This is a genomic window from Pseudomonas sp. SR18, assembly GCF_023701505.1.
Classification (GTDB): domain Bacteria; phylum Pseudomonadota; class Gammaproteobacteria; order Pseudomonadales; family Pseudomonadaceae; genus Aquipseudomonas; species Aquipseudomonas cyclaminis.
This window is the reverse complement of sequence record NZ_JAMQAU010000013.1, coordinates 1-205,324: the sequence shown is the minus strand read 5'-3', so window position 1 is coordinate 205,324 and position 205,324 is coordinate 1. Positions and strand designations below refer to the sequence as shown.

The 205,324-nt window shown below is 59.9% G+C and carries 172 protein-coding genes, 2 tRNA genes, 2 rRNA genes and 8 pseudogenes; 90 read left to right on the top strand and 94 right to left on the bottom strand.

The genetic code is table 11. The features are described from left to right. Nucleotides 1-4,900: retention module-containing protein (locus NDJ82_RS19625; RefSeq protein WP_250926122.1), on the bottom strand; the 4,900-nt coding region annotated here is incomplete at its 3' end. A 347-nt stretch (nucleotides 4,901-5,247) separates the two neighbouring features. Between NDJ82_RS19625 and NDJ82_RS19620 the strand changes: the two genes are divergently transcribed. The 7 genes and pseudogenes from NDJ82_RS19620 to NDJ82_RS27530 all read left to right on the top strand — a co-directional run. Continuing rightward, on the top strand, nucleotides 5,248-6,600 hold the full coding sequence (locus NDJ82_RS19620; protein ID WP_112193006.1) for a TolC family outer membrane protein: 1,353 nt from the start codon (nucleotides 5,248-5,250) through the stop codon (nucleotides 6,598-6,600). A gap of 45 nt (nucleotides 6,601-6,645) precedes the next feature. Next, nucleotides 6,646-8,799 carry a type I secretion system permease/ATPase gene (locus NDJ82_RS19615; protein WP_099584442.1) on the top strand — a complete coding sequence of 718 codons (2,154 nt, stop codon included), beginning with the start codon at nucleotides 6,646-6,648 and terminating at the stop codon, nucleotides 8,797-8,799. Then, nucleotides 8,789-10,165 (top strand): HlyD family type I secretion periplasmic adaptor subunit, encoded by a 1,377-nt coding sequence (locus NDJ82_RS19610; protein ID WP_250926121.1) that lies wholly within the window; start codon nucleotides 8,789-8,791, stop codon nucleotides 10,163-10,165. Before NDJ82_RS19615 ends, NDJ82_RS19610 begins: the two co-directional genes overlap by 11 nt. Nucleotides 10,166-10,286: 121 nt before the next feature. Next, nucleotides 10,287-10,362: transfer RNA gene (locus tag NDJ82_RS19605), tRNA-Thr, on the top strand. A gap of 210 nt (nucleotides 10,363-10,572) precedes the next feature. After that, a pseudogene (locus NDJ82_RS19600) lies at nucleotides 10,573-11,503 on the top strand (ATP-binding protein); the annotation flags it as partial. A gap of 94 nt (nucleotides 11,504-11,597) precedes the next feature. Continuing rightward, nucleotides 11,598-11,714 (top strand): annotated as a pseudogene (locus NDJ82_RS27735) (integrase domain-containing protein); the annotation flags it as partial. Beyond that, a pseudogene (locus NDJ82_RS27530) lies at nucleotides 11,714-11,898 on the top strand (integrase domain-containing protein); the annotation flags it as partial. The pseudogenes NDJ82_RS27735 and NDJ82_RS27530, both read left to right, overlap by 1 nt. A gap of 476 nt (nucleotides 11,899-12,374) precedes the next feature. On the opposite strand, the gene NDJ82_RS19585 reads toward NDJ82_RS27530, so the two are convergent. Beyond that, nucleotides 12,375-12,947 carry an Lrp/AsnC family transcriptional regulator gene (locus NDJ82_RS19585; RefSeq protein WP_250926120.1) on the bottom strand — a complete coding sequence of 191 codons (573 nt, stop codon included), beginning with the start codon at nucleotides 12,945-12,947 and terminating at the stop codon, nucleotides 12,375-12,377. A 77-nt stretch (nucleotides 12,948-13,024) separates the two neighbouring features. On the opposite strand from NDJ82_RS19585, the gene NDJ82_RS19580 reads away from it, so the two are divergent. The 7 genes from NDJ82_RS19580 (at nucleotide 13,025) to NDJ82_RS19550 (ending at nucleotide 19,641) form a co-directional block, all read left to right on the top strand. Continuing rightward, nucleotides 13,025-13,789: a HalD/BesD family halogenase gene (locus tag NDJ82_RS19580; RefSeq protein ID WP_250926119.1), complete on the top strand. Its 765-nt coding sequence runs from the start codon at nucleotides 13,025-13,027 to the stop codon at nucleotides 13,787-13,789. A gap of 46 nt (nucleotides 13,790-13,835) precedes the next feature. Beyond that, nucleotides 13,836-15,152, top strand: a complete 1,317-nt coding sequence (gene glyA, locus NDJ82_RS19575; RefSeq protein WP_250926118.1) for a serine hydroxymethyltransferase — start codon at nucleotides 13,836-13,838, stop codon at nucleotides 15,150-15,152. A 29-nt stretch (nucleotides 15,153-15,181) separates the two neighbouring features. After that, nucleotides 15,182-15,799, top strand: coding sequence for a LysE family translocator (locus NDJ82_RS19570; protein ID WP_250926117.1), 618 nt, complete (start codon nucleotides 15,182-15,184; stop codon nucleotides 15,797-15,799). Nucleotides 15,800-15,845: 46 nt separating this feature from the next. Then, complete coding sequence (locus tag NDJ82_RS19565) at nucleotides 15,846-16,439, top strand: LysE family translocator (protein ID WP_250926116.1); 594 nt, start codon at nucleotides 15,846-15,848, stop codon at nucleotides 16,437-16,439. 347 nt (nucleotides 16,440-16,786) lie between these two features. Next, the gene (locus tag NDJ82_RS19560; RefSeq protein WP_191960154.1) at nucleotides 16,787-17,053 is read left to right on the top strand and encodes a CopG family ribbon-helix-helix protein; all 267 of its coding nucleotides are present in this window, start codon (nucleotides 16,787-16,789) and stop codon (nucleotides 17,051-17,053) included. After that, nucleotides 17,016-17,306 (top strand): type II toxin-antitoxin system RelE/ParE family toxin, encoded by a 291-nt coding sequence (locus NDJ82_RS19555; RefSeq protein ID WP_250926115.1) that lies wholly within the window; start codon nucleotides 17,016-17,018, stop codon nucleotides 17,304-17,306. The genes NDJ82_RS19560 and NDJ82_RS19555 overlap by 38 nt, the downstream gene beginning before the upstream one ends. Before the next feature lie 205 nt (nucleotides 17,307-17,511). Further along, complete coding sequence (locus NDJ82_RS19550; RefSeq protein WP_250926114.1) at nucleotides 17,512-19,641, top strand: M48 family metallopeptidase; 2,130 nt, start codon at nucleotides 17,512-17,514, stop codon at nucleotides 19,639-19,641. A 73-nt stretch (nucleotides 19,642-19,714) separates the two neighbouring features. On the opposite strand, the gene NDJ82_RS19545 is transcribed toward NDJ82_RS19550, so the two are convergent. Continuing rightward, nucleotides 19,715-21,007, bottom strand: coding sequence for an OprD family porin (locus tag NDJ82_RS19545; protein WP_099584434.1), 1,293 nt, complete (start codon nucleotides 21,005-21,007; stop codon nucleotides 19,715-19,717). Between the two features lie 411 nt (nucleotides 21,008-21,418). On the opposite strand from NDJ82_RS19545, the gene NDJ82_RS19540 reads away from it, so the two are divergent. Continuing rightward, nucleotides 21,419-23,488: a TonB-dependent receptor gene (locus NDJ82_RS19540; protein WP_250926113.1), complete on the top strand. Its 2,070-nt coding sequence runs from the start codon at nucleotides 21,419-21,421 to the stop codon at nucleotides 23,486-23,488. A 32-nt stretch (nucleotides 23,489-23,520) separates the two neighbouring features. On the opposite strand, the gene NDJ82_RS19535 is transcribed toward NDJ82_RS19540, so the two are convergent. The 3 genes from NDJ82_RS19535 to NDJ82_RS19525 all read right to left on the bottom strand — a co-directional run bounded on the left by NDJ82_RS19535 (nucleotide 23,521) and on the right by NDJ82_RS19525 (nucleotide 28,100). Next, nucleotides 23,521-23,736 (bottom strand): hypothetical protein, encoded by a 216-nt coding sequence (locus NDJ82_RS19535; RefSeq protein WP_099584432.1) that lies wholly within the window; start codon nucleotides 23,734-23,736, stop codon nucleotides 23,521-23,523. Between the two features lie 234 nt (nucleotides 23,737-23,970). Then, nucleotides 23,971-25,077: an agmatine deiminase gene (gene aguA, locus NDJ82_RS19530; protein WP_250926112.1), complete on the bottom strand. Its 1,107-nt coding sequence runs from the start codon at nucleotides 25,075-25,077 to the stop codon at nucleotides 23,971-23,973. Nucleotides 25,078-25,199: 122 nt separating this feature from the next. Further along, nucleotides 25,200-28,100: an aminotransferase gene (locus NDJ82_RS19525; RefSeq protein WP_250926111.1), complete on the bottom strand. Its 2,901-nt coding sequence runs from the start codon at nucleotides 28,098-28,100 to the stop codon at nucleotides 25,200-25,202. A gap of 147 nt (nucleotides 28,101-28,247) precedes the next feature. On the opposite strand from NDJ82_RS19525, the gene rfbB reads away from it, so the two are divergent. Genes rfbB through NDJ82_RS19490 form a run of 7 tightly spaced genes read left to right on the top strand, consistent with a single transcriptional unit; the run spans nucleotide 28,248 to nucleotide 35,310 of the window. Beyond that, nucleotides 28,248-29,330, top strand: a complete 1,083-nt coding sequence (rfbB, locus tag NDJ82_RS19520) for a dTDP-glucose 4,6-dehydratase (RefSeq protein WP_250926110.1) — start codon at nucleotides 28,248-28,250, stop codon at nucleotides 29,328-29,330. Then, nucleotides 29,327-30,202 carry a glucose-1-phosphate thymidylyltransferase RfbA gene (rfbA, locus tag NDJ82_RS19515; RefSeq protein WP_112192960.1) on the top strand — a complete coding sequence of 292 codons (876 nt, stop codon included), beginning with the start codon at nucleotides 29,327-29,329 and terminating at the stop codon, nucleotides 30,200-30,202. Before rfbB ends, rfbA begins: the two co-directional genes overlap by 4 nt. Continuing rightward, nucleotides 30,199-30,744, top strand: coding sequence for a dTDP-4-dehydrorhamnose 3,5-epimerase (gene rfbC / locus NDJ82_RS19510; RefSeq protein WP_250926109.1), 546 nt, complete (start codon nucleotides 30,199-30,201; stop codon nucleotides 30,742-30,744). Before rfbA ends, rfbC begins: the two co-directional genes overlap by 4 nt. Further along, nucleotides 30,741-31,610: a dTDP-4-dehydrorhamnose reductase gene (gene rfbD / locus NDJ82_RS19505; protein WP_250926108.1), complete on the top strand. Its 870-nt coding sequence runs from the start codon at nucleotides 30,741-30,743 to the stop codon at nucleotides 31,608-31,610. Before rfbC ends, rfbD begins: the two co-directional genes overlap by 4 nt. A gap of 36 nt (nucleotides 31,611-31,646) precedes the next feature. Beyond that, nucleotides 31,647-33,455, top strand: coding sequence for a sensor histidine kinase (locus NDJ82_RS19500; RefSeq protein WP_099584425.1), 1,809 nt, complete (start codon nucleotides 31,647-31,649; stop codon nucleotides 33,453-33,455). Further along, complete coding sequence (locus NDJ82_RS19495; protein ID WP_099584424.1) at nucleotides 33,452-34,828, top strand: sigma-54-dependent transcriptional regulator; 1,377 nt, start codon at nucleotides 33,452-33,454, stop codon at nucleotides 34,826-34,828. The genes NDJ82_RS19500 and NDJ82_RS19495 overlap by 4 nt, the downstream gene beginning before the upstream one ends. Nucleotides 34,829-34,854: 26 nt before the next feature. Continuing rightward, the gene (locus NDJ82_RS19490) at nucleotides 34,855-35,310 is read left to right on the top strand and encodes a YiiD C-terminal domain-containing protein (protein WP_099584423.1); all 456 of its coding nucleotides are present in this window, start codon (nucleotides 34,855-34,857) and stop codon (nucleotides 35,308-35,310) included. 63 nt (nucleotides 35,311-35,373) lie between these two features. Here the strand turns inward: NDJ82_RS19490 and cysQ are convergent, their stop codons facing one another. Further along, on the bottom strand, nucleotides 35,374-36,210 hold the full coding sequence (gene cysQ / locus NDJ82_RS19485) for a 3'(2'),5'-bisphosphate nucleotidase CysQ (RefSeq protein WP_250926107.1): 837 nt from the start codon (nucleotides 36,208-36,210) through the stop codon (nucleotides 35,374-35,376). Then, on the bottom strand, nucleotides 36,207-36,773 hold the full coding sequence (gene nudE, locus NDJ82_RS19480; protein WP_099584421.1) for an ADP compounds hydrolase NudE: 567 nt from the start codon (nucleotides 36,771-36,773) through the stop codon (nucleotides 36,207-36,209). The genes cysQ and nudE overlap by 4 nt, the downstream gene beginning before the upstream one ends. Before the next feature lie 87 nt (nucleotides 36,774-36,860). Here nudE and yrfG point away from each other — a divergent pair, with 87 nt between their 5' ends. After that, complete coding sequence (gene yrfG, locus NDJ82_RS19475; RefSeq protein ID WP_099584420.1) at nucleotides 36,861-37,523, top strand: GMP/IMP nucleotidase; 663 nt, start codon at nucleotides 36,861-36,863, stop codon at nucleotides 37,521-37,523. A 36-nt stretch (nucleotides 37,524-37,559) separates the two neighbouring features. Here yrfG and lysM read toward each other — a convergent pair whose 3' ends face one another. Beyond that, the gene (gene lysM, locus NDJ82_RS19470; protein WP_099584419.1) at nucleotides 37,560-38,000 is read right to left on the bottom strand and encodes a peptidoglycan-binding protein LysM; all 441 of its coding nucleotides are present in this window, start codon (nucleotides 37,998-38,000) and stop codon (nucleotides 37,560-37,562) included. 133 nt (nucleotides 38,001-38,133) lie between these two features. On the opposite strand from lysM, the gene NDJ82_RS19465 reads away from it, so the two are divergent. The 4 genes from NDJ82_RS19465 to NDJ82_RS19450 all read left to right on the top strand — a co-directional run bounded on the left by NDJ82_RS19465 (nucleotide 38,134) and on the right by NDJ82_RS19450 (nucleotide 42,989). Then, nucleotides 38,134-39,021 (top strand): LysR family transcriptional regulator, encoded by an 888-nt coding sequence (locus NDJ82_RS19465; RefSeq protein WP_191947041.1) that lies wholly within the window; start codon nucleotides 38,134-38,136, stop codon nucleotides 39,019-39,021. Nucleotides 39,022-39,118: 97 nt separating this feature from the next. Next, nucleotides 39,119-39,958, top strand: coding sequence for a formate dehydrogenase accessory sulfurtransferase FdhD (fdhD, locus tag NDJ82_RS19460; RefSeq protein WP_191960142.1), 840 nt, complete (start codon nucleotides 39,119-39,121; stop codon nucleotides 39,956-39,958). Then, a complete protein-coding gene (locus NDJ82_RS19455) occupies nucleotides 39,955-42,303 on the top strand; it encodes an FdhF/YdeP family oxidoreductase (protein ID WP_250926106.1) in 2,349 nt (782 codons plus the stop codon). The genes fdhD and NDJ82_RS19455 overlap by 4 nt, the downstream gene beginning before the upstream one ends. Nucleotides 42,304-42,509: 206 nt before the next feature. Beyond that, entirely contained in the window at nucleotides 42,510-42,989 is a 480-nt protein-coding gene (locus NDJ82_RS19450; RefSeq protein WP_099584415.1) for a glycine zipper domain-containing protein, read from the top strand. Nucleotides 42,990-43,132: 143 nt separating this feature from the next. On the opposite strand, the gene NDJ82_RS19445 is transcribed toward NDJ82_RS19450, so the two are convergent. From NDJ82_RS19445 to NDJ82_RS19435, 3 genes are all read right to left on the bottom strand, one after another. Continuing rightward, nucleotides 43,133-43,570 carry an acyl-CoA thioesterase gene (locus NDJ82_RS19445; RefSeq protein WP_099584414.1) on the bottom strand — a complete coding sequence of 146 codons (438 nt, stop codon included), beginning with the start codon at nucleotides 43,568-43,570 and terminating at the stop codon, nucleotides 43,133-43,135. 23 nt (nucleotides 43,571-43,593) lie between these two features. Further along, nucleotides 43,594-45,531 (bottom strand): RecQ family ATP-dependent DNA helicase, encoded by a 1,938-nt coding sequence (locus tag NDJ82_RS19440; protein WP_250926105.1) that lies wholly within the window; start codon nucleotides 45,529-45,531, stop codon nucleotides 43,594-43,596. Between the two features lie 287 nt (nucleotides 45,532-45,818). Next, a complete protein-coding gene (locus NDJ82_RS19435; RefSeq protein ID WP_250926104.1) occupies nucleotides 45,819-46,994 on the bottom strand; it encodes a tetratricopeptide repeat protein in 1,176 nt (391 codons plus the stop codon). 175 nt (nucleotides 46,995-47,169) lie between these two features. Between NDJ82_RS19435 and NDJ82_RS19430 the strand changes: the two are divergent. The 4 genes and pseudogenes from NDJ82_RS19430 to NDJ82_RS19415 all read left to right on the top strand — a co-directional run. After that, nucleotides 47,170-47,250: pseudogene (locus NDJ82_RS19430) on the top strand (YhfG family protein); the annotation flags it as partial. Then, nucleotides 47,250-47,360, top strand: a pseudogene (locus tag NDJ82_RS19425) (cell filamentation protein Fic); the annotation flags it as partial. The pseudogenes NDJ82_RS19430 and NDJ82_RS19425, both read left to right, overlap by 1 nt. A 169-nt stretch (nucleotides 47,361-47,529) precedes the next feature. Beyond that, nucleotides 47,530-48,000 (top strand): hypothetical protein, encoded by a 471-nt coding sequence (locus NDJ82_RS19420; RefSeq protein ID WP_250926103.1) that lies wholly within the window; start codon nucleotides 47,530-47,532, stop codon nucleotides 47,998-48,000. A 277-nt stretch (nucleotides 48,001-48,277) separates the two neighbouring features. Beyond that, complete coding sequence (locus tag NDJ82_RS19415; protein WP_027605145.1) at nucleotides 48,278-48,634, top strand: DUF1493 family protein; 357 nt, start codon at nucleotides 48,278-48,280, stop codon at nucleotides 48,632-48,634. Nucleotides 48,635-48,837: 203 nt separating this feature from the next. Here NDJ82_RS19415 and NDJ82_RS19410 read toward each other — a convergent pair whose 3' ends face one another. Both NDJ82_RS19410 and hslO read right to left on the bottom strand, forming a co-directional pair. Beyond that, nucleotides 48,838-50,379, bottom strand: a complete 1,542-nt coding sequence (locus tag NDJ82_RS19410) for a phosphoenolpyruvate carboxykinase (RefSeq protein ID WP_122308424.1) — start codon at nucleotides 50,377-50,379, stop codon at nucleotides 48,838-48,840. 179 nt (nucleotides 50,380-50,558) lie between these two features. Further along, nucleotides 50,559-51,461, bottom strand: a complete 903-nt coding sequence (gene hslO, locus NDJ82_RS19405) for an Hsp33 family molecular chaperone HslO (RefSeq protein WP_099584407.1) — start codon at nucleotides 51,459-51,461, stop codon at nucleotides 50,559-50,561. Nucleotides 51,462-51,628: 167 nt separating this feature from the next. Between hslO and NDJ82_RS19400 the strand changes: the two are divergent. Beyond that, nucleotides 51,629-51,766, top strand: a pseudogene (locus tag NDJ82_RS19400) (phosphatase PAP2 family protein); the annotation flags it as partial. Between the two features lie 70 nt (nucleotides 51,767-51,836). Here the strand turns inward: NDJ82_RS19400 and NDJ82_RS19395 are convergent. Continuing rightward, on the bottom strand, nucleotides 51,837-52,244 hold the full coding sequence (locus tag NDJ82_RS19395; RefSeq protein WP_003236026.1) for an RNA-binding S4 domain-containing protein: 408 nt from the start codon (nucleotides 52,242-52,244) through the stop codon (nucleotides 51,837-51,839). Between the two features lie 116 nt (nucleotides 52,245-52,360). On the opposite strand from NDJ82_RS19395, the gene rimA reads away from it, so the two are divergent. Genes rimA through rimK form a run of 3 tightly spaced genes read left to right on the top strand, consistent with a single transcriptional unit; the run spans nucleotide 52,361 to nucleotide 54,538 of the window. Further along, nucleotides 52,361-53,140 (top strand): S6 modification regulatory phosphodiesterase RimA, encoded by a 780-nt coding sequence (gene rimA / locus NDJ82_RS19390; protein ID WP_099584406.1) that lies wholly within the window; start codon nucleotides 52,361-52,363, stop codon nucleotides 53,138-53,140. Between the two features lie 13 nt (nucleotides 53,141-53,153). Continuing rightward, complete coding sequence (rimB, locus tag NDJ82_RS19385) at nucleotides 53,154-53,636, top strand: retropepsin-like aspartic endopeptidase RimB (RefSeq protein ID WP_099584405.1); 483 nt, start codon at nucleotides 53,154-53,156, stop codon at nucleotides 53,634-53,636. Then, nucleotides 53,633-54,538, top strand: a complete 906-nt coding sequence (rimK, locus tag NDJ82_RS19380) for a 30S ribosomal protein S6--L-glutamate ligase (protein WP_003171022.1) — start codon at nucleotides 53,633-53,635, stop codon at nucleotides 54,536-54,538. Before rimB ends, rimK begins: the two co-directional genes overlap by 4 nt. A 128-nt stretch (nucleotides 54,539-54,666) precedes the next feature. Here the strand turns inward: rimK and NDJ82_RS19375 are convergent, their stop codons facing one another. Together NDJ82_RS19375 and ompR are read right to left on the bottom strand one after the other, a co-directional pair. Next, entirely contained in the window at nucleotides 54,667-55,980 is a 1,314-nt protein-coding gene (locus NDJ82_RS19375) for an ATP-binding protein (RefSeq protein WP_099584404.1), read from the bottom strand. Between the two features lie 116 nt (nucleotides 55,981-56,096). Further along, nucleotides 56,097-56,837 (bottom strand): osmolarity response regulator transcription factor OmpR, encoded by a 741-nt coding sequence (gene ompR, locus NDJ82_RS19370; protein WP_191947048.1) that lies wholly within the window; start codon nucleotides 56,835-56,837, stop codon nucleotides 56,097-56,099. 357 nt (nucleotides 56,838-57,194) lie between these two features. Here ompR and NDJ82_RS19365 point away from each other — a divergent pair, with 357 nt between their 5' ends. The 9 genes from NDJ82_RS19365 (at nucleotide 57,195) to NDJ82_RS19325 (ending at nucleotide 67,408) form a co-directional block, all read left to right on the top strand. Further along, nucleotides 57,195-59,531 carry a Tex family protein gene (locus tag NDJ82_RS19365; protein ID WP_112192948.1) on the top strand — a complete coding sequence of 779 codons (2,337 nt, stop codon included), beginning with the start codon at nucleotides 57,195-57,197 and terminating at the stop codon, nucleotides 59,529-59,531. Further along, nucleotides 59,531-59,914: a PaaI family thioesterase gene (locus tag NDJ82_RS19360; RefSeq protein WP_099584401.1), complete on the top strand. Its 384-nt coding sequence runs from the start codon at nucleotides 59,531-59,533 to the stop codon at nucleotides 59,912-59,914. Before NDJ82_RS19365 ends, NDJ82_RS19360 begins: the two co-directional genes overlap by 1 nt. Before the next feature lie 215 nt (nucleotides 59,915-60,129). Further along, entirely contained in the window at nucleotides 60,130-61,713 is a 1,584-nt protein-coding gene (gene gshA, locus NDJ82_RS19355; RefSeq protein ID WP_250926102.1) for a glutamate--cysteine ligase, read from the top strand. 251 nt (nucleotides 61,714-61,964) lie between these two features. Beyond that, nucleotides 61,965-62,942 (top strand): taurine ABC transporter substrate-binding protein, encoded by a 978-nt coding sequence (gene tauA / locus NDJ82_RS19350; protein ID WP_099584399.1) that lies wholly within the window; start codon nucleotides 61,965-61,967, stop codon nucleotides 62,940-62,942. 18 nt (nucleotides 62,943-62,960) lie between these two features. Beyond that, complete coding sequence (tauB, locus tag NDJ82_RS19345) at nucleotides 62,961-63,740, top strand: taurine ABC transporter ATP-binding subunit (RefSeq protein WP_250926101.1); 780 nt, start codon at nucleotides 62,961-62,963, stop codon at nucleotides 63,738-63,740. Further along, nucleotides 63,737-64,564, top strand: a complete 828-nt coding sequence (gene tauC, locus NDJ82_RS19340) for a taurine ABC transporter permease TauC (RefSeq protein ID WP_158876620.1) — start codon at nucleotides 63,737-63,739, stop codon at nucleotides 64,562-64,564. The genes tauB and tauC overlap by 4 nt, the downstream gene beginning before the upstream one ends. 14 nt (nucleotides 64,565-64,578) lie before the next feature. Next, on the top strand, nucleotides 64,579-65,415 hold the full coding sequence (tauD, locus tag NDJ82_RS19335; RefSeq protein WP_099584396.1) for a taurine dioxygenase: 837 nt from the start codon (nucleotides 64,579-64,581) through the stop codon (nucleotides 65,413-65,415). Nucleotides 65,416-65,524: 109 nt separating this feature from the next. After that, entirely contained in the window at nucleotides 65,525-66,202 is a 678-nt protein-coding gene (locus tag NDJ82_RS19330) for a hypothetical protein (protein ID WP_158876614.1), read from the top strand. Between the two features lie 3 nt (nucleotides 66,203-66,205). Continuing rightward, nucleotides 66,206-67,408: a helix-turn-helix domain-containing protein gene (locus NDJ82_RS19325; protein ID WP_158876612.1), complete on the top strand. Its 1,203-nt coding sequence runs from the start codon at nucleotides 66,206-66,208 to the stop codon at nucleotides 67,406-67,408. A gap of 62 nt (nucleotides 67,409-67,470) precedes the next feature. Here the strand turns inward: NDJ82_RS19325 and mgrA are convergent, their stop codons facing one another. From mgrA to epsC, 3 genes are all read right to left on the bottom strand, one after another. Then, on the bottom strand, nucleotides 67,471-68,508 hold the full coding sequence (gene mgrA, locus NDJ82_RS19320; RefSeq protein ID WP_010214105.1) for an L-glyceraldehyde 3-phosphate reductase: 1,038 nt from the start codon (nucleotides 68,506-68,508) through the stop codon (nucleotides 67,471-67,473). Between the two features lie 135 nt (nucleotides 68,509-68,643). Continuing rightward, nucleotides 68,644-70,605: a choline transporter BetT gene (gene betT, locus NDJ82_RS19315; RefSeq protein WP_177411588.1), complete on the bottom strand. Its 1,962-nt coding sequence runs from the start codon at nucleotides 70,603-70,605 to the stop codon at nucleotides 68,644-68,646. Nucleotides 70,606-70,927: 322 nt separating this feature from the next. Beyond that, the gene (gene epsC, locus NDJ82_RS19310; RefSeq protein ID WP_099584393.1) at nucleotides 70,928-71,854 is read right to left on the bottom strand and encodes a serine O-acetyltransferase EpsC; all 927 of its coding nucleotides are present in this window, start codon (nucleotides 71,852-71,854) and stop codon (nucleotides 70,928-70,930) included. Nucleotides 71,855-72,020: 166 nt separating this feature from the next. Between epsC and NDJ82_RS19305 the strand changes: the two genes are divergently transcribed. The 12 genes from NDJ82_RS19305 (at nucleotide 72,021) to NDJ82_RS19250 (ending at nucleotide 83,913) form a co-directional block, all read left to right on the top strand. Further along, entirely contained in the window at nucleotides 72,021-73,016 is a 996-nt protein-coding gene (locus tag NDJ82_RS19305) for a D-cysteine desulfhydrase (protein WP_158876604.1), read from the top strand. A gap of 280 nt (nucleotides 73,017-73,296) precedes the next feature. Continuing rightward, nucleotides 73,297-74,091, top strand: a complete 795-nt coding sequence (gene tcyJ, locus NDJ82_RS19300) for a cystine ABC transporter substrate-binding protein (RefSeq protein WP_099584391.1) — start codon at nucleotides 73,297-73,299, stop codon at nucleotides 74,089-74,091. Beyond that, on the top strand, nucleotides 74,091-74,756 hold the full coding sequence (tcyL, locus tag NDJ82_RS19295; RefSeq protein WP_099584390.1) for a cystine ABC transporter permease: 666 nt from the start codon (nucleotides 74,091-74,093) through the stop codon (nucleotides 74,754-74,756). Before tcyJ ends, tcyL begins: the two co-directional genes overlap by 1 nt. 3 nt (nucleotides 74,757-74,759) lie before the next feature. Further along, a complete protein-coding gene (gene tcyN, locus NDJ82_RS19290) occupies nucleotides 74,760-75,506 on the top strand; it encodes an L-cystine ABC transporter ATP-binding protein TcyN (RefSeq protein ID WP_099584389.1) in 747 nt (248 codons plus the stop codon). A 317-nt stretch (nucleotides 75,507-75,823) separates the two neighbouring features. Then, the gene (locus tag NDJ82_RS19285) at nucleotides 75,824-76,600 is read left to right on the top strand and encodes a hypothetical protein (RefSeq protein ID WP_250926100.1); all 777 of its coding nucleotides are present in this window, start codon (nucleotides 75,824-75,826) and stop codon (nucleotides 76,598-76,600) included. A gap of 187 nt (nucleotides 76,601-76,787) precedes the next feature. Continuing rightward, nucleotides 76,788-78,029 (top strand): SfnB family sulfur acquisition oxidoreductase, encoded by a 1,242-nt coding sequence (locus NDJ82_RS19280; protein WP_250926099.1) that lies wholly within the window; start codon nucleotides 76,788-76,790, stop codon nucleotides 78,027-78,029. A gap of 26 nt (nucleotides 78,030-78,055) precedes the next feature. Then, nucleotides 78,056-79,249 carry an SfnB family sulfur acquisition oxidoreductase gene (locus tag NDJ82_RS19275; protein WP_158876599.1) on the top strand — a complete coding sequence of 398 codons (1,194 nt, stop codon included), beginning with the start codon at nucleotides 78,056-78,058 and terminating at the stop codon, nucleotides 79,247-79,249. Beyond that, nucleotides 79,249-80,601 (top strand): LLM class flavin-dependent oxidoreductase, encoded by a 1,353-nt coding sequence (locus NDJ82_RS19270; protein ID WP_250926098.1) that lies wholly within the window; start codon nucleotides 79,249-79,251, stop codon nucleotides 80,599-80,601. The genes NDJ82_RS19275 and NDJ82_RS19270 overlap by 1 nt, the downstream gene beginning before the upstream one ends. An 84-nt stretch (nucleotides 80,602-80,685) precedes the next feature. Further along, complete coding sequence (locus NDJ82_RS19265; RefSeq protein ID WP_158876593.1) at nucleotides 80,686-81,501, top strand: MetQ/NlpA family ABC transporter substrate-binding protein; 816 nt, start codon at nucleotides 80,686-80,688, stop codon at nucleotides 81,499-81,501. Next, nucleotides 81,498-82,613, top strand: a complete 1,116-nt coding sequence (locus NDJ82_RS19260) for a methionine ABC transporter ATP-binding protein (protein WP_250926097.1) — start codon at nucleotides 81,498-81,500, stop codon at nucleotides 82,611-82,613. Before NDJ82_RS19265 ends, NDJ82_RS19260 begins: the two co-directional genes overlap by 4 nt. Beyond that, nucleotides 82,603-83,247: a methionine ABC transporter permease gene (locus NDJ82_RS19255; RefSeq protein WP_250926096.1), complete on the top strand. Its 645-nt coding sequence runs from the start codon at nucleotides 82,603-82,605 to the stop codon at nucleotides 83,245-83,247. Before NDJ82_RS19260 ends, NDJ82_RS19255 begins: the two co-directional genes overlap by 11 nt. Before the next feature lie 39 nt (nucleotides 83,248-83,286). Then, a complete protein-coding gene (locus tag NDJ82_RS19250; RefSeq protein ID WP_250926095.1) occupies nucleotides 83,287-83,913 on the top strand; it encodes a class I SAM-dependent methyltransferase in 627 nt (208 codons plus the stop codon). Nucleotides 83,914-84,048: 135 nt separating this feature from the next. Here the strand turns inward: NDJ82_RS19250 and NDJ82_RS19245 are convergent, their stop codons facing one another. The 11 genes from NDJ82_RS19245 to NDJ82_RS19195 all read right to left on the bottom strand — a co-directional run bounded on the left by NDJ82_RS19245 (nucleotide 84,049) and on the right by NDJ82_RS19195 (nucleotide 95,865). Next, nucleotides 84,049-87,105, bottom strand: a complete 3,057-nt coding sequence (locus NDJ82_RS19245) for an efflux RND transporter permease subunit (protein ID WP_158876586.1) — start codon at nucleotides 87,103-87,105, stop codon at nucleotides 84,049-84,051. Continuing rightward, nucleotides 87,102-88,172 carry an efflux RND transporter periplasmic adaptor subunit gene (locus NDJ82_RS19240; protein WP_099584381.1) on the bottom strand — a complete coding sequence of 357 codons (1,071 nt, stop codon included), beginning with the start codon at nucleotides 88,170-88,172 and terminating at the stop codon, nucleotides 87,102-87,104. The genes NDJ82_RS19245 and NDJ82_RS19240 overlap by 4 nt, the downstream gene beginning before the upstream one ends. Further along, entirely contained in the window at nucleotides 88,169-89,251 is a 1,083-nt protein-coding gene (locus NDJ82_RS19235; protein WP_099584380.1) for an efflux RND transporter periplasmic adaptor subunit, read from the bottom strand. The genes NDJ82_RS19240 and NDJ82_RS19235 overlap by 4 nt, the downstream gene beginning before the upstream one ends. Nucleotides 89,252-89,730: 479 nt before the next feature. Beyond that, on the bottom strand, nucleotides 89,731-90,579 hold the full coding sequence (locus NDJ82_RS19230) for a transporter substrate-binding domain-containing protein (protein ID WP_250926094.1): 849 nt from the start codon (nucleotides 90,577-90,579) through the stop codon (nucleotides 89,731-89,733). Beyond that, on the bottom strand, nucleotides 90,576-91,352 hold the full coding sequence (locus tag NDJ82_RS19225; protein ID WP_191960121.1) for an amino acid ABC transporter ATP-binding protein: 777 nt from the start codon (nucleotides 91,350-91,352) through the stop codon (nucleotides 90,576-90,578). The genes NDJ82_RS19230 and NDJ82_RS19225 overlap by 4 nt, the downstream gene beginning before the upstream one ends. Beyond that, complete coding sequence (locus NDJ82_RS19220) at nucleotides 91,349-92,008, bottom strand: amino acid ABC transporter permease (RefSeq protein WP_112192932.1); 660 nt, start codon at nucleotides 92,006-92,008, stop codon at nucleotides 91,349-91,351. The genes NDJ82_RS19225 and NDJ82_RS19220 overlap by 4 nt, the downstream gene beginning before the upstream one ends. After that, nucleotides 91,989-92,654, bottom strand: coding sequence for an amino acid ABC transporter permease (locus NDJ82_RS19215; protein WP_003187615.1), 666 nt, complete (start codon nucleotides 92,652-92,654; stop codon nucleotides 91,989-91,991). Before NDJ82_RS19215 ends, NDJ82_RS19220 begins: the two co-directional genes overlap by 20 nt. Before the next feature lie 256 nt (nucleotides 92,655-92,910). Then, complete coding sequence (locus NDJ82_RS19210; protein WP_099584375.1) at nucleotides 92,911-93,693, bottom strand: MetQ/NlpA family ABC transporter substrate-binding protein; 783 nt, start codon at nucleotides 93,691-93,693, stop codon at nucleotides 92,911-92,913. A gap of 126 nt (nucleotides 93,694-93,819) precedes the next feature. Further along, nucleotides 93,820-94,743: a sigma 54-interacting transcriptional regulator gene (locus NDJ82_RS19205; RefSeq protein ID WP_099584374.1), complete on the bottom strand. Its 924-nt coding sequence runs from the start codon at nucleotides 94,741-94,743 to the stop codon at nucleotides 93,820-93,822. Nucleotides 94,744-94,790: 47 nt separating this feature from the next. Next, on the bottom strand, nucleotides 94,791-95,372 hold the full coding sequence (locus NDJ82_RS19200) for an alpha/beta hydrolase (RefSeq protein WP_099584373.1): 582 nt from the start codon (nucleotides 95,370-95,372) through the stop codon (nucleotides 94,791-94,793). A gap of 244 nt (nucleotides 95,373-95,616) precedes the next feature. After that, nucleotides 95,617-95,865, bottom strand: coding sequence for a hypothetical protein (locus NDJ82_RS19195; RefSeq protein ID WP_191947065.1), 249 nt, complete (start codon nucleotides 95,863-95,865; stop codon nucleotides 95,617-95,619). 404 nt (nucleotides 95,866-96,269) lie between these two features. Here NDJ82_RS19195 and NDJ82_RS19190 point away from each other — a divergent pair, with 404 nt between their 5' ends. Beyond that, a complete protein-coding gene (locus NDJ82_RS19190) occupies nucleotides 96,270-97,118 on the top strand; it encodes an EamA family transporter (protein ID WP_250926125.1) in 849 nt (282 codons plus the stop codon). Beyond that, on the top strand, nucleotides 97,118-98,065 hold the full coding sequence (locus tag NDJ82_RS19185) for a LysR substrate-binding domain-containing protein (RefSeq protein ID WP_191960493.1): 948 nt from the start codon (nucleotides 97,118-97,120) through the stop codon (nucleotides 98,063-98,065). Before NDJ82_RS19190 ends, NDJ82_RS19185 begins: the two co-directional genes overlap by 1 nt. An 84-nt stretch (nucleotides 98,066-98,149) precedes the next feature. Here NDJ82_RS19185 and NDJ82_RS19180 read toward each other — a convergent pair whose 3' ends face one another. The 4 genes from NDJ82_RS19180 to NDJ82_RS19165 form a co-directional block, all read right to left on the bottom strand. Further along, the gene (locus tag NDJ82_RS19180) at nucleotides 98,150-98,551 is read right to left on the bottom strand and encodes an ExbD/TolR family protein (protein WP_010565408.1); all 402 of its coding nucleotides are present in this window, start codon (nucleotides 98,549-98,551) and stop codon (nucleotides 98,150-98,152) included. 1 nt (nucleotide 98,552) lies between these two features. Then, the gene (locus tag NDJ82_RS19175; protein ID WP_099584371.1) at nucleotides 98,553-99,272 is read right to left on the bottom strand and encodes a MotA/TolQ/ExbB proton channel family protein; all 720 of its coding nucleotides are present in this window, start codon (nucleotides 99,270-99,272) and stop codon (nucleotides 98,553-98,555) included. Between the two features lie 54 nt (nucleotides 99,273-99,326). Next, nucleotides 99,327-100,136, bottom strand: coding sequence for an energy transducer TonB (locus tag NDJ82_RS19170; protein WP_250926093.1), 810 nt, complete (start codon nucleotides 100,134-100,136; stop codon nucleotides 99,327-99,329). Nucleotides 100,137-100,360: 224 nt separating this feature from the next. Continuing rightward, nucleotides 100,361-101,227, bottom strand: a complete 867-nt coding sequence (locus tag NDJ82_RS19165; RefSeq protein ID WP_250926092.1) for a LysR family transcriptional regulator — start codon at nucleotides 101,225-101,227, stop codon at nucleotides 100,361-100,363. A 102-nt stretch (nucleotides 101,228-101,329) separates the two neighbouring features. Here NDJ82_RS19165 and NDJ82_RS19160 point away from each other — a divergent pair, with 102 nt between their 5' ends. Together NDJ82_RS19160 and NDJ82_RS19155 are read left to right on the top strand one after the other, a co-directional pair. Beyond that, nucleotides 101,330-102,499, top strand: a complete 1,170-nt coding sequence (locus NDJ82_RS19160) for a CynX/NimT family MFS transporter (protein WP_191947068.1) — start codon at nucleotides 101,330-101,332, stop codon at nucleotides 102,497-102,499. A gap of 97 nt (nucleotides 102,500-102,596) precedes the next feature. After that, the gene (locus NDJ82_RS19155) at nucleotides 102,597-103,532 is read left to right on the top strand and encodes a LysR family transcriptional regulator (protein ID WP_250926091.1); all 936 of its coding nucleotides are present in this window, start codon (nucleotides 102,597-102,599) and stop codon (nucleotides 103,530-103,532) included. Here NDJ82_RS19155 and NDJ82_RS19150 read toward each other — a convergent pair. Further along, a complete protein-coding gene (locus tag NDJ82_RS19150; protein WP_250926090.1) occupies nucleotides 103,423-104,517 on the bottom strand; it encodes a fatty acid desaturase in 1,095 nt (364 codons plus the stop codon). The two genes, NDJ82_RS19155 and NDJ82_RS19150, sit on opposite strands and share 110 nt — an antisense overlap. 100 nt (nucleotides 104,518-104,617) lie before the next feature. On the opposite strand from NDJ82_RS19150, the gene NDJ82_RS19145 reads away from it, so the two are divergent. Further along, nucleotides 104,618-105,622, top strand: a complete 1,005-nt coding sequence (locus tag NDJ82_RS19145; protein WP_112192921.1) for an AraC family transcriptional regulator — start codon at nucleotides 104,618-104,620, stop codon at nucleotides 105,620-105,622. Nucleotides 105,623-105,749: 127 nt separating this feature from the next. Here NDJ82_RS19145 and NDJ82_RS19140 read toward each other — a convergent pair whose 3' ends face one another. After that, nucleotides 105,750-106,115, bottom strand: coding sequence for a response regulator transcription factor (locus NDJ82_RS19140; protein WP_122307453.1), 366 nt, complete (start codon nucleotides 106,113-106,115; stop codon nucleotides 105,750-105,752). 100 nt (nucleotides 106,116-106,215) lie between these two features. Between NDJ82_RS19140 and NDJ82_RS19135 the strand changes: the two genes are divergently transcribed. Together NDJ82_RS19135 and uraH are read left to right on the top strand one after the other, a co-directional pair. Next, the gene (locus NDJ82_RS19135; protein ID WP_112192919.1) at nucleotides 106,216-106,689 is read left to right on the top strand and encodes a GlcG/HbpS family heme-binding protein; all 474 of its coding nucleotides are present in this window, start codon (nucleotides 106,216-106,218) and stop codon (nucleotides 106,687-106,689) included. Nucleotides 106,690-106,711: 22 nt separating this feature from the next. Then, nucleotides 106,712-107,122: a hydroxyisourate hydrolase gene (gene uraH / locus NDJ82_RS19130; protein WP_250926089.1), complete on the top strand. Its 411-nt coding sequence runs from the start codon at nucleotides 106,712-106,714 to the stop codon at nucleotides 107,120-107,122. Here the strand turns inward: uraH and NDJ82_RS19125 are convergent. Beyond that, entirely contained in the window at nucleotides 107,117-107,803 is a 687-nt protein-coding gene (locus NDJ82_RS19125) for a Crp/Fnr family transcriptional regulator (protein ID WP_099584361.1), read from the bottom strand. The genes uraH and NDJ82_RS19125 overlap by 6 nt on opposite strands. 83 nt (nucleotides 107,804-107,886) lie before the next feature. Between NDJ82_RS19125 and NDJ82_RS19120 the strand changes: the two genes are divergently transcribed. Continuing rightward, on the top strand, nucleotides 107,887-108,414 hold the full coding sequence (locus NDJ82_RS19120; RefSeq protein ID WP_250926088.1) for an Mpo1 family 2-hydroxy fatty acid dioxygenase: 528 nt from the start codon (nucleotides 107,887-107,889) through the stop codon (nucleotides 108,412-108,414). Nucleotides 108,415-108,479: 65 nt separating this feature from the next. Here NDJ82_RS19120 and NDJ82_RS19115 read toward each other — a convergent pair whose 3' ends face one another. The 6 genes from NDJ82_RS19115 to dibA form a co-directional block, all read right to left on the bottom strand. Further along, nucleotides 108,480-109,460, bottom strand: coding sequence for a sulfate/molybdate ABC transporter ATP-binding protein (locus tag NDJ82_RS19115; RefSeq protein WP_099584359.1), 981 nt, complete (start codon nucleotides 109,458-109,460; stop codon nucleotides 108,480-108,482). A 3-nt stretch (nucleotides 109,461-109,463) separates the two neighbouring features. Then, nucleotides 109,464-110,336: a sulfate ABC transporter permease subunit CysW gene (gene cysW, locus NDJ82_RS19110; RefSeq protein ID WP_099584358.1), complete on the bottom strand. Its 873-nt coding sequence runs from the start codon at nucleotides 110,334-110,336 to the stop codon at nucleotides 109,464-109,466. A gap of 13 nt (nucleotides 110,337-110,349) precedes the next feature. Beyond that, nucleotides 110,350-111,168: a sulfate ABC transporter permease subunit CysT gene (gene cysT / locus NDJ82_RS19105; protein ID WP_250926087.1), complete on the bottom strand. Its 819-nt coding sequence runs from the start codon at nucleotides 111,166-111,168 to the stop codon at nucleotides 110,350-110,352. 76 nt (nucleotides 111,169-111,244) lie between these two features. Then, nucleotides 111,245-112,255, bottom strand: a complete 1,011-nt coding sequence (locus NDJ82_RS19100) for a sulfate ABC transporter substrate-binding protein (protein WP_027607869.1) — start codon at nucleotides 112,253-112,255, stop codon at nucleotides 111,245-111,247. Nucleotides 112,256-112,321: 66 nt separating this feature from the next. Further along, on the bottom strand, nucleotides 112,322-112,504 hold the full coding sequence (gene oscA, locus NDJ82_RS19095; RefSeq protein WP_003170956.1) for a sulfur starvation response protein OscA: 183 nt from the start codon (nucleotides 112,502-112,504) through the stop codon (nucleotides 112,322-112,324). Between the two features lie 279 nt (nucleotides 112,505-112,783). After that, on the bottom strand, nucleotides 112,784-114,697 hold the full coding sequence (dibA, locus tag NDJ82_RS19090) for a phosphodiesterase DibA (protein WP_112192915.1): 1,914 nt from the start codon (nucleotides 114,695-114,697) through the stop codon (nucleotides 112,784-112,786). A 166-nt stretch (nucleotides 114,698-114,863) separates the two neighbouring features. On the opposite strand from dibA, the gene desA reads away from it, so the two are divergent. Together desA and NDJ82_RS19080 are read left to right on the top strand one after the other, a co-directional pair. Beyond that, complete coding sequence (gene desA, locus NDJ82_RS19085; RefSeq protein WP_099584356.1) at nucleotides 114,864-116,048, top strand: delta-9 fatty acid desaturase DesA; 1,185 nt, start codon at nucleotides 114,864-114,866, stop codon at nucleotides 116,046-116,048. Between the two features lie 188 nt (nucleotides 116,049-116,236). Continuing rightward, a complete protein-coding gene (locus NDJ82_RS19080; RefSeq protein WP_099584355.1) occupies nucleotides 116,237-117,238 on the top strand; it encodes a sensor domain-containing diguanylate cyclase in 1,002 nt (333 codons plus the stop codon). 82 nt (nucleotides 117,239-117,320) lie between these two features. Here NDJ82_RS19080 and gabT read toward each other — a convergent pair whose 3' ends face one another. After that, a complete protein-coding gene (gene gabT / locus NDJ82_RS19075; RefSeq protein ID WP_032884867.1) occupies nucleotides 117,321-118,598 on the bottom strand; it encodes a 4-aminobutyrate--2-oxoglutarate transaminase in 1,278 nt (425 codons plus the stop codon). A gap of 183 nt (nucleotides 118,599-118,781) precedes the next feature. Then, entirely contained in the window at nucleotides 118,782-120,224 is a 1,443-nt protein-coding gene (gabD, locus tag NDJ82_RS19070; protein ID WP_095186318.1) for an NADP-dependent succinate-semialdehyde dehydrogenase, read from the bottom strand. A gap of 369 nt (nucleotides 120,225-120,593) precedes the next feature. Here gabD and NDJ82_RS19065 point away from each other — a divergent pair. The 4 genes and pseudogenes from NDJ82_RS19065 to NDJ82_RS19050 all read left to right on the top strand — a co-directional run. Further along, nucleotides 120,594-120,670, top strand: a tRNA-Arg gene (locus NDJ82_RS19065). Nucleotides 120,671-120,773: 103 nt separating this feature from the next. Next, a pseudogene (locus NDJ82_RS19060) lies at nucleotides 120,774-121,847 on the top strand (DUF927 domain-containing protein); the annotation flags it as partial. A 71-nt stretch (nucleotides 121,848-121,918) separates the two neighbouring features. Continuing rightward, a complete protein-coding gene (locus NDJ82_RS19055) occupies nucleotides 121,919-122,554 on the top strand; it encodes a hypothetical protein (protein WP_250926086.1) in 636 nt (211 codons plus the stop codon). A 261-nt stretch (nucleotides 122,555-122,815) separates the two neighbouring features. Next, nucleotides 122,816-122,905: pseudogene (locus NDJ82_RS19050) on the top strand (IS5/IS1182 family transposase); the annotation flags it as partial. 16 nt (nucleotides 122,906-122,921) lie between these two features. On the opposite strand, the gene NDJ82_RS19045 reads toward NDJ82_RS19050, so the two are convergent. Both NDJ82_RS19045 and NDJ82_RS19040 read right to left on the bottom strand, forming a co-directional pair. Then, a complete protein-coding gene (locus tag NDJ82_RS19045) occupies nucleotides 122,922-123,470 on the bottom strand; it encodes an SMI1/KNR4 family protein (protein ID WP_250926085.1) in 549 nt (182 codons plus the stop codon). A 627-nt stretch (nucleotides 123,471-124,097) separates the two neighbouring features. Continuing rightward, nucleotides 124,098-125,363 carry a hypothetical protein gene (locus NDJ82_RS19040; RefSeq protein ID WP_250926084.1) on the bottom strand — a complete coding sequence of 422 codons (1,266 nt, stop codon included), beginning with the start codon at nucleotides 125,361-125,363 and terminating at the stop codon, nucleotides 124,098-124,100. 550 nt (nucleotides 125,364-125,913) lie between these two features. Here NDJ82_RS19040 and NDJ82_RS19035 point away from each other — a divergent pair. Both NDJ82_RS19035 and NDJ82_RS19030 read left to right on the top strand, forming a co-directional pair. Continuing rightward, nucleotides 125,914-126,102 (top strand): hypothetical protein, encoded by a 189-nt coding sequence (locus NDJ82_RS19035; RefSeq protein ID WP_250926083.1) that lies wholly within the window; start codon nucleotides 125,914-125,916, stop codon nucleotides 126,100-126,102. Next, nucleotides 126,103-129,576, top strand: a complete 3,474-nt coding sequence (locus NDJ82_RS19030) for a tetratricopeptide repeat protein (RefSeq protein ID WP_250926082.1) — start codon at nucleotides 126,103-126,105, stop codon at nucleotides 129,574-129,576. Nucleotides 129,577-130,133: 557 nt separating this feature from the next. Here NDJ82_RS19030 and NDJ82_RS19025 read toward each other — a convergent pair. Continuing rightward, on the bottom strand, nucleotides 130,134-131,000 hold the full coding sequence (locus tag NDJ82_RS19025; protein WP_250926081.1) for a LysR family transcriptional regulator: 867 nt from the start codon (nucleotides 130,998-131,000) through the stop codon (nucleotides 130,134-130,136). 116 nt (nucleotides 131,001-131,116) lie between these two features. Here NDJ82_RS19025 and NDJ82_RS19020 point away from each other — a divergent pair, with 116 nt between their 5' ends. Beyond that, complete coding sequence (locus NDJ82_RS19020) at nucleotides 131,117-132,148, top strand: SDR family oxidoreductase (RefSeq protein ID WP_250926080.1); 1,032 nt, start codon at nucleotides 131,117-131,119, stop codon at nucleotides 132,146-132,148. Nucleotides 132,149-132,194: 46 nt separating this feature from the next. On the opposite strand, the gene NDJ82_RS19015 is transcribed toward NDJ82_RS19020, so the two are convergent. The 7 genes from NDJ82_RS19015 to NDJ82_RS18985 all read right to left on the bottom strand — a co-directional run bounded on the left by NDJ82_RS19015 (nucleotide 132,195) and on the right by NDJ82_RS18985 (nucleotide 137,607). Then, nucleotides 132,195-132,800: a hypothetical protein gene (locus tag NDJ82_RS19015; protein WP_250926079.1), complete on the bottom strand. Its 606-nt coding sequence runs from the start codon at nucleotides 132,798-132,800 to the stop codon at nucleotides 132,195-132,197. Further along, nucleotides 132,797-133,369 (bottom strand): RNA polymerase sigma factor, encoded by a 573-nt coding sequence (locus tag NDJ82_RS19010; protein ID WP_250926078.1) that lies wholly within the window; start codon nucleotides 133,367-133,369, stop codon nucleotides 132,797-132,799. Before NDJ82_RS19010 ends, NDJ82_RS19015 begins: the two co-directional genes overlap by 4 nt. 131 nt (nucleotides 133,370-133,500) lie before the next feature. Further along, a complete protein-coding gene (locus tag NDJ82_RS19005; protein ID WP_250926077.1) occupies nucleotides 133,501-135,123 on the bottom strand; it encodes a vWA domain-containing protein in 1,623 nt (540 codons plus the stop codon). A 144-nt stretch (nucleotides 135,124-135,267) separates the two neighbouring features. Then, the gene (locus tag NDJ82_RS19000) at nucleotides 135,268-135,918 is read right to left on the bottom strand and encodes a DUF799 domain-containing protein (protein ID WP_250926076.1); all 651 of its coding nucleotides are present in this window, start codon (nucleotides 135,916-135,918) and stop codon (nucleotides 135,268-135,270) included. Then, nucleotides 135,915-136,277 (bottom strand): DUF4810 domain-containing protein, encoded by a 363-nt coding sequence (locus NDJ82_RS18995; protein WP_032884856.1) that lies wholly within the window; start codon nucleotides 136,275-136,277, stop codon nucleotides 135,915-135,917. Before NDJ82_RS18995 ends, NDJ82_RS19000 begins: the two co-directional genes overlap by 4 nt. 29 nt (nucleotides 136,278-136,306) lie before the next feature. Further along, a complete protein-coding gene (locus tag NDJ82_RS18990) occupies nucleotides 136,307-137,026 on the bottom strand; it encodes a CsgG/HfaB family protein (RefSeq protein WP_244653407.1) in 720 nt (239 codons plus the stop codon). Then, nucleotides 137,026-137,607: a hypothetical protein gene (locus tag NDJ82_RS18985; RefSeq protein ID WP_099584343.1), complete on the bottom strand. Its 582-nt coding sequence runs from the start codon at nucleotides 137,605-137,607 to the stop codon at nucleotides 137,026-137,028. Before NDJ82_RS18985 ends, NDJ82_RS18990 begins: the two co-directional genes overlap by 1 nt. Nucleotides 137,608-137,780: 173 nt before the next feature. On the opposite strand from NDJ82_RS18985, the gene NDJ82_RS18980 reads away from it, so the two are divergent. Next, the gene (locus NDJ82_RS18980; protein WP_191947083.1) at nucleotides 137,781-138,392 is read left to right on the top strand and encodes a hypothetical protein; all 612 of its coding nucleotides are present in this window, start codon (nucleotides 137,781-137,783) and stop codon (nucleotides 138,390-138,392) included. A gap of 16 nt (nucleotides 138,393-138,408) precedes the next feature. Then, nucleotides 138,409-138,996: a hypothetical protein gene (locus NDJ82_RS18975; protein WP_158876530.1), complete on the top strand. Its 588-nt coding sequence runs from the start codon at nucleotides 138,409-138,411 to the stop codon at nucleotides 138,994-138,996. 90 nt (nucleotides 138,997-139,086) lie between these two features. Here NDJ82_RS18975 and NDJ82_RS18970 read toward each other — a convergent pair whose 3' ends face one another. The 20 genes from NDJ82_RS18970 to NDJ82_RS18875 all read right to left on the bottom strand — a co-directional run bounded on the left by NDJ82_RS18970 (nucleotide 139,087) and on the right by NDJ82_RS18875 (nucleotide 167,874). Further along, on the bottom strand, nucleotides 139,087-139,707 hold the full coding sequence (locus NDJ82_RS18970) for a hypothetical protein (RefSeq protein ID WP_250926075.1): 621 nt from the start codon (nucleotides 139,705-139,707) through the stop codon (nucleotides 139,087-139,089). Nucleotides 139,708-140,119: 412 nt separating this feature from the next. Further along, nucleotides 140,120-140,602: a poly-beta-1,6-N-acetyl-D-glucosamine biosynthesis protein PgaD gene (pgaD, locus tag NDJ82_RS18965; protein WP_099584339.1), complete on the bottom strand. Its 483-nt coding sequence runs from the start codon at nucleotides 140,600-140,602 to the stop codon at nucleotides 140,120-140,122. 2 nt (nucleotides 140,603-140,604) lie between these two features. Further along, nucleotides 140,605-141,945 (bottom strand): poly-beta-1,6-N-acetyl-D-glucosamine synthase, encoded by a 1,341-nt coding sequence (pgaC, locus tag NDJ82_RS18960; protein ID WP_099584338.1) that lies wholly within the window; start codon nucleotides 141,943-141,945, stop codon nucleotides 140,605-140,607. Nucleotides 141,946-141,947: 2 nt separating this feature from the next. Further along, the gene (pgaB, locus tag NDJ82_RS18955) at nucleotides 141,948-143,945 is read right to left on the bottom strand and encodes a poly-beta-1,6-N-acetyl-D-glucosamine N-deacetylase PgaB (protein WP_250926074.1); all 1,998 of its coding nucleotides are present in this window, start codon (nucleotides 143,943-143,945) and stop codon (nucleotides 141,948-141,950) included. 12 nt (nucleotides 143,946-143,957) lie between these two features. Beyond that, nucleotides 143,958-146,438, bottom strand: coding sequence for a poly-beta-1,6 N-acetyl-D-glucosamine export porin PgaA (pgaA, locus tag NDJ82_RS18950; RefSeq protein WP_250926073.1), 2,481 nt, complete (start codon nucleotides 146,436-146,438; stop codon nucleotides 143,958-143,960). Between the two features lie 298 nt (nucleotides 146,439-146,736). Next, nucleotides 146,737-148,233: a YdgA family protein gene (locus NDJ82_RS18945; protein WP_099584335.1), complete on the bottom strand. Its 1,497-nt coding sequence runs from the start codon at nucleotides 148,231-148,233 to the stop codon at nucleotides 146,737-146,739. Between the two features lie 146 nt (nucleotides 148,234-148,379). After that, nucleotides 148,380-149,012, bottom strand: a complete 633-nt coding sequence (locus tag NDJ82_RS18940) for an NADH:ubiquinone oxidoreductase subunit N (protein ID WP_112192895.1) — start codon at nucleotides 149,010-149,012, stop codon at nucleotides 148,380-148,382. A gap of 81 nt (nucleotides 149,013-149,093) precedes the next feature. Next, on the bottom strand, nucleotides 149,094-150,536 hold the full coding sequence (locus NDJ82_RS18935) for an efflux transporter outer membrane subunit (RefSeq protein WP_099584333.1): 1,443 nt from the start codon (nucleotides 150,534-150,536) through the stop codon (nucleotides 149,094-149,096). After that, the gene (locus tag NDJ82_RS18930; protein WP_099584332.1) at nucleotides 150,533-151,423 is read right to left on the bottom strand and encodes an efflux RND transporter periplasmic adaptor subunit; all 891 of its coding nucleotides are present in this window, start codon (nucleotides 151,421-151,423) and stop codon (nucleotides 150,533-150,535) included. Before NDJ82_RS18930 ends, NDJ82_RS18935 begins: the two co-directional genes overlap by 4 nt. Further along, nucleotides 151,420-151,629, bottom strand: a complete 210-nt coding sequence (locus NDJ82_RS18925) for a DUF1656 domain-containing protein (protein ID WP_003187469.1) — start codon at nucleotides 151,627-151,629, stop codon at nucleotides 151,420-151,422. Before NDJ82_RS18925 ends, NDJ82_RS18930 begins: the two co-directional genes overlap by 4 nt. Continuing rightward, nucleotides 151,626-153,704: an FUSC family protein gene (locus tag NDJ82_RS18920; RefSeq protein WP_099584331.1), complete on the bottom strand. Its 2,079-nt coding sequence runs from the start codon at nucleotides 153,702-153,704 to the stop codon at nucleotides 151,626-151,628. The genes NDJ82_RS18925 and NDJ82_RS18920 overlap by 4 nt, the downstream gene beginning before the upstream one ends. Further along, nucleotides 153,701-154,111 carry a MarR family winged helix-turn-helix transcriptional regulator gene (locus NDJ82_RS18915; RefSeq protein WP_250926124.1) on the bottom strand — a complete coding sequence of 137 codons (411 nt, stop codon included), beginning with the start codon at nucleotides 154,109-154,111 and terminating at the stop codon, nucleotides 153,701-153,703. The genes NDJ82_RS18920 and NDJ82_RS18915 overlap by 4 nt, the downstream gene beginning before the upstream one ends. 351 nt (nucleotides 154,112-154,462) lie before the next feature. Further along, entirely contained in the window at nucleotides 154,463-154,879 is a 417-nt protein-coding gene (locus tag NDJ82_RS18910) for a hypothetical protein (RefSeq protein ID WP_191947088.1), read from the bottom strand. 249 nt (nucleotides 154,880-155,128) lie between these two features. Then, a complete protein-coding gene (locus tag NDJ82_RS18905; protein ID WP_250926072.1) occupies nucleotides 155,129-156,376 on the bottom strand; it encodes a Fic family protein in 1,248 nt (415 codons plus the stop codon). Between the two features lie 168 nt (nucleotides 156,377-156,544). Next, nucleotides 156,545-156,790: a DUF2789 domain-containing protein gene (locus tag NDJ82_RS18900; RefSeq protein WP_112192892.1), complete on the bottom strand. Its 246-nt coding sequence runs from the start codon at nucleotides 156,788-156,790 to the stop codon at nucleotides 156,545-156,547. Nucleotides 156,791-156,799: 9 nt separating this feature from the next. After that, nucleotides 156,800-157,411 (bottom strand): adenylyl-sulfate kinase, encoded by a 612-nt coding sequence (gene cysC, locus NDJ82_RS18895; RefSeq protein WP_502941242.1) that lies wholly within the window; start codon nucleotides 157,409-157,411, stop codon nucleotides 156,800-156,802. Next, nucleotides 157,395-158,909, bottom strand: coding sequence for a TolC family protein (locus tag NDJ82_RS18890; protein ID WP_099584326.1), 1,515 nt, complete (start codon nucleotides 158,907-158,909; stop codon nucleotides 157,395-157,397). The genes cysC and NDJ82_RS18890 overlap by 17 nt, the downstream gene beginning before the upstream one ends. Nucleotides 158,910-158,949: 40 nt before the next feature. Then, the gene (locus tag NDJ82_RS18885; RefSeq protein WP_250926071.1) at nucleotides 158,950-165,264 is read right to left on the bottom strand and encodes an Ig-like domain-containing protein; all 6,315 of its coding nucleotides are present in this window, start codon (nucleotides 165,262-165,264) and stop codon (nucleotides 158,950-158,952) included. Between the two features lie 53 nt (nucleotides 165,265-165,317). After that, nucleotides 165,318-166,151: a sulfotransferase family protein gene (locus tag NDJ82_RS18880; protein WP_099584324.1), complete on the bottom strand. Its 834-nt coding sequence runs from the start codon at nucleotides 166,149-166,151 to the stop codon at nucleotides 165,318-165,320. 118 nt (nucleotides 166,152-166,269) lie between these two features. Then, nucleotides 166,270-167,874 carry a glycosyltransferase family 39 protein gene (locus NDJ82_RS18875; RefSeq protein WP_250926070.1) on the bottom strand — a complete coding sequence of 535 codons (1,605 nt, stop codon included), beginning with the start codon at nucleotides 167,872-167,874 and terminating at the stop codon, nucleotides 166,270-166,272. Nucleotides 167,875-168,071: 197 nt separating this feature from the next. On the opposite strand from NDJ82_RS18875, the gene NDJ82_RS18870 reads away from it, so the two are divergent. Together NDJ82_RS18870 and NDJ82_RS18865 are read left to right on the top strand one after the other, a co-directional pair. Next, complete coding sequence (locus NDJ82_RS18870) at nucleotides 168,072-168,659, top strand: phage tail protein (protein WP_250926069.1); 588 nt, start codon at nucleotides 168,072-168,074, stop codon at nucleotides 168,657-168,659. Nucleotides 168,660-168,716: 57 nt separating this feature from the next. Then, the gene (locus tag NDJ82_RS18865; RefSeq protein ID WP_099584321.1) at nucleotides 168,717-169,025 is read left to right on the top strand and encodes a hypothetical protein; all 309 of its coding nucleotides are present in this window, start codon (nucleotides 168,717-168,719) and stop codon (nucleotides 169,023-169,025) included. Here the strand turns inward: NDJ82_RS18865 and NDJ82_RS18860 are convergent. The 4 genes from NDJ82_RS18860 to NDJ82_RS18845 are packed head-to-tail and all read right to left on the bottom strand — an operon-like array spanning nucleotide 169,001 to nucleotide 173,675. Beyond that, entirely contained in the window at nucleotides 169,001-169,516 is a 516-nt protein-coding gene (locus NDJ82_RS18860) for a GNAT family N-acetyltransferase (protein WP_250926068.1), read from the bottom strand. The genes NDJ82_RS18865 and NDJ82_RS18860 overlap by 25 nt on opposite strands. 15 nt (nucleotides 169,517-169,531) lie before the next feature. Then, nucleotides 169,532-171,628 (bottom strand): site-2 protease family protein, encoded by a 2,097-nt coding sequence (locus tag NDJ82_RS18855; protein ID WP_250926067.1) that lies wholly within the window; start codon nucleotides 171,626-171,628, stop codon nucleotides 169,532-169,534. Continuing rightward, complete coding sequence (locus NDJ82_RS18850; protein WP_250926066.1) at nucleotides 171,628-172,947, bottom strand: efflux RND transporter periplasmic adaptor subunit; 1,320 nt, start codon at nucleotides 172,945-172,947, stop codon at nucleotides 171,628-171,630. The genes NDJ82_RS18855 and NDJ82_RS18850 overlap by 1 nt, the downstream gene beginning before the upstream one ends. Further along, the gene (locus NDJ82_RS18845) at nucleotides 172,944-173,675 is read right to left on the bottom strand and encodes an efflux RND transporter periplasmic adaptor subunit (protein ID WP_502941243.1); all 732 of its coding nucleotides are present in this window, start codon (nucleotides 173,673-173,675) and stop codon (nucleotides 172,944-172,946) included. Before NDJ82_RS18845 ends, NDJ82_RS18850 begins: the two co-directional genes overlap by 4 nt. 202 nt (nucleotides 173,676-173,877) lie before the next feature. Here NDJ82_RS18845 and NDJ82_RS18840 point away from each other — a divergent pair, with 202 nt between their 5' ends. From NDJ82_RS18840 to NDJ82_RS18820, 5 genes are all read left to right on the top strand, one after another. Then, nucleotides 173,878-176,037, top strand: a complete 2,160-nt coding sequence (locus NDJ82_RS18840) for a PA5441 family protein (protein WP_250926065.1) — start codon at nucleotides 173,878-173,880, stop codon at nucleotides 176,035-176,037. Further along, entirely contained in the window at nucleotides 176,034-176,738 is a 705-nt protein-coding gene (locus NDJ82_RS18835; protein ID WP_191960373.1) for a DUF3142 domain-containing protein, read from the top strand. Before NDJ82_RS18840 ends, NDJ82_RS18835 begins: the two co-directional genes overlap by 4 nt. 80 nt (nucleotides 176,739-176,818) lie before the next feature. Continuing rightward, the gene (locus NDJ82_RS18830; RefSeq protein ID WP_099584314.1) at nucleotides 176,819-177,514 is read left to right on the top strand and encodes a hypothetical protein; all 696 of its coding nucleotides are present in this window, start codon (nucleotides 176,819-176,821) and stop codon (nucleotides 177,512-177,514) included. A 14-nt stretch (nucleotides 177,515-177,528) separates the two neighbouring features. Then, the gene (locus NDJ82_RS18825; protein WP_099584445.1) at nucleotides 177,529-178,215 is read left to right on the top strand and encodes a hypothetical protein; all 687 of its coding nucleotides are present in this window, start codon (nucleotides 177,529-177,531) and stop codon (nucleotides 178,213-178,215) included. Next, the gene (locus NDJ82_RS18820; RefSeq protein WP_250926064.1) at nucleotides 178,212-178,883 is read left to right on the top strand and encodes a protein phosphatase 2C domain-containing protein; all 672 of its coding nucleotides are present in this window, start codon (nucleotides 178,212-178,214) and stop codon (nucleotides 178,881-178,883) included. Before NDJ82_RS18825 ends, NDJ82_RS18820 begins: the two co-directional genes overlap by 4 nt. Nucleotides 178,884-178,888: 5 nt before the next feature. On the opposite strand, the gene NDJ82_RS18815 is transcribed toward NDJ82_RS18820, so the two are convergent. The 11 genes from NDJ82_RS18815 to NDJ82_RS18765 form a co-directional block, all read right to left on the bottom strand. Next, nucleotides 178,889-181,342, bottom strand: a complete 2,454-nt coding sequence (locus NDJ82_RS18815) for a TonB-dependent siderophore receptor (RefSeq protein WP_099584312.1) — start codon at nucleotides 181,340-181,342, stop codon at nucleotides 178,889-178,891. A gap of 92 nt (nucleotides 181,343-181,434) precedes the next feature. After that, entirely contained in the window at nucleotides 181,435-182,385 is a 951-nt protein-coding gene (locus tag NDJ82_RS18810; RefSeq protein ID WP_250926063.1) for a FecR domain-containing protein, read from the bottom strand. Continuing rightward, nucleotides 182,382-182,891 carry a sigma-70 family RNA polymerase sigma factor gene (locus NDJ82_RS18805; protein WP_250926062.1) on the bottom strand — a complete coding sequence of 170 codons (510 nt, stop codon included), beginning with the start codon at nucleotides 182,889-182,891 and terminating at the stop codon, nucleotides 182,382-182,384. The genes NDJ82_RS18810 and NDJ82_RS18805 overlap by 4 nt, the downstream gene beginning before the upstream one ends. Before the next feature lie 73 nt (nucleotides 182,892-182,964). Further along, the gene (locus NDJ82_RS18800) at nucleotides 182,965-184,410 is read right to left on the bottom strand and encodes an efflux transporter outer membrane subunit (protein WP_250926061.1); all 1,446 of its coding nucleotides are present in this window, start codon (nucleotides 184,408-184,410) and stop codon (nucleotides 182,965-182,967) included. Beyond that, nucleotides 184,407-185,465: an HlyD family secretion protein gene (locus NDJ82_RS18795; protein ID WP_099584308.1), complete on the bottom strand. Its 1,059-nt coding sequence runs from the start codon at nucleotides 185,463-185,465 to the stop codon at nucleotides 184,407-184,409. The genes NDJ82_RS18800 and NDJ82_RS18795 overlap by 4 nt, the downstream gene beginning before the upstream one ends. Before the next feature lie 15 nt (nucleotides 185,466-185,480). Next, nucleotides 185,481-187,016, bottom strand: a complete 1,536-nt coding sequence (locus tag NDJ82_RS18790) for an MFS transporter (RefSeq protein WP_250926060.1) — start codon at nucleotides 187,014-187,016, stop codon at nucleotides 185,481-185,483. A 151-nt stretch (nucleotides 187,017-187,167) separates the two neighbouring features. Next, entirely contained in the window at nucleotides 187,168-188,088 is a 921-nt protein-coding gene (locus NDJ82_RS18785; protein ID WP_250926059.1) for a LysR family transcriptional regulator, read from the bottom strand. Between the two features lie 60 nt (nucleotides 188,089-188,148). Next, on the bottom strand, nucleotides 188,149-188,997 hold the full coding sequence (locus NDJ82_RS18780) for an ABC transporter permease (protein WP_099584306.1): 849 nt from the start codon (nucleotides 188,995-188,997) through the stop codon (nucleotides 188,149-188,151). Between the two features lie 11 nt (nucleotides 188,998-189,008). After that, nucleotides 189,009-189,860: an ABC transporter ATP-binding protein gene (locus NDJ82_RS18775; RefSeq protein WP_099584305.1), complete on the bottom strand. Its 852-nt coding sequence runs from the start codon at nucleotides 189,858-189,860 to the stop codon at nucleotides 189,009-189,011. 1 nt (nucleotide 189,861) lies between these two features. Continuing rightward, a complete protein-coding gene (locus NDJ82_RS18770) occupies nucleotides 189,862-190,887 on the bottom strand; it encodes an ABC transporter substrate-binding protein (RefSeq protein WP_112192882.1) in 1,026 nt (341 codons plus the stop codon). A 14-nt stretch (nucleotides 190,888-190,901) separates the two neighbouring features. Next, complete coding sequence (locus NDJ82_RS18765) at nucleotides 190,902-191,795, bottom strand: TauD/TfdA dioxygenase family protein (protein ID WP_191947098.1); 894 nt, start codon at nucleotides 191,793-191,795, stop codon at nucleotides 190,902-190,904. 266 nt (nucleotides 191,796-192,061) lie between these two features. On the opposite strand from NDJ82_RS18765, the gene NDJ82_RS18760 reads away from it, so the two are divergent. From NDJ82_RS18760 to NDJ82_RS18740, 5 genes are all read left to right on the top strand, one after another. Continuing rightward, the gene (locus tag NDJ82_RS18760) at nucleotides 192,062-192,760 is read left to right on the top strand and encodes a GntR family transcriptional regulator (protein ID WP_250926058.1); all 699 of its coding nucleotides are present in this window, start codon (nucleotides 192,062-192,064) and stop codon (nucleotides 192,758-192,760) included. A gap of 337 nt (nucleotides 192,761-193,097) precedes the next feature. After that, nucleotides 193,098-193,856 (top strand): DUF3050 domain-containing protein, encoded by a 759-nt coding sequence (locus NDJ82_RS18755; RefSeq protein ID WP_250926057.1) that lies wholly within the window; start codon nucleotides 193,098-193,100, stop codon nucleotides 193,854-193,856. Next, entirely contained in the window at nucleotides 193,853-194,800 is a 948-nt protein-coding gene (locus NDJ82_RS18750; RefSeq protein WP_250926056.1) for a diiron oxygenase, read from the top strand. Before NDJ82_RS18755 ends, NDJ82_RS18750 begins: the two co-directional genes overlap by 4 nt. Further along, on the top strand, nucleotides 194,797-198,174 hold the full coding sequence (locus tag NDJ82_RS18745; protein WP_250926055.1) for an amino acid adenylation domain-containing protein: 3,378 nt from the start codon (nucleotides 194,797-194,799) through the stop codon (nucleotides 198,172-198,174). The genes NDJ82_RS18750 and NDJ82_RS18745 overlap by 4 nt, the downstream gene beginning before the upstream one ends. 19 nt (nucleotides 198,175-198,193) lie before the next feature. Then, nucleotides 198,194-198,658 carry an SRPBCC family protein gene (locus NDJ82_RS18740; RefSeq protein ID WP_250926054.1) on the top strand — a complete coding sequence of 155 codons (465 nt, stop codon included), beginning with the start codon at nucleotides 198,194-198,196 and terminating at the stop codon, nucleotides 198,656-198,658. A gap of 37 nt (nucleotides 198,659-198,695) precedes the next feature. Here the strand turns inward: NDJ82_RS18740 and NDJ82_RS18735 are convergent, their stop codons facing one another. Further along, on the bottom strand, nucleotides 198,696-200,576 hold the full coding sequence (locus tag NDJ82_RS18735; RefSeq protein WP_099584297.1) for a methyl-accepting chemotaxis protein: 1,881 nt from the start codon (nucleotides 200,574-200,576) through the stop codon (nucleotides 198,696-198,698). Between the two features lie 280 nt (nucleotides 200,577-200,856). Here NDJ82_RS18735 and NDJ82_RS18730 point away from each other — a divergent pair, with 280 nt between their 5' ends. From NDJ82_RS18730 to NDJ82_RS18720, 3 genes are all read left to right on the top strand, one after another. Continuing rightward, nucleotides 200,857-201,381 (top strand): sigma-70 family RNA polymerase sigma factor, encoded by a 525-nt coding sequence (locus tag NDJ82_RS18730; RefSeq protein WP_250926053.1) that lies wholly within the window; start codon nucleotides 200,857-200,859, stop codon nucleotides 201,379-201,381. Next, a complete protein-coding gene (locus tag NDJ82_RS18725) occupies nucleotides 201,365-202,348 on the top strand; it encodes a FecR domain-containing protein (protein WP_284738635.1) in 984 nt (327 codons plus the stop codon). Before NDJ82_RS18730 ends, NDJ82_RS18725 begins: the two co-directional genes overlap by 17 nt. 92 nt (nucleotides 202,349-202,440) lie before the next feature. Beyond that, complete coding sequence (locus NDJ82_RS18720; RefSeq protein ID WP_158878579.1) at nucleotides 202,441-204,936, top strand: TonB-dependent siderophore receptor; 2,496 nt, start codon at nucleotides 202,441-202,443, stop codon at nucleotides 204,934-204,936. Between the two features lie 83 nt (nucleotides 204,937-205,019). On the opposite strand, the gene rrf (NDJ82_RS18715) is transcribed toward NDJ82_RS18720, so the two are convergent. Together rrf (NDJ82_RS18715) and rrf (NDJ82_RS27730) are read right to left on the bottom strand one after the other, a co-directional pair. Beyond that, nucleotides 205,020-205,135 (bottom strand): 5S ribosomal RNA (gene rrf, locus NDJ82_RS18715). Between the two features lie 108 nt (nucleotides 205,136-205,243). Beyond that, nucleotides 205,244-205,324: ribosomal RNA gene (gene rrf / locus NDJ82_RS27730) — 5S ribosomal RNA — on the bottom strand; the annotation flags it as partial.

Sequence of the window (205,324 nt, the reverse complement as noted above, 5' to 3'; positions counted from 1 at the left end):
AGCTGATGTTCAGGTTTTCACGTGGAGTTTCTTCGTCGCGGGCGTTGAAGGTACCGGCGACTGTGCCTGCTTCGGCGGTGTTTTCGACGATGGTGGTCGGCGTGATGTCGATCAGTGGTACGTCGTTGACCAGGGTTACAGTCGGCTGGCCTTCGCCGGTAGAGCTGAGGCCACCCGCGTCGGTGACGGTGAGGTCGATCTTCGGCAGTTGGTTACCCGCGTTGACGAATTCAGCGCCTTTGGCGGTCAGTACGACGTTGTTGCCAGAGATGGCGTAGTAGCCGTCTGCGTTGGTACCAGCGGTGAAGCTGATCGTCAGGTTTTCACGCGGGGTTTCTTCGTCACGGGCATTGAAAGTACCGGCGACGGTACCTGCTTCGGCGGTGTTTTCAACGATAGTGGTCGGCGTGACATCAATCAGCGGAACGTCGTTAACCAAAGTTACGGTCGGCTGCCCTTCGCCAGTAGAGCTGAGGCCACCAGCGTCAGTGACAGTCAGGTCGATCTTCGGCAGCTGATTACCAGCATTGACGAAATCAGCACCTTTTTGGGTCAGCACGACATTGTTGCCGGAGAGGCTGTAATAGCCGTCTGCGTTGGTACCAGCGGTGAAGCTGATGGTCAGATTTTCACGCGGCGTTTCTTCGTCACGCGCGTTGAAGGTACCGGCGATGGTGCCTGCTTCGGCGGTGTTTTCGACGATGGTGGTCGGCGTGATATCGATCAGTGGAACGTCGTTAACCAGGGTCACAGTCGGCTGGCCTTCGCCAGTAGAACTGAGGCCACCGGCGTCGGTGACAGTCAGGTCGATCTTCGGCAACTGGTTGCCAGCGTTGACGAATTCGGCGCCTTTGGCGGTCAGGACCACGTTATTGCCGGAGATGGCGTAGTAGCCGTCTGCGTTGGTACCAGCGGTGAAGCTAACAGTCAGACCATCGCGCGGTGTCTCTTCATCACGTGCGTTGAAAGTACCGGCGACGGTGCCTGCTTCGGCGGTGTTTTCGACGATGGTGGTCGGTGTGATGTCGATCAACGGCACGTCGTTAACCAGGGTCACAGTCGGCTGGCCTTCGCCGGTGGAGCTGAGGCCACCGGCGTCGGTGACAGTCAGGTCGATCTTCGGCAGCTGGTTGCCAGCGTTGACGAAATCGGCGCCTTTTTGGGTCAGCACGACATTGTTGCCGGAGAGGCTGTAATAGCCGTCAGCGTTGGCGCCGGTGGTGAAGTTGATGGTCAGGCTTTCACGCGGAGTTTCTTCGTCACGGGCGTTGAAGGTACCGGCGACGGTGCCTGCTTCGGCGGTGTTTTCGACGATGGTGGTCGGCGTGATGTCGATCAGTGGAACGTCGTTGACCAGGGTTACAGTCGGCTGGCCTTCGCCGGTAGAGCTGAGGCCACCGGCGTCAGTGACAGTCAGGTCGATCTTCGGCAGTTGGTTACCCGCGTTTACGAATTCGGCGCCTTTAGCGGTCAGGACCACGTTATTGCCGGAGATGGCGTAGTAGCCGTCGGCGTTGGTGCCTGCGGTGAAGCTGATCGTCAGGTTTTCGCGTGGGGTTTCTTCGTCACGCGCGTTGAAGGTACCGGCGACGGTGCCCACTTCGGCCGTGTTTTCAACGATGGTGGTCGGCGTTACATCAATCAACGGTACGTCGTTGACCAGCGTTACGGTCGGCTGACCTTCGCCGGTGGAACTGAGGCCACCAGCGTCAGTAACAGTCAGGTCGATTTTCGGCAACTGGTTGCCAGCGTTAACGAACTCTGCACCTTTTGCAGTCAGGACCACGTTATTGCCGGAGATGGCGTAGTAGCCGTCTGCGTTGGTGCCAGCGGTGAAGCTGATCGTCAGGTTTTCACGCGGCGTTTCTTCGTCGCGGGCGTTGAAGGTACCGGCGACTGTGCCTGCTTCGGCGGTGTTTTCGACGATGGTGGTCGGCGTTACATCAATCAACGGTACGTCGTTGACCAGCGTTACGGTCGGCTGACCTTCGCCGGTGGAGCTGAGGCCACCAGCGTCAGTGACAGTCAGATCGATCTTCGGCAGTTGGTTGCCAGCGTTAACGAACTCTGCACCTTTCGCGGTCAGGACAACGTTGTTGCCAGAAATTGCGTAGTAGCCGTCTGCGTTGCTGCCGGCTGTGAAGCTAATAGTCAGATTTTCGCGTGGGGTTTCTTCGTCACGCGCGTTGAAGGTACCGGCGACGGTGCCTGCTTCAGCGGTGTTTTCGACGATGGTGGTCGGCGTGATATCGATCAGTGGTACGTCGTTGACCAGGGTTACAGTCGGCTGGCCTTCGCCGGTAGAGCTGAGGCCACCAGCGTCGGTGACAGTCAGGTCGATTTTCGGCAACTGGTTGCCAGCGTTAACGAATTCAGCACCTTTGGCGGTCAGTACGACGTTATTGCCGGAGATGGCGTAGTAGCCGTCGGCGTTGGTGCCAGCGGTGAAGCTGATGTTCAGGTTTTCACGTGGAGTTTCTTCGTCGCGGGCGTTGAAGGTACCGGCGACTGTGCCTGCTTCGGCGGTGTTTTCGACGATGGTGGTCGGCGTGATGTCGATCAGTGGTACGTCGTTGACCAGGGTCACAGTCGGCTGGCCTTCGCCGGTAGAGCTGAGGCCACCCGCGTCGGTGACGGTGAGGTCGATCTTCGGCAGTTGGTTACCCGCGTTGACGAATTCAGCGCCTTTGGCGGTCAGTACGACGTTGTTGCCAGAGATGGCGTAGTAGCCGTCTGCGTTGGTACCAGCGGTGAAGCTGATCGTCAGGTTTTCGCGCGGGGTTTCTTCGTCACGGGCATTGAAAGTACCGGCGACGGTACCTGCTTCGGCGGTGTTTTCAACGATAGTGGTCGGCGTGACATCAATCAGCGGAACGTCGTTAACCAAAGTTACGGTCGGCTGCCCTTCGCCAGTAGAGCTGAGGCCACCAGCGTCGGTGACAGTCAGGTCGATCTTCGGCAACTGATTACCAGCATTGACGAAATCAGCACCTTTTTGGGTCAGCACGACATTGTTGCCGGAGAGGCTGTAATAGCCGTCTGCGTTGGTGCCAGCAGTGAAGCTGATCGTCAGATTTTCACGCGGCGTTTCTTCGTCTGTGGCAACAAAAGTGCCCGCAACAGTACCCGCCGCCGCCGTTTCTTCAACAATGGTGTTAGCCGTGATTTCAATCACCGGCACGTCGTTGACCAGGGTCACGGTCGGCTGGCCAGCTGCGTTGGAGTTTAGGCCTTCGGGGTCGGTAACAGTCAGGTCGATCTGCGGCAGCTGATTGCCGGCGTTGACGAAGTCAGCGCCCTTCTGCGTCAGTACAACGGTGTTGTCGACGATGGCGTAGTAGCCATCTTTGTTGTTGTCGCCCGTGAACGTGACCGTCAGTTGGCCAGCCGGCGTTTCAGCGTCGCTGATAACAAACGTGCCCGCCACGCTGCCCGCGACGGCGGTGTTTTCGACCAGGGTCGTGCCCGTCACGTCGATCACCGGCGCATCGTTGACCGGCGTGATGGTGATCGTCAGCGTGCTGCTCGACCCGGTATTGGTGGTGTAACCGATCTGCGGCACTTCGCCGCTGTAATCCTTGACCGGGGTGAACACGTACGCGCCATCAGTCCCGATGGTGACGGAACCGATACCTTCGATGTCAGCCGTCTGGCCCGCGTTGTAGGTCGTGTTGCCTACGGTGAAGGTGGCGACAGTCAGCACGTTATCGATGTCGCTGTCGTTGCTCAGCACGTTGCCGGTAGCGACGCCATCTTCGGCAATAGTGTTGGTATCGGCGACCAAAACGCTTGGATCATCCACAGCAACCACAGTGGAAGTGGCTGGCGCGGGATTGATTGCCAGGTTTTCGTAGTTACCGCCGGTCGCCTCGGTGATCGTGACGCTGACGGCCAGGTCCTTGCCATCTGCCAGGTTGGCAGGTGTGTCGGCTGTGACCGTGCCGGTGGTTTTACCGGCCTCGATGGTGATGCTCAGGTCGTTGGACAGCTTGATCACAACGTCGGTCTGCGCCGCGTTGGTCACGGTGGCGGTGTAGACGATCTGGCCGCCTTCGTTCACCGACGGAGTCGCGGTCAGGGTGACGGTGGTGGTGTCGATGGTGTCCGCGATCTGCGTGACCGCTGCCGCCGGGTCGGTAGTGATGATCAGGTTGCCGCCGCCAGAGGTGCCGGCGATGGTGGCGGAGATCGACGAGGCGTCCAGGTAAGGCGTGTCATTGCCGGCGAAGGTGACGTTCAGCACGCCCGAGGTCTGGCCAGCGGCGATCACAACGGAGAGGCCGTTGGACAAGGTGACGGTCAGGTCGCTGGTCGGTGCCTGGGTGATGAATACGGTGTAAACCACGACGCCACCGGCTTCGGTGATGCTCGGCGTGGCGGTCAGGGTGATGGTGACGTTGCGCGGATCGACGCCGTTATTGTCGGCGCCGGTTTGGGTAGTGCCTACGGCGTCACCGGCATTCAAGCCGGTCGTGGGGTAGCCGATGGTCGGGTCAACCACGCCTGCGGTGGCTTCCAGCACGACAAAGCTGTGGCCGCCACCCACGGCACCGTCTGCGCCTGCGGCGGCCGGGCCGGCAGCGGTGGCTTCGAGGTCTTGGGTCGGGTCGGCGCCGGCAGCGATGGCTTGCTGCAGTTCGGCAACGGACGGTGCGGCTTGAGCAGTGGCGGCGCTCAGGTCGGTGACAGAATCAGGAGCGTTTGCGCTCCACTGAGTGTCGCGACCCAAATCGATGATCCGGCCGTCGGCCAGTTCCAGCGAGACAGCGCCCGATGCGCCGGTATCGACTTGCTCACCCGCGAACAGGCGATCCCCTTCTACAAGCAGGCGACGAATCCCTTCCGGGGAAACCGCGAACACTTGACCGACAATGCTTTTGACGACCGCAACGCTGCTCATAAAAGACTCTCCGTGTATTACCGTTCAGGGGGTATCCATCAAGGAGACCGGCCCTTTCGCTGGTGCCGATTCAGTAGCTGGAGTACTTAATTTCTTGGAAAAAACTTTGGCGTCAATATTTTGTTGTCTCGTCAGAAAAATTACTTTTCCGTCAAGGTATTGACCTATTGGGCGTCATCCTAAACAATCCGCCAGGTAATGTCACATTGATATTTATGCGGCCTCGCGACTTTCTGTTTGCGCCCTCCGGCGCCCTAGAAAAACGGGCATTTCGAGTTGCCACTCCAATGCAATATTCCAAGTTTGTTGCGGTTTTTCAGGCAACCAATCCCCGGGGAAACATCAGAATGCGTTTGCACCTTCTTAAAGCTGTGCCTTTTGCTCTAGCCGCCAGTTTCGTCCAGGCTCAGACCCTGCCCGAAGCCATGCAAGATGCGGTGAAAAACCACCCGGAGATCCAGGCAGCAATCAATGCGCGCATTGCCGCTGACTATCAGGTCAGAGAGGCTCAGGGCGGTTACCTGCCTAAAGTCGACCTGCTGGGCGGCTATGGCCGCGAAAGCTCGGACAACACGTCGACCCGTGCCGCCAGCAACAGCCATGACTGGAAAACCCTGAACCGCGGCGAGTCGACCATCCGCCTGCAACAAAATTTGTTCCAGGGTTTTGGCACCGTCAATGAAGTCGGTCGCCAACAAGCCACCGCCAATTCCCGTGGGTATGCGCTGCTCAATACTTCCGAGCGCACCGCGCTGACCGTCGCCCAGGTTTATCTGGATGTCCTGACCCGTCGTGAGATGGTGCAGCTGGCAGAAGACAACCTGAAGAGCCACGAACGCATTTTTGACCAGATCAAACTGCGCACCAGCCGTGGCGTCGGAAGAATGGCGGACATGGACCAGGCCGAAGCCCGACTGGCGCAGGCGCAGAACAACCTGATCACCGAGCAGACCAACCTGGCAGACGCCAACACCAACTTCCTCAGCGTTGTCGGCAAAGAGCCCGACCAGCTGGAACGACCAATGGGCATCGTGACCGCCCTGCCCGCCAGCCTGGATGAAGCACGCCGCGCGATGATTGCCGACAGCCCGGTACTGCGCTCGGCCGAATCGGACATCGCTGCTGCCGAGAAGCAGTACGAAGCTGCCAAGTCGACCTTCTACCCGCGTTTTGATGCGGTGCTGCAACGTTCGGCCAACAACAACATCGGCGGCGAAGAAGGCCATGACAATGGCTACTCCGCGATGCTGAACATGCAGTTCAACCTGTACAACGGCGGCAGCGACAAGGCCAGCCTGCAGTCCAAGGCTTCCCAAGCCACCCAGGCGCTGGATATCCGCAACAACGCCCTGCGTCAGTTGAACGAAGAACTGGGCCTGGCGTGGAACGCTTACAACAATGCCAGCCAGCAAGTGCCGATCGCGCAGCAGTACGTCGACCGCAGCACCAAAGTGCGCACCTCGTATCAGCAGCAGTTCAGCCTCGGTGAGCGTACACTGCTCGACTTGCTCGACAGCGAGAACGAACTGTTCACCGCTCAGCAGCGTCTGGCACAGATCAAAAGCCTCTACGTTTACACCCAGTACCGTATCAAGGCTGACATGGGCCAACTGCTGAGAAGCCAGGGCGTCGTTGCTCCGATGGCATCAGTTGTGCAAAACGATATTAAACCGTCGGTAAACCTGCCAGGGATGAACTGATTCTTGACGGCGTTGGACCACACAACCGTTTAAGAGAGAGTCAGCTTGGATTCTGAAATAGGTTTGGCGCCACTTCACCATGACCCCCGCGCTCAGCATGACGACCCATTGCTAGATGGGTTGTTGGCTCTCTGCTCGCTGCATTACAAGCCTGCCAGCCGAGCCATGCTGACCACCGGCCTGCCCTTGGCGGGGCAGCGCCTGAGCCCCGACTTGCTGCCGCGCGCAGCAGCCCGGGCGGGTTTGCAGGGGCGTTTGCTGCAGCGCAAGCTGGAGCAGATCCCGTCCATCGCATTGCCGGCCTTGCTGCTATTAAAGGAAGGACGCAGTGCGGTGCTGTTGGGATGGGAAGGTGATACCGCCCGCCTGCTGCTCAGCGAAAGCGACGGCGGCGAAGTCCAGGTCACCCGCGAGGCGCTGACTCAGGATTACAGCGGTCGGGTGTTCTTCGCCCAACCACAGCATAAATTTGACGTCACCAGCGGCACGCTGATCCCCCGCGCACGCTCGTGGTTCAAAGACACCCTCAAACGCTCCCGCTGGCTGTACGCCGACGCCATCGCCGCGAGCCTGGTGATCAACCTGATCGCCCTGGCTGCGCCGTTGTTTGTCATGAACGTGTACGATCGCGTGGTGCCGAACCAGGCCACCGCCACCTTGTGGGTGCTGGCCATCGGTATTTGTGGCGCGTACCTGTTCGATCTGCTGCTCAAGATGATGCGCAGCCTGTGCCTGGACCTTGCGGGCAAGAAAACCGACCTGATCATCTCCGCGACGCTGTTCGAGCGCATCGTCGGAATGTCGATGAAAATGCGCCCGGCGCGCGTCGGCAGCTACGCCTCCAACATCCACGAGTTCCAGGGGATGCGTGACTTCCTCACCTCCCTGACCCTCACCAGCCTGATCGACCTGCCCTTTACCCTGATCATCCTCGGCGTGATCGCGCTACTGGGGGGCCACTTGGTATGGATTCCCATCGTCGCCTTCCCGCTGGCATTGGGTATCGGCCATTTCCTGCAAAAGCCACTGACCGCGACACTTGAGCGCACCATGGCCCTGGGCGCCGAGCGCCAGTCGAGCCTGATCGAGACCCTCGCCGGGCTGGACGCGGTCAAGGTCAACAACGCCGAAAGCGAACGCCAGTACCAGTGGGAACAAACCATTGGCACCCTCAGCCGCCTCGAACTGCGGGTCAAAGTGCTGTCCGGCCTGGCGATGAACATCACCTTGCTGATCCAGCAAGTAGCGGGCGTGGCGATGATTATCTTCGGCGTGTACCAGATCATCGACGGCACCCTCAGCATGGGCGGCCTGGTGGCGTGCTACATGCTCAGCGGTCGCGCACTCGGCCCGTTGGCCCAGCTGTCGGGCCTGCTGACACGCTACCAGCAAGCCAAGGTGACGATGGTCTCGGTGGACCAGATGATGGAGCTGCCGCAGGAACGCAACTTCGACGAACGCCCGCTCAGCCGCAAAACGCTGCAAGGCGCGATGACGTTCCGTGAGGTCGACTTCACTTACCCGAACCAGCAAAACCTGGCCCTGCGCGGCATCAACCTGAATGTTCGCCCTGGCGAAAAAATCGGCATCATCGGCCGCAGCGGCTCGGGCAAAAGCTCCCTGGCCAAGCTGCTGGTGGGCCTGTATCAACCGGACTCCGGCTCGTTGCTGGTGGACGGTGTGGACATCCGCCAGATCGACGTCAGCGAATTGCGCCATAACATCGGCTACGTCGCCCAGGACATCCAACTGCTGGCCGGCACCTTGCGTGACAACCTGGTCTCGGGCGCCCGCTACGTGGACGACGAGATGGTGCTGCAAGCCGCAGAACTCGCCGGCGTGCATGAATTCGCCAGGCTGCACCCGCAAGGTTACGAGCTGCAAGTGGGCGAGCGCGGGCAGAACCTCTCCGGCGGTCAACGCCAGAACGTCGCCCTGGCCCGTGCGCTGCTGCTGAACCCGCCGATTCTGTTGCTGGACGAACCGACCAGCGCCATGGACAACACCGGTGAAGAGCGCCTCAAGCAGCGCTTGCAGTCGGTGATCGAAAACAAGACGGTGATTCTCGTCACCCACCGTGCTTCGCTGTTGAGCCTGGTTGATCGCCTGCTGGTGATCGACCGTGGCCAGATCCTCGCAGACGGTCCAAAAGCGGCCGTTATGGAAGCGCTGAAAAAGGGGCAGATCAGTGTTGCTTAAGTCCGGCCCAGGCCATTGGAAAGACGTTATCTTCCGCTACTTCAAGGGCAGCGACTCGCTCGATGATCAGCCACTGCCCGAAGTCGAAAAGGCACTGATCGACGACGCACCCCGCATCGTGCGCCTGACCATTTGGGCCGTGATCGGTTTCTTCGTATTCCTGGTGCTGTGGGCGCACTTCGCGATCATCGACGAAGTGACCAAGGGCGAAGGCAAGGCGATCCCGTCGTCGCGCATCCAGAAGATCCAGAACCTGGAGGGCGGCATCGTCGCCCAGATCTATGTGCACGAAGGCCAGATCGTCGAAGCCGGCGCGCCGCTGATCCGCCTGGACGACACTCGATTTGCCTCCAACGTCGGCGAAACCGAAGCCGACCGCGTGGCCATGGAACTGCGCGTGGAACGTCTCAGTGCGGAAGTCGACAACCGCCCGCTGAACATCACCGATGCCGCACGCAAAGCCGTGCCCAACCAGGCCTCGAACGAAGAATCGCTGTACCTCAGCCGCCGCCAGCAACTGGCAGACGAAATTGGCGGGCTGCAACAACAACTGCTGCAACGCCAACAAGAGTTGCGCGAGTTCAGCTCCAAGCAGGAGCAGTACCGCAACAGCCTGAACCTGCTGCGCCAGGAGATCGGCATGTCTGAACCCCTGGTGCAACAGGGCGCCATCTCGCCGGTCGAAGTGCTGCGCCTCAAACGCTCGGAAGTTGAAACCCGCGGCATGCTCGACGGCACCACCCTGGCCATCCCCCGCGCCCAGGCCGCCATCAACGAAGTGCAGCGCAAAGTCGACGAAACCCGCGGCAAATTCCGCAGCGAAGCCCTGGCCCAGCTGAACGAAGCCCGCACCAACCTGAGCAAGGCCCAGGCCACGTCCAAAGGCCTGGAAGACCGCGTCAGCCGCACCATGGTCACCTCCCCCGTGCGCGGCATCGTCAAGCAGATGCTGGTCAACACCGTTGGCGGCGTGATCCAGCCCGGCAGCGACATGGCCGAAGTCGTCCCATTGGACGACACCCTGCTGGTCGAAGCAAAAATCCGCCCACAAGACATCGCCTTCCTGCACCCCGGCCAGGAAGCCATGATCAAATTCACCGCCTACGACTACACCATCTACGGCGGCCTCAAAGGCAAACTCGAAACCATCGGTGCCGACACCGTGATGGATGAAGAGAAGAAAAACACCTACTACATCATCAAACTACGCACCGACCGCAGCCACCTGGGCACCGATGAGAAGCCACTGCTGATCATCCCCGGCATGGTCGCCTCGGTGGACATCATCACCGGCAAGAAGAGCATCCTGAGCTACCTGCTCAAACCCATCATCAAATCCCGCGCAGAGGCGATGCACGAGCGTTGATTTCGGGCGGGTGACGCGCATAAATGCGGGGAGATTTGCGAAAACTTGGGTTTTCGCAAAAATAGTCAGATTTCAGGGGTTTACAGAACCTTTTCAGTCGCTATAATCGTCGCCCTAACACGCCGGTATAGCTCAGTTGGTAGAGCAACTGACTTGTAATCAGTAGGTCCCGGGTTCGACTCCTGGTGCCGGCACCATATAAGACGAAGCCCCTGCAGAAATGCAGGGGCTTTGTTGTTTCTGGGATATTCATCCTCGATCTCCCCTTCCCGCTTCACCTCGTTTCCTTTTGAATCACGTCTTTTCGGCCACAACTCCAGATTTCATCCTTTATGCCGAATTATGTATTGGCAAGAATTATGGCGTATCCATAAAAAGGGATAACTGCATGCGCCGCATATTTCAGCGCCCTGGTCATTTACGTCGACCTCTGGAGCGACACACTGGCCAACCCGGCGACGCTCGTGCACAACGCCATCCACAAAACCCTCAAAGAACTGCAAACGCCGGGCTCTTCAATCTTGGAAACGCTCAAGCGCGTCAGCAATGTCGATCTAGGCGCAGCAGGATTCAAGTTTGGTTTCAAACTCGACAGAATCGGCAACCCCGGCGGCACCACATTGGCGCAAGCACTCACAGAGGTTGTCGACCAAGCCAAGACCGATCTCGTGCTGATCATCGACGAGGTGCAACAGGCCATTTCCTCCGACGATGGCAACCAACTGCTCCTGGCACTCAAGGCTGCCCGTGACGCAATCAACCCCCGCCCGAATACGCCGGGCTACTTCCTCTTCATCGGCACAGGCTCCCACAGAGCCCAGGTCAGCGAGCTGACCGCCAAACGCAACCAAGCGTTTTCCAGCGCGACATCAGCCGCGTATCCGCTGCTAAAGGGGAATTACGTTGAATTCCTGCTCAACCGACTGGCAATGATGGTGAAGAAGGAAAAGCTCCCTTCACTTGGGGCGGCAGTCGAAGCCTTCAATACCCTGGGCAATCGACCTGAAGAAATGCTCAAGGCATTGCGTCAACTCTTGCAGCAGGACGGTGACCCGATGTTTTCCTACCCGTAATCGCCAGCACCTTACGCTCGGCAGCGGCGAGTATTGAGCTTGAAAAAGTCGAACAGCTGGGCAGCCTGGCTCAGGCGATTTTCAACAGGATCGCGGCTACGGAAGGCGATGCTCGGGGATTTTCTCTACCGATGCAACTGCGGAATATTCCTAGACGGTTGGTCGCGAGGTGCGGGTTGAAGAAATTCAACCCGTGGTGATTGCGTTGGTGGCGGAGAACATCATCATGCGGCGTGGGCACGGGATTTATGCGAAATCTCGCTGACCCGCTTGCCCAAGAGGCTCCATCCAAGCAGGGCTGCAAAGCCGCCATGCTGAATGGACCTCACCTAATCTAAAGCCCACGCAACTGTAATTTGGTCGAGCGAGGCGACCTTGCCATCGCCACCGCGCAGAACCGGCTATCTAGCGTTAACCGGACAATGGCAGCGCTTCGCGGTGATCAGTACATGAAGGTCCCGAGTCCGAGTAAAGCGAACTACGTGCGGCATTCACGTGTGAACGTTACAAGCAGCTCACCAAATATCCTGCCCCGGTCAACGGTGGCAATTGCAGTCGGCTTGACCCAGACCTTGATCAAGTGGCCGTTAGCAAATCAGCTACGAACTGGGGCATGGCAGAGTCGACGTCGTAGCTTCCTACATTGGAAGTCGCGTATGACTAAGACATTTGATATGGAAGTGTTCATGGCCGGAATACTGACGGGCGCGCACGCGACTCGACAGCGACACAGCCGCCAAGCTAAAGCTATTCAGATTGCTATTTTTGGGCGCTGGCACGTTAATAATCCTTGGACTCGGTAGAGAAAACATCTCGTATGGTTTCTAAATCGTCAGCTGGACGATCATTCCCAATCAACATGCCAGCCCTATCTGCTGACGACGCGCTTACTCACAAAGCGCTGAGGAAAACCTTGGCAGTTTAAGCTAAGCAACACATTTTAATTCTAAGTTACTGTATGTATGAGCGACAGTAATCAACAAGGAACGTATGGAAACCATCTTTGGATATTCAGGAGCTGGATACTACTACGTACTTGCTATTAGAAACACCGCATGCCGCATAGCGCAACACTAAATGTTCACCCAACATTCTGGGCGGACCGATATTACGCACCTACGCTCTTCAATTAATGATCACAGCGCAGGTAGCTTCCGCTCAACTGTTTTTATTATTGATGTATTTGTGTCAGCTAATTGCGTGATCTGCTGAAGGGTTTCATCCAAATGACGCACAGAATCAATGTAAAGATGGCAGACAAAACTATCGTCACCTGTGATTTTGTAGCAGATAACACATTCTTCAAGCACCTTGATCAACCCTTCAACTTCTTGGAATTTTCCTGGCAGTGGCTTTACCCGAACCAGTGCCTGCAGCGCAAAGCCTAGGGCTTGCGCGTCTAACTCCAAACTAAATCCGGAAATTACACCTGCCATCTCCAAACGCTTGATGCGCTCACTGCAACCTGGAGCTGACAGCCCCACTTGACGGCTGAGCGCTCTGATGGAAGTCCGGGAGTTTTCGTAGAGAGCCAAAATTAGGGCGCGATCAATAGAGTCTAACTTTTGACCGCTTTTTGTAAGCTTTTTCATCGGGCGAACCTTACGAAAAGTGAAGAAAACACTTAAAAAACTTACATACCATAGATCGATGAAAAAATCATAGATTTTTTCGAAAATGGCTCCTATTGTTTTTTCGAGCGGTCGCACGTAGCGCCACCTGCTCAAATGAAAGTTTGCATCTAAACATTTCCATATCCGCTTCAGTTTATTTTAGAGGAATTGAAATGAATTACACACTTGATAAGGCCATCCTGCAAAAGCATTACAAAGAAAATTTCCCTGAAGAAAGGATATTTTCACTGCGTAACGAGTTCTCTCGAAATGGATTTATCAAATTGCGTGACGTCGTAGATGACGTCTTGCGCCAACAAGTTACCGGTGAGGTAAAAGGGCTTATTGATCGCCAAATTGAGCGAAGAGATCTACATCTGGCGACCACTGATAATACGCCGCGATATATGAGCGTCGTGCGCAGCGAGTTCATAGCGGAAAATAGCGAATTAATTAGTACATTATCCAAATCAGAAATCATGCTGGATATACTTTCCCTGATCGCTGATACCAAAATTATTGCTTCAGTCTCCAAGGACGAGGAATACCTAATCACGAAGCAGGAGCGTAAAGGTGACACTCATGGCTGGCATTGGGGCGACTACAGTTTCGCACTGATCTGGATAATCGAGACGCCGCCGATATCCAAAGGCGGGATGCTGCAATGCGTTCCTCACACTACCTGGGATAAATCCAACCCCCGAATCCATGAAATCCTGTGCAACAACCCGATTGCAACGTACGGGTTTGAAACTGGCGATATATATTTTCTTCGTACTGATACGACACTCCATCGCACGATTCCGCTCAACGAAGACGCTATTCGAATCATCCTGAACATGACATGGGCAGATGAAAAATATCTCGATCGGAACCTGCACGGCAATGATCGCTGGTGGGAGAACCAGCATGCTGAAGCCGCTAAAAGCCTGACTTGAAGCAAGGCTCTTACCCATTATCCATAGGCCTCACGGGATTCAGAACATGCACGATGCCCAATGCCTCCAGAACGCCAGCGATTTATTAAGACAAGCTCAGTCGTACTCCGCCATGGCCGACCTAGTAAGAGCTGCCGTTACACGAAATGAACAGTGGCGTGGGCAACAGTGCATCAATCTTGTGGCGGCTGAGTCCCCAACTAGCCCATCCGTGCGCGCACTTCTTTCCAGTGAAGTGGGTACTCGCGCATCAGGTGGGCATATCGGTCGTGAAAACCGGTTTTTCTCGGGCATGAAAAATATCGACGAACTGGAATCGTTGTGCGTAGAACTGCTGAAGATGGCATTTGATGCCAAGTATGCCGACCATAGATTAATGGGTGGAATGGCCGCGGTCCTAGCGGCCTACACTGCATTGGCTCGACCTGAAGATAACGTCATGACAGTGCCGGTAATCAGAGGCGGAGACACTAGCAACAGGACGAATGGACCGCCTGGCGTCAGAGGACTGAAGGTCTGGGACATCCCTTTTATCCACAAAACAAGCGAGATAGACCTTAATCGGTTTAGTGAGATCGCCTGTGACCTGAGACCAGAGGTAATCGGGTTGGGAATGACGCTCACACTATTTGCGCTTCCAATCAAGGAGATAAAGGATATCGTTTCGCCCTGGGGTGGGAAGGTCTATTTCGACGCTGCCCATCAGCTAGGGTTGATTACCGCCAGGCTTTTTCAAGACCCACTAAAAGAGGGGGCGGACTTAATGACCGGGTCTTCGGGAAAAACATTCAGTGGCCCCCAAGGAGGAGTCATTGTCTGGAACGATCCTGAATTAACAGTGCCCATCAACACAGCGATTTTCCCCACATTGACCGGCAGCCACCAAATCAATCGCGTGGCTGCGCTTGCAGTAGCTACAACCGAATTGCTTGAGTACGGCACCTCTTACATGACACAAGTGGTTCTCAATGCCCAAGCGCTTGCTAGGTCATTGGAGAACCAAGGGGTAACGGTATTTTATCGAGAGCAAGGTTATACCCAAACTCATCAAATCGTTATCGATTCAAAACCCTTTGAGTGTGGCCGGGATGCGGTCCAGCATCTGGAGGCCGCCAACATTATTGCCAACGAAATGCCATTGCCTTGGGATATCGACCCTTACAGAGAAACAGGTATTCGTCTAGGTACGGTTGAAATTACCCGCCTAGGGATGAAAGAGATGGAGATGGGGTGGATCGCCGAGCAAATTGCCAAGGTATTGCTACGCCGGGAGGACCCGATGGCTGTAGCCAACGGGGTGATCGACTTCATGAAAAACTATAGAAACGTGTACTACTGCCACGAACATGGATTGCCCAAATAGCCGTATTTTCGTGGTTCAAAGGAGGCACCATGTCCGAAACCCTACCGTCTGTTTTTCAAGCGACGTTCACGTTTACCATTGCTGCCATCGCGCTACTTGCCAGTCCTGGTCCGGCCACACTGGCCTTGGCAGCGAGTGGCGCTGCATATGGCATGAGACGCTCGCTCCTGTTCTTCGCGGGCATTACTGTGGGACTTATCATCGCCTTAGCACTGGTCACTACAGGTTTATATATCTTTATTCGGAGCTTTCCTCTTCTGGGGGTGACGCTCACAGGAGTATCCATTCTTTATATTCTTTATCTAGCATATTCCATCGCTACGGCGCCACCAATCGATGACGAGCAAACAGCAACAAGCCCGGGGCTTGGTGCGGGTTTCGTGCTAGGTGTAGCGAACATAAAAGCGTATGCTGCCTTTGCCGCATTACTAGGCAGTTTTACACTAGGCATTACGCCAACATGGGAGCCGTTTACCAAAGCATCAATCTGTCTGGCAGTTTGTGTAGTGTTCGATTTCTTATGGCTTTTTGCCGGAAGTAAGCTACGCAAATTATTCGTCCATCGCACTTGGAGCCGAATACTTAATGTGAGCTTCGCAGCTTTAATGGTAGTGACGGTTGCTTGGTCATTCATGCTGGCGGTGTAAATCTATCGATAAGATCAGAAGCATAGGCCAACCGAGGACTACCCGTATGTTAGATACTATCTCTGCACTCTTGCTATTGCTAATAATACCAGGACCGACTAACACCCTATTGTTCCGTGCGGGGATGATGTTTGGATTCAGCTCGTCTCGGCGTCTTGCCTTTATCAAATCCATTGCTTATATGATTCAGGTATCGCTATGGGGCGTTGCATTACTTTATGTATCAGCATATGCCCCTTGGGCTATAAAAATTATACAAGTATGCGCAGCCGGCTATCTTTTTTACACATCCTATACACTATGGCGAAATAAAAATATTACGTTTGGAGAAGACAAGAATCAATTTTCCTGGCAGCACTTTTTTCTGCTTACACTGATCAACCCCAAAGGCCTCCTGATTGTTTCATTTATTGCACACGACAGTACGTTCACTGAACTGGGAAATTACGTAAAATTTATGGTGGCGCTTTTGTTTGTGACTTTTACGGTGGGATTTGCGTGGATATATCTTGGAGCTCGATTCAAAGACCCTAAACAGTCGCAACGTACGACACTGAAGATAAATCGAGTCACGGCACTCGCCATCTTCTGCTTTGCTTCGATTATAATTGGCCGTCTAGCTGATTCAACGTTCAGTTAGTATTTTTTCTGACAAATACCCAAACCACCCGTACGACGATGCATATCTAACGCCGGCAATTATACAATTAGGGATAAGGAATAGGGGTAGGATAGCTCCTCAACAAATATAGAAACTTTAAAAAATCATTATCAATAACCTCGACTCTTGGTGCCGCATCATATAAGACAAAGCCCCTGCAAAAATGCAGAGGCTTTGTTGCTTCTGGTTCAACACAACCCAGTCATTCGCCTGTAAATCCTTCTCCTTCCCCAAACCGACAAACCGCTATTGACCCACCACAAGCCGAAGCATAACGTCTGCATACCGTGTACACAGCGTATACAGATAATGTACGGAGCAACGTTATGGCAGCCTCTCCCGTTCTGTCTTTCCGAGTAAAGCCCGAACTTGCCAACGAGTTGGATCAACTGGCGAAGGCGACCGACCGAGATCGTCAATATCACCTGCAGCGGGCTTTGAGCCGCTACGTGGCCGATGAATCCTGGCATTTCAAAGCCGTGCAAGAAGGCATTGCAGATGCTGAGGCCGGCAACGTCACTGATTTGGATGCCGTAAAGGCTAAGTGGGTAAAACGTGCCGAAGATCGCGTTAAGCAGCAAAGCGGAAACTGATCTGGATGGAATTTACGAGCATTACGAGGGTTTAGTCGGCGCGGTATTGGGGGAGGCAGCCGTCTTCCACATCCTCCACTGCCTGGAGATGCTGGAGCGTTTTCCTAATGCAGGGAAAGCGTCTCCAGTGCCCGACTGCCGTGAGCTGATTATCACCACGTACCCGTATCGAGCGACCTATAGCTTGAAGGGTGACCGGGTGATGGTCTTTCGGATTCTTCACCAGCATTCCGAGCGTCGTGAGGATTGGTGATCTCTGCCCCGTTATGCTCTTTTTCTGCCTTCGGCGCGCATGTCCATCGGCTCGGTGGCGAGCCATGGTATTGCACGCTCATCACAGAGTTATGGGCCAGCCTTCGAGCATTGTGTAGATACCCAATCCCACAGAAGCGCGCCTCGGCTTGGGGCGCTTTTTTCGGTATAAACCTGAACACCCTCCGCGTCGTGAACGGACTCCCATGAACGCCCTGAAACTGATCTGCCTCCTGGTCGTTTTCCCGCTGTTGCTGGCCGCCCTCGGTGGCTGGGAGCGTCAGCGTGCTGACGAAACCACCACTGCAATGATCGATTACCACATCACCGTGGACATCGCTAAACAGCAACTCCAGGCGCTGGCGGCCAAGGATCCGGCAACCATGCTCGATCTGACCCATGAAAAAATCAGCGTACAGCTGGCCCTCTCGCGCCTGGAAAAAATCGAATCCGAACTGCCCACGGCCCATAAGATCAACCGCGTGCTACGCGCCGTCGCACCGTGCGTCATAGGCCTGGGCCTGCTGGCGGCATTGATCGGTGTGGCAGCGCTGGCCAGCACGCACTGGGCCGGACGCCGGGCGCGGCAGTCGCGGGAAAGGTTGCTGCACGTGTTCTCCCTGGGCAGCCGTTTGTTGCCTTACGTGCTGGTCAGCCATGTGGTGGCAATGGCGGCAGCGGTTGCTTTGGCGTTGAGCTACGAAGGTCTGGCGATGTGGCATATCGGCCGGCTGGGCAGTGGCGAGGTCAAGCTGATGGCGGTGCTGGGGGTGGTTGCGGCGTTTTGCTTGTACTCGATCTGGCAGTTGCTTAAACAGTTGCGTCACATGTTGGGGATGTTCATGCCTGAACCGTTGGAGATGTTCGGGCAGGTGGTCACGCCCGAACAGGCGCCAGGGTTGTGGCGCCATGTGAATGAACTGGCGGGCAAACTCGGCGCGCTGCCGCCGGATCATATTGTGGTGAGCCTTGCCCAGGGCTTTTACGTGACGTCCAGCGCGGCCACTGTGCAACCGGCGAACACGGCGCTGCGCGGGCGCACCTTGCATCTGCCGCTGCTGTACCTGGGCCTGCTGAGCCACGAGGAAGTCGGCGCGGTGATCGGCCATGAGCTGGCGCACTTTGCGGGGCAGGACACGGATTACAGCCTGCGCTTTTTGCCGATCTACGACGGGGTCAATCGCAGCCTGGAAGCGCTGTTGGACACGATGCTGGCCAGCGATTTTATCCAGGGACGGCTGATGCGGCCGTCGTTCATGTTCGGTGTGTTTTTCATGCAGCGCTTTGATGACGCGGTGAACCACTGGAGCCGTGAGCGCGAATTGCTGGCGGATGCGGCCGGTGCGCAGCTGGTCGGCAATGCCGCGGCGGCGTCGGCGCTCTTGCGGGTGTCGGTGTTGCAGCCGCACGTTGAGGAGTCATTGTTGGCGGTGTGTGAAGCCGGGTCGGCAATAGATCTGCCCGACGCCGTGCTCGCGGCCTTGCGTGAGTGCCCATTGCAACTGCCGCCAGAAGCCCTGGCGATCCATCAACCCCATCCAACCGACTCCCATCCGTCCAACGGCGAACGCCTGCAAGCGCTGAACGTGTCGCTGGACGATGCCCTGCGCAGCGCAACCCGCACGGTGGACAGCGACGCGGCGAATGCGCAGATCGATGCCTGCTTCAGCGCGCCACGGGCACTGCGCGAGCAGTTGTCTGGCGATGTGATGGAAGTGGCAGTGTCGGAGAACGCCGAGCATACCCACCTGCTGGAAACCCTGGCCGCGTCGGCCGAGGGCGAGCGTGCATTGCATGAGGGCAGCGCATGGCGAGGCGCGTTGATGGCGCTGGCGGGGCTGCCCTTTGTGCTGGGTGGGGTGTTTATCCTGAGCCGGGTCTGGCTCGCACCGGAGCGTTTGAAAGGCACGCCGTTGTCGGCGGTCGGCGCAGGTGCGTGCCTGGGTGTTGTCGGGCTGGGCCTCCTGTGGCTGGGCATCCGTCGATTCAAGCGTGCGCCGCAGACCGCATTGCGCCTGACGCCTGAGCATTTTGTGTTCAATAACCTGGCGCAGCCGCTGCCCATCGAACATATCGAAGAGATCTCGCTGCAATTCGTGCAGGGTATTTGGATAACGCTGCAATTGACGCCTGAGGCGCCCTTACCTGCGACGCGCAAAGCAGCGTTCGGCGTACCCGGTGTGCGCATCAATAAGAAGAAACGCCAGGTGTTGCTGCTGATGGCACAGCTTTGTATCGACAATAAAAAGATCGAGCCCTACGAGGGGCTGTCCTTGATGCTCAATTACAAAAATGCAGCGCTGGCCCGCAGTATTTTACAGAGCCGCGAGGACTGATCCGCGCCCATAAAAAAACCCCGAACCAGTCGGGGTTTTTTATCGCCTTGAATCAGGCGCGACGTGCGATCACTTAGAAAACGTTGATCGGGTAGTCGGCGAACAGACGCAGTTCGTTACCACCAACGTTGTAGTTGCTGGCGTTGTTGGAAACGCGCAACCACGAGGCGCGAGCACGCAGGCTCAAGTCTTTAGCCGGGCCGCTTTGAACGACGTATTTGAACTGGTTGAAGATTTCACGCTCGGTGCCATTGCCGCGGCCGCTGCCGTCGTCAATGTTGGTACCGCGCACGTAGGCCACGTTGTAGCTCAAGCCAGGCACACCGAAGGTGGTGAAGTCGATACCGTACGCGGCTTGCCACGAACGCTCGTCCTTGCCGTTGAAGTCGGACCAGTAGGAGTTGGCCAGCAGGATGGTGTTGCCACCGTCGCCGATGCCGGTGTCGCGGGTGTTGTCGCGATAGCCGCCGTACAGGTAGCCGGTGTCGCCGGTGCTGCGCTGGTGGGCCAGGGTGAAGGTGTGCGGGCCGACAGCCCAGGTGGCACCGAGGCTCCAGATTTTGTTGTCGCGGGCGTCTTCATCACCGCGCTGCGAGGCAAAGCTCTTGTCCAGCTTGGTTTTGTAGCCGTTGAAGTCAAACGTCAGCGACTGCTTTTCTGGCAGGGCCAGTACGTAGTTCACGTTGACGTATTGCTTCTTCAGCACGTCTTCCATGTCGGACGCGTACAGCGCAGCGGACAGGCTTTCGGTGAACTTGTAGCTGCCGCCCAGGTAGCTGATGTTTTTCAGGTTGCCGCTGTCGGTGCCTTCAGCACTTTTGCGAGCTTCCTTGGTGAAGCGACCTGCATCCAGTTGCAGACCTTCGATCTCTTTGGAAACGATCGAGGTGCCGGTGTAGGTTTCCGACAGCAGACGCGAGTTGTCGTACTGCAGCACAGGCACGGCCGGCATTTGATCGCCGTACTTGAGCACGGTGTTCGACACGCGGAACTTCACCGCCGCGCCGCCTTTGGACAGGTCGTCGGCTGCTGCGCCGCTGGCGCCTTTCTTGAAGAAGTCGATACCGCCCGCGCCGCTGCGGCCTTTGCCGCCGTCCAGACGAATCGCGTATTGACCGATCACATCCACACCTACACCGACGGTGCCTTGGGTGAAGCCGGACTCGAACTTGCCGATGAAGCCCTGGCCCCATTCGGCTTTGTCTTGCTTGCCGTTTTTGTAGTCACGGCTGATGTAAGCGTTACGTGCAGCGATGTTCAGGTGGCTGTCTTCAACGAAACCCTTGGATTGCTCCTGGTCGTTTGCCATTGCTGCCGATGCGCTCAAAATCCCCAGAGCGATCAGACTCATCCGTTGCTTCAACATTTTCTTGTATTCCTTATTTCTGGTTGAGTACGCGCAGTGACACCAGGCTCCATGTCGCATTTTCTGGTGTCGACTTTCTCCGAAAAAAAGAAGGCCCGCGGACGACTTAACATGGCGCGGGCCTTTTCTTATTGGATGAGTCATGGCGGTTAGCCACAGGCGTTGGACGCAATCCTAGTCGCGCGTTGAACTATGTGTCAATTTCGTGAATCGTCTGTATTTAGGCGAAATAATTCTAAGCAACGGCCTACGGCCTTTCTGAAAACGACAAAAAATCTGTCGCGCATCGTCAAAAAACACATCTCGCAACATATTTCAAAGCCGATACGTTTGGTAATAGATAACGCGCGCAAATGCAAAGCATTACCATTAGCGCGCTTTTCTTCCCAAACACTTTGGATACATTTCCCCATGCCTGCCCCTCGCCTGACGCCCATCACTCTTGGGCTCTCTGTTCTGTTGTCTGCCGGTTTTGCCTGTGCGGCCACCACCTTGCCCGAAACCTCGATCAGCGCCGAAGCTGACGAAGACGACCCGCGTGTCAAGGCAACCAGCACTGCGACACGCACCGCCACTGCGGTGCGTTATGTGCCCCAGGCCATTGATTCGGTGAAGACCGAAAGCCTGCGCTCCTACGGCACCAACGACCTGGGCCAGGCGTTGAGCGGCATCCCCAACGTGAGCAGCGGCGCCGATACGCGCTTCGACAGTGTGCGCATCCGTGGTTTTGACGCGAGCAATGACTTCTACCTGGACGGCATTCGCGACGACAGCCAATACGTGCGCGATCTGCATAACATCGAGCGTATCGAAGTGCTCAAAGGGCCGGCGGCAGTGCTTTACGGGCGAGGCGGTCAGGGAGGGATCGTCAACCGCGTGAGCAAGCTGCCAACGGCCGGGCACAAGTCGAGCATCGAGGCACAGGGCGGCAGCAATGATATGCGCAGTCTGTATGCGGACCTGAGCACTGACCCCACCGACAACATCAGCCTGCGCCTGAACATGGGCAACCAGGACAACAACAGCTTTCGCGATGACATCAGCGGTAGTCGCCAACTGTTTGCGCCGTCCATGAGCTGGCAGCTCACGCCTGACCTGAACTGGCTGGTGCAATACGAATACAGCCGCTACAACCGCACGCCGGATCGCGGCGTGCCCGGCGTCAACGGGCGCCCGGCGGATGTGAGCCGCAGCACCACCTACGGCGACGGCCGCGACTACATCGACGACAAAGCTCAGTCCCTGCGCTCCAAGCTGACCTATGAGCTCAACGATAACTGGCAACTGCGCCAGACCCTCGGCGTGTTCAAGCTCGACAGCGATTTCGACAACACCTACCAAACCGCCTACAACCGTTTGAACAACAGCGTGACGCGCCAACGCTGGCAACAGGACCTGACCACCCTCAACATATTCAACAACGTCGAGCTCGAAGGCAGCTTCAGCACCTACGGCCTGGAACACCGCCTGCTCACCGGCCTTGAGCTGGGCAGTCAACGTCGCGATCCGAAGCTGTACAGTGCTGGCCCGACCGTACCGGCGCTTGACCTCAACCGGCCGAATCGTCATCTGAGCCACACCGGGCGCATGAACGTGTCGAGCAACAACCACACCGAAGTCGAAAGCCGCGCCATTTACGTCCAGGACCAATTGCGCCTGAATGATCAGTGGCAAGTGCTGGCCGGCGTGCGTTACGACATGTTTGAAGTGAGCACCAAAAACAAGCTGACCCATATTCAGCAGGAGGTCGACAGCCGCAAGGCCAGCCCACGTTTCGGCCTGGTGTGGACGCCTCTGGAACACCACTCGTTTTATGCGTCATGGAGCAAGACGTTCTCCCCGGCCGGTGGCGGTGTGATCGGCATCACCCCCAACGCCGCCGGCAGCGTCAACGACCTGAGCCCCGAGATGACCAAGCAGAAAGAAATCGGCGTGAAAAGCGACTGGCTCGACGACCGCTTGAGCACCACTCTGGCGGTGTACGAACTGGAACTCTACAACCGCCGCACCAGCGACCCGCTGGACCGTACCATCACCCTGCTCAGTGGCCTGCAACGCTCGCGTGGCGTGGAGCTGACCGCCACCGGCAAGATCGTCGGCAACTGGTCTGTACGCGGCGGTATCGGCGTGCAGGATGCCAAGGTCGAGAAGGACAACAACGGCTTTGAGGGCAAACGCGTCAGCGATGTGGCCAAGCGCAATGCGAGCCTGTTTATCACCTGGAAACCGGAAATGGGCTGGTACGCGGAAACCGGCCTGACGCTGGTGGGCGACCGTTACGCTGACAACCTCAACACCGTGGTCCTACCCGGTTATGGCACTTGGGATGGACTGGTCGGGTTCCGCCATAAGGAATGGGATGTACGGGCGGCGCTGAACAACATCGCCGATAAGACTTACTACGAATCGGCGACTAGCGTGGCGCAGATTCAGCCGGGCGAGCCACGTAACCTGGTGGTAACGGGCACTTACAGTTTCTAAAGCCCGCTCCCACATTTGGCTTTGAGTGTCCTTCAGTTACACATCAACTCACACAACGCATGCACTTCATCCTCGCTGAACAGCCCCACCGGGTAGCGTTCACTCATCACGCTGCGCAGATCCGGCTGCTGCCGGGCCTGCCGCGTGCCGTGCTCCTTCAACCACTGCCCCAGCGCATGGATCGTGTCGTTGTTAACCCGTGAAGGGTGGAAGGTGCGCGTGTACATCGGGTTGATATCGGCGTTCATTTCAGCGCTCTCTCCTACTGCTTGAGCGGCTAACTTACTCAAGGTTTATGACAGAACCGTGCAGTCATCACCTTGGGCCGCTGTGGCAACACCGATACAAGAGCTATGCCAATGTGGCGTATCTACAGGCAGATAGACACAAAAAAGCCCCCGGCCTTACGGGGCCGGGGGCTTGCTGTGGGCGCTGATACCGAGTAGCGCCTCACTTCTGGAAAGGCGCTGTTACAACTGCACTCAGTTTTTGTGCGGGGCCGGTTGCTGTTGGGTCAGGCAGTGGATATTGCCGCCGCCCAGTAACAGTTCACGGCCGGGCACCATCACCACTTCGTGTTGCGGAAACAGGTTCTGCAGGATGGTCTTGGCTTCGCTGTCCAGCGGGTCGTCGAAACTTGGCGCGATGATGCCGCCGTTGACGATCAGGAAGTTGACGTAGGAACCGGCCAACCGCACGGTCGGGTTGCGTTCCTGGGTGCCGTCCACCGGATCGACACCTGCACATTCTTCCTGCGTGGCGTACAGCGGCCCCGGGATCGGCATTTTATGCACTGTAAACGGGCGGCCCTGGGCGTCGGTGTTGCTTTGCAGCACGTCCATGGCCGCGTGGCAGCGTGCGTGGTTCGGGTCTTGCACATCGTCGGTCCAGGCCAGCAACACTTCGCCAGGGCGCACGTAGCAGCAGAAGTTATCCACATGGCCGTCGGTCTCGTCGTTGAACAGGCCATCCGGCAGCCAGATGATCTTATCCACAGCCAGGTTGGCACTCAGCACCGCTTCAATCTCGGCGCGTTCGAGGTGCGGGTTGCGATTGCGGTTGAGCAGGCATTCTTCGGTGGTGATCAGGGTGCCTTCGCCGTCGACATGAATCGAACCGCCTTCCAGCACAAAACCTTCGGTGCGGTAACGCGGCGCACGTTCGATTTCGAGGATCTTGCCGCCCACCTGTGAGTCGCGATTCCACGGCGAGTACAGCCCGCCATCAAAACCGCCCCAGGCGTTGAAATCCCAGTTCACGCCGCGCACTTCGCCGCTGTTGTTGATCACGAACGTCGGGCCGGTGTCGCGTACCCAAGCGTCGTCGCTGGACATTTCCACCACACGAATATTCGGCACGTCCAAACGGGCGCGGGCGTTTTCATACTGGCCGGCAGAAACCGCCACGGTCACCGGTTCAAACCGTGCAATGGCCTTGGCCACCGCCACGTGCGCCGCCTGCGCCGGTTTACCACCCAGACGCCAGTTGTCCGGGCGCTCGGGCCAGACCATCCACGTTTGCGTCTGTGGCGCCCATTCGGCGGGCATGTGGAAGCCATCGGCGCGGGGTGTGCTGTGCAGGGTGGTCATGGCGATCAGGGCTCCGAATGGGGGTAGAGGCCGACTTTATAACGGATAAAAATCGGCTTTAAAAGCAATCAAACAGCATGATCGATAAATATGACAGGGAATAACCGATAACAATCGATTAATCACAAGTGTTCATCGAGCACCTTCGACAGCATGTCGACAAAAAAGTCCACGCTCCGTTTAGACGTCACCATCGGCGGCTTGATTTTGAGGATGTTCAGGTAGTCACCGGTCGGTTGCATGAAAATCCCCAACTCGCGCAGACGGTCGCACAGCAGCGTGGTCTCTTCAGTCGCTGGCTCCAGGGTTTGCCGATCGCGCACCAACTCCAGGCCCAGATAAAAACCGGAACCGTGAACCGCGCCCACCAAGGGGTGGCGATCAATGAGTGCTTCCAAGCGCGCCTTGAAATGCCCGCCTACCTCTTGGGCGTTTTCCCACAATTTTTCTTCCTCCATCACGTCCAGCACCGCCATGCCGATGCGGCAACTCACCGGGCTGCCCCCTGAGGACGAGAAGAAATACCCTTCAGCCTCCAGCGCCTCGGCAATGTCTCGACGCGTAATCACGGCGCCGAGTGGCTGGCCGTTGCCCATGCCCTTGGCCATGGTAATGATGTCGGGCACCACGCCCTGCTCTTCAAAGCCCCAGAAGAAATGCCCCATGCGGCCGTAACCCACCTGCACCTCATCGGCGATACACACGCCGCCCTGGGCGCGAACCAACCCGTACACCTGCTGCAAATAACCCGGCGGCAGAGAGATGCCACCGGCATTGCCGTACACCGGCTCACAGATAAACCCGGCCAACTGACGTTTGCTTGCGGCGATTTTCGCCAGGTTATGTTCCACGCTTCGTACGTAGTCCGGCGCGCTGTCCTGCCCACGGAATTCACCGCGATAAGTATTCGGCGCAGTCACCGGGTGCACCCAGTCCGGGCGGCTGCTCAGCGCCTGGGGGTTGTCGGCGATCGAGGTGGACACCGCATCCGCCGCCACTGACCAGCCGTGATAAGCCTCCAACACACTGAGCATGTCGCGCCCGCCGCTGTAGGCCCAGGCCAGGCGGATGGCCAGGTCGTTGGCCTCGGTGCCGCTGTTGACCAGGAATACCCGGTCCATGCCCGCCGGCGCCAACGCCAGCAAGCGCTCGGAAAACTCGGCAATTGCGGCATAGTGAAACCGCGAGTTGGTATTGAGCAGCGACCATTGCCGCGCCGCCACCGCCGCCATGCGTGGGTGGCCATGGCCCAGCACCGCGACGTTATTGAGCATGTCCAGGTAGGACCGGCCCTGCATGTCGATCAGGTGGTTGCGCCAGCCGCGTTCGATGCGTGGCGGATCGACGTAATAGTGTTTTTGCGACCGGGCAAAACTGGCGTCACGGCGGGCCAGCAGCGCGTGAGGGTCCAGCTCCGGTTCGGCATCGCATGCCAGCCCCAGCAAGGCGGCGGGCGATGGGCACAAGGCTTGCCAGGCCAAGGCGCGAGACGGCGTGCAAAACAGCGGCGGTTCGAGTTCGGCACGGCACAGTTGCACGGTCAGCGGCGCATGAACCTCGCCCAGAACCTGCCCTTTTACCAGCAATGAGCCCGGTTTTAATGAGGTGTTCACTCCCCATAGCCGCACGCTCAGCTCGACGCCTCGCACACTCACAAGGCCATCGCCGCCCTGGTGCAGCGTCCCGGCAAAAGGCACTTCCAGCAACGTGCCATGGGGCAAATGCAGCTCTACATGGAGCGCGAAAGTGTCTGGCTCGGCGGCGCTGTCCGGGCAGGTACGCGACAGCCGGTACTGCCCATACCGACTGGCCGCCAACCCATGCACGGTTGCGGCTTCATCCAATAACCGACGGTCAACCCCCGGGGTTTCCCAATTGCCCGCCTCGAAATGCGGACTGAGCACGCCCAGGTCGATCAGCGCAAACTCCCGCCCCACCAGACCGGGGAGCAACGGGGCGAAGTCATCGCTGGCAATCGGCGCCAGCGTCTCGCCAACACTGCTGAGAATCGCAGCCGCCATCAATTCAAATGGCACCGACGTTGCTACATGGAAAATTTCCCACTCGTGTTCGGCGTTTTTCAACAGGTAGGCGTTATCCGGATCCAGGCGCTGCTGCTGTTCGCTGCTCAGCACCAGCACTGCCGCACGGGCGACGATCAGCGGCCACAGCGCCTGCAATTCCTCACGTTGCAGCGGCGTAACCGCATGACACGCCTGGACCGCCGGCAGGATGGCAAACGGGTCGCCATCGGCATGGTGCAACAGGGCGGCGCAGGTCACCGACAGGTCGGCAATGCGCCAGGTGTGCACCAGGTCGCCGAAATCGATAACGCCCTGAAGTTGCCAGTGCCGCTGGGCATCGCGTTGCCACACCACATTGTCGTCAGTGATGTCCATGTGCACGGCCTGCCACGGCAGGCGCTCGGCCAAGGGGCGGATGCGCGCTTCAACCTGTTCGGCGATCTGTTCCAGCGCGGCCCGGTGGGGCAGGTTTTCCAGGGTGGCCAACAGGTGGGTGATCAGTTCACTGGCATGGCGCGGGTCCCATTGCAGGGTGCGCTCCAGGCCAGGGTGGGTGAAGCCAGCCAGCGCGAGGCTCATGCGACCGCACAGGTCACCGAAGCCTGCAATCACATCGCGCCCCAGATGCGGCAGATGGGTCAACGGCTGGCCGTCGATGTAGTCCAGCAACCGCAGGTGCAGGGTCTGGCCGTCGAGCGTCACGGTCAGCAGCTCCTCACCGCTCAGTGCTTTGATGACCTTGGGCACGCGCACGCCCTGCAATGTGTTGAGGGCCGCGTGCTGGGCATGCAACTCCACCGCCGCGTAGTCGCCCCGGCAGATTTTGAGAACAAACCGGCCACGGGAGCTGTCGACTTTGTAATTGAGGTCTTGCTGACTGCCCAGTGACTGCAACGTGCCACTAAGGCCGTAATGCTGCGCAAGGAGTTGAGCCGCCTGATCGGGGCCTACTTGCGGGCAGGATAGACTGGCACGGTGGATCAACGTGGCGAGCAGCATGGGGGTGGCCTCAATTTTTTAGACGTGTATATCGCCATTGTTCGGGGGGCTTGCGCAACCCCCACACACAGACCGCCCTGACCAGCGCCATAACACCCGCTATGCTCCACTCACTGAACGTCCGTCTAAGGAAAAAGGGCCCCCGTCATGCGCATTCTCATTACCGGTGGCGCCGGTTTTATCGGTTCTGCTTTGATACGTCACCTGATTCAGCACACCGAGCATGAAGTGCTCAACCTCGACAAACTCACCTACGCCGGCAATCTGGAATCGCTGACCAGCATCGCGTCCGATAGCCGCTATGAGTTTGTCCAGGCCGACATCATCGACCAGGCCACCGTCAGCGCCGTGCTCGCGCGCTTCGAGCCCCACGCGATCATGCACCTGGCCGCTGAATCCCACGTCGACCGTTCGATTGACGGTCCGTCGGATTTTATCCAGACCAATATCGTCGGCACCTACAGCCTGCTGGAAGCTGCACGAGGCTACTGGCAAACACTGTCCGGGCCGGACAAGAGCGCGTTTCGCTTCCACCATATTTCGACCGATGAGGTCTACGGCGACCTCCACGGCGTGGACGATCTGTTTACCGAAACCACGCCCTACGCGCCCAGCTCGCCCTACTCGGCCAGCAAAGCCGCGTCCGACCACCTGGTCCGCGCCTGGCAGCGCACCTATGGTCTGCCCGTGCTGCTGACCAACTGCTCGAACAACTACGGCCCCTTCCACTTTCCTGAAAAGCTGATCCCGCTGGTGATCCTCAACGCCCTCGCGGGCAAGCCGTTGCCGGTCTATGGTGATGGTTTGCAAGTGCGCGACTGGTTGTTTGTAGAGGACCATGCGCGTGCGCTGCTCACCGTCGTGACGCACGGCGCGGTCGGCGAGACGTACAACATCGGCGGCCACAACGAGCAAAAGAACATCGACGTCGTGCGCAGCATCTGCCGCTTGCTGGAGGAATTGGCACCCCGACACCCGCAGGGCGTCGAGCACTACACCGACCTGATCACGTTCGTGAAAGACCGTCCAGGCCACGACCAACGCTACGCGATCGACGCCAGCAAAATCGAGCGCGACCTGGGTTGGGTACCCGAAGAAACCTTTGAAACCGGGCTGCGCAAAACCGTGCAGTGGTACCTCGATAACCTGGAATGGTGCCGAAGGGTCCAGGATGGCAGTTATCAGGGTGAACGATTGGGCAACACCGACATGAGGGATCTGATCGCATGATGAAAGGAATCGTATTGGCCGGTGGCTCCGGCACGCGCCTGCACCCCATCACGCTGGGTGTCTCCAAACAACTGCTGCCGGTCTACGACAAGCCGATGATCTACTACCCGATCTCGGTACTGATGCTGGCCGGCATCAAGGAGATCCTTGTGATCTCCACCCCGGCGGACTTACCGCAATACCGCAACCTGCTGGGTGACGGCAGCCAGTTTGGCGTGACCTTCAGCTACGCCGAGCAACCGAAGCCGGACGGGCTGGCGCAAGCCTTCCTGATTGGCGAGCAGTTCATCGGCAACGACCCCGTATGCCTGATCCTGGGCGACAACATTTTCCACGGCCAGCGCTTCAGCGAGCAGTTGCATGCGGCGGTGAATCGCGGCAAAGGCGCCACGGTGTTTGGCTATTGGGTCAGAGATCCGGAGCGCTTCGGCGTGATCGACTTCGACAGCGAAGGTCGCGCCCTGTCCATCGAAGAAAAACCCGCCGTGCCGAAATCCAGCTATGCCGTCACCGGCCTGTATTTCTACGACAATGACGTGATCAACATCGCCAAGGCGGTCAAACCCTCCGCCCGAGGTGAACTGGAAATCACCGACGTCAACAACGCTTACCTCAAGCGCGGTGACTTGCAGGTGGAGCGCTTTGGTCGGGGTTTCGCCTGGCTGGATACCGGCACCCACGACAGTTTGCTCGACGCCTCGCAGTACGTGCAGACCATCGAGCGCCGCCAGGGCCTCAAAGTGGCGTGCCTTGAAGAAATCGCCTATGGCAACGGCTGGATCGACCGCGCTCACCTGCTCGAACGCGCCAAATACTTCGGCAAGACCGGTTATGGCCAGTACCTGTATTCCCTGGCGGGAGACAACCAGTGAATGTCGTCGATACATCGCTTCCCGGCGTCTTGATCCTCGAACCAAAAGTGTTCGGTGACGAACGCGGTTTTTTCTACGAAAGCTTCAACGCCCGGGCCTTTGCCGAGGCCACCGGGCTCAAGCGCGAGTTTGTGCAAGACAACCACTCGCGCTCGCAAAAAAACGTGCTGCGGGGCCTGCATTACCAACTGGAGCACACCCAAGGCAAACTGGTGCGTGTCACGGCGGGCGAAGTGCTCGACGTCGCCGTGGACATTCGCCGCAGCTCGCCGAACTTCGGCCAGTGGGTGGGCGTACGCCTGTCGGCGCAAAACCACCTCCAGTTGTGGGTGCCGGAAGGGTTTGCCCATGGGTTTGTAGTGCTGAGCGACTACGCCGAGTTCCTGTACAAGACCACCGACTACTACCAACCGAGCGCCGAGCGCAGCATCCTGTGGAATGACCCGACGCTGGCTATCGACTGGGAGCTGACCGAGCCGCCCCGACTGTCCGCCAAGGACCAGGCGGGCAAACTGCTGATGGAGGCCGATCTGTTCCCATGAAGATTCTGATTACCGGCCAACGTGGCCAAGTCTCCCAGGCACTGCAACAGCACCTTCAGGGGCTGGGCGAACTGATTGTGCTCAGCCGCGAGCAGCTCGACCTGGCCAAACCGCAGCAGATCCGCGAGCAAACCCGCGCCCATCGCCCCGACCTGATCATCAACGCCGCCGCCCACACGGCGGTCGATCAGGCCGAAAGCGAACCGGACGCCGCCTTCGCCATCAACGCCATCGCCCCCGGCATCCTCGCCGAGGAAGCCAAGGCCCTGGGCATTCCGCTGATTCACTACTCCACCGACTACGTGTTCGACGGCAGCAAGGCTGCGCCCTACACCGAGGTCGACACGCCGAACCCATTGGGCGTGTACGGCCAGAGCAAGCTGGAGGGCGAGCAGGCGATTGCAGCGGTGGGCGGCGAATACCTGATTCTGCGCACCAGCTGGGTCTACTCCAACACGGGCAAGAATTTCCTGCTGACCATGCAACGTCTGCTGCAAGAGAAACCGCAGATGCGCATCGTGGCTGACCAGATTGGCGCGCCAACATGGGCCGGTACCATTGCCGGCAGCACCCGCGCATTGATCGAGCGTTGGCAGGCCGGCGAGATCGGCGAATGGGGCGTCTACCACCTGACGGCCCAAGGTGAGACGTCGTGGTTCGGCTTCGCCCAGGCGATTGGCGAGCACCTGCGCGCCGAAGGGAAACAGTGTGCTGAACTTGAGGCGATCCCCTCCTGCGCCTACCCGACGCCCGCCAGGCGCCCACTGAACTCGCGCCTCGATTGCCGCCGCCTGCAGCAACAGTGGCACGTCAGCCAGCCAGACTGGCAAGACGCATTGCGCGAGTGTCTTGCACAGCAGCACTAGGCATAATGCGCCTGTACCCACAGGCGCACGACTCCCATGACTCCATCCCTTCCGCGAAGACCCCGCTGGCGCAGCCTCGCCCTGCTGGCGTTGTGCCTGGCACCGCTGCTGTGGCCGTTGGAGCACTTGGCCGAGCGCTACTACCGCAGCGAACTGGCCGGGCAGAACCGCCAGACCCTCGACCTGTACGTCGCCAACCTGCTGGGCACCCTGCACCGCTATGAAGTGCTGCCACAGATCCTGGGCGATTTACCCGCCCTGCGCACCGTGCTGGAGGCGCCGAACGTCAGCAGCCACCAGGTCAACGCCAACCTGCTGCTCAAGGACGTCGCCGCCCAGGCCGGGGTGGAAGTGATGTACCTGATGGACACCACCGGCAAGACCCTCGCCGCCTCGAACTGGGATAAACAGGACAGTTTTGTCGGGCGCAACTTCTCGTTCCGCCCCTACTTCAGCGAAGCCATGGCCGGGCGCCTGGGGCGGTTTTTCGGCCTGGGGACTACGTCGGCCAAACGCGGTTACTTCTTCGCCGCCGCCGTGCGCGAGGGTGACAAAATCATCGGCGTGCTGGTGGTCAAGGTCGACCTGGACCACACCGAAAGCCTGTGGGGCAACACGCCTGAACAACTGCTGGTCACCGACCACAACGGTGTGGTGATCCTCACCTCGCGCCCGCAATGGCGGTTCCGTGCCACTCGGCCACTGACTGACGAAGAACGCCAGGCGATCATTGCGATCCAGCCCTACCCGACCCGCGACCCACAGCCGCTGAGCCTGAGCAGCACCGCGTGGCTGCGCCAATCCACGGCCATCGCCGAGACCGGCTGGAATGTGGAAATCCTCGCGCCGCAATCCTTGATCAGCCGCCCGGTGCGCACGGTGGTTGCGGTGGGCGGCGCCACGCTGCTGGTGCTGATGTTGCTGCTCGGTTTGATGATGCAACGACGCCGCCATTACCTGGATCGCATCGCGTTTGAAGCCAAGGCGCGTCGCGAGCTGGAAGCCCGAGTGGTCGAACGGACCAGCGATCTGGAAGGCCTGAACCGGCGGCTCAAACAAGAAGTGCTGGAGCGCGAACACGCCCAGCAGGAACTGGTGCGCGCCCAGGATGATCTGGTGCAAGCGGGCAAGCTGTCGGCGTTGGGCACCATGTCGGCGAGTATCAGCCACGAACTCAATCAGCCCCTGGCCGCGATTCGCAGCTACGCGGAAAACGCCGAGATCCTGCTGGACCATGAACGCACCGCCGATGCGCGGGGCAACCTCAAGTTGATCAGCGAACTGACCGGGCGCATGGCCTCGATCATTGCCCACCTGCGTGCCTTCGCCCGACGCGACCGGCATGCCCCGGAGAGCGTGGCCCTGCAACCGGCGCTGGACGACGCGCTCGCGCTGTTGGCCAAGCGGCGGCGGTCGATGGAAGTGGAGCTGATCCGTGATCTGCCGGAAGCAACGCTGTGGGTGCAGGCCGGCGAAACCCGTCTGCGCCAAGTGCTGGGCAACTTGCTGGCCAACGCTCTCGACGCCCTCACCGAAAAAGGCCCACCGCGCAGACTCTGGCTGAGTGCCGAAACCACCGCGCAGGGCGTCAACCTGTACATCCGCGACAATGGCCCAGGGTTTTGCATGGAAGCGCTGGGCCGCGCCAGCGAGCCGTTTTACACCACCAAGACCCGCACCCAGGGCCTGGGGTTGGGCCTGGCGATCTGTGAGACCCTGATGCGTGCCTTTGGCGGCGAACTGTCGTTCGCCAACCACAAGGAAGGTGGCGCGCTGTTAACCCTGAAATTGCGTGCCGGCTCGCCGGGCGTCAGTCTGCAACCGTCCGAGGACCGCAGTGTATGAGTATCGATAACCAGATTCAGGTGGTGTTGATCGACGACGATCCGCACCTGCGTCAGGCCCTGTGCCAGACCCTGGACCTGGCCGGGCTGAAAGTCCTGACCCTGGGCGAAGCCACCGGCCTCACCGCGCGCCTGTCGCGGGACTGGCCGGGCGTCGTGGTCAGCGACATCCGCATGCCCGGCATGGACGGCCTGGAACTGCTGGCTGAACTCCACGGCCAGGACCCCGACCTGCCGGTGCTGCTGATCACCGGCCACGGCGACGTGCCGCTGGCGGTACAGGCCATGCGCGCCGGCGCCTATGACTTCCTTGAAAAACCCTTTGCCAGCGATTCGCTGCTCGACAGCGTACGTCGCGCTCTGGCCCTGCGCCGCCTGGTACTGGACAACCGCAGTCTGCGTCTGGCCCTCAGCGACCGCCAGCAACTGAGCACGCGCCTGGTAGGCCACTCGCCACAGATGCTGCGGCTGCGCGAGCAGATCGGCGCACTGGCGGCGACCAAGGCCGACGTGCTGATCCTGGGTGAAACCGGCGCCGGCAAAGAAGTTGTGGCCCGTGCACTGCACGACCTGTCGAGCCGCCGCAGCGGCCCGTTTGTGGCGATCAACGCCGGTGCCCTGGCGGAATCGGTGGTGGAAAGCGAACTGTTCGGCCATGAACCCGGCGCCTTTACCGGGGCGCAGAAACGCCGCATCGGCAAGTTCGAATTTGCCAACGGCGGGACCTTGTTCCTCGATGAAATTGAAAGCATGAGCCTGGATGTACAGGTCAAACTGCTGCGCCTGTTGCAGGAGCGCGTAGTAGAACGCCTGGGCGGCAATCAACTGATCCCGCTGGATATCCGTATCATCGCCGCCACCAAGGAAGACCTGCGCCAGTCGGCCGACCAGGGCCGTTTCCGCGCCGACTTGTATTACCGTCTCAACGTCGCGCCGCTGCGCATTCCGCCGCTGCGCGAGCGCGGTGAAGATGCGTTGATGCTGTTCCAGCACTTCGCCGACGAAGCCAGCAGCCGCCACGGCCTGACGTTGCACGAGCTGCAGCCGGGCCAACGCGCATTGTTGTTGCGTCACAACTGGCCGGGCAATGTGCGGGAATTGCAGAACGCCGCCGAGCGCTTTGCGCTGGGCCTGGAACTGGCACTCGACAGCACGCCGGACAATACCGCCAGCAACGTGCTGACTTCAACGCCAGGCGGCTTGAGCGAGCAAGTCGAGCAGTTCGAGAAAAGCCTGATCGCCGCCGAACTGACCCGCCCCCACAGCTCCATGCGCAGCCTCGCAGAAGCCCTCGGCGTGCCGCGCAAGACCTTGCACGACAAACTGCGCAAGCACGGCCTGAACTTCGCCAACCAAAGCGCTGACGACGAATGACCCTGCCCACCCACCAAGAGGCCCCCATGAGCCGCGACAGCCGTTACCTGGAATCCGTCCTGCACCACGACATCCCCCTGACCCGTGAAATGGGCCTCAAGGTGCTCGACTGGCAAGGCGGGCAACTGCGGCTGCACCTGCCCCTGCAAGCCAATATCAACCACAAGAGCACCATGTTCGGCGGTAGCCTCTACTGCGGCGCGGTGCTGGCCGGTTGGGGCTGGCTGCACCTGCAACTGCGCGAGGAAGGGGTTGAAGACGGGCATATCGTGATTCAGGAAGGGCAGATCAGTTATCCACTGCCAGTGACGCGGGATGCGACCGCTGTGTGCGCGGCGCCGGAGGAGAAAGTGTGGAAGCGCTTTTTGGCGACCTACAAGCGCTACGGCCGGGCGCGCTTGGCGCTGGAGACGTGGATTGTGAATGAGGGCGATGAGGAACACGCAGTGGCCTTCACCGGCCAATACGTCCTGCACCGCTAGAAGCCAATACACAAAAAATGTGGGAGGGGTTTGCCCCCTCCCACATTTTGATCTGCGGTGGTTTTAAGATCTTGCCAAGGTCAGCAACTGCTCACGCCACGCGGCCTTCGCCGGCAGTGCCAGGAAAAACGGGTTCAGCAACGATTCTCGCGCCGGGTAGCTGAACGGCTCACCACTCAACTCCAGCACCTCGCCTCCCGCGCCTTCCAGCACGCCCTGAGCCGCCGCCGTATCCCACTGCGACGTTGGCGCCAGGCGCGGGTAGCAATCGGCACTGCCTTCGGCCAGCAGGCAGAACTTCAACGAGCTGCCGATATTCGCCAACTTCAACTCACCCACGCCAGCGCTCAACCCATCCAGCAAACGTTCCTGCTCGGGGCTGGTATGTCGACGGCTGGCAACCACAGTAAACGCCTCACCCATCGCTGGCGCTGCGCGCACCTGGATCTGTTTGGGTGCGTCGTTCACATCGGAGCGCCACGCGCCCAACCCCGCACCGCCAAAGTAGCAACGGCCACTGGTAGGCATCGACACCACACCGAACACCACGCGCCCGTGTTCAATCAGGGCGATATTGACGGTGAACTCTTCACTGCCAGCGATAAATTCCTTGGTGCCGTCCAGCGGATCCACCAGCCACCAACGCGTCCAGCCGGCGCGCACGCTCTGGTCGATATCGGCGTCCTCTTCGGACAGCACCGGGATACTTGGGTCCAGCGCGGTAAGGCCAGCGAGAATCAGATGGTGGGCGGCGAGATCTGCTGCCGTCACCGGCGAATCGTCGGCCTTGGAGGTCACCGCCACATCGGCGCGCCAGTACGGCAGGATGACTTCTCCCGCCTGGCGAGCCAGTTCGATCACGGGGGCGATAAACGAGTGGCCTAAAAACAGTTCGCTCATGCGCTAAACGCTCCACGCTGGATCAACAGGTCTCGTACCAGGTACAACGCCGCCAAGGCGCGACCTTCACTGAATTGCTCGTTTTGCGCCAACTGCGACAGCTCGCGCAGGTTGACCCGGTCCACGCGCATCGGCTCGGGCTCATCGCCTTCCAGGCGCTCTTCATAGAGATCGGTGGCCAGCACCACCTGGATTTTCTGGCTCATATAACCAGGCGACAGCGACAGCTCGGTAATGTGTTCCAACTGTCGCGCGCCGTAGCCGGCTTCTTCCTTGAGCTCACGGTCTGCCGCCGCCAGCACGTCTTCGCCCGGTTCGATCAGGCCCTTGGGCAAGGACAACTCATATTCGTCGGTACCGCCGCAGTACTCTTCCACCAGCAAGGCATGATCTTCGTCGATCATCGCCACGATCATCACCGCGCCGTAGCCGGCACCCCGCCCCACCAGGCGCTCGTAGGTCCGTTCAACGCCATTGGAAAAGCGCAATTGCACTTCCTCCACGCGGAACAAACGGCTACTGGCGACTATTTCGCGGGCGAGGACGGTGGGTTTCTGGCGCATAAGCGGCTCCTTGGCGTGATCGGGTTACTATACCGTGGCTTTTCCGATTGTCTGTGTCGGATATCTTTACTTACATGAGAACGCCCCATGCCCTCTTTGCCCTGGCACGCCATCGACACCGTCCTGCTGGACATGGACGGCACCTTGCTGGATCTGCATTACGACAACCACTTCTGGATGGAACACCTGCCCCAGCGTTACGCCGAGTTGCATGGGGTGAGCCGGGCCATGGCCGAGATGGAATTGCTGCCACTGTTCGAGCGTAACGCCGGACAGTTGCAATGGTATTGCCTGGATTTCTGGAGCGCGGAACTGAAGATCCCGGTGCGCGAGCTCAAGCTGGAAACCGCCCATTTGATCGCCTTGCGCGCGGATGCCGACACCTTTCTGGCCGCGATCAAACAGGCCGGCAAGCGTGTGATCCTGATCACCAACGCCCATCGTGATTCGCTGTCATTGAAGCTGGAACGCATTGAACTGGCGCCGTATTTCGAGCGATTGATCAGCTCCCACGACTACGGTTTTGCCAAGGAAAACCCGCAATTCTGGGATGCCCTGCACGCTGACATCCAGTTTGATCCTTCGCGCAGCCTGTTTATCGACGACACCTTGCCGATCCTGCGTAGCGCCAGGGATTTTGGTGTAGGGCATCTGCTGGCGGTAAAAGAGCCGGACAGTAAAAAAGGCCCCAAGGACACGGCGGAGTTTGCAGCAGTAGAGGACTACCGCGACCTCATTGCGGGACTCTGAACCCAATGTGGGAGGGGGCAAGCCCCTCCCACACTTTTACTCAGGGATACGCAGTGTCTGGCCTGGATAGATCTTGTCCGGGTGCGACAACAACGGCTTGTTGGCCTCGAAAATCTTGTTGTACTGATTGGCGTTGCCGTACACCGCCAGCGAGATCGCACTCAGGGTGTCGCCCTTTTTCACTACGACGAAACGGGCAGCGGCAACCGCCGGCCCGGAAACAGTGATCTGGTCATCAACACTGGCAACACCGGCGATGTTGCCCAGCGCCAGCAGGATTTTCTCTTTCTCTTCCTGGGTAGCGACCTCCCCCGTCACGGTCACCTTGTCGCCATCCACCGTGGCCTGCACATTCGGATTCCCCAGACCCACCTTCGACACGTGGTCTTTCAACTGCTCACTCGCGTTCGCGTTACCCGGCGTCAACAGGTCGACAAGCTTTTCGCCGGCTTCTTTGATAAAGCTGAAAATACTCATTAGTGCGCTCTCCTTGGTAGTTGTATTCCAGATGCCCAAGACTAGACCAGTCCTACAGATTTGGGTTCCAGCCCGGCCAAAGACCCAAACGCGCTAGAATCCCCCCGCCATTGGAATAAGCCCTGGAGCGAAGATGGACATCAAACAGCTGAAATTCCTCATCGCCCTCGACGAAACCCGTCACTTCGGCCAGGCAGCGGCACGTTGCCACATCACTCAGCCCACCCTGTCGATGCGCCTGCGCAGCCTCGAAGAAGAGTTGGACTTGCCGTTGGTCAATCGCGGCCAGCGTTTCGAAGGTTTCACCGCACCCGGCGAACGGGTGCTGGCGTGGGCCCGCACCGTGCTGGCGGCGTATGACGGTTTGCAGGCTGAAGCCGCTGCCTGTCGCGGCAACCTGGTGGGCACATTGCGTTTGGGCGTGGTGCCACTGTCGAGCTTTGATCCGTTGGCGTTGATGCAGCAACTGCATAAAGAGCACCCGAGCCTGCGCTTTGAGCTCTCGGCCCTGAGCTCCGAACAAATCCTTGAACAATTGGCGAGCAACCGCTTGGACCTGGGCGTCTCTTATCTGGAACGTTTGGATAATGAACGCTTTGACTCGCTGGCCCTGGGAGAAACCCGCATGGGCTTGCTCTACGACCAGCGGTTCTTCAGCTTTGGTGACAAGCCGTTGAGCTGGGAAGCACTGATCGAGTTGCCTTTGGGCATGCTCACCAGCGGTATGCACTTTCGCCAGTCCATCGACCACAACTTCCACAGCCGTGGGCTCAACCCCCAACCGCTGCTGCAGACCGATGCGGTCCATCAGTTGTTACAAGCGGTGCACGGCGGACTGTGCTGCGCGGTAATGCCGCTGGACGGCGGCCTGGATGCGCTCACCGAGCACTTGCGCCTGCAACCTATCGAGGATGCCCACACCCTCGCGCGTCTTGGGCTGATCATGCGCCGCAGTGCACCGCGCTCTGCGTTGGCCGAGGCGTGTTTCGCGCTGTTTCAGAAATCGCAAACCGAGTCTTGATCGACGCCATCTATCGGTAGATCAGTACTGGCAATTAGACGCGACGCTTTGTCGCGCCTAGTCTAAACACTGATCAATCCGCCGGTGGTACTGCCCCATGAACGCCAAGCGCCCAGTCTGCGCGGCGCCCGCCTCTGAAACGCCCGCGCCCGCCGCCAGCCAGAGCTATCAATACTGCAATCTCGAACACACCGAGGTCGCCAGCACTGCGTTGGCGGAAGAAGTGGCGTTGGCGATCGCCTATAACGACATCAGCCAGGCGGTGATGCTGGTCACGCCGACGGATCTGGAAGACTTTATCGTCGGTTTCAGCATCGGCAGCGGCATTATCGCTGACGTTAGCGACATTTATGATCTGAAACTCAGTGGCTCCGGCTCGACACAGTACGCCCAGGTGCAGATTTCCAGCCGCGCGTTCTGGAACCTCAAGCAGCAACGTCGTCAATTGGCGGGTACCAGCGGCTGTGGTTTATGCGGTGTAGAGGCGGTGGAACAAGCCTTGCCGGACCTTGAAGTCTTGCCCGGCGCACCGCTGCCCCCAGCGGAATGGCTTGATGGCCTGCGCCAGCGCATCAGCGCCTTCCAACCTTTGGGCCAATACAGCGGCGCGGTACATGCGGCGGTGTTCATGAACAGCCAGGGCGAATTGTTACTGGGCCGCGAAGACATCGGCCGCCATAACGCCCTCGATAAGTTGATCGGTGCACTGATCCGCCAAAAGATCCCGACCGACGGCGGACTGGCGATTGTCACCAGCCGTTGCAGCCTCGAATTGATCCAGAAAGTGTTGCGCGCAGGCATCCAGACCCTGGTCAGCCTGTCGTCGCCCACCGGCCTGGCCCTGCAATGGGCACGCCGGCATAACCTCAATCTCATCCACCTGCCGCAGAAAAGTGCGCCGCGGGTCTACAGCCCTGCGATGGAGAACCAGCCGTGAGCAATCATCATCAAGCCGACCAAACCCCAACCCCGCGCTATAAACCGTATAAAGGCGCGGCGGGTGGCTGGGGCGCGCTGATCAGCGTGGCGCAGGCCTGGCTGACCAGTGACAACGCACTGAAGAACCTGCGCATGATGCTCAAGACCAACCAGAACGGCGGTTTCGACTGCCCGGGCTGTGCCTGGGGCGACTCGCCGGAAAGCGGCATGGTCAAGTTCTGCGAAAACGGCGCCAAGGCGGTCAATTGGGAAGCCACTAAACGTCGTGTGGATGCGGCCTTCTTCGCCAAACACAGCGTCACTGCACTGCTGGAACAGAGCGATTACTGGCTTGAATACCAGGGCCGCCTGACCGAGCCGATGCGCTACGACGCCGAAAGCGACCGCTACACACCGGTCAGCTGGGAAGCGGCCTTCGACCTGATCGGCAAACATCTCAATGCACTGCCCAGCCCAGACATGGCCGAGTTCTACACCTCGGGCCGGGCCAGTAACGAAGCGGCATACCTGTATCAGTTGTTCGTGCGCGCCTACGGCACCAACAACTTCCCGGACTGCTCGAACATGTGCCACGAGGCCAGCGGCGTGGCCCTGGCGCAGAGCGTGGGCGTCGGCAAAGGCACCGTGACCTTTGATGATTTCGAACATGCCGACGCGATTTTCGTCTGGGGCCAGAACCCTGGTACCAACCACCCGCGCATGCTCGAACCGTTGCGTGAAGCGGTCAAACGCGGCGCCCAGGTGGTGTGTATCAACCCGCTGAAAGAGCGCGGCCTGGAACGCTTCCAGCACCCGCAACACCCGCTGGAAATGCTCACCAACGGTGACAAGCCGACCAACACCGCCTACTTCCGCCCCGCGTTGGGTGGCGACATGGCCATCCTGCGCGGCATGGCCAAGTTCCTGCTGCTGTGGGAGCGCCAGGCGCAAGCCGAAGGCATGGAAGCCGTGTTCGACCACGACTTCCTCAACGAGCACACCACCAACGTGCTTGATTACCTGGGCCAGATCGACGACACCTCCTGGGATGAAATCGTCGCGCAGTCCGGGCTGCCGTTGGTGGAGATCGAGCAAGCGGCGCGCATGTATGCCAAAGGCAAGAATGTGATCATGTGCTGGGCGATGGGCATCACCCAGCATCGCCACTCGGTGCCGACTATCCAGGAAATCGCCAACCTGATGCTGCTGCGCGGCAACATCGGCCGGCCAGGCGCCGGCCTGTGCCCGGTACGTGGCCACAGTAACGTGCAGGGCGACCGCACCATGGGCATCAACGAGCGCCCACCGGTGGCGTTCCTCGACTCGCTGGAGCGTCGCTTCAAGTTCCAGGTACCGCGCACCCATGGCCACAACGTGGTGGAAGCGATTCACGCCATGTTGGAAGGCCGCTCCAAAGTGTTTATCGGCCTGGGCGGCAACTTCGCCCAAGCCACCCCGGACAGCCCGCGCACCTTCGAAGCGCTGCGCAATTGCGACCTGACCGTGCAGATCAGCACCAAGCTCAACCGCAGCCACCTGATGCATGGCAAGGACGCGCTGATCCTGCCGTGCCTGGGCCGTACCGACATCGACATCCAGGCCGATGGCCCGCAAGCGGTCACGGTAGAAGACTCGTTCAGCATGGTTCACGGCTCCAACGGCCAACTGCAACCGCTGTCGAAGCTGATGAAATCCGAGCCGGCAATCCTCGCCGGCATTGCCGCCGCGACGCTGGGCAGCAAGCCGGTGGATTGGAACTGGCTGGTGGCCGACTACAGCCGCATCCGCGACCTGATTGCCGACACCATCCCGGGCTTCAAGGACTTCAACGAGAAAATCAAAAACCCAGGTGGCTTCTACTTGGGTAACTCTGCCGGCGCACGCCGCTGGAACACGCCGTCGGGCCGGGCCAACTTCCGCCCGAACATCCTGCCCAAAGACTTGATCCACGAACGCACCCACGCCACGGGCCGGGTACCAGACCTGATCATGCAATCGATGCGCTCCCACGATCAGTACAACACCACCATTTATGGCTTGGACGACCGTTATCGCGGCGTAAAAGGCCAGCGTGATGTGCTGTTCGTCAACGAGGCCGACATCATCCGCCTCGGCTTCAAGCCAGGGCAGAAGGCCGACATCGTGTCGCTGTGGGAAGATGGCCGTGAGCGTCGTGTGAAAGGCTTCACCTTGCTGGCATTTGATATTCCGGCAGGCCAGGCAGCCGCTTACTACCCGGAAGTGAACCCGCTGGTGCCTCTGGAAAGCACTGGGGATGGCAGCCATACGCCAACGTCAAAGTTCGTGGCGATCCGTTTAGAGGCCGCGAGTGACGATGGCCTGATAATGGCGCGTACGGCCTGACTGATCATTTCGGACACAAAAAAGGCCGCTTTTGCATAAAAGCGGCCGTTCCGAAGTAGCTAATGACCCGCAAAAATCACTTAAGTTCCCGATCTAAAACAGTAACTTAGCGAATTGTGTACAACTCGTGTTACTGGTCGGATTTCTATTGTCACCATGTCAATACAGCCTCAGGATCGCGCCGTCATCCTCTTGAGGTTTCCCGAATGAAGTTCTCCTCGATTCTCTTGTTGTCCCTTGGCCTGGTCAGTGGCGCAGCCATGGCCGGTGGCACCACCGAAGCCGGTGTAGGCGGCGCATTGGGCGGGGTTCTAGGTTCTGTCGTCGGCCAGCAATTGGGCGGCAATACCGGTTCGACCATCGGCGCGGCCCTGGGCGGCGCAGGTGGTAGTGCAGTCGGCGCCGACAAGCGCAGCCGTGGCGAAGCCGCTATTGGCGGCGCGCTGGGCGCAGCCGGCGGCAACGTCGTAGGCCGCAGTGTCGGCGGCAGCACCGGTGCACTGATCGGCTCTGCCGCCGGCGGTGGCGCGGGCGGTGCACTGGGCAACTACATGGGCAACAAGAGCGATGACGATGATCGTCGTGATCGTGGCCGCGACTACCGTCGCTATGACCGTGATGATCACCCAGGCCGCGGCCACGCCTACGGGCATCGCAAGAACAAGCATCACTACCGTCACCGGTAAGCTCGCGGTTTAACGAACACTGCGTACCCATGTGGGAGCGGGCTTGCTGGCGAAGGCGGTCTTTCAGCTAGAGATGTGCTGATTGACTCACCGCTTTCGCGAGCAAGCCCGCTCCCACATTTGCTTCAGTGCAGCTTGAAAAATCAGGGTTGGATGACCAACCGCTGCAACGCTTCGCGCAACAGCCCCGCAATGGTCACCGGCTGGTTCGACCCCCGGTCCACAAACACATGTACAAAACGCCCCGCCGCGCAGGCTTCTTCTTCGCCTGCCTTGAACACCGCCAACTCATACTGCACTGAGCTATTGCCCAACTTGCTCACACGCAGGCCGATGTCGATACGCTCGGGGAAGGCGATCGACGCAAAGTAATCGCACGCCGAACTCACCACAAACCCCACCACGTCGCCGCCATGAATATCCAACCCACCCTGCTCGATCAGGTAGGTGTTCACCGCCGTATCGAAAAAGCTGTAGTAGGTGACGTTATTCACGTGGCCATACACGTCATTGTCGTGCCAACGCGTGATGATCGGTTGGAAGTGAGGGTAATCGGCACGCTGTGGCACTGAATCAGGCATGGGCACCTCGGGTGAATGTGGGTTTACAGGTCATTCAAATGGACTTCGGTCCAGCTGCGGACGTCGGCATAGGGGTAGTCCTCCAGCGCTGCAAAACCGGGAATGCCCCGCGCCTTCAGCTTGGTAAACAGCGGCACGCTGATGCCACCGAGAAAGCGCGTCAGCCGCTCCGCACCCGGCAGCTCGCCCGTGTGCTCATGATGCCTGTGGATAAAATCACCGCACAGCCCCATGAAATTTTTATCCACAAGCGGCGGTAGACCTGGCGGTGACGGCAAGTGCGCCACATGGCCGTGGCAGACCGAGCAATGTCCGCAACGTTGAGGGGCTTTTTCATCACCAAAATACTGGGCCAGGCGCTGACCCAGGCACTGCTCGGTGGCGAACAGATCAAGCATCGCGTGAATCCGCGCCACTTCCGTCACCTCGTGCTGCTTGAAGCCTGTGTATAACTCGGCGCTCAGCACCTGTGGATCAAAGTCGGTGTTCAGCAGGCTGTAGACCTCCGTCATCTGCTTGCTTTCCAGCTCGATCAGGCCCTGTTCCTGGAAGTAATCCAGCGCCTTCACCACGCGATTGCGCTCGGCATTGTGCTGTTGATACAGCGCATCGAAATCCACCGTCGCCCATGTTTTCGCACGCTTGCACACCTGGATAATCGCCGCGACAAACTGCTGCCGCTCACCAGAAAACCGCGCCAGCAACGCTTCAGGTTCGATCAGGTACTTGAACCGGTACTCGGCATAAAACGCGTAGCGCGGTGCGATCACGCCCTTGAGTTCCAACTGCACCAGCAGCGTCTTGAGTGGCAGCTCGCGGATATTGCTGTGGTCCGACAGCGACCTCAGCAAGAACTCCCACTGCCCTTCACTGCGCGCCGCCTGCAAGTCCTCCAGCACCCGGCGGATACCCTCCTGCTCAGGCGTGTCACCGTACACAAAGTTTTCCAGCACATTCAGGCTGTCACGGTTGGCCAACACCAGACAGTCCGAGGGCTGCCCATCACGCCCGGCACGGCCGATTTCCTGGCTGTAGTTCTCGATGGATTTGGGCAGGTCGAAGTGCACCACATTGCGGATGTCACTCTTGTCGATGCCCATGCCGAACGCGATGGTGGCAACGATGCAATTGGAACGCCCGCCCATGAAGCGCTGCTGGATGCCCTCACGTTTATCGTGGGGCAAACCGGCGTGATACGCCTCGGCCTGGATGCCATTGCGATTCAGATGCTCGGCGATCTGTTCAGCGGTTTTCTGCAGGGTGACGTAGACGATGCTCGGCTGGTTCGCGCGCTCGTTCATCCACTGCACAAGGCGACGGCGCTTATCCGCACCGCTGACCGGTTCGACCAACAGGTTCAGGTTCGGCCTGTAGAACCCCGTGGTCACCACATCACCCGGCGCAATGGCGAACTTCGCCTGCATATCGGCAATCACCTTGGGCGTGGCTGTAGCCGTCAGCAGCAGAGCTTGTGGGATCTTGAACTGGCGCTGGTAGTCCGGCAGCTTCAGGTAGTCCGGACGGAAGTTATGGCCCCACTCGGAAATGCAGTGCGCCTCGTCCACCACCAGCAGCGAGATCTGCACACTTTGCAGAAAGTTGCGAAAACGCTCGTTCTTCAAGCGCTCTACGGAAATCATCAGGATTTTCAGTTCACCGGAACGGGCGCGGGCCATGACGTCATTGGCGTCTTCGCGGCTCTGGGCCGAATCGATGCTGCCTGCCGAAATGCCATGGCGCTGTAAAAAGCCCAACTGGTCCTGCATCAACGCCAACAGCGGCGAGACCACCAGCGTCAGGTGCGGCAACAACACCGCCGACAGCTGATAACACAGGGATTTACCCGACCCAGTAGGGAAAATTGCGGCCGCCGAACGACCGGCCAGAACGGCACTGACCGTTTCTTCCTGGCCCAAACGAAACTGGGGGTAACCAAAGACCTGCTGGAGGGTGTCGTGCATAGGCTGTCACTCCATTGACCGCTGAAGGTGGCTTAAAAACGTAGCCCAGTAAGCTCAGCGAATCGAGAAAGGTCGCATGGAAAAGAGAGACAGGATGATACACAGGGTGCAGCAATGGCCTTGGGCCAAATTCGACAAGTTCGACTGTGGCTGTAGGAACACCACAAACCAAATGTGGGAGGGGGCTTGCGCCCGATTGCAGCGGGTCAGCGACAAATAAGCTGGCTGACCCACCGCTATCGGGGGCAAGCCCCCTCCCACATTTTCAGAACTGCGCTACAGCTGAATCAGCGATTGCGCACTCGCTCAATCGCCGTGTCATACACCGGATTGGCCTTTTGCTCCTTGGCCAACTGGTAGTGACGCAACGCATCCGGGAACTGGCCCGCCGCTTCGTAGATCCGCGCAATGTTGTAGTAGGCGCCGGCACGTACCGTCGCAGCATTTGCACCGGTTGCCAGGGCGATAGCCTTGCGGTTGGCCCAGATCGACTCGGCCGTGTTACCGGCTTTCTGATAGGCCAGGCCGAGGTTGCCGTAGGCCTTGCCGAAGCCATTGTCCAACTCGATGGCCTGACGGAACAGGTCGATGGCCTGGTCGAGATTACCCGCTTGGTAGGCGGCTTCGCCTTGCAGGTTCAGACGCTTCGCATCAGTTTGTACGGAAGAGCTGACAGTAACCGCGGTCACTGCAACGCTGTCATTGAGCAGCGGTTTGACCTCATTGAGTACATTCGCCGCATTCACGGTGACGCCGCTGAAGGTGTTGATGTCCTGGAAGTCGCCGCTGCCGGTCATGCGGAATACGGTCCACAAGTTGCCGCTGCGGTTTTTAGGCACGTAATAAGTACGCACCAACGACTGGCCCATGTACACAAACACTTTGGCTTCGCTGCTGGACAGCTGGCGCGAACCCGGATTACTACCGTTGCTGTAGTCATGCACGGCGTAGACATAGCTTTCGCCGTAGTGTTTTTTCTGCAGGGTGATGGTTTCCGGGCCGTAGCTGTCGGTGTCATCCACGTCCAGCTCGGCGTCGGTGCCTTTCTGGTTATCAAAGTAGATGTTGTTGCCGGGGAAGATCATGTGGGAATCGAGATCTGCCGGTGTCTGGCCCCAGGTCAACACGACGCGCAGGCCGTCGAGGTTGTCCATCACCGGGCTGATGGCGTAGGTCATGCCCTTGCACGGGCACTTCACCACCAGGTTGGAATAGCCGGGCTTCTTGATGATCAGCAGGTTGCTGGCATCGTCGGCGGCTTCGCTGGTCAGGGTGACTTGGCCCTGGCCGTTGGTGCGTCCCACCACATTCTGCGCGCCGTTACGTTGCAGCAGCACTTCGGCGTCGGCGATTTTCTGGTCCTTGACCACGGCGCTGAGTACTTCAATCGGCAACTGCTCGGCCTGGACAGCAAAAGCCAACGCACACAATGACATCGCCGAAGCGACACGAAGCAAACCCATGCTTAACTCCCTTTAAGTAGCGGGCAGAATTGCCCTACAAGATTTTGCGGTGAAACATACGCTGAATTCAGCCGACTGGCGGAGTTTTTATACAAAATGTGACGTGGTTTTTATCCCGCCTACCCGCCGAAGCATTGCGCTAGGATCAAGCATTGCTACCCAGGAGTACGCTGCGATGAGCGAACCGACGTTTGAGCAAAAGCAGGATCATTACCACAAAATCCGCCGTTCCAATTACCTGGCCAGCCTGCGCCTGGCGATACGCTGTTCTGCACTCCGGAACGCATCCCGCCTGAAGCCGCGAAGATCATCCGGCAGATGGCAGAGGCAAACTGGTTTGTCGGCGCAAGCCAGACCGAACTGGTTTGCCTATGAAAGCACTGCCAAGCCACAAACACCGGAAACAGGTGTAGGAAACCTCCAAACACAGCGACATCCCCTTCCCAAACTGCTCCAAACACCCGCTTAGCCCTCTACAGAAGTTACCCGCAGCTGAATGAAAATAGCGCGGTCTCAACTTTCTTGGCAGAAACCCATGAACATCGAAAGGACTCAATACATAGGCCACTATGGCGCCACCTTCACACTTATTCGCTTCACTGTCGCGCCTGACAATAGGCATGTTTTAGCCAATCTATGCCTGCGTGAAGCAAAAACGGCAGCGCGGCAAGTGCGCGATCAGATAAGCAGGTTGTACGAAAGAATGCTGGCCAGAGAGTTGCCATGCGAAATGGCGGTCGCGATTTCACATCCTTTGAGACGGAATCAGGCAGATCGGTTAAACGACCAAAACGTGCTCATCAAACAAATAATCTCCGGAGCGATTAAAGCACCGGGGATTGCCATTTCAAACGTAACCGCGGGCTTCGTGGGCGATGCGATTTCCGGCAAGCTTCGCAGATATCACGCAGGAGACATCATCATCGGTCTGGATGCCAGTGTGAGAGGAGGCATAGGGCCTCAGCGGTCAACACTCTCAACGCATGTCTACTCGGACGAGTCTTAGTAACATGGCCCTTTACCTTCAATCCGCTTCTTTTTTCGTTATCTATTTGGTGCTGCACTACCAAATCACAGACCCAATGCTCAGAAAGCGCTTCGCAGTCACATGTCTCATAACGGGCATTCTTTTGACGTTCCTACTACCCTACGTAGCGGTGATCCTCAGAATGCCATTCCTACCTGCATTCGTATTCTTGATAGGCTTAGCGCTCTTCTTCACTCGAAACAAATACCGCCGCCAACGCAACCAGCCCCCTCACCCACTCCTGCGTGCCCCCATCATGAACCTCGCCCCCAACTTCCCCGAAGACCCCGTCATGCAACAACTCTTGCAACTGCTGCACGAGGAAATCGGCCTGCCGAAACACAAGACCATCCGCCTGCAAACCTCACTCAACTTCGACCTGGGCTGTGACGGCAGTGAAGCCAAGCAACTGATGGAAGCGCTGGAGCAGGAGTTCGCCCTCGACCTGGGCGACTACGACACTTATCGTTACTTCAACCCGCCGGTCTTTGATGTATTCCTCAAGCGCCGGGGCAAGGGACATGGCGACAAGGTCCCGCTGACCATCGGCATGCTCTACCTGGCCATCAAGACCCACAGCTGGGACACGCAGACCCTGGAAAACCTCAGCTGAGCGAACATCGGCCTCAGCCACACCGCAGATCCAATGTGGGAGGGGGCTTGCCCCCTCCCACTTTGGATATGCGCTAACCAGGCAAGCCGCGCTCAGCGTCTGGCTCCTGGGGCCGATCACCATGCTGTGGCTATATCGCCGACTGACCTTTCGCGCACAAAAAAGCCGCCCACAAGAGGCGGCTTTTTCACAACAAACGAGTCTTACAACTTAGGACCCGCAGCCTTGATCGCATCGCTCACTTCAAACTTCTTGAAGTTCTCAACGAACAGGCCGGCCAGCGCCTTCGCCGCTTCGTCGTAAGCGGCTTTGTCAGCCCAGGTGTTGCGTGGGTTCAACAGGCCAGTTTCAACGCCCGGTACGGCCAATGGCACGTCGAGGTTGATGGTGTCGAGGTGTTCGGTTTGCGCACCGATCAACGCGCCGCTCTGGATCGCTGCGATGACGCCGCGAGTGGTCGGAATGTTGAAGCGCTTGCCAACGCCATAGCCGCCGCCGGTCCAGCCGGTGTTGACCAGGTAGACCTTGGAGCCGAAGCCGCGGATGCGCTTGATCAGCAGCTCTGCGTATTCACCGGCCGGGCGTGGGAAGAACGGCGCGCCGAAGCAGGTGGAGAAGGTCGACTTGATGCCGCTGCCCGAACCCATTTCAGTCGAACCCACCAGTGCGGTGTAGCCGGACAGAAAGTGATAGGCCGCTTGTTCTTCGCTGAGGATCGACACCGGTGGCAGCACGCCGGTCAGGTCGCAGGTCAGGAAGATCACTGCGTTTGGCTCGCCGCCCAGGTTCTTCTCGGAACGCTTGGCAACATGCTCCAGCGGATACGCGGCGCGGCTGTTCTGGGTCAGGCTCACGTCGGCGTAGTCGGCGTGCTTGGCGTCGTCGATCACGACGTTTTCCAATACTGCACCGTGCTTGATGGCTTTCCAGATGACCGGCTCGTTCTTCTCGGACAGGTCGATGCACTTGGCATAGCAACCGCCTTCGATGTTGAACACCACACCTTCGCCCCAACCGTGTTCGTCGTCACCGATCAGGTAACGGCTTTCGTCGGCCGACAGGGTGGTTTTACCGGTGCCGGACAGGCCGAAGAACAGGGTGACGTCGCCCGCTTCGCCAATGTTGGCGGCGCAGTGCATCGGCAGTACGTCGGAAGCCGGCAGCAGGAAGTTCTGCACCGAGAACATGGCTTTCTTCATTTCACCGGCGTAACGCATGCCGGCGATCAGCACTTTTTTCTGTGCGAAGTTGAGGATCACGCAGCCGTCGGAGTTGGTGCCGTCACGCTCTGGCACGCACTCGAAGTTGGCCACGTTGAGCACTTGCCATTCGTCACGGCCGGCCGGGTTGTACTGGGCCGGGTTGATGAACAGGCAACGACCGAACAGGTTCTGCCAGGCAGTCTGGGTGGTCATCTTCACGGCCAGGTAGTGGTCTTCGGCAGCCCCTACGTGAACGTGGGAAACGAAGTGCTCCTGCGCGTTGTTGAAAGCCTCGACGCGAGCCCACAGGGCATCGAACTTGTCGGCCGGGAACTTGCGGTTGATCGGGCCCCAGGCGATAGCGTCCTGGGTGGAAGGCTCTTCAACGATGAAACGGTCAACCGGCGAACGACCGGTGCGGTGACCGGTTTCTACGACCAGTGCGCCAGTATCGGCAAGCACGCCTTCACCGCGCTGCAGGGCTTCTTTGACCAGATCGTCAACACTCAGATCGGTGTATACGGCGTTATTGGCTTGCGTCATGAGGTTCCCCGTCGGCCTATGGCCGAGTGCTCCAAACGTTTTGTAGTAGAAAGTTGCGCACTACTACCGCGAAAAAAGTGGGCCGGATTATGCCAGAAAAGCCCAAAAAGAGTAGGGCCCTCCCGTCAGAACAGCGCTATCTCGGCATTTCTCAGGTGATTTACCTGTGATTAAACGTTTTAGTGGCGGGTGTCGGATGGGGTGTCGATGCCTGCGCCGGCAAATAATTGGGCGACATCGGCAGCATCAAACAGATAGCGCTGGTTGCAGAACTGGCAGTCAATCTCAATATTGCCGCCGTGTTCTACCACCAGGTTTTGCGCATCTTCCAGGCCGAGGCTGACCAAGGCGTTACCTGAACGCTCGCGGGAGCAACTGCAATGGAAGCGCAGGTTTTGCGCATCAAACAGGCGCACAGGGTCTTCGTGGTACAGGCGGTGCAGGATGGTTTCGTTGTCCAGGCCCAGCAGTTCTTCGGCTTTCAGGGTGTCGGCCAGGGCGATGGTGTGCCGCCAGCTTTCAGCGCGATCATCGTCGTCCTTGATGCGGTCAGCCGGCAGTTGTTGCAGCAGCATGCCACGGGCGCGCTTGCCGTCGGCATTGAGCCAGAACTTGGTGCCGACTTGCTGGGACATCACGAAATAGTTGGTGAAGCATTCCGAGAGGGTTTTGCCGTCGAGGTCGACGATGCCCTGGTAGCGCTGGCCCACAGTCGGGTCGATGGTGAGCGCCAAAACGCCGTTCGGCATCAGGTCAGCCAAGGTCGCGTCCGCAGCGATCTGGTCGGCCTCGTAACGGGCCAGGCCACGGATGTCACGCTCGCTGGAGCACTCGATCATCAGCAGCGGGATCGGGCCTTCGGAGCGGGCTTGCAGGATCAGCAAACCGTCGAACTTCATGGTGCCCACCAGCAACGCCGCAGCGGCCATCAGCTCTCCGAGCAGTTGCGCGACTGGCTCCGGATAGGCGTGCTTGGCGAGGACTTCGGCATAGCTCAGTTCCAACGAAACCATCTCGCCGCGGGCGTCGCTCTCGTCGAAGATGAAACGTTGGGTGAAGTCGGTATCCGGTAGATCAGTCATAGGTCTGGGTATCTGAAGTGATGACGAATTGATTACAAGGTTTATAACGTTAAACGCTTTAGCACCGTTTTGGTGCGGCCTTCTCCTGGAAACAGAGAGCTTGAATAGAGCGAAGAGGGACAGTTTATGAACAATCCGGGTTTGTTCCAAGCCAAGTGGAAGCTCCGGCGACGGGCTGGGGTTATTACACGCCGTTTGCGGCGGTGGTGTCGGGAATGCTGAGGCGGGCAACGACGCCGGTGTTTGGGCTGATGGCCAAATGGCCATTGATCGGGCGCTTGAGTGTCCTGCGCGCACCCCATTAGCACCACAGGCTACATGTGGGAGCGCGCTACCTCCCACACGGGATCTGCTTTTGACTGGTAATTGACGCAGTTAGTCGTCATTGCCACTGCCGCGAAACTTGAACAGATCGCGACGCTGCTTCTTGCTCGGCTTGCCATCGGTGGTCAGGCCTGAAGCCCCTGCCTTACGCATCGCCGCAGCATTTTCGCGCTTGGCGATACTGGCTTCAGTCTCGGCGTAAAGAGCCTGAGCCTCAGGCGCACCACGGCGCACGATGGAAAGTGCCTGGACCACGATGGTTTTTTCATCAAAACCGGTACGAATCTGGAACTCATCGCCGACACGCGGTTCCTTGCCCGGCTTGCAGCGCTCGCCGCGATGGTGCACCTTGCCGCTCTCGATGGCGGCCTTGGCCAGGGCACGGGTTTTATAGAAACGCGCCGCCCACAGCCACTTGTCCAGACGGACCTTTTCTTCCTCTTCCTGCTTTTGAGCCACTTGAATTCCTCGCTCTGAAAAATGTCGCAACTCTACCGTTGAAACCCTTCGACGCATAAACCCCAAGGCTCACCTAAGATACGCCAGATAGCATTCTGTTTTCGCGAGGATACGCCGTGACCGACTTTCCCACTTCACTCACCTCGCCTGACCAGCGTTGCGTAGGCTGCCAGCAAAACGAACCTTTGGGTTTCGATTTTGCTTTCGCCTACCAGCCAATCGTAGACCTTCGGGACCATTCGATTTTTGCCCACGAAGCCTTGGTGCGCGGTCCACAAGGCGAAGGGGCGTTGTCGGTGCTGGACCAAGTCAACGAAAGCAACCGCTACCGCTTCGACCAGCGCTGCCGCACCCAGGCGATTGCCGGTGCTGCCGCCCTGGGGATGCAAACCCACCTATCCATCAACTTCATGCCCAACGCCGTGTACCGTCCGGAGTTGTGCATCCGCAGCACCCTGGAGGCGGCTCGCGCGCACAATTTCCCGCTGAACAAACTGATTTTCGAGACGCTCGAAAGCGAGCATGTAGATAACTATCGCCATTTGACGAATATTCTGCGTGAATACCGCGAGTTCGGCTTCAAGACCGCCATCGACGACTTCGGCGCGGGCTATTCGGGGCTGAATCTGCTGGCTGATTTCCAACCTGACTTTATCAAACTCGACATGGCGCTAATCCGCGACGTCGACCAGGATCGTGTCCGTCAGGTGATCGTCAAGGGGATTGTCACAATCTGTGAGCAGTTGAGCGTTACTGTCATCGCCGAAGGCATCGAAAGTGCCGGCGAACGCGACTTTCTGTCTGACTGTGGAATATTTCTGATGCAAGGCTATTGGTTCGCCAAGCCTGCATTCAAAGCAATGGCCGAGGTTTCACCGAAAGCCTGGGCGAATTGATCGGTTACTCATTTTGAAGACATTTGACCATTTGACCGTTGTGGGTCTGCGTGAGTGGGTGGCACTTCCCGACTTGGGAGTGGCAGGCCTGCGCGCGAAGATCGACACCGGTGCCAGCACCTCAAGCCTGCATGCCACCGATATCGAGCCCTTTGAGCGTGACGGTGAGCAGTGGGTGCGCTTTACCGCGCACCTGGGCACTGTTGTGCAACTGCGCCACCGCCGCTGTGAAGCGCCCCTGGTGACGATGAAAACCATCAAGAGCTCCAACGGTCACGCGCAGGTGCGCTATGTGATCAGCACCACCCTGGCGTTGGGTGATCGGGTATGGAGGGTGGAATTCACCCTGGCCTGCCGCAAGGCCATGCGTTACCGCTTGCTGCTGGGATCCAAGGCGCTGATTGACGGCCAATTGGTCGTCAACCCAGGCATCAAGTACGTTCAAGACAAGCCGGTGTTCCCGGTCTCTACTATTTCTGCCCCAGGTGCTGCATGAAGATTGCTGTGCTGTCGCGAAACCCGCGTCTGTATTCCACCCGCCGCCTGGTCGAGGCCGGCACCGAACGTGGCCACGAAATGGTGGTGATCGACACGTTGCGTGCCTACATGAACATCGCCAGCCACAAGCCGCAGATCCATTACCGCGGCAAACCGCTGGAAGGCTTTGATGCCGTCATCCCGCGTATCGGTGCTTCGGTGACGTTCTATGGCTGCGCGGTGTTGCGCCAGTTCGAGATGATGGGGGTGTTCCCCTTGAACGAATCCGTGGCCATTGCGCGCTCGCGCGACAAACTGCGTTCGCTGCAACTACTGTCCCGCCGAGGCATCGGCCTGCCGGTCACCGGATTTGCCCACTCCCCCGATGACATCCCGGACCTGATCGAGATGGTCAACGGCGCGCCGTTGGTGATCAAGGTACTGGAAGGCACCCAGGGCATCGGCGTGGTGTTGTGTGAAACCGCAACGGCAGCCGAATCGGTGATCGAGGCGTTCATGGGCCTCAAGCAGAACATCATGGTTCAGGAATACATCAAGGAAGCCGGTGGTGCGGATATCCGCTGCTTCGTGGTGGGCGACAAGGTCATTGCGGCGATGAAGCGCCAGGCCAAGCCTGGAGAGTTTCGCTCCAACCTGCACCGTGGCGGCAGTGCCAGCCTGATCAAGATCACCCCAGAAGAGCGCATGACCGCGTTGCGGGCGGCCAAGGTGATGGGCTTGGCCGTGGCGGGTGTGGATATCCTGCGGTCAAACCATGGGCCGCTGGTGATGGAGGTGAATTCGTCGCCGGGGCTGGAAGGGATCGAGACCACTACCGGCAAGGATGTGGCGGGAATCATCATTCAGCACCTGGAGAAAAATGGTGGGCCGAATATGACCAGGACTAAGGGCAAGGGCTAGGGCTAGGGGCTTGAAGCCGTAAGGGTAAAAAAACTGTGGCGAGGAAGCTCGCTCCCCCGCCACAGGCACAGTGTTAGCGGACTGGCATTAGGGCAAGCACCCTCCCACATTTTGATCTGCGTTGTTTGCTAAACCGCGTCTCTGGGTAGCATCAAACCAAGCGGCAAACGCACCCGCGCCTCAAGGCCGCCGCCTTCGCGGTTACGCAACTCAACATTGCCGCCATGCATCGAGGCAATCCGCCGCACTATCGCCAGCCCCAACCCAGTGCCCTTGCCTCCACGGGCGCGGTCCCCACGGGTAAACGGGTTGAAAATACCTTCCAGCTCCGCCGGATCGATCCCTGTTCCGCGGTCCATCACACTCAGCACCACATAGGGCGCGGCACTGTCGCCCGATACGTACGCAGCCACTTCCACGTCCGAACCCGCGTGATGCAAGGCGTTGCCGATCAAGTTGTTCAGCAGACGCTTCATCGACACACGTCGCAACGCAAACGGCTGGATCGGCTCAAGGCGCATGCGCACCTGTTCGCCGTTCTGGTTGTAGGGTGCGACCACTTCGCGCACCAGATCCGTCAAATCGACTTCCTCAACCACCTCGTCGCGGCCATCGCGGATAAACGCAAGGAACTGGTCGAGAATCGCATCCATGTCCTCGATGTCACGGACCATGTCGTCGGTCAGGTCGGTATGGTTGCCCATCAATTCCAGGGACAATCGCAATCGCGTCAGCGGCGTGCGCAGGTCGTGAGACACGCCGGCCAGCATCAACTCACGTTCGCGCCCGGCCTGTTCGACATCCTCCGCCATCTGGTTGAACGCGCCGTACACTTCGGTCATTTCACTGGGCGTATCACTTACCGGCAGACGGACGCTACGACCCTGGCCCAATTGCCGGGCGGCAAACACCAGCCGTTTAAGGGGCTGGTTGAGCTGGCGAACGAAAATCCACGCGGATGCCGTTGAAAGCAGCCCGATCGCCAGGAACCAGCCCAGCACGTTCCAGATCTTCTGCCCCCGCAACGGATGGGGGTATAGCGGCACTTTCAGCCAGTCCTCACCCAGGCTCGGCGCACGCACCCACAATGCCGGAGACACATGCATACGCAGACGGACCTCGGTGTCTTCACCCAGTTCGGCCTGCATTTGGCGCTGGTAAATCTCGCTATAGGGCCAATGCTGCTCGCCCTCGGGCACACCCGCGCCCGCCACGCGCACCAGGGTGGCGGCCTTGGCGATCTTCTCGCGGTTCTCGGGATCAGCGGCCCAGTAGGCGCGTAGCGTCAGAGCGACACCGTGGCTGTACTGTCGATCCACCAGCACGTCTTCGTTCATCAACAGATAAACCAGCGTAAGTGCCTTGGAAAACAGAACGACGATCAGCACCAGCCAAAGGGTGCGGGAAAAGAAACTTTGTGGGAACCACAGCGGGGTTTTCATAGATGACAGCTGGACACCTTGCAGGAACGAACGGCGCTCGCAGAATTGCAGACGCCGGGCATCCCGTCGACCCTCACGGAGTCAAACGCCAGAATGCCCGCCGTGCAAATCATCGATCACTTGGTGGCGGTGCCATCCGGCACGAACACATAGCCCACACCCCAAACCGTCTGGATGTACCGTGGTTTGGACGGGTCCGGCTCGATCATCCGGCGCAGACGGGAAATCTGCACGTCGATGGAGCGCTCCAGGGCGTCCCACTCCCGACCCCGGGCCAGGTTCATCAGCTTGTCGCGGGTCAGCGGCTGACGCGCGTTCATCACCAGGGCCTTGAGCACTGCGAATTCGCCAGTGGTGAGCATGTGCACTTCGTCGCCACGCTTGAGCTCGCGGGTGGCCAGCGACAGTTCGTAGTCGCCAAAGGTAACGCTTTCATCTTCGCTGCCCGGCGCGCCCGGTACTGGCAGTGCCTGACGGCGCAATACGGCCTTGACCCGCGCCATCAACTCATCCGGGTTGAAGGGTTTGGCCAGGTAGTCATCGGCGCCCAGTTCGAGGCCCTTGATGCGGCTCAGCTCATCGCCCTTGGCAGTGAGCATGATGATTGGAATCTGATTGTTCGCGCCGCGCAGGCGCTTGCAAGCGGTCAGACCGTCTTCGCCAGGCAGCATCAGATCGAGTACGACCAGATTGAAGACTTCGCGCCCCAGCAGGCGATCCATCTGCTCGGTGTTTGGCACCGCGCGGGCACGGTAGCCCTTGGAATTGAAGAATCGCTCCAGCAGGCTGCTCAGCCCCGGATCGTCATCTACGATGAGAATTTTTTCGCCTTCAGCAGTTTGTGCAGTGCTGCTCATTGGATGCTCCTCTTATCTCGGCGCGCATTATGGCCTAGCTGCCGTTATACGCACCGTGTGCATTGTTAGCAGATTTTTCCTCGACTGCCAGCAAACCCGCGCCGTACAACCACTGGCGCAGTAGCCCTCAAGGACAGAACGCTGGTTATAATGCGGCGCCTCCGTGCAGGGCAATGTCAGATCGTTACCGTTTACTGCCGGGGCTTTTTTTACCCGCTTGCGGTGATTTTTTCGATTTCGAGGGTCAATAGGCAGCCTCTTGACCCAGGCAGCGGCGCCCGTCAGGCCGCTCAACCAGCCGCGCAAGGCCTTGTTTTCCGGGCCTGCGAGCTGCTTCTAAGAATTTCAGGTGGATTTATGGACAGCATCAACAGCCGCATCGCCGAAGAACTCGGTGTACGCCCCCAACAGGTCGAAGCGGCCGTCGCTCTACTGGATGAAGGCTCCACGGTGCCCTTCATCGCCCGTTACCGAAAAGAAGTGACCGGCAGCCTCGACGACATCCAACTGCGTCACCTGGAAGAGCGCCTGCGCTACCTGCGAGAACTCGACGAACGGCGTATCAGTATCCTCGCCAGCATCGAGGAACAGGGCAAGCTGACCCCACAGCTTGAGCGCGACATCAAGCTCGCCGACACCAAGACCCGCCTTGAAGACCTCTACCTGCCCTACAAACAAAAGCGTCGTACCAAGGGCCAGATCGCCCTCGAAGCCGGCCTGGGCGAGCTGGCCGACGGCTTGTTCAACGACCCGTCGCTGACCCCGGACACCGAAGCTGCTCGCTTTATCGATGCCGAAAAAGGCGTCGCCGACGTCAAGGCCGCCCTCGAAGGCGCCAAGTACATCCTCATGGAGCGCTTCGCCGAAAACGCCAGCCTCCTGGAAAAACTGCGTACGTACCTCAAGCAGGAAGCCACCCTCAGTGCTCGCGTCATCGCCGGCAAAGAGGAAGAAGGCGCCAAGTTCCGCGATTACTTCGAACACGATGAGCCGCTCAAGAGCATGCCGTCCCACCGTGCCCTGGCGATTTTCCGTGGCCGCAACGAAGGCATTCTCAGCTCCGCGCTCAAAGTCGGCGACGAGCTGCCGGGCAGCATGCACCCGTGCGAAGGCATGATCGGTCAACAATTCGGCATCCAGAATCAGAATCGTCCTGCGGATAAGTGGCTCGGCGAAGTGGTGCGCTGGACCTGGAAGGTCAAGCTCTACACCCACCTGGAAACCGACCTGCTGGGCGAATTGCGTGATGGCGCCGAAACCGAAGCCATCAACGTGTTCGCCCACAACCTGCACGACCTGCTGCTGGCCGCCCCGGCCGGCCCGCGCGCCACCCTGGGCCTTGACCCTGGCCTGCGCACCGGCTGCAAGGTCGCGGTGGTCGACGCCACCGGCAAGCTGCTGGATCACGCCACGGTTTACCCGCACGTGCCGCATAACAAGTGGGACCAGACGCTCGCGATCCTCGCCGCCCTGTGCGCCAAGCACGCGGTGGACCTGATCGCCATCGGCAACGGCACCGCCAGCCGTGAAACCGACAAGCTGGCCGCCGAGCTGATCAAAAAATACCCAGCCATGAAGATGACCAAGGTCATGGTCTCGGAGGCAGGGGCTTCGGTGTACTCGGCGTCGGAGCTGGCGTCCAAGGAATTCCCGGACCTCGACGTGTCGATCCGTGGCGCCGTGTCCATTGCCCGCCGCCTGCAGGATCCACTGGCCGAGCTGGTGAAAATCGACCCTAAATCCATCGGTGTCGGCCAGTACCAGCACGATGTGTCACAGCTGAAACTGGCGCGTGGCCTGGATGCGGTGGTGGAAGACTGCGTAAACAAGGTCGGCGTGGATGTAAACACTGCCTCGGTCGCGCTGTTGGCACGTATTTCCGGCCTGAACACCACCCTGGCGCAGAATATCGTCACTCACCGTGACGAGAACGGAGCGTTCAAAACCCGCGCCGCGCTGAAAAAGGTCGCACGCCTAGGTGAGAAAACCTTCGAACAAGCCGCTGGTTTCCTACGCGTAATGAACGGTGACAATCCGCTGGATTCGTCGGCCGTTCACCCGGAAGCGTATCCACTGGTCCAACGCATTGCCGCCGAAACCGACCGCGACATCCGCTCGCTGATTGGCGACGCCGCGTTCCTCAAGCGCCTGGACCCCAAGAAGTACACTGACGAAACCTTCGGCGTACCGACCATCACCGACATCCTGCAAGAACTGGAAAAACCCGGCCGCGACCCCCGCCCGGAGTTCAAGACCGCCGAGTTCCAGGACGGCGTCGAAGACCTCAAGGACCTGCAACTGGGCATGATCCTCGAAGGTGTCGTCACCAACGTGACCAACTTCGGCGCATTTGTGGATATCGGCGTGCATCAGGACGGTTTGGTGCATATCTCCGCGCTTTCGGAGAAATTCATCAAGGACCCACGCGAAGCGGTGAAAGCCGGTGATGTGGTCAAGGTCAAAGTCATGGAAGTCGACATTCCACGCAAACGCGTCGGCCTGTCGATGCGCATGAGCGACACCCCCGGCGAGAAAATCGACGGCGCCCGTGGCGCACGCCCAGGCTCGGCACCGCGCCAGTCGCAGAACCGCTCCGAAAGCAGTCAACCGCGCAAGGAAACCGCAACTGCAGCGCCAAGCAACAACGCCATGGCCTCGCTGTTCGCCAACGCCAAGCAGTTGAAGAAACGCTGATGGAAATCCCGGCCGGTTTGACTCAGAGCGCGTTCAGCGAACTGATCGGCTGCCGCCTGCAACACCTTGAAGAAGGCGTTGCACAGGTGGCCCTGACCCTGGAGCCGCACTTGCGCAACCGTGCGGGCAAGCTCCATGGCGGGGCGATTTTCAGCCTGGTGGACATCACCATGGGCCTGGCCTGTTCCAGCAGCCATGGTTTTGACCAGCAGAGCGCGACCATCGAGTGCAAGATCAACTACATCCGCGCCGTGGAAGACGGGGATGTGCTGTGCACCGGCCGGGTGATTCACGCCGGCCGGCGCACGTTGGTGGTCGAAGCCGATGTGTATCAGGACGAAAGACTTGTCGCAAAAGCACAGGGCACCTTCGCTGTCCTATAGCTCCCCACCCTCGATTTGAGTTAATTTCGGCGCTGCGATAACGGCGTCGGAATTTTCCCGCTGCGCTATGGCCCAATTCATGGAGTGAAGTAGGCTTTATTTACCGCGGGTCAAATAGACTCAAAACCAGGCGATCACGCCAGTTTTAACTTCACCCTTGTAGACCGTCCTGCCCACCCCCATATTGGGGCGACTGACGCGTGAAGGAATCCAACTTGAGCGAACTTCTCAACCGCCGCCTGGCTCTGCTCGGCAAGCGCGAACACCTCTCCCTGCTAGAGCAGTGCCTGCATGGCATCGAGCGTGAATGCCTACGTGTCACCGGTGAAGGTCGCCTGGCGCAAACGCCGCACCCGGAAGCCCTGGGCGCCGCGTTGACCAATGAATTGATCACCACCGACTACTCGGAATCGCTGCTGGAGTTCATCACCCCAGCCCTGCCCAACCCGGCCGACACCCTGAGCAGCCTGGACAAGATCCACCGATTTGCCTACACCAAGCTGGGCAGCGAATACCTGTGGAGCCCTTCGATGCCGTGCCCGTTGCCGGCCGAGGAAGATATTCCGATTGCCTACTACGGCACCTCCAATATCGGACAGCTCAAATATGTGTACCGCAAGGGCCTGGCCCTGCGGTACGGCAAGACCATGCAGTGCATCGCCGGCATCCACTACAACTTTTCCCTGCCGGAACAGTTGTGGCCCTTGCTCAAGGAGACTGAAGGATTCGTCGGCACCGACCGCGACTACCAGTCCACGGCCTATATCGCGCTGATCCGCAATTTCCGCCGTTACAGCTGGCTGCTGATGTACCTGTTCGGTGCCTCGCCGGCCCTGGACGCAGGTTTCCTGCGCGGTCGCTCGCACCAGTTGGAAGTGCTCGACGCCGACACCCTGTACCTGCCCTACGCCACCAGCCTGCGCATGAGCGACCTGGGTTACCAGAGCAACGCCCAAGCCGGGCTTACGCCGTGCTACAACGACTTGGCGAGCTACACCGACAGCCTGCGTGAAGCGGTGGCAACGCCCTACGCGCCATACGTCGAAATCGGCACGCACAAGGACGGTGAGTGGGTGCAGCTCAACACCAACATCCTGCAGATCGAAAACGAGTACTACTCCAACATCCGCCCCAAGCGCGTGACCTACACCGGCGAACGGCCGATCCAGGCGCTGGTGGCCCGTGGCATCCAGTACATCGAAGTGCGCTGCCTGGACATCAACCCGTTCCTGCCGATGGGCATCGATCTGCCGGAGTCGCGCTTCCTCGACGCATTCCTGCTGTACTGCGCGCTGAACGACAGCCCGTTGTTCGCCAACACTGCGTGCGGCAATGCCACCGCCAACTTCCTCAGCGTGGTCAAGGAAGGTCGCCGTCCAGGCCTGCAATTGCAGCGCGACGGCGCGACGGTGGACATGAAGGAATGGGCCACCGAACTGCTGGAGAAGATTGCACCGCTGGCCGCCCTGCTCGATCAGAGCCACGGTATCAGCGAGCACAGCCAGGCGCTGGACGCCCAACTGGCGAAAATCAACGACCCGTCGTTGACGCCGTCGGCCCAGGTGCTGGCAGCGATGGCCGAGCGCAAAGAGACTTTTGCGCAGTTCTCCCTGCACCAGAGCCAGCTGCATGCCGAGTATTTCCGCCAGGAGCCACTGGCTGCCGAGGAACAGACGCGGTTTGAAGAACTGGCGCGTAAATCGCTGGCACAGCAGGCGGAGCTGGAGCAGAACGAAGTGGGCGATTTTGATGTGTTTGTCGGGGCGTACCAGGCGAGTATCCTGGCCATCAGCAACTGACTGAAGCCGAATCTGGCTCGACATGTGGGAGGGGGCTTGCCCCCGATTGCAGTGGGTCAGCTACACATTAGCTGGCAGCTCCACCGCTATCGGGGGCAAGCCCCCTCCCACATTTGCCTTCACTTGACTGAAAACCCGCTGCAGCTGTTCTCCACATAAGCTAATTCGAAAATGTTATTTATTTTCGGATTCTTAGATCATTTAGTCTCCTCACACGCCGACCCTCGGCCGCCTGATTGAGGAGCTTCCCCTTGAAACTGCTTACCCCTCTGCGCCTCTTGGCCGCATTGTCACTGGCCGGTGCCAGCCTGTTTGCCCAGGCGGCGGATGTGACCATCGCTTATCAGACCACCGTAGACCCGGCCAAAGTCGCCCAGGCCGACGGTGCGTATGAAAAAGCCACCAACGCCAAGATCGACTGGCGCAAATTCGACAACGGCGCCGATATCATTGCCGCCATCGCTTCCGGCGACGTGCAGATCGGCTACCTCGGTTCCAGCCCGCTGACCGCAGCGATCACACGCAAAGTTCCAGTGCAAACCTTCCTCGTCGCCACCCAGATCGGCGGCGCCGAAGCCTTGGTGGCGCGCAATGGCTCCGGGATCAACAGCCCCCAGGACCTGATCGGCAAGAAAATCGCCGTGCCTTTCGTCTCCACCGGCCACTACAGCCTGCTGGCCGCGCTGAAGCACTGGAACATCGACCCAGCCAAAGTGACCATCCTCAACCTTGCGCCACCGGCGATCATCGCCGCCTGGAAGCGCGGTGACATCGACGCCACCTACGTCTGGGACCCGGCGTTGGGCGTGGCCAAGGAAAACGGCAAAGTGCTGATCACCTCCGGCGAATTGGCCAAGTTCGGTGCGCCAACCTTCGATGCGTGGATCGTGCGTAAGGATTTTGCCGAGAAGCACCCGGAAATCGTCACGGCCTTCGCCAAAGTCACTCTGGATGCCTACTCCGCCTACCGCAAAGACCCACAAGCCTGGCTCGCCGACAAAGGCAACGTCGACAAACTGGTGAAGCTTTCCGGCGCAAAAGCCAGCGATATTCCGCTGCTGCTGCAAGGCAACGTCTACCCGTTGGCCGCGGACCAGGTGACCCTGCTCGGCGCACCGACCACCAAGGCCGTGACCGATACCGCTGCGTTCCTCAAGGAACAAGGCAAGGTCGACGCCGTGCTGCCGGACTACGCCCCTTACGTCAGCGCCAAGTTCATCACTAACTGATTCAAGGAGTTCATCGCGATGGCCTTGCTACAACTGGAGCGCATCAGCGCACAGTACCCAGGTGCCCCGGAACCGGTACTGGCGGATATTTCACTCGAACTGGGCCCCCAGCAATTGCTGGTGGCCCTCGGCCCGTCCGGCAGTGGCAAGACCTCGCTGTTGAACCTGATTGCCGGTTTTGTCGAGCCTTCTGCCGGGCGCATCACCCTTGATGGCGTGCCGGTCAAAGGCCCCAGCGCCGAGCGCGGCGTGGTGTTCCAGGACGATGCATTGCTGCCCTGGCAGGATGTGCTGGCCAATGTCGGCTTTGGCCTCGAACTGGCCGGGGTACCCAAGGCGCAACGCGAAGTACGTGCCCGGGAAATGCTCGCGCTGGTGGATCTGGCGGGTTTCGACAGCCGCCGTATCTGGCAGCTCTCCGGCGGCCAGAAGCAACGTGTCGGCCTGGCGCGTGCCTTGGCGGCAGACCCACGTGTGTTGTTGATGGACGAACCCTTCGGCGCCCTCGATGCCTTTACCCGCGAACAGATGCAGGAGTTATTGCTGCAAGTCTGGCGGCGCACGGCCAAGCCGGTGTTCCTGATCACCCATGACATCGAAGAAGCCGTGTTCCTCGCCACTGATCTGATCCTGCTGGCGCCCAACCCCGGCCAGATCGTCGAACGCCTGCGCCTGGACTTCGGCCAACGCTACGCGGCCGGCGAATCGGCGCGGGCGATCAAGTCCGACCCGCGTTTTATCGAGACCCGCGAACACGTGCTGGGCAAAGTGTTCTCGCAACGGCAGGTGTCCGCATGAGCAGCTACGAACTCCCCGCCACCGCCATCAAGCCGGTGCTGATTCCGGTGCGCCGCAGTCTGAGTACGCGCTGGATCAGCCTGCTGACGCTAATCGCGTTACTGGCAATTTGGTGGGCCGTGACCGCCACCGGCTTGATCGAACCACTGTTCCTGCCGCCGCCATCCGCCGTGTTGCAAAAGGGCTGGTTGCTGGCCACCACGGGCTACATGGACTCCACCTTGTGGCAGCACCTGGGCGCGAGCCTCAGCCGCATCGGCCTGGGCCTGGGCTTTGCGGTGCTGACCGCCGTGCCGGTGGGCATCGCCATCGGCTCCAACCGCATTGCCCGTGGGATTCTCGACCCGCTGATCGAGTTCTACCGGCCGATTCCGCCTTTGGCCTACCTGCCGCTGATCGTGATCTGGTGCGGCATCGGCGAGCTGTCCAAAGTGCTGCTGATTTACCTGGCGATCTTTGCACCGATTGCCATCGCCACCGCGACGGGGGTGCGCACCGTCGACCCGGCCAAGCTGCGCGCTGCGCAGTCGCTGGGCGCTACCCGCGCCCAACTGATCCGCCATGTGATCCTGCCCAGCGCCCTGCCCGATATCCTCACCGGCGTGCGCATCGGCCTGGGTGTGGGCTGGTCCACCTTGGTCGCTGCCGAGCTGATCGCGGCCACCAGCGGCCTGGGTTTTATGGTGCAGTCGGCGGCGCAGTTCCTGGTCACCGATGTGGTGGTGCTGGGGATTCTGGTCATCGCCCTGATCGCTTTCGCCATGGAAATGGGCCTGCGCGCCCTGCAGCGTAAATTAGTGCCTTGGCATGGCCAGGCACACTGAGTGATGAGAATTAAATGAGCCGCCTGACCGTTACGCCATTAAGCACCGCCTTGGGCGCCCAGATCAGTGGCGTCGATATCACCCTGCCTCTGAACCTCGAACAGCGCGACGCCATCGAACAGGCGCTGCTGACTCACTCGGTGCTGTTCTTCCGCGACCAGGCCATCACCCCGCAACAACAGGCGCGGTTCGCGGCGAATTTCGGCGACCTGCACATTCACCCGATCTACCCCAACGTGCCGGAACAGCCCGAAGTGCTGATCCTCGACACCGCCGTCACCGACGTGCGCGACAACGCCGTATGGCACACCGACGTGACCTTCCTGCCCACCCCGGCGCTCGGCGCGGTGCTCAGTGCCAAACTGTTGCCTGCGTTTGGCGGCGACACGTTGTGGGCCAGTGGGATTGCGGCGTATGAGGCGTTGTCCGAGCCGTTGAAGGTGCTGCTCAATGGGTTGACCGCGACTCACGACTTCACCAAATCCTTCCCGCTGGAGCGCTTCGGCAACACCGCAGAAGACCTGTTGCGCTGGGAAGAAACCCGCAAAAAGAACCCGCCGTTGTCACACCCGGTGGTGCGTACGCATCCGGTGAGCGGGCGCAAATCGCTGTTTGTCAGCGATGGTTTCACGACCAAAATAAACGAACTGGAACCGGCCGAGAGTGAAGCGATTCTCAAGCTGCTGTTCGCCCACGCGACGCGCCCGGAATTCACCATTCGCTGGCGCTGGCAGGAGAATGACGTGGCGTTCTGGGACAACCGCGTGACCCAGCATTACGCGGTGGATGACTACCGGCCACAACGGCGGGTGATGCACCGGGCGACGATTCTGGGGGATGTGCCGTTCTAACATCCTCTAAAAAAAACGATCAGTGGCTGGATAAAAAACCAGTCCCTTACTTCCATAACGAAGAAATATGGAGTAAAAATCCGCTTACCGAATATTGAGTGGTGATTACGTGGTCACACAACAAGAAATCCAAGGGTTCATCCGTGCACAGGTAAATAAAGAATTTTTCGAGGAGCTTGGAGTTTTACTTCCTCAAACCTTCCAAAAAGCCTTGAAAGAAACTCAAGAGCTGCTGATTTATACTCCCCATGAAGATTTGCGAGGGCACTTACGGCATTCGCTAGTCCAAGAGTCCCTGGCTGGAATGAAGCGGTGGAATCCGATAATCAAGTCAACAGATCCGAAGGGGCACAATTATGTGCTGCTTGAGCTCGGCTCACTGAGAATCACGGCGGTGGTGCTTCCTTGGCAGAAGGAAATCCGCGATGCAAAACACCGAAGCGAACTCAAAACGTTAAATGAATCCCTTGCAGACACCCAAATGGACTGGATCGATGGGCTCAAACATACCGTAGCCGAACAATTGATTCATGCGCTTGTCGTAGTCCATGCACCTCCAACTCGCTCAGAGGATCAGTCAGAGCCACGCGCAATCATGATGGCCGTACCGTACTTCAACGGTAAGGGCTTCCACATGAATTGCACATTTGAGGATTTGCTTCAAAGCTATTCTGATACTGAGGCGGTTCAGCAGAAACCAGTTGAGTTGGTGAAATTGCGAGATAAGATGCGCCGCGCCGAAGAAACCGAAGACCAAGCTGATGATGAGCAAAACGCCAAGAGGTAGACCATGAGAACGGGAGTCGCGGGCTTTCAGTCAGAGCGCCTCAAGCAATTGCGCCTTGCGTTTGGGATGACGCAAACCACTCTCGCCGAGATGGTGGGGCGCGCCTCTGGCAACGTTTCAAAATGGGAGAATGGGCTTCAGGTCCCAGAGGCCGACGCCTTCCGGCGCTTATGCGAAGTTTTCGGGGTCAGCGAAAACTGGTTACTTGAGGAACAGTTCACAACTGGCGAGAACACTCCATTTTTCTTTCGATCGCAGGTCAGCACTACGACCAGCGCACGGGAAATAGCGGAAGTACGCTTGGAGTGGCTTCAAGAAATCTCTTACAAACTGCAAGAAAGCCTTGAATTTATTGAAGTCAATGTGCCGCATTTAGAAGAGCATAATTGCGAACTGATTTCTGACGAAGAAATCGAACAGATGGCCAGTAAATGCCGTCAAACCTGGGGACTAGGGATAGCTCCGATCTCCAATGTCGTTCACGTATTGGAGAGTGCAGGTATTGTCTGTGCTCGGACCACACTCGGGCACCTGAAAATGGATGGCGTTTCGAATTGGTACGAGTTGGACCAACGGCCATATGTTTTACTTGTCGCGGATAAGGCAAACGGGATCAGAAATCGCTTTGATGCGGCCCATGAGCTCGGACATATCGTTCTGCATAGGTACATATCCAAAGAGCAGTACGACACGAATTACGCACTTCTTGAAACTCAAGCTCATCGATTTGCAAGCGCCTTTTTACTGCCCCCAGAAAGCTTTCTGCGAGAAGTCCGTTGGCCGACACTGGATACGTTGCTAGCTCTGAAACCACGCTGGAAAGTCTCAGTAGCCGCAATGGTGAGGCGTTGTTTAGATCTAGAAATAATCAACGACACCACAACCACCAGACTATGGAAGGCCAGATCTGCCAGGGGATGGGTAAAGGGAGAGCCTATGGACAGCGATTTTGACTTCGAAAAGCCCCAACTGATCGCGCGAGGAGTGAAAATGCTTGTTGAAAACAACGTGCTTTCGCGATCTCAGCTAAGGCAGGTGCTCGGGTTGCCACTACACATTCTAGAAAACCTTTGTAGCTTGGACGAAGGTTATTTCAACCTCCCGGACAAGTCGCAAGTAGTAGATATACAGTTGAGAAAGCGATCTACACGCGAAACTTTTTTCAACGAAACGGCAGAAATACTCGGTTTCCCGAACAAAAAGTAACAAAATCAGCAGCCCGTTCTTCTTGCAAGCCCTCCCTCTACAGGAAGGGCTTGCTTTCAATGCTATTCAGCGGTGGACGGCTTTTCCCACAAGTTAATCCCACCTTCCTGCGCAAACCGATCGATCTCCGCCAGTTCTTCCGCGCTGAAACTCAAGTTCTTCAGCGCACCAACGTTCTCGATAATCTGCTCCGGCCGGCTCGCGCCGATCAGCGCGCTGGTGACCCGTGGATCACGCAGCGTCCAGGCCAGTGCCAGTTGCGCCAGGCTCTGGCCACGACGCTGGGCGATTTCGTTCAGCGCACGTACGTGGGCGATGTTGGCTTCGGACAAGTGCTTGGCCTGCAACGAACCACCGCCTGGACGATTGACCCGTGCATCCGCTGGCACGCCATTGAGGTATTTGTCGGTCAACAAACCCTGGGCCAGTGGCGTGAAAGCGATCACGCCGGCGCCGAGTTCTTCGGTGGTATCCAGCAGGTCTTTTTCTACCCAGCGGTTGAGCAGGTTGTAGGCCGGCTGGTGGATCAGCAGCGGCACTTTCCACTCCTTGAGCAGCGCCGCGATTTCACGGGTTTTCACCCCGGAATACGACGAGATACCGATGTACAACGCCTTGCCTTGTTGCACGGCGGTGGCGAGGGCGCTGGCGGTTTCTTCCAGCGGGGTGTCGGCGTCAAAACGGTGGGAGTAGAAAATGTCCACGTAGTCGACGCCCAGGCGTTGCAGGCTCTGGTCAAGGCTGGCCAGCACGTATTTGCGCGAGCCGCCGCCCTGGCCGTAAGGGCCGGGCCACATGTCCCAACCGGCCTTGCTGGAGATGATCAATTCGTCGCGGTAATGCTTGAAGTCTTCGCGCAGCAAACGGCCGAAATTGATCTCGGCGCTGCCATAGGGCGGGCCGTAGTTGTTAGCCAGGTCGAAGTGGTTTATCCCCAGGTCAAACGCGGTGCGCAACAGGGCGCGCTGGGTGTCGATCGGGGTGCTGTCGCCAAAGTTGTGCCACAGCCCCAGGGACAGTGCGGGCAGCACCAGTCCACTGCGGCCTACGCGGCGATACGGGATAGATTCATAGCGGTTTTCGGCAGCAATGTACGTCATCGAATCCTCTCTGGGCTTAGGGCAAATAAGGCCTGGGAATAAGGTTATTCCCAGGCCTTTTAACCAGCTGAATCGCTTAAGTCTGCCCTTTCGTTTTACAGCAAATGGCTGCCCGAATGGAACGACAAGATCACCTCAACGCACCAGGTGCAGGAACTGCAAATGCCGCTCGTACTGGTCGAGGATGTCGTTGATGATCTGCTCTTTGGTATAGCCCACCAGATCGTAGTCCTGGCTGCCCTCGCTCAAGTGAACTTCCGCCCGGTAATAGCGGCGGTTGTTGATCTCTTTGGAGCCCATGCCGCCACGGGCGAACGACGGCGTGAAGTAGCCGCGCATCTGCACCTGGTAGATGAAAGGATGTTCCTCGCCATGGCCGATCTCCAGGCTGACGCTGTCGTTGGACGGATCCGGCTGGGTCACCACCGAGAGGCCCTTCTCGACAAACACTGCCGTCACTTCTTCAATCGCCGGGCGCACCGTCGACTCAAGGAAGCGGTACACCTCATCCCTCGATGGGAAATGCACCGCCTGGCTCAAGCGCTGGCGCCAGCCGCCCTTGCCTTTGCGTGAAGCCGAGATCGGCGCCAACGAATGCAACTGTGCGATCTGCTTTTGCGATTCGAGGTAGAACGCCTTGTGCAGCCCCCACATCATCAGCAGCAGGATCAGCGAGAACGGCAGTGAGGTCAGTACCACCGCTGATTTCAGCGAGTCGATACTGCCGGCAAACAGCAAGGCACTGGTGACCAGCGCCGTCATCGCGCCCCAGAACACCCGCAGCCATTTGGGCCCGTCTTCATCGGCATTGCCGCCCTTGGACGACAGGGTCGACAAGACCACCGTGCCCGAATCGGCCGAGGTGACGAAAAACACAAAGCTGATAAACACCGTTACCGCGATTACGGTTTTGCTCCACGGATAGGTTTCCAGCAGCAGGTAGAGGCTCATCGACGGGTCATCGATGGCCGACTGACCGAGCGCGGCCATGCCGTGGTTGAGCACTTGGTCGATGGCGCTGTTACCGAAAATCGACATCCATGCCAGGGTGAAGCCCAGCGGGATCAGCAGCACGCCGAACACGAATTCGCGAATGGTACGGCCACGGGAAATCCGTGCGATAAACAGGCCCACGAACGGCGACCATGCGATCCACCAGGCCCAGTAGAACACCGTCCAACCGCCCAGCCAGTCGCTCGGTTTGTCGTAGGCGTAGACGTCGAAACTCTTGGTCGGCAGCGCGCCGAGGTAATCGCCGATGTTCTGGATCAGGGTGTTGAGCAAATGCTGGGTCGGCCCGGCAAACAACACGAAAAGCAGCAGCGCGCAGGCCAGCAGCATGTTGATGTCGGACATCACCCGCACGCCTTTATCGACGCCGGCTACTGCGACCAGAATCGCCGCGCCCATCATCAACGTGATCAGGCCAACCTGAATCCACTGGGTGTGGGCGATGCCGAACAGATAATCGAGGCCAGAGTTAAGGTGCAACACACCAAAGCCCATGTCGGCGCCAAGACCGAACACCGTAGCGATGATGCCGAAGCCATCCACCGCATAGCCGATGGGGCCGTTGATGCGCTTGCCGATCAGCGGGTACAGCGCCGAGCGCAACGCCAGCGGCAGGTTATGCCGGTAGGCGAAATACGCCAGCGCCATGCCGACAAACGCGAACACGCCCCAGCCGTGCAGGCCCCAGTGCAGAAACAGAATCTGCATGGCCTGACGCGCCGCATCGGCGTTCATCGGCGCGCCTTGTGGCGGCTGCACCAGGTGCGTCAGGGGTTCGGATACGCAGAAGAAAAACAGCGTGATGCTGATGCCGGCCGCGAACAGCATGCCGGCCCAGGACAGGTAACTGAATTCGGGCTCGTCGTGGTCGGCACCGAGTTTTATCTTGCCGTAGCCCGATAGCGCGGTGACCACCACGAAGACCAGATACAGGGTCATCGCCAGCATGTAGTACCAGCCGACCGTATTGGCCGCCCAGTTTTGCGCCGCCAGCAGCCAGGCACCGGCCTGTTGCGGGATAGCGATGACAGTGATGCCGAACAGCAGGATGAAGGTCGCGGCGAAATAGAAAACCGGCGCATTCATGCGCACTTGGCCGCTGGCAGGGGTGGACGATGCACTCATGAACGATGCACCCCGAGGTTGAAGGATGTGGCTGTAAATAACGGACTCAGCAAAGGTAAGCCTCCTGTTGTGAGCGGGCAGCGAACCACCGGGTTTAACTTGAACGAGCGTTCAAGTTAAACATGAATAGGCGGTCCGGGACTAATCGCAGGGCTGAGTGGTATGACGGGTGAGCAAAGGAAATCGTTCAGCGACTGCTGACTGAAACACGGCCTTCGTGTGGAATGCCGTCAAAATGTGGGAGGGGGCTTGCCCCCTCCCACAGGTGACCGGTGCAGGTTCTCTACTTTTGCGCCCCATCATCATGCTGCAGATTCGCCTGGGTGATGTTCGCCTCAGCCGGCACACTGCGCGTCAGCCACACATTGCCGCCAATGGTCGAACCCTTGCCAATGGTGATTCGCCCCAGGATCGTCGCCCCGGCGTAGATCACCACATCGTCCTCGACGATCGGATGACGCGGATGGCCCTTCTGCAACTGCCCGTCTTCATCCGCCGGGAAGCGCTTGGCGCCCAACGTCACGGCCTGGTAGATACGCACCCGCTCGCCGATGATCGCGGTTTCGCCAATCACCACACCCGTCCCATGGTCGATAAAGAAACTCGGGCCGATCTGTGCGCCGGGGTGAATGTCGATGCCGGTGGCCGAGTGAGCGATTTCCGCGCTGATCCGCGCCAGCAGCGGCAAACCGGCGCGGTACAGGTGGTGGGCCAGGCGATGGTGAATCACCGCCAAAATCCCCGGGTAGCACAGCAACACCTCATCCACACTGCGCGCGGCCGGGTCGCCGTGGTAGGCGGCGAGTACGTCGGTGTCCAGCAGGCTGCGCAGGGACGGCAAGGCCAGGGCGAAATCCTGGATCAGGCGGATGGCGTGGGCATCAATCTGGCTGTCGTCCTGGCCGCCCTGCCGCGCGGCATAACGCAGCTCCAGGCGTGCCTGGGCAAGCAACGCATTCAGCGCGACGTCGAGGGTATGGCCGACGTAGAAGTCTTCACTTTCTTCACGCAGATCCGCCGGCCCCAGGCGCATCGGGAACAGTGCGCCGCACAAAGCTTCGAGGATCTGCGCAACGGCTTCTCGGGACGGCAACTCGCGGCCGCCATGCTCGCCGCTCAAGCGACCATTGCGCGTTCGCCACGCGTCTCGGGCACCGCGCAACTGGCTGACGATGGTCTGTAATTGCCAATGGCTGGAACGCTCACTCACGGTATTCACTCCTGACGTAATGGCAATCACTTTACGGTATGCACCTCGGCCGCCCTTAAGAACCAATGGTGTGATGCTAAGAACCATCGGGCATAAGCGATTGACGGTTGCCCGATGAAAAGTGCCTGCCTATAGTCGCTTTATCCCTTAGCCACCGTGCGTAGCCATGATCAAGCAACAGCTCGACCGTTTTAACCGCCTGGACCTGCTCGGCGGCGCCACCGCCCTGGAAAAACTCGAACGGCTGTCGACCTGGTTGGGACGTGACATCTACGTCAAGCGCGACGACACCACGCCACTGGCCATGGGCGGCAATAAGCTGCGCAAACTCGAATACCTCGCGGCCGACGCCATCGCCCAGGGCGCAGACACGCTGGTGACGGCTGGCGCTATCCAGTCCAACCACGTACGCCAGACCGCCGCCCTCGCCGCCAAACTCGGCCTGGGCTGCGTCGCGCTGCTGGAAAACCCCACCGGCACCGACGACCCCAACTACCTCGGCAACGGCAACCGCCTGCTGCTGGAACTGTTCGACGCTAAAGTTGAGTTGGTGGAAAACCTCGATAACGTCGACGACCAACTCAACGCCCTCGCCGATCGCCTGCGCAGCAGCGGCAAGAAGCCGTACCTGGTGCCCATCGGCGGCTCCAATGCCCTCGGCGCCCTGGGTTATGTGCGCGCCGGCCTGGAACTGGCCGCGCAGATCGAAGACAGCGGCATCGAATTCGCCGCCGTGGTGTTGGCTTCCGGCAGTGCCGGTACCCACAGCGGCCTGGCCCTGGCGTTGAGCGAAGCGCTGCCGAATCTGCCGGTGGTGGGCATCACCGTGTCGCGCACCGACGAAGCCCAGCGCCCGAAAGTGCAGGGGCTGGCCGAGCGCACGGCCGAGTTGCTGGGTGTGGATATCCCCGAAGCGTTCAAGGTAATCCTGTGGGACGAATACTTCGGCCCGCGCTATGGCGAACCGAACGCCGGCACCTTGGCCGCGATCAAACTGTTGGCCAGCCAGGAAGGCCTGCTGTTGGACCCGGTCTATACGGGCAAGGCCATGGCCGGTCTGCTGGACGGCATCGGGCGTCAACGCTTTGAAGATGGGCCAATCATTTTCCTGCACACCGGTGGGGCGCCGGCATTGTTTGCTTATGACTCGGTTTTCAACTGAATAAACGCGGGCTATAGGTGGGAGGGGGCTTGCCCCCCGATTGCGGTCGATCGGTAACAAATATGCTGGCTGACCCGACGGCATCGGGGGCAAGCCCCCTCCCACACTGGATCCAACTTATATTCAAAAATGGAATATGAATTAAGATTTTTATTATTTTCAAGTCTTAAAACCTGCCTTTATCATCGCGCCGAAGGCGAAGACGCGCTTCGCGCTTTAAGGCAGGATACGACTACTGCGTCATCTGCTTCGCTCACCATAAAAAACACAGGGGCTCTTCATGACTATTTCCGTATTCCGTCGCACCTTGCTGGTCGGCACTTTGGGTCTGGCGCTCGGCGCCGGGCTGCTGGGCCAAGCGGTTGCCGGCGAGCAACTGGGCAACATCAAAAAGGCCGGCGAGATCAAGATCGGCCTGGAAGGCACCTACCCACCGTTCAGCTTCGTCGATGAAAGCGGCAAGCTCAGCGGTTTCGAAGTCGAGCTGTCCGAAGCTCTGGCCAAGGAGCTGGGCGTCAAGGTCAAGCTGCAGGCCACGCCATGGGACGGCATCCTCGCTGCCCTGGAATCCAAGCGCCTGGACGCTGTGGTCAATCAGGTGACCATCTCTGAAGAGCGCAAGAAGAAGTACGATTTCTCCACGCCTTACACCGTCTCCGGTATCCAGGCGCTGGTGCTCAAGAAGAACGTCGACAGCATCAAGACCGCTGACGACCTGGCCGGCAAAAAAGTCGGTGTCGGCCTGGGCACCAACTACGAACAATGGCTCAAGGACAATCAACCCAAAGCCATCATCAAGACCTATAACGATGACCCAACCAAATTCCAGGACCTGAACGTCGGCCGTATCGACGCCATCCTGATCGACCGCCTGGCCGCCCTGGAATACGCCAAGAAAGCCCCGAAAACCGCCGCTGCCGGCGATGCCTTCTCCCGCCAGGAATCCGGTATCGCCCTGCGCAAAGGCGAGCCTGAATTGCTGGAAGCGGTGAACAAGGCCCTCGACAAGCTGCGCGCCGACGGCACCTTGAAGAAGCTGTCCGAGAAGTACTTCAACGCTGACGTCACTCAATAATGGAGGCAAGTCTCCAACTCGCGCTGGACTCCGCGCCCTTTCTGCTCAAGGGCGCGTATTACACGGTGATCCTCAGCCTCGGCGGCATGTTTTTCGGCTTGCTGCTGGGCTTCGGCCTGGCGTTGATGCGCCTGTCGCGCTTCAAGCTGCTGAGCTGGACTGCCCGCGTCTACGTGTCGTTCTTTCGCGGCACGCCCTTGCTGGTACAGCTGTTCTTGATCTACTACGGCTTGCCGCAAGTGGGTATCGAGCTGGATCCGATCCCGGCCGCCATGATCGGCTTTTCGCTGAACATGGCCGCCTACGCCTGTGAAATCCTGCGGGCCGCCATCGCGTCTATCGAGCGTGGCCAGTGGGAAGCCGCGGCCAGTATCGGCATGACCCGCGCGCAGACCCTGCGCCGGGCCATCCTGCCGCAAGCGATGCGCACTGCGTTGCCGCCGCTGGGCAACAGTTTTATTTCGCTGGTCAAGGACACGGCGCTGGCCGCCACCATCCAGGTGCCGGAGCTGTTTCGCCAGGCGCAACTGGTGTCGGCGCGTACCTTTGAAATTTTCACCATGTATCTGTCCGCCGCCCTGATCTACTGGGTACTGGCGAGCATCCTGGCGCATTTCCAAAACCGTCTGGAAGACCGGGTCAACCGGCATGACCTGGAGTCTTGAAGCATGATCGTGGTTGAAAAACTGACCAAACAATTCAACGGTCAGGTGGTGCTCAACGGTATCGACCTTGAGGTCAAGGAAGGCGAAGTCGTCGCCATCATCGGCCCCAGCGGTTCCGGCAAGACCACCTTCCTGCGCTGCCTGAATTTCCTTGAGGAACCCACCAGCGGCCGTATCAAGGTGGGCGACATCCAGATCGACGGCAGCAAACCGCTCAACCAGCAGCAAGGCCTGGTGCGGCGCCTGCGTCAACACGTGGGTTTTGTGTTCCAGAACTTCAACCTGTTCCCCCATCGCACAGCGCTGGAAAACGTCATCGAAGGGCCCTGCGTGGTCAAGAAGATGCCACGCGAAGATGCTGTTGCCCTCGGGCGCAAGCTGCTGACCAGGGTTGGCTTGGCGGGCAAGGAAGACGCCTACCCACGGCGCCTGTCCGGTGGCCAGCAACAGCGCGTGGCGATTGCCCGTGCGTTGGCCATGGAGCCGGAAGTGATTCTGTTCGACGAGCCAACCTCGGCCCTCGACCCGGAGCTGGTGGGTGAAGTGCTGGCGACCATCCGCAGCCTGGCTGAAGAGAATCGCACCATGGTCATCGTCACCCACGAAATGAGCTTTGCCCGAGACGTGGCCAACCGTGTGATCTTTTTCGACAAGGGCGTGATCGTGGAGCAAGGCGAAGCCAAGGCGTTGTTTGCCAACCCCAGGGAAGAACGCACCCGACAGTTCCTGAGCAAGTTTTTGGCTCACTGACGCGCGCCTGAATATGGAGAGGCAGATCGCTTCCTCTCCATCATTTGAATTCCTACAGGAAGTCCGCGCGCACACCGGTAAAACACCCCCGCTCTCGCCCCTTAAAACACCCCGCCCAGTCAGACCCATCTGAATATCCCCAAACCCGCCGTTTAGCCTTTTGCCGCCATTGACGCTCCCTGGCCAACCCTCTTATCTAAGGCCCAGAGGATTGGATCCTATCCCGGCTACTCACTGAATCGTTCCTTTCAGCCCCCCTGCGCACCCGCGCCAAAGGGCTGGAACGATTGCTGCTGGCTGCATCAAGGAGATTACTTATGACGCGCATCGCAACCCCGGCACGGCTCATCGCCCCGACGCTGCCCCAGGCCCTTCGACACGGCATCAATGCCTTGGCAGCCACACAGCTGCTGGTGGATATCGCGCCCTACCCCGGCATGGATGAAGGCGACCTGATCGAACTGTTCTGGAACAACTGCTTTGCGGCCTCACGGCGGGTGACCGCGTGCAAGGTCGGCATGCCCACTCGCCTGCGGGTTCCGGAAAGTTTTGTGCAGGAGGGTATCGCCCAGGTTCATTACCAGGTCATGCAGATCGGCCGCGCCCCGGCACGCTCGGCCATGGCGCACCTGCGCGTGAAAACTACGCCTCCGGGAGGCCTGCCCTGCGCACTCTACAGCGATGAAAACCAGAACCTGGCCCCGGTCGGCCTGCCAGAAACCATTCGCCGCTATGGCGTCAACGCCAGCCAGGTACGGCGGGGGATCCCGCTGACCATCGAGCCTTATCTGAACATGACCACAGGCGACGCCATCACCCTGCGCTGGGGCGACGTGCGCCTGGACCTGCCGAAGATCCAGCCCAAGGCCGTCGGCCACGCGGTACAGGTGTGGGTGCCGTCGACGTTGATTGTCGAGGCCGGTGACGACAGCCGCCTGGAAGTGACCTACTGCATTCTGGACCGTGTCGGCAATAATTCGCGCTGGGCGCCAGCCCGCACGTTACGCATTGCCGCCTGCGCGCCAACCCGCCCGGCCGGCGCCGCGCCGGTCTATCAACCCCGCCCGCTCGGCTCACCCTGCGAACCTGGGTGACTGCCCTTCTATGCATATTCCCAAAAGTTAGTTTATTTAAATATTTAACACGCTTAGGGTATATACACCGGACCACCGGACCTCTTTGATTTTTCTGTTTTCATTTCATTGAATGCGAGGTCGGTATGGTCAGAATTACCCCGGTGCGCAACGCCAGGGCATTACGTGCAGCCAAGGAGCGGCGCTGATGTCTAACTTGGCTCTAACACCCCCCCAACGCGATCTGGACGTGGCCCCGCTGCTGTTGCCGGCCGCCGTGCTGCGCAACGACGCCCAAGCGCTGAACGCCGCCCACGAGCTGGCCCAGGCCGCGCGCCTGCAAGCCGCCACGCGCGACCAGCAACGCAAGCTGCCATGGGCGCAGCTCGAACAGTTCACCCGCAGCGGGCTGGGCAGTATTTCCATTCCCCGCGAGTACGGCGGCCCGCAAGTGTCCTTCGTGACCCTGGCCGACGTGTTCGCGATCATCAGCGCGGCAGACCCGGCCCTGGGACAGATCCCGCAAAACCATTTCGGCATCCTGCACCTGTTGCAGGGCGCGGCCACCGAGCGCCAGAAAAAGCAGCTGTTCCAGAGCGTGCTCGACGGCTGGCGCATCGGTAACGGCGGCCCGGAGCGGGGCACCAGGAACACCCTGGAACTCAAGGCACGCATCACCGCCAAGGGCGACGGTTACGTGATCAGCGGCCAGAAGTTTTACTCCACCGGTGCGTTGTTTGCCCACTGGGTAGCGATCAAGGCGCTGAACGACGACGGCAAGCAAGTCATGGCATTCGTGCGCCGGGGCACCGAAGGGCTGCGCATCGTCGATGATTGGTCCGGCTTCGGCCAACGCACCACCGCCAGCGGCACCGTAGTGCTGGACCAGGTGCCGGTCGATGCCGACCTCGTGGTCGAAAACTGGCGCATCGGCGACAGCCCGAACATCCAGGGCGCCGTGTCGCAATTGATCCAGGCGGCCATCGACGCCGGCATCGCCCGTGGCGCCCTTGATGACACCGTCGCTTTCGTTTGCGAACGCTCGCGCCCCTGGATCGACGCCAAGGTCGAACGCGCCAGCGATGACCTGTATGTGATCGCCGACATCGGCAGGCTGAAGATCGAACTGCACGCCGCCGAAGCGCTGCTGCGCAAGGCCGGCCAGGTGCTGGACCAGGTCAGCGCCGCGCCGATCACCGCGCAGTCTGCCGCACGCGCCTCAATCGCCGTGGCCGAGGCCAAAGTGTTGACCACCGAAGTGTCGCTGCTGGTCAGCGAGAAGCTCTTCGAACTGGCCGGCAGCCGCGCCACCCTCGCCGAGTTCAACCTCGACCGGCATTGGCGCAACGCGCGCGTGCACACGCTGCACGACCCGGTGCGCTGGAAGTATCACGCCATCGGCGCCTATCGCCTGAACGGCACGTTACCCGCTCGTCACTCCTGGATTTAACCGACCAGACCTCTGGAGAAATACGCATGACCCTTTCTCATCACGTCGCGGTGATCACCAGCGATGAACAAGCCCTTATTGTCGCCAGCGACCTGGCCGAAGACTTTCGCCGTGACAGCATCCTGCGCGACCGTGAGCGCCGCCTGCCCTTGCCCGAGCTGGACGTGTTCTCGCGCTCCGGCCTGTGGGGCATCAGCGTGCCCAAGGCGTACGGCGGCGCCGGTGTATCCAACGTCACCCTGGCCAAGGTCATCGCGCTGATCGCCCAGGCCGACGCCTCCCTGGGCCAGATCCCGCAGAACCACTTCTACGCCCTGGAAGTGCTGCGTGTGAACGGCAGCCCGGCGCAGCAACAGCGCCTGTACGCCGAAGTCCTTGCCGGCCAGCGCTTCGGCAACGCACTGGCCGAACTGGGCACCAAGACCGCTCACGACCGCGTCACAAGCATCACCCGCGACGGCGACGGTTTTCGCATCACTGGCCGCAAGTTCTACTCAACCGGTGCGATTTACGCGCAACGCATCCCGACGTCGGTGGTGGATGAGCACGGCGTGCAGCAACTGGCGTTTGTCCCGCGCGACAGCGAAGGCCTGAGTGTGATCGACGACTGGAGCGGCTTTGGCCAGCGCACCACCGGCAGCGGCTCGGTGGTGTTCGACAACGTGTGGGTCGCCGCCCAGGACGTAATCCCGTTCCAGAGCGCCTTCGAACGCCCGACAACGGTCGGCCCGCTGGCGCAGATCCTTCACGCCGCCATCGACACCGGCATCGCCCGCGCCGCCTTTGAGGATGCGCTGCACTTTGTGCGCACCAAGACCCGCCCGTGGATCGATTCCGGCAACGACAAAGCGACTGAAGACCCGTTGACGCTCAAGAGCTTCGGCCACTTGAGCGTCCGCCTCCATGCCGCCGAAGCACTGCTGGAACGCTCGGGCGAATACCTCGACCGCGCCCAGGCCGACACCACTGCCGATACCGTCGCCGCCGCCTCGATTGCGGTGGCCGAAGTGCGCGCCTTGAGCACCGAAATTTCCCTCGCCGCCGGCAGCACGCTGTTCGAACTCGCCGGCAGCCAGGCGACCCTGGCCGAACACGGCCTCGACCGCCACTGGCGCAACGCACGGGTGCACACCCTGCACGACCCGGTGCGCTGGAAGTATCACGCGGTGGGCAATTACTACCTCAACGATGAAAACCCGCCACTGCGGGGGACCATTTGATGGCAAAGAAAAAAATCCTGCTCAATGCCTTCAACATGAACTGCATCGGGCACATCAACCACGGTCTGTGGACCCATCCACGGGATACGTCCACCCAGTACAAGACCATCGAGTACTGGACTGAGTTGGCGCAAACCCTGGAGCGTGGGCTGTTCGACGGTTTGTTTATCGCCGATATCGTCGGCGTGTACGACGTCTACCAACACTCCATCGACGTACCGCTCAAGGAGTCGATCCAACTGCCGGTCAACGACCCGTTGCTGCTGGTCTCGGCGATGGCGGCCGTCACCAGAAACCTGGGCTTCGGCCTCACCGCCAACCTGACGTATGAGCCGCCGTATCTGTTTGCCCGACGCATGTCCACACTCGATCACCTGAGCCGTGGCCGGGTGGGCTGGAACATTGTCACCGGCTACCTCGACAGCGCCGCCAAGGCCATGGGCCTTACCGAGCAGGTCGAGCACGACCGCCGCTACGACCAGGCCGATGAGTACCTGGAGGTGCTGTACAAACTTTGGGAAGGCAGTTGGGAAGACGACGCGGTGATCAACGACCCGGCGCAACGGATCTACGCGCAGCCGGGCAAGGTGCACAAGGTCGAGCACCACGGCGAGTTCTATCAGGTTGAGGGTTATCACCTGTGCGAACCGTCGCCACAGCGCACGCCGGTGTTGTTCCAGGCTGGCAGTTCGGACCGTGGCTTGCTGTTCGCCGGTCGCCATGCCGAGTGCGTGTTTATCAGCGGGCAGAACAAAGCGTCGACCAAAGCCCAGGTCGACAAGGTGCGCGCCAGCGCGGTCGGGGCCGGACGCAATCCGGATGACATCAAGGTATTCATGGGCCTCAACGTGATCGTCGGCGCTACCGAAGAGCTGGCCTGGGCCAAACACGCCGAATACCTGAGCTACGCCAGCGCAGAGGCCGGCGTGGCGCACTTCTCGGCGTCCACCGCGATTGATTTTGCCGAGTACGAACTGGACGAACCGATCCAGTACGTGAAGAGCAATGCCATCCAGTCAGCCACCAAAAACCTGCAGAACAACGACTGGACCCGGCGCAAATTGCTGGAGCAGCACGCCTTGGGCGGGCGCTACATCACCTTGGTGGGTTCGCCGGAGCAGGTGGCGGATGAGCTGGAATCCTGGATCGGCGAAACCGGGTTGGATGGGTTCAACCTGACGCGGATTGTGACGCCGGAGAGCTATGTGGACTTTATCGATCTGGTGGTGCCGGAGTTGCAGCGAAGGGGCTCGTACAAGACCGCTTATGAGACCGGAACGCTGCGCGAAAAAGTCTTCCACGCCAGTGCTCGCCTACCCGAACAACACACCGGTTCCACATACCGCCACTGAACAAAAAAATGTGAGAGAGGGCAAGCCGCCTCCCACATTGGATCTGCACTGTTTGCACTAATACCTTATGACTGGAAATAAACCATGAAAAAAATACTGCTCTCCCACCCAGTCAAAGCACTGGCCCTGGCCCTCGGGTTGTTCAGCTCGGCGGTGTTCGCCGCCGATGCGCCGCTCAAAGTCGGCACCACTGCCGCCTTCGCGATTCCCCTGGAAGCCGCCGTCGCCGAAGCCGGCAAGCAGGGCCTCAAGGTCGAGCTGGTGGAATTCACCGACTGGATCGCGCCCAACGTCAGCCTGGCCGCCGGCGATATCGACGTGAACTACTTCCAGCACATCCCCTTCCTGGAAAACGCCAAGGCCGCCGCCGGGTTTGACCTGGTGCCCTACGCGCCGGGCATCATCAACAACGTCGGGCTGTATTCGAAGAAGTACAAAAACTTCAACGAACTGCCCGAAGGCGCCAGCGTGGCCATCGCCAATGACCCGATCAACAGCGGTCGCGGCCTGCAACTGCTGGCCAAGGCCGGGCTGATCACGCTCAAGCCGGGCGTAGGCTACAAGGCCACCGAAGAAGACATCGTCGCCAATCCAAAGAAAATCAAAATCCTGCAAGTCGAGGCCGTGCAACTGGTGCGCGCCTATGATGACGCCGACCTGGTGCAGGGCTATCCGGCCTATATCCGCCTGTCCAAGACCTTCGATGCTGAATCGGCGCTGCTGTTTGACGGCCTCGACCACCCGGAATACGTGATCCAGTTCGTGATCCAACCGAAGAGCAAAACCGACCCGCGCGTGATCAAGTTCGTCGACATCTACCAGCACTCGCCGGTGGTGCGCGCGGCCCTGGATAAATCCCTGGGCAAGCTCTACCAAGTGGGCTGGGAAGCTAAAAAATGACCGCCGCCAACACCCAACTGCGCGACCTGAGCACACCGCCCAGGGACGCCGAGCAGACTGAACTGCATCCGGACCTGAACCGCGCCCATGTGCGTTTTATCAACCTGGGCAAGACCTACGACGGCGCGGTGCATGCCTTGCAAGGCATCGACCTGGCGATCCAGCGCGGTGAAGTGTTCGGCATCATCGGCCGCAGCGGCGCCGGTAAATCCTCGTTGATCCGCACCATCAACCGCCTGGAACAACCGAGCAGCGGGCGCGTACTGATCGATCAGGTGGACATCGGCGACTTCGACGAAGACCGCCTGGTGGCGCTGCGTCGGCGCATCGGCATGATCTTCCAGCACTTCAACTTGATGTCGGCCAAGACCGTGTGGCAGAACGTCGAGCTGCCGCTCAAAGTCGCCGGCGTGCCCAAGCCCCAGCGTGAGCAGAAGGTGCGCGAACTGCTGGAGCTGGTGGGCTTGCAGGACAAGCACAAGGCCTACCCGGCGCAGCTGTCCGGCGGGCAGAAACAGCGCGTGGGCATCGCCCGTTCACTGGTGCATGACCCACAGATTCTGCTGTGCGACGAGGCCACCTCGGCGCTGGACCCGGAGACCACGCAATCGATCCTCGGCCTGCTGCGCGAAATCAACCAGCGCCTGGGCCTGACCATCGTATTGATCACCCACGAAATGGCGGTGATCCGCGACATCTGCGACCGCGTGGTGGTGCTGGAACACGGGCGTATCGTCGAGCAAGGCCCGGTGTGGGAAGTGTTTGGCAACCCTCGGCATGAGGTCAGCAAAACCCTGCTGGCGCCGTTGCAACACGGGCTGCCGGAAGAACTGCAAAGCCGTTTGCAGAGCACGCCTTCGTCCACGGACGCCGCCGTGGTGCTGCGCTTGCAGTTCACCGGCAGTGCCAGCGATGAACCGGACCTGGCGGCGCTGTTCAGCGCCCTCGGCGGGCGCGTGCGCTTGTTGCAAGGCGGCGTGGAACGCATCCAGGGCCATGCCTTGGGGCAATTGCTGCTGGCGGTGAATGGCGCCCCCCACAGCGCCGAAGAACTGCGCAACCGCGCCGCGAATTGGGCACAACAGGCGGAGGTGCTGGGCTATGTGGTTTGATCGTTTATTGCAGGGCGCCATCGACACCTTGTTGATGGTCGGCGTGTCGTCGCTGATCGCGTTGCTGGTGGGGATTCCACTGGCGGTGTTTCTGGTGACCAGCGACAAGGGCGGCATCTACCAGGCGCCGACGCTGAACCGAGTACTCGGAGCCTTCGTCAATCTGTTCCGCTCGATTCCGTTTTTGATTCTGATGGTGGCCTTGATCCCGTTCACCCGGCTGATCGTCGGTACCACCTACGGCGTATGGGCCGCCGTTGTGCCGCTGACCATCGCTGCCACGCCGTTCTTTGCGCGGATCGCCGAGGTGAGCCTGCGCGAGGTCGACCACGGTCTGATCGAAGCCGCACAAGCCATGGGCTGCCGTCGCTGGCACATCATCTGGCACGTGCTGTTGCCGGAAGCGCTGCCGGGGATTGTCGGCGGCTTTACAATTACGCTGGTGACCATGATCAACTCGTCCGCCATGGCCGGCGCGATTGGTGCAGGCGGCTTGGGCGACATTGCCTACCGCTACGGCTATCAGCGTTTTGACACGCAGATCATGCTCACCGTGATTGTGCTGCTGGTGGTGCTGGTGGCGGTGATTCAACTGGGCGGCGATCGCCTGGCGCGGGTGCTGAACAAGAGGTGAGGTATAGTCGGGCCATCTCAGCGCCCGGTATTCCCCGTCATGACCCTCAAGCCCGACGACCTCAACCAGATCACGTCCACCACCCTCGGCCACTACAACAAAGTGGCCGAGGATTTCCGTGAAGGCACCCGCGACCACGATGTCAGCCAGAACATCGACGCGCTGCTGCGGCATATCCAAGGCGCGGCGCCGTTCACCGTGCTGGATTTCGGCTGCGGGCCGGGGCGGGATTTGCAGACCTTTACCCGCATGGGCCACATCGCCGTCGGGCTGGACGGCTCGGAGCGGTTTGCGCAGATGGCGCGTGAAGACAGCGGCTGCGAGGTGTTGCAGCAAGATTTTCTCAAGCTGGATTTACCCAATGAGCGCTTCGACGGGATCTTTGCCAATGCAGTGCTGTTTCATATCCCCAAGCAGGAACTGCCGCGTGTGCTCAAGCAGTTGTATAGCGCATTGAAGCCTGGGGGCGTGCTGTTCAGCTCCAATCCACGGGGTGAGAACCAGGAAGGCTGGAACGGGCCGCGGTATGGGTCGTATCACGACTTGGCGGCGTGGCAAGGTTTGCTGACGACGGCGGGGTTTGTGGAGTTGGAGCACTACTATCGCCCGGCCGGTTTGCCACGGGAACAGCAGCCTTGGCTGGCCAGCGTATGGCGCAAAACCTGAATAGCTGCCTGGCAATACATTCCAAATGTGGGAGGGGGCTTGCCCCCGATGGCGGTGGGTCAGTTAGAACAATTTGACTGACACACTGCTATCGGGGGCAAGCCCCCTCCCACATTTTTGACCGCACTCCGCCCGTTAAACGCGTTGCTCCTGCTTGGGCTCGCGGATCTTGTACCAGGCCACATACAGCGCCGGCAAAAACAGCAGCGTCAGCAACGTTGCGATGATAATCCCGCCAATCATCGCGTACGCCATCGGCCCCCAGAACACCTCACGCGCAATCGGGATCATTCCCAGGCTGGCCGCTGCCGCCGTGAGCAAAATCGGGCGACGCCGGTGCTCGGTGGCTTCCACCACCGCATCCCACGGCGTGTAGCCGGCCACTTCGTATTCGTGGATCTGCGTCACCAGGATCACCGAGTTGCGAATGATGATGCCGATCAGCGCCAAGATGCCCAGGATCGCCACAAAGCCCATGGGCGTACCCGTGGGGATCAACGCCAGCACCACGCCGATCAGGCCCAACGGCGCCACGCTGGCCACCAGGAACATCTTCTGCACGCTGTGCAGCTGGATCATCAGGAAGGTCGCCATCAGGAACAGCATCAACGGCACCACGCTGGCGATCGGGCCTTGGGCCTTGCCGCTTTCTTCCACGGTACCGCCCGTGGCGACCTTGTAACCCACCGGCAAACCGGCGCTGAATTTATCGATCTCGGGCTTGAGCTGCTTGACCAGATCCGTCGGCTGCATCTCGTCACGCACCGAGGCCTTGATGGTGATGGTCGGCTTGCGGTCGCGACGCCACACCAGCGGCTGCTCCAGTTCGTAACGCACGGTGGCGAACGCCAGCAGCGGGATCGAGGTGCCGTTGGGCGTGACGATCTGCAGGTTCTGCAAGGTTTCCGGGGTGCCGCGTTCGGCGTCTTCAGCACGGCCGACCACGTTGATCAGGTAGATATCGTCGTGCACCTGGGTCACCGACGCGCCGCTGACCACGCTGTTCATCAGTTGGGCCACGTCTTCCGACGACAGCCCCAGTTGCCTTGCCTTGTCCTGGGCGATGTCGATGCGCAGCACTTTGCCGGGCTCGTTCCAGTCGTAGATGATCTCGCCCAAATGGGCGTTTTTATCCAGCAGCGTCGCCAGTTCGATGGCGTGCTTGCGCACCTGGTCGGTGTCTTTGCCGGATACGCGATACTGGATTGGACGCCCCACCGGCGGGCCCATTTCCAGGGGCTGCACGAAGCTGCCGATGCCGACAAAGTCATCACGCAGGCGTTTTTGCAGGCGCGCAATCAGCTCGCCGCGTTCTTCCAGGCCTTTGCTGACGATCACCAACTGCGCGTAGTACGGGTTTTCCAACTGCTGGTCGAGGGGCAGATAGAACCGAATCGCGCCCTGGCCGATATAGGTGCTCCAGCGTGCGATGTCGGGGTCGTCCTTGATGATCGCTTCCAGGCGGTCAACGGCCTTGCGCGTCTCGTTGATCGAGGCGTTTTGCGGCAGGTTGAGGTCGACGAGGATTTCCGGACGGTCCGACGACGGGAAAAACTGGTTCTGTACGAACTGCATCGAGAACACCGAAGCGACGAACAAGCCCACGGTAATGCCGATGGCCCACCAGCGGTTGCGCATGGCCCAGAGCATGCCGCCGTTGAAGGCGCGCCCGATGCGCCCAGGCTCGGCGTCGTGGGGTTTGACCTTGGCGCTGAGGATATGCACACCGATCACCGGCGCAAACAGCACCGCCACCACCCACGACACCAGCATCGCCACGGCAATCACCGCAAACAGGGTGAAGGTGTACTCGCCAGCCGAACTGGCGTTGAGGCCAATCGGCACGAAACCGGCGACGGTCACCAAGGTACCGGTGAGCATCGGGAACGCCGTCGAGGTATAGGCGTAGGTCGCGGCCTGTTCCTTGGTTTCGCCCTTTTCCAGGCGCGTGATCATCATCTCCACGGTGATCATCGCATCGTCCACCAACAGGCCGAGGGCGATGATCAACGCGCCCAGCGACACCCGCTGCATGGTAATGCCGCTGTATTCCATGAACACGAACACCAGCGCCAAGACCAGCGGAATCGAACACGCCACCACCAACCCGGCGCGCATGCCGAGGCTGATAAAGCTCACCACCAGCACAATAATCACGGCTTCAAACAACGCGCTGGTAAAGCCGCCGACGGCCTCTTCCACCACTTCGGCCTGGTCGGAGACTTTGTGCACCCCGACGCCCACCGGCAGGTCGGCGGTCAGTTCGTCCATGCGGGTGTGCAGGGCCTTGCCGAACGACTGGATATTGCCGCCCTTCTGCATGGCGATGGCCAGGCCAATCGCCGGTTTGCCGTTGAACCGGAACATCGGCCGCGCCGGGTCGACGTAGCCGCGGCTGATCTCGGCGATGTCCGCCAGGCGATAGAAACGGTCATTGAGCCGCAGATTGACGTTGGCCAGGTCCTTTTCCGAGGCGAACTGCCCCGACGTGCGCACCGAAATCCGCTCCGGCCCTGCCTCGATCACGCCCGCCGGGGTCACGGCGTTCTGCGATTGCAGGCTCTGCACCACCTGGCGCTGGTCGACGCCCAGGGCGGCCAGTTTGCGCGTGGAGAAATTCAGGTAAATCACTTCGTCCTGCTGGCCGATCATCTCGACCTTGCCCAGCCCCGGCACCGAACGGATCTCGGCGCGCACCTGCTCCACATAGTCGCGTAACTGGCGCATGGACAGGCCGTCGCCGGTAAAGGCGTAGACCGAGCCGAATACATCGCCAAACTCGTCGTTGAACGACGGCCCCTGCAAACCCTGGGGGAAGGTGCCGCGAATGTCGTCGATCTTCTTGCGCACCTGGTACCAGATTTCCGGGATGGCCTTGGCGCTGGTGGTGTCCTTGAGAAATACAAACACCGTGGACTCGCCCGGCCGCGTGTAGCTTTTCACGTAGTCGAGGGAGTCGAGTTCTTCGAGTTTTTTCTCGATGCGGTCGGTGACCTGCTTGAGGGTTTCTTCCTGGGTCGCGCCTGGCCAGCGGGTCTGGATCACCATGGTCTTGATGGTGAAAGACGGGTCTTCCTCACGCCCCAGGTTCATGTAGGAGAACACGCCCATCAACAGCGCGACGAACATCAGGTACCACACGAAGGACTGATGCTTGAGGGCCCAGTCGGATAAGTTGAAGCTCCCTTTCATCGCGGGCTGTCCTCGTCGATTTTGACTTTTTGCCCGGGCTTCAGGCTGTTCACGCCAGCGGTGACGACACGTTCGCCGGGTTTGACGCCGCCGTTGAGCACCGCGCTGTGGCTGTCCCGGCTGACGACACTGACATCACGCGGTTGCACGGTCTGGCTTTGGGTGTCGAGGATCCAGAGACGGGTCTTGCCGTCGACGTCTTGCAGGGCGCTGAGGGGCAATTCCAGGCGCGGCGCGATGGCCGTGCTCAAGGTCACGCTGATGGCGGTGCCCAGGCGGAATGCGGCGGGCGTATCGCTCAGGGTCAGCCGGGCGCGACGGGTACGGGTGGCGCTTTGGGCCTGGGGTTCGATCTCGCGCACGATGGCGGTGGTGTTGACGCTGGGGTCCAACTGGCTGGCGACCAGGAACACCACGTCAGGTGGCAGGCGCTCGGCGAGGCCGGCGGGCAGGTCGATGACCGCTTCCTTGATGTCCGGGCGCGCCAGGGTCACCACTTGCTGGCCGGCGCTGACCACCTGGCCAGCCTCGGCGTTCCAGGCGGTGACGATGCCCGCGTGGTCGGTGCGCAACTCGGCGTAGTTGAGCTGATCCTTGGCCTGGTTGACCGAAGCCTTGGCTTGGTCGAGTGAGGCCTGGGTGGTTTTCAGGTCGGTCTGGGCGATATCCAGTTGCGCCTGGGCGCCGACGCCACGGTTGAACAATTCCTGCTGGCGACGAGCGTTGGCCTGGGCATTGATGAATTGCGCCTGGACGCGAGCGAGGTCGCCTTGGGCGGCGCGCAATTGGTTTTGCTGATCCGTGGGGTCGAGCACAGCGAGCAAGGCGCCCTTCTCCACTTCAGCCCCCACATCCACGGCGCGGCGGGCAATACGTCCCGGCACGCGAAAGCCCAGATTGCTTTCATAGCGCGCCTGGATGGTGCCGGCGAAGCGACCGAGGGTTTCCTGGTCTTCGGCCTTCACTTCCATGGACAGCACCGGGCGCACGGGCTCGGGCGGCGCCTCTTCCTTGGAGCAGGCCGCCAGCAGCAGGCTGGCGGCGAGGGCTAGCGTCAGACGCTTCATGGCTGGGCTCCCTGCTGGGCAATCTCGACCAGCATGCCGGGGTGCAGCAATTGCCCACCGGCTACCACGACTTTTTCACCGCCTGTAAGGCCATCGCCGATGATGACCTTGCCGGTGAGGTAACGGGCCACCGTGACCTTGTGCAGTTGCGCCTTGCCGTCGCCATCGATCAGCCACACCGCGGGTTCACTCAAGTCTTTGGTCAACGCCGACCACGGCAGCTCTACGCTCCGCTTGGCCTGCCCATTGGCGGTGGCGCTGACCACCGAACCGAGCTGCATTCCTTTGGGCAGCGATTGCAGCGCAATCTTCACCTGCACCGTGCCGGTGTTGGCCGCCACGGCAGGCGTGACTTCACGGACTTTGCCCTGGGCCTTGATACTCGGGTTATCCAACAGGCTGACGGTGATCGGCGCATCGGGCGGCGGCTCCACCAGCAGGGATTCGTAAACGTTGAACACCGCATCACGCTCGCCGTCGCTGGCCAGGCTGAAAATTGGCACAGTGGCCTGCACCACCTGGCCGACTTCCGCTTGGCGAGCGGTGATCACACCGGGCGTTTCAGCGATCAGCGAGGTGTAGCCCAGTTGCTCGCGGGCATTGGCCAGTTGAGCCTGGGCAGCGGCCAGGGCGCTTTGGCTGCTGCGCAGCGCGGCCTGGGCGGCATCGTATTCGCTGCGGCTGGTGTAGCCCTTTGGCAGCAGTTTTTCCTGGCGCACAAAGGCTGCCGCCGTCTGCTTGACCCGCGCCTGCTCCGCCACGACCTGGGCCTGGGCGGAATCGACGCTGGTCTGCAAATCCTTGGGATCGAGCTTGGCCAGCACTTGCCGGGCGGTCACGCGGTCACCCACATCCACCATGCGCTGGATGATCTTGCCGCCGACGCGAAAGGACAGGTCGGTTTGCACACGGGCCTGGATATCCCCGGTCAGTGTGACCGCCGCGGCAAAATCCGCCGACTGCACGGTTTGCACAAAGACCCGGGAATGCTGCTTGGGTTCGGCCTTTTCCTGGCCGCAAGCGCTCAGCAACACCACTAAACCCAGGCCGACAATACAAGTGGAAATACGACCGCCCATGCAGACTCCTTGTGCGCGATGCGATGTGCCAGTGTGTATGCGACTGTGAGCTTAGTTCAGGGTTCCTTATCTGCATGGGCCAGCACGTTTTGAGGTGATTTCACTGGCCTCATCGGGGCATGGGTATCTACACAACTTCCTGGGGATGCTGAATCTATGACAACTGGGCTGTTGTGGTGAGCGGGCTTGTCCCGCGCTGGGCTGCGAAGCAGCCCCAAAACCGGCCAATGGGTTATGACTGAAAAAACGCGGTGCCTGAATTGGGGCCGCTTCGCAGCCCAGCGCGGGACAAGCCCGCTCACCACAGGGTCATGTGTCAGCCTTTAAGAGTTGTGTAGATACCTATGCTCATCGGGGGCAAGCCCCCTCCCACATTTGACTGTATTCACACATCAGAATCTGTGAACCCAACCCACTGTGGGAGGGGCGGTGCGACGATTCGACTTGCCCCCGATGAGGCCAGTAGCATCAATGAAGAATCAGCCCTGCCACTTCCCGCCTTCAACAATCACGCTCTCCGGCTTGGTCTCATCGCTCAGTTCTTTACGCACATATTGGTCATACAGCTTGAGCAAAAACTTCTCTTCACCCAGCTTGGCCAACTCGGCGTTCACCCAGTCGCGCAGTTCGACATTGCCCTTCTTCACCGCCGGCGCAATCGGCGCTTCATCACCTAACTTCTCTTCCAGCACACGATAGCCAGGGTTCTGCTTGGCCCAGCTGAACAGCACCAGGTTGTCTTGGGCGTAGGCATCGCCACGGCCAGCCGACAGTGCTTGCAGCGACTCGGAGTTTTTCTCGAACTTGAGCAGTTTCCAGTCCGGGTGGTTTTTGGTCAGCCAGATATCGGCGGTGGTGCCAGTGGTGACGATGGTGGTGCGGCTGGCCAGGTCATCCAGGCTTTTGATCGCGCTGTCGTTAGGCACCAGGGCCTGTACCGCGACTTTCAGGTTGGGGTTGGTGAAGTCCACTGCTTCCTTGCGTTCCGGCGTCACGGTCATGTTGGCGAGGATCAGGTCGACCTTGTCGCTTTGCAGGAACGGAATACGGCTGGCCGGTTCCACGGCGACGAATTCGACTTTGTTCTCATCGCCCAGCAGGTCCTTGGCGAATTGACGGCCGATGTCGGTATCGAAGCCAACGTAACGGCCCGCTTCGTTCACAAAGCCAAACGGTGGTTTGTCGGTAAAGACCCCAACGATCAGCTTGTCCCGCGCCTTGATTTTGTCGATGTAGCTGACGGCCGCAGGTTTTTCCGGCTCTTCGGCCTTTTTATCGCAGCCGGCCAGCAAGGCGACGGCCAACAGTGGCAACAGTAGTTTTTTCATATCAGTTCCAGTTCCTTGGTTTTCTTGGGCAGTGTTGAAACAAAGGAGAACTTCTCCAGGAACTGCTGCGCGCGTGCGGTTTGCGGGTTCGTAAAGAATGCCTCGGGGGTGTTGTGTTCGAGGATGCGACCGGCCTCCATAAACACCACGCGGTCGGCGACGGCGCGGGCGAAGGCCATTTCATGGGTGACGATCAGCAGGGTCATGCCATCGCGGGCCAGCCCCTGGATCACTTCCAGCACTTCCTTGACCATTTCCGGGTCAAGGGCGGCGGTGACTTCGTCAAACAGCATGACCTGGGGGTTCATGCACAGCGAACGGACGATGGCGATACGTTGCTGCTGGCCACCGGAGAGCTGGCGCGGGAAAGCATCGCGTTTGTCGGCCAGACCGACACGTTCCAACAGCTTTTCGGCCTGCTCGCGGGCTTCGCGGGGGTCGCGTTTTTGCACTTTGAGCGGGCCGAGCAGGATGTTGTCGAGCACGCTCATGTGCGGGAACAAGTGGTAGCTCTGGAACACCATGCCGATGTCCTGGCGCACCTGGCGCCAGTCGGTGTTTTTGCCCAGCAGCTCGCGACCTGCAAACCGCAGACTGCCGCTGTGGGCCACTTCCAGCCCATTGAGGCAACGCAGCAAGGTGCTTTTGCCGCAGCCGCTGGGGCCGAGGATCACCACCACTTCGCCGCTTTGCACACCCAGGTCGATGCCCTTGAGCACCTGCGTCTCGCCGAAAAATTTGTTGAAACCCTGAAACTCGATCAATGCGCTCATGCTTGGGCCCAGCGCCGTTCCAGCACCTTGGAGGCGGCCGACAACGGGTAGCAGATAAAGAAGAAAAACAGGAACAGCACGCCGTAGATCAGGACCGACTCGTAGGTGCGTTCGATGATTTGCTGGCCGACTTTGATCACGTCCACCACACCGATCAGCACCGCCAGGGAGCTGGTCTTGATGATGCGCGTGTAGACGTTGATGGTCGGCGGAGTCATGCGCTTGAGGGCCTGGGGCAGCAGCACGTAGCCGTACAGCTGCGGGTCCGACAGGCCAATCGACAAGCCCGCTTCTCGCTGGCCACGGGGCAGCGAATGCAAGGCGCCGCGCACCACCTCGCCCACCTCGCTGGCGCCCCACAGCGACAGCACCAGCACCGCGCACCAGAAGCTCGGGATGCTCAAGCCGAAGAAAATCGGCAGGCCAAAAAACAGCAAGTACAGCCATACCAGCACCGGGATCGCCCGGAACAACTCCAGGTACACCCGCAGCACTGCGTTGATCAGCTTGTTATTCAACGTGCGCAGCACGCCATACAACACGCCGCCGATGGTGCTGAAGGCAATGCTCAAAAACGAGATCGACAGGGTTTGTGCAGCGCCCTTGCCCAATTGCGGCAACGACACCCACAACAACTCAAGACCCGAACTGGCCATGCTGGAGCCTCCTTTCCAGGCGGCTGAGCAACAGCGACAGCGGCAAAAACAACAGCACGCAAATCAGCGTCAGCACGGCGAGCATTTCGTAGGTTTTGTAGTAGAGCGCGATGTAGCTCTTGGTGGTGTAGAGAATCTCCGGCACCGCCACGGCGGAGACCACGGTGGTCTCCTTGAGCAGGAAGATGAAATTGGCGAACAGCGCCGGCAGGCTGAGGATGCCGGCCTGGGGCAGGATCACATGGCGCAGCAACTGCCAGTCGGACAGGCCGATGGACTTGCCCGACTCGATCTGCGCCAGCGGCACCGCTTCCACACCGGCGCGCAGCACCTCGGTGAGGTAGGCGCCGCCCAGGAACGTCATGGTGATGATCGCCGCCCAGAACCCGGAGATATTGAAGCCCAGTGCCGGCAGCGCGAAGTAAACAAAAAACAGTTGGATCAGCAGCGGCGTGTTACGCGCCAGCTCCACGTACAGCGCCACCAGGCGCGACAGGTAGGGCGTGCGAAACACCAGCAGCGCGGCGTTGATCAGTGCCACCAGCAGCGAGGTGGCAATGGCAATCAGGCCGACTTGCAGCGTCACCCCCACGGCTTTCAAAAACGCCGGCAAGGTGCTGAGAATAAATGCGAAATCGAAGGTCATCGTGAGTCCATATCGCCGCATGGGTAATGCCGCGAGCGCCGTCCATTCCGACGTGGGTAACGTCGGCTAGCGCGAACTTTAAAGGTATAAAAAGCAAAGTTTAAATACCAAAATAGCATATTGATATCACGCAAAAACCTAACCGCGGGATTCGCGGGTTGGGCAATTGGATTGCATTCCAACTGTCAGGCATAAAAAAACGCCGACGCTCTACAAGCCATCGGCGTTGAAACCTTGAAGGGGGTTTTTACTTACATCAGAACGCCGGCACGACCGCGCCGCTGTACTTCTTCTCGATGAAGGCTTTGACTTCCGGGCTGGTCAGGGCCTTGGACAGTTTCTGGATTGCATCGCTGTCCTTGTTGTCCGGGCGAGCCACAAGGTAGTTCACGTAAGGCGAGTCGGAGCTTTCCAGGATCAGTGCGTCCTTGGCCGGGTTCAGCTTGGCTTCCAGGGCGTAGTTGGTGTTGATCAAGGCCAGGTCAACCTGGTCCAGTACGCGTGGCAGCAGGGCCGATTCCAATTCTTTGAATTTCAGGTGTTTCGGGTTGCTGGCAATGTCTTTGGGCGTGGCCAGAGCGTTGGTCGGGTCTTTCAGGGTGATCACGCCGTTCTTTTGCAGCAGCAACAGGGCGCGGCCGCTGTTGGAGCCTTCGTTCGGGATGGCAACCGTGGCGCCATCTTTCAGGTCTTCAATTTTCTTGATCTTTTTCGAGTAACCGCCAAAGGGTTCAACGTGCACGCCGACCACGGTGACCAGGTTGGTGCCCTTGCCCTTGTTGAAGTTTTCCAGGTACGGCAGGGTCTGGAAGTAGTTCGCATCCAGGCGTTTCTCAGCGACTTGCACGTTCGGCTGCACGTAGTCGGTGAACACTTTGATTTCCAGGTCCACGCCTTCCTTCTTCAGGGTTGGCTTGATCAGCTCCAGGATCTCGGCGTGCGGGATCGGGGTGGCGGCCACCACCAGTTTCTCGTTGGCCTGGGCGAAGCCGGCAGTCAGGGCAGCCGCCAGAGCGGTAAACAACAGAACCTTTTTCATGCAGTGTCCTTATCGGAATTCCGGGGCGTCGGTGACGACCGTTGTTATGTGGTGTGCCAGCGAAGTGCTATCGCGGCGTGAAACGGACAATACCTAGTTTTTTTATTCCCGAACAATATCTTTTATTCACGTTGATATTCCATTTTGCTCATGTAGGAATTTTCGCAATGATTCCTGCTCGGCAGGACTGGCACTGTTGAAAATCCGCTGCAGTTGCTCCAACGGTGAGCCCGCCGCCGGCAGGTTCAAATGCTCGGGCAAAATTTCGTCGCCGCTGCTGACCAGCAGGGCAAAGTGAATGACGTTCTCAAGTTCCCGGGTGTTGCCCGGCCAGCTGTGGTGTTCGAGGACGCGCTGGGCCGCATCGCTGATCAGCGGCACTGGCAGGTCCAGGCGCTGGCTGTAGATGCCGAGGAAGTACTCGGCCAATGAAAGGATGTCGCCGACCCGCTCGCGCAGCGCCGGCAAGTCGAGCCGGCCTTCGCTCAAGTAATGGAACAGCCGTTCATGAAACTTGCCCGCCGCCACGGCCTGGGCCAGGTCGATACTGGTGGCGGCCACCAGGCGCACGTCCACCGGGCTCGGCTGATGGGCGCCGACGCGGGTGACTTCGTGGTTTTCCAGGGCAGCGAGCAATTTGACCTGGATCGGCAGCGGCAAGTCGCCGATCTCATCCAGGTACAAGGTGCCGCCATTGGCCGAACCAAACCAACCGGCCCGGCTGCTGGCGGCTCCACTGTGGGCGCCGGCGGCGTAGCCAAACAACTCGGCATCGGCGTAAGTCGGGCTGATCGCGCCGCAGTTGACCGAGACAAACAGCCCGGTGCGGTCGCTGCCACGGTGGATATGCCGCGCCAGCAGTTCTTTACCGCTGCCGGTCTCGCCACGGATCAACACCGGCAAGGCTCGGGGGGCGAGGTTTTCCAAGTCTTCGCGCAGTTGCCGCGAACGCGGGTCGACAAACACCAGCGCCTTGGCACGAATGCTCAGCGGGCTCTTTTCGGCGTCGGGGAAGGTCAGCAAGGGCTGGCCGAAGGTTTCATGACTCATGGCAGGCTCCCGCCCCAATCCACTCAGGGACGGGGCGTTGAAAAAATTTATGCGCTACGCCGGGCGTGGTGCTCAAGGCGGTTTTGCAGGCGATAGAGGTAGGCGAAACCCTGCTCCCAGCGCTGGTGACCGGACTTCACATTGATGTGGCCAGCGCCGGAGAGGATGCCGGCTTCGGCGCCCCAATTACGCGCCAGTTCCAGCGCACGCGGGGCGCTGACGGCACTGTCGTTGTCGGAGCCAACCACTTGGCTGGGAAACGGCAGCAGATCGGTCGGGATGGGCGCGAAGTTGCGCAGGGCCGCAGAGCAGGCCGGGCGTTCGACATCGGCCGGCGCCACCAGCAACGCTCCGCGCACCTGCCGCAGGTACTGCAACGGCGCGGCGGCAGCCCAATGGGCCACGGTGATGCAGCCCAGGCTATGGGCGATCAGAATCACCGGCGTACTGTCGGCGGCGATGGCCTCGGCGAGCGCAGCCACCCAGTCTTCGCGACGCGGGGTGAACCAGTCGGCCTGCTCCACCCGCGCACTGTTGGGCAAGCTGTTTTGCCAATGGGTTTGCCAATGATCTTCTGGCGATCCTTGCCAGCCCGGCACGATCAGATAACGAATCGACTCGCTGTGCATGGGTGTGCCCTCCTGCAGCGTTTAACGTTGTAGGACAGTATAGGGACGGGGTTTATATTCGTTAAGGAATAAGAAGCTATTTATTAATAACCAAAAATCCATTATCCCTGCAGATCCAAATGTGGGAGGGGGCTTGCCCCCCGATTGCAGTGGGTCAGCTACAGATAAGCTGACTGATACACCGCCATCGGGGGCAAGCCCCCTCCCACATTGATCGGATTTCACATTGGAATTGCAGTGGTTTTCAGCTCGCGTGACGGGTCCGAGGCATACAGTCGATGGTGCGATCTACCACCGTCTTGGCCATTTCCAGCAAATGCCACACCGCATGGATTTTCGCGCGGTCGTGCGGCTGCAGGTGCTCACAGCAGTCCCATACGGTGGCCGAGGCGCTGTGGATCAGGTGAGCGATATAAAGTTGGGCGTCTTCGAAACTGAGATTTTCGTTGGCGACGAGACAATCGAGGGGTGGATCGGGAAGTGCTTTGGTCATGGTGTAACTCCTATTGAACATGGGAGCGACCACTAACGCTGCTAAACGATAAGTGGCAGCTGTACGCGGGTTAGCAGACTGGCCAATAGGAACACCAGCGCACCCGAGGGTGCCCCACGCACAGCCGCCATAAACGCGGAAGTGAACCGTGTGCCTATTGAACTCAGGCTGCTAAACCCGATCACTGAAAACCAGCGACGGGCCGAAGACTAGCCATCCATTCCAACAGCCACAAGGCGGCGGGGATTGTCTCGGAAACGTCCTGCAATTTAAAGGGATATGACTTGCTGGCCCTTTACAAACCATTACGGATTTTAATGGCAGCACTGACGAGCTTTCGCTTCTGGCCATCACACTTGGCTGCGTTAAATAGCCGCCTTCATTTCCCCGACCGCCCGAGCCCCATGGACAACTCCGACATCGCGATCACCCTCGTTTTGATCTCCGCTTTCATGCATGCCACCTGGAACGCGGTCGTCCGGGGGGGGAGCAGTCGCTTCATGACCTTGGCCATGGTCGATGGTACGGCGCTGCTGATCTGCCTGGGGGCGCTGCCGCTGGTGAATGCGCCAAGCCCGCAGGTGTGGGGCTATGTGCTGGTTTCCGTGGTGCTCAACACGGCCTATCGATTGTTTCTGATCAAGGCGTATGAGACCGGCGACTTCGGGCAGGTCTACCCGGTCATGCGCGGGGTGCCACCGGTTTTAGTTGCGCTGTTTTCCTACTTTCTGCTCCATGAGCAGCTATCGCCCTACGCAATGGCAGGCGTGTTCCTGATCTGTGCCGGCATTATCAGCCTGACATTCGTGCGCAAGATGACCGCGCGTATGCTCAAACCGATCGTGATGGCGGTGTGTGCGGGTGCGTTCATCGCGTCCTACACAGTGGTGGATGCCAAGGGTGTAAGAGCCAGTGAGACGGTACTGCAATACATTCTCTATCTGACGGTATTCCAGAGCATTCCGATTCCGGCGCTGGCGGTTATCAAAAAGCGTGTGGCATTCGCAGAGGCCATTCGCAACCATTGGAAGGTCGGCGTCATGGGCGGCGTTTTGTACCTCACTTCCTACGGCCTGGTGCTGTTTGCGCTGTCGCTGGACGCGGTGGCCAAGGTCTCAGCGCTGCGGGAAACCAGTGTTATTATCGGCGCCATCATTGCCGCGCTGTTTTTTCACGAGCAGTTCGGCTGGCGGCGGATGCTTTCGGCGTCCGTCATTGTTTGCGGGATCATCTTGATCAAAGTGAGCACCTGATGGGCCAACGTCCGCCACCTACTCCCATGCTGCAAGCCTTTGTCAGTGCTGCACAGACGGGAAGTTTTGCGCGCGCCGCCTCGCAGTTGAATCTGACCGCCAGTGCGATAAGCCATCAAATTGCGGGGCTTGAGGAGTGGTGGGGCGTGCAGTTGTTTGAGCGCCACTCTCGGGGCGTGAACCTCACGGCAGCGGGGCACGTTTTGTTGCCGGTTGCAGATGGTTTTTTCCAAGCCCTTGAGGCGGCTTTGCACACACTTAATCCGAGCAAGTCCCAGCCGCTTTACCTCTCGTGCACGTCTTCTCTGTGTTCCACCTGGCTAATCCCCAGAATGCATGGTTCCCACACCGATGCTTCATTCAACCTCGACCTGGTATTAACCAGTGCGGACATGAACAGCGCCAATCTCGGCGCTCATCAGTTCGATGTCGCGATTGTGATGGGGTACGGCGACTATCCGGATCATCATGCCGAACTGCTGATGCGAGATGCCGTGTTCCCGGTGTGCTCGCCAGAATTTCAACGTGCCAATGGCGATATTCCGCTGACTGATATCGCGCAGTATCCACTCATTCACCGCGTGGACGATCAGGTGTGTCCGGGGTGGGAAAGCTGGTTTGCGTTTCAGGGCCTGGCGGCTGCGCCTTATCACCATGGGCCACGCTTTCCGGACTCCAGCCTGGCAATCAGCCTGGCGGTTAAGGGTGGCGGGATTGCACTGGCCAGGACAGCGTTAGTGTATGACCAGTTGGAAGAGGGCGCGTTGGTCACACTCGGCGGGCCGGTGATGATGTCGCCGGCGGCGTACTACGTTATTTGTCGCAACGGACGGCAATCGGAACCTGATATTGCTCGGTTGATTGGCTGGCTTAAAGAAAGCGCTGGAAAGTTTCAGCGTGAAGTTGAAATCCGGTATCCGCAAATCGCTGGGGTTGGTTCACTCTGAATCTGTGGTATTGCTGAAATCGAGGCAAAAAAAAGGCCGCACCCTGCCAAGGAGACGGCCAAAAAATTGTCGAGGCTTTTGCAATCAACGGGCGGTAATCACCGACAGCTTGGTTATCCCCGCGCGTTCGATAGACGCCATGGCTCGCGCCACTTCGCCGTAGTTCACTCCGTCATCCGCCTGCAGTTGTACCCGCACATCGGGATCCTTGGCCTTGGCCGCCTGCAGGTTGAATTCCAGCAGGTCCGGCTGGATTTCGTCCTTGTTGATAAACAGCTTGCCGGCACCGTCGATGCTGACCACCAGCGGGTCTTTTTGCTCGACCGGGGCCACGGCCTCGGTCTTGGGCAGGTTGATCGGAATCGCGTTGGTCAGCAGCGGCGCGGTGACGATAAACACCACCAGCAGCACCAGCATCACGTCCACCAGCGGCGTAACGTTGATCTCGCTCAGCACCTCATCGCTGTCTTGCGTGGAGAAGGCCATCTCAGGACGCCTCCTTCACTTTTTGCGGGTTGCCGGCATTGGCTTTGTTCAGCGCCGGGTGCAGCAGTACGCGGAAGGAGTTTTTCTGCGCGAGGCTGTAGAAGTCGTGGGCAAAGTCGTCAAGATCGGCTGCCGTGAGCTTCAGGCGACGCAGGAAGTAGTTGTAGACCAGCACCGCAGGCACCGCGACGGCGATACCGACGCCAGTCGCCACCAACGCTGCGCCAATCGGCCCGGCCACGGTTTCCAGGCTGGCAGAACCGGCGGCGCTGATGCCCTTGAGCGCTTCCATGATCCCCCACACGGTGCCGAACAGGCCGATAAACGGCGAGGTGCTGCCGATACTCGCGACCACGGCCAAGCCGGTTTCCAGGGAGCGGCGCTCGCGTACGATCTGTTGACGCAGGGCGCGTTCGAGACGGTCTTGGTGGTTGATCGCCTGGCTCAAGTCCGCCGCGTGGGGTGTTTCGCCGACCTGGATCGCGGCGTAACCGGCCTGGGCCACACGGGCCGCAGCGCCCGGCTGCGTTTCAGCCAGTTCAGCGGCCGAATCCAGACTCGACGCCGCCCAGAACTGTTTGTGGAACTTGCGATCCTGGGCCTTGAGACGCCCGAACTGCACGCCCTTGAGCAGGGCCAGGCCCCAGGTGGCGACCGAAAAGACCACCAACAGCCAGATGACCGCGCTTTCAATGGATTCAAGTGGAGATGCTAATGCCATGGTGTGTTCCCTCTGTACAAGTCGCGGCGTGTGCAGCACCCCGCAGCGCAATAGTTAGTGAATCTTGAAGTCGATCGGTACGCTGACCCAGCCGTCCTGGGCCACTTCGCCCTGCTTGGCCGGCACGAAGCTCCAACGCTTCACGGCGGTCAGTGCGGCGTCGTCGAGTTGCTGGCGACCGCTGCTTTTCTGGATCTGGATCTCACCCGGTTTGCCGCTGGCCAATACCTGCACCCGCAACAGCACCGTGCCTTCCCAGCCCCGGCGCTGGGCCAGTGACGGATACTCCGGCGCCGGATTCTTCAGGTACGCGGCGTTGGCCGAAGCCGGGGTGACCGGGGCGGGTGCTGGCGGCGCGACCGGTGCCGGCGCGGGTGGCGCAGGTACAGGCGGCGCCGGCGGTTGCTCAACCGGTTTCGCGACAGGCTTGGGCACCGGCTTGGGAACTGGCTTGGGTTTGGGAATCTTTTTCGGCGCCGGCTTGGCGGCCAATTCATCCACCACAGGTGGCGGCGGCTCGACCACCGGCGGCGGCGGGGGTGGCGGCGCGGGCGGTGGCGGTTCCACCACGGGTGGCGCCGGCTGGGAAAATTCGATGGTCATCGGCGGGATTTCCGGCGGCACAATCGGCAGCACCGGCGTGGCTTTCTGGCTCACCCAATAGATCACCGCACCGTGCAGGGCCAGCACCAGCAACCCGAGCAGAATCCCTTCGCGGCGGCTGGAAAAACGCTTCGGCGTCTTCTGCGTCCGCAGCTGCCCCAAAGGCGCGCGATGCGGCCGGCCAAGGTCGACCAACTCACCACCCGGTGCCTGGCGCCATGGCGCCTCGTGTGCACTGGCGGCGGTCTGGACATTGCCCATTGATTCACTCCCTACGGTTTTTGACACAAAAAACCGACGGGCCTGCGTGGAAGGCCGTCGAGGGCTGAATCATCGGGGCCAGACGTTTATCTCTTAAAGTAATCTTTAAAGTTATACATAGATCTAAATTGAATAAATAAACCTGACGTAAATGCCCAGGCCACGGCCTGCAAGGGCTGGCGCCAAGGTGCATTTTTTCAATGCTTTTCAGGCATAAAAAGTATTCATTGAAGGCATGGTTCGATGGGGCTGTTCGCGCACAAATCCAGCAACTCAGCCTGCAAGCATTGCCCCGCCGCGCTCAGGCCGTGGCGCGCATATAACGCCAGGCGCACGCCTTGTACCGCTGGCAAACCGCTGTCCGGTCCCAATTCCACATGCCCCGGCTGCACCACCCGGCGCGGCAACAAGCTCACGCCCAACCCCGCCGCCACCGCCGAACACACGCTGGCCAGGCTGGCGCTGGAATAGCCGATACGCCAGCGCCAGCCGCCTACTTCCAGGTGGTGCAGCATTTCATTGCGGTACAGCCCGCCCACCGGGAACGCCACCAGCGGCAATGGATCGCGGCCCAACGAGGGCGTGCTGCGGCTGTCGACCCAACACAGCGGCTCGGGCCACGAGGCCAGGCAGTCGTCGCTGTCGCCCATCTGCTTGACCAGCAGCACATCGAACTCGCCGCTGCGAAATTGGCGCTGCAACTCCGGGCCCAGACCGCTGGTGACCTCCAGGCGCACCCGTGGATACGCCAGCACGAAGGCCGAGAGCAACGGCATCAGGCGCTCGGCGGCAAAGTCTTCCGGGACCCCGAGGCGTAGCACGCTGTCGCTCTGCTGGTTGATCAACACATCGGCGGCCTCTTCATGCAGCGCGAGGATGCGCCGCGCATAGGCCAGCAAGCGCTCGCCTTCGGCCGTGGCGACGACGCGGCGTTGGTCGCGATCCAGCAACTGGCACGCCACCGCGTCTTCCAGGCGGCGGATCTGCTGGCTGACGGTGGATTGGGTCAGGTGCAGGCGCTCGGCGGCACGGGTGAAGTTGGCGCAGTCCACCACAGCCACAAAACTTCTGAGCAACATGGGATCGAACATGATCATTCCCTTTACCACTGGTTGGCATGGTTATATTTAATTTCAGAATACCTGTGGCGCTGGCCATACTCACGCCTCATTTACTCACCGCAAGAGCGCTGCATGACCCTCAACAAATCCCTCGCCGGCTGGGGCCTGCTGGTGGTGCTGGGCCTGAACCTGCGGCCGATCCTCAGTTCCATCAGCCCGTTGCTCGGTGAAATCCGCTTGGCCACCGGCCTGAGTTTCCAGAGCAGCGCCCTGCTCACCAGCCTGCCGGTGGTGTGCATGGGGCTGGTGGCGCTGGTGGGCGTGCGCGTCGAAGCGCAACTCGGTGAACGGCGCGGCATCGCCCTGGGCTTGATGATGATTCTGCTGGCGTGCCTCGCGCGCTGGCTGATGGGCCAGGGCTCGGCGCTGTTGGTCACCGCGTTGCTCGGCGGTGCCGGGGTGGCGCTGATCCAGGCGTTGGTGCCGGCGATGATCAAACGCGAATTTCGTCACCGTGTGCCGGTGGCGATGGGCGTGTATTCGGCCTCGCTGATGGCCGGTGGTGGGCTGGCAGCGCTGCTCAGCCCATTGGTGGCCACACACTTCCAGCAATGGCAGGCAGGTTTGGGCGTGTGGCTGTTGCCGGCGCTGGGCGCCTTGCTGCTATGGGTATGGCTGCCCTTGGGTGCGGCGAAAACCCCGCAGGTGGTGCCGGCGTTCAAGGGCCTGCGCAATCGTCGGGCCTGGCTGCTGGCGGTGTATTTCGGGCTGGTGAATTGCGGCTACATGAGCCTGGTGGCGTGGCTGCCGGCCTACTATCAGCAACTGGGCTGGGGCGTGCTGCCCAGCGGTTCGTTGCTGGCGTTCATGACCATCTTCCAGGTGCTCGCCGCACTGCTGATGCCGATGCTGGCCCAACGCGGTATCGACCGCCGCCCCTTGCTCTGGATCAGCCTGTTGGCACAAACGGTGGGCTACCTCGGGCTGCTGCTGGCGCCGCTGCAGTTTCCCCATGTGTGGGTAGCGTTGTGCGGCTTCGGCCTGGGTGCGTGTTTCGCCCTGAGCCTGCTGCTGACCCTCGACCACCATCGCGACCCACGCCAAGCCGGGCAACTGGCGGCCTTCGTGCAGGGCGTGGGGTTTTTGATCAACGCGATTTCGCCATGGATGACCGGCTGGCTGCGCGAAATCACCGGCAGTTTTGCCAGCGCCTGGGTGGTCCTGACGGTGACCGCAGTGACGATGCTGGTGGTGACGCGCGTGTTCAGCCCGGCCACCTACCGCACGGCGCCGGCTCTATAGATATGCATTTAAGGTCTAGCAAAATCGCTATAGCTTCGTTGACGGAATAAGCAATCCCCTTAAAATCCCGGTTCTCCTACAGGATGTCGGGCACACAATGGACCTTCGCCAACTGCGCTACTTCATCGCGTTGAATGAGTACCGCAGTTTTGTGCGCGGCGCCGATGCCATGGGCATTACCCAACCGGCTTTCAGCCGCAGCATCCAGGGCCTTGAGCAGGAATTCGGCTGCATACTGGTGGACCGCGCGCACAAGGACTTGCGCCCCACCCCCGAAGGCCAGGTGGTCTTGCAACATGCCTTGAGCCTGGTTCAAGGCGCCGCCCGGCTCAGCCATGAAGTCACACGCATGACCAAGCTGGATGCCGGTGAAGTGCGCTTCGGCAGCGATGCAGTGGCGGCGGTCAACCTGGTTCCCCAAGCGATGGCACGGCTCATCACCGCCCACCCCAAGGTACGCAGCGTGTTGCAGGTGGATAACTGGGAAAGGCTCGGGCGCAGCCTGAGCCGTGAAGAGATCGAATTTTTCATCGCCGATGTGCGCCACTTCGAAGCCGACCCGAACTTCCAGACCCAAGCGCTCTCGTCTCGGCGCAGCGTGTTCTTCTGCCGCGCCGGACACCCGTTGCTGGCCAAGGACAGCCTGTCGACCAATGACCTGTTCGACTATCCACTGGCCACGCCGTTGATCGCACCAGGCATTCGAAAACTGCTGGCCAACCTCAGCGGGCGCATCGACTTTGCCCCCGCTATCGAGCTGGAGCAGTTTGCCGCGCTGGCTGTCATCGTGCGCCAGTCAGACACCATCGGCCTGGGCGCCGAGGAAGCCTTCGCCGCCCACTTGGCCAGTGGCGAATTGAACGTGCTGCACTGGCGCAACGTGCCTCATGCCTTGGAAAGCCTGAACAGCCGCTGCGGGGTGATCACCCGCGCTGGGGCTCGCCTGTCGCCTGCGGCGAAGGCGCTGATCGAAACGCTGCTGGCGGTGGAAAACCAAGCCGATTGGCCCGCGCAAACGTCCCGAAGTCATTGAACCGCACGCCCATCTCGGCCATCACCTTATGCGCCACTTTGGCGGTCATCTGGCGGATGTAGAACGGCTCCTTCACCACAAAATGATGAATCCCGTGGGTGCTGCCGAAGTTGAAGCAAAACGCCTGCAACGGCCACATCCACCAGGGGTTCAACACTTGGGTCTGCTGGATCACATTGCCCAGCTCCACATCGCCGTAGTAGTGCATGTTGGAGCTGACAAAGTGCAGGCAGAAGGTGCGCAGCACGTTGGGGCCGATGATCACCACGGCGGCGATGTCGATCACCTGCATCATCTGCAACGTGCCGGCGGACCACTCGACCGGCGCGCCCAACAGGCTGGCGACGCCGTTGGCCGCATGAAAACCGAGGAAGATGTACCACGCGCCCCAATGCAGCAGCGCCAGTGGTGCGTAGACCAGCAGCGAGCGTTTGAGGATCTTGAATTTGTGGCCCCAGGTCTTGGCGCGCAGCATGCGGATAAACGCCGACATCACGTTATCGCCCACCATCAGCAAACGCGCCAAGCCCCAAGGCTCGCCGTTGGTGATGGCGCGCTCTTCCATATCGGTCTCGGTGCCGGAGACTTTGTGATGGTTGAGGTGCAGGTGGCGGCGGATCCACGGGTTGATGGTGCTGGGCCGCGCCAGCCACACCAGGCCCATCATCAGGTTGTGGGGCACACGCCGTTTGCGAAAGTACATGCTGTGGATCAGGTCGTGTTCCAGCTCGTGGGTCAGCGAAGCGAGGAAGGCGTTGAGCAGCAGGCACACCCACCAGGCCATATGCCCGGTGATGTAGAGCGCCGCCGAGCCGATCATGCCCAGCAGCGCAAAGGCCAGGATGCCCGCGCCCAAGGCGTCCTGATGCAGCAACCACGGGTGCTGCCGGCGCAAGCGCACGCCTTCGGCCAGTACCACTTCACGGATATGCGCGGAACGCTGTTGCGCGTTCATCTGCTGGGGACTTGCAGAAGTACCGTCCATGCTTCCATCCTCTGTTTATTGATGGATGCATCCTGACTCACGCGGTACGTCAGGGCAGCAGCCCCACACGCCAACCTGTTGACCGCAAGCGCCAATCGCCATGACCGAACCCACGTCCCTCGCCAGCTGGACCCGTGCCCTGCGCAAGCAGCTCGACGCCCTGGGCCTCGACAGCGCCGCGCTGTGCATCCAGGCCGGGCTCGACCCGCAGCAGATGGACGACCCCAATGCGCGCTACCCGCTGTCGGCGACCACGCGCCTGTGGGAACTGGCGGTGCAGGCCAGCGGCGATCCGGCGATTGGGTTGCGGGTGTCGCGGTTTGTCAGCCCCACCACGTTTCACGCATTGGGCTATGCGCTGGTGGCCAGCGGCAGCCTGCGCGAAGTGTTCGAGCGCATCGTGCGTTATCACCAGGTGGTCAGCGATGCGCTGACGCTGGAGCTGACGCGGCACGACGAGCGCTACCGTTTTCGCCTGCTGCAACCCCAAGGCAGCCCGGCACCGGCACTGGAAGCCATCGATGCATTTGCGGCGATCTATGTGCGCACTTGCCGCAATCGCCTGGGCCGGGATTACGCGCCCTTGGCCGTTTATCTAAGGCGTCCGGAACCGGTTGACCCCAAGCCCTGGCATGCAGTGTTCCGCGCACCGGTATTTTTTGGCGCCGTCGATGACTGCCTGGAGTTCGCCGCGCAGGACTTCGACAGCCATCTCGACGACGCCAACCCGGAGCTGGCCGAACACAACGAAACCGTGCTCAAACGCACCCTCGCCCAGCTGCAACCGCTGACCTGGGAGCGCAAGGTACGCGCCGCGATCGAAGCGCAACTGCCCGACGGCGAGCCGAGCGCCGAGCGGATTGCCCAGGCGCTGCACTTGAGTTTGCGCAGCTTGCAGCGGCACCTGGCGGATGAAGGCTGTCGGTTTGATGCGCTGCTCAATGAGTGCCGGCAGAACCTGGCGCTGCTGCACTTGCGGGACCCGCAGTGCTCGTTGGCCGAGATCAGCCATTTGCTGGGGTTTGCCGATACCAGCAGTTTCAATCGGGCGTTCAAACGATGGACGGGGGTAACACCGGGGCAGTTTCGCGATGGGTTGCGGTAGGTAGATGTGGGGTGAGGGTCATGGCCTCATCGGGGGCAAGCCCCCTCCCACAGGGGAACGCATTTCAACGGGTGGGGGGGGCTTGCCCCCGATAGCAATGGTCCAGGCACTGCAAGTTCCGGATCAGTCAGCGCCCACGATCGCGCCGCAACAACTTCCTCACCCGCGCCACCAACGCCTTGGCTTCAAACGGCTTGAGCAGGTAGTCATCCTCATGCAATTCCAACCCACGCAGGCGATCTTCGATACCGCCCGGCGTGGTCAGGAACAACACCGGCGTATCGCCCTTGTGCCGAATCGCCTGCTGCAATTTCCAGGCATTCAGCCCTGGCAGCATCACGTCGAGAATCACCAGATCGTACTCGGTGCTTTCCACAAAGCGCTGCGCCGCCATGCCATTGGCCGCGACTTCCACGGCGAAACCGGCCTCGCCCAGGCCTTGGGCCATGAGCTGCGCCAGTTGCGGCTGGTCTTCCACTAACAACACCTGCATGCCTTACCTCTGGGTTTGATTACAAACCTGTCATCAAATTGTGCGGTTTCTGACCCCGTTGACTGGCTAGGGTGGCGGCCTGTTTTCCGGAGTCGTCTTTATGTCCCGCCATGCCTTGTTCCTGAGCCTTGCCATCTGTACCGGCGCGCTGGCTGCACCGCAGTTGCCACGCCATGCCGACCTCGACTTGCACACAGCGCGCCAACTGGCCGACGCCAGCCTTGCCCACTGCAGCGCCGCGCTGACGGTACTGGACCGTGGCGGCAACCTGCTGCTGAGCCTGCGCGCCGACGGCGTCGGCCCGCACAACAGCCTCGCCAGCCAGCGCAAGGCGTACACCGCGCTATCAACCAAAACCCCGACGCGGCTGTTTGCCGAGCGTGCGCGCAACAATCCCGAGGCCGCCAACCTTAACAGCTTGCCCGAGTTGCTGTTGCTCGGCGGCGGCGTGCCGCTGTTTGCCGAGTCTGAACTGGTCGGCGCGCTGGGCATCGCCGGTGCCGGCGGCGCCGCGCAGGACGAAGCCTGTGCCGTACAGGCCGCCGGGCAACTGGGCCTGAAAACTTCCCTCTGATTCCCCTCTAAAGGATCGCTTGATGAAAACCCTCCGCATGACCCTCGCCGCCCTCAGCCTCAGCAGCCTGTGCACACTGGCCCTGGCCGACGGCAACCCCCTGAGCGTGCACGTGCTCAACCTGGAAAACGGCCTGCCGTCTGCCGGCGTCAGCGTCACCCTGGAGCAGCAGGTGGGCGATAAATGGCAGTCACTGTCCGAAGGCGTCACCAACCAGCAGGGGCGCATCGCCGAACTGTTCCCCGCCAACCGCAGCATTACGCCGGGTGAGTACCGCGTGGTGTTCAAGACCGGCGACTACTACAAAAAGGCCAACCGCGAGACGTTTTTCCCTGAAGTGCCGGTGATCTTCCAGGTCAAACAGGCCGACCAGCATTACCACATCCCGCTGCTGCTCAGCCCTTACGGTTTCTCGACGTATCGCGGTTCATAGGCCCGCAGCCTGCTGCAGGCCTTTGAGATCGAGGATCTCAATCGCGCCATAACCCAGGCCGATGATGCCCTGCTGCTCCAGCGCCTTGAGCAGACTGTTGGTGGTCTGGCGCGACAGGCCCAGCATCGCCGCCAAGTCCTCCTGGGGCAGCTGCAATGTGCGGCGCGCCTGGTCTATTTCGCCGTAGCCCTCGGCGATCATCAGCAACCGATGGGCCAGGCGCGCGGACGCGGGCATCAGGCTCATCTGTTCGATGTTGATCAACGACAAGCGCAGTTTGTGGCTCATCAACAGGGCCACGTCGCGCCAATACGCCGGATGGTCTTCGAGAATGCCGAGCATCGCCGCCTGCGGCACCTGCAACAACGTGCATGGCCCCATTGCCAGGGCATCGTGGGTGCGCGGCAGATTATCGAACAGACAGATTTCGCCGAACCAGTAAGGCGTTTCCACCAGGCTCAACACCGCTTCCTTGCCTTGGGCATTCACCGCGCTGATGCGCACCGCGCCTTCGAGCACCGCGTACAGGCCACAAGGCGGGTCGCCGCGCTTGAACAGGCACTGTCCCGCCGTAAGCATGCGCAGCCGCGCCGCTGCCAGCAGACTACGCTGTAGCGCTACCGGCAGTTGGCTGAACCAGTGGCCGCTGGCCAGGCGGGCGTGCCATTTCTCTGCGTCCATGAGAACTCCGAAGATTGTCGCCCAGCTGACAGTCAGGCGCTGGCTGACAGGGCATGATCAAACATCCTACAGGAGGAACAACAATGAAAAGCCTCGTCGACCACCTCAGCCAATACGCCGCCTACCACCGCGACCCACGCAATATCGCCAGCCACTTCATTGGTATCCCGCTGATTGTGGTGGCGGTGGCCGTGCTGCTGTCGCGTCCCGAATGGACGATTGAGGGGCTGTGGATTTCACCGGCGGTGATCGTGGCGTTGTGTTCGGCATGGTTTTACCTGCGCCTCGAACTGGCCTTGGGCGTGCTGATGACGGTGTTGATGGGTTTGTCGGTATGGGCCGGACATGTGCTGGCGGCGCAGAGCACGTGGGTGTGGCTGAGCAGCGGAGTCGGCATGTTTGTGGTGGGCTGGGTGATTCAGTTTGTCGGGCACTACTACGAAGGCAAGAAGCCCGCGTTTGTGGATGATGTGTCGGGGTTGATCGTGGGGCCGTTGTTTGTGGTGGCGGAAATGGCGTTTTTGCTGGGGTTGAGGCAGGACCTGAAGGCGAACATTGAGAAACGCTCGGGCCCGGTGGCGCGCCGCGATCTAAAGCCAAGCGAGGTCTAAATGTGGGAGGGGGCAAGCCCCCTCCCCACATTGGCTCCCATTTTCACATTGGGTATGCGGGGTTATCAGGCTTTTTGCCATACCTTGGGTTTGAAAAAGAGGGTCTCGCCACGCACCAGACCGGTCAGGCTGTCGTGGTCCTTGACCACTTCGGCCTCGATCAGCTCGGGCTGGCCTTCGACCTTCAGCGTCACCCGCGTGGTCGCACCCAGCGGGCGAATATCACGCACTTCGGCCGCATGGTGGTCTTCCAGCTCATGGCGCGACAGCGACACTTCGTGAGGGCGGAACAGTACGTGCTTGTCTTCCCCCAGGTGCAGGCGGTTGGAGTCACCGAGGAAGTGGTACACAAAATCGCTGGCCGGGTTTTCGTAGACGTCACCCGGTGAGCCGATCTGCTCGATCACGCCCTTGTTCATCACCACGATACGGTCGGCGACTTCCATGGCCTCTTCCTGGTCGTGGGTCACGAACACCGACGTCAGGTTGATGTCTTCGTGCAGGCGCGCCAGCCAGCGGCGCAGTTCTTTACGCACCTTGGCGTCGAGGGCGCCGAAGGGTTCGTCCAGCAGCAGCACTTTGGGCTCGACCGCCAGGGCGCGGGCCAGAGCGATACGTTGGCGCTGACCACCGGAGAGCTGTTCCGGGTAACGATCAGACAGCCAGTCGAGTTGCACCATGTTCAGCAGTTCGTGAACCTTGGCCGCGATCTGGGTTTCGTTCGGGCGCTGGTTCTTGGGCTTCATGCGCAGGCCGAACGCGACGTTGTCGAACACGGTCATGTGGCGGAACAACGCGTAGTGCTGGAACACAAACCCGACGTTGCGATCACGCACGTCGTGGCCGGAGACGTCTTCACCGTGGAACACGATGCTGCCGTCATCCGGGGTTTCCAGGCCGGCGATGATGCGCAGCAAGGTGGTCTTGCCGCAGCCGGACGGGCCCAGCAACGCCACCAGCTCGCCACTCTGGATGTCCAGATTGATGCTGTTCAGGGCCTTGAAGGCGTTGAAGTTCTTGCTGACATTACGGACTTCGATCGACATGACTTATTCCTCACCGGCGCTTTTGCGCAGGCGGTTGATACGGTTCTCGCTCCACTGCTTGAGCAGCAGGATGAAGAGCGCCAGGATCAGCAACAGGCTGGCCACCGCAAACGCGGCAACGTGGTTGTATTCGTTGTAGAGGATCTCGACATGCAGCGGCAGGGTGTTGGTTACGCCGCGAATGTGGCCGGACACCACCGACACCGCGCCGAACTCACCCATGGCCCGTGCAGTACACAGCACCACGCCGTAGATCAGGCCCCATTTGATGTTCGGCACAGTGACATGCCAGAACATCTGCCAGCCATTGGCCCCAAGCAGGCGTGCGGCCTCTTCTTCCTGGGTGCCCTGCTCCTGCATCAGCGGGATCAGCTCACGGGCCACGAACGGCACGGTGACAAAGATGGTCGCCAGCACGATGCCCGGCAGGGCGAACACGATCTGGATGTCGTGCTCCTGCAACCATGGGCCGAAGAAGCCCTGGGCGCCGAACATCAACACGTACACCAGGCCCGCGATCACCGGCGACACCGAGAACGGCAAGTCGATCAGCGTCACCAGGATGCTTTTGCCACGGAACGAGTACTTGCTCACGCACCAGGCGGCGCTGACGCCGAACACCAGGTTGAGCGGCACCGAGATCAATACGGCGATCACCGTGAGTTTCAACGCGGACAACGCGTCGGGCTCCAGGATTGCGCTAAAGAACGTACCCAGGCCGTTCTTCAGGCCCTGGGATACCACGATAAACAGCGGCAGCAACAGGAACAGGAAAAACACCAGCCAGCCAAGGCCGATCAGGATGCGTCGCGACACCGCACTGCCACGCCGGGCGGCGTTGGCCGAGGACGCGGCGGAAATAGACGATTGGGACATGTTCCGCGCCTCCTTATGGACGTTCGATGCGCCGCTGCAACAAGTTGATCAGCAGCAGCAGGACAAAGGAAACCACCAGCATCAACACGCCAATGGACGTGGCGCCGCGGTAGTCGTACTGGTCAAGCTTGACCATGATCAGCAGCGGCAGGATCTCGGTTTTCATCGGCATGTTGCCGGCGATGAAAATCACCGAACCGTACTCACCGACGCCACGGGCAAACGCCAGGGCAAAGCCGGTGAGCCAGGCGGGCAGCAGCGCGGGGACGAGGATGTAACGGAACACCTGCAACGGCTTGGCGCCCAGGCAGGCGGCGGCTTCTTCGATTTCCCGGGGGATGTCGGCGAGTACCGGCTGCACCGTGCGCACCACGAACGGCAGGGTCACGAAGGTCAGCGCCAGGGTGATACCCAGCGGCGAGTAGGCGATCTTGAAGCCCAGGTCAGCGGCGAACTGGCCGACCAGGCCGGTCGGCGTGTACAGCGCGGTCAGCGCAATACCGGCCACGGCGGTGGGCAGGGCGAACGGCAGGTCGATCATCGCATCGATGATCTTGCGGCCGGGGAAGGTATAGCGCACCAGCACCCAGGCCAGCAGCGTGCCGATGACGCCGTTGATCAGCGCGGCGTAGAGCGCGGTTCTGAAGCTCAACTTCAACGCCGCCAACACACGCGGTGCGGAGATGATGGCCCAGAACTGATCCCAGGTAAGTTGAGCGGCGTGGACAAACATCGCCGCGAGGGGGATCAGTACGATCAGGCTGAGGTACACCACGGTGTAGCCCAGCGTCAGCCCGAAGCCGGGTATGACGGGGGAAATACGACGCGACATAAGAGTCCTTGGTTAGCGGAACTGACACACAAAACCCGCAGGTGAATGCGGGCTCGGTGGGTGTGTATTTCTCGGCTTACTGCGCCGTGTAGATCTGGTCGAACACGCCACCGTCGTTAAAGAATTTCGGTTGGGCAGTTTTCCAGCCACCGAAGTCTTTGTCGATAGTCACCAGGTCCAGTTTCGGGAACTGCTGGGCGTATTTGGCGGCCACTTTTGCATCGCGTGGGCGGTAGAAGTTCTTGGCCGCAATCTCCTGGCCAGCCGGGCTGTACAGGTGTTTCAAGTATTCGGTAGCGATCTCGGTGTTGCCCTTTTTCTCGGCATTCTTGTCGACCACGGCCACTGGCGGCTCCGCGAGGATCGACAGGGACGGTACGACGATGTCGAACTTGTCGGCACCGCCGTCTTCTTTCAGCGCCAGGAAGGCTTCGTTTTCCCAGGCCAGCAACACGTCACCCTGACCGTTGTTGACGAAGGTGATGGTCGAACCGCGTGCACCGGTGTCGAGGATCGGCACGTGTTTGAACAACTCTTTCACGTATTCCTGGGCCTTGGCTTCGCTGCCACCGGATTTGAGGCCGTAGGCCCAGGCGGCGAGGAAGTTCCAGCGCGCACCGCCGGAGGTTTTCGGGTTTGGCGTGATCACCGAAACGTCTTTCTTGATCAGGTCGCCCCAGTCCTTGATGCCTTTAGGGTTGCCCTTGCGCACCAGGAACACGATGGTCGAGGTATACGGGGTGCTCGCATCCGGCAGGCGGGTCTGCCAGTTTTCCGGCAGGGTCTTGCCCAGTTTTGCGATTTCGTCGATGTCGCCGGCCAGGGCCAGGGTCACTACGTCGGCGCGCAGGCCGTCGATCACAGCGCGGCCCTGCTTGCCCGAGCCACCGTGGGATTGCTGGATCTTGACGGTGTCGCCTGGGTGGGACTGCTTCCAGAAGTTGGTGAACTCAGCGTTGTAATCCTGGTACAGCTCACGGGTAGGGTCGTACGAGACGTTGAGCAACTCGTAGTCCTTGGCAACAGCGGAACCTGCAAATACGGCGCTGGCCAGGGCGGCCAGGGCGTAACGGCGAATCGACGACATAGAAGCTCCTAGAATTCTTGGGTGTTGGCTTTTTCTTATAGTGACGGGGTCTATCGCCGTGGTTGCTCAGCTCGGTTTGTTACCCGGATTCTGCAGACGGAATTTTTCCTTGCGTTCGATCTGTACCACTTGGGCGTTATGCACAGTGATTTCCACCGCGCCAAACCGCAGATCGCGTAGGGCGCTCTGGATCTCACGCAAAATGGCTGCTTCGTCCTGGCCGTCGACGCTACGTAGAGATGCGCTCATGGTCTCGCTCCTGAAATGAATAGTGCCTCGCAGTGGCGGCACTGCTTGCGGCGTAGGGCGATAGTAGATAAGCGCGGATATTCTTAAAAATACTATTTAAGAATGTTTATATAACCAGAAAGAATTTTCTGCTGGGGCACGAGGTTGCGAAGGGATTAAGCCGTGCACATAGCCAAATGTGGGAGGGGGCTTGCCCCCGATGGCGATCTTTCAGCCAACAACTCTGTGACTGGGGCACCGCTATCGGGGGCAAGCCCCCTCCCACATTTTGAATGCATTTCAAGGCTGGATAGTGGGGGCGCACGCCCAGTCAATTTTATTCGCCGGCATCGGCCGCCCAAACCAATAGCCCTGCCCCAGGTCACAGCCCTGCTCCAACAAAAACTGCGCCTGCTCCACCTGCTCGATGCCCTCGGCGTGCACCTGCATGCCCATGCTTTTCGCCAACGCGATAACCACGCGCACAATCGCGGCGTCGTCTTCATCCCACGGCAACCCGGCGACAAAACCCTGGTCGATCTTGAGTTTCTGCACCGGCAGGCGCTTGAGGCGCAGCAGGGAGGAATAGCCGGTGCCGAAGTCATCAATAGCCAGGCGCAGGCCCAGTTCGCGCAGGCGGTGCAGTTGTTCCAGGGCCACCTCAGGGTCATCCATCACTGCACTTTCGGTGACTTCCAGCTCCAGGAAAGCCGGATCAAGGCCGGTATCGTGCAGCACCTGGGCGACTTGCTCGTACAGTTCACGCCGGGCAAACAGGCGGCTGGACACGTTGATCGCGATAAAACTCAGCGCCACGCCGTCGGCCAGCCATTGGCACATCTGGCGACAGGCCTGCTCCATTACCCAGGCGTCGATATCGGCAATCAAGCCGGTGCGTTCAGCGATGGGGATGAATTCGCCCGGCGGCACCAGGCCGCGTTCCGGATGCTGCCAGCGCACCAGCGCTTCGACGCCGACCAGGCGGCTGCTATGCAGGTCGTGCACAGGCTGGTAGTAGACGCGCAACTCCTGCTGGTCGAGGGCGCGGCGCAGTTCGCTGGCGATTTCCACGCGGTTCTGCGCGTGGGCGGTGAGTTCTTCGGTGTACAAGGCGTAGCCTTCGCGGCCCGCGCTTTTGGCTTTGAACAACGCGGAGTCGGCGTTGCGCAGCAGTTGCTCTGCGCTGAGGGCGTCATTGGGAAACAGGCTGATGCCGATGCTGGCGCTGATAAACAGTTGATTGCCGTCAAAGGTGAACGGCTGTTTCATCACGTCCAGCATGCGCTGCGCCAACGCCGCTGCCTGCACCACCTGTGAACAACTTTCCGCGAGCACCGCGAACTCATCGCCGCCCAGGCGCGCCAGGGTCACGCCGGGGCCGAACAGCGTCTTGAGTCGCTCGCCCACCAGCTTGAGCAACTGGTCACCAACGTTATGGCCAAGGCTGTCATTGATGATCTTGAAGTGATCCAGGTCCAGCAACAGCAGGGCGCACCCGCGTTTGTGCAGCTGTGCCGAGGCCAGCGCCTGCTCGGCGCGGTCGGTAAACAGCAGACGGTTGGGCAGGTCGGTCAGCGGATCGTGGTGCGCCAGGTGCGCCAACTCGTGCTCGGAATCCTTGATGGCGCTGATGTCGGAAAACACCGCGACGTAATGGCTGACGTGGCCCTGGTCATCGTGAATCACCCGGATGGTTTGCCACTGTGGGTAAATCTCGCCGCTTTTGCGTCGGTTCCAGATTTCTCCGCTCCATTCACCGGTGTGTTCCAGGGTCTGGAACATCTGCTGGTAAAAACTCGACGAATGGCGACCGGACTTCAGCAGGCTGGGCTGCTGGCCCATGACGTCTTCACGCTGGTAGCCGGTGATCTCTATGAATGCCCGGTTCACGTGCACGATCAGGCCGTTGGCGTCGCTGACCAGTACGCCTTCGCGGGTGCAGTCGAAGACGGCCGCCGCCTGGCGCAGGCGCTCGCGGTTTTCCTTGAGGGGTTGCTGCAACTGGTGGGTCCGGGCGAAGCGTGCGCACAACAGGTAAATGGCCAAGGTGCTCAGGGCTACCCACACATAACCGCGCACCTGCAGCCATCGCCCCAACTCCCACGGTTCATCGAGAAAGTTGATCAATACGTAATGGCTGAACTGGAGCCATGCGATGGAAACCAGCAGGTATACCAGCCCCACACGCAGGGCCCCTCGGTATGAAAACAGCATATGGCCAGTAGTCCTTACTAAAAAACCAGAATCGCCCTACAACGCGTCGGGATTATAGAATAGGAAACACCTTGTAAGTCTTATCTGAAACGGTGACTGGTTTTATCCTTAAAGCCAGTGATAATGCGGGTGCTGTTTTTTTCTTTATCAGAGGGCCATACAGCCTATGTGGTACAACGGTTTTCTTGACCTGTCAGCCTGGCAACTGGTTGCAGTCACTCTGTTGATGACCCACGTGACCATCGTTGGGGTCACGGTTTATCTGCACCGCTATTCAGCCCATCGCTCCCTGGAGCTCAATGCCGGCCTGAAACACTTCTTCCGCTTCTGGCTGTGGCTGACCACGGCGCAGAACACCCGCGAGTGGACCGCCATCCACCGCAAGCACCACGCCAAGTGCGAAACCGTCGATGACCCGCACAGCCCGGTCATCAAAGGCCTGTCCACCGTGCTGCGCAAAGGCGCCGAGCTGTACCGCACCGAGGCCGAAAACCCCGAGACCCTGCGCATCTACGGCAAGAACTGCCCGGACGACTGGATCGAACGCAAGATCTACACCCCGTACCCGCTGCTGGGCGTGGCGATCATGGGCGTGATCGACCTGCTGCTGTTCGGCACCATCGGCATCACCATCTGGGCGATCCAGATGATGTGGATTCCGTTCTGGGCCGCCGGCGTGATCAACGGCTTGGGCCATGCGGTGGGCTATCGCAACTTCGAATGCCGTGATGCGGCGACCAACCTGGTGCCGTGGGGCATCATCGTCGGTGGCGAAGAACTGCATAACAACCACCACACCTACCCCAACTCGGCCAAGCTGTCGGTGAAGAAGTGGGAGTTCGACCTGGGTTGGGCGTGGATCAAACTGTTCAGCTTCCTGCGCCTGGCCAAAGTCCAGCGCGTGGCGCCGATTGCCCATCGCGTCGAGGGCAAAGGCAGTCTGGACATGGACACCGCCATGGCGATCCTCAACAACCGCTTCCAGATCATGGCCCAGTACCGCAAATTGGTGATCGGCCCGCTGGTCAAGCAGGAACTGGAAAAGGTCGATCATTCGGTGCGTCACCAGTTCCACCGGGCCAAGCGTCTGCTGTCGCGGGAAACCAGCCTGCTGGATGACCGCCATCACCTGCGTATCCAAAGCATGTTGGAGCACAGCCAGGCCTTGAAAGTGATCTACGAAAAGCGCCTGGCGCTGCAGCAGATCTGGCTCAAGACCAGCACCAACGGCCACGATATGCTCGCGGCCATCAAGGAATGGGTGCACGAGGCCGAAGCGAGCGGCATCCAGTCCCTGCGGGATTTTGCCCACCAATTGAAGACCTATTCGCTGCGTCCTGCGGCGGTCTGACAGTGCCGTGGGAGGGCTTGCTCTCCCACGCACCCTCTTTTTGGCGTCATTATCCGGGCACCGCCAATCGGCACCGTTCATGGAACTTCATCGCATTTACCCTCTCTCAATGAACACTTCGCCATCATGGTGGCCCCTTGTTGTGACCGCTGCTCCATCCTGCGGCGCGCCCAGAGAGAGTTGTGCCGATGGTTCTCGAAAAGCCCTTAGTTAACGACACCCCAACCGCTGACCCTCCACGTCCGGCTGCGGCTGCAACCCTGCTGGCGCTGGTGCATGCCCAGGGCGAAGTCGAACGGCTGAGCGAACGCGAACAACTGCTCAGCTCGCTGTTGGTCAGCGTGAATGCCGTGCTTTGGGCCATCGATTGGGAGACCCGGCGCGTGCTCTATGTGAGCCCGGCCTACGAGCGAATATTCGGCCGTTCCGCCGGTTTGCTGCTCGCCGATCATCGGGAATGGCGCAACAGCATTCACCCGGAAGACCTCGACTACGCCGAACACAGCCTTTCCCGTGTGCTGGAACAAGGCGCCGTAGAAGACCGCGAGTACCGCATCATCACCGCCGACGGGCAGATCCGTTGGCTGAGTGACAAGTGCTACATCAACCAGCAGGTCGAACCCGGCGAGCCGGTGATCGTGGTCGGCATGGCCGAAGACATCACCGAAAAGAAGCAGCTGGAACTGGAACTGCACCGCCTCGCCACCACCGACGTGCTGACCCAGAGCAGCAACCGGCGGCACTTCTTCGAATGCGCCAACCAGGCCTTCGACACCGCCTGTGCCCAAGGCGCGCAATTGGCCTTCCTGTTGCTGGACATTGATGATTTCAAGGACGTCAATGACACCTATGGCCACCTTGAGGGCGACCAGGTGCTGCGGCGTATTGCCGAGAGCGGGCGTGGGGTACTGCGCCGAGGCGACCTGTTCGGACGCATTGGTGGCGAAGAGTTCGCCGCCGTACTGCCCGGTTGCGCGCCTGAGATGGCCTTGCAAGTGGCCGAGCGCCTGGGCAAAGAGATCCAGGCGCTGAGTTTCAGCTTCGAAGGCCAGGCGTTCAGCGTCACCATCAGCCAGGGCCTGGCCAGCCTGACCGAGGAAGACTCGACCCTGGACAGCCTGTTCGCCCGCGCCGATGCCGCCATGTACGAGGCAAAACGCCAGGGCAAGAACCGCGTCATCGCTGGCTGAATGCCTCCCACAGGGGTTCAGAAGTGGCCGTCATAAAAAAACCCGCCGAGGCGGGTTTTTTACATCGAGGAAGGCGCCGGGCTTACAGCTCGGAGAAGCACTCTTCGATGATTGCCAAGCCTTTGTCCAGTTGCTCGTCCGGCGAGGTCAGCGGGACCAGTACGCGCAACACGTTGCCGTAGGTGCCGCAGGACAGCAGGATCAGGCCCTTGTCACGCGCCTTCGCCACCACGGAGGCAACGGCAGCGGCGTTCGGCTTGTGGCTGTCGCCGTCTTCGAACAGCTCGACGGCGATCATCGCGCCCAGGGCACGGACTTCGCCGATCACCGGGTACTTGGCCTGGATAGCCTTGAGGCCGGTCACCAGACGCTCGCCCACTGCCTTGCAGCGGTCCAGCAGGTGCTCTTCTTCGAACACCTCCATCACCGCCAGCGCAGCGGCGCAGGCAATCGGGCTACCGGCGTAGGTGCCGCCCAGGCCACCTGGCGCGATGGCGTCCATGTATTCAGCCTTGCCGCACACACCGGCCAGCGGAAAGCCACCGGCGATGGATTTGGCGAAGGTGGTCAGGTCGGCGGCAACACCCATCTGTTCCATGGCAAAGAAGGTACCGGTACGGCCGGCACCGGTTTGCACTTCGTCGGCGATCAGCAGGATGCCGTGCTTGTCGCACAACTCGCGCAGGCGCTTCATGAACGATTTAGGCGCGACGTAGAAACCGCCTTCGCCCTGTACCGGCTCGATGATGATGGCAGCGATATCACGCGGCTCGGCATCGTTCTTGAAGATGCGTTCGATGCTGGCGATGGAATCGTCGTCGCTCACGCCGTGCAGCTCGTTCGGGTACAGCGCGCGGAACACGCCGCCAGGCATCAGGCCCATGCCGGCCGAGTAAGGCACGACTTTACCGGTGAGACCCAGGGTCATCATGGTGCGGCCGTGGTAAGCGCCGGTGAAGGCGATCACGCCAGCACGGCCAGTGGCGGCACGGGCGATTTTCACGGCGTTTTCGACAGCTTCGGAACCGGTGGTGACCAGCAGGGTTTTCTTGACGAAATCACCTGGCACCTTGGCGTTGATCTTTTCGCACACTTCTACGTACGGCTCGTAGGCCAATACCTGGAAGCAAGTGTGGGTCAGCTTGTTCAGTTGCTCGGTCACGGCGGCGATGATTTTCGGGTGCACGTGGCCGGTGTTCAGCACGGCGATACCGCCGGCGAAGTCGATGAACTCGCGACCTTCAACGTCGGTCACGGTGGCGTTTTTTGCGGATTCGGCAAAAATCGGGTGAATCTGGCCAACACCGCGTGGTACAGCAGCTTCGCGGCGTTTCATCAGGGATGCGTTGGTCTTGCTCATAAAGTCCTCATTCGCCACTCATCGGGTGGCGTGGTTCAAGGAATACGTGGCGGGGAGGCAACTGCGGCAGCATGCGATGATCGACTGCCACAGCGTTCCCGGTCACTACGAATAACCATGTGAAACACGCAAAGGGTCAGCGCTCTCGTGCCCTTTGCGTTTACAGCCATGCCAAACCGAGGCTTAGATGCCCAGGCAGAGGTATTTGATTTCCAGGTAATCCTCGATCCCGTACTTGGAGCCTTCACGGCCCAGGCCCGAGGCCTTGATGCCGCCGAATGGCGCCACTTCGTTGGAGATCAACCCGGTGTTGACGCCGACCATGCCGTATTCCAGCGCTTCAGCCACACGGAACACGCGGCCCAGGTCGCGGGCGTAGAAGTAGGACGCCAGGCCGAACTCGGTGTCGTTGGACATCGCGATCACTTCGGCTTCGTCTTTGAAACGGAACAGCGGCGCCAGTGGGCCGAAGGTTTCTTCCTTGGCGACGGCGGCGTTTTTCGGCACGTCGACCAGGATGGTCGGCTCGAAGAAGTTGCCTTCCATCACCTTGCCACCGGCCAGCAGCTTGGCGCCTTTGCTCAGGGCATCAGCGATGTGCTCCTGAACCTTGGCCACGGCTTTTTCGTCGATCAGCGGGCCCGTGGTGGTGCCGTCTTCCAGACCGTTGCCGATCTTGAGCTTGGCCACGGCCACTTTGAGTTTTTCGGCGAACGCGTCGTACACCGAATCCTGGATATACAGGCGGTTGGCGCAAACGCAGGTCTGGCCGTTGTTGCGGTACTTGGAGATGATCGCGCCTTCCACGGCCTTATCCAGGTCCGCGTCGTCGAACACAATGAACGGCGCGTTGCCGCCCAGTTCCAGGGAGACTTTCTTGATGTCCTTGGCGCATTCGGCCATCAGCTGGCGACCGATTTCGGTCGAGCCGGTGAAGGACAATTTACGCACGATCGGGTTGCTGGTCAGCTCGCCGCCGATGTCGCCAGCGCTGCCGGTAACCACGCTCAACACACCTTTCGGGATGCCAGCACGGTGCGCCAGCTCAACCAGGGCCAGAGCCGAGAACGGAGTTTGCGACGCAGGCTTGATCACCATGGTGCAACCGGCGGCCAGGGCCGGGCCGGCTTTACGGGTGATCATGGCAGCCGGGAAGTTCCACGGAGTGATGGCAGCGGTCACGCCGATTGGCTGCTTGATCACGATCAGGCGCTTGTCGGGCTGGTGGCCGGGGATCACGTCACCGTAGATGCGCTTGGCTTCTTCAGCGAACCACTCGATAAAGGACGCGGCGTAGACGATTTCGCCCTTGGCTTCGGCCAGCGGCTTGCCTTGTTCGAGGGTCATCAGGCGACCGAGGTCGTCCTGGTTTTCGATCAGCAGTTCGAACCAACGGCGCAGCTTGTTGGCGCGCTCCTTGGCGGTCAGTGCACGCCAGGCCGGCAGGGCCTTGTCGGCGGCTTCGATGGCACGGCGGGTTTCCGCGGCGCCCATCTTTGGCACGGTGCCGAGAATCTCGCCCGTGGCAGGGTTGTTGACCTTGATGGTTTGACCATTGTCCGCATCGACCCAAGCGCCATCGATAAAGGCTTGCTGGCGAAACAACTGGGTATCTTTGAGCTGCATGTCGGCTTTCCTTAACAGCACCGCGCGCACGCGGAGCGAATTAGAGTTGTTGAAAGGCGCCTTGTGGGCTGCCGTCAGGGAAATCAGCCCCAGCACGCGAGGAAGTTGAATGCGCACGGGAGACAGAGCGTTTGAAATCTCAAACGAATCCTAGGATCAATGGGGGTACAGGGCAATAGTCTGTTCGAAAAAAAGAACGAAAACGGCGCATTTGCCGAATCTTTCGGATCAGCGTAGCCGAGGCAGATTGGCGTGCATTGATCCGAGTTACGCGGAGCAGGGCCTTCGTCAGGCAAATTCCTACCGTTTAAGGACCAAAGACCAGCATGGACGCCCATGGTCGACATGGGTATGATGTCGCCCGCACAAGCATCCGTAGCTCAGCTGGATAGAGTACTGCCCTCCGAAGGCAGGGGTCGTGGGTTCGAATCCCGCCGGGTGCACCATATAGCAGTCTCAGGCTGTCTCAGACAGTCTACGAAACACCCCAAGAAGCCCGCCCTGTGCGGGCTTTCTTGTTTCTGGCTGTTCACCTCTCTTCCCTCCGTGTATTCCACTGCTGACAACGCCCTGAAGTCCATCGCCGCCGCGCACTCAGACGGCTTATTGGTTCTCGATGAAATTGGGATGTGCGATCCGCGCATCATTGGCGAAACGGTTTACATGCTGGGTAATGGCAGTGGTAAAGCACGCGCCAATGATCGAGGCCAGGCCGGTCGTAACGTAACAGGAATGGCGTTTGTTGTTTCTCTCGACCGGGGAAAAGACGTTGGCGCAGCACATGGCAGAGGCAAGCAAGGATCTTAAAGCAGGCATGGAAGTACGCGTGCTCGCAGTGCCTGCCGATGCCAGCAAAAGGCTTGGAATGTTCGACACGCTCACAATGTCTTTGACGGCGCCGCTGCGCTTTCAGAGGCTCTAAAAGCACACGCGCCCAAGTATTACACCGCCTTCCTGTCGGCCCTGTGTGAGCCCGGAAAGACGCTGGGGTGGTCGACCATTTTGCGCCACACCATTGAGCGGTTTGTCTCGACGTCACTACCTAAATCAGCAAGCGGACAGGCCCAACGTGCCGCCACTCGTTTTGGATTGGCCGCTGCCGCTGGGGAGTTGGCCACCGCCCTGGGGATAACTGGCTGGCCTGAGGGTGGAGCGACCACGGCGGCAAAGGTCTGCCTCAATGCCTGGCTAAATGAGCGCGGCGGCGCCGGAAACTTCGAAAGTGACGCCATCGTCGCGCGCCTTCGCCAAGTGATCGAGCGTTTCGGAGAGAGCCGTTTCACCCGCTGGGAATCCGCCGCCGCCAAGATCGATGAGCACGGCCCTCGCACCATTGACCGGCTGGGCTTTCGCAAAACGCTGGAGCATGGCCTGGGTGATGCGTTGCACACCACCACTACCTACTACGTACTGCCCGAGGCTTGGTGTTCCGAAGTATTCAAAGGCATGAACCTGAACGCCGTTAACAAAGAGCTATTGAGCCGCGCCATTTTAGAGCCTGGCAGCGATGGCAAAGCGGCTCAATCGGTAAGACTGCCGGGCATGCCTAAAGCCCGTGCCTACGTTTTTAACTCATCCGCACTCATGGCGGATGACAGCGGGCACTCCTTCGAGGCCGCATAAATTAGTTATCCATTTTGGCCTGCCATTCCGGCAAGCCTTTCGCAGCACCATATGTAAATGGAGATACCCCCATGTTTAAAAGAAACACGCTTTCAACCCCTGAAATCAAAGCGGCTCAGAACAAATACGCGGCTCACCATGAAACGCTCCAAGAACTGGAGAGGACCAAGACGCAGCTAGCCCACAAATTAACGGCCTTGGTCGCTGAGGCCACTCTCGACAAGGAAGCCAAAGCATCGGCGCATGACAGGGCGCTCAAGGCCTACAGTGCGGCCATTGCTGCTGGTGATACCGCCGCTGAAGCCGAAGCAGACACTGCCTTGCAATCAATCCTTAGCGAGTCGGACAGAAGCCGTGGCAAGCACCTGGCTCGAACTGCCGCTATCGCTAAACTTGAACAGGAAGTCACTGAGATCGACCAACGACTTGAACAAGGTAACCAAGCGCTGGAGACCTCACACAAAGAGCTCTTGAGGGCAATCCTGTACAAACGAGCGGAACAAATAAGAAGCAGCGCTAATGAGTTGGTGGCAGTAGCCAAACGATACCAGCAGGTCGCGTATCTCATGGGGCTGCAAGGCTCTTTGCAGGACATTCGGATTCCCTTACCTCCCACTCACCGGGAGGACCGGTTTGACTACGTCGGCCCTCATACAATCAGGACAGGCCCAGCGAGACCGACAGTTGAGGAACTGCTGTTGGACTGAATGACACAGCATCAACGTGGAACACCTTTTTCCCCTGGAACACTCGGTGTTCCACCTCAAATAAAAAGGTGTTCCAGCCTGGAAGCCACGTACTCCGTGGCTTTCAGCTTTAGTGGAACACCTGGAACACCTGGAACACCGTTTTTTGAGGGGTATTGGTTTTTTAACCTCCGTCACCCCGTCTCATTGGGCGCCGTCAGCGAGGTTCTGTACGAAAAGTCCGTATGGTTAGAATCGCGCCATGATTGGCTGTAGGCCCGCATGGCAAAGCGTTACGAACTCTCCGATGCATCTTGGGAATTGATCAAGGATCTGGTTTCTCCCGAGCAGAGGATGGGTCGACGTCGAACACGCCTTAACGCGCTGCTTACAGCCGATCAGACTCTTCCTCCGACACCAAATACTCAACAAAATCCAAGTAGGAACCCCATACTTCAGGTGCTGTCATCAATGCTTCTTTACCAATGCGGTTAACATCAATCGCATCACACCAGAGCACCTGCCCCAACGGGGAGTTGCAGTCCATCACGATTAGACCTTCAGCAGGCTCCCCCAACACAAGATAATTTGAAGAAAGTTGGCCACTGCTTCTCAAGCGCTTCGTTTCAACAAGAACATTAGTTGGAGATTCCCAACCGATCTGGTGCAGCGGTAAAACATAAATACCACTTCCGTCAAAAAACTCCCCCACCAATTTGAAGCTACTGGGAAGTGATACTTTCAACTCATGCTCCAGCTTTTCAATAAAATCCGGGGCCACTGCGCGAATACCATTCAACGACTCAAATCGACTCTTTACCATCTCTAAGCTTGACATACCAACCTCACTGTTTTTTACACGCCACTGCCAATATTCTCTAGGTTTTGTACGAAAAGTATTGCCGTATACAACGTGGGCAGCAGCGGGGTTTGCCACGCACATGCCAGACCGAATCTACTACATCTGTCCTCACACAAATCACTCCTGACGCAACATTGCCGACCGTTGAGGAGCGGCTCTCGGACTGAATCAACAGACTATCAACGTGGAACACCTTTTGCCGCTGGAACACCTGGTGTTCCAGCTCAAATAAAAAGGTGTTCCACTCTGAAAGCAACGTAACTCGTGGCTTGCAGCCTTAGTGGAACACCTGGAACACCTGGAACACCGTTTTTTGAGGGGTATCGGTTTTTAACCCCCATCACCCCATCGCATTGGGCGCCTTCAGCGAGCATCAGAGGGTCGCCACACGCCTGCCGCCAAGCGTCTAGAAGCAGGCAAAACAACACCTTTCCGCGCTGTTCATGGGTCCTTTGGGAGGTTATTTGGATTGGGGTAATTCGAACCCCGATGTTTTTACAGATTCAAGTGGCTATAGGGGGTTCCGTCTCCGGTTGGGTAGGAAGCTCAATAGGTGACCAAGACAGCGTACCCAACCCTTACCGGCTCTTATTGATGCTGTTGAGGTGTCATAGGGGAAGTGGGCACCTCTAGCACGAAGTTTCCCATCGCGACTACATAAATAATAATACGGTATAGGCAATGAACGAAACGTAATCAGATTCACATATCACTATTAGCACCAAAGGTTTGCATAAGTCGCAACTTTTCCTCTCGAGAGCATAACACACCGTCTATTTGCTCTTTGAAAACCCCAGTGCGAATAAGCTGTTGAATCGCTTTGCGCGTAGTTGATGGAGTTATTCCTAAGCTCTTACATACTTCCAAGTGAATTCCCTTGGGCCAAGGCTGCTCCGGCAAAGAAACACGTACCTTTTCAATAAGCTCAGATGTTAAGCGATCTCCAACTTGTTTTAATGCAACTATACGCAAATCAACACCAGTGCCTGTCCGAGAAACTCGCGCAACCTGGCCGCACGCCTCACAAGTCATCATAGTAGAAGATGTGGACCACTCATCAAGAAGGATAGTATTTTGAGAGTCGCATTCCGGACATAGGCACACCTCAGTAAGTATTTCCCTTACACGAAGAATCGCACCACTATCCTCGTAGTAGTCAGAAATTAAATTTGTTTCACAACTTTTACATTGAATAGCCTTCTTGTCTCCGTCATTAGCTTTTTGTTTGTAACTGATAACGTTTAGACAAGCGGGACAAGGACTCTGTACATGAGCGACCGACGTTATTTTTTTGAGCCTAAATGAACCAGCATTAACACCAGAGCTGATTGATCTAACCTCTCGTCGCAGATTACTCAACTCCGCGTTCAACCCGGCTGCCATACCGCTATTTGCCATTCCCGTTTCGATTGTTAACATCCTAGCTTCAAGTTCAATCAGAGCTTCTTGACGAGCAAAGTCGCTTCTGCGCTGTTCATCTAACTCCTCTCCGATAACTCCCTGCCAGTCGCTAAGACTAGTATCGTTAATTGATCGTAGCGAGCCCAGAATGTGGATAGCACTTTGAATCCTCTCCTCTTTTGCAAACAACTCTTCTTCTGGACTATTGTATTCATTATGTTGTAGCTCTTCGTCCAAATACGCAGACAACCTCTGAAGCTCGACGGAAAGATTCGTCACTTTTTCCGCCGCCTTCAACGCATACATCCTTAAATTTCGCTGCTCGTAGTCACGGACCTCTTGTACCGCATTTTGTTTGTCTTGGGACGCGTAGTAATGGGAAATACCCCAACCAATTGCGACAGAAAGAAGAGTCAGCAATGTCCCTAGAAGGGTACTCTCCTTACTAGTCAATGTCGTAAAACTAATAACGACCAAAATAACGAAAATAAAACCACAGCCGATAAAAAGTGGCCAAGCTGGGAAGCTTTCTCTTAACTTAGCCTGCGGCATTCCTACTTCTTTCATGTCGCTTACCCTGTTGGTTAGGCAATCAATAGCGTCATCACTTTAACAAGCATAATCGATCCTACAGACATTGCCATCAATTCGATAGCAGGCACCGCGGACCAACTTGCCCGTAGCGGCGAGCATCGCACCAGTGCTGTCGGAAAGGCGGCAGCCAGCCCTAAAAGGGCGCGACTCCTTGCCCGTAACATACTCCCCCCAAGGAAGGTTCACTGCTTCCGCACCGACCATCATAGGGCGCGGGGCTACGTCGATCCGGAGCTTCAATAGTAGGCACAACACAACGAAGGAAATATTGGGGAACAAACGGGTTCGTATTGAAGGGCAGGATTGGGTCTGTGAGGCTCAGTTGACGCCCTGACAGAATTGTCCAGGGATGAAAAAAACGTAAGCCCCGCATGGCTCTAGCAGGATAGGTCAAGCGGCGATGATGAAAGAACAGCCTAGTCACGTCGATGAGAACGAGCGTTATGCCGGTGAAGCCCATAGCTTACTGCTGTGACCTGCGATAGCATCAGGCCATCGCGACGTGCGGTAATGGAGGCAAGACATGAGCTTTTCAATTGTAGACAACCCGCAGCTAGCAATTGGGCTCGCTTTGGGACTTATATTGGTGATTACTATCACAATTAAGCTCACATGGAAGCGAAAAAACATTGTCAAAGCGGATAAGGGCGGTGTTGCAGTGAATGGCCCTAACAAGGGAACAATCAAGGCATCGTATCGCAAAGGAAAGTAAATGCGGAGCATCTTCAATCTTCTTGAAAGGATAACTAAGCGTAGCACTACCCTTACTGCGACAAAAGGAGGCGTGGTAGTTAATGGAAAAAATACTGGCGTAATCATTACGAACGACATTGAAGATATTAAATCTGCGGTAACAGAAGTTATTACAAATCAATCTGAAGCTCGTAGTCACGGAGTAGCGGCTGAATTACAAGGAGAGATAGGTCGTCAGATAGATCACTATCGCGACAAAATGAACGCCGGAAGCGTTAAAGAAGCCCTAGACTTATACTCGGAACTACTTACACATCAAGCAAAAAATTTAACTCCACATTCCATTTTTAGAATCAAAGCCAATATAGCTATATGCATGCACTTGATGGGAGATGCTGCCGAAGCTTCTCGCATCCTGCTAGAAGCCTGCACTTATGCTCCTGATGACGATAAAGCGGTGGCCTTTAAGGCATTTGCTTATGTGATAGCGGGTGACGCTGCCAAGGCAGTAACTTATGGTTTGTCAGCACTTGACAAGAACCCTTTAAATGACACCCTCGCTGGATTCATAATACAGGCGGCTCGTATCGACTCTCAGTATCGAGAAGAATTCAACGATCCGTTCGACAAATTTTCAGATGATTTGAAAAAAACAAAAAACGTTCGCTTGGCTCACATCCATTTTCTTGCAGCGAAGGAAGTTCAGGGTTGGAGGGATTTAGCCAATGAGTATCTGGCTGAAGAGCCGGAAGACCTGTTGGCTAAAAGTTTGGTCGCTCAAGGAATTCTTCAGAACTACGTTAATGAGCGGCAAAGTCCAAATGGCTTTAAATTTACGTCGAAAGATATTAATGAGCTAAAAGTTGCTTGCAAGCACTTTGAAGACTACTGGAATGATTTCCGCGACAGCGATAGGCGAGCGAACGGTTGGGATTTTCAGGTCGTTCACAGCCTGATACTTTGTTATAAATTGAGTGGAAACTTTGATGACCTACGTGCCCTCTGTACCTATGCAATGGCAGAGTTAGCAGACGATCAAGGACTGGTAGAAACCATCGTTAAATGTTTACTTGATCTAAATGAGCCGGAAGTGTGTTCCAAAGCCATCGATAGACTAGAGAACCTAGATGAAGCTAGGAAGCTGAAATTTCTTTTAATGGTAGCGCAGAAGGACTGGGTAGCGTTATCCAAATTCCAAGACTACAGCCTGGCGAGATTTGAAGGTAATTTTCTAATCCAAGCAAAGGTAGTTGTATTCATTTCTAGGGCACATAAAGGTGACGCTAGGGGAAAACTGCATTTAGAGCAACTTCTTCAGCAAGAACAATTAGACAGTCGAGCAAGATTGCTTCTTTTTGATTTTTCCAGCGCTTGTGGTATTAGATCCATCGCTGAAGTGGCACACTCTTATGGAGCAGCTATTATCAATGAGCGATCAGACTTCATCGAATTCTTTCATTACATGAGATTGGTCCGCTCATTGATGATATGGAAAGAAATAGTTTTACGACTTCCTACTTTTCCAGATGCGTTAGATAACTATGAATTAAAACATATGCTAGCGCTGGGATACCTCAACGAGCAGCCAATGCGTGCAGAGGCAGTTGAGTTTTTTGAGGAGCTTTCAGAGGACCCTAAGGGCTTCGAGCTTTTTTTGGGAATCTTCTATTTTAAAAGGCGTCGATTCGAGAGCGCCCCTGAACTTATCGCTAGTTATTACGAGTCTGGAGGACGGGATCTATATGGCTTTCTCGCGCTAATAGATATGGCGGAAATGCAGAATGATACAGAAATGCTCAAGAAAATATTCTGTGATTATAACCCGAGTCTTTATGATGGATCGCCGGAACAGTGGATGCATGTGGCTAGAGGGCTCATAGAAATCGGCGAATCTAAGCAGGGACTTGATTTAGCCTATAGAACATATATCGACCATACCAATCTAGCGAAAGTTGCTTTAGGTTACTTCCATGTATTTCTTACTGCCAATAAGGACGCCTTACTGGACGACGCGATAGTTGTTGGGGCAGGGTGTCATATAAAGCTAGTTTCCTCCGAAAGCATCGTTATTGAACGTGACGTATCAGAGACTATCGACGATGACTTAGCGCTCTCTCCTGAAAATGTCGATACATATGTGCATAAAACAATCGGACAGCGGGTAGGTTATCAGTATCAACAGGAAAAGCTACAAGGTGTAGTGGTTTGGACACTGGAAGAAGTTAAACATAAATATCTTGATGCATTTCACAAAATCTGCACAACTTACGAAAATCAGTTCCCTGAGGAAGGTGGTTTATGGTCGCTGAAAGTAGAAGATGGTAATGTTCAGTCGCTCCTCGACTTCATCAAGAAACAGGCAGAAAGAGATGAAAACTTCATCTCGATGATTACATCGAATCACATCCCATTAAGCATAGCTTCTGGAATGTGGCGAAAAAATATATTTCAAGTTTCCGATCTTCTAAGATTATCGAACAAGCGCATTGACACTTGCGCAGGCACACATGAGGAACGACTCGAAGCCTTAGATATAATTACCAGACATAAAGGCGGTACAATAATCCTGGACGCTTACACATCTTGGGTGGCAGCCGAACTGGATCTACTTGAAGTTCTTAATGATTATTTTAAAAGCTTGGTGGTTTCGCAAGCATCAGTAGACTCAATGCGTCTACTTGTTGGAGACATTGGAGATTTCAAGGGGCCGGGTTGCAATATTGGTTGGGTTAACGGTGTATTTGTAAAGACAGAATACACCGAATCCGATGTTCAAGGGCAAGCTGAAAATTTCTTGCGAAACATCCTATCTATCGAGTCCCGATGCAATGTCGTCCACTTTGATTTTCCGAGTGATCTTGACGAGCTTACTGAGACATTGTTGGATATCACACCAGAAGCTGTTGCTCCTTATTTCTTGGCGAAAAACAATAATGCCCTCTTCGTTTCGGATGATGGATACTCAAGGGGATTCGCGAAAAACGCTTACGGCTTAATGGATAGTACGTGGTTACAGGCGATAGTTAATGAACTGGCTCGAGAACGCATCATCACTCCAGATCATTATGTGGACGTAATACTTGGACTGTGCCGCTTTAAGCATACCTCAGTATCGATTAGCTCCTACGTTATTGATTCTGTATTCGACAGAGACAGCACAAGTGATCTGCATGAATTTAAATTGATTTGTGAGTATATTGGAGGACCTAACGCAGAAACCAAAAGCCACTTTGATCTAGTCATGAAGTTTATTTTGAGACATTGGCTATTTGAATATAACCCGAGCTACAATCTCGCCATAGAGAACATGCTATTAAAAAGTCATGGAGACGCTTTCCCGTCGGCCAAAGTTAAAAGTGCAACCACCATACTATTAGAACGTGTGAGACTTATGCCTGACGGCATTACGCTACTATTAGAAATTGGTAACTATCCAATTTTACGACTTGAGCAATTCATCATTGAATGGTGGAAAGGACACTTCTACAAATAACGGAAGATTTAAGTCTTGCATGAGAGGATCAAAGCGCCGTTATCCGCTCTTTCATATGACAAGTGGTGTCAACACAGCCGGATGACTCCTTCCTTCCAGCCTTGAATGACTGCAAATCGAGGGAGAGTCCAAAAATCAGGAACCTAAAACCACCTAAGATTTGACTGGTGAGCTTAGTTTCAACAGCTGAAACCATGGCAGACCTTTCCACGGTGTCGGCGGATGTCTGCTAGACACCCAGCAAGAGACGTACCGATCGGCATACCCATAAACTCAAAAATCCTTGACCCACTAGCAAAAATTATCAGGCTTTACCGGCATTAAATATTGTTTCAAGGGAGTAGACGTTTACTAGTAACACTTTCCGTGTATCCCCTCATGTATCCCTAAACTTTATAGCTGACTTATTTTTCATATAAATCAACTGCTTGTAAAGCATGTTCAAATGACGCCGGGGCACCATATAGCAGTCTCGGGCTGTCTCAGACAGTCTACGAAACACCCCAAGAAGCCCGCCCTGTGCGGGCTTTCTTGTTTCTGGCTTTAGCAATTTATATCTATGCTGCCAGGGCCTCGCGCAGCACCTGCTCCAGCAGGATGAAAAACCCGTGGATATGCGCCTGTTTCAACGCCTGGGGCCGGGTGACCAGGTAGACGTCCAGCGACGGCAGTTCAATCTCCGGGAAAATTTCGCTCAGGCCCTCCGCCAGGAGACGCGGCAGCACCGCGATGCCCATGCCGCGCCTCACCGATTCAAGCTGCACGTTGAACGAACTCACGCGGATCGCGGCATGGTCCAGCCCCGCCGCCTTCGCCGCGCGCATGGGCGGCAACAGGTCAAGCGGCGGCAGCAAGGCGATACTGGCCGCCGTGGCCGGGGTGTGCGCTGGGCACCGCTGCAGGTAAGCAGCCTGCGCGAACACGCCGTAGTCGAGTGTGCCCAGCGCTCGATAGATCAACGAAGGTTCGCCCAGATGCGCGGTGCGCACGGCGATGTCGGCCACGCCGCGCACGATCTTGTGAAAGTCGGTGGTGACCAGTAATTCCACGGCACAGCCAGGGTGCAGGGCGGTAAAACGATTGGCCGCTTCCAGGATCGAGGCCGAAAACCCTTCGCCGGCACTGACCCGTACCGTGCCGCTCAGCACGGCCCGCGCCCCGTCCCCCTCCATCATCGACTGGCGGCGCAGGCCGGCCTCGGCCGCCAGCGCGACGTCCACCAACGATTGCCCGCGCGAGGTCAGCCAGCATCCCTCGACGCCGCGCTCCACCAGCGGCTCCCCGAGGGCGGCTTCCAATTGGGTCAAGCGCCGGGAAACGGTGGACGCCGCTACCCCCAGCAACTGACCCGCTTGCAGAAAACTGCCACGCCGCGACACGGCCAACAGCAGACGAAGATCATCCCAATTTGCTTGCGACGCCATATCCGTGCTCATCCCTGGTCTGCAAATATGCAAAGCCATTATGCCGCAGTCGCCGTTTTTCACGCGTGGTCTCAGCGGTATATCTAGCGGCCTTCTAAACACTTGGTATGGCCTGAATGAACTCAAATCCCCATCGTCTGCACAGTACGTTCGTGACCGGCGCCACCGGTTTGCTGGGCAACAACCTGGTCCGCGAGTTGGTTGCACGCGGCTACTCGGTCAAGGCCCTGGTGCGCTCGCAAACCAAGGCTGAACAGCAGTTCAGTGACCTGCCGGGCGTGGAATGGGTGGTGGGCGACATGGCCGATGTCGGCGCCTTTGCGTCGGCGCTGCAAGGCTGCGACACGGTGTTTCACTGCGCGGCGTTCTTTCGCGATAACTACAAGGGCGGCAGCCACTGGGACGCGCTCGAAAGGATCAACGTGACCGGCACACGAACATTGCTCCAGCATGCCTACGACGCAGGGGTCAGACGGTTTGTGCACACCTCTTCGATTGCCGTGCTCGACGGCGCACCCGGTACGCCCATCGATGAGACGTGCCTGCGCGCCGAAGCCGATGCGGATGACTACTACCGCAGCAAAATCCTCGCTGAGCGTGAAGTGATGAGGTTTCTGCAAACCCATCCCCGGATGGGCGCGTGCATGGTACTGCCTGGCTGGATGTGGGGGCCGGGCGACCGTGGGCCGACGTCCTCGGGGCAATTGGTCAGGGACGTGATCAATGGCAAGCTGCCGGGGCTGATCCCCGGCACCTTTTCGCTGGTCGACGCTCGCGATGTGGCCTTGGCACACATTGCTGCCGCCCAGTACGGGCGACGCGGCGAACGTTATCTCGCGGCCGGCCGCAACTTGACCATGCGCCAGTTAGTTCCGCTGCTGGGACGGATTGCCGATGTGAAAACCCCGTCCCGACAACTGCCACTGCCCGTGCTCTACCTGTTGGCCGCCGTGCAAGAGACCTACGCCTACCTCACCGGTAAACCCATTTTGCTGAGCATGGCGACCTTGCGGCTGTTGATACGCGAGGAGCGCCGCACCTCGTTCAACCACCGCAAGAGTGAAAAGGAGCTTGGCCTGAGCTTTCGCGCGCTGGAGCAGACCGTCACCGATACGGTGGCTTGGCACCAGCAGTACGGCGGGGTGTAAAAAAGCCCCAGGCCAACAGGCCTGGGGCTTTTTTGTGGGCACCGGCTCAACGTTTTTGCAGCGCCTCCAGGCGTGCCGGCAAATCCTCCTCGGGAAAACGCTCATGCAACACCAGCAACTGTTCGTCCGCCGCTTTGGTTTGCCCCGCTTTACGCAACCGGATAATTTCCCGCAGCCCCTCCTCCAACGAAGGCTGGGCAACCGGTGCGCGCTTGCTCATTTTTGCCATGGACTGATCCGCCATCGCGCCGGCAATTTCAGCCTGTACCGGCGCACTTTCGGCCTTGGGCGCGGCGGCGATACGGGCCATTGGTGCTGGGGCGGATAACGCCTGAGGTGCCGACTGTGCAGCTTCTTCGTGCACGGCGGAGAACGTCGCGGTGGAGATTTCGGTTTGCGGCACCGGCTCGCGCATGACCACGCCGATCATCAACGCCAGGCCTGCCACGGTGGCGAATGCCATTTGCCAGCGTGGGCGTTGGCACGCTTGCAGCCAGCGTTGCCACAGGTTCGGTTGCGGCGCCGGGGCTTCGCGGCGGGCGGTGTTGAGGATGAAGGCGTCGAGGGACGCGGGCGGCTCGACCGTGCTGTGTTGACGAAAATGCTGGAGCAGCTCGTCGTCATTGTCCGGAGTGTGTCGGGAATCAGTCATACAGATACCTCTTCGGCCAGCAGACGACGCAGTTTCTGCAAGGCGTAGCGCAAGCGGCTTTTTACGGTTTCCAGCGGGGCGTTGGTGAGCGTGGCGATTTGTGGCACGTCGAGATCGCCGTGCACGCGCAGCAGGAAGACTTCGCGCTGGTCTTCGGGCAAGGCTTGCAGGGCGGTGTCGAGGCGCGCCTGGTCGCGGCTCAGGCTCAACTGTTGCTCGGGGCCGGCGCTGTCGTCGGCCTGGGCGTGCAGTTGCTCGTCGTAGCTGTCGTGCAGCGGGTTATGGATGCCGTGCTTGCGCCAGTGGTCGATCAGGCGGTTGCGGGCAATCTGGAACAACCACGTACGAAAACTCGCCCGGCCTTGTGGCTGGGTGCTGCTGCGAATCAGACTGAGCCAGGTCTCCTGGTAGATCTCCTCGGCCAGTTCGGCCTTGTTGCAGAGGGATACGAGGAAACGGTAAAGGCCCTGGCGATGGCGCGCGTACAAGACTTCGAACGCGGCGGCGTCGCCGGTGCGGTAGCGGGCCAGCAGGGATTCGTCGCTGGGTGGATCATCGGGAACAGCCATGTAAGGGGCGAACTCCTTTTGTAAAGTTAGCGCTGCTCAAAGGTGGGAGGGAGCTTGCTCCCGATGGCGGTTTATCAGTAACCGATGTATTGACTGCTCTAGTGTCATCGGGGGCAAGCCCCCTCCCACATTCAGGGTTTCAGGCTTTGGGCAAGTTCGACCAATTGCACGAATTCATTGCGCAGGCCGAACGGGTCATCGCCCCGCGCCGAGCGGGCCAGGGCGGCGGTGTCCTTCAAGCTCATGTTGCCAGTGTAGCGGCCATCGCCCTTGAGCTGTTGGGCGAAGGCGGCTACCGCCGCCGCGAAGCGCAGGTCGTCACTGGCCTTGGTGGTGTCTTGGCTGATGGGCCGCTCGATCAAGCGGCTATCACCGCCTGCAGCAGGCTTGTAGCGCACGCGCAGCATCGCCAGTTCATCGGACTTAGCTTCGACCGCAGGCGCGCTGGCGTAGCGCAACGGCTCCAACCAGCCCTTCTCGCCCTTCGGTACGATTTCGTACAGCGCGGTCACGGTATGCCCTGCGCCAATTTCGCCGGCGTCGACCTTGTCGTTGTTGAAATCCTCACGCTTCAAGGCGCGGTTTTCATAGCCCAGCAAGCGATATTCGCTGACCTGGGCCGGGTTGAATTCCACCTGCAGTTTCACATCCTGCGCCACCACGGCCAGGGTGGAACTGAGTTGGTCCACCAGCACTTTGCGGGCTTCGCGCAGGGTGTCGATGTAGGCGTAGTTGCCGTCGCCCGCATCGGCCAGTTGTTCCATCAGGTGTTCGTTGTAGTTATCCACACCGAAGCCGAGTGTGGTCAGCGCGACGCCGCTTTTACGCTGCTCGGCAGCCATCTGCTTGAGGCTGTCGAAGTCGCTGATGCCCACATTGAAGTCACCGTCGGTGGCCAGCAGGATGCGGTTGATGCCCTTGTCGATAAAGCCTTCACGGGCCATCTGATAGGCCAGTTCGATGCCGGATGCGCCTGCCGTGGAACCGCCAGCAGTGAGTTGATCAATGGCATTGCGGATCTTGGCCTTGTCGCGCCCCGAGGTGGGCTTGAGCACCACGCGGGATTCACCGGCATACACCACCAGCGAAACCCGGTCCTGATCACGCAACTGATCCACCAGCAATTTCAGCGTGCCTTGCACCAACGGCAAGCCTTCGCGGCGGTCCATGGAACCGGACACGTCCACCAGGAACACCAGGTTGGCCGGCGCCAGCTCCGCCACGGCACGGTCGGACGCCTTGATGCCGATGCGTAGCAGTTGGGTGTGCGGGTTCCACGGTGTGGCAGCGAGTTCAGTGGTTACGCCAAACGGTGAGCCGTCGCTGGGCAGTGCGTAGCTGTAGGGAAAGTAGTTGACCATTTCCTCCAATCGCACCGCGCCTTCGGGCGGCAGGCTGCCTTGGTTGAGGAAACGTCGTACGTTGGCGTAGCTGCCGGTGTCGACATCGACGCTGAAGGTGGAGACCGGTGTTTCGGCCACACGGTGCACCGGGTTGTCCGGCAGGTTGGCGTATTGCTCACGGGGTTCGCTGCGGTAGTCCATCGCCACCGACTCCTGCATCCGCATCGGGGCGGGCATAGCCATGCGTTTGACCAGTGCGCCTTGCATCGGCGCGCTTTGCAGCTCGGCGACGGGGGCAGCCGGTTCGGCCAAATCGGGGGAAGAGGACGACTCACACCCAGCCAGCGCCACCAGCACGGTAACGGCAAAACCTTGGGCGGCAGGACGCAGGAAGAGCAGAGGATGGGACATGGGCTGAGCCTCGTGAGTGAATGATCCGTTCACAAGGTCAGACGCGGGGGGTGGGGTGTTCGGGTTAAATCGGATTCAGATAACACTGCAGACCAATTGTGGGAGGGGGCAAGCCCCTCCCACAATTGAACCGAGGTTATTGACTCAGTCCGTGCCGTACTTGGGATTGCGCGGGCCGTACAGGATCCCGGCGCGTTGGCCCGGTGACAGCAACCGCGCACTGGTGATACCGGCAATCGGGTGCGCTGCATCGGTGGAGCTGTTGATCACCTGCTTGACCGCCGCCGTAATCAACATGCCCACCAGGCCGCCGCCATTGTTGTTGCCTTCCTCGCTGGACGCGCGTGCAGTGCCGGTCCACAGGGTGGTGCCGGTGCGCAGGTCGACCAGTTTGGCTGAGGCGGTCACGGCGGTGTCGCTGGCGATCAGCATGTACTTGGTGCCGTACTCGCTGACGGTGATGTACAGCGCCGCGTCCGCGCCAAAGATGTCATGCAGCTTGGTCGGCGCCAGGCCCTGGATATCGTTGGCGGTGGTCAGGCCGTTCTGGCGGAAGGTTTCGTCCACCAGAGCAATCGGCAACACGTAGTAACCGGCTTCGGCCAGCGGGTAGGTCACTTGCGAGACCAGGCTGTACGAGGCCTGCACTTCCGGGGATTCGTTGATCGGTGGCAGCACCAGGATCGACTTCGGCCGCGCCTGTTTATACGCCGTGTAATCCACGGTCTTGGGCATCGCACAACCGCCGAGCAACGCCAGGGCCAGCAAGGCGCCAGTGAGTTTTAACAGGCTCATTTGGTGGCCACTCCGGTCTTGGCGTTTTTCAGCAGAAAGTCCATGTAGGCGGCGGACTCAGGAAACAGTGCTTTCTCGGTGCGGAACTCCTGCACCATCTGATCATCCTTGCCCATGCTCAGGTAGAGCATGCCCAGGTGCGCGTGGTAACCCGGCGGCGCCTTGCGGCCACTGGCGTTGATCTTTTGCAGATCGCGTTCCAGTGCCTCGACCTGCGCTTCCTTGGGCTCGCCCTTGAAGTACTCATAAACCTGCGGCTGGTAGCTTTCCCATTGATACAGGGGTTGGGGCGCCGTGTGGCACCCGGCGACTGCCGCGATTGCTGTCAGCATCAGCGCCAACTTCACTGCCTTGCTCATCCGTGTACTGCTCCTTGAGGTGTTGCTGATCAGTTGCGTGGGTTCCAGGCACCGGCGTTGATGCCGTCGACCAGGCGGTTGATCGCTTCGCGCATGGCCAGGTCCAGGACCTTGCCATTGAGGGTGGAGTCGTAGCTGGCGGTGCCGCCGAAGCCGACCACTTCACGGTTGGACAGCGCGTATTCACCGGCGCCCTGGGTGGAATACACCACTTCGGAGGTGCTGATGTTGACGATATTCAGCGCAACTTTGGCGTAGGCCACTTGGGTTTTGCCACGGCCGAGGATGCCGAACAGCTGGCGGTCGCCGGTTTCTTTGCGGCCGAACTCGGTCACGTCGCCGGTCACTACGTAGTCAGCGCCCTTGAGCTTCTGCGCGGTGCCTTTGATCGCGGCTTCCTGGGAGATTTCGCCCATGTTGTCGCGGTCCAGCACGCTGAAGCGGTTGGTTTGCTGCAGGTGGGTGATGAGGATGGTCTTGGCCTGGCCACCGAGACGGTCGACGCCGTCGGAGAAGATGCCGCGCATGTAGCTGGAGCGGTTGTCGAACTTACCCACGGCAATCGGCACGCGCACGCCAGAATAGGCAACGTGGGCGCTGGCAACCTGCTCCACCGGCATGGCGCGATTGCTTTCGGTGGCGCAACCGGCCACGGTCAGCAGCGCTGCGGCGGTGAGGCCTGACAGCAGGATTTTGGAGAGTGCTTTCACGTAGTGCTCCTGGGGTGATAAATCGGTAGTAGACAGCATTAACGAGAGGGAATGGCGCGCAGGTCATCGACGATGTCGCGACTCAAAACGCCGGTATAAAAACGCTCGACGCTGGAGTTACCGGAGTTGGTGATGATACCGCCCATGGTCCTCCACTTTTGTGCTTCACCCATCACACCGGCGGGCACAAGGTTGTTACGCGTCTTGGCAAAATGCAGCACCTCGCCAGCCCCCTTCTTGACCTTGACCTGATAGCTGAAATCGACAGCGGCCAGAATGGTGTTGTCATCCACGATCAACGTCGAGAGGCCACCTTTGGAGTCCGGGATATGGCGCGTATAGACGATGCTCACGTCCAACAGGTAATCGGCCTTTTCCTTGCTGGTCGCATAACGCTTGGCGCTGAGCAGGCGGTCGACCAGATCGACGCCCAGTTGCTGGCGCACCTTGTCATCCGGCAAAAAACGCTCGTTCTTGCCCACCACTTCAACATCAAAGGTATCGAGCCAGTAAGTGGCCGTCTTGGGAATAGTCACCGGCGCCGGAGAAATATAGTACTCCGGCTTGGAGGCGCAGCCCGCCATCAGGCAGGCAACGAGGAATACGGCAAACGCGCGCATGTCTGAATTCGTCCCTGAAAAGTATCGTGCTTTAAACAATCGCGGCATTTTACGGGGTTGAGAGGGCTTCTCAAGTGCTTTCGGTCGCCTGCGTGCGCCGCTGCACATTTCTCAAGTTGTGTACCATGCGGTCGAGACACTGTGTTGGGTCTGTTTATTAATAGGGATATTGCGTGTTTAAAGTCTTCCTCCGGGCTTCGGCCCTGCTCGCCGCGCTGTCGATGACCGGCTGCGTTTCCTACACCGTCACCGGCCCTATCGCCGCCCCGCTCCACCCCGTAGCGGTCAGCAGCCCGCGCAGCGCGCAAATTGCTGATGTGGCGGTGAGCGCCGCCGACGTCAACGAGGCCAACAAGGCTGCCATCAGCAGCTCCCTGACGGCCCAGATCACCCAGTACGTGCGCACGGCGGGTTACTTCAAGCAAGTTACTGAGTACCCGGTACGCCTGGGCGAGCAGGACGTGACACTCAAATTCAACATGACCGCCCTCAAAGGCCATCGCGCACCGCACCCGGCGTACGTCCCCGGCGCGCTGCTGACGCTGACCATCTGGATCTGGGTCAACGGCCCGATCTACGTGGACAGCTTCGAGGTGGCCGGCGACCTGGTGATTGTCGACCGCACTGGTAAAGAGCTAGCCAAGGCCAAGGACTCGATCAAGTTCGAGCACAACGTCGGGCTGTACAGCGGCCAATATTGGGCGCCTTCAATGGGCGGCCAACAGCTGACCAAACTGGTCGGGCAATTGCTCGACACCGCCACTGCCAACCTGGCCAAACCGTAATTAAAGGAAGCGAAACATGAAAGGATTGATCAAACACAGCCTGGTACTCGCAGCGGTCTTGCTGACCGGTTGCGTGTCCTACTCGCAGCACGAACTGCCAGCCGTACAGACCTGGCCACCGACCGCCAACGCACCGGCGCAAAAGCCCACGGCGTATGTGCACACCACCGCGCAGAACCACGTCAACGGCGGCCCGGGCAACGCAGCCGTCGGCGCCCCGGTGGTGATGTGGGAAAAGGCCGTGGCCGATTCGTATCGTGACTCCCAGCGCTTTTCGCGGGTGAGCACCGACAAGGTCGACTCGGACATCTACGTGGATGCCACGCTGCACAACAATGAGGAATACAGCCCGGTGTCGGCGTTTATCACCGGTTTCACGTTCTTCGTTATCCCGACCACGGCGAAAAACATCTTCACCCTGGAGACAGTGTTCAAGGACAAGGATGGCAAGGAACTGGGCCGCGTCAAAAAGAGCGAATCGGTGCGCACCTGGATGCATCTGGTGCTGATCGTGGGCATCCCGTTCCAAAGCGACACACGGGAAGTGGTCGAGGCGTTGACGCGCAGTACGCTGGATGAGGCGGTGCAGCGCAAGTTGCTGTAACCCCGCCCCTGTAGGAGCGAGCTTGCTCGCGAAAAACCAGAGAACACCGCAGGCATTCAGCATGCCTGCGGTATCGCTACCGGCCTCCGCTCACTTGATCAGGTCAGGTCGAGTGGTCTTGAGCATCGCTGCGCTCACCGCGCCCTGAACCGAGCAGGTGATCATGCCATTGCTGGTCTTGGCCAGGTCACCGGGTGCGGGCTCGACCATCAAGATGCGTTCGGCCGTATCGGTGACCAGCTTGCCCGCGTTGTCATCGCCGCCTTCCGGCACCCAGGCTGATTGCTTGTGCGACCAGATCTGCGCACGCGCGTAGATACCGTTGGCTTTCTCCAACGCCGTACCCGGTACTTTACTCAGCTGTGCGTAAAGCGCGTCGGGCGCCTGTTCGGTGTAGAAACCCCAGTTGATGATGCGCGAGCCCATCAGGTCCTGGTCTTCGGCGAAAAAGCCGGTCAAGGTCATACCGTCAAGCGTCAGTGGCGTGTCGAACATCCAGCGCTGGCCCATATCGGACTTTGTGCCGCCGCTGAGCGTGATCTTGCCGTTCGCCAGCTTATGGGCGACACGTTCCGTGAGCCCTGGCTGGCTTACTACCGCCAAAGAGTTCTGGTCGCAGGCGAGAAAACTTTGCAGGGCCGGCGCCGCAGCGAAGCTGCTGGTGCAGGTCGCCAGTGCCGTGAGTGAGATAAACAGACGATACAGTTTCATTGACAGCTTCCTTGGGTCTAAATAATTGCGGGCCGGAAAGGTCAGGCGCATAGCGGGGGATTTGCGTCCATAAGGTGCCACTCCGGCTTATTGTGGAAAAGGGACTTGAAGCATTTGAGGAGAAGAGCCGTGACCGCCAACCGCGCGCTTTAGAACGAAAAGCGCGCAAGCTGGGGATGCAACTGGTCAAGGCAGATTGATTTTTTAAGAGCAAAAACAATGGGTTATATTTTTTTTGATAAGAGCTTGCTCCCGTTGGACTGCGCAGCAGTCCCATTCTTTGTGAACAAGGAACGGACCACCTATATCGCAGCCCAGCGGGAGCAAGCTCCCTCGCCACAGGTACGGCGTTCGTCCTTAACTGACTGGCATTAGGGCAAGCCCCCTCCCACATTGGATTGGGTTTACAGCCTTAGCTGGCGTCTTTGCTTTGGGTTGCGCCAGGCACGAGGGTCAACCCCGGCTTTTCCACGTCACGGGAGACATGGGCTTTGACTTCCGACACGCCACCCTCTTCGTCGTTGTGGATCACCAACACGCCTGGCCGGCGCAGTTGCTCCAGGTCGCCCTCCGCCAGGCTGAAGCTTTCGCTCAGGCGCTTGTCGCTGAGGGCCTTGGCCTCGGCGCGGCGCTGGGCGAATTTGCGCCCCTTGCGTTGCTGGTAGCGCGCCCAGGAGACCAGGATCACGGCGTTGAACAACGCAATCCACAGGTAGATCTGCAAGGTGTTGAGCGCGGCGAAGATCGGCGCCTCGATGCGCGGGCCGCCGTGGGTGTCGAGCATCGAGGTGATCCCACGCGCCAGCAGCCAGACCAGTCCGGCCCAGGCCATCAGGGTCAGGATCACGTCGATGATCCACATCACGGTACTTTGGCGAGTTCTGACCAGTTTCATGATCACGCCTCCTCTTCAACAGGTTTGATACCGCGATCGGGGCTGACCCAACGCGCGCGTTTCTGGTGCTGGTTGAACAGCACTTTGGGGAAACTGACCAACGTGGTGAACAGGCTGACCAGCCAGAACACCATCGGGTACCACACGGTCCAGAACAGGGTTTTCCACAGGTCTTTCTCGTAGCGGCGGTCGATCAGGATGCTGACTGCAAATTGCAGCAGGCACACCATCGCCAACACCAGGCCGGTAAACGCCGGCGGCATCAGTGAGTCCACGGCGATGGCCTGGGGCAACGGGATGAACTTACCCACGCCCCAAAAGATCACCGACAGCATGAAGGTGAAGGCCCAGCCGGTGGACAGGCAGTATTCGAACAACAGCGGCCACAGGTAGCGGTGACGCCATTGCCAGATGCCACGAATGTTTTTGAACAACACTTCGGCACCACCCTGGGCCCAGCGCAGGCGTTGTTTCCACAGGCCGCCGACGGTTTCGGGCATCAGGATCCAGCACAGTGCGCGCGGCTCGTAGAAGATGCTCCAGTGGTCCAGTTGCAGCTTCCAGCTGACGTCGATGTCTTCGGTGATCATGTCGGTGGACCAGTAGTCGATGCGGTCCAGCGCCTTTTTACGGAACGCCACCACCACACCCGACACGGTGAAGATCCGCCCGAACACGCGCTGGGTGCGCTTGATCAAGCCGATGATCGAGGAGAACTCGCCCACCTGCACGCGGCCGATCAAGGTCGAGCGTGTGCGGATGCGCGGGTTGCCGGTCACGGCGCCCAGGCGCGGGTTGTCGAGCATCGGCGCGACCATGTAGGCCGCTGCGTTTTTATCAAGCAGCGCATCGCCGTCGATGCACACCAGGTACTCACTGCGCGCCGCCACGGCGCCCATGCGCAAGGCCACGGCCTTGCCCTGGTTCTGCGCCAGGTGCAGCACCCGCAGGCGCGGATGTTCCAGCGCCAGGGCATCGAGCACGGCGGCGGTGTTGTCTTTGGAACCGTCGTTGACTGCGATCACTTCGATGTTCGTGTACAGCTGACCGAGCGCCGCATGGATGGTGTCGGCGGCGTTATCCCCCTCGTTGTAGCAAGGGATGATGATCGATATCAGCGGGTTGCCGGCCAGGGTCGGCGCCGGGGTGTCTTCTTCCCAAGGCCAGTGGCGCTCCCAATGCAGCCAGAAGTACAAGCCGCCGGCAATCCACAACGCCGACATGAACAGCGGGTAGAAGAACACGAAGTCCATCAGGAACTGCCCGGTGACCAGGAAGATCAGGCCCAGGGGCACGCCCAAGACCAGTGCCAGCACGAATAAAGCCAGGATTCTGTCGAACATGGTCAAGGGTTCCATTGGTTGGAAAGGGCCGGACGCACAGTCTTCAGGTCCGGGGAATTTTCCAGGAAGTTGTCCGGGTAGTAGCCAAAACTCGTGACACCCTGGCGCTTGAGTACACCCATCCATTCGGCCATTTGCGCGGCGGACAGGTCAGGGGCACCCGGGGTACGCCAGTCTTTGGCTTGCAGCTCGAATACGGTTCGCTGCATCGCACCGGGGCGGGCCTTGACCGTCGCCACCAGCTTTTCCAGCCAGGCGTTGGAGTTTTTCAGCGTCTCGCCTTCCATCAGCGGCATGGCCATGGGCGCGGTCCAGTCGTAGGTCTGCAGGAAGTCATCAAGGTTCTGCGCGAACCAGGCTTCGCTTTCGGGGTTGAGCATCGGCTGCGCGAAGATGTTGCGCGCGGTCAGCACCTGCGGCCCGGCAATGGCGCGGACCTTGGCGGTCAGCTCATTGGTGAAGTCGATCAGGTAGCGGCTCTTGAAGCGCGTCCAGCGCTGCATCGCCGCAGGGTCGGCGCGCAGGGCCTCGATGCTGCCCGGCAGGCCGTTGGCGGCATAGGCCTTGAGTGCGGCGGGGCTGGCATCTTCGAAGTCCGAGAACACCGCGTCGTCGTGGTACAGCACCCCGTCGATGGCACTGTTGCGCGCCAGGTCTTCATAGAGCTCGCCAATGATTTTGCGCACTTGCGGGTCGAACGGCGACAGGCGCTTGTATTGATCCGGATCGATGCCCACCTTGCCGGTTTCCGGGTCCCAGCGCGTCAAACGCGGCAGCTTGGGATCAAGGGCAAAACTCAGCACTGGCATCCAGGCATACACGCTGGCATGGGCACGGGTGTGGAGTTGCCAGGCGACGCGGTTGAACAAGTCGGCGCGCATCGGCAGGTGGCGGTTGGGGAAGTACAGCGAGTGCACCAGGCCGTCACCCTTGGGGTCGGCGAAGGCTTGCAGGAATACGGTACCGGCGCCCATGTCCACCACACGTTGCACCAACTGGTCGAGGTTGCGCGCTTGTTGGGCGGCATCCGGGTCGTAGACGTTATCCAGGTCCACATGCAGCACCCGCAGCGGTGCCGGAGTTTGCACCGCGACAATGCTGTTGGCGAAATGCTCGCCATCCGGGTCGGAAGCCACCAGGAAGCGCGGGCTGTTCATCAGGTTATCGGAGCTGTCGAGGCCGTCTTCCAGGGTCAGGGCCATCTGGTAGCCCTGCTCGCCGACGATGGCCAGCGAGGTGCCTTTGGCCGCGCCGTATGGCCATACCCAGACCCGTGGCTTCTTGCCGGTCACGGTTTGGATTTTGTTGGAGATCGCCACCACATCCGCACGCAACCGCGCATCGAACTGCGCCTGGCTTTCATAACGCCCGGTAGCCGGGTCAAAACGCAACGAGGTCGCCGCCGGCTCCAGGTTGCCCTGGGGGTTGGCGAGGATGCCTTTGTGATTGGCGTCGGTGTGTGCGGCGATTTCCACCAGGCCGGACTGGGACACTTCGCGAATCTGCTGCCAGGTCAGGAACTCGCCACGCGGGCGGGGCGAGCCGGCAAAGTCCACCGGCTGGTTGAGCGGTGTGTCGATCCAACTGCCCACCGGCGCCAGCAGGGCCGGCCAGTGGTAGGCGCGCAAAATCGGCAGCACGCGGGTGTAGAAGCTCGAATAGCCATCGTCGAAGCTGAGCATGATGGCTTTGGGCGGCAATGCCGGGCCGCCACGGCGGGCGGCCAGGATCTGGTCAACGCTGACCGCCTGGTAGCCGTTCTCGCGCAGCCAGGCCAATTGTTCGATCAAACGCTCGGTGCGCACCGCCACCACGGCCTGGTCGGGATCGCGATCCGACACGTCGTGGTAGGCAATGCCCAGGAAATGGTTTTTCGGCCACGCCTGTTCGTTGAGCGGGGTCGGCCGCTCGGCGGGTGGAGTGAAAGGTGCGGGTTGCTGGGCGCAGGCACTGGCCAGCAATACACCCAGAACCAACAAGCAACGGCTGAGGAAGGTCATGGTCAGGCTCTTTTAGAAACGGTAAGTGAGGTCGACGAGCAGGCGCAGATCGCGTTCGCGATCACCGTCGTAAGGTCGGCTGATCAGGCTCAGGTTGGCGCCAACGTCCAGTACATCGTTCCAGCGATAGCGTTGGCCGTAGCCGATCAACGCCATGCCGCCGGTGGAGTAATCACGCTGGCTATACGTACCCGCACCGACCTGGAACTGCTGACTCCACTGGGTCTCGTAGCGGTGATAAAGCACATGGTTGATGGTGAGGACGGGCAGCACGGTGAAATCCGACTTCGGATTGAAGTACACCGTGTCTTCCTTGCTGTTGCGGCTGGCGCCGACTTCCAGGCCCAGGTCGACTTGCACCCTCGGCGAGCTGTAGAGGCCCTCGCGGCCGCTGAGCAAGGCTTCGAAGCGGTCGTTGCCGTCGCTGAAATGGGACGGGCTGAGGGTCAGTTTCCACTCGCGGCTTTCGTTGGCGCGCCAGCGGACAAACCCGCTGCCGCCGTTGGCCGTGATGCCGTCATTCAGCGCGCGCAACGGCGTGGTGCTCAGCAGGTAGCCAAGGCTGCCGCCGTATTGCCAGTGGTCGTTGATGTCGCGGGCAATCGAAATCGCGGCGCCTTGTTTGGAGCCATCGCCGTAGGAATGGTTGGAGACCTCGGCTTCGATGGTCATGTCGCGGGTGCGCCGCTCTACACCGACCACCTGCCAGCGATGCTGGCCGGTACCCTCTTCGAAATCTGCACGGGCGTAGCCGGCACCCGCGAACAGGCGCCAGTCTTCGTCGATGGGCGGCGTGTAGAGACGGCTTTCGATGCCCCAGTCACGACTCCCCGAAACCGCCCCTGCCTCGCTGTCGTTACCGCCGCCGAAGCTTTTACCGGTGTAGGCCTCGACGCGCAGCTCAGCCATGTCATGCACATCGCGCAGGCGGCTGAGGCGCTGCACTTGGCGGTTGTCCGGGTTGCGCGCAACCACGTCGTCGGTGAGCACGTCGAGCTGGCGCCACTCCTGCAGGTCCATCGCGGTGTACGCCTGGCTCACTTCCAGGCCGATGTCGCGCGGGGCCTGGGCTTCGGTTTCCTTGAGAATGCCTTCGGCGCGCCGGGGCAGATCGCGGGCGCGGTACATGTCGGCCTGGGCCAGGCGCAGGCCGACGTTACCCGGAGCCTTGGCGACCAGCGCTTCCAAACCGGCTTCGCTGCCCGGCAGGTCGCCGCCGTACACGCCGGCCTGGGCCGACAGTTGCTGGGCGTCCATCCACGCGTCGTTGGGGTTGCCGACGGGGAGACCCTTGAGTTCGACACGGGGTTTCTGGCTGTTGGCGAGCCCCTTGGCAACCTCGTTGGCGTCCTCGCCTTTGTCGCTTTCCTGCAAGGCGTAGAACAACGCGGTGGTGTCTTCGACCCGGTCATCGGGCTCGGCGTCGGTGGCGCTCAGCGCCTGGCGATACAGCGGCTCGGCTTTTTCCGGCTGGCGTTGGTCGAGGTAGGACGCGGCCACCCAGCGCACGGCGTAGGTCGGCAATTGCACGCCTTCGCCTTTAAGAATTTCGTACTCACGGATCACTTCGGCGGTACGCGCCCGCGCCTTGAGCGCGCCGAGGCGGTCGATGCGCCAGCGCACCACGTCGTCATGGGCGGCGGCGTCCGGGGTCCAGCGGGCGAGCAGTTTGTCGTAATCCGCCAGGGCGCGGTCGGCAATCACGTAGCGGTCTTTTTCGCTGCGCGTGGCGAACTCGGCCATGCGCACGCGCTCGGCGGCGAGGTCGCCTTCCAGGCGCCGTTGAGTGACCGGGTCCAGCAGGCCGGGACGTTGGGCCGACAGGCGCAACGCGGCTTCCGGCAGGCGGGCCTTTTGCAGGGCAACGATGTATTCGCGGGCGACGTCGGGTTTGTCGCCGGCGCGGATAAACGCCTGGTCGAATTCAAACAACGCGTCGTAGTTCAAGCCGGCGCGGGTCAGCGCGTACCCCAGGGCCATGCGCCGGTTGGGGTCATCGGGCTTGGCGGCCACCAGCGCACGGGTGCGTTGCACGGCTTCGGTGGTCTTGCCGCCGTCGGCCTGGGTCAGGGCGAGGCCCAGTTGCAGGTCGATGTTATTTGGCTCACGCAGCAGCGCCTGGCGATAGACCGCCTCAGCCTGGGCCCACTGCTTTTGATTGCGATAGGTGCGCGCCACGGTGGCGAGCGCCTGGGTGCTGAGGTTGCGATGTTTACCCTCGGCCTCGTACACCTTAAGTACTTCAGCATCCTGGCCGGCCCAACCGGCGATCACCACATGATCGCTGACCTGGCCTGGCGTCTGGCGCTCGGCCGACAGCTGACGCAATTGGGTAAGGGCGGGTGTGAAGTTGCCGTTGCGCGCCTGGATGATCAGCGCGTCATAGGCCGGATCGGCCATGGCGAAAGCGGGCATCAATAGCTGGCTGCATAAAGCTGCCCCGACGAGCAGTCGCAACCGGCCTGATGCACTGAGTGGTAGGTTTCGCAACATATCGTGAGCTTCCTTACACACGGAAAGCTGTAACGATAGGTGGTCCTGCGCGATTCGCTGCAGGGTGCCGGCGTCTAATGACCCGGCCTAGCTTTCCTGTGTGAACTATCTCTTAGGAAAGTTGGCAGAAGTCCAATTCAGAACAATTGTTCAGAATTGCGGGCAAATCTGAAATGTGAATGCGGGAGCAGACTTGCCTGCAACAGAAGGGCTCGGTACGCATGAACGCCAGCCGTTTGACCTCTGTTGCGGGCAGGCCCGCTGCCCCATTATTTATTTGCGAGCCAGGGCAGATTATTTACTGCGCGCCGCTCACCGCACCAACTTTGGCCATCACAAAACCAATGAATTGCTCGACAGTCATCTTCTGACCGTTGAACGTCACTTCATTGTTGGCGTAGTGCAGCTTGGACACCACGTCGCTGCCGACCAGGGTCGCCAACTGCGTGCCCACCGCCATGCCGCTGACCATCTCGGCGGCCATCTGGGATTGTTGCTCGATGGCTTTCGGGTCGGTCACGCCGCCGAGTTGCGCTTGCAGCGCGGAAACGTCAGCGATCATCGGCTTGGACAGGGTCAGGTTGGCGTCCAGCAGCGCAATCATCTGCTTGCCCAGTTCAACCGGTGGCAGCTCCATGGACACCGGCTTGGCCAGGTCGACCAGCAGGCTGAACTTGCTTTCGCCGTGGGTGGTTTTCAGCGACAGATTTTCTACCGCCACTTGCGGCTTGGCGGCCAGGACCTGGTTGACGTTGGCTTCGGCCAGGGCCTGCTCGGCTTCGGTCAGTTGCAGCTCAGGTGCCGGCTGGTTGGCGGCGGCAGCGGCTTGTACCGGCTGCATCTTGTCCTGGTAAAGCTTGGTCAGCACCAGCATGGCCGGGATGTCGACATTCTTCATGCTCACAGCCAGCGCCGCCGAACCCACGGGTTTGCCTTGGTAGCCGATCTCGTCGATCTTGTAGTCGACACGGCCGGCCAGGTTGTTGTCCTTGGTTTCGCTGGAGTCTTTCTGCTCGAAGCCTTTGACGGTCAGCACGGCTTTCTGCGGGCCGAAGGTGAACTTGCTGTCGGTCAGTTCAACGGTGTTTTGCCCGGTGTAGAAACCGAAGGTGGATTTTTCCAGATTGCTGGCGATGGTCAGGCCCGACAGCTCGGCTTCGAAGGCTTCGCCATTGGCATCCACGGCGGCGACCTTGAGGCTGTTCATAAAGCCATCGGCCTTGACCTTCTGGCCCTCAGCGGTGCCGTCGAAGTTCATGTTGGCGCCGGAGAAGCTCACCGACGATTTGTCGTCCTTGAACTCCAGCGGCAGCAACTCGATGTTGCCGTTGACCGAACGGGTGTAGCCGATATTGGCCACGCCTTTGAGCGGCGACACGTCTTTGGCGGCGGCGAACCACTTCTCGGTAGTGGCGTTCTTTTCCAGCGCGTAGTGACTGGTGGCCATGACCGGCAGCCACTTGAGCGTCACCAGGCGCGAGAACGGCAGCGGGCCGTGTTCGATATGGTCGACAAACAGCAGTTCCGGGTTCGGGTTGTCTTCGCCGAAGACCGAGCCTTGGCCTTTCAAGCGGTAATGGGCGGTGCTGCTGAACACCCCACGATCCAGGGAGACCAGCTCCAGGGCCACGGTGCCATCGACGCCGGCCATGGAGGTCTGCAGTTCCTTGTTGGCGTTCTGGATCGCGGTTTGCAGCACCGGCTCCAGTTGTTTACCGGTGTACCAGGCGCCGCCTGCACTGACGACGCCAACGGCGACAACAAAACCCAAAAGAACGACTGCTGGCTTATTCATGAAGTGACCTGATCAAATCCTGTGAGAAGTGGGCTGTCTTCCTTGAACCCTGTAAGGGTTGGCTCAAGCCCGCCGAAAGCGGGGGAAGATTAGCACTGGCGGCCGTAAACGGCCCAGCCTTTCAGAGGGATCAGTTCAGTAGTAGTTCAGGAATACTCCAGCTCGATTTCATCCAACTGGTGATCGAAACTCTTCAAGCGCGCCGTCCAGGTGTACACCAGCACCTCAAACTCGCGGTGTATCACCGCATTGCCGGGGGTGTCGGCCTTGGGGTCGCAGAAGTCCAGTTGGTAGCGTTCGCGGGCCATCTGTGTCGCAACATCAGACAATTCCCGCGCATTATTGAGCCAATGCCTACCTTCGGCGACCTGCTGATCGAGGGCCACGCACTGTTTTTTCAGGACTTCGAGGCTTTTTTCCAACGGCGTGCCGGTGAGGTCGCCCATGACTTCCTGGAACGTGCGCCCCGGCTGCCAATAGCTGCCCCAGAAATAACGGTCGAACACCGTTTCCACCCGGCGCAGCGCAACCTTGGTGTCCCAGATCGCCACGCGGGTCTTGCCTTGTTCGAGGAGTTTTTTCTTGATGCGTTGATTCTGGTAAGAAGCCCAGGCCACCACGCCGATGGACAAGGTACCGATCACCAGGCAGGCGCTGTCGAGAAAGACCATGGCCTTGTCGAGCTGGTGAGCGAGCATGACGCCGTAGAAATACGCGGCCGATAACAGCACCAGTGCGAAGAGCACGCACCAGAAAGCGGGAGCATAAGGGTTTTTCATTATTGGAATCCCCATGAGCAAACGCGAGCAGTGTCAGGCAGGGCATCACGGCGCCCCACCTGACAAAGCATAGCTATCTGCTCAGGGTTTGCTGGCTTGCGCAGGTTGCGTTCGTCCGCTTTCCCAGCCGCCGCCCAAGGCCAGGAACAGGTCGATCTGACTCATCGCAACCTGGGTGTTGGCCGCCGCCAGCTGCGCCCGCACGTCGGTGTAGGTGCGGGTGGCTTGCAGGTCCGCCAGGAACGACGCACGGCCGGCCTGGAAGAAGCGGTGGGTCTGCCCCGCCGCTTCCTTGGCCGACTCACCCGCTTCGGCCAGTGCGTCGCGCCGTTGCAACTGCGCGGTGTATTGCGCCAGGCCGGTCTGGGTTTCGCGGATGGCGTTGAGTACCACTCCGTCGAAATGCGCCAAGGCGCCCTGGGTTGCGGCTTCGGCTTCGTGGACACGGGCACGGGCGCCGTTGGTCGGCACGGTCCAACTGATCATCGGGCCAAAACCCCAGCGGTTGGTCGCAGGCGTGCCAAGGTTTTCGAGCAGGCCGACGGTGCCCACCGTGGCGCCGATGGCGATGTCCGGGTACAGGGCGCCAGTGGCCACGCCGATCCGAGCGGTGGCGGCGGCCAGTTGGCGTTCCGCCTGGCGCACGTCGGGGCGGCGCTTGAGCAGCGCCGCGCCGTCACCCACGGGCAGCAGTTGCGCGATGTGCGGTAGCTCGGCGCAGCTGCCGGTGCCCGCTGGCAGTTGGTCCAGCGGCTTGGCCAGCAGCATCGACAGGCGGAACAACCCGGCCTGGCGCGCCGCTTCGTAGCGCGGCATGTCGGCGCGCAGGGATTTGTACTGGGTTTGCGAACGGGTGACCTGGGTTTCATCGCCACGGCCGGCGTCGCGCAGGCGCTGGGTCAGTTTGGTGCTTTGGGCTTGCAGGTCCAGGGACTCGTTGGCAATCGCCAGTTCTTCGTTGGCCGCGCACACTTGGGTGTAGGAACGCACCACATCGGCCACCAGGGTGATACGTGCGATATCGGCAGCGGCCTGGGCCGCATCGGCGCTGGCCTGGGCGCTTTCGATGCCGCGTTGCAAGGTGCCGAACAGGTCGAATTGATACGAGGTAGTGATGCCGACGCTGCCGATGTTACCCACCGGCACTTTGTCGGCCAGCAAAAATGCTTCGCCGGACTCCTGCAGGCGCTGCGCCTCGGCCTTGGCGCCGAGGCTCCAGCCGCCGGCAGATTCAGCCTGTTGGGTCTGGAAACGCGCACGCTGCAAGTTGGCAGCGGCCACGCGCAGGTCGGTGTTGGAGGCCATCGCTTGGCGCACCAGTTCGTCCAGGCGCGGGTCTTTGTACAGCTTCCACCAGTCGCTCGGCACCGGCGCCGACACCACGTTGGCGCCCTCGCCCGCGATTGGCCCTTGCAGGTCGCCACGGTTGACGGCGGCCTTGTCCGGCAGCGTGTAGTCCGGGCCTACCACTTGGCAGGCCGACAGCAACAAACCCAGCGCGGCGGTCGCCAACAGCTGCTTCATGGCGTGGCTCCGTCATTGGGCTTGTCGCCAATGATCGACACCGTGGCCGTGCGCCCGGCGATCATACGGAAGTCCGCCGGCACGTCGTCAAAGGCGATGCGCACCGGAATCCGCTGGGCCAGGCGTACCCAACTGAACGCCGGGTTGACGTTGGGCAACAGGTTGGAGCCGCTGCTGCGGTCACGGTCTTCAATACCGGCGACGATGCTCTGCACATGGCCGCGCAGGCGGGCGTTGTCGCCGATCACACGGATGTCCACGGCCATGCCGACGTGGATGCCGTCGAGCTTGGTCTCTTCGAAATAGCCGTCGATATGGAAGGAATTGCTGTCCACCACCGACAGCACTGGGTGGCCAGCGGTGACGAATTCCTGGGTACGCGGCGCGCGGTCGTTGACGTAGCCGTCCACCGGGCTGCGGATCACCGAGCGATCCAGGTTGAGTTGGGCCGAATCCACCGTCACTTGCGCTTCGGCCAGGGCCGACTGGGCACGGGCCACGCGGGACTGGCTTTCTTCCAGTTGCTCGCTGGGCACCAGGTTGCCGAGGCCACGGTTACGCTTGTACTCGCGGCTGGCCTGGGCCAGGGTTTCCTGGCGGTCGGCCACGGCGGCCTGGGCCTGGCGCAGGGCCAGCTTGAAGCGGTCCTGGTCGACGGCAAACAGTACCTGGCCCTTGGTCACCAACTGGTTGTCGCGCACGTCCACCCGCTGGATCAGCCCGGACACGTCCGGGGCGATCTGCACGATGTCGGCACGAATGTGGCCGTCGCGGGTCCAGGGCGCAAACATGTAGTACATGACCATGCGCCACACAACGACGACCGCGAAGCTCACGATCAACAGCGTCAGGACTACACGGCCGATGGTCAAAAAAGGTTTTTTCATGTCATCAGGTATCGACTGAGTGAGTCCACCGCGCCCAGCAACAGCGCGTAGAGCCCCACATTGAACAATGCCCGGTGCCAGACCAGGCGATAGAAGTGCATGCGCGTCAACAGCCCGTGCACCACCAGGAACAACACGTACGTAATGCCCATCAGCACCAGCAGCGTGGGCAGGAACACCCCGCTGATATCCAGATCACCGATCATAAAGGCGCTCCATCCGGCAGCGGCGCTTCCAGCTCCGTGCCACCAATAAATTCGACGCCGGGCAACAGCGCCAGGCGCAGGCCGGCCAAGGCGTGCAACAGGTGCAGGCGGGTATCGTCTTCGTCCTGCAGGCCTTGCCCGTTGAGGGCGCGGCGCGTGCGGTCCAGGGTCATCAGCAGACCGCTGGGCGCGGGCAAGCGTTCACCCGCCTTGAGGCAGGCTTTGAAGTAAGCGCCGACGCCTTCCACCACTTGGTTGAGCAACACCCGTGGCACGCCGAGGATGCGCGGCGAATAGGCCAGCAGGTCGAGCAGGTTCAGCGCCACGCGCAAATCGCGCAGGGCGATGCCGGTGTCCTGGCCGGTAAGGGCCAGGCGCGGCAGGTGCTGCATCAGGCGATCGAGCATTTGCACGGCCAGGTGCCGGTGTTCAGCCAGGGTGGCGGGTTCGGTGAGGCCGACGATGTCACGCCAGCTGAAACGGGTCAGGCGCTTGGCCGCGAATTCGGCGCCAAAAGGCCGTGCGACCAACGTCCACACAAAGGCAAACAGCAGGCCCACAGGCCCGGCCAGATTGACGTTGGCGAAGTTAAGGAAGTCCGCGTCGTAGGCGCCCTGGATACTGATAAACGATGAGGTGTTCACCAGCGTCAACAACATGCCCAAGTAGAATCGCGGCTGCACGGTGAGGGTGCCGATGCAGATAAACGGCACGGCGAACGCCAGCACCAGCATCGGAAAATCGTGCAGGTTGGGCAGCACCAGAAACAGGTACAGGCTGGCGAACAGCACCGACATGGCGGTCCAGAAAAAGAACCGATAGATCTGCGGCGCCGGGTCGTCCATCGACGCGAAGAAGCTGCACGCCACGGCGGCCAGGATCACGGCGCTGCCGCCGTCGGTCCAGCCCAGCAGAATCCACAGCACCGAGGCGACGATGATCGCGGTGACGGTGGAAAACGCCGAGTAGAACATCAGGCCACGGTCGAGGAATGGCGTAAGCCGGCCCAGGCGCCAGTGACGGTACACGGCGCGCCAGGTGTCTTGGCTTTCGCACTGGATCGCGGCCTGCAGGCTGCGGCAGTCTTGCCACAGGTCGATCCATTCGCCCAGGCGGTACAGCGCGTTGGAATACAACAAGGTGTGGCGATCATCCAGCGCTTCGCCTTGGGGTTGCAGGGCGTCGACCTGATCACGCAGGGCGCGCCAGCTTTCCATGGGTGCGCTTTCTTGGGTGCCTTCCAGCCATTGGCTGGTGGCTTCCAGGATCGGCTTGATGCGGTCTAGAAATTCCGGCGCACGGTGTTCGATGGCGTACAGGGCATCATCCAGGGCATCCACCACCGGCAGCAGATGGATCATGCGCCCACGCAGTTCCTTGGTGTTGCGCACTGTCTGCGGCCGCGCGCCTTCGTGGGGCAACTGGCCGATCATCAATTCAAGGGTGTTGAAGGTGGCAACCATGCCGCCGCGCAAGGTGCTGACCTCTTCCGGCGCCACGTTGCGCGTCAGAAAGCGCTGGCTGTAGACCTGGGCATCGGCAAACCACTTGGCCACCGAGCCATCGAATACCGGCATCAGGCGGCGCGGCCAGAACATCGCGCCCACTACGGCGGCGACTGCAATGCCGAGGAAGATTTCTTCGGTCCGCGCCTCGGCGACATCCCACACCGCCAGCGGGTTATCCACCACGGGCAGGGCGATCAGCGGCAGCGTGTAGCCGGCCAGCATCAGCGCATAGTTGTTGGCGGTGCGCAGGTGCATGGAGAGGAACAGCAAAGTGCCCGTCCACAGCGCGATCACCACTACCAAAATGTAGGGTGACTGCACGAACATCGGCACAAAAAACACCGCCGCCGCCGCGCCCATCAAGGTGCCAATGGCGCGGTACAGGGCCTTGGAGCTGGTGGGGCCGACAAACGGGCTGGAGACGATATACACCGTGGCCATCGCCCAATACGGACGCGGCATTTGCATGAGCATGGCGATGTACAGCGCGATCATCGACGCGGCGAAGGTACGCACGCCGTAGAACCAGTCGCGGGCGGGCGGAAAACCGGTAAAGAACCCGTTCAAAGCGTCGCCGCCTCAAAGGCGCGCAGCACACGCAGCGCGGCTTCCATATCGGCGGGTGTGATCTGCACCAGCACTTCACGGCGCAGACGCACCAGTTGCACTTCAACCGCTTGCACCAACTCACGGCCACGCTCGGTGAGGCTCAAGGCCTTGGCGCGGCGGTCGTGGACGTCTTCGGTACGGCACACGTAGCCGTCACTGCACAGGCGATCCAGCAGGCGCACCAGGGACGGGCTTTCCATCCCGGACGCCTGGGCCACTTTGACCTGGTGCACACCGTCGCCCAAACGACCGATCATCAAGAGCGGCACGGCGCAGGCTTCGGAGATGCCATAGCTCACCAGCGTGGTCTGGCAGATTTTGCGCCAGTTACGGGCGCCCACCACCATGCTGCTGCTGAGGTTCATCTGGAGTTGTTCGAGGGATTGAGGCACTGGATAGTTCGCATACAGTTAGTTTGCTAACTATCAATATGATGGAGGGTGGTTGTTCCGTCAAGTTTTGAAACAATTTAGCGATGGGTGGAGCGTTTCAGTGGCAGCAGCGCAGAACCCATGTGAGAGGGGGCTTGCCCCCGATTGCGGCGGGCCAGTCATTGATGCATGCGCTGGCAAGCCCCCTCCCACATTTGGATCGGTGTCGGCTTGCTGGATTTTCCATCATGTCGAGGCCATAGGGCAGGGAGACCAGTGCGGCGGTTTTGGATGTCAGATGAGGTTGTGCCACAGACTTGATGGGTTCTCAGGTCTCATGGCCGGTCAGGATTTTTTGCACCATCGCCATACGCTCCAGACTTTGATTGCCTCCGAAATAATCACTAACACAGCCATTAACACCAAATTGTAGTTAGGGACAAGCTGAGCCCCTACCAGCAAAGGCGAAACAGAAGGCACAATAAAAGCCAATCGCAAGGGTGTTTGAAGGTAAGTAACCCACCTCACCTGTTTACGTCCAAGAAAGAACAGTAGGCACGAAATCACGATGGAAACTTGCAGCAGCATGGCAAAGCCGAACATGTATAACTGCACAACACTATGATCACGCAGTACCCATAAAGCACTTTCAAGATCGCTTAAATAAGGAATCCTTGCCTGTATTGCGCTGGCCACCGCATAACGAATCAGATAAAGGGCATCCATGGCTCCCCAAAACCAAAAAACATGCTTGCGCGTCATTCTCCTGCCTCCTTGTATTCGTAGAACACGTCCGGTGTTACAGGCTGCCAATGCCACGACTTACCACCCACCTGCCAGTTGTCATCGCCCTCCATATAACGTTGTTTTATATGCCGCAGCTCTCCATATCGACGCTCAACTGATCGGTGAGTAAGTTGATCATCTCGACTATCAAGCCTTACCCACCGTTGAGTCATAGCGCCTGTTAATAACGACTCCCACACACCGGCCACTATCGTCCAATTCCCTTTAGTCGATAGGAAGTTTCCCAACTTCACGCAGAGCACTCCCCACCTCCTCCTCAATAAACTCAAACACCTCCTCCGACACGCTGTACTGAAACGGCTTGCGCCGGTGCTTGGAAACCTTGCCGTCGTTATCCAGGCACATCATCACCAACCTCGACAAATCACTGCCGCGCACGTCAAAGCGTTGATTCACGGCCTTGATCACCCGGTCATAACGGTCGAGAAATTCGGTTTCCTCGCGCAGTTCCACTTCCAGGGCGCGGCGGGCCATTTGCAGGGTGAATTCGACGCAGCAGGTGGCGTCCCAGTAGCGGTAGATCGAGGGGTGGCCGATGAAGTCGAAGGCCATTTGATCGCCGTCCAGCCAGGTGACGTCCCAGAACTCGCGCGTCGGTCGTGAAAAACCTTTGAGCGCCTCCAGATAGGCCTGCTCTTCGTGCTTCATCGCGACGGACACCGGCAGCAGCAGGCCATTTTCCAGTGCGCCGTAGTGGCAGAGCGTTTGGTGGATCAGGAAGCGCGAGAGGCGCCCGTTGCCGTCCATGAACGGGTGCAGGAACACAAAGCCGAACGCGGTAACGGCCGCCGCTACCAGCGGATCGACGCCGCGTACCGGTTGGTTGGCGAAGGCCATCAGCTCTTCCATCAACTCCTGGCGCAACAGTTGGACGAAGCGGCGGGATTTTTCTTCGCTCGGTTGTTCTTTTTCGATGGCGAACGAGTCGCGGGTTTCGTGGAGGTAGGCCCACTGGATGGCACGGTCCATCATTTCGGGTGGGAGGGTGGCCATGAAGGATTTGGCGCGGTCGAGGATATCGAAGCTCAGAAGCGCTTCTATCTCTGGTGTTCGCTCCACGGTCGCGCAATAAGCCAAAGAACCCAAGCCATTGAAGTCGATGCGCCAACGGGAGTTACGCGTAGACGGCCCCGTCACGTAACACTGCGGGTCAAACAGAGGAGAAACCCGGCTGTTGATCGGTTTGTTGTAATCCAAGCGTTGACGGGTCAAACCCTCCCATAGGTAGCAAACCTTTCGGATAAAAAGACCGTTGGGCGCTTTTTCCAGCTCACGTAGCAGTGAGTCAGCGCTAACGACTTCAAGGGCCTGGGCCAGAATGCCGAGGTTGATGCCTTCATGCTTGAGAGCGAAAAGAATGTGCTCAAGCACCGAGTCAACAGCGAGGGCGACGGCGTGAGGAACGGCCAGGCAATCACCAATCATGGAGATGCGTGTGACGGGCTTGATCATGGCAGCACGGGCAGGCGCAATGGCTTTCAACCCGAGGGACTGATGGAGATGGGCATATCCATCTAAGTCATCGCACAGACTCAGAAAAAATTCACTGACGCGATTAAAGCTTAGATTTTTTCAACCAGCCTCGTTTTTTTTCAAGTGATCAACCTTTTGCTAGGTTTTTTACACACCTCGCCCATCCCGCAACATCAGATTCAACTCATCCACCACCACCGCCCAATCCGCGTCATCCAAAATTTCCTCACGCAACAAAGCGCTCTGGCTGTCGGTCCAGAAAAACGCGTCCGCCAATTTCAGATCCGGTTTGAGCGGTGAATGACTGGCCAAGAATTGATCAATGCTCTTCGGGTCATCCGGCAAACCCAACTGTTTGAACAATGACGGCAAGCTATGCACTGGCGATTCCATGGCGGGCTCCTAAGAAGGTGATTCTCCAGAGTCTAGCCCAGGCGCCAGCCAGGCCAGCAAACCTTCGACGCACTGCTGCGCCGGTAACACGCCGGTATCCAGCACCAACGCAGTATCCCTCGGCGGCTCATAGGGTGAACCCACGCCGGTAAATCCTGGCAATTCGCCCCGTCGCGCCCGGGCGTAGTGCCCTTTGGGATCGCGCCCTTCGCACACCGCCAAGGATGCGCTGCACCACACTTCCCGGTAATCCGCGCCCAGGCGTCCGGCAAACACCGCCCGCAATTCGGTCAGCGGCGCGATCATCGCGAGGATCACGATCTGCCCGTTGTCCACCAGCAGCGCCGCCAGTTCGCTGGCACGGCGGATGTTTTCCTCGCGGTCGCCGTCGGCAAAACCCAAGTCTTTATTAAGGCCGCCGCGCAAGGCATCGCCGTCGAGCACGATGCTTTGCCGACCCTGTTCGAAAAGCGCAGCTTGCAGCCCCTGGGCCAGGGTCGACTTGCCCGATGCGGGCAAACCGGTGAGCAGGATCGCCATACCGCGATGCCCATTACGCGCCTCGCGCTGACGGCGCGTGATGCTCGCCGTCGGCGCCACCAGGTTACTGGGCAACAGCACGCGGCACCGGTGCAGCGATGTTGCCGGCAGCCCAGGCCGATTCACGGCTGGCCAGCGCGGTGGCGATGGTCTGCACGCGGTCAGAGTCCAATTGCTCGGGCAACGGGTCGAGCCCGGCGCTGGCGAAGATCTGGCCGTAGGCATTGCGCAGGTCGGCATAGGCCAGGTCACGGCGCAGGTCGGCTTGCAGGGTGTTGAGTTCGCCCTGGATCAGGTCCAGTTCGCCCAAGCCGGCTGCTTCATGCCGGTTGCGCAGTTGGGTGAGGATTTGCCCGTCGATGTTCGCCAGTTGTTCGTTGGTCTTGAACTGGCGCACGGCGTCCTGGTAATTGGCGTTGGCCACATAGACTTGTGCCAGCACCGCGATCGACATGGCCTGGCGCCGTGCGGTGGCAACTTCTTCGCCAGCCTTGGCCACGTCAATGGCCGCCGGGGCGGAGATCACGTTGAACAGGTTCCAGGTGATCTTGGCGCCATAGTCAGCCCAACGGTTGTCTACCAGGAACGAGTTGCTGTCGTAGTGCCCGCCAGCGGAAAACTCCAGGCCCGGCAGCAGACGCAGCATGGCTTTGCGGGTTTCCGCAGCGCTGATGCGGGTCTGGTAATCCTGCTCACGCAGTTCCGGGCGATTGGCCAGGGCTTCCTGTTCCAGGCTGCTCAGATTGACCTTGAGTTGAGGCACCGTGTACTCGTCCGGCGTGGCCAGCTTCAGGTCGGTGCCCATGGGCAGGTTGATCAGGGTGGCCAGTTCGGTCTTGGCCAGGGACAGGGCGCGGCGCTGCTCCTGCAATTGGCGTGTGGCTTCGATCAGCGAGCGCTGGTAACCGAGGGCCTGGACCGGGTCGCCGATGCGCTGCTCGCTCATGTTTTGGCTGTTGGCCTGTGCTTGATCGACCCGTGCCATCAGGCTGTCGATCTGGGTCAGCAGACGCTCGGCGGCCACCGCGCGCCAGTAGGCAGAGCGCACGTCCTGGACGATGGTGTTGATTACCTTGCGTCGACGTTCCTGGATGATCAGGCGCTGGTCGCCCTGCTGCTTGGCGCTGATGTAGCTGACGCCGAAGTCGAGCACGTTCCACACCATGGTCAGGTCCGCCACGCGGCGGTCGCGATCCTGGGAGGTGGACGGCTCCAGGGACTGCGTACCGGTGAGCACGCTCTGGCTGCTGGAGGCGTTGGTGTTATTGCGCCCGGCGTAGCCTGCGGACAGGGCCATGCGCGGCAGCATGTCGAAACTGGACAGGTCCGATTGGCGCTTGGCCAAGGCTTCTTCCATCACCTTCAAGCGACCTTCGAGGTTGTATTTCACCGCACGGGCCATGGCCTGGTGCAGGGTCAAGGGGCCGCTGAGGGGCTCTTGATCCTTGTACATGCCGTGTAGATCGCTGCGGGCTCGCTGCTCACTGACACTGCGCTCAATCGGTTCGCTGGTGACCGCGCAACCGCTGATCGCCAGCACCAGCAGGCTGGCGCCGAACAACTTTTGACCTGTCTTCATCCCTGTACTGCCCCTGTTCCTGCGCAAAATTGGAGTGTGTTCAAGCCTGCATTTCGCTGATGCCGACCTGTTGCAGCGCGGCCGCCAGGTCCATCACCTGACGATGCTCGGTGTCGTTGATCTGTTGCAGTTGCTGGCCAAGAGTCGGCGCGCCAAATACGCCACGCAGGCCCTGGGCCGCGTCGCCGCTGCCCTTGATCGACTTGTTGTCGAACGCCTTGAAGCCACTGTCGTCGCCGCTGTTCTCGCGGTTGAACAACCCCGAGAGGGTGCTTGAACCAAACACCCCGCCATCGCCTCCACCAAACCCGAGGAAGCCCTGGCCACTGCCGTCCCCACTGCTATCGGTGCTGAACACCTGGGCGATAAAACTGGGCGACGAAGCGCCGTTGTTGATGAAAATACTGCCGATGGGCGGCAAGCCCCCGCCCATTTCACGTTGCTCGAACAGCGGCGGGAAGCCGATAGGCGAACCCAGCTCGCCCCCCGGCCGGCCGAAGATGATCGGCTGCAACGGCTGGTTCGGTGCGTCCACAGGCGCTGTCGGCGTGGTGACACGGAAGAGGGGATCGCCCGTCAGCGCGATGGTGTTGATCGCAAAGTTGTTGGAGTTGGCAAAACCGCTGCCCGCGTTGCCCGCGAGGTCCGCCACCAGGCTGGAATCCAGCGTGATGAAGTTGCTCGGGTCGTTGATATTGGCCGTCGGTGTCAGGGTCGCGGTCCAGGTCTTGCCGCCGTCGTTGGTGGCCAGGTTGGACAAGGTGCCATTGGCCACGCTGAGGTCATCCAGCTCGAAGCCGCTGACCTTCTCGCTGAAGGTGAAGGTCACCGTGGTGGTCTGCCCGACCGTCAGGTTGGAGTTGGCCACGCTGATGGTCGCGGTAGGCCGCTCACCATCAATGGCAAAGTTGTTGGAAATCACGATGCCGCTGCCGACGTTACCCGCCGCATCATTCACCAGACCGGTGTCCAGTACGATCAGGTTGGTGGCATCGCTGATCGCCGCCGTCGGCGTCAAGGTAGCCGTCCAGGTCTTGCCGCCATCGCTGCTGGCCAGGTTGGACAGCACACCGTTGGCCACGCTCAGGTCCGACAAATCGAAACCGCTGACCGCTTCGCTGAAGCCGATGGTCACTGTGGTGGTCTGGCCGATGCCCAGGTTGTTGTCCGCCACGGAGATCGTCGCCGTAGGACGCTGGGTGTCGACCGCGTAGTTGTTGGAGTCGGTGGTGCCCACGCCGGCATTGCCCGAGACGTTGACGACGCCAGTGTTGTCCAGGGTGATGACGTTGCTGGTGTCGGCAATGCTGGCGCTCGGCGTGAACGTGGCCGTCCAGGTGACGCCACCGTCGGTGGACGACAGATTACTCAGCGTGCCGTTGCTGACGCTCAGGTCGCTGTTGTCAAAACCGCTCACCGCCTCGTTGAACGTGATGGTCACCAACGAGGTTTCACCGATGTTCAGCGCCGTATCGGCGACCACGATGGTGGCCGTCGGCACCTGGGTATCGATGCTGTAGTTGGCCGAGTTGCTGGTACCGGTTCCGCTGTTGCCCGCCGCGTCACTCACGCCGGTGTTGTCCAGGACGATCAGGTTGGTCGTGTCGCGCACGCCGAGGGCCGGGGTGAAGACGGCGGTCCAGGTCAGGCCGCCGTCGCTGCTGCTCACCGCGCTCAGGGTGCCGTTGGCGACGCTTAGGTCATCATTGCTGAACCCGGTGACGGCCTCGCTGAAGGTGATGGTCACCAACGAGGTTTCGCCGACACTGAGGCTGGAATCAGCCAGCACAATCGTTGCGGTTGGACGCTCGGTGTCCAGCGCATAGTTGTTGGAGTCGGTGCTACCGACATTGGCGTTGCCGGCCAGGTCGACGACGCCGCCACTGTTGAGTGTGATGAGGTTGCTGCTGTCCGTGACCCCGTTGGTCGGCGTGAGCGTCGCGGTCCAGGTGATGCCGCCGTCGCTGCTGCTCAACCCCGAGAGTAGGCCGTTGACCACCGTCAGATCGGCGCTGGTGAACGCCGTCACGGCCTCGCTGAAGGTGATGGTCACCAGTGAGGTCTCGCCGGCGGCAATGGCGGTGTCCGCCACAACGATGCTCGCGGTGGGGCGCACTGTGTCGACCGCGTAGTTGTTGGAGTCGGTGGTGCCCACGCCGGCATTGCCCGCGCCGTTGATCAGGCCAGTATTGTCCAGGGTGATGACGTTGCTGGTATCGGCAATGCTGGCGCTCGGCGTGAACGTGGCCGTCCAGGTGACGCCACCGTCGGTGCTGCTCATGGTGCTGAGTGTGCCGTTGCTGACGGTCAGGTCCGAATTGTCAAACCCGCTGACCGCCGAGTTGAAGGTCACGGTGACCAACGAGGTCTCGCCGATACTCAATGTGGTGTCGGCAATCACAATGGTCGCCGTCGGCACGTTGGTGTCGACCTGGTAGTTGTTGGAGTTGGTGGTGCCGGTACCGCTGTTGCCCGCCGCATCGCTGACGCCGGTGTTGTTCAGGATGATGAGGTTGGACGTGTCGCTGACCCCGAGGGCCGGCGTGAACGTGGCGATCCAGGTGATGCCGCCATCGCTGCTGCTGACCGCGCTCAATGTGCCGTTGGCCACGCTCAGGTCCGAATTGTCGAAACCACTGACCGCTTCCGAGAACGTAATGGTCACCAGCGAGGTTTCGCCGACGCTCAGCGCGGTATCGGCGACAACGATGGTGGCGGTCGGGCGCAGTGTGTCGACGGCATAGTTGTTGGAATCGGTGGTGCCGCTGCCGGTATTACCTGCCCCGTCGACAATCCCGGTGTTATTGAGGGTGATCAGGTTGGTGGTATCGCTGACGCCCGCCGATGGCGTGAAGGTTGCGGTGTAGGTGATGTTGTCGCTGGTGCTCAGGCCGCTCAGGCTGCCATTGGTGACACTCAGGTCAGCCAGGGTGAAACCGGTCACCGCCTCGCTGAAGGTGATTGTCACCACGGAGGTTTCGCCAATAGCAACGGCCGTGTCGGCGACCACGAGGGTGGCGGTGGGGCGCTGGGTATCGATGGCGTAGTTATTGGAGTCGGTGGTGCCGCTGCCGGCGTTGCCCGCCGCGTCAGTCACACCGGTGTTGTCCAGGGTGATGAGGTTGCTGGTGTCGCTGAGACTGGCGCCGGGGGTGAATGTCCCGGTCCAGGTAATACCGCCGTCGCCACTGCTCAGGCCGGTGACAGTGCCGTTGGCGACCGTCAGATCGGCGGCGGTAAAACCTGTTACCGCTTCGCTGAACGTGATGGTGACCAGCGATGTTTCGCCGACGCTCAACGCGGTGTCGGCCACCACGATGCTGGCGGTGGGACGTTGAGTGTCAACCGCAAAGTTGTTGGAGCTGGTGGTGCCGCTGCCCGCGTTACCGGCCGCGTCCGCCACGCCGGTGTTGGCCAGGACGATCAGGTTGGTGGCATCGGTGGTGCTGGCGCTCGGCGTGAGCGTGGCGGTCCAGGTAATACCGCCGTCACCGCTGCTCAGCCCGCTCAAGGCGCCGTTGGCGACGGTCATATCGGCCAGGGTGAAATCAGTGACGGCCTCGCTGAAGGTGATGGTGACCAGCGACGTCTCACCGATGTTCAGCGCGCTATCGGCCACCACGATGGCGGCGGTCGGACGCTGGGTATCGACGGCGTAGTTGTTCGAGTCGGTGGTGCCGCTGCCGGGGTTGCCGGCCAGGTCGGCAATACCGCTGTTGGTCAGGGTGATCAGGTTGGTGGTGTCGCTGATGCTGGCCGTCGGGGTGAGCGTTGCAGTCCAGGTGATACCGCCATCGCTGCTGCTCAGCGTGTTCAAGCTGCCATTGGCAGCGGTCAGGTCGGCGAGGGTGAAACCGCTCACGGCCTCGGTGAAGGTGATGGTTACCACGGAGGTTTCACCGACGCTCAGGCTGGTGTCGGTCACCACGATGGTGGCGGTTGGGCGTTGCGTGTCGATGGCGTAGTTGTTGGAGTTGGTCGTGCCCACGCCAGCGTTGCCGTTGAGGTCCGCCACGCCGGTATTGTTCAGGACAATCAGATTGGAGGTATCGGTGACAGGCGCATCCGGCGTCAGCGTGGCGGTCCAGGTGATGCCTCCGTCACTGGTGCTCAGGCCGCTGATCGAGCCGTTGGCGACGGTCAGGTCGGCGCTGGTGAAACCGCTCACGGCTTCGCTGAAGGTGATGGTCACGACGCTGGTTTCGCCGATCCTGAGGGCGGTGTCGCTGACCACGATGGACGCCGTGGGTGCCACGGTATCGTTGACGATGTAGTTGTTCGAGTCGGTGGTGCCCACGCCGGCATTGCCGGCCAGGTCGGCAACGCCGGTGTTGTTCAGGGTGATGATGTTGGTGGTGTCGGCAATGTTGCTGGCCGCGGTCAACGTACCGGTCCAGGTGACGCCGCCGTCGCCAGTGGTCAAGGTGCCGACGGTGCCGTTCTGCACCGTCAGGTCCGCCGCGGTGAGGCCCGTCACGGCTTCGGAGAAGGTGATGGTCACCGTCGAGGTGCCGCCGGAGTTCAGGTTGGTGTTGGCCACCACGACGGTCGCGGTGGGCGGCGTCTCGTCCGGCACATAGTTGGTGTTGATGGTGCCGCCATCGCCGTAGACGTTGGCCACCGAGGACGGCGAAACACCCGCGGTGCCCGCGCTGGTCCCTCCCACGCCACTGCCGCCAACGTTGCCGGCCAGTGCCGCGAAGTTGGCGGCGGTGATCAGGATCGAGCCTTTGTTCCAGATAGCGCCGACCCCGACACCGCCCGCACCGCCTGCCTGAAGATAGCTGCCGCCGGCTCCGCCACCCCCACCGCCACCGCCCGCGCCGACGTTGTTGGAGATGGTCGAGTTACCGATGATCCGCAGGGTCGCGCCGGTGTCGTTGTAGATCCCGCCCACCGCGCCGCCGCCGTCGCCACCGAAGTTGTCGTACCCGTCACCGCCGCCGCCACCGCCGATGGACAATCCGCCGCTGCTGGCCGTACCACCGGCCGAGCCGGTGCTATAACCCGGATAGGCCGCACCGCCGGCGCCACCCGTGGTGGAGCCGCCACGCCCGCCGATGTTGAAGAAACCGCCGCCCGCGCCGCCCTGCCCCGCGCTGCCATTGCTGCCCGTGGCGTTGAGGCTGTCGCCGCCCTTGCCACCGGTACCCCCGCTGATCGCGCCGCCGCCACCACCGCCACCACCGGCGTATATCGGCGTTACACCCCCGCCGCCGCCACCACCGGAAGCGGCGTTGGCGGTCACGGTGACGTTCTTCAGGGTCAAGGTACCGGCGTTGTAGATACCACCGCCCTGAGACACCAACGCATCGTCACCGCCATTACCACCATTGCCGGCCGTCATGCCCCGAGTAATCACCAGGCCATCGAGGGTAGCCGTGGTGCCGGATGTCACTTGCAGGATCTGGGTGCGGTACTGGCCGTCGAGCGTCACGTCGGCCACGTTGTCGTTATTGAGATCACCGTCGATGGTGACGTTCTTGTTGACCACCAGCACCGAAGTCAGCCCGACAGTCATGGAGCTGCTGAACGTGACAATGTCGCCGTTCTGCGCGGACGCCAGGGCCGCGCGCAAGGAACCAACGCCGGTGTTGAGGTTGTTGGTGGCGGTCCAGGTGGCCAGGCCCCATTGGTATTCACTCATGGCGCTGGCGGACAGCACGTTGGCGCTTTCGATGTTGCCGGTAGCGATTTCCAGGTCCCAGTCGCCGCCCAGGCCGGTGCGGTCGTTGGATGCGGCCACGTCGCGGCCGGTCAATTGCGCCAACGAATCGACCAGGCTCAGGCCACGCTCGCCTTCGGCGGTGTAGCAGCCATAAATCAGGATATCGCCGCCCACGTTCATGTCCTGGCCGATCTGCGCCAATACCTCGCTGCGGGCCTGCACGTTATCCGCTGACAGGTAACTGTTGCCCAGCCACAGATCGCCGGCATTACCGTGGGCGATGATCTGCACCGAGCTCACGCCCTGGTGGCTGTCCAGGTAATCGGCGATCTGCTGCAAACCGTCCTTGTTCGCCTCCAGTTGCACCACCTGGGTACCGGGCGCCACACCTTCGAGCAGGCTCGCGGAATCCTTGACCCGAGAATCGACGAACAACACGCTCTTGCCCGGCACCGCCGCCTGGGTCGCATCGACCTGGCCCTGGGGCGCGTGCGTGTCTGCCGGCTGGTCGGCGGTGGAAGGCTTGGCCGCCTCGGCCGTGGGATGGGCATCCGGCTGCGCGGCATCGGCCACGGTGGCCGCCACCGCGCCGTCGAACAGCATTCGCGGCTCCAGGCACATGATCATTGGCGATGCCAGGGCTTGCGCGCCCTCGGTTACCCGCGATTTGCCTTTGCTCCACCACATGACGATCACCCGGACTCGAACGACTTGAATACGCAAAAAAGGAAAAGCCGCAATCAACTGATCGCGGCGTCGGTTTTCATACGAATGACATTGGCCGCACTGGCAGACCCATCGCGCCAGAACGACAACGCGGCATACTTCTCAAACAAGTCCGGCGGCAACAGCGTGCGCCGTGCCTGTGGCGCGACCTTGGGCTTGACCTTGTGCAGGCCGGCCAGTCCCAGGGCCTGGTCGAAGAGCGGCGCGTCGTAGGTCAGGTGGTTGAAGTCATGTTCGAACCAGGGCTCGCCGATGAAGTCGTACACCAGCCGCATCACCCGCTCCGGGGCCTGGCTCAACAAGTCGTAATCGACGACCAGCAACGATTCGGCGTTCTCGCCGTAATACGCCTCTTTGAGCGCGGTCCAGGCAAAGCCCACCAGGCGATTGCGCTGGGCCAGGGTTTCGCAGCGGCTGTAGACGGTGTTGCGCTCGTCATCGTCGTTGAACAGTTTGGTGTTCTCGAACGGGTTGGCGCGGTACAGGCGTTCAAGGCTGTCCAGCACCCAGGCCACGTTGCGCACACAGGCGATCACTTTGGCCTGGGGGAACAGGTCATGCAGCGCGGGCATGCGCGCGCACCATTGGCGGTTGGTATCGAACACCACGGGGGTGGAGGCCTTGTCGGCGTAATAGGCATCGAACAACCCGCGCAGCAGACGGCGGCGGGTGCCGGCGTCGATCACCGAGCCGAACTCGCTGCCCGCACTGCATTGCGCCAGCACCCCGTTGAACAAGGGGCTCACTGGGCTGCTCATGCCGGCGTGAAAACGCGGGTTCTGCAGGAGAATCGCAGAGAGCAGGGTCGAACCGGAACGCGGCAGTCCGGAGATAAAGTGATACTGCATCCATTCACCACTTTGTAGGACAAAAATCCGTTTTGTGGTGCAAGCGTAGCTGAGGATTGCAATCTCAACTAGTGGTCATTTGCCACTATTTTGCTAGGCCGTTAATGCCAAACGGATATTAGTCACAGCCCGCACGCTGCGATGCGTCTGGCCCGCGGCACAGCAGATAGAGACGCGCCCTCGCGCCGCCGCCGTCTTGCTGGCTGATCAAGCGCCAGCCGTCGGGCACGGGCGCAAATTCGTCCGGCCCATCGTTGCTGCTGATCAGCCAGACGCGTCGGGTATCGGCGGGTAATGCCGACAAACGGTCGAGGTAAATGCGCCCGCCGTCCTGGTCCACCAAGGTGCCGAAGCCATAGGCATTCGGTCGGGTCGGCGTGCCGTCGGGTTTGGGCGGGGTATAGAGCTGCAGCTGCGCGTCGGTCTGGTCGTAATACACGTAGCTGAGGTACCACATCATGTCGCTGAGGACGATGCGGTCGTCTTCCTGGTAGTTGCGATTGACGAACTCCACCGGCACGTTGAACTGGTCGTGCTCATCCACTGCGAAGTTATTCTTCAGCCCCACCAGTTCCACACCGACCAACAGCACGAACAACGCCGCCCCGAGCCACACCCGCCGCGAGGGCAGACGATCGATTGCCACCGCCACCAGCATCGGCAATGCCAGGGCGTATACGGTGAGGTAGCGCTCGATAAATACTGGCGAGATAAACGACACCCCATACACCAGCAACAGCGGCAGCAGAAAAAACAGCGCCAATAGCACTGCTGGGCGATCAGGCTCGCGGTCACGCCAGGCGGTAACGCCCACCATCGCTATCAACAGCAATGGGAACAGCCAGAACAGCGGCCGCCAGAGGTCCAGGCCTTCGTCCTGGAGCATAAACTGCCAGATCATCGACGGTACGGAGAACAGGTCGACCGGCGCTTCCCAGCCAATATCGCCGCCGACCTTGAGTTGATCGACATGCTGCACCAGGTCCAGCAGGTTCGGCAGCCAGGGCAGGTAAAGCAGCACGATGGCGACGTTAGCCAGCCACCAGCTGCGGCGTAAGATCAGGCGTTGGCCCACTGGTTGCGACGTGCACAACACACCCAGCCAGGCCCAGTGCACCAGTACGCACAGGGCGGTGAAGTAGTGGGTGTAGAAACCGGCAGTCATCAGCAACACATAGGCGACCAGATAACGCGCACGTTCCGGACGGCGCACCCAGTACACCAAGGCCAGGGTGGCACCGAGCAGCCATACACCGAGCAGGGCATACATGCGCACTTCCTGGCTGTAACGCACCGCCGTGGGCATCAATGCCAGCAATAGGCCTGCGAGGACGGCCGCACGTTGGGTCGACAGCTGCCGGGTGAGCCAAATACCCAGGCCCACGACCGCCACGCCAGGGATCGCGCTTATGCTGCGGATCGACCAGATGCCGTCGCCAAACAACTCGATCCAGCCGCGCAGCATGAAAAAATAAAGCGGTGGGTGAACATCGTGGGCGGCGTGAAACCACAGGTCGTCCAAGGCGTATTCGCTGAGCAATAAGCTGGAGCCCTCGTCGCCCCAGATCGCCGCAGCGGTCAGGCCGTAAAAGCGCAGGGCCATGGCCAGCCCCAGGATCGGCAACCACCACAAGCGGCTGAGCCAGCCGGCGCCCGTAAACGCACCGTCGAACGCGGCAAAGGCGCCGATCTTCTCGTTTTGTCCTACCCACCTTCGCACCACAAATCCCTCAGTACTGCCCGTTTCCAGGGAAAAACATGCATGTGCATAAACCAGCGCCACTGTAAGCCAAACGGCCCCTATTCGCTCACTGTTTCGAAAGCGTCGGGCAGCCGGCGAAACCTGCGTCTACGCTCTGCGATGACGCCCCTTCAAGGGTCGTCCCCCCCCTATAGAGCCTCTACAAGGATGAACGATCCATGGAAGTATTCATCGGCACTATCCAACCCTTTGCGTTTAATTTTGCTCCTCGGGAATGGGCCTTGTGCGCCGGTCAAACCCTCTCCCTCAGCCAAAACCAGGCGCTGTTCGCCCTGATTGGCGTCACCTACGGCGGCAACGGCTCGACGACTTTCATGCTGCCCAATCTGCAAGGTCGCCTGCCCGTCTGCCAAGGTAACGGCCCAGGCTTGACGCCGCGTGTTATCGGCGAAGTCTCCGGCACCGAGAGCATCACTGCCACACTGGCCAACCTGCCCGCCCACACCCATGGCAGCACAGCGCTCAAGGCCAGCACCTCGGTGCAACTGGCCAACGCTGCCAGCAACCCGGCCAACGCGCCCACCGCCACCAACTCGTTTATCGGCGCATCCGGTACCGGGCCAGGCAATGCCACCATTTACTCGGACCAACAGGGCGCCAACCCGGTGCCGCTCCAAGGCGTGAGCACCACCTTGACCGGCACCATTGACCCCACCGGCCAAGGCCAGCCCATGGGGAGCATGAACCCCTTCCTGGTCATCAACTTCAGCATTGCCCTGAACGGCATCTTTCCGTCACGCGAGTGATGCCACCCCTTGGCCGAGGCTTGAATGCCTCGGCGCTTTTGAAGCGGAGCCATGCTTATGTTGAACCTGGTCACCTCTGAACATTTTCGCCCGTTGCTGGCGGGCAGCAGCACGCTTTACTTGCCGGACGGCTCGGCGCTGCCGATTCAGATCGAACGTGTACGCGAGACGCCCCAAGCGACCTTGCCGCACAACCCACGCGGGGCTTTCAGCGTGTTGTTCAGCAGCCTCGGCCCCACCGATTTCGTGGACGGTCTATGCTGCCTGCCGCTGCCGGACGTGTGCCTGGAACAGGTGTTTGTGTCCCGCGAGCCGGCCATGGGCCGAAATGCCGAACGCGGCTATTTCTGCATCGTGTTCAACTGAGACGGGTACCACACCAGCCGTTGCGCGGCGGGTGTCTCTTCCTCCACCCGAAACCCCAGCGCCAGGTAATGCTGGCGCGCGTGGGGGTTGCTCGCCCATACCACCGTGGTCACCGGGCAAAACACCTGGCTGGCGGCCTGCTGCACACCTTGCAACACCGCTCGGCCAAACCCCTGGCCGCGAGCGGCCGGAATAAACGCCAGGTACAGCACGCGGATCTCGTTAGGCCCGAAGTCGGCACTCAACGCGCCGATGGGCGTGCCCAGTTTCTCGACCACGTAATGCAGCGCGCCGGGAAAGCGCTCATCCATGCCCTTTTCCTGGATCTGGAACTGCTGGGCAATCACCTCCTCCACCAACGCCTGTTCGCCATCGATCCATTGCAGATCGGCCCGCGCCGAGCGGTAAAGCCCCTGTAGGAACGGCCCATCGGTACTGCGCGACGGGCGCACCACCAGGCCCTGCGCCAGAGCGCCATCCTTGTTCAGCATCGTGTTCAACTCCTGTCAAAAACCGCTTTCCCGCACGCCCAAGGCTGCCACTCGTCGCCAAGCCACACCCAGCACTGATTCGCTGCGCCCTTGCAACACCACCACCCCGCGCAACGGCTGATGGGGCGTAGGGATTGATTGCACCGTCGTAAACCGAGCGCCGTATTGCGCCTGGACCGGTGCCGGGCGCTGGTTTGCATCGCGGCGCACGGCGATCGGTCCGTGGTGATCGGAGGTCAGGGCTTCTTGATCGAGATAAGCCACGCCGTTGGCATCGATGTCCGTCAACGCCACGGCAATCGCCGCGTGCATCGGGTCATCGGCGATAAATCGCCCGGTGGCTCCCGGCTGCACGCGCCACAATTCAGCTTCCGCCAGGTAACCGCGCAGGCGCGCGCCGTCCTCGACCACTTGCGCCAGCGCGTCCTTGGGCGACAACCAGCGACCTGTGCTCAGTTGCGGCAGCACATCACGCACGGTCCCGGCATGGGGCGCGCGCAACAACAGGCGCTCGCGCTGGGCGGCCAAGCCTCGGTATTCGGCCAGGGCCTGGGACAATCGCTGGTCATTGATGCCGGCGTCCGCCGCCGTTTCGCTGCGCCCGGCCTGGCGACGCATCTGCAGCTGCAGGATCTCGACTTCGCGGCGCACGATGCTCTGCCGGGCGTCCAGGTCAGGGGACTCCAGTTCGACCAACACCTGGCCCTGGATCACCACTTGCCCGTCCGCCACGTTCAATGCCTTGACGCGTGCCGCCACCGGCGCATGCAACGCACTGGCGCGCCCCGCTTCGAGCATCGTCGGCAGCTCCACCGCACTGCGCCAGGGCACCACCAGCGCCAGCACTATCAGCAGCAACCCGAGGCCCGTCAGCACCACCCTCGGCGTATGGGCACGGCTGCGTCGGCTCCACCATTCGCGCCACTCCTTGAACACCGGCAGGAAGATGAACCACACCAACTCCACCAGCATCAGAAAGATCCCGAGCAGTTTGAAAAACAAGTGATACACCGCCAACGCGATCCCCAGGAACAGCGCCGCGCGCCACAGCCACGCCAGGTAACCCCACCACAGGAGACGTCGTTGCATTGTCGGCGACCAGGTTTCCGGCGCCGGTTCGCCATAGCCGAACAACCACTCGCGCAAGCGCCAGCGGCAAAGGGCGAAGGCACGGCCTTGCAGGTTATCCACGCCCCCCAGATCGCTGATCAAAAAGTAACCATCAAAGCGCATGAACGGGTTCAGGTTGATCGCCAGGGTGGTCAACCACGTGGCGCTGGCCAGCATGAACGCCGCGGTACGTGCCGGGCCGTCCGGCAACAGCGACCAGCCCAGCAGCGCAACGCACGCGAGCAGCAGTTCAGCCATTACGCCGCCGGCGCCAATCATCAGCCGCGAGCGGCGGTCATTCACTCGCCAGGCGTCGCTGACATCGGTGTAGAACATTGGCAGCAACACCATGAACGCCACCCCCATGCTCTGCACCCGGCACCCGGCCCGCTTGGCCATAAAGGCATGACCGAACTCATGGCACAGCTTGGCGAAAAACAGCGCGACCCCGAACGCCAAGGCTCCCCCCAGGCTGAACAGATGTGGAAAGGTCGCCAAAAAACGCTGCCAGTCCCGCGCGACCAGAAACACCCCCAGGCCCAGAATCATGGGCAACCCGTAGCGCAACAAACCCGGCCCAAACCGCGCCAGCCATGGCCAGGCCCGGTTGAGGAAAGCATCTGGGCGCCACAGCGGAATGCGAAAGAACAGGTATTGGTGCAGCAGCACTTGCCATAGGCTTTGCTTCTGGGCGGCGGCTTTATACAGGTAGCTGGCCCGTTGTTCCGGGTCCAGCGCGGCAATCAGGTCGTGGGTGCGTAGAAAACTCAACAGCTCATCCACTTCGCTGTCGCCCAGCGGCAAGCCCGGCTCGCGGTTGGCAGCCTGCAGGACTTTTTGCGCATCGCCCAACGACCAGTGGCGCAACAGCCGAATGGCGGTGACGCCAAGTTTGAAGTATCGCCCGCGCACCGGATCGGCCAGGGTCCAGCGCGGCGAACCGTCCAGGGCGACACCGGCGCTGGAGAGTTGCAGGTCGTCGCGCAATCTGGGCAGGCCCATTAAAGCCCCACGCTCTGGCGCAGGCCCGCCAGCGGTCGACGCAACAGGTACAGCGCCAACGGTGCACGCTCGCCAAAGATCTTCGCAGTACCGCGCAGGCCGATACGCGGCGGCGCGTCATCGAACTGCGCGTCCAGGCGATAGGCCAATTGCCCCCCCGGCGTGGGTTGGGCCTCGTAGGCGGCGCGTTGCAGGGTGGCGAGGTGGCGTTGTAACGGGTCGCTGTCAAGAAAGAGTGCGACTTGGGCGTTCGGCTCCAGGGCAATCGCATCGCCCACCGCCAGTTCGATGCGCAGCTCAGCCTGGCCGGGGTCGGCGATCTGCAACAGGCGCTCGCCGGTCTGCACCGGTTTGCCGAGCCAGCGCTCGGGATCGGCGAAGACGGCGATACCGTCGCGTTCGGCGCGTACTTCGCTGCGCTTGAGCAGCTCACGGGCGTAATCGCGTTCGGCGCGTTTTTGCTCGACGCGCGCGGCCAGCAAGTCGATGCGCGAATTGGATTCGGCGTCGGCAAACGCCCGCTGGGCATTGGCCTTGAGCTCGGCTTCGGCCACGCCCAACGCGCGCCCAGCCACGTCGGCCTGGGCGGTGAGGGTGGTGCTTTCAAAGCGCAGCAGTACGTCACCGCGCTTGACGGGTTGGTTGGGTTTGACCAGAAACTGCGCAATCACGCCGTCCAACGGTGCCGCCACCACTTGCCCGGCCAGCGGCACCACCTCGGCAGGCGCCAGCACCGACTGGCGCACGGGGATCAACAGCAACAGCAGCAACGCGATCACCACCAGGGCCTGCCGCTTACGGGTCAGGCGCAACCGCCAAGGCTGGCGGGGTTGCAGCGCGATCCAGGCATGACTGTAAGTGTCACCCAGTTGCGCCAGCAGCACCTGCTCGGCGGGGTTCCACGGAGTATCCCGTGCCAGCCACAAACCGCCGAATACTCGGCCTTGAGGGCCGATGAACGGCAACCAGAACACATGCCCGGCAGACAAACTCAGCCAGTCGGCCTGCACCTGTGCGCTCATTAGCTCGACAGGCACCACACGGGCGGTCTCGCCCAGCGCCTGCTTGTGCAGTTGCGCCACGGCCTGCTCGACGAACGCCACAAACGGCGCGTTCGGATCGACGCTGCTCACAGCGGTCACCGCCTGCACCTTGCCAGCAATCAACAGCGCCGCGTGGCGGTAGCCAAACAGCGGCTGACCATCATTGACCAGGCTGTAGGCCAGTTGCTCGGTGCTGCGCGCGGCGCGGGTCTGACGTTCAAGCTCGAGAAACTGGGCAAACACCCGCTCGGTACTGCCTGGCATCGGTGCGTTCATTGCAGTTGCGCGAAGTGGGCGGTGCCGCTCATGCCGGCCATCAGCCCGGTTGCGTTGGACACCGTGGCCACCAACAACAGCGTCTGGCTGCCCTCGTCAATGCGTGCGCCCAGGCGTTTGACGGTGGCGCTGAACGCTTGGCCGGTTTCATCGGGGGTGAAGTTGAACGTCTGCCCAGTCTTGAGCTTGCCCATCCAGCGCGACGGCACCAGCAAGTGGATCTCCAGGCTGCGGTTGTCGACGATTTCCAACAACGGCGAGCCGGCCGAGACACTTTCATAGCGTTGCACTTTGCGCTGCACCACTTGGCCGTCATACGGCGCCAGCACGCTGCAACGCTTGACCTGCACCTGATAGACCTGGGACTGGGCCTGGGTTTCGGTGAGTTTGGCTTCGGCGCGCGCCACTTCGAAGCGACCGACGGAATTGAGCGCCGCCAGTTGCTTATTGTGGGCCAGTTCTTCACCGGCGCCGCGACTGGCCGCCGACGCTGCATTGAGTTGGGCCTGATAGGCCGAACAGTCGAAACGCGCCAGTGTGTCGCCCTTCTTGAATGACTCACCCTCGCTGAACGGCAGATCGACAATGCGCCCGGACAACTCACTGGCCAGCATCGCCTGGTCGCGAGCGCGCAACACACCACGCGCCTCGCTGCCGGTGCTCACGGCAGCCGTAGCCGGAGGATCCAGTAACGGGTCATCCGCCATCACCATCGGCACTGAGCCCATCAGGTAGGAAAAACTCAATACCCATCCATGCAACGGCTTCATACAAATCTCTCCCTGATCATCAGCGCAGTCTAGGGCAGCGAGGTTAAATTGCCACCACCCAAAGCGGACAAATCTGTGATTTGTGTAGGCCTTCACCATAGCCAACATCGGATCAGGCTACTATTGGCGCCCTCCAAGGACCCAGGATCAAGGACACGTCATGCGCATCGGTTTTCTGTCACCCCTGGCACTGGCCCTGCTGGCCGGTATTTCCCTACCGGCCCAGGCCAGTTCCGATGACTCGTGCTACCCGGATTGGCGGGTGTCGCGTGACCGCCTCGACGCCTGCAGCAACCTTCCCTTTCTCAACCCAGGCAACGACAGTCGGGTCAACCTGCGCCTGCTGCTGGCTGACAAAAAAGCCGAACCGCTGACGCCGAAGGCTTTGACCGAAGACGATCTGAGCCAGGGTTTCGGCCCGGTGCCGTTTCCGGTGTATCGCCTCGCTGCCGCTTCCAGCGCAGAAACTGAAGCCGATTCGGACGACTCGTCCACCGCCGAGCTCGACACCCTGCTGACCTCTCTGGGCATTAAGCGAAACGAGTACACGACTGCCGGCGAGGCCTACCTCGAAGGCGAGGGCAGCCGCTGTCGCAGCAACGACGATGACAGCGCCACTGCGTTTATCAGCCAGGTGGTGCAAGCCGACATGCCAACCGCAGAACGCCAGCTGCTGGCGAAGGCCCGGTTGGAACTGCTCATCACCTGCACCTGGGACGGCCCGGTGATCGCCGAACCGATCGAGTCATCCAATGGCCGCATGCTGCGCACGTATCTGCAAGCGGCCGCCGACTTTTACAGCGGACGTTTCAGCGAGGCCGAGCGCGGTTTTGCCGCCGCCAGCGGCAGCGAACTGCCCTGGTTGAAGGAAACCGCGCAGTACATGAGCGCCCGCACCTTGCTGAACCAGGCGCAGGCCGAAGCATTCGACGAATACGGGATGCCGCAGCTTGCGCGTGTGGACAAGTCTGCACTGGGCCAGGCCAAAGATGGCTTTGTTGGCTATCTGGAGACTTATCCACAGGGTCGTTACGTTGCCTCCGCCCGAGGCCTGCTGCGCCGCGTGTACTGGCTGGCGGACGACAACATCCAGCTCGCCGACGCGTATGCCTGGGCGATGACACAGGCGTCGGATGCACAGCGCAATGTATCGGTGGATGAACTGATCGAAGAGGCCGACCTCAAGCTGTTGATGGTCAACAGCGAGACGGTCACGACGCCGATGATCCAGTTGGTCAGCGACCTGATGGTGATGCGCGGCGGTGATCAGCCGGCGCTCTCCCGAACAGACCTGGAGAAACAGAAAGTCGCTTTTGCCAGCGCCCCCGAGCTGTACGACTACTTGCTGGCCGTGAGTGCCCTGTACATCGAGCATCAACCGGACACCGCCTTGAAGCACTTGCCTCAGGACATTCCGTCGAACCTGAATTACTTCGCCTTCAGCCAGCAGACCCTGCGCGGCTTGGCGCTGGAAGACAAACAGGACTGGAAAGGCGCCGAAGCCCTGTGGCTGAAACTGCTCGACCAGGCCAAATTGCCGCTGCAACGCGACCAACTGGAACTGGCCCTGGCGATGAACTACGAGCGCAGCGGCCAACTGGCCAAGGTGTTCGCCAGCGACTCGCCGATCAGCGCCAAGCCGGTGCGTTACATCCTGCTGCGCAACGTCGCCGGGCCTGAGTTGCTGCGCCAACAGATCGCCCAGGCCAGCGACCCGCTGGAGCGCCAGACCGCGCAGTTCGTGCTGCTTTATAAAGACCTGCTGCGCAGCCAGTACGCCACGTTCGCCGAGGACCTCAAGCAACTGCCGGCTTCGCCCCCAGAAGACAAATTGGGCACCAGCCTTGGCTACGTCTATAGCGGCGGCCAGAGCTTGAAGCTGTTCCAGTGGAACGGCGACAAGGCCGAATCCGGCTATGCCTGCCCGAGCATCGCGCAGACCGCTGCGACCTTGCAGACCGATGCGAAAAACCCACAAGCGCTGAACTGCTTCGGCGAATTCATCCTGCGTAACGGCCTGGACGGCATGCCGTTGGAACAGGCCCGCGCCGCCGGCAGCCTGGGCAGCACCGCGTCGGACTTCAAGGGCGAAACCTTCTCGCGCCTCGACGGTTACAAGCAGGTGATCGCCGATGCCAAGGCGCCAAAGAACGACAAGGCCTACGCGCTGTTCCGCGCCATCAACTGCTACGCGCCGGCCGGCTATAACAGCTGCGGCGGCCAGGACGTTGAACCGGCGGTGCGCAAAGCCTGGTTCCGCCAACTCAAGTCCGGCTTTGGCGACACCCAGTGGGGCAAATCCCTGCAGTACTACTGGTGAAATACCTGTGGCTAGGCTTGCTGCTGCTGGCAAGCCCGGCCTTCGCGGCCGTCGACGCTCGCGACTATGACGCCTTCTGGCTGTGGAGCGGCGTCACGCCCCAGCCGGTACTCAAACAGGCCAAGACCCTGTACATCCTCCAGGGCCAGATCAACTCAACCCGCCGCGCGCCCCAACGCGGCGTGCAATTTATCGCCCAGGGCATCAGCGTGCCGCGCATCACCCAAGGCGAAGTCTGGGTGGTCTACCGCGCCCACACCCTGCACTGGCCGGAACGCGTCTACACCCAACTGCTCGGCCAGGTGCAACGCTGGCGCGACGCGGGCAACCCGGTGGTCGGCATCCAGATCGACTTCGACGCCCGCACCCAATACCTGCACGAATACGCCGCTTTCCTGCGCGACCTGCGCCAGCGCCTGCCCGCCGACCTACGCCTGAGCATCACCGGCCTGATGGACTGGAGCAGCAACGCAGACCCAGCCGCCATCGCCCAGCTCAAGGGCGTGGTGGATGAAGTGGTGGTGCAAACGTATCAAGGCCGCCACAGCATCCCGGATTACGCGGCGTATTTGCCACGTATGAATCGGCTGGGGCTTCCGTTCAAGGTCGGATTGATCCAGGGTGGGGAATGGGAGGAACCGGGGTATTTGCCGGGGAGTGAATGGTTTCGGGGGTATGTGGTGTTTTTGCAGAATCGCTGATCATCCTTGACATCGGTATTGAAGCCGTGCAAGAAAGTGTCCTCTGTCCGCGGACAGAGGACACTTAAGTTTGGAGCCCCATGAAAAGTCAAGACGTACTTATCTTGTTCAAACTCATAAGCCTGGAATTGCAGGCCAGGGGGGAGCGCGTGAAAAAACGCGAGTTCTCCGTGATGCAAGATTCGGAAGGGGCGGTCATCTCGACCATCAAGCAATTTTTTGAAAATGAAAACGACATACAAGCCGTTCAGCTTTCTGATCTCGAAGACTGGCGCGGCTGGGACGAGAGCGAGCCTGCCGAACAGGACAATCAACAAAGCTACTCTGTAAGAGCCCTCGCATCGGCATTGGGGCTGAGCAAGACAGAGGTATCTTCATCTTTAAGCCGATGCCGCGAAATTGGGTTGGTGTTTACGGACAATAACGACGGTTCGCCTCTCGTCAGAAAAAAAGCACTGCTTGATCTCGTCACTTACAGCATTCGTTATATTTTTCCGGTGAAGCCAGGCCCCATCGTTCGGGGCATTCCGACCGCCTTCGCGGCCCCCATCCTGGCGGGAAAGGTCATCAGCGGCGGCGAATTCATCCCCGTTTGGCCGGACGCCTACGGCAAAAGCAAAGGCCAGGAAATCACGCCCTTGTACAAGACGGTGCCGGGAGCGGTAAAAAAAGATGAGCTTCTTTACCATTTCCTGGCCCTCGTTGATGCCATCCGCATAGGAGGCCCCCGCGAAGCCAAAGTAGCCGACGCCATGCTGAGGGAGTGGATTCTGTGAACTCCGCCCGGGAAATGATGCTGCAAATGCTTGAGGAAGTCGCCGACGCGCTGGGGGCCGAGCTGCGGCGGCAAGTGGCTTTTGTGGGTGGATGCACGACAGTCCTGCTGATCACCGACGAATACACTCAGGAGTCCATTCGTGGCACCGATGACGTGGACTTGGTCATCCACCTGACAAGCACCGCAGCCTGGTACCGACTGGAGGAAACTCTCAAGATCAAGGGATTCAAAAACACAGGCCAGGATACGGTTACATGCCGCTTGCGCTTGGGTGAACTGAAAGTCGACTTCATGCCCACCGATGAGAAAGTACTGGGTTTCTCTAATACTTGGTTTGTCGGTGGACTGGAACATGCCATTGATTACGCGTTGCCCAATGGCACCCGCATCAAAGTCTTTGCCGCCCCCTGGTTTCTCGCCGCAAAACTGCAGGCGTATCAAGGAAGAGGTAACGGCGACGTCCTGATGTCCAACGACATTGAAGACATCATTGCTTTACTTGACGGCCGGGAGGAACTGACAGCAGAAGTAAAACAAGCCCCTGTCGACCTGCGACGCTTCGTGAGCGATCAACTGTCGGCGCTGCTCAAGTTGACGGCGTTTCAAGACGTAATCCAAAGCACAGCCCAAGACCCCGATCGCGAGGCCTTGATTTACAGCCGTCTCGCTGCATTGATTGATGCAGGAGCGAGCGTTTGACCCTGCGCCTGAGACTTAGCCGCAAAGGTACTCATAGAGCAGAAAACCGTGACTTCAGCGGCTGGGTGCACAATGCTGGCGCCCAGCTCTATGTCATCGCCGATGGGACGGCTAAACCCGGAAGCGGTCAACTGGCGAAAGCCATGATTCAACATGTGCTCGGTGCGTTCGCCCACGCACAGCCAACTGAAGTACGTTCGCTCGATGAGGCGCTGAAGCTGACGCTCACTTCATTCAACGACGTGCACTCAAACCTGTGCCCCGACTTCCCATTCGCTTCCGCCAGCTACCTTGCCTTGCTGGTTCTTGGCCAAACCGCAATCACCATTCATGCTGGCGATTGCTGCCTGGGGCATCTGGAAAAAAATCAGCCCGTGAACTGGCTCAGTTCGCCACACTGCGGCCCCAACTGGAAAGGCGATCTGGGCCACGCGCTCATTGCCAACAGCCCGGCCCGTAAACAACTGCTCAACTGCATGAGTCATCGCAGGAGCCACGAGCCCCGCGTTCAATCGTTGCCAGTAACCCCGGATACATTATGGGTTCTGGCAACAGACGGTTTCTGGGCAGAGCTCTCACCCGAAAGCCAATTAGCCGTCATTGCGGCGCAATCTCTCCACGCCCACCCGACTGAAGACGATGTGACCTGTTTGCTGATACACACCTGAAAGGCTCACCAGTCGTAGGTCAAACTCGACACCACTGTGCGCCCTTCCCCGTAGTAACAATCCAAATCACTGGTGCATTGCGACACATAGGTCTTGTTGGTGAGGTTTTGCACGTTCATCGCCAGCTTCACGCCCTTGAGTTTCAGCGGCGAACTGCCCAGGTCGTAGCTCAGGCTGGCGTCATAGACACTGTAGGACGGCACGGTGAAAGCGCCTGCGTAATAGTCACCCAGGCTCTGACGGGCATAGCGCACGCCCAGGCCTGCGCCGAGGCCAGCCAAAGGGGTGTCGCCGAGCACGGTGTAGTTGACCCACATCGAGGCGGTGAGCGGTGAGATGCCGGCCGGGTGGCGACCTTCGCGGCCGTCGTTGTCCTTGGTGTATTTGACGTCGTTGCGCGAGGCCGAGGCCACCACGTCCCATGCATCGCTGAGGGAGGCCTTGGCTTCCAGCTCGACACCCCGCGAACGCATCGCGCCACTTTGGGTGCTGTAGGTGGTATCTACCGGGTTGGTGGTGAGCACGTTTTCCTGGTCCAGTTGGTAGACCGAGACCTGTACGAAACTCTTCTGGCCGGGCGGTTGGTACTTCACGCCCACTTCGTATTGGTTGCCGGTGGACGGCTCGAACGGTTTTTTATCGATACTGGTGCCGGCCAGCGGCAGGAACGATTCGGTGTAGCTGACGAAGGGCGCCACACCGTTATCGAACAGGTAAACCAACCCGGCACGACCGGTGAAGGCCTGGTCCTTGCTGGCGAAGCGGCTGTCCTGAATCGGTTCCTTGTTCACCACATTGGCCCAGTCGTAACGACCGCCGAGCACAAACGCCCATTTATCCAGTTTGATCTGGTCCTGCACGTACAGGCCGGTCTGGGTAATGGTGCGGTCCCAGCGATAGGGCTGGCCGAAGTTCATACGCTGACCGTAGACCGGCTTGAACAGGTCGATGATCGGCGGATTTCGGTCGTACAGGCCGAGGAACTGGGAGTTGGAGTGGTAGTAATCCAGGCCGACGATCAGGGTGTGGTCCAGCACGCCGGTAGCGAATTCGGCCTGGGCGATGCTGTCCACGCCGAACACTTTGTTGGTTTGCGACCAGTCCACGCCGAAGCGTTGCAGGTAGCGCTGATCCTGCACGCCGGTGGCCGGGTTGGCGACGAAGCGGTAGCCGTGCAGCGGCGCGGTGTAGCGATCGTCGACCTCGGCGTAGCGCGCATTTTGCTTGAGGGTCCAGGTGTCGTTGAGGCGATGGGAAAGCTCGTAGCCCAGCACGTACTGCTCGCGGTTGTACTGGTTGACGCCCGGCTCACCGATAAACAGATCGCGCTTGATCTTGCCGTTGGGGTTGGCCCAGAGGGTGCCGGACGCCGGCAGGCCTTGGGCTTCGGGCACGCCTTTGTCTTTCTGGTACTGGGCGAAGACGGTCAGGCGGGTGTCGTCGTTGGGCTGCCAGGTGAGGCTGGGGGCGATGAACTGGCGTTTGTTTTCGACGTAGTTGATTTCGTCCTGCCCATCATTGGCCAGGCCGGTCAGGCGGTAGAGAAATTGCCCCTGCTCATCCAACGGACCACTGAGGTCGATGGCGGCACTTTTGTGTTCGTACGTACCCGCTTCCAGCACCAACTGATGCACGGGGGTTTCGCTGGGCCGCTTGCTCACCATGTTGACGATACCGCCCGGCTGGTTCTGCCCGTACAGCACCGACGCCGGGCCCTTGAGCACTTCGATACGCTCCAGGGAGTAGGGTTCGATCTGCAATGCGCCGCCGGTGCTGCCGCCGCCGTAAGGCAGGTGCAAACCGTCGAGGTACAGCGGCGTGGGCGAGAAACCCCGCGAGGTGGGTTCGTCAAACAATTTGACCCGGTCAGCGAAGCCGCCGGCGCTCATGCCAGGGGTGTAGAGCAGCGCCTGGGTCACGCTCTGGGCGCCACGGGCCTTGATCTCTGTGGCGGTGATCACGTTGATCGTCTGCGGGATTTCCACCAGTGCCGAATCAGTCTTGCTGCCGGACGCACTGCGCTTGGCGACAATCCCGTCCACCGGGCCCCAGGCGCTTTCCTGCTCCTGCTGACCATTGATCTGCGTGGCGCCCAACTGCAACGGGCCGCCCGCAGAACTCGCCTGCAACGACCAACTGCCCTGGGATTGCACGGCGACCAAACCGCTGCCTGCCAGCAACTGCTCCAACCCCACCCCTACCGCATAACGGCCCTGCAGACCCGCCGTGCGCTTGCCTTCGGTGAGCGTGGCGTCGACCGACAGCAAAATGCCCGACGCGCTGGCAAAGCGATTCAGTGCCTGGTCGAGGCTACCCGCCGGAATGTTATAGGCGTGCTGCGCTTCGGCGCTTTCTTGCGCTTGAACAAAGCTCGGCGCCACAGGCACCGTCGCCAAAAGGCTGACAAACAAGCCACGGCGCAGCGCGCGGGCCAAGGGTTGGACTGGGTGGTGCGGCATTGCAGGACTCCCCGTGAGATCGCTTCTTGATTGGCTTTCAAGAGGTATCCCGAGCGGGCAGCCGAAACCGACAAGCAGTGATGAAAATATTTTCAGACCCGCGCCTTGATCGTCACCCAGTAGCGCGTCACCGCCTGCACCTGCACCGGCAGTGAGCGCTCTAGGGCCGCGAGGATCGCGTCGGTGTTATCCAGCGGAAATACGCCGGTGAGCAACAGCCCCGCCACCGCCTGATCACAGCGCAGCAGCCCAGGCCGATAGCGACTCAATTGCGCGACAAACTCGCCCAGCGGCTGGCGCTCGGCGATCAGGCGATGCTCGGTCCAACTGCTGGTATTGGCACTCAACCCAGGCAACGCGCAGCTTTGGCCCGCGTTGAACCACAGGCTCTCACCGGCCTGCATCTGCACGGCGGTGCCGTGCAACGGGCTGACCCGCACGCGGCCTTCGTAAAGGTCGACGCGACTGCCGTCGGGCAACTCGCGCACGGCAAAACGGGTGCCCAACGCTTGCACATCACCGGCTGGGGTTTCGACGATCAGCGGGCGGGAAGGGTCCTGGCCGCTGGTCAACAGGATCTCGCCACGCACCAGACGGACACGCCGTTCGCTAGCACTGAAGCGCAGGTCCACGGCGCTGTCGCTGTTAAGGTCCAGGCGCGTGCCGTCACTGAGGGTGACGTGGCGGATCTCGCCCGTGCGCGTGCGGTACTCGGCAAACGCCGCTTGCCAGGGTTCGCTGCGCTGCACCAGAACCCCGCTGCCACTGGCCGCCAACAGCAAGCCGAGCAGCTTGAGCGCGGCGCGGCGCTGGGTGTCCGGGGTGTCGCGCAACACCGCTCGAGCACTGTGAGTGGGTACGCCGCCGAGGGTGTGCTGCAACTGCTGCAAGCGCTGCCAGGCACGCCGGTGCTCCGGGTCTGCGGCCTGCCACTGGGCAAACGCCTGGCGTTGATCGCCTTGCAACTCCCCCCCCCATTGCAGCATCAACCACTCACTGGCTTGCTCGACGATGGCCGGCGCGATAGGCGCGTCGTGTTTCATTCTTCGTAGACCACCTGATAGCAGGCGACGATGGCACGGGTCATGTACTTCTGCACCGAACTGACAGAAACGCCCAGACGCTCGGCGATCTGCGTGTAGCTCAGCCCTTCGAACTGCGACAACATGAAGGCACGGCGCACGTTGTCGGGCATGCGGTCGAGCATGGCGTCGATCTGCATCAAGGTTTCGAGGATCAGCGCACGGGTCTCCAGGGACGGAGATACAGGCTCGGGCAGGTGCGCGATGCTTTCCAGGTAGGCGCGCTCAATGCGCAGCCGTCGCCAATGATCGATCACCAGGTTACGTGCGATTTGCGCCAGGTAGCTGCGGCTTTCCTTGTCGCCGGGGAAGCGACCGGACACCAGCAGACGCAGGAACGTGTCCTGAGCCACGTCCGCCGCATGCTCACGGTCACCCAGGCGCTTGCGCAACCAGCCTTGCAGCCAACCGTGGTGGTCGCGGTACAGGAGGTGAAGCTGTTGCTGGCCGTCAGTCGCGATGCACATGAAACGCTCAGATAAGTTATTGAGAGCAATTATCATTACATCTTATTTCGCGACTGACAAAACTCTTTATTGCTCAGCGCTCGGCGGTGTGCAGCGGATACACCGACTCCCAGCCCCCACCCAACGCCTTGTACAACCCGACCATGGCCAACGACACGCCGGTAGAACTCTCCACCCACTGCTCCTGCGTCGCCAGCAATGCGCTCTGCACGGTGAGCACGTTGACGAAGTCCGCTACGCCTTCCACGTACTGATGCTGCGCGGTTGTCAGGGCGATCTGGTTCTGGCGCACGGCTTCGGCGAGGCTGTCGCGGCGCAGTTGGCTGGCGTTGTAGCGGGTTAGTTGGTCGTCGATTTCATGCCAGGCGCGCAGCACGGTTTGCTGGTAGGCCAGGGCCGCTTCCTGTTGCTGGGCTTCGCGCAGATTCACCATGCCTTGCAAGCGCCCGCCATTGAACAGCGGCAGGCTGAACTGAGGGCCGAAGGCGAAGGCTCGTGAGCCCCAGGAGCCAAGATCCGACAGCTGCATGGCCTGGGAGCCGAGGCTGCCGGACAGGGTGATACGCGGGTAGAAATCACCTTTGGCCACACCGATGTTGGCGGTGGCCGCGTGCAAACGGGCTTCGGCCTGACGGATATCCGGGCGGCGTTCGGCAAGCTGCGACGGCAGGCCGATGGCAACTTGGCGCTGGGTCTGCGGTACGGCGGCGTCCTTGGACAACTGCGCGTGCAGGGCTTGTGGCGGCTCGCCCATCAGCAGGCTCAGGGCGTTGATCAGCTGATCCTGGCGTTGCTGCAAATCCGGCAAGCGCGCTTCGATGGCGGCGACTTGGGCAGCGGCTTCGGCCACGTCCAGATCAGTCGCTACACCGTCGGCCAGGCGCAGTTGCGAGAGCTTGAGGCTGTGGCGCGCAACGTCGAGGTTTTGCTCGGTGACGGCACGGGTGTTTTGCACGCCGCGCAGTTGGATATAGTCCTGGGCGGTCTCGGCCAGCACCGACAACAGCACGGCGCGACGGTCGTTTTCGGCGACTTGCAGGGTGGCGTCGGCAGCTTCGGTTTCGCGTTTGACGCGGCCCCAGAAGTCCAGCTCCCAGGACGCGGAGAAGCCCGCGTCCCACTGGTTGAAGGCGGAACGCCCGTTTTCGCCGGATGGGTCGCTCAAGCCTTTGCCGCTGTTGCGTTTGCGCTGGTAAGCACCTGAGGCTTCGACATTGGGATAGCGCACGGCGGTCGTCACTTGGCGCACGGCGCGGCTTTGTTCCAGGCGGCTGCTGGCCAGTTTCAGGTCGAGGTTATCGGTGAGGGCGCGGCGCGTGAGGGCCGAGAGTTGTGCGTCGTGGAACACGTCCCACCAGCGCTCCTGGAGTGGGTCGCTGATGGCGCGGCTGTCGGCTTGGCGGCCTTGGGGCTCGTTCCATTGCGCCACTTGAGGGCTTTGCGGGCGCTGGAAATCCGGGCCGACGGTGCAGGCGCTCAGGCTGATCAGACTCAGGGTGAGCCAGGCAAGGCGTTTCATTGCTGCGCCACCTCACGTTGAACGGCAACAGGTTGGGTGTCGACGCTCGCCTCCACGGACATACCGACGCGCAGGCGCTCGGTCAGCGGCTGGTTGGGTTCCAGCACAATTTTGACCGGAATGCGCTGCACCACCTTGGTGAAGTTGCCCGTGGCGTTGTCCGGTTTGACCGAGGCGAAGGTCACCCCAGTCGCCGGGGCGAGGCTCTCCAGATGACCGTTGAGCAACTCGCCGTCGAGGCTGTCGACCCGCACCTGCACGGCTTGGCCGGCATGCATGTGAGAGAGCTGAGTTTCCTGGAAGTTGGCCACCACGTAAGCCTCGGCCAACGGCACCACGGCGAGGATCTTGCTGCCCGGCGTCACATAGGCGCCGACGCGCACCGCGCGCTCGCCGACCATGCCATCGACCGGCGCCACGATGCGCGTGTAGGACAGCTGATAGCTGGCCATTTCCAGCGCGGCCTGGGCGCGCTTGAGCCCGCCTTCGGCGGCATCGCGCTGGGCGGTGAGAATCTCCACCTGCTTGCGCTCGGCTGCCAGCACTGCTGTGGCATTGGCCAGGCGTGCGGTGGCCTGGTCGATGCGGGTCTTGGCTTGCTGGGCGTTTTGCACCGTGCCGGCGCCCACGCCGGCGAGGTGGTTGTAGCGGTTCAGTTCGTGTTCGGCGAAGGCCACTTCGGCGCGGTCCGCGGCGACGGTGGCCTGGGCTTGGGCGATCACCGAGCTTTGCCGTTCCAGGGTCGCGGTGGCGTTTTTCAGTTGAGCCTGGGCGACCAAGGTGTCGGCATCAGCGGCCTGGGCGGCGGCGCGAAAATCTCGGTCGTCGATCAGCGCCAGCAGTTGTCCGGCCTTGACCCGCTGGTTGTCCTCCACCAGCACTTCCTTGATAAAACCCGCCACGCGCGGAGCGACCAAGGTGAAGTCAGCGGCGACGAACGCGTCGTTGGTGCTTTGGTGCTTACTGCCCAACAAGCCAGGCGCGACCAGGTACACCAGCACACCGACGGCAAATATGGTGATGACGGAGACGGCCACTTTGTCTTTGCGTTTCATGAAAATTCCTTTTGGCTAGGTCGGTGCGCGAGGCGGAAAGATCCGCGTGGGCATCCAGAAAATCAGCAGGATCAACGCCACGGCAACGCCGCCCATGACGTAATAAAGATCCGAAGACGTGAGCACTACGGCCTGCTCGTGCAACCGATGGGCAAGGCCCGGCGCGTTGCCGTCGGCCAGGGGCGAATTGCCCAGGCGGTCCACCAGCATGGTCGAGTGAAAGTGCAGGCGCTGGGTGGTCAACGTGTCCAACACGCCGGTGGCAACCACGGCGGAAAGGCCTTTGACGGTGTTGAACCAGGCCGAGGCGAACGGGCCGTCCTGTGGCTGAATGCTGCCGGTGGACAGCATCAGCAGCGGCAACACAGCCATGGGCTGTCCGAAGATTTGCAGCAGGTACAGGCCGTAGAAATCGTCGCGAATCCATTCCGAGGTGAGGTGTGCGCTGCCGATGCAGCACAGCACCAGCATGCTCAGGCCGATCCCCAGCACCCAGCGGCAATCGACCCAGCGCAGGTTGCACAGTGCAGCCACCAGCGGCAGCGCGATCAACTGCGGCAGTGCCATCAGCAGCATCACCGGCGCGGTTTGCAGCGGTCGATAGCCTTGGACCTGGGCGAGGAAACTCGACGGGATGATGATCACCGAGGTCAGCACCATCAGCACGCCCGCCAGTACGATCAGGGCAAACGACAAATTGCGCAGACCGAGCATCTGCAACTTGAAAAACGGCATCGGGTGCGACCACTCATTGAGCATGAACAGCACCAGCAACACGCTGCCGCCACTCAGCAAACAGGTGATCAGGCCCGACTCGAACCAGTCCAGGCGATTGCCTTGCAGGATGCCGATCACCAGCATGCAGATCGCCGGGAAGCCCAGCAGCAGGCCGCGCCAGTTGAACTGCTTGAAGCGCTCCAGGCGCAGCGGGTCCTGGGGCAAGCCGTAGGCCACGGCGGCCATCGCCAGCAGGCACGGCGCGACGATCTGCCAGAACGCCCACTGCCAGCCGACGTATTCGGTCCACAGCGCCGCCAGTGGTGTGCCGAGGCTCGGGCCGAAGGTGGCGGTGAGTGCATAGCCGGCCAAGCCATACAGCTTGACGTTGGCCGGCAGGAAACGCAGCGCCACGGTCATCAGCATCGGCGGCAACGCGCCACCGGCCAGGCCTTGCACGGTGCGCAGCAGCAATAGGCTATCGTAGTTCGGTGCGAACGGGCACAGGATGCCAAGCACGGTGAACAGGCCAATGGCGCACAGGGTGAAACGGCGCAGGGAAAACGTCACCGCGCACCAGGGCGCAAAGGCCATCGCCGCGACCGAGGTGGCGGTGTAGGCCGCGACCAGCCAGGTGCCTTCGTCAAACCCGATGTACAGCGCACCGCGGATATCGGCGAGGGCCACCTTGGTGACCATCTCGTTGAGGCCGGACACCAGCACCGCCAGCAACACCCCGACCAGGCCGATGATGATGCGCGCGCCGAACACGGGCGGGGTGAGGGCGCTGGGTTTGGCTGCGGCCGCGAGGGTGGGGGCAGCGAGGGAAGTCATGAACAGGTAACTCGGAATGGTAAATACCCGAGCAGTTTAATCAGGCAAAACCATGACAAAAAGTTACTTATCGGCAGCTTATAAGTGCGCCAGGCGCAATCCTTGATTTACTACAGAACCCTCCCACATTTGCCCTGTGTACGCTTGAGATTCAGGTCGGTTGGGCTTCCAGCCACGTGGCGTGGCAGCTCTCGCGCATGGTTTCGCGCAGCCATTTGTGCGCCGGGTCCTTGTCGAAACGCGGGTGCCAGGATTGGGCCAACACCAGAGTCGGCAAGGAGATCGGCAGCGGGAAGGCGCGCAGGGGCAGCTTCAGGCGGTTGGCGCTGTAGAGCGCTTCCTTGGGCACCGGCAGGATCAGGTCGGAGTCGGGCAGCATGAACATCGCGCCGTGAAACCCTGGGGCGATCATCGCCACGCGGCGCTCCAGGCCCTGGGCATTCAGCGCGGTATCGATCGGCCCCCGGGCGATGCCGCGCCGCGAGATGCTGATATGGGAGTAGCCGGCGAAACGTGCCGCGGTGATCTCCTCGTCGAACAACGGGTGGTCCTGCCGCGCCAGGCCGACGAAGGTGGTGGAGAACAGGTTCTGCACCTTGACCTCAGGGCTTGCCGGCTGGGTGTTGCTCACGCGCAAATCCAGGCGCCCTTCGCGCAGGGCTTCGTCGTCGGTGTCGCCTTCGGGCACGAAACACAGCTCGCACAATGGCGCCACGCGCTCCATGGTGTCGAACAGACGACCGCCATACACACCGATGAAAAAGTCATTGGCGCGCACGCTGAAGCGGCGGCGCAGGGTGCTCAGGTCTACCTGGTCAGCCGAGCGAAACAGCAGCGCGGCCTGCTCCACCACGTTGCGCACCTGGCCCTGTAACTGCAATGCCTTGGGCGTTGGCACCAGGCCGCGCCCGGCACGCACCAGGATCGGGTCGCCCACAGCTTCGCGAATGCGTGTGAGGGTGCGGCTCATGGCCGCCGGGCTGAGGTTCATCCGCCGGGCGGCGCCGACCACACTGCCCTCGTCGAGCAAGGCGTCGAGGGCGACCAGCAGGTTCATGTCCGGTAGTTGCATGCCAAGCACTCATGATCAGAGGGGAGTGAACTGGGCGCAATCGTAGCAGGGATAGGTGGATCAGCGCTGCATGCCCCAACGCTTCACGGTGAGCCGCTCGAAGGTGTCAAACACCAGGTTCTCCACCAGCAGGCCGATCAGGATCACCACCGCTAACCCGGCAAACACCTTGTCGGTGTACAGCTCGTTGCGGTTCTGGAAGATGTACCAACCCAGCCCGCCCTTGCCGCTGGTGGCGCCGAACACCAACTCGGCGGCGATCAGCGTGCGCCAGGCAAATGCCCAGCCGATTTTCAGGCCGGCGAGGATCGACGGCAGCGCGGCCGGGATCAGGATAAACAGCACAAAGCGCATGCCCTTCAGACCATAGTTGCGACCGGCCATGCGCAGCGTCTCGGACACGCCGAGAAACCCTGAATAGGTGTTGAGCGCCAGCGCCCACAACACCGAATGCACCAGCACGAAAATCAGGCTGTTCTGGCCCAGGCCGAACCACAGCAGCGCCAGCGGCAATAACGCAATGGCTGGCAGCGGGTTGAACATCGAGGTCAGGGTGCTCAACAGGTCGCGGCCCAATTGGGTCGACACGGCCAAGGTGGTCAGGGCAAACGCCAGCACAATGCCGATCAGGTAACCCTTGATCAGCACCACCAGCGAGATGCTCACCTTGCTCAGCAATTCGCCGCTGAGCAGGCCGTCGTACAACGCGGCGGACGTCTGCAGAAAGCTCGGCAGCAGCAGGTCGTTGTTCTGGTAGCGCGCCACGGCTTCCCAGAGGATCGCGAGCACAATCAGGATCAGGCCCTTGCGCAGCCAGCCTTGTTGCCACAGGCGTTGGCGCAGGGGCAATTCGCGCTCCACGGGGACACTGAGCAGCGGTTCGAGGGTGACTTCATATTCCTGGCGCATGGGTTGCCCTCTTAGTAAGCGATGCGGATGTCGGCGAAACCCAACTCGGGTTCCGCGGCGCTGGTTTCATCGAACAGCAAGCGATGAATCCGTCGCGCCGACGCCTGGAAGTCCACACCGCCCAGACTGTGCAGGTCGTATTGATGGCTGTGGATTTCTGCGCGTACGCGCCCCGGATGGGGGGACAGCAACAGGATGCGATTACCCACCACCAGTGCTTCTTCGATGGAGTGGGTGACGAACAACAGGGTGAAGCGCACCTCTGCCCAGAGCAGCAGCAATTCTTCCTGCATCTTGCGCCGGGTGAGGGCATCGAGGGCGGCGAAGGGCTCGTCCATCAACAGGATTTTCGGCTGCATGGCCAGGGCACGGGCGATGGCCACGCGGGCCTTCATGCCGCCGGATAATGTGTGGGGGTAGGCGTCGGCGAAGGCACTCAGGCCGACTTTGTCGAGATAGTGCAGGGCGCGTTCTTCAGCTTCGCGGCGCTTGAGGGTCTTGGACGCCAGCAGCGGGAACATTACGTTTTGCTTGACGGTTTTCCACGGTGGCAGTTGGTCGAATTCCTGAAACACCACGATGCGGTCCGGGCCCGGTTGCTCGACCTTTTGCCCCAGCAAACGAATCTCGCCCTCGCAAGGTTTGATAAACCCGGCGATGGACTTGAGCAAGGTGGATTTGCCGCAGCCCGAAGGGCCGAGCAGCACGTAGCGGTCAGCCGGGTCGATCTCGAAACTGACCTGATGGGTGGCCCGCACCACGCGCTCGGGGGTGCGGTATTCGAGGCTGACGTTATCCACCGCCAGCAACGGCTCGGCGGTGTGCAGGTTGCTGGCCGTGTGGCCTTGCAGGGGCGCGTTCATCTCAGCTTCCTTGCAGGGGCTTGGCGTCCTGGAAGAAGTAGTCCTTCCACGATTCAGGCTTGTTTTTGATGGCGCCGACGCGGTAGAGGAATTCCGCCAGCGGGTAAGTATTTTTCGGCGTGACGCTGAATTCGAACTGCGGGTTGTCGATGATCTTGAGCAGCTCGGCGCGGTCGATCTTAGCCTTGGTCACGCGGATGTAGGTGTCGGCGGCGGCGCCTTTGTCGTTCTGGGCAAATTGTGCGGCTTCGGTCAATGCCTCGACGAACGCCTTGTAGGTTTTCGGGTTGTCATTGCGGAATTTCTCGGTGGCGAACAACACCGTCGGTGAGTTGGGGCCGAGCAGGTCATAGGTGTTCAACACCACATGCACATTGGGGTTGGCCAGGGCCTGATCCTGGAATGGCGGGTTGGAAAAGTGCCCGGTCAGCTCGGTACCGCCAGCGATCAACGCGGCGGTGGCGTCAGGGTGCGGGACGGCGACGGTGTACTTGTCGAGGCGATTGAATTCCTTATCGCCCCACTGCTTGGCGGCGGCATATTGCAGGAAGCGCGACTGCACCGAAACGCCCACCGCAGGCACGGCGATGCGGTCCTGGTCGGTGAAGTCGGCAATGGTCTTGACCTTGGGATTGTTGCTGACCAGGTAGTACGGGAAGTTGCCCAGTGACGCTACGGCCTTGACGTTCTGCTTGCCGTGGGTGCGATCCCAGATGGTCAGCAGTGGGCCGACGCCGGCACCGGCGATGTCGATGGAGCCGGAAAGCAGCGCATCGTTGACTGCCGCGCCACCGGAGAGTTGGGTCCAGTCGACCTTGATGTCGATACCTTCCTGCTTGCCGTATTTCTCGATGAGATTCTGGTCGCGCACTACATTGAGCAGCAGGTAAACGATGCCGAATTGTTCGGCGATGCGGATCTCTCCTTCCGCCTGGGCAACCGCCGGGGCTACCAGGCTGCCGGCCAGCAGGCTGATACCCAGCCCAACGGTGGCGGCCAATCGTGCAAATGGAATGTTCCTGGACATGATCATGCTCCGAATCAGAAAGGCGCGTCGCCCTGGATGGTGGTGCGAAACAGCTTGCGGCGCAGATGGCTCGGGCAACCGGCGGCGAGGTGGATCAACGAGCGGTTGTCCCAGAACACCAGGTCGTGGGGCTGCCATTGGTGGCGATAGATGTTCTGCGCCAGCACGCTGTGGGCGTAGAGCTGGGTGAGCAGGTCGCGGCTTTCGTCTTCGGGCAGGCCGACGATGCGGGTGGTGAAGCCTTCACTGACGAACAGCGCCTTGCGACCGTTTTCCGGGTGAGTGCGCACAATCGGGTGCACCACTTCTGCGACCTGCGCCAACTGCTCGGGGGTGAGCGTGGGGCGCCAGTTGCCTTCGAATTTGGTCTCGCTGTAGCGCGCGGTATAGGAATGTGCGGCGCTGCGGCCAGCGACCGCTTTGCGCAGATGCTCGGGCAGTTGGTCCCAGGCTTTGTGCATGTCGGCGAATAAGGTGTCGCCGCCTTCGCAGGGCAGCTCCTGGGCATGCAGCATCGAGCCAAGGCTCGGCAGTTCTTTATAAGACAGGTCCGAATGCCAGAATTTTCCCGCGTCGCCCAGGCCGATGGATTGGCCGTTTTCGATGATGTTGGAGACGATCAGGATTTCCGGGTGGTTGGCCAGCAGGAACTGTTTGAGCACGTGGATCTGCAACACGCCAAAGCGACGGCTGAAGGCAATCTGTTGTTCGGGGGTGATACGTTGGTCGCGAAAGACCACTACATGGTGATCCAGGTGCGCACGGTGGATACGGGCGAAATCCTGGTCATTGACTGGCCGGGACAGGTCCAGGCCAATAACCTCGGCGCCGACGCTGCCGGGCAGCGGGCGAATCTCGAACGTTTGGGCGGTAGGGATCGCTGTTGGAACAGTAGAGGTGGCAGACATGAGTTCACTCCCGGTCAGACAGGAGAGTGACTTTATAGATATAAGAACGGCAATTTAAATACCGTTAGAGAATATCTATATGCGGGAATGTCGCAGCATGCCAATGCCGTGTAAGACCCCGCAAGACCCAGACGTGGGCCGTCTGAACAGCATGTTGAAACGCTTACAAGCCGAAACCGTGGCCGTTTGACAAGCCTATGGGCAGCCTCTAGTGTGCATTGGATCCAATTAGCCACCACTTTTCCAATAAGGAGGATAGCGTAACCGTGACGCAGAAGCCGAACCCTTTGAACAGCATCAAGATCAGCGGGCCTATTCCCGCCCATCTTGCTCGCTCCGTGATTGAAGAAACCCTGCGCAATGCCATCCTCGACGGCCGATTGCCCTGCGGGACCGCCATGCGCCAGCAAGAGCTGGCCAGCCTGTTCGGGGTCAGCCGCATGCCGGTGCGTGAAGCCTTGCGCCAGCTGGAGGCGCAGTCACTGTTGCATGTAGTCACCCACAAAGGCGCCGTGGTTGCACCGCTGATCGAAGACAATTCAGCTGAGACCTATGAGCTGCGTATGTTGCTGGAGTCTGAGGCGCTGCGCCTGTCGATTCCCTTGCTGACCGAAGCTGATATCGCCGAGGCAGACACCTTGATCTGTGCCTTGGAACAGGAAAAAGACTACGCCGAGATTGGTCGCCTTAATCGCCTGTTTCACATGACGCTGTATGGCAAGGCGCCCAACCAGCGACTACTCAAATTGGTAGAGCACGGGCTGAATGAGGAAGAGCGCTTCCTGCGTTTCAACCTTGAAGCAATGGGGCTGGGGGAGACATCCCAGGAAGATCACCGTGAACTGCTGAACCTCGTGGCGCACAAACACGTCGCTGAAAGCATCCTGACGTTACGCAATCACTTGATGCGCGGGATGGAGGTGATCACCACCTACCTGAATGGCCTGGAAGCCGACGCCAGGTAAGTCATTCAGCAGAACCTCGCTCTCCCGCCTTGCCCATCAAGAGCTGCGGGTCACTGCCCATTGGACAGAGGCCCGCACTGAAGAAACTTCCGACTTCAATAACGCAACTAACTGACGGCACATATTATTTAGAAAAACTTCTAACATATTTGTATGCTCGCCAAATTGTTTAACCCGCCTATCATCTTTTATTACTAAACCAGGCCACTCACTCAGCGCCTCACGCGCGCGGGCGGCTTTCCTGGCCATGCCTGGTTTACATCTACTTATCTTTTTGCCAATCACAAAAGCCCATCGCTGTTTCTACAGCAGACGCAATAATTTATAGGCATCAACCATGCATCAACCGTTACTGGAACAAAAAAAACTGCAGCTATACAGCCATCTGTTATTTGCGGAAATAACTTCACTTAGCAAGTTACGACACTTTATGGAAGGCCATGTTTTCGCTGTTTGGGACTTCATGACACTCACCAAACGCCTGCAACAGGACCTGACCTGCACTCACTTGCCCTGGCTGCCACCCTGCGACCCGCAAGCTGCACGCCTGATCAATGAAATAGTGCTGAGCGAAGAGTCAGACACGCATCCCCGTGGAGGCCATTGCAGCCACTTCGAGCTGTACCTGGAAGCCATGGCCGAGGTCGGCGCCAGCACCTCTGCAATCAACCGTTTCGTTGCGCTCCTGCGTCAAGGCGCGACGGCAGATATGGCCTTGCACGAGGTTGCGCCGCCTGCCGGGGTGGCCCGTTTTGTCAGGGCAACGTTATGCGTCGCGGTAAACGCGCCCACGCACTGTGTGGCGGCTGCGTTTCTGTACGGCCGCGAGCGTGTCATCCCCGCGATGTTCGAGCGCATCCTGCAAGCGGATGCGTCGATCCTGCATCAGGCGCCTACCTTGTGCGGCTATCTCAAGCGCCACATCGAACTGGATACACAGGATCATGGCCCGGCGGCGGAGCAACTGCTCGAACGTCTGCTCAGTGCAGATCCAGCGTATGCACAACAAGCCGGAAATACAGCCCTCGCCGCCATGCAAAGTCGCATCGACTTATGGGACGAGTTGCGGGTCTCGTTGCAAGGGGTACGCCCATGAACACTGCCAATTACCCCGCCATTGCCGAAGATTGGGAGCGCCGCGCAACCGTTCGCACACGCCCTCGCCGCCTGCTGGAAAACGATGACAAGTTGATCTACCCCCTGTGCCGCCAGCCATTGGTACTCAGCACAGCCTTTGTTCAACATTGCCCGCAGTGGCGCGACTTCGTGCTGGTGCAAAGCTTTTACAAATTCATCAATGACGTGGTCATCTTCGAGGCTGAAATCGTCGATAAAACTGCCCGCAGCATAGCCAAGAATCGCTTCTCGCTGCCCTTCCCCCTCGCCTGCCGCGTTGACGCGATGACCGTTGTGGTGGACGAGGACTATCACGCGCTGGTTGCACTGGATTTTCTGCAACAGACGGTGGCCATGACGGGCATACAACCGCTGGACCTGCCCGGGCAAATCGAGTTGAGCCGCGCGCTGCCGGCGGCACAAGCCCTGGCACCCGCTCACCTGAGCGATGCGGTGGAGTTGATTGGCGTGGCCATCGCCGAAAACACCGTCACCCAGGATGTAGCAGCGTTTTCCAAGGACAACAGTGTCAAAGCGTCGGTTCGCGGCTTGATGGCCGACCACTTGTTTGACGAAGGTCGCCACGCGCAATTCTGGACGCGGCTGGTGCGCATTTATTGGCAGGCCGCGAGTGCCGATGACCGCGACAGCATCGCTCAAGTGCTGCCGACGTTCCTGGCGCATTACCTGACCAACGACCTGCAGAAGAACTTCGACCTGCATCTGGTTGATCATCTGGACATCAATGACAAAGTACGCAATGCACTGCGCGATGAGGTCATGGCACTGGCGTTCCCCATCAGCCGCCATCACCCATTGATGGGCAATATCATGACCTTCCTTCAGCACAGCGGTTTATTGCAGACACCCAGTGTTGCGCAGGCGTTGAACGACTACCTGCCAGCGTCCGGGAGGCCCACATGAGGCGACTGAACATTGGCTGGAGCGGCGCCAGCAGCGCTTTGAACGATATCCGGCAAGTGCTTGAGCAATACGGGCATATCTCAAGCGACGACGCCCTCGACCTGTTGATTGACGATGGCAGCCAACCACCGCCGATCCACGCTGACCAAACCCCACGGATACGCCTGCGCGTGGGCATTGGTCCGGTCGCCGACGGCGGGCTGCCCGAGCTGCAAGTGCGCGCTTATGCGCACGACTGGCGGACAGTTGCCGTACTGCACATCGCCGACGAGCCCAGTGGAAACGGTCACCGGCTGCGCCAGCAGGCGATGAGTGCGCTGGTCGAATGGGTCGTGCTGCACGTCAGTGGCTTCGCCCGCGATCCAGAGTACTTTTCTGCAACCGCAGTTGCCAATGAGTGGCCCGAGCAGGACTTGCGAGCCTTGGAGGCGCTGGCGTTTCTTCATCGATTCAACCGTACGGCAGACCTCACGTTGATGCAGGAAGCGCGGGTGTCGCCAATCGAACAACTGCAGGCCAGCCTGCACACCTTCGCCGAACGCCCGGCGCTGAACATCGCCGGCAGCCAGGTGACCTACCGTCAATTGCATCGCCACGCCCTGGCGATCCAGCAACGATTGCTGCCCTTGCTGGACACCGCAGACGCGCCGCCGGTGGTGGGTGTGTACCTGGAAAAATCCACTGAGCTATACGCCAGTATTCTCGCAGTGCTGGGCTGCGGCGCGGTGTACATGCCGCTCGGCACCGAGCAGCCCGCTCAACGCCATCACGTCATGCTCGAAAGCGCGGGGGCTCGCGTATTGCTGGACGCCGGTCAGCATCCATTGCGGGGGCGTTTTGTGTCAGTGGATGTGCGCAGTGTCGCTCCCCTCGACGCCGACATCACACGCCCGTTGATACGCCAACGCCCGCACCCGAATGCCCCCTGCATCGTGCTTTATACATCGGGCACCACCGGCCGGCCCAAGGGCGTGCTGCTCAGCCAATACAACCTGGCGCACTTCACGGCGTGGTTCAAGCGCTGCATGGGTTTGGACGCGCAGAGCCGCGTCATGCAGTTCTCGCCGTTGAGCTTCGATTCGTCGCTGATCGATATTTTCCCTGCCTTGATAGCCGGTGCCGAGTTGGTCGTCCCAAGCGAAGAGCAACGGCGCGATCCTCACCAACTGCTTGAAATGCTCCACCAGCACTGTGTCACCCACGCCTTTCTGCCGCCCGCCCTGCTCAACATCCTGCCGCCCGACGCCTGGTTGGGGCTAACGCACCTGCTGACGGGAGGCGATGCGTGCGAGCCTCATGTGATCGAGCGACTGGCGGGGCAATGTCAGTTTCACAACCTCTACGGCCCTACAGAGGCGACGGTGTTGGTCACCCATCGGGTGATGCAGGTCGGCGACAGCAACCGCAGCCTTGGCCTGCCCATTGCCAATAGCCAGGTGCTGATCCTTGATGCCGACCTGCAACCGGTGGATGAACAGGTGATGGGCGAGGTGTACATCATCGGCCCTGGGGTAAGCCTGGGATATGTGAACGAACCGCAACAAGCGGCCAGCGCTTTCGTCGAACTGACAGTACCCGGTGGCCGGAACCTGCAGGCCTACCGCAGCGGCGACCTGGCCAAGTGGACCACCGAGGGCATTGTGCTGGGTGGGCGATGCGACGATCAGGTGAAGATCCGTGGCTTTCGGATTGAGCCTCAGGAAATTGAGCAATGCCTGCGCAACAGCCGGTTGTATCGCCAGGTGGCGGTAGTTATCGATGGTGAAAACAGAATCCGATGTTTTGTCGCCCAGCCTGAACCGGGTGCTACGGTGGCAGGCCTGCAGCAATATGTGCGGCTGTGGCTGCCGGATTACATGCAGCCCGACGGTTGGGTCGAGTTGGCGGGTATGCCGTACACCTGCAATGGAAAAGTCGACCGTAAAACCCTGTTGGCGCTACCGTTTGAGCCCCCTTTGCGGCCTTCTCCTTGCACTGCATGCACCCCGTTTCAAACGCGGTTAAGCAGCCTGTGGGGTGAGTTGCTGGCGTTGCCCGTTGATCGGCTGTCCATGGATGACAGCTTCTTCGATCTAGGCGGTCATTCAATGTTGCTGTCGATGCTGATGCTGCGTGTTCGCGAGCAATTCGGCGGTGGTTTCACGCTAGGTCACTTCCTGGAAGTACCGACGATCCGTACCCTCGCAACCCTGCTGGAGAAAGGTGAACGGCCCGATGCTCCCTTTGCTCAGGCGATTCGGGATGCCCAGCGGAAGTGGGTGATCAACACGCTGACACAAGACCGTGCGGGGGATCCCCGCAAAGTGATCGTGACGGGGGCCAACAGTTTCGTCGGCAGCCATATCGTCGAAGCCTTACTGGCCGGCGGTGCAACCCAGGTTGCCTGCCTGGTACGCGAGGAGCCGGGGCATACCGCGATGGCACGGTTTACCGAGGCGTTGCGCGAGTACCGCCTGGCACACCTTGACCTGAGCCGGGTGCACGTCTTCGCGGCCGATATCAGCCAGCCGCAATTGGGCTTGAGCCGTGAGGTGTACGACGCCCTTGCAGAGGATTTCGGCGCACTGGTGCACAACGCGGCACGGGTCAACCACGTACTGGACTACCTCTCACTGGCGAGGGACAACGTCGACCCCATATTCGAATGCCTGCGTTTATGTGAAACACGCAGCAAAAAAGTCTTCAATTTTGTCTCGACACTGTCGGCCTCCAGCAGCATCAATTCGCGGGGACATGTGCTGGAAACGCCTGCGGCGGCCACATTGCCGCTGTACATCAAGAACGGCTACAACCTGTCCAAGTGGGTTGCCGAACGGCAGCTGGGAGGCGCACTCGCCCAAGGTGCCTGGGTGAATATCTATCGTCCCGGGAATATCAGTTTCAACAGCCGCAACGGTGTCTGCCAGCCGCAAAAAAACCGCCTGATGTTGATGCTCAAGGGGTCTCTGCAACTGGGCTTGCTGCCGCATTTGGATTTGAACTTCGATTTGATGCCTGTGGATTTTCTGGCGCGCTTCATGGCGTTCCACTGCGGCCGCTTTGAGGCCGACAGAAACGTGTTCAACCTGCATAACCCACAACCCTTGAGTTGGGAGCGCTACCTGGATGCATTCAGCCAGGCAGGCCACCCCTTCGAACGAGTGAGCATTGCGCAATGGCAGCAGGCGTTACGAACGGTGGGACCGGACAACGCACTGTTTGGCGTACTTGGGTTCTACCTTGATCGCCTGGATGAGGACATCGGCGATACTTCGACGATTCGCCACGACAACGCGCGGCACGGTGTTCAGCAGATGGGGGAGTCCTACCCCGAAAAAGATTCGGTGCTGTTGAGCAAAGGCTGTAACTACCTCAAGGCCATCGGCTTTCTTTGAAACGCCTCAGGACAACCTCATGAAACCGCTGCAACCTGATACGTTAATCCGCAACCCGAACGGCGTGCCGATCGTCGCCTGCGTCGTGGTCGATTGCCCTGCCAGCCACCTCTGGAACGCGGTGGGTCAGTTCGGGGGCTTCGATGCATTCATTCCTGCCCTGACGCATATCGAAATGACCGGCGCCGGTGTGGGCGCGTTGCGCACGAAGTTTTTCCACGATGGCAACCTCGTGGTGGAACAGCTCAATAGCCGGGATGAGCATGCGATGCGCATGACCTGGACCACGATCTACAACACCCTGGGCGTGGCCAGGTTGTGGGCGGCAATCAACGTAGAAGCACTTGGAGAACAGTGCTCCAAGGTAACCTGGACCGTTATTGCCGAGCCCGAAGACAAGGAGCAGGAGGGATTTGAACAGTTTGTGCAGGGGTTCGTCGACAGCGCCCTGGAGAATGTCCGCCGCTTGCTGGCAAAGCGATAGGAGCGAAATCGCTCGCTCCTACCACACACTCGGCAGATCAAATCTTGAAGCTATCGACCAGCTGCTTCAACCGATTGGCTTGTTGCGAGAGCGCATCGCAGTCCTTCAGGGTTTCGTTGAGATTGGTCACGCCCTGTTGGTTCAGCAGGTTGATCTGGTTGATGTCGACGTTGAGGGTTTCCACCACGGCAGTCTGTTCCTCGGTGGCCGCAGCGACGGACTGGTTCATGCCGTCGATCTCGACGATTCGCTGCGTAACGCTGACCAGGCGCTCGCCCGCCTGGTTGGCCACTTGAACGCTTTCTTCACTGGAGGTCTGACTGGCATTCATGGTGGTCACTGCCTCACGCGAACCCACTTGCAGCGAAGTGATCATTTTATGAATTTCTTCAGCCGACTCCTGGGTACGGTGAGCCAGGTTACGCACCTCATCAGCGACCACGGCAAATCCGCGTCCTGCTTCACCGGCACGAGCCGCTTCGATGGCCGCGTTCAATGCCAGCAGGTTGGTTTGCTGGGAAATACCTTTGATCACATCAAGGATGTGGCCGATGTTGTCAGTGCTGGCGTTCAGAGTTTCGATCTGGGTACAGGACAGGCTGATCTTTTGCGACAGCTCCGACATTGCCAGGATGGTTTGCTCAACTACTTTGCGCCCATCGTCGGCCTGCTCGCTGGCACCACTGGCGTGCTGTGAAGCGTCGGCGGCGTTACGTGCGATTTCCTGGGTAGCGGCGCCCAGCTCGTTAATGGCTGCGGCCACGCTGTTGGTGCGTGCGCTCTGCTCGTCAGAGCCGATGATCGAGGCATTGGACGACGCCATCACACGCTGGGACAAGTCATGCACCTGGCGTGTGGCTGAGGACACTTCGGAAATCGAGGCGTGAATACGCTCCACGAACCGGTTGAACGCACTGCCCACTTCTCCGAACTCGTCTTTGCTGGTGACCGCCAGGCGGCGGGTCAGGTCGCCCTCGCCTTGGGCAATGTCCTGCATGGCAATACCCATGGTGGTCAGGGGCCGCAGCAGCACTTGGATCAGCAAGCTCAAGAGCACGGCAATCGCGACGACGGCGATCAGCATGGCAATCAATGCGGACGTACGGAATTTACCCAGCGGTGCGTAGGCTTTGTCTTTATCAATCGACAGACCGATATACCAATCAGCACCAGGCAAGCCACTGATAGGCGTGAACGACAGGATGCGATCCTGGCCTTTGAGGACGACCTCCTGGTTAAGTTTCTCGATGCGCAGGCTGATGCCAGGATAGATATCCTTGAGGTTTTTCATCACTTGGTCTTCGTCAGGGCTGACGATGACTTGGCCGTCACCGCTGACCAGGAACGCATGGCCGATACCGCCGAAATCCACCGAGTTGATGATCTTCACCAGGGTTTGCAGGCTCAGGTCTCCGCCGACCACGCCGAGCAACTCGCCATTCTTTTTCACCGGCATGGCGATCGTTACGATCTGCCCTCCCACTGCGGCCATATAGGGCGGCGTGAGCATGGGTTTATCGGCAGCCACAGCTTGTTTGTACCAAGGACGCTGACGAGGGTCGTAACCGTCAGGCATCTTTGCGTCCGGGCGCTGGGTGAACACCCCGTTAGTTTGGCCAACATAGGTGAACTGGAAGTTCGAAGTGAACGCTGGTTGATCGACCAACCCCGGGAGGTCAGCCCCACTGCCTTGGTGGGCAACGTTTTGCGTCAGGCTTTCGAGCACCAATATTCGACCGCTGAGCCAGTTCTGCACGCTGCTGGCGGTGAGCTCACCAGACTGCTGAATAGACGACTCCAGGTTCTGCTTGATGGTGCTGCGCTGCAGATAGTCGTTGTAAAGGGTAAATAACGCGAAGGCCAGAACCACAACGCCTGACGCGGCCAACAAAATTTTATGACTGAATTTGAGATTCATTTCATCGACTTCTTTTTGCCAAAGGGGGGTGAGCGGGCCGAATGGAGCATTCCATGTAACGGTGTCGGCAGCTTCTCAGGCCGCTCTATTTCGGTGCACACATGGCTTATCAGGCTTTCGGCCACGTCGAAGCAAAACTTAGGGGTTTGTGGGAAAGATCTTCTTTTTAAGTAGGAAACCGACCAGTGGTTGTCGTACAAGGACCAGAGTTGCAAATTTTTTCCGCCTATCAAACAATGCGACTAATTATCATTTGTGACGTCTGGCCGAGCTCGTTTACATGCCGCCCTCTGAGTACATCTCGCGTGAAGAAAACGTTGTGCAGGCGCTTTACTGCACCCACCACAACTGGCTGAACACTTGGCTGCGCAGCCGCCTGGGTAATGCAGCCGATGCTGCAGACCTGGCTCAAGACACCTTCGTACGCCTATTGCAGAGAACCGAGCGTTTTGAACTCAAGGCGCCACGGGCATTTTTGCGCACAATTGCCCGAGGTTTGGTCATTGATCACTGGCGCCGCGAGGAGATCGAACGGGCCTATCTCGAATCAATCGCCCATCTGCCCGAAGCGTTGGCGCCGAGTGCTGAGGCGCGAGTATCGGTGCTGGAGTTGCTGGAGGAGATCGCCCGGCTTTTGGAAGGCTTGAAACCCAAGGTGCGTAAGGCATTTCTGATGGCCCAGTGTGATGGGCTAACGTACAAGCTTATCGCGCAGCAGATGGGTATCTCACTGAGGTCAGTTGAGCGTTATGTCGCCGAGGCGCTTTATCACTGCTACGTCCTGCGTTATGGCACCCATGGATAACTCCACACGCTGCGGCCCAGATCCTAGGGTGGTCAAGCAGGCTATCAGTTGGATGCTGCGCTTGCGTAACAACAGCGCCAACACTCAGTTGCTCGTGCAATGTGAGCACTGGCGCGAAGCTCATCATGATCATGAACTGGCTTGGCAACGGGTTCAGGCGCTGCAGCAGGAGCTGAATAGCCAGCTGACCGCGATCCCCGAGACGCACAGGGCACTGGAAAACAGTGCTCAGGGCCTTGGGCGGCGGCAGGCGCTGAAGCTATTGTCCGGAGCACTGTTGGTGGGTTCGGCGGTATGGGTAAGCCGGGATCTGAGCGGTTGGCAGCGCTGGACTTCTGACTTCGCAACAGCCACCGGCGAGCGCCGCAGCATGCAACTGCCCGAGGGCACTCGCCTGCAACTCAACACAGACAGTGCGGTAGACCTGGATTTCAAAGCGCTGCAGCATCTGATCACATTGGTGCGTGGGGAATTCCTGGTGACCTGCGGCGCTGCTTTGTCTGCCCCCTTGTTGGTTCAAACGCGCCATGGCTTGCTCGAAGGCATCGAAGGGCGCTTTACCGTTCGCCAGGACAACGACTGCACACGCTTGAATGTGGTCAGCGGTAATGTAGTGATTCACTCACCTCACAGACCTGATGGACTTTCGACGCGCGTTCGCGCGGGAGAGAGTTACCTCCTGCGTCAGACCGAAGCCATGCTTGTTCCTCCACCGGATATGGACGTTGCTGCGTGGGCGGATGGGCTGATTGTGACTCGAAATATGCGACTCGCCGATTTCCTTTCAGAAGTTGGGCGTTATCGCCCTGGCCATTTGGGCTGCTCGATGGATATTGCAGATTTACGGCTATCGGGTGTGTTCCGTCTGGAGGACACCGATAAGTTGCTGGCGATACTTGCGCGCACACTGCCGGTACACGTGCGCTATCGCACGCCTTGGTGGGTGAGCCTGGAGCGGAGGGTCTGATTTTTTACTTTTTTTGGCGGCTTTTTCCCCAGAGTCCGGCTTAGTCAGTAAGCCAATCAATCTGCCCTTACCGGCCTCTACGGATCTTGATCATGCCTGTGTGTTTTCACCGCAATACTTGCGACTCTTCCTACCCCCTATTGGGTCAAGCCATACGCGCAGCATTGCTATCTACGGCGCTGGGTATCAGTACGGTGCCGATCACTGTCTTGGCCGCAGAAGGCAGCGCAGAGCTGGTTAATCAACACTACGAGATACCTGCAGGACCGCTGAGCGAGGTGCTCAATGAGTTCTCTCGACGGGCTGGCATTACTCTGTCCAGCACGCCTGCACAAACTCAGGGCCGGCAGTCGGTGGGGCTAAAAGGTGACTACTCTGCCGAGCAGGGTTTTACTCGTCTGCTAGAAGGCACAGGGTTGCAGGCTGTATCCGGAGACGGTGTCAGCTTTGTCTTGCAGGTGCTGCCGGAAAGCAACGCGCTGACTCTACCGACCACCGACATCAAGGGTTTCGCCTTGGGCAATGCCCTTGGGAGCATGGAAGGCTACAACGCGACTCACAGCCAGATCGCTACCAAGACTAGCACCGCCCTACTGGAGACCTCGCAATCGGTTTCGGTAGTGACGCGTGAGCAAATGGATGACCAAGGCTCCCAGACCGTTTCCCAAGCCATGCGTTACACACCTGGCGTGCTGACCAACCCTTATGGCGCAACGCATCGGTATGACTACGTGGCGATGCGCGGTTTCAATGATGGCTCGGTGGATAACATTTACCTTGATGGTTTGAAGTCCATGGGGGACAGCGGCACCTATAGCACGATGCAAGTTGATCCGTATTTCCTGGAGCGCGTGGACATTCTCAAGGGGCCTTCCTCGGTACTGTATGGGCGCAGCTCGCCCGGCGGCCTAGTGGCACTGACCAGCAAGAAGCCGCTGTTCGAGCCTTATCACCAGGTTCAAGCGACAGTGGGAAGCAACGGGCAACGGGGGATGGGATTTGACTTCAGCGGCCCAGTGGATGAAGACAAGCGCATCGCCTATCGACTGACAGGGCTGGCGGATAAATCCGACACCCAATTCGACTACGCCAAGGAGAAGCGCTACGCATTGGCGCCAACTCTGAGCATCGACTTTACCGACGATACTTCACTGACGTTACAGGCCTATCTTCAGCATGATCCTGATGGCGGCTATCACAGCGGGATGCCAGCGGATGGCACACTGCATCAGCGCAATGGGCAGCGAATCTCCAACCACTTCTTTGAAGGTGAGCCCGGAGTTGACGGCTACAAGCGAGACCAGCAGTCGTTCGGCTATCAGTTTGAGCATCGCTTCGATGATGTGTTAACCGCACGACAGAACTTTCGCTACCTGGATTCCAAGGTGCAATTGGATCAGGTGTACGCCTATGGCTGGACCACTCCGACCAGTAATGAGCTGAATCGCTATTACTCGGGCGGTGATGAGAAGCTGCATGCATTCATCATCGACAACATGTTGCAGGCTGAATTTTTTACTGGGGCGACCAAGCACACCACGCTGGTGGGTGCGGACTATCAACGGCGTAAAACAGTGGTGGATTGGACGAGTGGATCGCTTGAGCCAATCAATGCGTTTAACCCCACCTACGGCAACTCCGCTATCAGCTATTACAGCCCTACCAGCTATCTACGACGGTTAGAGCAGACTGGGGTTTATCTGCAAGACCTGATCGAAATGGATAAATGGCGGTTTTCATTGGGGTTGCGTCAGGACTGGGTACAGACCTCTGACGAAAACCGCGTTGCAGAGACGAATCGGCCAGCGGGTACTGAGATCAGTGATAAGCGCACTAAACTTACTGGACGCGCAGGTGCGTTGTACCTGTTTGATAGTGGCCTGGCACCCTATGTCAGCTACTCCGAGTCGTTCAATCCCAACTCCTATTCCGACAGTGCAGGCACTCCGCTGGCACCTACCGATGGGACACAGTGGGAAGTGGGGTTGAAGTATCAGCCGCCAGGCACCGAAAACTTGTTCACGGCATCGTGGTTTCGCATCGATCAGGAAAATCTGGCAACCAAGCTACCGCAGGAAAACTTCTATCGTGGTGTCGGCGCTGTGCGCTCGCAGGGGCTGGAATTGGAGGCGCACATGCAGCTAACCGATAACCTCAAGCTCTTGGGCAGCTATACCTTTACCGATATCGAGTACTCCAAGTCGATGGTGAGTACCTTGAGCACTGCTGACAATCTGATTGAGAACAAGGGTAACTCGCCGACGCAGGCACCTCGTCATATGGCGTCGATCTGGGCTGACTATAAGTTTGAGATTGGCGCACTGGATGGGTTGAGGCTTGGAGGTGGCGTGCGGTATGTAGGTTATAGCTGGGCAGATGCGGAGAATACGATGAAGGTGCCTTCCTATACGCTGTACGACGCGTCGGTAGGATATGACTTAGGTAAGGTCGGTTTGAAGGGCGTGGATGTGCGGCTTAATGCGAACAATTTGACCAATGAAACTTATGTAGCGTCCTGTGCCAGTCTGAACTTCTGCTATCTAGGAGAGAAACGTAACTTGAGCGCGACCGTCAGTTACCAGTTCTGATCCGTTAGTGGGGTCCACACCCACCAGCGGCTCTAAACGACAAAACCCCTGTCTGTTTAACAGACAGGGGTTTCGGAATTTAATCTTGACGATGACCTACTCTCGCATGGGGAAACCCCACACTACCATCGGCGATGCATCGTTTCACTGCTGAGTTCGGGATGGGATCAGGTGGTTCCAATGCTCTATGGTCGTCAAGAAATTCTGTGTATCGGACCGTTGCGTTAGCATCGCTCCGATGAAATTCATGAGTTTCTACATAAAACAAAACCCCATCTGCTTTCGCAAATGGGGTTCTGGAATTTAATCTTGACGATGACCTACTCTCACATGGGGAAACCCCACACTACCATCGGCGATGCATCGTTTCACTACTGAGTTCGGGATG

Excerpts from the sequence above, each read along its gene's own strand:
- NDJ82_RS18725 (WP_284738635.1), top strand. The coding sequence starts at position 201,365 with ATGGCACCCATGGATAACTCCACACGCTGCGGCCCAGATCCTAGGGTG.
- NDJ82_RS19270 (WP_250926098.1), top strand. The coding sequence starts at position 79,249 with ATGGCAAAGAAAAAAATCCTGCTCAATGCCTTCAACATGAACTGCATC.
- NDJ82_RS19190 (WP_250926125.1), top strand. The coding sequence starts at position 96,270 with ATGGACAACTCCGACATCGCGATCACCCTCGTTTTGATCTCCGCTTTC.
- NDJ82_RS19175 (WP_099584371.1), bottom strand. The coding sequence starts at position 99,272 with ATGGCATTAGCATCTCCACTTGAATCCATTGAAAGCGCGGTCATCTGG.
- cysQ (WP_250926107.1), bottom strand. The coding sequence starts at position 36,210 with ATGAGCGAACTGTTTTTAGGCCACTCGTTTATCGCCCCCGTGATCGAA.
- NDJ82_RS19020 (WP_250926080.1), top strand. The coding sequence starts at position 131,117 with ATGAACTCAAATCCCCATCGTCTGCACAGTACGTTCGTGACCGGCGCC.
- gabD (WP_095186318.1), bottom strand. The coding sequence starts at position 120,224 with ATGCAGCTCAAAGATACCCAGTTGTTTCGCCAGCAAGCCTTTATCGAT.
- NDJ82_RS18850 (WP_250926066.1), bottom strand. The coding sequence starts at position 172,947 with ATGAACGCACCGATGCCAGGCAGTACCGAGCGGGTGTTTGCCCAGTTT.
- NDJ82_RS18930 (WP_099584332.1), bottom strand. The coding sequence starts at position 151,423 with ATGAAAAAACCTTTTTTGACCATCGGCCGTGTAGTCCTGACGCTGTTG.
- NDJ82_RS19325 (WP_158876612.1), top strand. The coding sequence starts at position 66,206 with ATGAGAACGGGAGTCGCGGGCTTTCAGTCAGAGCGCCTCAAGCAATTG.
- NDJ82_RS18790 (WP_250926060.1), bottom strand. The coding sequence starts at position 187,016 with ATGACTTCCCTCGCTGCCCCCACCCTCGCGGCCGCAGCCAAACCCAGC.
- NDJ82_RS18945 (WP_099584335.1), bottom strand. The coding sequence starts at position 148,233 with ATGAATAAGCCAGCAGTCGTTCTTTTGGGTTTTGTTGTCGCCGTTGGC.
- rfbD (WP_250926108.1), top strand. The coding sequence starts at position 30,741 with ATGAAGATTCTGATTACCGGCCAACGTGGCCAAGTCTCCCAGGCACTG.
- NDJ82_RS19495 (WP_099584424.1), top strand. The coding sequence starts at position 33,452 with ATGAGTATCGATAACCAGATTCAGGTGGTGTTGATCGACGACGATCCG.
- NDJ82_RS19580 (WP_250926119.1), top strand. The coding sequence starts at position 13,025 with ATGAATTACACACTTGATAAGGCCATCCTGCAAAAGCATTACAAAGAA.
- NDJ82_RS19560 (WP_191960154.1), top strand. The coding sequence starts at position 16,787 with ATGGCAGCCTCTCCCGTTCTGTCTTTCCGAGTAAAGCCCGAACTTGCC.
- uraH (WP_250926089.1), top strand. The coding sequence starts at position 106,712 with ATGAAAACCCTCCGCATGACCCTCGCCGCCCTCAGCCTCAGCAGCCTG.
- NDJ82_RS18810 (WP_250926063.1), bottom strand. The coding sequence starts at position 182,385 with ATGAAACACGACGCGCCTATCGCGCCGGCCATCGTCGAGCAAGCCAGT.
- NDJ82_RS19015 (WP_250926079.1), bottom strand. The coding sequence starts at position 132,800 with ATGACTGATTCCCGACACACTCCGGACAATGACGACGAGCTGCTCCAG.
- pgaC (WP_099584338.1), bottom strand. The coding sequence starts at position 141,945 with ATGTTCGACAGAATCCTGGCTTTATTCGTGCTGGCACTGGTCTTGGGC.
- NDJ82_RS18775 (WP_099584305.1), bottom strand. The coding sequence starts at position 189,860 with ATGAACGCGCCCCTGCAAGGCCACACGGCCAGCAACCTGCACACCGCC.
- NDJ82_RS19160 (WP_191947068.1), top strand. The coding sequence starts at position 101,330 with ATGACCCTCAACAAATCCCTCGCCGGCTGGGGCCTGCTGGTGGTGCTG.
- NDJ82_RS19035 (WP_250926083.1), top strand. The coding sequence starts at position 125,914 with ATGAGCTTTTCAATTGTAGACAACCCGCAGCTAGCAATTGGGCTCGCT.
- NDJ82_RS19040 (WP_250926084.1), bottom strand. The coding sequence starts at position 125,363 with ATGAAAGAAGTAGGAATGCCGCAGGCTAAGTTAAGAGAAAGCTTCCCA.
- NDJ82_RS18765 (WP_191947098.1), bottom strand. The coding sequence starts at position 191,795 with ATGTCTGCCACCTCTACTGTTCCAACAGCGATCCCTACCGCCCAAACG.
- NDJ82_RS18795 (WP_099584308.1), bottom strand. The coding sequence starts at position 185,465 with ATGAAACGCAAAGACAAAGTGGCCGTCTCCGTCATCACCATATTTGCC.
- NDJ82_RS19545 (WP_099584434.1), bottom strand. The coding sequence starts at position 21,007 with ATGTTGAAGCAACGGATGAGTCTGATCGCTCTGGGGATTTTGAGCGCA.
- NDJ82_RS19135 (WP_112192919.1), top strand. The coding sequence starts at position 106,216 with ATGTCCCGCCATGCCTTGTTCCTGAGCCTTGCCATCTGTACCGGCGCG.
- NDJ82_RS18755 (WP_250926057.1), top strand. The coding sequence starts at position 193,098 with ATGCATCAACCGTTACTGGAACAAAAAAAACTGCAGCTATACAGCCAT.
- NDJ82_RS19250 (WP_250926095.1), top strand. The coding sequence starts at position 83,287 with ATGACCCTCAAGCCCGACGACCTCAACCAGATCACGTCCACCACCCTC.
- NDJ82_RS19225 (WP_191960121.1), bottom strand. The coding sequence starts at position 91,352 with ATGAGCGCATTGATCGAGTTTCAGGGTTTCAACAAATTTTTCGGCGAG.
- NDJ82_RS19500 (WP_099584425.1), top strand. The coding sequence starts at position 31,647 with ATGACTCCATCCCTTCCGCGAAGACCCCGCTGGCGCAGCCTCGCCCTG.
- NDJ82_RS19145 (WP_112192921.1), top strand. The coding sequence starts at position 104,618 with ATGACCGAACCCACGTCCCTCGCCAGCTGGACCCGTGCCCTGCGCAAG.
- NDJ82_RS19285 (WP_250926100.1), top strand. The coding sequence starts at position 75,824 with ATGACGCGCATCGCAACCCCGGCACGGCTCATCGCCCCGACGCTGCCC.
- NDJ82_RS18870 (WP_250926069.1), top strand. The coding sequence starts at position 168,072 with ATGGAAGTATTCATCGGCACTATCCAACCCTTTGCGTTTAATTTTGCT.
- NDJ82_RS18995 (WP_032884856.1), bottom strand. The coding sequence starts at position 136,277 with ATGAGCAAGGCAGTGAAGTTGGCGCTGATGCTGACAGCAATCGCGGCA.
- NDJ82_RS18785 (WP_250926059.1), bottom strand. The coding sequence starts at position 188,088 with ATGCAACTACCGGACATGAACCTGCTGGTCGCCCTCGACGCCTTGCTC.
- lysM (WP_099584419.1), bottom strand. The coding sequence starts at position 38,000 with ATGAGTATTTTCAGCTTTATCAAAGAAGCCGGCGAAAAGCTTGTCGAC.
- NDJ82_RS19255 (WP_250926096.1), top strand. The coding sequence starts at position 82,603 with ATGTGGTTTGATCGTTTATTGCAGGGCGCCATCGACACCTTGTTGATG.
- yrfG (WP_099584420.1), top strand. The coding sequence starts at position 36,861 with ATGCCCTCTTTGCCCTGGCACGCCATCGACACCGTCCTGCTGGACATG.
- glyA (WP_250926118.1), top strand. The coding sequence starts at position 13,836 with ATGCACGATGCCCAATGCCTCCAGAACGCCAGCGATTTATTAAGACAA.
- NDJ82_RS19195 (WP_191947065.1), bottom strand. The coding sequence starts at position 95,865 with ATGACCAAAGCACTTCCCGATCCACCCCTCGATTGTCTCGTCGCCAAC.
- NDJ82_RS19260 (WP_250926097.1), top strand. The coding sequence starts at position 81,498 with ATGACCGCCGCCAACACCCAACTGCGCGACCTGAGCACACCGCCCAGG.
- NDJ82_RS19220 (WP_112192932.1), bottom strand. The coding sequence starts at position 92,008 with ATGGCCAGTTCGGGTCTTGAGTTGTTGTGGGTGTCGTTGCCGCAATTG.
- NDJ82_RS18800 (WP_250926061.1), bottom strand. The coding sequence starts at position 184,410 with ATGAAACGCCTTGCCTGGCTCACCCTGAGTCTGATCAGCCTGAGCGCC.
- gabT (WP_032884867.1), bottom strand. The coding sequence starts at position 118,598 with ATGAGCAAGACCAACGCATCCCTGATGAAACGCCGCGAAGCTGCTGTA.
- NDJ82_RS18855 (WP_250926067.1), bottom strand. The coding sequence starts at position 171,628 with ATGGGCCTGCCCAGATTGCGCGACGACCTGCAACTCTCCAGCGCCGGT.
- NDJ82_RS18925 (WP_003187469.1), bottom strand. The coding sequence starts at position 151,629 with ATGATCGGTGATCTGGATATCAGCGGGGTGTTCCTGCCCACGCTGCTG.
- NDJ82_RS19055 (WP_250926086.1), top strand. The coding sequence starts at position 121,919 with ATGTTTAAAAGAAACACGCTTTCAACCCCTGAAATCAAAGCGGCTCAG.
- tauC (WP_158876620.1), top strand. The coding sequence starts at position 63,737 with ATGAGCAGCTACGAACTCCCCGCCACCGCCATCAAGCCGGTGCTGATT.
- tcyJ (WP_099584391.1), top strand. The coding sequence starts at position 73,297 with ATGACTATTTCCGTATTCCGTCGCACCTTGCTGGTCGGCACTTTGGGT.
- NDJ82_RS18910 (WP_191947088.1), bottom strand. The coding sequence starts at position 154,879 with ATGACGCGCAAGCATGTTTTTTGGTTTTGGGGAGCCATGGATGCCCTT.
- NDJ82_RS19420 (WP_250926103.1), top strand. The coding sequence starts at position 47,530 with ATGAACATCGAAAGGACTCAATACATAGGCCACTATGGCGCCACCTTC.
- aguA (WP_250926112.1), bottom strand. The coding sequence starts at position 25,077 with ATGACCACCCTGCACAGCACACCCCGCGCCGATGGCTTCCACATGCCC.
- NDJ82_RS18840 (WP_250926065.1), top strand. The coding sequence starts at position 173,878 with ATGCGCATCGGTTTTCTGTCACCCCTGGCACTGGCCCTGCTGGCCGGT.
- NDJ82_RS19275 (WP_158876599.1), top strand. The coding sequence starts at position 78,056 with ATGACCCTTTCTCATCACGTCGCGGTGATCACCAGCGATGAACAAGCC.
- NDJ82_RS18860 (WP_250926068.1), bottom strand. The coding sequence starts at position 169,516 with ATGCTGAACAAGGATGGCGCTCTGGCGCAGGGCCTGGTGGTGCGCCCG.
- cysT (WP_250926087.1), bottom strand. The coding sequence starts at position 111,168 with ATGTCGCGTCGTATTTCCCCCGTCATACCCGGCTTCGGGCTGACGCTG.
- NDJ82_RS18735 (WP_099584297.1), bottom strand. The coding sequence starts at position 200,576 with ATGAATCTCAAATTCAGTCATAAAATTTTGTTGGCCGCGTCAGGCGTT.
- NDJ82_RS19465 (WP_191947041.1), top strand. The coding sequence starts at position 38,134 with ATGGACATCAAACAGCTGAAATTCCTCATCGCCCTCGACGAAACCCGT.
- NDJ82_RS19025 (WP_250926081.1), bottom strand. The coding sequence starts at position 131,000 with ATGGCGTCGCAAGCAAATTGGGATGATCTTCGTCTGCTGTTGGCCGTG.
- NDJ82_RS19435 (WP_250926104.1), bottom strand. The coding sequence starts at position 46,994 with ATGGGTTTGCTTCGTGTCGCTTCGGCGATGTCATTGTGTGCGTTGGCT.
- desA (WP_099584356.1), top strand. The coding sequence starts at position 114,864 with ATGTGGTACAACGGTTTTCTTGACCTGTCAGCCTGGCAACTGGTTGCA.
- NDJ82_RS19240 (WP_099584381.1), bottom strand. The coding sequence starts at position 88,172 with ATGAAGCGTCTGACGCTAGCCCTCGCCGCCAGCCTGCTGCTGGCGGCC.
- NDJ82_RS19410 (WP_122308424.1), bottom strand. The coding sequence starts at position 50,379 with ATGACGCAAGCCAATAACGCCGTATACACCGATCTGAGTGTTGACGAT.
- NDJ82_RS19490 (WP_099584423.1), top strand. The coding sequence starts at position 34,855 with ATGAGCCGCGACAGCCGTTACCTGGAATCCGTCCTGCACCACGACATC.
- NDJ82_RS18880 (WP_099584324.1), bottom strand. The coding sequence starts at position 166,151 with ATGCAGTATCACTTTATCTCCGGACTGCCGCGTTCCGGTTCGACCCTG.
- NDJ82_RS19210 (WP_099584375.1), bottom strand. The coding sequence starts at position 93,693 with ATGAAAAAGGTTCTGTTGTTTACCGCTCTGGCGGCTGCCCTGACTGCC.
- NDJ82_RS18890 (WP_099584326.1), bottom strand. The coding sequence starts at position 158,909 with ATGAAGACAGGTCAAAAGTTGTTCGGCGCCAGCCTGCTGGTGCTGGCG.
- dibA (WP_112192915.1), bottom strand. The coding sequence starts at position 114,697 with ATGCTGTTTTCATACCGAGGGGCCCTGCGTGTGGGGCTGGTATACCTG.
- NDJ82_RS19165 (WP_250926092.1), bottom strand. The coding sequence starts at position 101,227 with ATGTTCGATCCCATGTTGCTCAGAAGTTTTGTGGCTGTGGTGGACTGC.
- tauD (WP_099584396.1), top strand. The coding sequence starts at position 64,579 with ATGAGCCGCCTGACCGTTACGCCATTAAGCACCGCCTTGGGCGCCCAG.
- NDJ82_RS19440 (WP_250926105.1), bottom strand. The coding sequence starts at position 45,531 with ATGCACGACACCCTCCAGCAGGTCTTTGGTTACCCCCAGTTTCGTTTG.
- NDJ82_RS18970 (WP_250926075.1), bottom strand. The coding sequence starts at position 139,707 with ATGAAACTGTATCGTCTGTTTATCTCACTCACGGCACTGGCGACCTGC.
- hslO (WP_099584407.1), bottom strand. The coding sequence starts at position 51,461 with ATGACTGATCTACCGGATACCGACTTCACCCAACGTTTCATCTTCGAC.
- NDJ82_RS18730 (WP_250926053.1), top strand. The coding sequence starts at position 200,857 with ATGCCGCCCTCTGAGTACATCTCGCGTGAAGAAAACGTTGTGCAGGCG.
- pgaB (WP_250926074.1), bottom strand. The coding sequence starts at position 143,945 with ATGACCTTCCTCAGCCGTTGCTTGTTGGTTCTGGGTGTATTGCTGGCC.
- NDJ82_RS18825 (WP_099584445.1), top strand. The coding sequence starts at position 177,529 with ATGATGCTGCAAATGCTTGAGGAAGTCGCCGACGCGCTGGGGGCCGAG.
- NDJ82_RS19200 (WP_099584373.1), bottom strand. The coding sequence starts at position 95,372 with ATGCACAGCGAGTCGATTCGTTATCTGATCGTGCCGGGCTGGCAAGGA.
- oscA (WP_003170956.1), bottom strand. The coding sequence starts at position 112,504 with ATGAGCGCATCTCTACGTAGCGTCGACGGCCAGGACGAAGCAGCCATT.
- NDJ82_RS18780 (WP_099584306.1), bottom strand. The coding sequence starts at position 188,997 with ATGCGCCAGGAATATGAAGTCACCCTCGAACCGCTGCTCAGTGTCCCC.
- NDJ82_RS19000 (WP_250926076.1), bottom strand. The coding sequence starts at position 135,918 with ATGAGCCTGTTAAAACTCACTGGCGCCTTGCTGGCCCTGGCGTTGCTC.
- NDJ82_RS19140 (WP_122307453.1), bottom strand. The coding sequence starts at position 106,115 with ATGCAGGTGTTGTTAGTGGAAGACCAGCCGCAACTGGCGCAGCTCATG.
- rfbA (WP_112192960.1), top strand. The coding sequence starts at position 29,327 with ATGATGAAAGGAATCGTATTGGCCGGTGGCTCCGGCACGCGCCTGCAC.
- NDJ82_RS18885 (WP_250926071.1), bottom strand. The coding sequence starts at position 165,264 with ATGTGGTGGAGCAAAGGCAAATCGCGGGTAACCGAGGGCGCGCAAGCC.
- NDJ82_RS19265 (WP_158876593.1), top strand. The coding sequence starts at position 80,686 with ATGAAAAAAATACTGCTCTCCCACCCAGTCAAAGCACTGGCCCTGGCC.
- tauB (WP_250926101.1), top strand. The coding sequence starts at position 62,961 with ATGGCCTTGCTACAACTGGAGCGCATCAGCGCACAGTACCCAGGTGCC.
- NDJ82_RS19550 (WP_250926114.1), top strand. The coding sequence starts at position 17,512 with ATGAACGCCCTGAAACTGATCTGCCTCCTGGTCGTTTTCCCGCTGTTG.
- tcyN (WP_099584389.1), top strand. The coding sequence starts at position 74,760 with ATGATCGTGGTTGAAAAACTGACCAAACAATTCAACGGTCAGGTGGTG.
- NDJ82_RS18905 (WP_250926072.1), bottom strand. The coding sequence starts at position 156,376 with ATGATCAAGCCCGTCACACGCATCTCCATGATTGGTGATTGCCTGGCC.
- NDJ82_RS19570 (WP_250926117.1), top strand. The coding sequence starts at position 15,182 with ATGTCCGAAACCCTACCGTCTGTTTTTCAAGCGACGTTCACGTTTACC.
- NDJ82_RS19360 (WP_099584401.1), top strand. The coding sequence starts at position 59,531 with ATGGAAATCCCGGCCGGTTTGACTCAGAGCGCGTTCAGCGAACTGATC.
- NDJ82_RS19450 (WP_099584415.1), top strand. The coding sequence starts at position 42,510 with ATGAAGTTCTCCTCGATTCTCTTGTTGTCCCTTGGCCTGGTCAGTGGC.
- pgaD (WP_099584339.1), bottom strand. The coding sequence starts at position 140,602 with ATGAAACTGGTCAGAACTCGCCAAAGTACCGTGATGTGGATCATCGAC.
- NDJ82_RS18830 (WP_099584314.1), top strand. The coding sequence starts at position 176,819 with ATGAAAAGTCAAGACGTACTTATCTTGTTCAAACTCATAAGCCTGGAA.
- NDJ82_RS18935 (WP_099584333.1), bottom strand. The coding sequence starts at position 150,536 with ATGAAGCAGCTGTTGGCGACCGCCGCGCTGGGTTTGTTGCTGTCGGCC.
- mgrA (WP_010214105.1), bottom strand. The coding sequence starts at position 68,508 with ATGACGTACATTGCTGCCGAAAACCGCTATGAATCTATCCCGTATCGC.
- NDJ82_RS18865 (WP_099584321.1), top strand. The coding sequence starts at position 168,717 with ATGTTGAACCTGGTCACCTCTGAACATTTTCGCCCGTTGCTGGCGGGC.
- NDJ82_RS19375 (WP_099584404.1), bottom strand. The coding sequence starts at position 55,980 with ATGAAAACCCCGCTGTGGTTCCCACAAAGTTTCTTTTCCCGCACCCTT.
- rfbB (WP_250926110.1), top strand. The coding sequence starts at position 28,248 with ATGCGCATTCTCATTACCGGTGGCGCCGGTTTTATCGGTTCTGCTTTG.
- cysW (WP_099584358.1), bottom strand. The coding sequence starts at position 110,336 with ATGTCCCAATCGTCTATTTCCGCCGCGTCCTCGGCCAACGCCGCCCGG.
- nudE (WP_099584421.1), bottom strand. The coding sequence starts at position 36,773 with ATGCGCCAGAAACCCACCGTCCTCGCCCGCGAAATAGTCGCCAGTAGC.
- NDJ82_RS19185 (WP_191960493.1), top strand. The coding sequence starts at position 97,118 with ATGGGCCAACGTCCGCCACCTACTCCCATGCTGCAAGCCTTTGTCAGT.
- NDJ82_RS18975 (WP_158876530.1), top strand. The coding sequence starts at position 138,409 with ATGAAAGGATTGATCAAACACAGCCTGGTACTCGCAGCGGTCTTGCTG.
- NDJ82_RS19525 (WP_250926111.1), bottom strand. The coding sequence starts at position 28,100 with ATGCTGCTCGCCACGTTGATCCACCGTGCCAGTCTATCCTGCCCGCAA.
- NDJ82_RS18740 (WP_250926054.1), top strand. The coding sequence starts at position 198,194 with ATGAAACCGCTGCAACCTGATACGTTAATCCGCAACCCGAACGGCGTG.
- NDJ82_RS19030 (WP_250926082.1), top strand. The coding sequence starts at position 126,103 with ATGCGGAGCATCTTCAATCTTCTTGAAAGGATAACTAAGCGTAGCACT.
- NDJ82_RS19280 (WP_250926099.1), top strand. The coding sequence starts at position 76,788 with ATGTCTAACTTGGCTCTAACACCCCCCCAACGCGATCTGGACGTGGCC.
- NDJ82_RS19365 (WP_112192948.1), top strand. The coding sequence starts at position 57,195 with ATGGACAGCATCAACAGCCGCATCGCCGAAGAACTCGGTGTACGCCCC.
- NDJ82_RS18745 (WP_250926055.1), top strand. The coding sequence starts at position 194,797 with ATGAGGCGACTGAACATTGGCTGGAGCGGCGCCAGCAGCGCTTTGAAC.
- NDJ82_RS18990 (WP_244653407.1), bottom strand. The coding sequence starts at position 137,026 with ATGCTGTCTACTACCGATTTATCACCCCAGGAGCACTACGTGAAAGCA.
- NDJ82_RS19120 (WP_250926088.1), top strand. The coding sequence starts at position 107,887 with ATGAAAAGCCTCGTCGACCACCTCAGCCAATACGCCGCCTACCACCGC.
- NDJ82_RS19010 (WP_250926078.1), bottom strand. The coding sequence starts at position 133,369 with ATGGCTGTTCCCGATGATCCACCCAGCGACGAATCCCTGCTGGCCCGC.
- NDJ82_RS19100 (WP_027607869.1), bottom strand. The coding sequence starts at position 112,255 with ATGTCGTCGATTCGCCGTTACGCCCTGGCCGCCCTGGCCAGCGCCGTA.
- NDJ82_RS19150 (WP_250926090.1), bottom strand. The coding sequence starts at position 104,517 with ATGGACGGTACTTCTGCAAGTCCCCAGCAGATGAACGCGCAACAGCGT.
- fdhD (WP_191960142.1), top strand. The coding sequence starts at position 39,119 with ATGAACGCCAAGCGCCCAGTCTGCGCGGCGCCCGCCTCTGAAACGCCC.
- NDJ82_RS19125 (WP_099584361.1), bottom strand. The coding sequence starts at position 107,803 with ATGGACGCAGAGAAATGGCACGCCCGCCTGGCCAGCGGCCACTGGTTC.
- NDJ82_RS19535 (WP_099584432.1), bottom strand. The coding sequence starts at position 23,736 with ATGAACGCCGATATCAACCCGATGTACACGCGCACCTTCCACCCTTCA.
- NDJ82_RS18770 (WP_112192882.1), bottom strand. The coding sequence starts at position 190,887 with ATGTCCAGGAACATTCCATTTGCACGATTGGCCGCCACCGTTGGGCTG.
- NDJ82_RS18805 (WP_250926062.1), bottom strand. The coding sequence starts at position 182,891 with ATGTGCATCGCGACTGACGGCCAGCAACAGCTTCACCTCCTGTACCGC.
- rimK (WP_003171022.1), top strand. The coding sequence starts at position 53,633 with ATGAAGATTGCTGTGCTGTCGCGAAACCCGCGTCTGTATTCCACCCGC.
- NDJ82_RS19115 (WP_099584359.1), bottom strand. The coding sequence starts at position 109,460 with ATGTCGATCGAAGTCCGTAATGTCAGCAAGAACTTCAACGCCTTCAAG.
- NDJ82_RS18915 (WP_250926124.1), bottom strand. The coding sequence starts at position 154,111 with ATGAACCTCAGCAGCAGCATGGTGGTGGGCGCCCGTAACTGGCGCAAA.
- NDJ82_RS18720 (WP_158878579.1), top strand. The coding sequence starts at position 202,441 with ATGCCTGTGTGTTTTCACCGCAATACTTGCGACTCTTCCTACCCCCTA.
- NDJ82_RS19180 (WP_010565408.1), bottom strand. The coding sequence starts at position 98,551 with ATGGCCTTCTCCACGCAAGACAGCGATGAGGTGCTGAGCGAGATCAAC.
- NDJ82_RS19170 (WP_250926093.1), bottom strand. The coding sequence starts at position 100,136 with ATGGGCAATGTCCAGACCGCCGCCAGTGCACACGAGGCGCCATGGCGC.
- NDJ82_RS18845 (WP_502941243.1), bottom strand. The coding sequence starts at position 173,675 with ATGGGCTCAGTGCCGATGGTGATGGCGGATGACCCGTTACTGGATCCT.
- NDJ82_RS19005 (WP_250926077.1), bottom strand. The coding sequence starts at position 135,123 with ATGTCCCATCCTCTGCTCTTCCTGCGTCCTGCCGCCCAAGGTTTTGCC.
- NDJ82_RS19305 (WP_158876604.1), top strand. The coding sequence starts at position 72,021 with ATGATCAAGCAACAGCTCGACCGTTTTAACCGCCTGGACCTGCTCGGC.
- betT (WP_177411588.1), bottom strand. The coding sequence starts at position 70,605 with ATGAATGCGCCGGTTTTCTATTTCGCCGCGACCTTCATCCTGCTGTTC.
- NDJ82_RS19620 (WP_112193006.1), top strand. The coding sequence starts at position 5,248 with ATGCGTTTGCACCTTCTTAAAGCTGTGCCTTTTGCTCTAGCCGCCAGT.
- NDJ82_RS19565 (WP_250926116.1), top strand. The coding sequence starts at position 15,846 with ATGTTAGATACTATCTCTGCACTCTTGCTATTGCTAATAATACCAGGA.
- NDJ82_RS18750 (WP_250926056.1), top strand. The coding sequence starts at position 193,853 with ATGAACACTGCCAATTACCCCGCCATTGCCGAAGATTGGGAGCGCCGC.
- NDJ82_RS19445 (WP_099584414.1), bottom strand. The coding sequence starts at position 43,570 with ATGCCTGATTCAGTGCCACAGCGTGCCGATTACCCTCACTTCCAACCG.
- NDJ82_RS19215 (WP_003187615.1), bottom strand. The coding sequence starts at position 92,654 with ATGACCTTCGATTTCGCATTTATTCTCAGCACCTTGCCGGCGTTTTTG.
- pgaA (WP_250926073.1), bottom strand. The coding sequence starts at position 146,438 with ATGTTGCGAAACCTACCACTCAGTGCATCAGGCCGGTTGCGACTGCTC.
- NDJ82_RS19245 (WP_158876586.1), bottom strand. The coding sequence starts at position 87,105 with ATGAAAGGGAGCTTCAACTTATCCGACTGGGCCCTCAAGCATCAGTCC.
- NDJ82_RS19155 (WP_250926091.1), top strand. The coding sequence starts at position 102,597 with ATGGACCTTCGCCAACTGCGCTACTTCATCGCGTTGAATGAGTACCGC.
- NDJ82_RS19415 (WP_027605145.1), top strand. The coding sequence starts at position 48,278 with ATGAACCTCGCCCCCAACTTCCCCGAAGACCCCGTCATGCAACAACTC.
- NDJ82_RS18985 (WP_099584343.1), bottom strand. The coding sequence starts at position 137,607 with ATGCGCGCGTTTGCCGTATTCCTCGTTGCCTGCCTGATGGCGGGCTGC.
- NDJ82_RS19080 (WP_099584355.1), top strand. The coding sequence starts at position 116,237 with ATGGTTCTCGAAAAGCCCTTAGTTAACGACACCCCAACCGCTGACCCT.
- NDJ82_RS19230 (WP_250926094.1), bottom strand. The coding sequence starts at position 90,579 with ATGAAAAAACTACTGTTGCCACTGTTGGCCGTCGCCTTGCTGGCCGGC.
- ompR (WP_191947048.1), bottom strand. The coding sequence starts at position 56,837 with ATGAGCAGCACTGCACAAACTGCTGAAGGCGAAAAAATTCTCATCGTA.
- NDJ82_RS19205 (WP_099584374.1), bottom strand. The coding sequence starts at position 94,743 with ATGAGTCATGAAACCTTCGGCCAGCCCTTGCTGACCTTCCCCGACGCC.
- NDJ82_RS18815 (WP_099584312.1), bottom strand. The coding sequence starts at position 181,342 with ATGCCGCACCACCCAGTCCAACCCTTGGCCCGCGCGCTGCGCCGTGGC.
- tcyL (WP_099584390.1), top strand. The coding sequence starts at position 74,091 with ATGGAGGCAAGTCTCCAACTCGCGCTGGACTCCGCGCCCTTTCTGCTC.
- NDJ82_RS19540 (WP_250926113.1), top strand. The coding sequence starts at position 21,419 with ATGCCTGCCCCTCGCCTGACGCCCATCACTCTTGGGCTCTCTGTTCTG.
- NDJ82_RS18900 (WP_112192892.1), bottom strand. The coding sequence starts at position 156,790 with ATGGAATCGCCAGTGCATAGCTTGCCGTCATTGTTCAAACAGTTGGGT.
- NDJ82_RS19235 (WP_099584380.1), bottom strand. The coding sequence starts at position 89,251 with ATGGGCGGTCGTATTTCCACTTGTATTGTCGGCCTGGGTTTAGTGGTG.
- NDJ82_RS18940 (WP_112192895.1), bottom strand. The coding sequence starts at position 149,012 with ATGAAAAACCCTTATGCTCCCGCTTTCTGGTGCGTGCTCTTCGCACTG.